The following is a 225882-nucleotide window of genomic DNA, read 5'->3' as shown; positions in this document are numbered from 1 at the left end:
TGATGCTGCACAGCCCCTTGTCGATCATCGAGATCGCTGGCCTGTGCAACCTCACCCGCAGCCACTTTTCTCGCGCGTTCAAGGTCAACACCGGCTTGTCGCCCCAGGCCTGGCGCCTGCTGGCGCGCATGGAGAAGGCCAAGCGGTTGCTGGTCACCGAGGTGCCGATCACCCATGTCAGCCTCGAATGTGGTTTCTGCGACCAGTCACATTTCACCCGGGCGTTCAGCCGCCTGGTCGGCCAGCCGCCCAAGGCATGGCGGCGGACCAGCCAGAACGCCGCGTCCGGCGCTCATTCTTAAACCATGTTTATCCGTTGGTATACCACCTCCGGATAGTACCGCCCCCGTTTTCCAAGCCCAAATCATCCAAGGAGAAACCCCATGAGCCAACCCGATTACAAGCGCCTGAACAAAGACGACGCCGTGGTGCTGCTGGTCGATCACCAGACCGGCCTGATCTCGCTGGTACAGGACTTCTCACCCAACGAGTTCAAGAACAACGTACTGGCCCTGGGCGACCTGGCCAAGTTCTTCGGCCTGCCGACCATCCTCACCACCAGCTTCGAGCAAGGCCCGAACGGCCCACTGGTACCCGAGCTGAAAGAGATGTTCCCGGACGCGCCGTACATTGCCCGCCCAGGCCAGATCAACGCATGGGACAACGAAGACTTCGTCAAGGCGATCAAGGCGACAGGCCGCAAGCAACTGATCATCGCCGGTGTGGTGACTGACGTGTGCGTGGCATTCCCGACCTTGTCGGCGCTGGCCGAAGGCTTTGAAGTGTTCGTGGTCACCGACGCGTCCGGTACCTTCAACGAGACCGTACAGCAGGCTGCGTGGGTGCGTATGACCCAGGCAGGCGCGCAGATGATGAACTGGTTCTCGGTGGCCTGTGAGCTGCACCGCGACTGGCGCAACGATATCGAAGGGCTGGGTAATCTGCTGTCCCAGCGAATCCCCAACTACCGCAACCTGATGAACAGTTATGCGGTGTTGAGCGCGCGTTGATGTAAGCCTGCTCGGGCCTCTTCGCGGCGGTGCGGCGATCCGACTTACCCGCGAAAAGGCCGCACCAGGCTACACAGGCTTCAATCGCCTGCCCGAACCGGCACAGTTACCCGAATCCTGCACCCGCCCAGCTCTGACGCCTGCGCCTGCAGCTGCCCGCCATGGGCCTGAATCACCGAGCTGCATATCGCCAGCCCCATTCCCAGCCCACCGCTCTTGGTGGTGTAGAAGGCGCCAAACACGCGTTCCAGTTCCTCTGGCGCAATGCCCGGCCCATTGTCGTCGACACAGATCTCCACCTCGTCCTCGACAACGGCACAGGTGATCCGCAATACGCCGTCGTTGCGAAACCCCGCCAGTGCTTCCAGAGCGTTAGTGAGCAAGTTGTAGATCAACTGCTGCAACTGTACCGGGTCAGCCATCATGCTCGTCGCCGCTTGCAACCGGGTTTGCACGTTCACGCCGCATTTCAAGGCCTCCGAGGACGTCAGGCGCACCACTTCCAGGATCAGCGCATCAAGCTTCACCGCCTTGCACTGCATCGGCGACTGTTTGGCCAGCGAACGCAGCGCGCGAACGATGTTGGCCGCGCGCTCGCTGTCTCTGCGGATATCCTCCAGGCCATCGATGGCTTCCTGCAGGTCGGGCTGGTCGCGTTTCAGCCAGCGAAGGCTGGCCGAGGCATTGGCGGCGATACCCAGCAGCGGCTGGCTGATCTCGTGGGCGATAGAGGCCGACAACTCGTTCATCACCTGCAGGTGCGCACTGCGCGCAAGCTCTGCCCGTGAGCGACGCAGCTCGGCTTCCATCTGCGCACGGCTTTGATTGTCTTCGGCCAGGCGGGTATAGAACTTGGCGGTTTGCAGCGACACTGCAGCCTGCGAAGCGAGGATCTCGAGCATGGCCAGGCGCTGCTTGCCAAACAAATTGGGCACCAGGCGGTTTTCCAGGTAGACCAGGCCGATAAGCACGCCTTGCAGCAGCAGCGGAAGGCACAGCACCGAGCGGGCGTTGCGCGCGTGCAGTTCCTGGCGGAAGGCTTCCGGGCAGTCGCACTGGGCATCGTTGAGCACCAGTGGCTTCTTGGTGCGCAGGGTGGCGTTGATGATCGACAGCGGGGCCTGGGTCATGAACTTCTGGCAGTTGTCCATGCGCACTTGTAAACCGGCGTCGTCGATGTAGGCCAGCGCAGCCATCTGGAACTCGGCGCCGCTGACGATCAGCAAGGCGCCGTGATCGGCACCGGAGTGCTGGGTCAGGTGCCCCATCAGGGTTTCGATCAGGCCCTCCAGCAGCACTTCTTCGGACAATGCGCGCGCGGCCTCGAGGCCGACTTCCAAGTCCAGCCGGGCCTGGCTGGCAGAGCGGTAGGTCTCCTGCACGGGCTGAGTGCGCAGGAAGGGGTGCAGGGTTTCGAGCTGGCGTACCTTGCCCGTGGCGCCCCAGATGTGGAAGCAGTCGCGGGCTATACGCAGGTGCAGGTTGGCACCGGAGATCAACCCGCTGGGGATGCACACTTCGGCCAGTTGCTCGTGGGCGAGGGCCTGCTCATGGATGAACCCGGCGGCCGTAGCTGCGATCTGGGCCTGGTCGAAGCAGCGGATGGCGGATAGGCCGTCACCGCTGAGCTTGGCAATCACACCCTCGATCAGCAGCAGCTTGCTGCGGAAGGTGACCGGGTTGAAGCCCGACCATGCCGCGAAGCGTTCGCGCAGTTCGTGCAGTGCGGCCAATTTGCCCATCGCGGTGCCGGGGGCCTCTGGGCTGCCCAGGGTCAGGCCGCAGAACAGGTGGTAGTCGGCCAGGTTGATGTGGGCGGGGGCGGCCCAGGCATGGCTGCCGGCGCTGGCAAGTTGGCGTACAGCCTGTTTGATGTCGCCCAGGTAGAAGGCCGACATGCCAGTGAAGAGGTGCTTGAAGAACAGTGTTGTGCAGGATTTTATGGCGTGTACGGTGGCGTCGGCAGGCGCTTCGCACGCCGACCGCGAGGCAAGGCCGCTCCTGCCGCCGCTGCCGATCATGGCGGCGACGAATGCCTGCTGGGCCAGGAGGATATGTTCGACATCGCTGTAGCCGTAGCCGCGAACGGTGAGCAAACCTTGCGCCACTTCGCCGCCGACTTCCTGCAAATGGTGGCCCATGAACAGCGAGTCGGAAACCAGGTGATTGCGGGCATAGCAGGCCATCGCCAGGTCGCCGCTCAGGCGCGTCGAGTCGAGCGCCTCCAGTGCCGTGCGTCGGGCGTACTCCATGGGGGCGGTCCAGGCGCTGACCTGGTCCAGGGCAAGCAGGGCGCTGGTCAGGTCCGCCTCGAAAGCGTGCCGTTCGATCAGCTTGAGCGCCGCCAGGCAGTAGGCATGGCCATCGTGGTAGGCGCCAAAGCGTTCGGCAGCCATCACACCGAACCAGGCCAGACCATAGGTGCTGCCAGGGGCCACGCCGTGCAGCAACGACAGCTCCATGATCTTGGCAAGGTGCAGAAAACAGATATCGTCCTTGACGAAAAACGATGACGACAGCGTCGCCAGCAACGCGATCGCCACGGCCACTTCTTCCGAGTCGGTTTTGGGCAGCGACTCTAGGCAGTGCTGACCCTTGTCTTCGATCAGGGCATGCACGCGGCCATAGGCGGCCTCGACCAGATCGGGGTTGGAACCCTGTACCAGCGTGACGCCCAGCAGCTCAAGGCCACTGATGGCGCAGGCGATGGCCGTCGGGTAATCCGAGCGCAGGGTATGTAAGCGGGCCTCAAGCTTGCAGACACGCGCCTTGTCCAAAGCCGATTGCGCACGCAGGTGGCATTCGCGGATGCGGGCTTCGGCCTGCGGCATCCGCGACAATTGCATGTCGCACTCCGCCGCCAGGCAGGCGATGGCAAGCGCATGGGTTGCCTGGGTGCCAGGTGCAGCGCTCAGGCGCAACAGTTCGTCGGCGGCATGCAGGTAGCCGGCCGTCTGCTCGTAGGCGGCGCTGTCACGCGCCCTCAGCGCAGCTTCTTGCAGTAGCAGCACAAACACCTCGCAGTCGCAGGCCTCGAATGCTCGCGGGCTGGCCTGTTGTACCTGGTTGGCGATCTCGAACACGGCCTCGTGCAGCGTCGCCTGCCAGGCTTCGCGCATGGCGTGGGCAATGTGCGCATGCAAGGCCGGCCGCTCTCGTGAGGGCGTGAGTGCGTAGGCGGCTTGCAGTACGCGATCATGGGAAAACCTCAGGCCCTTTTGCCCCGGCAGCAGGAAACCTGCGGCAATCAAGGCTTTGAGCTGTTCGGCCAGGTGCGTGGCGGGCAGTGGCAGCATGCTGCGCAGCAGTGGCTCATCGCATCGGCCACCCGCCGCGCTGGCCACGCGCAGCACATCGCGCTGGGCCGAGGGCAGGCGCGCCAGGCGATGGACCATCAGGTCGGCGACGTTGTCGGCATAGCGGTGTTGCGCCACCGCCGACAGTGACCAGGACCAGCGCATGGTCTGGGTGTCGAAGGTGAACAAGCGGTCCTCGACCATCGCCCCGAGGATCTGGTGAATGAAGAACGGGTTGCCAGCGGTCTTGGCGTGCACCAGCTCGGCGAGTTGCAGCGCGGCCTCAGGTGCGGCGTGGTAGCGTTCGCCGATCATCTCCATCACCGCGCCGACAGTAAGGGGGCGAAGGTCGAGCGTGGTGCTGCGGATGGACACAGGGGGCACACAGGGCTTGCTGTCGGGTGCTGCGTCGCTGCGCCGGGCAAAAATCAGCAGCAGGTTGCCGGGCGCTTGCTCAAGCAGTTCGTCCAGCAGGTGCAGCGTGGCGTCGTCAGCCCATTGCATGTCATCGAAAAACAGTGCCAATGGGCGCCCGGGGCGGCTGAACACCTGCAGGAACTCGACCACGGCGCGCAGTTCTTTTTGCAGTGCCAGCCGCGTGGGTTTGTCGGGGAGCTCGGCCGTGGGGCCGATCACCAGCTTGAGGTCCGGGGCCAACTTGCCGAGCAGCCGGCCACGGCCTTTGATGCGCCGCAGAATTTCACGGCGTAGCAGCTCCAGGTCATCACTGTTCTTGGCCAGCAGTTGGGTGGTCAGTGACCCGAGGATTTCGATCCAGGGCCCGTAGGGCACCGCTCGCTCCAGGCTGTTGCACGTGCCGCTGGCCCAGTATCCCTCGGCGCTGCCCTTGAGTGCCGCCTGAACCAGGCTCGACTTGCCCATGCCCGTGGCGCCTTTGATGAACAGGGCCTGGGATGTGCTGTCCCGGCGCAGTGCCTTGAGCAGCAGGGTGATGACCTTCTGCTCGGCAGAGCGGCCATAGAGGCGGTCGTGGCTGGGGGAAAGGGGGTCGGCGCTGCCGGGTTGGAAATCTGCGATGGCCTGGCCCGCACGCCACTGCCGCTGACAATGGCCAAGGTCGACCGCCAGCGCGCGGGCAGTCTGGTAGCGGGCATCGGGCTCTTTGGCCAGGGCCTTGGCGAGGATGCGGCTGAGCGGCTGCGGTACCCGGTTGTCGACGTCGATGGCCGCCCGCGGTTGAACGCCGGCATGCAGCTGGCGCCAGTGCGGTTTGTCGCGCCCGGCCAGCGGCAGCTCGCCCAGCAACAGCTGGTACAGGATGGCGCCGAGCGCATAGATATCGCTGCGTTGATCGCAGCTGGAGCCGTGTGGGCAGATCTGTTCCGGTGCCAGGTAGCTCCAGGTGCCGAGGGGGGTGCCTGGTTCGCTGATCAACGCCGGCACATCGGCGCAGAAACAGCCAAGCCTGACCCGATGCGCGTGTTGCACGCAGATGTGCGCGGGCTGCAAGGCACCGTGCAGAACATTGCTTTCGTGTGCCAGCGCCAGTGCCGAGGCGGCGTTGACGGCGATGTCGAGGAAGCTGGGGAGCGCTGCGGGGCCTTGGGCAATCAGGTCGGCGACCGAGCGGCCCGCCGGATAGACCAGCAGCGGCCCTTCGGCCGAACGCAGATAGGCCGAGGGGATCACCGCCCACTGTGGGTCGAGGCGCAGACGATAAGCGCGCTCCAGGTGCTGGCAGGCAGCAGGCGACTCAAGGGGCGCGCGTACGGCGAGCCACGACTGACCTGTGCCGGGGTCACGCAGGCGGAAGTAGGTCAGATCACCTTCCTGCCCCAGGCGCGTGATGTCGCACCGGTTCAACCAGCCCTCGTCGATCGACGGGTCATAATCGATGGGCCTGCAAGCGAGGCGTTCATCGAGCATCAAGCACCCCCTGCTAACGACATCCAAGGGCGCGAGTATACGCAGCGAGCACCGTGCGCATGCCCGGGCCAGACGGCTTGGCAGGAACGGGAACCATCTTGACCGTTATCGCCCCCTCGGCTGCGGCGGGTGCTTGTATAGTCCAAGGGCCGACCTATCCCTCGGGATAATTGTATGAATGTGGACGGTGGCCTAGATTGCATGGGGCTGCGCAACCGCCCGGACCCGTGAGATTCGAGACGACCATGATCCGATTTGGCAATGCCCAGGTGTCGCTGGAGCGACGAGAAGCGTTTCTCGACGGCAAGCCGATTACGTTGGGCGGGCGCGCCTTCGAAGTGCTGGCGACGCTGATTCGCGCCAAAGGCCGGGTGGTCGGCAAGGACGAGCTGTTCAGCCAGGTCTGGGCCGGCACCGTGGTCGAGGACAACAACCTGCAGGTGCAGATCTCTTTGTTGCGCAAGGCGTTTGGCGACCGCGGCCTGATCCAGACCGTGCCTCGCCGGGGCTATCGGCTGGCGGCTGAAGTCGCGCTCGACCTACCGGCGAAGGACATTGGGCGCGCGTTGCGACCTGTCGACCTCGATACCGCTGACGCAGCGGGTGACTGCTCGGCCGTGCCCGTGCTGGTGGTAGATGACGACCCTTCGGTGCTCAATGCCCTGGGCCGGCTGTTGCGCTCGCACGGCATTTTGCATCGGCTGTACGCCTCGGCTGAGGCGCTGCTTGAAGCCGATTCGCACGTGCCCTGTGCCTGCTTGTTGCTGGACATGAACCTGCCTGAGGCCAGTGGGCTGGAGCTGCAGGCGATATTACGTCGGCTCGACCTGCCATGGCCGGTCGTGTTCATGACCGGCCACGGCACCATCCCCATGACTGTTCAGGCCATGCGTGCAGGTGCGGTGGAGTTTCTGACCAAGCCTTTTGATGAAGCGCAGTTGCTGGCATTGCTGACGGCACTGCGTGCCCGCGCGCTGGCGGCCGGGCGCACGTGGCGGCATGCTCGGCAGGTTCGGGAAAAGTACGGGCGGCTCACGCAACGCGAGCGCCAGGTGTTCGCGCTGGTGGTCAGCGGGTTGTCGCACAAACAGATTGCCAAGGAGATCGGCACCAGCGAGGTGACGACCAAGGTGCACAAGAAGAACATCATGAACAAGTTGCAGTCCCGCTCGCTGGTCGAACTGGTGGCCATGCACAACGTGCTAGAGGCGCGTGTCGAGGGCCAGGGCGCCGCATGAAGCCACAGGGGGCAAACGACAGGGTGTGGGTGTGCATCGTCGATGACGATGCGTCTGTACGTAAAAGCCTGGCCAACCTGCTGCGGGCGACAGGCTTTGGGGCACTGCTGTTCGGGTCGGGCGAAGAGTTTCTGGCCTCGACGCTGGCGCGTGACGCCGGGTGCGCGTTGCTCGATCTGAGGATGCCCGGGCTGACTGGGCTGGAAGTGCTGCGTGAGCTGGCACACCTGGGCTGGCGTTTGCCGGTGATCTGCATGTCGGCGCATTGGGATGATACGACGCTAGAAGCGTCGCTGCGCCAGGGGGCGGTCGCCTACCTGGCCAAACCGTTTTCCGAAGAGGCGTTGCTGGCGGCGGTACAGGCCGCAATGACCGACCTGTAGGAGCGGCCTTGCGTCGCAATGGGCCGCAAAGCGGCCCCCAAAACCCAAGCCCGTGTCAGCTACCAGGCCGATACTGCAACGCCTCGCCCAGATGCCCTCGGGCAATCGACGCCACGCCCTCCAGGTCCGCCAGCGTGCGCGCCACTTTCAGCAGCCGATGGGCAGCGCGCAATGACAAGTTCAATCGCTCGCAGGCAGTCTCCAGCCAAGCCTGGTCGGCCGCCTCCAGCAGGCAATGGCTGCGCAAACCGTTGAGGTCGAGAAACGCATTGGCGCACCCTTGCCGACGTTGCTGCAGGTCGCGCGCCTCGGCCACCCGCTCGGCGACCGCAGCGCTGGTGTCGCCGCTGGGTTGGTTGTTCAGCGTGGTGGTTTCGCGCGCCACGGTCAGGTGCAGGTCAATGCGGTCCAGCAGCGGCCCCGACAGCTTGTTGCGATAACGCTGGACCTGGTCGGTGCTGCAGCGGCAGCGGCCGCTCGGGTCGCCGAGGTAGCCGCAAGGGCAGGGGTTCATCGCCGCCACCAGCTGAAAACGCGCCGGGAAGCGCACTTTGTCCCGCGCCCTGGCAATCACGATCTCGCCGGACTCGAGCGGTTCGCGCAGTACCTCCAGCACGCGCCGCTCGAATTCCGGCAACTCATCGAGAAACAGCACACCATGATGAGCCAGGGTGATTTCGCCCGGCTGTGGCCGGCTGCTGCCGCCCACCAGTGCAGGGCCTGAGGCCGAGTGGTGCGGGTGGCGGAAAGGGCGCTGTGGCCAGCTGTTCAGCGGCGCATGGCCGCTGACCGACTGAATGGCCGCCACCTCCAGCGCCTCGCGCTCGTCCAGCGGCGGCAACAGCCCTGGCAAGCGGCTGGCGAGCAAGGTCTTGCCAGTGCCGGGCGGGCCGGTGAACAACAGGTTGTGCGCCCCGGCTGCGGCCAGCAGCAATGCACGCTTGGCCGCCACCTGGCCCTGTACCTCGCTGAGGTCGGGGTAGGGCCGGCTGTTCAATACCAGGCCATTGGCGGCATAGGGCGCTAACGGTACCTGGCCGTTCAGGTGGGCGACCAGTTCCAGCAGGTGCCCGATGGCATACACCACCAGCCCACCTGCAAGGCTGGCTTCTTCGGCGTTTTCGCGTGGTACCACCAATGCCCGACCCGCATCCCTTGCCGCCAGCGCCGCCGGCAACACGCCCTGCACAGGGCGCAGTTGCCCGGACAGCGCGAGCTCGCCCAGGCACTCGATGTCGCAGAGGGGGGCCACCGGGACCTGGCCACTGGCGGCCAGAATGCCCAGGGCAATGGCCAGGTCATAGCGCCCGCCATCCTTGGGCAGGTCGGCGGGCGCCAGGTTCTGGGTGATGCGCCTTGCCGGGTAGTCCAGGCCTGAGTTGACGATGGCACTGCGCACCCGGTCTTTGCTTTCCTTGACCGTGGTTTCGGGCAGGCCGACCAGGGTGAGGTGGGGGAGCCCGTTGGCCAGGTGGGTTTCGACGCTGACCGCCGGTGCCTGCACGCCTACCTGGGCGCGGCTGTGGACGAGGGCAAGTGACATGGACGCTCCGTTGTCGCTGAAAAGGGCCGCTTCCTGCGGCTTGGGCAAGGTTAGCGGGCAAAGTGGCAATCAGCGCAAGAAGTGTGCGTCCTGGTTTTTCAGGTCAGGGTTTTCTCCTGGTTTTTCATACAATCTGACAAAAATGGATCCAATAACTTTGCGCAGATCCAGGGTATGGCTTAGTGTTGAAAGGCTACTGCGCTTGCCATGGGATGGCAGCGCCGCTTCCCACAAATGGACTTGAGGTATTGCTCCGTGCAAACGCTCACTCGCACTCGCCAGGCAATCCGAGAACTGGTGCAGGCCAGTGCATTCGTTGAACTCAACCGCTACTTCGACATCCTCGAAGCGCGCTGGCGACAGTCGCCACCCGGCGAGTTTCCTGCCTACCTGGAGGCCGTTGAAGGGCACATGCTGGTCGATTGGGACTGCCAGGGCGACAAGGCCCTGACGCAGGTTCTAAAGGCCTGGATCGACGCCTGCCCCAAGGCCTACCACCCTCAGGTGGTGATGGGCTTGCATTGTTTCAGTCGCGCCTGCGATATCCACGACAGTGCCAATGCCGAGCCCCTCAGTGCCGAGCAGCAGTTGGCGGCCGAGCAGGTTTGCGAGCTCGGCGCCGCGCACCTGTTGCGTGCCATGGGGCGCTCGGCGCAGCCGGTGGCGGCGGCCATCGGCATGCTGCGGCTCAGCGCTCAGTTTGCCGAGCCAGGTTGGTTGCGCGAACTGTTCGACGGCCAGCCGGCACGCTTCAGCCCGAGCGCTCACGCGGATGTGGAGGTGCAGGAGGCTGCGGCGCCGCTGCTGGTGAAATACGGCCTGCTACCCCTGGCCCAAGTGCCACAGACCTTGCCGGCGTGCCTGGGCAAACGTGCCGTGCATGGGCGAGAAGCCGCGCAGCACTATTGGCTGCAGCATGCGCTGGGTGCTTTCCCCGGCTGTTTTGAAGCGATTCAGGCGCATGCCATCTACCTGCTGCCCCGTTGGGGCGGCAGTTACGCGGCAATCGACGGATTGGCTGGTGGCATGCTGTGTGAAGGATGGCGAGAGGAGCAGCGCAATGCGCTGCGCTGGCTGGCTATCGAGGACCAGCTCGAACTGCCGCATGCCGGCCAGGTGCAGTCGATCGCTGCCTGGCAGCAGGTGTTCAAGGGGTGGTCGCTGCGTGCGCTCAGGCCTAGGGAGCGCGCCACCTTGCTGGCATGGCGTGGTGCCTTGCGTGGTTGTGCCCTGCAGGACTACACGGGCGCGCTGCGCGATTTTGCCGTCTGTGTGAACCTTTACCCTGACCTGGGCTTTGTCCCGAGTATCGGCCAGCCCTTTCGTAGTTTTGTCTGCCTCATGCTGTTCCACGGCATGGACGATGACCAGCAGGCATTTCGTAGCGCGATCGAGCGGCTGTGCGAGAGCGGTTCGCACCCGGCTGCCTGTGCGCTGCGGGCGGTGGGGCATGCGTTTGGGCGCTGGGGGTTTGCATGTTCGCCTGAGCAGGCACGTATTTGGTCGCAGCGTGCGGTGAAGCGGCAACTTGGCCGCCAGCGGCCGGATTTCGATGTGCTCGAAGTGCCACGTCTGCTCTGGTCTGCCAATCAGCAAGAGGCCGCCTATTTCCTTTATGAACGCTGTGCCGATCTGAGCCTGCCAGACGCTGCGCTGAGCCTTCATCACCTGCATCGCGGTGCACTGGCCAACACCCCTGGGCACTACCTGGACGCGGATGCGGCCGAATACTGGCTGCTGCGCGCGGTGCAGGCTGGCTGCAAGGTGGCCAAATACACCTTGGCATGCCGGCGTATGCAAAGTGCCGAAGCCTTGAGCGACCGAAGTGCCATGCTGGCAGTGAGGCGGCTATTGAACGATGCGTTGGGCAGTGCGCAGACCGCTGCCGGTGCGCGGCTGCAACTGGGTATTCTGCTGCGGCAGTTTGGCGAGCCGCAGGAGCAGGCCGAGGCCGTCGACTACTTGCTTGGCCTGGTCGAGCACCCGGACGATTGGATTGCCGCCCGTGCCAGCGCAGAGCTGGGGCTGGCCTGGATGCAGGGGCATGGCACACGCAAGCAAAGCCGCTTCGCGGCCATCGAGTGGATCAACCGCGCAGTGGCGTTGCAGCCGGCGGACAACGACATCGAGCATATCCAGGCCGAGATACTCAACTCGCACAACCGGGTGAAAACACTGTTCACCTTGTGCGGTGCCGCTTTGTTTCGGGGGACGCTGCATGCCAGCGAGTTGCCGCCTAAATCGGGCAACCCGGGCGAAGGGCGATTGCAGGCATCGGCCTGAACCTTATGCCTGAGGTGGCGCCATCCGTGCTTCCAGCTCGGCGACCTGTTTCTCCAGGGCTTCCAGGCGAGCGCGGGTGCGGGCGAGGACGACCATCTGGCTGTCGAATTCTTCGCGGCTGACCAGGTCCAGCTTGCTGAAGGCGCCCTGCATCAGCACCTTGAACTGGCTTTCGAGTTCGGCGCGAGGCTGGGCGGAATCGCTGCTGAAAAGGCGCGAGGCCTGGTCGCTCAGGGCGTCGAGGAGGGCTTTGGGCGCGAGCATGTTCGGCTGTCCACTGAATCTGAAAAATGACCCGCAGTGTAGCACGCAGCAAAACACTGTTTTGAGGGCAGGAGCGGGTGAGCCTTGCACATTTTTCGAGCAAGACGCCGACGGGTAGCGCACCGAAATCGTGCATCTTTTTGATGCTGGCGACTGGCCAACGCCGACGCCTTCAAGCAACTCACTGTTTTCTGGTGGTTTAGTGGAACTGGCAAGGTTTCTGCAAAGACCTGTACGAGCCATGCACTGATGCAGTTCCTTGTGACCAGGCAGTGCGCACGCGGAGCCGGATGCCGACGACGCGTTACAAAGCCAACCGCTGCGCTTAGACTTGAGACGGGTTTGTTTTCCTGGGGCAAGTCCACCAAATCGGGAGAGAGTTTCATGAAGCTAGTCACAGCCATCATCAAGCCGTTCAAGCTGGACGACGTGCGCGAGTCGCTGTCGGAAATCGGCGTGCAGGGCATCACCGTCACTGAAGTCAAAGGCTTCGGTCGGCAGAAGGGCCACACCGAGTTGTATCGCGGTGCTGAATACGTGGTCGACTTCCTGCCCAAGGTGAAGATCGACGTCGCCATCGACGACAAGGACCTTGATCGGGTGATCGAAGCCATCACCAAGGCTGCCAACACCGGCAAGATCGGTGACGGCAAGATCTTCGTGGTGAATCTGGAGCAGGCGATCCGCATCCGTACCGGCGAAACCGATACCGACGCGATCTAAGTAACAAAAAAAGCCTCACCAAACCCAACGCCCCAGGAGAAAACAACATGACTCTGCGTAAGATCGCAGGGCTAGGAGCCCTATTGTCCCTCGTAATGCCCGGGCTTGCCCTGGCAGAGGAAGCTGCCCCAGCGCTGAACTCCGGCGACACTGCCTGGATGTTGACCGCTACGGCGCTGGTGCTGTTCATGACCATCCCGGGCCTGGCCCTGTTCTATGGCGGTATGGTGCGTTCCAAGAACGTGCTCTCGGTGATGATGCAGTGCTTCGCGATCACCGGTCTGATGAGCATTCTCTGGGTCGTCTACGGCTACAGCATGGCCTTCGATACCACGGGTATGGAAAAGGGCGTGCTCAACTTCAATTCCTTCGTCGGTGGCTTCTCCAAGGCGTTTCTCAGCGGTGTCACCCCCGACAGCCTCACTTCGGCCACCGCGCTGTTCCCTGAGGCTGTGTTCATCACCTTCCAGATGACCTTCGCCATCATTACCCCGGCGCTGATCGTCGGTGCCTTCGCCGAGCGCATGAAGTTCTCCGCGATGCTGGTGTTCATGGGCATCTGGTTCACCCTGGTGTATGCGCCGATCGCGCACATGGTCTGGAGCGGTGATGGCGCGCTGATGTGGGACTGGGGCGTGCTGGACTTCGCTGGCGGCACCGTGGTGCACATCAACGCCGGTATCGCGGGCCTGGTGTGCTGCCTGGTACTGGGCAAGCGCAAGGGCTACCCGACCACGCCGATGGCCCCGCACAACCTGGGCTACACCCTGATGGGCGCGGCAATGCTGTGGATCGGTTGGTTCGGCTTCAACGCCGGTTCCGCCGCCGCTGCCAACGGCACTGCCGGCATGGCCATGCTGGTGACCCAGATCGCCACCGCTGCTGCGGCGCTGGGCTGGATGTTCGCCGAGTGGATCGGCCACGGCAAACCGAGTGCCCTGGGCATCGCCTCGGGTGTGGTCGCCGGTCTGGTCGCCATCACCCCGGCTGCCGGTACCGTGGGCCCGATGGGCGCCCTGGTGATTGGCTTGGCGTCTGGCGTGATCTGCTACTTCTGCGCCACCACCCTCAAGCGCAAGCTGGGCTATGACGACTCGCTGGACGCCTTCGGCGTGCACGGCATCGGCGGTATCGTCGGCGCCATCCTGACCGGTGTGTTCGCAGCACCAGCCCTGGGCGGTTTCGGCGCTGTGACCGATATCGGCATGCAGGTCTGGATCCAGGCCAAGGGCGTGATTTTCACCGTGGTCTACACCGCCATCGTTACCTACGTGATTCTCAAGGTACTGGACGTGGTGATGGGGCTGCGGGTCAACGAAGAAGAAGAGTCGGTCGGCCTCGACCTGGCTCAGCACAACGAACGCGGCTACAACCTGTAACTGCGACGCTGGAAAATCTTGCCCGGTTCGCCGGGCATTTTTTCGCCTGATTTTTGCCTTTTCCCGCACAGCAAACGGTTTATCCGCCACGTTCGCGACGCAGGCGGAAAACTTACAAGATGATGGGCGTTTATGGCGCTTTGCTTTTTCTACGGGCGCGCTAGAATGCGCGCCGAAGGGTGTTGGACATGCAGTCCGCAGGCGCCCCCAGCCTTTGCTAGGCTTGCCATTAGCGCGTGGCCAGCAGATGGCTCAAGGATTTCGTCAGGCCCTGCCAGGAGCAGGGCCTGCAGGGTACAAACCCTCCCATCAGGAGGTGCATGCCCAAGGCAGTGGCCAACCCACGGCCAGTTGAATTTTCACTGGTGGCTGCCGGTCTACGGCTGCACTGGTCTATAACTAACCTGCTTTTCGCAAGTCATGAGGTAGAACATGAGCGACGATGATCTGGAAAACGACGACCTCGAAGTAGGCGATGATGATGAGGCTGATGAGGGTCTGGAAGCTGCGGCTGATGACGTAGCGGAAGACTCCGGCGAAGACGATAGCCCCGCGCCCACTGCCAAAGGCAAGTCCAAGGCCGCTGTCTCGGTAGACGAGATGCCGAGCTTGGAAGCCAAGCAGAAGGAGCGTGATGCCCTGGCCAAAGCGATGGAAGAATTCCTTTCGCGCGGTGGCAAGGTGCAGGAAGTGGAGGCCAACGTGGTCGCCGATCCGCCCAAGAAGCCGGACAACAAATACGGCAGCCGCCCTATCTGAGTGGTTGCATGCAAAAAAGCCCGCCGTCGCTGCGGGCTTTTTTGTGCGCCATGAATGCGCTCCTACACAGGTCTGTGCGGCGTTGAGAAGGTATCGGCTGTCAGCGCCAGCGTGCTATCACTTCAGGCAGTTGCGAGAGGCGCTGAATCTCTGCATCCGGCGCCCGCTCACCGGCCCAGGGCTTGCCTTGCGGGTTGAACCATACGGCACGCAACCCGGCACGCTGGGCGCCGGCGATGTCGTCGCCAGGGTGGTCACCCACATGCACCGCCGCGCCGGCCTCGACCTCGCCACGTTTCAGCGCCTCGAGGAACGGCGCCGGGTCCGGCTTGCCGATCCCCAGATCCTCGGCGCACAGGGCGAAGCGGAAGTAGTCCGCCAGGCCCAGGCGGCTCACATCGGCATTGCCGTTGGTGACCACGCCCAGGGTGTATTGATGGCGCAGGATTTCCAGCACAGGCTGCACTTCAGGGAAAATTTCCACCTGGTGCCGGGCATGCAGGAACACTTCAAAGCCTTCGTTGGCAAGCGCCTGGGCGTGCTTTTCGCTGTAACCGACCTCTTCCAGGGCATGGCACAGCACCCGCCTACGCAAGGCGCTGATACGGTGCTTGAGGCCCGGTTCGGCCTGCACCAGGCGCTCGCGGAGGGTGAACAGGTGCTCGACCGGTACGCCGCCCAGGATCGGTGCGTTGGCTTCGAGCCAGTCGCGCAGGACGACTTCAGCGCTGGCAATGACCGGCGCGGTGTCCCACAAGGTGTCATCGAGGTCGAAGGTGATCAGCTTGATGCTCATGAGTCTGTGCCTTTGCTGCGTTTGGCCCGAGGGTGGGCGCTGTCGTACACCGCGGCCAGGTGCTGGAAGTCCAGGTGGGTGTAGATCTGCGTGGTGCTGATGTCGGCATGGCCGAGCATCTCCTGCACCGCTCGCAGGTCCTGGGACGATTCCAGCACATGGCTGGCGAAGGAATGGCGAAGCATGTGCGGGTGCAGGTGCTGGCCCAGCTCGCGCTCGCCGGCCGCCTTCACGCGCATCTGGATGGCCCGCGGGCTCAGGCGATTGCCCTGGCGGGTAATGAACACGGCGCTGTCGCGCGGGCCGCCGATGCCGCGCAGGCGCAACCAGGCCTGCAGCGCCTCGCGTGCCTTGCGCCCGACCGGCAGCACGCGTGCCTTGCCGCCCTTGCCAAGCACCTGCACCAGCCCGGCGGCGAGGTCGAGGTATTCGAGGTCCAGGCCGGTCAGCTCGGACAGGCGCAGGCCTGATGAATAGAACAGTTCGAGGATGGCCTGGTCGCGCCGGGCAATGAAGTCGTCGTCGACACCGCCGTCGAGCAGTTGCAGGGCACGGTCGGTATCCAGCGTCTTGGGCAGGCGCCGTTCGCCTTTGGGCGCAGACAGGCCGTTGGCCGGGTCGTGCTGGCACAGCCCTTCACGGTTCAGGTAACGGTACAGCCCGCGTACCGCTGAAAGCAGGCGCGCCAGGCTGCGCGAGGACTGCCCCTGATGGTGCTGACGGGCGATCAGTTGGCGCAATTGCTGGATTTGCAACGCTTGCCAGCCGGCAATGCCGTGTTCGTTGCAATACGCGACGACCTTGTCGAGGTCGCGGCGATAGGCCAGCAGGGTGTGTTCGGACACCTGGCGCTCATTGCGCAGGTGCGCGCAATAAGCTTCCAGCTGGCGGTCCATCAGCGCACCTGGCGCAGGGTCTGGGTCACGCGTGGGACGACGCGGCCGAGCACTTCGGCAATGTAGCCGAGGAACAGCGTGCCGACGCTGCTCTTGTAGTGCTGCGGGTCGCGGCTGCCGATTGCCAGTACACCGTGCAGCCCTTGATATTCGAGTGCTGCAACAGCACTGGAGCCGACCTCGCGTCGCTCTTCTTCACCAAACAGGAAGGCCAGTTCGTGTTCGCGCAGGTTACCGCTGACGGTCTTGCCGCCCCCCAGCAGGCCACCGATGGCCTGGTGTGCCTCGGCATTGCTGACCCAGCGGCCCACCGGAGCGACGTTATCGCCGAACAAGATCAGGCTGACGAAGGGCACCTGAAACTCCTGGCGCAGGCTGTCTTCGACCGCCATCACCACTTCTTCCAGGCTGCCGGCATCGAGCAGGTCGAGGATCAGCCGGCGGGTCTTGTCGAACAGCCGGTCGTTGTCACGCGCCACGTCCATCAGTTGCGACAGGCGATGGCGCATCTCGATGTTGCGATCGCGCAGCAGCTTGAGCTGACGCTCCACCAGCGACACGCTGTCGCCGCGCTGGTGGGGGATGCGCTGCTCGACCAGCAACTCGTCGTGTTCGGCGAAGAAGGTCGGGTGGGCACGCAGGTACGCGACCACCGCCTCGGCATCGAGGTCACTGGATTGCTGGGGTACAACCTTGGGCTGATCGGTCATGGCGGTTACTCACTTAGAGACGAACCTGTCCTTCGTAGACGCGTACGGCCGGGCCGGTCATCAGCACGGGCTTGCCGGGACCGGCCCATTCGATGTGCAGGCGGCCACCCGGCAGGTCAAGGCTGACCGGTGAGTCCATCCAGCCCTGGCTGATAGCCGCCACGGCCGCGGCGCAGGCGCCGGTGCCGCAGGCCTGGGTTTCGCCCGCGCCGCGTTCCCAGACCCGCAGGTTGGCACGGTGACGGTCGATGACCTGGATGAAACCAGCGTTGACCCGCTGCGGGAAGCGCGGATGGTTTTCGATCTTCGGGCCCAGTGCGTGCACGGGCGCAGTATGTACGTCATCGACACGCAGCACGGCATGTGGGTTGCCCATGGACACTGCGGCGATCGAATAGACCTCGCCGTCGACTTCCAGTGGGTAACTCAATGCCTGCTCGTCGGCGACGAAGGGGATTTCGGCCGGCACCAGGCGCGGAGGGCCCATGTCGACACTCACCTGGCCGTCGTTCTGCACGTCCAGCTCGATGATGCCGCTTTTGGTTTCCACGCGGATGCGTTTTTTCGCGGTCAGGCGTTTGTCCAGCACGAAGCGGGCGAAGCAGCGCGCGCCGTTGCCGCACTGCTCGACCTCGGAGCCGTCGGCGTTGAAAATCCGGTAGCGGAAGTCCACTTCCGGATTGTTCGGCGCCTCGACGATCAGCAACTGGTCGAAACCGATGCCGGTATGGCGGTCGCCCCATTGCTTGGCATGCTTGGGCTGGATATGTGCGTGCTGGCTGACCAGGTCGAGGACCATGAAGTCATTGCCCAGCCCATGCATCTTGGTGAAACGCAGCAGCATGGGCTCACTCCGGCAGCAGGCTTTCGCCAGCATACAGTTCGGCGATGGTCTCGCGGCGGCGCACTTCGAATGCCTGGTCGCCGTCGACCAGGATTTCGGCGCAGCGGCCACGGGTGTTGTAGTTCGAGCTCATGACAAAACCATAGGCGCCGGCAGACTGCACGGCCAGCAGATCGCCTTCGGCCAGGTTCAGCTCGCGGTCCTTGGCGATGAAGTCGCCGGTTTCGCAGATCGGCCCGACCAGGTCATAGGCGCGGCCCTGGCCTTCGCGTGGGGTAACCGCGCTGACGCCCATCCAGGCCTGGTACAGGGCCGGGCGGATCAGGTCGTTCATCGCCGCATCGATGATGGCGAAGTCCTTGTGTTCGGTGTGCTTGAGGTACTCGACACGGGTCAGCAGGACACCGGCGTTGGCCACGATGTAGCGGCCTGGCTCGAATACCAGGGCCAGGTCGCGGTCGCCGACGCGTTCGCGGATGGCCTTGATGTAGTCGGCCACCAAAGGCGGCTCTTCATCGCGGTAGCGCACGCCTACGCCGCCACCCAGGTCCAGGTGGCGCAGGTGGATGCCGCAGTCGGCGAGGCGGTCGACCAGGTCCAGCAGGCGGTCGAGGGCATCGAGGAACGGTTCGACGGTGGTCAACTGCGAACCGATGTGGCAGTCGACACCGACCACGTCCAGGTTCGGCAGCTGCGCGGCGCGCACGTAGATGGCTTCGGCGTCAGCGATGGCGATGCCGAACTTGTTTTCTTTGAGGCCGGTGGAGATGTACGGGTGGGTACCGGCATCGACGTCCGGGTTGACCCGCAGCGAGACCGGGGCGACTTTGCCCATCTCGGCAGCCACCACCTGCAGGCGCTCAAGCTCGTCGGTGGACTCGACGTTGAAGCAGTGCACGCCGACTTCGAGGGCGCGGCGCATGTCTTCGCGGGTTTTGCCGACACCCGAGAACACCACGCGATCCGCGCGCCCGCCAGCGGCCAGTACGCGCTCCAGTTCACCGCCGGAGACGATGTCGAAGCCTGCGCCCAGGCGCGCCAGGACGTTCAGCACGCCCAAGTTGGAGTTGGCCTTGACGGCAAAGCAGACCAGGCTGGAAATGCCGTCCAGCGCGTCGGCATAGCTGCGGTACTGGGCCTCGATGTGGGCGCGCGAGTACACGTAGGTGGGGGTGCCGAAGCGTTCGGCGATGGCCGACAGGGCCACGCCTTCCGCAAACAGTTCACCGTCGCGGTAGTTGAAAGCGTTCATCTGATTTCCTTACTGCGCTGGCGACTGCTCGGGCTCGGATTGCAGCTCGGGCTGCTGTTCTTGCGTCTGGGCCGGCTTGGCTTTGGGCTGGTGCTGGTGCGATTTGCGGGTGTCCTTGCCGTCCTTGCCGTCTTCCGGCAGGTAGAGGGGGCCTTTCTGGCCGCAGGCAGAAACGAGGCAGGCAACAGCGACCAGCGCCGCGAGGGAGGAAATCAGGCGCTTCATTGGGTGAAATCCTTTGAAATATGCAGTATTGCGCCCGAGTATACCGAGCGACCGGCGGATTGCCTATGCAAGGGCCGGTCCGCCGGGCGGGCTATTCTTACCGCCTTCAATGGCTAATCTTTGCATTCAGCGCCAAGCGCCCGTATCTTGCCCGGCTTGCCTGTCACGCAGCCAATTTCGAGGTTCCTGCAATGAGTTTGAGCGAAGCGCGTTTCCATGATCTGGTCGACGCGACCCAACAGGCGCTGGAAGACCTGTTCGACGACAGCGACTTGGACCTGGACATGGAAAACTCCGCCGGCGTCCTGACCATCAAGTTCGACAACGGCAGCCAGCTGATCTTCAGCCGTCAGGAGCCGCTGCGCCAGTTGTGGCTGGCTGACAAGTCCGGGGGTTTCCACTTCGACTACGATGAAGAGAGCAAGAAGTGGACCTGCGAGAAGACCGACGAGCTGCTCGGCGAGATGCTTGAACGCATCGTCTGGGAGCGCGCCGGCGAGAAGCTGGACTTCGACGAGATCTGAGATGAGTGAGCAGCCGCGGCCGCCCAAGCCGCTTTACAGCAATGTCAGCACCGCCGTGAAATCGCCGTGCATCAGTGTCTGCCGCCTGGACGAGCAGCGCGTCTGCACCGGCTGTCATCGCCATGTGGAGCACATCCGCGAATGGCGCTCTGCAGATGACCAGCGGCGCCGGCAGATCTGCCAGGAAGCCGAGGCCTTGCGCGCGCGGGCTTGAGTATTTGCCCGGCTGTGGTAGTGTCGGGTTATGCGTCGGTGACGCCAAAGCATTCACAAACCCCGCCCTTGGGCGGGGTTTTGCTTTATTTGCCCACAGAAAACCGCCTGTTCAATGGAGTCTGACTGGATCATGAGCACCAAGCCTTCCCTCACCCTCACCCGATTGGACGTACAACGTCTGGAGCGTCTGATCGACAGCCTCGACGAAAGTACGCCGGGTGTGCTCGCCCTGCAGGACGAGCTGGACCGCGCTGAGAAGGTTGTCGGTCATGAGGAAGTACCGGCCGGCGTGGTGACCATGAACTCGCGCGTGCACTGCCGTGAAGAGGCCAGTGGCAAGGATTACCACCTGACCCTGGTGTATCCAAAGGATGCCGGCGGCGAAGGCAAGGTCTCGATCCTGGCGCCAATTGGTTGCGCATTGCTGGGCCTGACGGTGGGCGAGCAGATCGACTGGCCGGCGCCCGGCGGCAAGACGCTGAAACTGAAGCTGGTGGCGGTTGAGTACCAGCCGGAAGCGGCGGGTGATTTCGACCTGTGAGCCTTTGGGGGCGCAAAGCGCCCCCTACTATTCAGAAACCCAGCGCCTGCACCTGCTCCAACCCCTCGTTCAACGCCTGCTCCAGCTCCCGCTTGTAGCGCAGATACAATACGGTCGCCCCCAGCTCGTCCCCCAGTAGCTCGGACAAATCCAGGTCGGTGATGTAACAGCGGTAATGCCCGGCATTGCGCCGTTGGCCGATGATCTGCCGCGCGACCACTGCGTACAGCTGGTCACCATGATCCAGTTCGGAAAACTCCTGTTGGTCACAGTACAAGGTGACCTGCACAGCGCCCGCTGCCCCGGCCTGAATGATGGCCTGGACCTCATAGAAAGGCTGGTCGCTGCCGTCCACCGGCGCCAGGCGCGGCTCGATGCTGCGGGCCTTGCCTGTGCCTGAAGGCAGCAACTGCCCATAGCGGATATCCAGCGAAGCCGCCCCCAGGCTGTCGAGCGGCAGTTGCGCATCGCGGCGCATCAGCACCGAGCGCAAAAAGCGTTGCAGCGGCAGCAGCAAGTGGGCTTCATCCTGCAGTGGCAAGCGTTGCTGCCACAACGCGTTGTACTCATCCAGCACATACAGGTCGGCCCAGTCACCCAACAGGCGATAGAACACCTGGATGCAAGCGGGCCGGCCGCGCTCCAGTACCAGTGGCAGGTCGTGGTCCTGCAGGGCATTGGCGTCCAGGTGCAGCGGGCTGTAGACGCTGCGCTCTTCGCTCAGGCAGTCCAGCACGGCCTCATGGTCGCCCAGGGTCGCCAGGCTGACCTGGCCGGGCAGAAGCTCCAGCACGTGGGTGTGCTGGGCCACCTGCAGCACGTAGCGGTGCTTGGCACCCTGGTCGAGCAGCCGTTGCACCGTGGCGAAAATGTCCTCGACCCGCTGTTCGATGGCCTGCGCGCGGTTGTGGCAGAAGCAGCGCACCCGCAGCCGTGGGCGATGGCCACGCTGGCCGAGGCTGTTGAGGTAGTCGCGCAGGCAGCGCAGCAGCGCGTGCTCGCCGTCGTAGCGCTGCACCAGCACCTCGCTCCAGCTGTTGAGGGTGACCTGGTCGAGCGTCAGCACCAGGTTTTCGCGCACGCCGGCGTAGCTCAACGAGTCGGTGCGCTCGGTGGTCATCAGGATGTTCAGGTCGCGGTGGTGGCGCAGTGGGTCGACGCCGACGTTGACCAGCAACAGGATGTCGTCGGCCACGCTGGGCTGCAGCAGGCGGACTTCGCTGACGGTGGGCAGCGGCAGGTCGATGGCCTGCTGCAGGCTGCCCAGCAGGTTGAACAGTTCGAGCTCCCTGAGATCGCTGGCACCAGGGTGCAGGGCGAAGCGCGTGCTGCTGTCGATCACGCCATTGCGATGGGCCCAGGTCAGTAGTTCGAGCAGTTCGCGGCAGCGTTTGATCGGGCTGAAGTGCTCCACTTCGTGGGTGCTCAGGTTGCCTGTGTACAGTTCCCAGTGATGGCTGCCGGGCTCCTTGCGATTGGGGGCCTGGACCAGGGTGAGGGTGCCCTCGGCCAGGTCCGGGGCAATCCCCGGGTTGATCACCTCGGTCTTGCCGGCTCGGCGTTCGAAGGCGGCATACAGGCGCCGCCCCAGCACATTGAGGTCACGCTGGTCGGCGCGGCTGCTGGCGTTGCGGGTCTGGGCGAACTGGCTGAGGAAGCGGTAGCTGTGGTTCAGTTCGGCCACCAGTTCGCGGCGCTCGACGGCCACCTGGCCGACTTTCCATTGGCTGCGGCTATCGAGCAGGGCCAGTTGGCGCTCGTCCCAGCCCCATTCGTCTGCCAGGCGCTGCAGCAGCTGGCGCTGCCAACCGTTGCCGCGCACCTGGTCGCTGAGTTTCTTGTTCACCTTCAGGTACAGGCTGCGCCTTACCCGTTCGAGGCGTACCGGCTCGCCGCGTTGGTGCAGGTACTGCTCGATGCGCCGGTAGACCATCACGTAGGGGTCCAGCGCGTCGAGGTCGAGCTGGTTGGCGAACACCGCTTGCTTGTAGTCCAGGCTCAGGCAGCGTACGGCGGGGTGCTCACTGGCGTAGGCTTCGGTCAACAGCAGCTTGAGCAGCGATTTGTAAGGCGAGTCGATGCCCTTGAACAGCTGCCACAGCCCAGCACCGACGAACTCGCCGGGCGGGATATGCGCCAAGTTGCCAAGGTCGAGCACGTCCTGGCTGCGGATGAAGCGCTTGCTGAGCAAGGTCTGGGTGTAGGCCTTGTAGTTGTGCTCTTCATACACCGGCACCAGCCACCACAGGGGCGTACGCCCGGCCAGCCAGATGGCGGTGCGATAGAACTCGTCGAGCAGCAGGTAATGCTGGGTGGTGCCACAGTCGTCGGAGCCGAGCTGGCCATCCCGCTCGCCTTGAGCAAAGCCTTGTGGGTCGATCAAAAAGAAGTGTGCCTCGGCCCCCAGGCTGGCGGCCCAGGTTTCCAGCAACTGGCATTTGCGCCGAAGCTCGTCCAGCTGGCTGTCGCCCAGGTCAGGCGCGTGGCAGACCCAGAAGTCCATGTCGCTCAGTTCGGCCTGGGCCAGGGAGCCAAGGCTGCCCATCAGGAACAGCCCATGGATCGGGCGCGGTGCGTGCCCCTGGCGAGCCTTGTAGGCAAACGAGCGTGCCAGGCGCTGGGCTTCGGCGACCCGTTCTGCGCCAGGCTCGAAGCCGGCCACCCCGGCAGGGGTGCTGCTCGAGACATAGCCGGGCAGCAGCGGGTGATTGACGTGGAACAGCAGCGGCAACAACGTCAGTACCTGCTGCTGGCGCGTCGACAGCCCCTCTCTCGCACGCTGCAAACGACCTTGATTGAGCTGCAGGAACCGCGCCCGCAATGTCGCCAGGACCTTGCGGTCGATGCCTTCGTCCAGGTCGGGGCGGATTTCGTGGGGGTGGTTCATTGCACACTCGGGGCAGGCCAGTGGGGCTGCGGCGAGTTTAGCCTGAGTGACGCACTCGGATAAGCGCTAAATGGATTGTTGACGCCATTTTTCAAGCACCGGTATGCCTTGTGCAGGCCAGGCAGCTCCAGCTTTTGCCACGCTTCGGGCATGATGTGAGGCATGAGCGTAGTCTCGCTGATTTAGAGGTGTTTCCCGATGCGTGTATGGATCGATGCCGACGCCTGCCCCAAGCCGGCCAAGGACTTGATCGTCAAGTTTGCCCTCAAGCGCAAACTCGAGGTGGTGATGGTGGCGGGCCAGGCGCAAAGCAAGCCGGCCTTTGCCTGTGTGCGGCTGATCGTGGTGCCCAGCGGCATGGATGCGGCTGATGATTACCTGGTCGACAACGCCGCGCCTGGCGAACTGGTGATCTGCAGCGACGTGCCGCTGGCCGATCGGCTGGTCAAGAAAGGCGTGGCGGCGCTGGACCCACGGGGGCGTGAGTTTGACGAGCGCAACATGGGTGATCGGCTGGCGGCGCGCAACCTGTTCACCGAATTGCGCGAGCAGGGGCAGGTTGGAGGAGGGCAGGCGCCTTATGGCGAGCGGGAGAAACAGGCGTTCGCCAATGCACTGGACCGCATCATCGCGCGCTTGTCCAAGGGCCCCTGACGCGCGCGGGTTCTGGTTTTTGTAGGAGCGGCCTTGCCGGGGCGCCGGACCGGTCGGAAAGGGGCGCGGAGCGGCCCCCTACGTTCTTGCTGGCACCCGAAAACCCGGGGCCGCTCCGCGACCCTCTCGCGACGCAAGGCCGCTCCTACAAAGAGGGTGCAGGCCGGGGGGTTACTGGTCGTTCTCGTGGGTCAGTTCCAGCACGCGATCCACCAGCTTGTAGATCCCGCCCGCCGCCTCGCTGATCGACTTCGCCACCATGTATGCCGGGGTCGTCACCAGCTTGCGCTGGGTGTCTTCGACGATATCGTGCACATCGCATTCTTCATGCTTGCCGCCCATTTTTTCCACTGCTGCAGCGGTACCGGCATCGTTGCCGATGGTGCAGACCACACCCGGGCCATAGATTTTCGCTGCCAGCGCTGGCGAGATGCAGATCAGCCCGACCGGCTTGCAGGCGTCGGCAAAGGCTTCGGCCAGGGCCAGCACGTCCGGGTTGACGCTGCAGTTGGCGCCTTCGACGGCAAAGTTGGACAGGTTTTTTGCCGCGCCAAAACCACCGGGCACGATCAGTGCGTCGAAGTCTTCGACATTGGCTTCGCGGATGTCCTTGACCTCACCGCGGGCGATACGCGCCGACTCCACCAGTACATTGCGCGACTCGGGCATTGGCTCGCCGGTCAGGTGATCGATCACATGCATCTGCGCGATGTTCGGCGCAAAGCACTGCACCTGCGCCCCGCGCTGGTCGAGGCGCAGCAGGGTGATCACGCTTTCGTGGATTTCGGCGCCGTCATACACGCCACAGCCTGAAAGAATCACCGCTACTTTTTTTGTCATGCTCATTACTCCAGTGTCGAGGCGCTAAATGTCCTCTAGTTTGGCAGATGTAGCCATAGGGGTTCCCGCAGTTGCGGCCTAATCTTGGTGGATAACGCCTGAGGTCGTTGCCATGGACCTGATACTGCTGGCCGTGCCGTTCTTCTTCGTATTGATTGCCGCCGAACTGGTGGCCGACCGCGTGCGCGGCCAGCGCAATTTCACCTTGGCCGACTCGATCAACAGCCTGAGTACGGGCGCCTTGTCGACCAGTACCGGCCTGCTGACCAAAGGTGTAGGGCTGGTGACCTATGCCCTGGCCTGGGAGCACCTGGCGTTGTTGCGCCTGCCGCAACAGGCGTGGTGGGTGTGGGTGCTGGCCTTTGTGCTTTACGACTTCTGCTACTACTGGCTGCACCGCCTGGGGCATGAGCGCAACGTGCTGTGGGCAGCTCATTCGGTGCACCACCAGAGCGAGGAGTACAACCTCACCACGGCGCTGCGCCAGACCAGCAGCGGGTTCATCTTTGCGTGGGTCTTCTACCTGCCGTTGGCGCTGGTCGGCGTGCCGCCGCTGGTGTTCATCACCGTGGCGTCGCTGAACCTGCTGTACCAGTTCTGGGTGCATACCCGGCACATTCCCAAGCTTGGCTGGCTCGAGTGGATACTGATCACGCCATCCAACCATCGCGTCCACCATGCGCAAAATCCTGTTTACTTGGATCGCAATTACGGCGGCGTGTTCATTCTCTGGGACCGCCTGTTCGGCACGTTCAAGGAAGAAGACCCGGACGAGCCGGTGGTATTCGGGGTGACCACGCCACTGGCCAGCTGGAACCCGTTGTGGGCCAACCTGCAGTTCTATGCCCAGCTGTGGAACGATGCCCGGCGTACCCAGCGCGTGTGGGACAAGCTGCGGATCTGGTTCATGCCCACGGGCTGGCGCCCGGCCGATGTCGCGGGGCGCTATCCGCAGACCAAACCGGACCTGGCGCTGTTTCGCAAGTTCGAGGTAGCCCTGGGGCGGGCGCAGCAGGCCTACGTAGCGGTGCAGTTCGTCGTCTACGTGGCCTTGGGCAGCTACTTGATGGAAGTGGCAGAGCGCGTGCCGGGCGCCGCCCTGGTGCTGGGCTGGTCGGTCATGGCCGTGGGCCTGTTCGTGCTCGGCACGCTGCTTGAGAATCGGCCATGGGCCAGGCGCCTGGAGTGGCTGCGGTTGCTGTCGAATGCGCCAGCGCTGTACCTGGCTGGCGCACTGGGTTTAGCGCTGATCACGCCGCTGGGGTGGTTCCTGCTCCTGGTCTACAGCCTGCTCAGCGTCTGCGGCTTGGCCCAGTGCGGCCGCCTTGCGCTCGGCGCGCATGGTGCGAAAGCGCCGGCGCAGCCAGAGCAGGGCGCCAAGCAGCAGCAGGCCGCCGAGCACCCATAGCTCGTATCGCTTCACATTACCCAGCAGGCCTTCGAGGATAGCGCCGAAGTGATAGGCCGCAGCACCCAGGGCCAACGCCCAGATGGCGGCGCCGAGGCCGTTGAGCAGCAGGTAGCGGCGCGGCGGATAGCCCGACAGGCCAATGGCCACCGGCATCACCGTGCGCAGGCCATAGACGAAGCGAAAACTCAGCACCCAGATGTCGGGGTGGCGGCGGATGTGGTCCAGCGCCCGATCACCCATGGCCTGCCAGCGCGGCTTGCGTGCCAGGATCTTGCGCCCATGGCGACGGCCCATGAAGTACCACAGTTGGTCGCCAGCATAGCTGCCCAGGAAGGCCACCAGGCACACCAGCTTGATGTCCATGTAGCCGCGGAACGCGAGAAAACCCGCAAGCACCAGGATGGTCTCGCCTTCAAAGAAGGTGCCTAGAAAAAGGGCGAAGTAGCCGAAATCCTGCAGGAATTGTTGAAGCATTTTCTGAGGTGCTGGCGAAATGAACGCGCAGCCTACCCCTTCGCGCGCGTGGATGAAAGTGTCCAAATGTGTCTCGACGTGAACATTTCCTACAAGGACAATGCCTTCGGCCACAAGTCGCAGGCTTGCCAGTGGGTGTAACACAGGCGTCATAATGGCCGCTTATCGTCCCGCTCAATTGATGATAGGGCGTTAACGTCCTCCAGGAACGTCCAGATGAATAATGAAGTGCTCACCCCTGTCGCGATCAAGGACGCCCAGGCCGTCCCCGAAGAGATGGTGCAGACCCCGCCAGACCTGCCGCCGGCGCCAGAGCCCGAGCCAGAACCTGCGCCGGTGGTCGAGGCTGCGGCACCGGCCCCTGCGCCGGCACCAGCGATCGCCGTCCCCGGCCTTGACGACAGCAGCCTGTACATTCATCGCGAGCTGTCGCAGCTGCAGTTCAACATTCGGGTACTGGAGCAGGCGCTGGACGAGAGCTACCCGCTGCTCGAACGCCTGAAATTCCTGCTGATCTTCTCCAGCAACCTCGACGAGTTCTTCGAGATCCGCGTCGCCGGCCTCAAGAAGCAGATCAACTTCGCCCGCGAACAGGCCGGTGCCGACGGGCTGCAGCCGCACCAGGCGCTGGCGCGCATCAGCGAGCTGGTGCACTCCGAGGTGGACCGCCAGTACGCCATCCTCAACGATGTGCTGCTGCCGGAGCTGGAAAAGCACCACATCCGCTTTATCCGCCGCCGTCACTGGACGCCCAAGCTCAAGACCTGGGTGCGGCGCTTCTTCCGCGACGAGATCGCCCCGATCATCACCCCGATCGGCCTCGACCCGACCCACCCGTTCCCTTTGCTGGTGAACAAGAGCCTCAACTTCATCGTCGAGCTCGAAGGCGTCGATGCCTTCGGCCGCGACTCGGGCCTGGCGATCATCCCGGCGCCACGCCTGTTGCCGCGGGTCATCCGGGTGCCTGAAGAGGTCGGTGGCCCGGGTGCCAACTACGTGTTCCTGTCGTCGATGATTCACGCTCACGCCGACGACCTGTTCCAGGGCATGAAGGTCAAGGGCTGCTACCAGTTCCGCCTGACCCGTAACGCTGACCTGGCACTGGACTCCGAAGAGGTCGACGACCTGGCTCGCGCCCTGCGCGGCGAGCTGTTCTCGCGCCGCTATGGTGACGCCGTGCGCCTCGAGGTGGCTGATACCTGCCCGAAACACCTTTCGGATTACCTGCTAAAACAGTTCAGCCTGAGCGAGAGCGAGCTGTACCAGGTCAACGGCCCGGTCAACCTTACCCGCCTGTTCAGCATCACCGGCCTCGACAGCCACCCGCAGCTGCAATACACGCCGTTCACCCCGGCGATCCCCAAGCTGCTGGTGAACGCCGACAACATCTTCAGCGTGATCAGCAAGCAGGACATCCTGCTGATGCACCCGTTCGAGTCCTTCACGCCGGTGGTCGACCTGCTGCGCCAGGCTGCCAAGGACCCGCATGTGCTCGCCGTGCGCCAGACCCTGTACCGCTCCGGTGCCAACTCTGAGATCGTCGACGCGCTGGTGGACGCCGCCCGTAACGGCAAGGAGGTCACTGCGGTGATCGAATTGCGCGCGCGCTTCGACGAAGAGTCCAACCTGCAGATGGCCAGCCGCCTGCAAGCTGCGGGTGCGGTGGTGATCTACGGTGTGGTCGGGTTCAAGACCCACGCCAAGATGATGTTGATCCTGCGCCGCGAGCACGGTGAAATCGTGCGTTATGCGCACCTGGGCACCGGTAATTACCACGCCGGCAACGCCCGTCTGTACACCGACTACAGCCTGCTGACGTCCGACGACGCTCTGACCGAAGACGTCGGCAAGTTGTTCAGCCAGTTGATCGGCATGGGCAAGACCCTGCGCATGAAGAAGCTGCTGCACGCGCCGTTCACCCTGAAGAAGGGCATGCTCGACATGATTGCGCGCGAGACCCAGTTCGCGCTCGAAGGCAAGCCTGCGCACATCATCGCCAAGTTCAACTCGCTGACCGACGCCAAGGTCATCAAGGCGCTGTACAAGGCCAGCCAGTCCGGCGTGCGCATCGACCTGGTGGTGCGCGGCATGTGCTGCCTGCGGCCAGGCATTGCGGGGGTTTCGCACAACATTCACGTGCGCTCGATCATTGGCCGCTTCCTGGAGCACACCCGGGTGTTCTACTTCCTCAATGGTGGCGAGGAGCAGATCTACCTGTCCAGTGCCGACTGGATGGAACGCAACCTCGACAAGCGCGTCGAGACGTGCTTCCCCGTCGAAGGCAAGAAGCTGTTGCTGCGGGTGAAGAAGGAGCTGGAAAGCTACCTGACCGACAACACCCATGCCTGGACGCTGCAGTCGGACGGGCGCTACGTGCGCAGCACCCCGACCGGCAACCAGAACCCGCGCAGTGCCCAGGCGACCCTGCTGGAGCGCCTGAGCAACCCGGTGCTCAACGTACGCTGAGGACGAAACCGACCCGGGCTAGCCACTCCGCCTCGTTGGCGAAGTCGGCCTGGGTCAGCTGGTGTTGCTCCAGCCAACCCTGCGGGAAGACCACTTCGAGGCTGTTGTCGCCGGCTTGCAGTTGCACTTTCGGCATCTGTTGGGTACCACGAATGTGGTGGAACAGGATGGCGAAGCGCAGCAGCACGCACAGGCGAATCAGCTGCACGCCTTCATCGCCGAACTCGGCGAATTTGTCTCTGGGGATGTTGCGGCGATGGCCGCGCACCAGCAGGGCCATCATCTGCTGGTCCTCGCGGGAGAAGCCTGACAGGTCGGAATGTTCGATCAGGTAGGCGCCGTGCTTGTGGTAGTGGTAGTGGGCAATGTCCAGCCCAACTTCGTGCACTTTCGCCGCCCAACCCAGAAGATCGCGCCAATTTCCGTCTTCCAGCTTCCAGGCTTTGGCCACTTGGTCGAAGGCATGCAATGCCTTGCGCTCGACGCGCGCGGCCTGGCCTTGGTCAACGTGGTAGCGCTCCATCAATGAGTTGAGGGTGCGCTCGCGCACGTCTTCGTGATGATGGCGGCCAAGCAGGTCGAACAGCACGCCTTCGCGCAGGGCGCCGTCGCAGTGATCCATGCGTTGCAGCTCGAGGGCATCGAAGATCGCCTCGAGAATCGCAAGGCCAGCCGGGAAGATAGTGCGCCGGTCTGGCTTGACCCCGTCGAAGTCGATCTTGTCGACCTCACCCAGCTTGAACAGCTTGCGTTTGACCCACGCCAGCCCCTCGGCGTTGACCTCGCCATTGCCCAGGCCACTGGCCTTGATGGCTGCGCCGATGGCGCGAATAGTGCCGGACGAGCCGATGGCTTCGTCCCAGGTCAGGCGGTGCAGGGCGTTTTCGATGCTCATCAGTTCCAGGCGTGCGGCGGTGTAGGCCTGGGCATAGCGCGCCGGGGTGATCTTGCCGTCGCGGAAGTAGCGCTGGGTAAAACTGACGCAGCCCATCTGCAGGCTCTCGCGCAGCAGCGGCTCGAAACGCTGGCCGATGATGAACTCGGTACTGCCGCCGCCAATGTCGGCGACCAGGCGCTTGCCCGGATTGTCGGCCAGGGTGTGGGAGACGCCCAGGTAGATCAGGCGGGCTTCCTCACGGCCGGAAATCACCTCCACCGGGTGGCCGAGAATGGCCTCGGCGCGCTGGATGAATTCGTTACGGTTGCGCGCTTCGCGCAGTGCGTTGGTGCCAACGATGCGCACGGCGCCCGCAGGCAGGCCGTTGATCAACTGGGCGAAGCGCTTGAGGCAATCGAGGCCTCGTTGCATGGCTTCTTCGCTGAGCTTGCGCTCTTCGTCGATGCCGGCGGCCAGCTGAACCTTTTCCCCCAGCCGTTCGAGAATGCGGATCTCGGTGTGGTGGGCCTTGGCCACGACCATGTGAAAACTGTTGGAGCCAAGGTCGATGGCGGCGATCAGAGACAGGTTCTTCGCGTTGGTATGCGGCATGATCTGGATGTTCTCGGTCGTTAACCTGGCAATCGTGCCACGATACGGGGCTGTCGCCAACGCGTGGCACGCCAAGGCTTGATGCAAGGCAATGTGCCATTCGATGTTATGACACACGTATGACAGTTTTCGATTCGCGGCGTCTTGCACAACTATAGTTACACTCAATCGTCTGTGACTTCCTGTAGCCAGCCTCTGCGGCTATCATGGGTCACGTTTTTTTGCTTACGACCCTGGAGATATCCATGAGCAGCGATCTGATCAAACACGTCACCGACGCGGACTTCGAAGCCACCGTACTGCAGGCTCAAGGCCCGGTGCTGGTCGACTACTGGGCTGAATGGTGCGGCCCATGCAAAATGATCGCTCCAGTCCTGGACGACATCGCCAGCACTTACGAGGGCAAACTGACCGTCGCCAAGCTGAACATCGACGAGAACCAGGAAACCCCCGCCAAGCACGGCGTGCGTGGCATCCCAACGCTGATGCTGTTCAAGAACGGCAACGTCGAGGCCACCAAGGTCGGCGCACTGTCCAAATCGCAATTGGCCGCGTTCCTCGACGCCCACCTGTGATGTGAAAAAGCCCCGGAAAAACCGGGGCTTTTCTTTTCCAACCCACTAGACGTCGAAAAAAGCAAGTGTTACATTCGGCCTCGCACTGCTTCTCCAGTGCCCCCTGCACGCCGTCGCCGACGCACTCCTAATTAGAATCTGTGCGCGATCCTATCGCCTTCTAGCGGCGCGGCTTCATTAAGCCAGAAGCTTAATCCTCCCTTCATACATGATTACGTCACTCCCCTTATGAACCTGACTGAACTCAAGCAAAAGCCGATTACCGATCTGCTGGAAATGGCCGAACAGATGGGCATCGAAAACATGGCCCGTTCGCGCAAACAGGACGTGATTTTCGCCCTGCTGAAAAAGCACGCGAAAAGCGGCGAAGAGATTTCGGGTGACGGCGTGCTGGAGATTCTCCAGGATGGTTTCGGTTTCCTGCGTTCGGCTGATGCGTCCTACCTGGCCGGCCCCGACGACATCTACGTCTCGCCCAGCCAGATCCGCCGTTTCAACCTGCGTACCGGCGACACCATCGTCGGCAAGATCCGCCCGCCGAAGGAAGGGGAGCGTTACTTCGCCCTGCTGAAGGTCGACACGATCAACTTCGATCGCCCTGAAAACGCGAAGAACAAGATCCTGTTCGAAAACCTGACGCCGCTGTTCCCCAACAAACGTCTGAAGATGGAAGCCGGCAACGGTTCCACCGAAGACTTGACCGGCCGTGTCATCGACCTGTGTGCACCGATCGGCAAGGGCCAGCGTGGCCTGATCGTCGCCCCGCCGAAAGCGGGTAAAACGATCATGCTGCAGAACATCGCGGCGAACATCACCCGGAACAACCCCGAGTGCCACCTGATCGTCCTGCTGATCGACGAGCGCCCGGAAGAAGTGACCGAAATGCAGCGCACCGTGCGCGGCGAAGTGGTTGCCTCGACCTTCGACGAGCCGCCGACCCGCCACGTGCAGGTTGCCGAAATGGTGATCGAGAAGGCCAAGCGCCTGGTCGAACACAAGAAGGATGTGGTCATCCTGCTCGACTCCATCACCCGCCTGGCACGTGCCTACAACACCGTGATCCCGAGCTCCGGCAAGGTCCTCACCGGTGGTGTCGACGCCCATGCCCTGGAGAAGCCGAAGCGCTTCTTCGGTGCCGCACGTAACATCGAGGAAGGCGGTTCGCTGACCATCATCGCCACCGCGCTGGTTGAAACCGGCTCGAAGATGGACGAAGTGATCTACGAAGAGTTCAAGGGTACCGGCAACATGGAGCTGCCCCTGGACCGTCGCATCGCCGAGAAGCGTGTGTTCCCGGCCATCAACATCAACCGCTCCGGCACCCGCCGTGAAGAGCTGCTGACTGCCGACGACGAACTGCAGCGCATGTGGATCCTGCGCAAGCTGCTGCACCCGATGGACGAAATCGCCGCCATCGAGTTCCTGGTCGACAAGCTCAAGCAGACCAAGACCAACGACGAGTTCTTCTTGTCGATGAAGCGCAAGTAAGCTTCGCTGCATCATACAAAAAGCCGGGGAAACCCGGCTTTTTGCTGCTTGTCACAAAAGATCGTTAGCCAGCCCCCTGAACGCAGGCCAGTCGGTGAGACTGTGCGCGGCCCAGACTCCCTTGGCCATTTTGCCCTCTTAGGCGCTACACTCTGCACCCCGACCGATACGGCCAACACGAGGCTCCTGCATGCAGTATCGCGACTTGCGCGACTTCATCCGTGGCCTGGAACAGCGCGGCGAACTCAAGCGCATCCAGGTTCCGATTTCTCCCGTCCTGGAAATGACCGAGGTCTGCGACCGCACCCTGCGTGCCAAGGGCCCGGCGTTGCTGTTCGAGAAGCCCACCGGCTACGACATCCCGGTGCTGGGCAACCTGTTCGGTACGCCAGAACGGGTGGCCATGGGCATGGGCGCCGAGTCGGTCGAAGAACTGCGCGAAATCGGCAAGTTGCTGGCCTTTCTCAAGGAGCCCGAGCCGCCGAAGGGCCTGAAGGACGCCTGGTCGAAACTGCCGATCTTCAAGAAGGTCGTGTCGATGGCGCCCAAGGTGGTCAAGGATGCCGTGTGCCAGGAGGTGGTGGTCGAAGGTGACGACGTCGACCTCGGCCAGCTGCCGATCCAGCATTGCTGGCCAGGCGATGTGGCGCCGCTGATCACCTGGGGCCTGACCGTGACCCGCGGCCCCAACAAGGACCGCCAGAACCTGGGCATCTACCGCCAGCAGGTCATCGGCCGCAACAAGGTCATCATGCGCTGGCTGAGCCACCGCGGTGGCGCGCTGGACTACCGCGAATGGTGCGAGAAGCACCCCGGCCAGCCGTTCCCGGTTGCCGTGGCGCTGGGCGCAGACCCGGCGACCATTCTTGGGGCGGTGACACCCGTGCCGGATACCCTGTCCGAGTACGCCTTCGCCGGCCTGCTGCGTGGCAACCGCACCGAGCTGGTCAAGTGCCGTGGCAGCAACCTGCAGGTACCGGCCACCGCCGAGATCATCCTCGAAGGGGTGATCCACCCTGGCGAAATGGCGCCCGAAGGCCCCTATGGCGACCACACCGGTTACTACAACGAAGTGGACAGCTTCCCGGTGTTCACGGTCGAGCGCATCACCCACCGGCAGAAACCGATCTACCACAGCACCTACACCGGCCGCCCGCCCGATGAGCCGGCCATTCTCGGGGTGGCGCTGAACGAAGTGTTCGTGCCGATCCTGCAGAAGCAGTTCCCGGAGATCGTCGACTTCTACCTGCCGCCGGAAGGTTGTTCGTACCGCATGGCGGTGGTGACCATGAAAAAGCAGTACCCAGGCCACGCCAAGCGCGTGATGCTGGGGGTGTGGTCGTTCCTGCGACAGTTCATGTACACCAAGTTTGTTATCGTCACCGACGACGACATCAACGCCCGCGACTGGAATGACGTGATCTGGGCCATCACCACGCGCATGGACCCCAAGCGTGATACGGTGATGATCGACAACACCCCGATCGACTACCTGGACTTCGCGTCGCCGGTGTCGGGGTTGGGATCGAAGATGGGCCTGGATGCCACCCACAAGTGGCCGGGCGAGACTACACGCGAATGGGGGCGGGTCATCGTCAAGGACGAAGCCGTCACCCGCCGTATCGATGAGCTGTGGGATCAGTTGGGAATAGATTGATGCAGGTAACGTTGCAGCCGTCCGGGGCAGTGCTGGCGCTCGAACCCGGGGAACGGATCCTGGATGGAGCGCGGCGGCTGGGCTATGACTGCCCCAACAGCTGCCGCAATGGCAATTGCCATGTCTGCGCCGCTTTGCTGGTAGAAGGGAGCGTCCGCCAGAACGGCGAAGTACGCGACCATGGCGAGCTGTTCACCTGCATTGCCGAACCGCTGGAGGATTGCGTGTTGCTCTGGGATGGTGTGCTCGCCCTGGGCGAGCTGCCAGTGCGCAAGCTGGCGTGCAGCGTGAGCGAATGCGTCGACGTCGGGGGCGACGTCTGGCGCGTGCGCCTGCGTGCGCCTGCGGGCAAGCCGCCGCGTTATCACGCCGGGCAGTATCTGATGATCGAGCGTGAAGGCGGCAAGCAGGCGGCGTTCTCCCTGGCCTCGGCCCCCCACGGTGGGCGTGAGCTGGAGCTGCACGTGCTGGCGCGTGAACCCAGCGCACTGCAGTTGATCGAGCAATTGCAGCGCGATCGCCTGGCACGTATCGAACTGCCGTTCGGCGATGCGCACCTGGCCGAGCTGCCAGACGGCCCGCTGGTGCTGATCGCTGCCGGTACGGGGATGGGCCAGATGCACAGCCTGGTCGAGCACTGCCGCGCCCAGGGTTTCAAGCATCCGGTACACCTGTATTGGGGTGTGCGCCGGCCCGAGGATTTCTACCAGATCGAGCACTGGGACCAATGGCAGCACTTGCCCAACCTGTTCCTGCACAAGGTCGTCAGTGACCTGTGCGGGTGGGAAGGCCGGTGCGGCATGCTGCACGAGGCGGTTTGCGAAGACATCGCTGACCTCAATACCGTGCATGTGTATGCCAGCGGCTCGCCCAACATGGTCTATGCCACCCTCGATGCGCTGGTCGAGGCGGGCATGGATGCGCACCGCATGCGCGCGGATGTATTTGCCTACGCGCCGCGTGGCTAATAACCGAAGTTTGAACCACTGGGTATAAGGCGGTAATTGTTACCGCCTTGGCTAATAACTTTCACCCGGCTTGAAACAATGCGCTCCAACCGTCGGAAGTTCGCGTGAAACTTTAGCTGCGGGGCTTGAGTATTGGCCTGTTTATATCCTAAGGTTAATCCAGACACCTTGGGTGCGGGGCGCAGGCCCTGGCACACAGCGACGCTCGCTACGACTGTAGTTCACGGGGAATAATGGCGGCAGCTTATGTCGGCACTTCAACAGTTATCCTGGAATAGTTCTTACCCTCCGGCGCTCGATTTCGGCCAGCAATTGACCCGCGAGCAATTGATCAACTCCATGCACACGACCATGTCACGCCATGAAGGCGGGCCGGTGTGGTTGTTTGCCTATGGCTCGTTGATCTGGCGCCCGGAGTGCAGTTCGGTTGAGCGTCAGCGGGCGCGGGTGCATGGGTACCACCGTGGGCTGTACCTGTGGTCGCACGAGCACCGGGGCACGCCGGAAATACCGGGCCTGGTGTTCGGCCTGGACCGTGGCGGGTCGTGCAGCGGTTTTGCCTATCGGCTGGATGAAAGCAACCTGGATGATTCGCTGATGGCGCTGTGGCAGAGGGAGATGCCTTACCCGGCCTACCGCCCGCACTGGCTCAGTTGCCGGTTGGGGGATGGCAGCAAGGTGCAGGCCTTGGGTTTTGTGCTGGAGCGCCACTTGCCGTGCTATGCGGGGAATCTGCCAGATACGCTGCTCAGCCAGATCCTTGCCAGTGCCAAGGGGCGGTATGGCACCACGCGCGAGTACGTGGAGCAGACCTTGAACGCATTGCGCACTCACCAGATGCCGGATCGCAACCTGGAGGCGCGGTTCAGGCGCTGCCATAACCTGCGCGAAGTTTGAGCAAGACAGTTGCTCAGGTTCTCTGCGGTCTTCAGGTTGTGGGAGCGGGCTTGCCCCGCGAAGAGGCCGGTGCTGCCAACCCAGTTGTGATGCCTTATCGGGTTAGCACCACCAACTTACCCACCGCCTTCCTCTGCCCCAATTGCTCGATAGCCGCCCCAGCCTCGGCCAGTGGATAAGTCTTCGACACCAACGGTTTCAGTTTGCCTTCGGCATGCCAGGCAAACAGCTGGCTGAAGTTCGCCGCATTGTCCTCCGGCTGACGCTGTGCAAACGCCCCCCAGAACACCCCCAGCACCGCAGCGCCCTTGAGCAGCACCAGGTTCGCCGCCATCTGTGGGATGGTGCCGCTGGCAAACCCGACCACCAGTAACCGTCCATTCCAGGCCAGCCCGCGCACGGCCTGGTCGAACAGCTCGCCGCCCACCGGGTCGTAGATCACGTCCGCGCCCTGGCCGCCGGTCAGGCGCTTTATCTCGTCCTTGAGGCTGGCCTGGCTGTAGTCAATCAGCTCGTCGGCCCCGGCAGCCTTGGCCACAGCCAGTTTTTCAGCGCTACTGGCCGCGGCGATCACCCGGGCGCCCATGGCCTTGCCTATTTCCACTGCCGCCAGGCCCACACCGCCAGACGCCCCCAGCACCAGCAGGGTTTCACCGGGCCGCAGTTGGCCGCGCTGCTTGAGTGCATGCATCGAGGTGCCGTAGGTCATGCCAAAGGCGGCAGCGGTCGTGAAGTCCATGCTTTCGGGGATCGGCATCACGTTGTAGAAGGGCACCGCGACCTGCTCGGCGAACGCACCCCAGCCCGTCAGCGCCATGACCCGGTCGCCGACCTTGAACGCCCCGGCCTTTTCGCCGACTGCGGCGACCACCCCCGCTGCTTCGCTGCCCGGGGAAAACGGCAGCGGTGGCTGAAACTGGTATTTACCTTCGATGATCAGGGTGTCCGGGAAGTTGACGCCTGCGGCCTGTACCTCCAGCAGGAGCTCGTTCTTCTTCGGCACGGGGCTGGCGACGTCTTCCAGTACCAGGTCGCGCGCCGGACCCAGGGTTTTGCACAACACAGCTTTCATCGGGGCTATTCCTTTGCGGGTAATGGCCGATAAGTGTAGGAGGGCCACCTGCCGGGTCAACGAGCATGGCCCACCCTGATGGGCCGGCATAAGCCTGGGCTTGGGTTTGAGCGGTGTGCTGGGTAAGCTGGCGCCAATTGTATTGAGGAGCGAATTCGTGAAAGCGTGGATCTTGATGGTGCTGGCCCTGATGCTGCCAGTGGCGGCCATGGCCGAAGAGGCCAAGGAAGGGCAGCCAAAAGTCGCCTACATCACCCTGAGCCCACCCTTTGTCGGTAACTACGCGCTCGACGGTGGCCCCAAGCTGCGCGTCTACAAGGCTGACGTGGCCCTGCGCGTGACCGGTGATGAGGCCGCCAAGGCGGTGAAGCATCATGAGCCGCTGATCCGTAACCAGCTGGTGGCGCTGTTCACCCAGCAGACGGTAGACAAGATGAGCAACGTCGAGGCCAAGGAGCAACTGCGCCAGGAAGCCCTCAAGCAGGTGCAGCAGGTAATGGAAGCGGAAGAGGGCAAGCCGATTGTCGAAGACCTGCTGTTCAACAACCTGATCGTGCAGTGATCAAGAGGCCAGGCTGCGCCGAAAGCGCGCCAGTGCCACGCTGAAGAACACCAGGCCGATCACGGCCAGGGCCAGGATATCTGGCCATACCACGGCCAAGCCGGCGTCGCGGAACAGAATCGCGGCGCCGAGGCTGACGAAATGCGTCGACGGCGAACCTTGCATCACCCATTGCAACCACTGCGGCATGCTGTCCAGCGGCGTGCTGCCGCCCGACAGCAACAGCATCGGGATGATCACCGGGATCGCCAGCAGGCCGAACTGAGGCGTCGAACGCGCCAGGGTGGCCAGAAAGATGCCCAGCGCGGTGCTGGCGAACAGGTACAGCGCCGTCACGCCCAGAAACAGCCCCATGGAGCCGGACAACGGCACGCCGAGGGCGCCCTTGACCACCACGATCAGCGAGATCCAGGTGCAAAGCACCACCACCAGTGCGTTGCTGGCGATTTTCGCCAGCATGATTTCCAGCGCGGTCAACGGCAGCACCAGCAAGTGATCGAGCGTGCCGTGTTCGCGTTCACGCAACAACGCGGTGCCGGTGAGGATGATCGCCAGAATCGTGATGTTGTTGATGATCTGGATCACCGCCAGAAACCAGCCGCCCTCGAGGTTGGGGTTGAACAATGCCTTGGGGTTGATCAGCACCGGGCTCTGCGTGGTGGTGCGCTGGGTATAGTCGAGCAGCTCACGTTCGAAGATCCGGCCGATGTAGCCGGCACCCATGAAGGCCTGGCTCATGGCCGTGGCGTCGACGTTGATCTGCAGCTCCGGCGACCGCCCGGCCAGCAGGTCGCTCTGGAAATTTACCGGCACATTGATCACGAAGGTGTACTGGCCACTGTCCATGGCCTGGTCCAGGCGGTCCGGAGGCAGAGGCACGGCAGGCTGGAACTCGGGCGGTTGCAGCGACTCGGTGAGTTTGCGCGAGAGCAGGCTGTGGTCTTCGTCGACCACGGCGACACTGGCGTTGTGCACGCCGATCACCGAGCCGGCCGCAGGCATGTAGATCGCCACGCTAAAGGCATAAAGCAGAAACAGCAGCAGCACGCTGTCATGGCGCAGGCTGGTGAGTTCTTTCAGGCCCAGGCGCAGGGTGTGGTTCAAGCGCGACATGTCAGGCCTCCTGCTTCTTGAGCATGATCAGGCTCAGGCCGGTGAATACGGCAAAGAAACTCAGCAGGATCAGGCACTGCGGCCACAGCTCGCGCAGGCCCAGCGCTTTGGTGAAGGTGCCGACCGCGATGTCGAGGAAATACCCGGCCGGGAACAGCTGGCCCATCACCGCCGCAGCGCCGTCGAGCGACGAGCGCGGCACGATCAGCCCGGAAAACTGAATGGTCGGCAAGCTGGTGATGATCATGGTGCCCAGAATGGCCGCGATCTGGGTGCGGGTGAACGCCGAAATCAGCAAGCCCAGGCTGGTGGTGGCCAGCAGGTAGGCCACGCCGCCACAGGCCAGGGCCAGCACGCTGCCCTTTAGCGGCACGGCGAACAGCCAGCGGTTCATCGCCACCAGCAACGCCAGGTTGACCAGGCTCACGGCCAGGTAGGGCAGCTGTTTGCCCAGCAGGAACTCCAGGCGGGTGAGGGGCGTGGCGTAGAAGTTGGTAATGGAGCCGAGCTCTTTCTCGCGGACAATGCCCAGGGCGGTGAGCATGGCTGGTATGAAGGCCAGGATCAGCGCCATCACCCCGGGGCCGATGGCATTCACGCTGACCACATCCTGGTTGTAGCGAAAGCGTGTTTCCAGGCGCACCGGTTCCTGGCGCTGCACCGGTTGCGGGCTGTAGGCGGCAAGCTGTTCGAGGTTCGCCTGGTGCACGGCTTCCACGTAGTTACGGCTGGTTTCCGCACGAAACGGCATGCCGCCGTCCAGCCAGGCCGCCACGACCGGCTGGCGCCCGGCGTGCAGGTCGCGGCCAAACCCCGGTGGGATCTCCAGCGCCAGTTTGATTTCGGAGCGCTGCAAGCGCTGGTGCATCTCGCGAGTATCCCGGATCGGCGCCTGTTCGGCGAAATAGCGCGACCCGCGAAAGGCCTCGAGGTAGGCGCGGCTCTGCGGGCTCTGATCCTGGTCGTGGACGGCGAAGGCGAGGTTCTCCACATCCAGCGAGATGCCGTAGCCGAAGATCACCATCATGAACACGGCGCCGAGCAGGGCAAAGGCCAGGCGCACCCTGTCACGCAGCAACTCCTTGCCCTCCCGGCTGGCCACCGCCAACAGGCGGCGCAGGCTGAAGCCCTGGCGCAACGGCGGTGTGGTCGCTGCTGCCTGCTCCAGTACCGCGTTGCCCGGGGCCTGGGGGCCGGCCTCCTGGGCCTGTTCCAGGCAGCGGACGAAGGCGTCTTCCAGGGTGTTGCCGGCGTAATGGCGCTGCAGGGCGTCGGGTGTGTCGCAGGCCAGCACCCGGCCGGCGTGCATCAGCGAAATGCGGTCGCAGCGCTGGGCTTCGTTCATGAAGTGGGTGGAGAGGAAAATGGTCACGCCCTGCTCGCGGGACAATTCCACCAGCAGCCGCCAGAAGTCGTCCCGGGCGGCAGGGTCGACGCCAGAAGTCGGCTCGTCGAGGATCAGCACTTCAGGGCGATGCAGCACCGCGACCGCCAGCGACAGGCGCTGGCGCAGGCCAAGGGGCAGGGCGCCTGACGGCTGGTCGGCGAAGCTGCCCAGGTCGAAGCGTTCGATCAGTTCGCTGATGCGCTGCGCGCTTTCGGCCTTGGGCAGGTCGAACAGGCGGGCATGCAGCGTCAGGTTCTGGCGGGTGCTGAGTTCGCCATACAGCGAGAAACTCTGCGACATGAACCCCACCCGCTTGCGCGTGGCCAGGTCGCTGGCATCCACCGGGCGGCCGAGCAGGGTGGCGCTGCCCTCGGTGGCGGGCATCAGGCCGGTGAGCACTTTCATGGTGGTGGTCTTGCCGCAGCCGTTGGAACCCAGGAAGCCGAAAATTTCCCCACGGCCAATGGCGAAGCTGACCTTGTTCACTGCGGTGAAATCGCCAAAGCGCAGGGTCAGGTCGTGCGCCTCGATGGCAACCGGGCCGTCATTGGTCGGGCGTGGCGGGATGCTCAAGGGTGCGTGTTGCGTGCTGCCTGCGCCCTGGTAATGGGTAAAGGCGTCGTCCAGCTTGCCGCTGGGCGTGACGGCGGCCAGTATCTGGCTGGGGCCTGCGGCAATCAGCTGGCCGCCATCGAGCATCAGGCAGTGCTCGAACTGCTCGGCCTCTTCCATATAGGCGGTGGCCACCAGCAGCGTCAATTGCGGGCGTTGCGCACGTACCTGCTCGACCAGCTCCCAGAAGCGCCGGCGCGACAGGGGGTCGACCCCGGTGGTGGGTTCGTCGAGGATCAGCAGGTCAGGCTCGTGGATCAACGCGCAGCACAGGCCCAGCTTCTGCTTCATGCCCCCCGACAGCTTGCCGGCCGGGCGCTCGGCGAAACGTTGCAGGTCGGTGGCTTGCAGCAGGTTGGCCATGCGCTGGTCGCATTCATCACGGCCAAGGCCAAACAGGGTGGCAAAAAAACGAATGTTCTCGCTGATCGACAGTTCGGGATACAGGTTGTTGCCCAGCCCTTGCGGCATGAACGCCACTTTTGGGTACAGCGCCGCGCGATGGCGGCGCTGACGGATCGAGCCGCCGAGCACCTGCAGCTCACCCTGTTGCAGGCGCTTCACGCCGGCGATCAGCCCGAGCAGGGTCGATTTGCCGGCCCCGTCGGGGCCAATCAGTGCACAGCGCGTGCCTGCAGGCAGGCTGAAGCCCAGCGTGTGCAAGGCGACCAGGCCGCCATAGCGGTGGCTGATACCCTCGGCCAGCAGTGCCGGCGCGTTCATTGCAGGTTGGCCGGCCAGTCCACATCAGCCGTGCGCACGTAGCCAGCACCCGGCATGCCCGGCTTGGCTTGAGGCACGGCGCTTGGGTCGATCAGGCGCAGTTTGACGCGAAACACCAGCTTCTGCCGTTCGTCACGGGTTTCGACCTGTTTCGGGGTGAACTGTGCCTTGGCCGCAACAAAGGCCACCTTCGCCGGCAAGGCCTGCTCTGGCAAGGCGTCGAGGACGATGCGTGCCTGATCGCCAACGGTCAGCCGGCCGCTGGTGGAGGCCGGCAGGTAGAGGTTCATGTACTGGTCGCTCGGGTCGATCAGCATCAGTACCCGACCGCCAGCACCCAACACCTCACCCGGTTCGGCCAGGCGCAGCTGGATGATGCCGTCGATGGGCGCGCGCAGGCTGCTGTCGTCGATCTCGCTGGTGAGCTGCGCCACCTGGGCTTGGGCGGCGCCGATGGCGGCCTTGACTGCCGCCAGCTGGGCACGTGCCGCGACAACTGCCGCGTTGGCCGTGTCGAAGCGGGCCTGTTGCTGGTCGAGCAACTGCTGGCTGGCGTACTTGCGCTGGAAGATTTCGCGCACGCGCTTGAGCTCCTGGCCAGCCAGCAGCAGTTCACTTTGGCGCAGTTGCACACTGGCCTGGGCTGCCGCGTAGTTTTCCCGCGCGCGCAGCACTTCGGCCTCGGCCTGGTTGCGTTGGGCCTCCATGGTACGGGTGTCGATACGGGCCAGCAGCTGGCCGCGGACAACCTTGTCGCCTTCGTCGACCCGCACTTCGGCCAAGCGCCCGGGGACCTTGCTGGCAATCTGCACTTCGGTCGCCTCGAGACGGCCGTTGCCCATGCTCAAGCCTTCCGGCAATTGGTCGTGCAGCGACTTCCAGTAACCCAGCCCTGCAGCGGTCGCCAGTAAGGCGATCAACGCGGTGGCGAAGACCCTGGGGGCATATCGATTCATCAGTCAGCATCCTGCTCAATGCACGCCCCTATCGTGGCGTGTGGCTATCCATGGCGTGTTGATATCGGTCAAACCCCATGACCATAGCGCACCTTCAGCTCAGCGCGACAATCGCCGCCCATTGCTCGGGGGTCACCGGCATCACCGACAGGCGGCTGCCTTTCTGTACCAGCGGCAGTTCGGCAAGGGCAGCCTGTTGCTTGAGCCAGCCCAGCTCCAGCACCTTGGGCAGGGTCTGCACGTGCGCCACATCTACGGCGCTCCACGGGTTTTTCTCGGCCGTGGCCTTGGGGTCGTGATAGGGGCTCTCTGGGTCCAGTGCGGTTGGGTCCGGGTAGGCTGCCCGCGTGATCCGCGCGATGCCGGCAATGCCCGGCTGCGGGCAGCTGGAATGGTAGAAGAAGAACGTGTCGCCCACGCTCATGGCCCGCAGGAAGTTGCGCGCCTGGTAATTGCGCACGCCGTCCCAGCGTGTTTCGCCCAGGCGGCCAAGGCCTTCGATCGAGAGCTCGTCGGGCTCGGATTTCATCAGCCAATAGGCCATGGATGCTGCTCCTGAAAAGGTTTGAAATAACCTGTTGCACGAAACCGACAGCCGGTTGGCGTCAATGTTTGCGTGTAGACGCAGGTTGTCGGAAAATGCGCCCCGTTTAAAGCGAGATGCGCTGGCGATACCCAGAAAATCGCCAAGCCGGAACAGTTTGCCTGGGGGGCAATCTTCGATGAATCAACGCAAAAAGCCGGATCTTCTGTGGATCCTGGTGTTCATTTTTGGCCTGGGTGTGGTCACTACCGGTTATGCGCAGGGGTTCTGGGAGCGCAAGCTGGATACCGCCTATCAGATGCCAGTCGACGCCAGCCAGCCACCACGTTGATGCCCTTCGCTGGCGCCGCTCAGCTCGGCGCCAGGTACCAGTCGCAGTCCGAGACCGTCCCCTGCAAGGGTACATCCCAGCTGGCCTGCGCCAGCCGCTCGACCTTCTGGCATTCATGCGCCAGCCCCAGCAGCAAGGGCTTTTTCCAGGTCTTGCGGCGCGCCTGGTAGGCCAGGCTGCGGTCATAGAACCCCCCGCCCATGCCCAGGCGCCCACCCACTTCATCGAAGCCCACCAGCGGCAGCAGGATCAGGTCCAGGGACCAGATCGGGCGTTGGCGTTTGCGGTCGGTCAGTGGCTCTGGAATACGGAAGCGGTTGCGCTTGAGTTTTTCACCCTGCTCGAAACGCTGAAACACCATGCGCGTGCGCGGCCAGGCGTGCAGTACCGGCAGGTAGGTGCGCTTGCCGCGTCGCTGGGCTTCGCGCAGTAGTAGGTATGGGTCTATTTCGCCGTCGTTGGGCAAGTACAAGGCGATGTGCCGGGCGCGGCGGAACAGCGGGTTTTGCGCCAACTGGCGGTACAGGCCGAGGGCGGCCTGGCGCTGCTGGGCAGGCGTCAGTGCGCGGCGGGCATTGCGCAGCAGGCGACGGAGCTGGGGGCGGGTAGGCGGCGCGGTGTCGGTCATGGCACGGGCGTTCCCAGTTGTCGCTACTGGTGTGGAGTCTGCCCGCAGCAAATGCAGGCAAGAGAAATAAGGCTCCCCGATAGGACCGCTATCGGTGTAGCCCTTGAACCCGAAAGTTCAAGGTGGAGATTGCAGGGGGCGTTAAGGCTTTCCGTCGAGCGGACATGCACACCGGCCCCAGCGTGCAACCCCCGTGGTTGTGCGTATCGGCTCAGGGACATAACCGACTGGCGCATCCCCCAGGGAGTGGCGCCAGTATACCAATCTCAGCCGATTTTGGTATCCGTGTCGTCGGACAAAGCCTTATCGACTCGATCCAGCAGCTCGCGCACCTGTTCGCGGTTGGTGCCAGCGGCGGGTGCATCGGTACGCTCTTCCTGGCGGTGCAGCATCTCGTGGGTAATGTTCAACGCCGCCATCACCGCGATGCGGTCGGCACCAATCACCTTGCCGCTGCTGCGGATCTCGCGCATCTTGCCGTCCAGGTAGCGCGCCGCGCTGACCAGGTTGTTGCGCTCTTCCGGCGGGCAGATGATCGAGTATTCCTTGTCGAGGATCTGCACGGTGACGCTATTGCTTGAACTCATGAGTCTTGCTCCAGAGCCTTGAGGCGTAAAATCATCGACTCGACCTTGCGCCTTGCGATCTCGTTCTTTTCGATGAGGTGGGCGCGCTCTTCGCGCCAGGACTTTTCCTGAGCTACTAGGAGTGCATTTTGCCGTTTTAGTTGCTCGACACGTTCGATCAGCAACTCGAATCGGCTCATCAGCGCTTGCAGGTCGTTCTCTTGCGTGGGTTGCACTCGAATCGCTCCGTCGTTCAGTCACCTGGCGATGATGCCTCTCCCTGGCCCGCGACGGCCAGTGCCGATGGTCTTGGCGCGCCTGCCGGTGCTAGGATACAAGGTCTCCATTCTAGTCATTGCGCCGTCTGGCGCCTAGTTGCCCATGCCCAATACCCAATCGCCCTACATCGCCTTCGCCATGCTGCTTTCCAGCAATGGCCACCCTGTCACTCCTGCCGAGCTGCACGGCTTGCTGGTCGGGCGCAGTTGCGCCGGTGCCGGCTTCGATGCCGACGCCTGGCTGGCCGACGCCGCCCAACTGCTGGAAAACGAACCCGGTGATACTGTCCGCAATGCCCTGATCGGCCTGCAGGAGATGGTCAAGGGCGAGCTGACCAGCGATGACATGGCCATCGTCCTGCTGCTGCCCACCGATGACGCCGCGCTGGCCGACCGCGCTGCGGCGCTGGGCCAGTGGTGCCAGGGCTTCATCACCGGCTTCGGCCTGAACGCAGGTGGCAAGGAGCTTTCCACCGAGGCCAAGGACGTGCTGCAGGACCTGGTTGCCATCTCGCAGGTGCAAGAAGCCCTCGAAGAGTCTGAAGACGGCGAGAGCGACTACATGGAAGTCATGGAATACCTGCGCGTAGCGCCGCTGCTGCTGTTCTCCGAGCTGGCCAAGCCGGCCGCACCCGCGTCCAAGCCATCGTTGCACTGATCAACCGGGGGTAGTCTGCCCATGAGCCACATTCCCAAGGCCGAGTATGCCCGTCGGCGCAAGGCGCTGATGGCGCAGATGGTCCCCAATAGCATCGCCATCCTGCCCGCCGCCGCAGTTGCCATTCGCAACCGCGACGTCGAGCACGTGTACCGCCAGGACAGCGACTTCCAGTACCTCAGCGGCTTCCCGGAGCCTGAGGCTGTCATCGCGCTTATCCCCGGCCGGGAACATGGCGAGTACGTGCTGTTCTGCCGCGAGCGCAACCCCGAGCGCGAGCAATGGGAAGGGCTGCGCGCCGGCCAGGAAGGTGCGGTGCGTGATTTCGGCGCCGACGATGCCTTCCCGATCACCGACATCGACGAGATCCTGCCGGGCCTTATCGAAGGCCGCGAGCGGGTCTACAGCGCCATGGGCAGCAACCCCGAGTTCGACCGCCGGCTGATGGACTGGATCAACGTGATCCGCTCCAAGGCGCGCCTTGGTGCCCAGCCGCCGAACGAGTTCGTTGCGCTGGATCATCTGCTGCATGACATGCGCCTGTATAAATCGGCGGCGGAAGTGAAAGTGATGCGCGCTGCCGCAGAAATTTCCGCTCGCGCCCACGTGCGTGCCATGCAGGCATGCCGGGCCGGGCTGCACGAGTACAGCCTGGAAGCCGAGCTGGATTACGAGTTCCGCAAGGGCGGGGCGAAAATGCCGGCCTACGGCTCGATCGTCGCCGCCGGGCGCAATGGCTGCATCCTGCACTATCAGCAGAACGACGCCCCGCTCAAGGATGGCGACCTGGTGTTGATCGATGCGGGCTGCGAAATCGACTGCTATGCCAGCGACATCACCCGCACATTCCCGGTCAGCGGGCGTTTCTCGCCCGAGCAGAAGGCCATCTACGAGCTGGTGCTCAAGGCCCAGGCTGCGGCCTTCGCCGAAATCGCCCCCGGCAAGCACTGGAACCACGCCCACGAGGCGACCGTGCAGGTCATCACCGAGGGCCTGGTGGCACTGGGGCTGCTCAAGGGCGATGTGCAGGGGCTGATCGAAAGCGAAGCCTACCGCGCCTTCTACATGCACCGCGCCGGGCACTGGCTGGGCATGGATGTGCACGATGTGGGCGAGTACAAGGTGGGCGGTCAGTGGCGCGTGCTGGAGCCCGGCATGGCGCTGACCGTCGAGCCGGGCATCTACATTGCCGCCGACAACCAGGCGGTGGCGAAGAAGTGGCGCGGCATCGGCATAAGGATCGAGGACGACGTGGTAGTGACCAGGCAAGGCTGTGAAATTCTGACCTCCGGCGTGCCGCGCACGGTCACCGAGATCGAGGCGCTGATGCAGGCTGCGCGCAAGGACGCGGCATGAATCGAGTAAACCTGGCGATCATCGGCGGCGGCCTGGTCGGCGCGAGCCTGGCCTTGGCCCTGCAAGCCGGGGCCAAGGCGCGCGGCTGGAAGATCCTGCTGATCGAGCCGTTCGCGCCTGGCGACAACTTCCAGCCCAGCTACGATGCGCGCTCCTCGGCGCTGTCGTTTGGCACACAACAGATCTACCAGCACTTGGGGCTGTGGCAGGCCATCGGCCAACGCGCCGAACCGATCCGGCAGATTCAGGTATCCGACCGCGGCCGGTTCGGCGCCACGCGCCTGGATGCCGTCGAGGAGGGCGTGCCAGCGCTCGGCTACGTGGTCGAGAACGCCTGGCTTGGCCAGTGCCTGTGGCAGGGGCTCGACAGTGACGTGGTGAGCTGGCGTTGCCCCGCCGAGGTGCGGGCAATGCACGCCATCGAAGGCGGTTACCGTCTGCAGCTGGATGACGACACCAGCCTGGACTGCGACCTGGCGGTGCTGGCCGATGGCGGCCGCTCCGGCCTGCGTGAGCAACTGGGCATTCATGTGCGCCGCACGCCCTATGAGCAAAGCGCCTTGATCGCCAACATCACGCCTGGCGAGGCCCATCGCGGCCAGGCGTTCGAGCGCTTCACCGAGGCAGGCCCGATGGCGCTGCTGCCGTTGCCGGAAAACCGCTGTGCGTTGGTCTGGACCCGTCAGGGCATGGACGCGCAGCGGCTGGCCGAAATCGATGAGCGCAGCTTCCTGCGCGAGCTGCAGGACGCCTTCGGCTATCGCCTCGGCGCATTGCGCCAGGTGGGGGCAAGGCATCTGTACCCGCTGGCATTGGTCGAAGCCGACGAGCAGGTACGCCCGCACCTGGTGGTGCTGGGCAACGCCGCGCACAGCCTGCATCCCATTGCCGGCCAGGGCTTCAACCTGTCGCTGCGTGACGTTCAGGCACTGGCCGAAGCGCTGCTGGCGGGCCCGCAGCAACCCGGAGACCTGGCTACCTTGCGCGTCTATCACCAGCGTCAGCGCCTGGATCAGGCCCTGACCATCGGCTTTTCCGACCAGGTTACGCGCCTGTTCGGCAGCAACCAGCCGTTGTTGGCCGCAGGGCGCAACATCGGCCTGCTCGGCCTCGACCTGTTGCCCCCGGCGAAAAGCTGGTTTGCCCGCCAGGCCATGGGCCTGGGTACGCGCCCCGACCCGCGAGGCCAGGCATGAGCAATCCGCGCAGGCTGGCGCGCCGGGCCCGTATGTTGCGCTGGTTGTTGAACCTCTACCCACCGTACCTGGGCGCCGGTATCCGTGTGCAGCACATCAGCCCGGACATGCGCAGCGTCAAGGTATGCATGAAGCTCACGCGCTGGAACCGCAATTACGTCGGTACCCAGTTCGGCGGCAGCCTCTACTCGATGGTCGATCCGTTCTACATGTTGCTGCTGATCGAGCAGTTGGGGCGTGAATACATCGTCTGGGACAAGGCGGCGAGCATCGATTTCATCTCGCCGGGCAAAGGCCCGGTGTACGCCGAGTTCCACCTCGATGACGCCCTGCTGGACGAGATCCGCCAGCAGACCGCCACCGGCAAGAAGTGCCTGCCGCGTTTGCAGGTGGATATCCGCGACGCTGCCGGCGAGCTGGTGGCGCGGGTCGACAAAACCCTATACGTGCGGCTCAAGCCGCAAGCGAGGCAGGCGTAAGGCATGGAAATGCGCGCAGATCTGTTGATTGTCGGTGCCGGTATGGTCGGCAGCGCCCTGGCCTTGGCGTTGCGCCACAGTGGCCTGGACATTCTCCTGCTCGACGGCAGCCCGCTGTCGGTCAAACCCTACGATAACGAGGCCGCGTTCGAGCCGCGTGTCAGTGCCCTGTCGGCGGCCAGCCAGCGCATTCTCGAGCGCCTTGGCGCCTGGGACGGTATCGCCCGGCGGCGGGCCACGCCGTACACCGACATGCACGTGTGGGATGGCAGCGGCACGGGCCAGATCCACTTCTCGGCGGCCAGCGTGCACGCTCAGGTACTCGGCCACATTGTCGAGAACCGGGTGGTGCAGGATGGCCTGCTGGAGCGTCTGCATGACAGCGACATCGGCTTGCTGCCCAATGCGCGGCTGGAGCAACTGCGCCGCTCCGGTGACGAATGGCTGCTGACCCTGGCCGACGGCCGCCAGCTGCGTGCGCCGTTGGTGGTGGCGGCTGATGGCGCCAACTCGGCGGTGCGCCGCCTGACCGGTTGCGAAACCCGCGAGTGGGACTACCTGCATCACGCCATCGTCACCAGCGTACGTTGCAGCGCGGGGCACCAGTCCACGGCCTGGCAGCGCTTCACCGACGACGGCCCGCTGGCGTTCCTGCCGCTGACGCGCGATGGCCAGCAGGACTGGTGCTCGATTGTCTGGTCGACCACGCCGGAGCATGCCGAGCAGTTGATGGCGCTGGATGAGCCGGCCTTCCTCAAGGCCCTGGAACGGGCCTTCGAGGGGCGCCTGGGTGAAGTCCTGCAGGCAGACCCGCGCGTCTGCGTGCCGCTGCGCCAGCGCCACGCCAAGCGCTATGTGGATGAAGGGCTGGCTTTGATTGGCGATGCCGCGCACACCATTCACCCGTTGGCTGGCCAGGGCGTCAACCTGGGCTTCCTCGACGCCGCTGTGCTGGCCGAGGTGCTGGTCAATGCCTGCGAGCGAGGCGAACGGCTGGCGGATGTGAAGGTGCTGAGCCGCTATGAGCGGCGGCGCATGCCGCACAACCTGGGGCTGATGGCGGCGATGGAGGGTTTCGAGCGGCTGTTCCAGGCCAACCCACTGCCGTTGCGCTGGTTGCGTAACAGTGGCTTGAAGCTGGTGGAGCAGATGCCGGAGGCCAAGGCGTTGTTCGTGCGCCAGGCACTGGGGTTGAGCGGGGACCTGCCAGCGTTGGCCAGGCCTTGAGCCTACGGGTCCGCCTTGCGGCCCCTGCAACATCCGGTAACGGCTCCAAGGGTGAGTGACAAAATGGGATTCACTACCATTTGCGCCTCTCATACGATCCGAGGAGTGCTTTCCATGTTGCCACGCAAGCCCCTACTGGCCGCCCTGGCCCTGACCCTGTTCGGCGGCACTGCCCAGGCAGCTGAGGAAGTGGTGGTGTACTCCTCGCGCATCGACGAGCTGATCAAGCCGGTGTTCGATGCTTACACCGCCAAGACCGGGGTCAAGATCAAGTTCATCACCGACAAGGAAGCCCCGTTGATGCAACGCATCAAGGCCGAGGGCGAGAACGGTGTGGCCGACCTGCTGCTGACCGTCGATGCCGGTAACCTCTGGCAGGCCGAACAGATGGGCATCCTGCAGCCGATCAAGTCCGACATCATCGACCAGAACATCCCGGCGCAGTACCGTGCCTCGTCCCATGACTGGACCGGCCTGAGCCTGCGCGCCCGGACCATCATCTATGCCACCGACCGGGTCAAACCCGAACAGCTGAGCACCTACGAAGCCCTGGCCGACAAGCAGTGGGAAGGCCGCCTGTGCCTGCGCACCGCGAAGAAGGTCTACAACCAGTCGCTGACCGCCACACTGATCGAGAACCACGGCGAGGCGAAGACCGAAGAGATCGTCAAAGGCTGGGTCAACAACCTGTCCACCGACGTGTTCTCCGATGACAACGCCGTGATCCAGGCCATCGAGGCCGGCCAGTGCGATGTGGGCGTGGTCAACACTTACTACTACGGGCGCCTGCACAAGCAAAACCCCGCGTTGCCGGTGAAGATCTTCTGGCCCAACCAGGGTGACCGTGGCGTACACGTGAACCTGTCGGGCATCGGCCTGACCAAGCATGCTCCGCACCCAGAGGCTGCGAAAAAGCTGGTCGAGTGGATGACCGGCGAAGACGCGCAGAAGCTGTTCGCCGACATCAACCAGGAGTTCCCGGCCAACCCGAAGGTCAAACCGTCGGACGAGGTTGCAGCCTGGGGCAGCTTCAAAGCTGACAGCATTCCGGTCGAGATCGCGGGCAAGCGCCAGGCAGAAGCGATTCGGTTGATGGACCGGGCTGGCTGGAACTAAGCGCCAGGCTTTATCCTTGCGGGGCCTGCAAGGGCCCTTTCGCGGGGCAAGCCCGCTCCCACAGGTACAGCGCAGCCCAAGCGGCGGCACCGTACCTGTAGGAGCGGGTTTACCCGCGAACGACCGCGCAGCGGTCGCCATCGCCTTCGAGACTTGAGCCTTGCCCCACACCCCCCAACGCCGCTGGTACCTCCCGGTCGCCCTGATCGCTGCCCTGGTGCTCCTGCCCCTGAGCGTCCTGTTGCTGTCGTGGCAGTCGATCGACCAGCAGATCTGGTCGCACCTGCTCGACACCCAGATGAGCCGCCTGCTCGGCAACACCCTGACCCTGGTGCTGGGCGTAGGCATCGGCGTCACTGTCCTGGGTGTCAGCCTGGCCTGGCTCACCAGCCTCTGCGAATTCCCCGGCCGGCGCTGGCTGGACTGGGCGCTGATGCTGCCGTTCGCCATCCCCGCCTACGTGCTGGCATTCGTCTTCGTCGGCCTGCTGGACTTTGCCGGCCCCGTGCAAAGCGCCTTGCGTGAAGCCTTCGGGCCGATGCGCCTGCCCCGCGTACGCTCCACGGGTGGAGTGGTCATCGTGTTGGTGCTGGTGTTCTACCCCTATGTCTACCTGCTTGCGCGCACGGCCTTTCTGGCGCAGGGCCGGGGCCTGATGGAGGCGGCCCGGGTACTGGGGCTGTCGCCGCTGCAGGCGTTCTGGCGCGTGGCGTTGCCCATGGCGCGCCCGGCCATCGGTGCCGGTATCGCCCTGGCGTTGATGGAAACCCTGGCCGATTTCGGTGCAGTGGCAGTGTTCAATTTCGATACCTTCACCACGGCCATCTACAAGACCTGGTACGGCTTCTTCAGCCTGTCCAGCGCCGCGCAGTTGGCCAGCCTGCTGCTGTTGGCGGTGATGCTGGTGCTCTACGGCGAGCGCCGTGCGCGCGGCGCCAGCCGTACCGGCAACGAGCGGCCGCGTGGGCAAGCGCTCTATCACCTGCGCGGGGCAAAGGCGCTGCTGGCCAGCGGCTGGTGCCTGCTGGTGTTCGCCTGCGCCTTCGTCATACCGCTGCTGCAATTGCTGGTGTGGTTCTGGCAGCGCGGGCGGCATGACCTGGACGATCGCTATGTCGGCCTGGTGCTGCACACCTTGTACCTGGGCGGCATGGCGGCATTGATCACGGTGAGCGTGGCGCTGCTGCTGGCATTTGCCCGACGCCAGGCGCCGACGGCTGGCATCCGCGCTGGGGTCGGCCTGGCCAACCTTGGTTATGCCTTGCCAGGCTCAGTGCTGGCGGTGTCGATCATGCTGGCCTTCAGTTACCTCGATAACCAACTGGTGGTGCCGCTCTCCACGTGGCTGGGCGGCGCTGGCAAGCCCTTGCTGCTGGGTAGCCTGGCGGCCTTGCTGCTGGCCTACCTGGTGCGCTTCATCGCCGTGGCCTACGGGCCGCTGGAAGGCAGCCTGGAGCGTATCCGGCCCTCGTTGCCTGAAGCGTCGCGCAGCCTGGGCGTCGGCGGCGTGGGATTGTTTTTCAGGGTGTATCTGCCGTTGTTGGTGCCCGGTGCACTGAGTGCGGCCCTGCTGGTATTCGTCGATGTGTTGAAGGAAATGCCGGCTACCTTGCTGATGCGTCCGTTCGGCTGGGACACCTTGGCGGTACGGGTGTTCGAGATGACCAGCGAGGGGGAGTGGGCGCGCGCCTCGCTGCCTGCCTTGACCCTGGTACTGGTGGGGCTGCTGCCGGTCATCGGGCTGATCCGCCGTTCGGCTCGGCGCCCCGGTCACAGACACTAAGGGTGCCAGCCTGCGCCCATGCGGCTACAATGCGCGGCATTCGCGCGGCGGGTCCTACAAGAAGAGCTGACGACCCAACGTCATCGACCGCCGCCGCTTCGCCACGCCCGGAAGGAGAAACCCATGGGACAGCGCACGCTTCTGTATGACCTGCACCTGGCGCTCGGCGCCAAGACGGTCGATTTTGGCGGCTGGGACATGCCCCTGCACTATGGCTCGCAAGTCGAGGAGCACCATCAGGTGCGCAGTGACTGCGGGGTCTTCGATGTCTCTCACATGACCGTCATTGACGTCACGGGCCGTGATGCCTTTGCCTGGTTGCAGCGTTTGCTGGCCAACGACGTCGCACGTCTCGCGGGTATTGGCAAGGCGCTGTACAGCCCACTGCTGAACGCGCAGGGCGGGGTTATCGACGACCTTATCGCCTACCGTACCGAAGGCGGCTATCGCCTGGTGACCAACGCCGCCACCCGCGAAAAGGTGCTTGGCTGGCTGCATGCGCAGCGTGCAGGCTTCAAGGTGGATGTTCAGGTTCGCCCGGACCTCGCCATCCTCGCCATCCAAGGCCCCCACGCCCGTGAAAAGGTGGCCGCCTTGCTGAGCCCCTCGCGCGCCGCGCTGATCCGCGAGCTGCGCCCGTTCGAAGGTATCGCCGAAGGCGACTGGTTCATTGCCCGTACCGGTTATACCGGTGAGGACGGCCTGGAGATTATCCTCCCGGGTGACCAGGCCGTGGCCTTCTTCAACGACCTGGTGGGGGCCGGCATCGCCCCCAGTGGCCTGGGCGCCCGCGATACCCTGCGTCTGGAAGCCGGCATGAACCTTTACGGCCAGGACATCGACGAAGCCCACACCCCGCTGACCTCCAACCTGGGCTGGAGCATCGCCTGGGAGCCGGCTGCGCGCGAATTCATCGGCCGCACTGGCCTGTTGGCGGAAATCGAGCAGGGTGTGAAGGAAAAACTGGTTGGCCTGGTGCTGGAAGAACGCGGCGTTCTGCGTGCCCATCAGGTGGTTCGTGTTACCGGTATTGGCGAAGGTGAGATCACCAGTGGTAGTTTCTCTCCTACGCTGAGCAAATCCATTGCCCTGGCGCGTGTACCCATGGCTACCGGCGACCGCGCCGAGGTCGAGATTCGCGGCAAGTGGTACCCGGTGCGGGTGGTCAAACCGACCTTCGTGCGCCACGGCAAAATCCTGATTTGAACAATTATTAACCGGCGGGCCGACCGCTGAGCCAATCGAGGAATTCAAGACATGAGCAATATCCCCGCCGATCTGCGTTTTGCCGAAAGCCACGAGTGGGCGCGCCTGGAAAGCGACGGCACAGTGACCGTTGGCATCAGCGACCATGCACAGGAAGCCTTGGGTGACGTCGTGTTCGTCGAACTGGCGGAAGTCGGCAAGGTGTTTGCCCAAGGCGATGCCGCAGGCGTGGTCGAATCGGTCAAGGCGGCTTCTGACATCTACGCCCCGATCGCTGGCGAAGTGATCGCGGTCAACGACGCGCTGGCAGACAATCCGGAGCTGTTGAACGCAGAACCTTATGGGGCGTGGATCTTCAAACTGCAGCCAAGCGACAAAGCTGAACTGGACAAGCTGCTGGATGCTGCGGCTTATCAGGCTGCGATCGGCGAGTAACTGATCAAGCCGGGGGGCGCAATGCGCCGCCCGGCAATGGTGCGGCAAAAGCAAGTTTCTCCGCACAATCGGCAATCCTTCCTAGACTTATAAGTCTCCATGAGGCCTGGTCTAGGAAGAGAGCGTCGTCATGTCCCAGTCGCCGTCCCTGCATCAACTGCAAGAGCTCAACCCTTTCCTGCGTCGCCACCTTGGCCCCGATGCCTCGGAGCAGCAGGCCATGCTCAGCGCGCTGGGTGTTGCCAGCCGCAGCGAGCTGATCGAGCAGACGGTCCCGCCAGGGATCCGCCTCAATCGCCCACTCGACCTGCCGCCGGCCCTGGATGAACAGGCCGCACTGGCCAAGCTCGCCGGTTACGCCGAGCAGAATCAGGTCAGGACCAGCCTCATCGGCATGGGCTACCACGGCACCGTCACGCCAACTGTCATCCTGCGCAACGTGCTGGAAAATCCAGGCTGGTACACCGCCTATACGCCTTATCAGCCAGAAATCGCCCAAGGCCGGCTGGAAGCCCTGCTCAACTTTCAGCAGATGGTCATCGACCTGACCGGCCTGGCCCTGGCCAACGCCTCGCTGCTCGACGAAGCCACCGCCGCCGCCGAGGCGATGGCCTTGGCCAAGCGCGTGGCACGTAACAAGAGCAACGCCTTCTTCGCCGACGAGCACTGCCACCCGCAAACCCTCTCGGTACTGAAAACCCGCGCCGAGGGGTTCGGCTTCGAGCTGATCGTCGACGCTGTGGATAACCTGGCCAAGCACTCGGTATTCGGCGCTTTGCTGCAATACCCGGACACCCATGGCGAGGTGCGCGACCTGCGCCCATTGATCGACCAGCTGCACAGCCAGCAAGCCTTGGCCTGCGTTGCCGCCGACCTGCTCAGCCTGGTGGTGCTGGCGCCGCCCGGTGAGCTGGGCGCCGATGTGGTGCTGGGCTCGACCCAGCGCTTTGGCGTACCGATGGGCTACGGCGGGCCACACGCGGCCTATTTTGCCTGCCGTGACGACTTCAAGCGGGCCATGCCGGGGCGCATCATCGGTGTGTCACGCGATGCCCGTGGCAATACCGCGCTGCGCATGGCCCTGCAGACCCGCGAGCAGCACATCCGCCGTGAGAAGGCCAACTCCAACATCTGCACGGCCCAGGTACTGCTGGCCAATATCGCCGGCTTCTATGCCGTCTACCATGGCCCAGAGGGCTTGCAGCGCATTGCCCAGCGCGTGCATCGGCTGACCTTTATCCTGGCGGCCGGCCTGGAAGCCAAGGGCATCAAGCGGCTCAACCAGCATTTTTTCGACACCCTGACGCTGGAGGTGGGCGGCGCGCAGGCGGCGATCATCGAAAGTGCCGAGCACGCGCAGATCAACCTGCGCATCCTCGGGCGTGGGCACCTGGGCGTGAGCCTGGACGAAACCTGCAGCGAACAGACCGTGTTGCGCCTGTTCGATGTTTTCCTGGGGGTCGACCACGGCCTGGACATCGCGACGCTCGACCAACTGGCGCTGCCCGAAGGCATACCAGCGGGGCTGGTGCGGCGCACGCCGTTCCTCGCGCACCCGGTCTTCAACCTGCACCACAGTGAAACCGAGATGCTGCGCTACCTCAAGCAGCTGGAAAACAAGGACCTGGCGCTGAACCAGTCGATGATCCCGCTGGGCTCCTGCACCATGAAGCTCAACGCCACCAGCGAGATGATCCCCATCACCTGGCCCGGCTTCGCCCAGCTTCATCCCTTTGCGCCTGCTGCCCAGGCGGTTGGCTACAAAGCGATGATCGACGAGCTGGAGAGCTGGTTGTGCGCGATCACGGGCTTTGACGCCATTTGCATGCAGCCCAACTCCGGGGCCCAGGGCGAATACGCCGGCCTCATGGCCATCACCCGCTACCACCGCAGTCGCCATCAGCCGCAGCGTACGCTGTGCCTGATTCCATCCTCGGCCCACGGCACCAACCCGGCCTCGGCGCAAATGGCCGGCATGGACGTGGTGATCGTCGATTGCGACGAAGACGGCAACGTCGACCTCACGGACCTCAAGGTCAAGGCCCAGGCGGCAGGGGATCGGTTGTCCTGCCTGATGGTCACCTACCCCTCGACCCATGGGGTGTACGAAGAGGGTATCCGCGAAATCTGCGACGTGGTGCACCAGCACGGTGGCCAGGTGTACATGGACGGTGCCAACCTCAATGCCCAGGTCGGCCTGGCACGGCCCGCAGACATCGGCGCCGACGTCTCGCACATGAACCTGCACAAGACCTTCTGCATCCCCCATGGCGGCGGCGGCCCCGGCATGGGCCCGATCGGCATCCGCGCCCACCTCAAGCCCTTTGTCGCCAGCCACCCGGTGGTGCCGGTACCCGGCCTGGACCCGAACAACAGCGCGGTCAGTGCCGCGCCCTGGGGCAGTGCGAGCATTCTGCCGATCAGCTGGATGTACATCGCCATGATGGGCCCGCAACTGGCCGATGCCAGCGAGGTGGCGATACTCTCGGCCAACTACCTGGCCAGCCAGCTTGCCGGGGCGTTCCCGGTGCTCTACCGCGGGCGTAACCAGCGTGTGGCCCACGAATGCATCCTCGACCTGCGCCCGCTCAAGGCACAGACCGGCATCAGTGAGGAGGACGTGGCCAAACGTTTGATGGACTACGGCTTCCATGCCCCGACCATGTCATTCCCGGTACCGGGCACGCTGATGGTCGAGCCGACCGAGAGTGAGTCCAAGGCCGAGCTGGACCGTTTCGTCGAGGCGATGCTGGCGATCCGTGCAGAAATCGCCCAGGTGCAGGAGGGCAACTGGCCGGCCGAAGACAACCCGCTCAAGCATGCGCCGCACACCTTGGCCGATGTGTTGGCAGCGTGGAACAGGCCGTACAGCCTGGAGCAGGGCATCGCCCCCAGTGCTCACGTACGCCAGCACAAGTATTGGCCAGCGGTGAACCGGGTCGACAATGTGTATGGAGACAGGAACTTGTTCTGCGCGTGTGTGCCGGTGGAGGCTTATCGCTGAGTTTCGGGGGGCTTGGCCCCCCGATTATTTACTCGGCTACTGCGTTCTTGGCCAGAATGGCATTGGCCAGTTCCATGTCGCTGGCTTGCATGCCTGGGTTTTCGGTGCGCACCTGGCGCAGCGCAGACTCCAGGAACGGCCCACGAATGGCGCCTTCGCTGGCCACGAAGCTGCCAGCGTCTTCCTGCGCGGCCAGTACCAGCTTGTGATCCTTGGAGGTCAGGTAGGTGGACGCGGTGGTCGCACCCGAAGAAATCACGTTACGCCAGAAGGTATCGGCCATGGCGGAGCCCATTGGCAGCGAAAGCAAGGCAGCGGTCGCGATGGCGGTTTTGAGACGCATGTTGAAACACCTCGAAGGGTGAGGGTTGAAGATGCGCGGTTTGATCGTGGCAAAGGAGGCAAGTTCCTTGAATACAAGGGATTTTCGCTCAGGAGCAGGCCCGTAGCACTTCCTCTGCGCGGGTCAGCCCGCAGGCCACTTTCGCCTCCCCGCAGCGGCGCAGGTCCAGCAAGCCTTCCGTCAGTGCCTGACGCCGCAAGTGCGCAAGGTCGGTGTGCGGGCCTATCTGCGCGCGAAAGTTTTCGCTGGGTATCAACAGTTCGAACAGGCCCGTGCGACCGTGAAATCCGGTACCACGACAGGTACGGCAGGGCTGGCCGCTGGCCGCCGAGGCACAACCCTGGCAATCGCCGCAAAGGGTACGAATCAGCCGTTGCGCCATGACCCCGATCAGCGTTGCCTTGATCAGGTAGTCGGCTACGCCCAGTTCCTGCAGGCGGGTGATCGCAGCGCAGGCATCGTTGGTGTGCAGGGTCGACAGCACCAGGTGCCCGGTGAGGGCTGCCTGTACGGCCACCAGGGCGGTTTCACGGTCACGGATCTCGCCGATCATGATGATGTCCGGGTCCTGGCGCAGCATCGCCCGCACGCCGTTGGCGAAGCACAGGCCCAGGGCCGGCTGCACTTGCAACTGGTTGAACGCCGGTTCCAGCCGTTCGATCGGGTCTTCGATGGTGCACAGGTTGATTTGCGGGGTGGCCAGCAGTTTGAGGCTGGCGTAGAGCGTGCTGGTCTTGCCGGAACCGGTGGGGCCCGTTACCAGGATGATGCCTTGGCGGTGGCGCAGCAGCGCCCGCCATTGCTCCAGCTGCTGCCCTTCGAGGCCCAGGCGGTCGAAGCCTTCATGCAGTTGTTGCGGGTCGAACAGGCGCAACACCAGTTTTTCGCCAAACGGCGTCGGTAGGGTCGACAGGCGCAGCTCCACCTCGCCGCCGCCCGGCAGGCGGCTTTGCAGGCGACCGTCTTGTGGCCGGCGTTTCTCCGCTACATCCATACGCCCCAGGTGTTTGAGGCGGCTGACCAGCGCCAGGGTCACGCCTGCGGGAAAGGCGTAGACGGTGTGCAGCAGGCCGTCTATGCGGTACCGCAGTTGCCCCTGTTCGCGGCGGGGCTCCAGGTGGATATCGCTGGCGCGTTGTTCGAGGGCGTACTGCAGCAGCCAGTCGACGATGTGCACGATATGCGCATCGTCGGCATTGGCCTCGGCCTGGCGTTTGCCCAGTTCCAGCAGGTTTTCGAGCTCTCCCAGGCTGGCCGGCTGCTGGTGTTGCGCACCCTGTACCGACTGGGCCAGGCGCAAGAACGATTGCCCCAGCTGGCGGATCTGCAACGGGCTTGCCAGCACCCGACGAATCGGCCTGCCGAGGCTGCGGGCCAGGTCTGCCTGCCAGTCATCCTGATAAGGCTGGGCGCTGGCCACGGTGACGGCCGAGGCGTCGGCGGCCACGACGAGGATGCCATGGCGCTGGGCGAACGCCGGGGAGATCAGCCCGCTGACCTGGGACATGTCCAGTTGCATCGGGTCGATGCGCACAAAGGGCTGGCCGACCTTATCGGCCAGCCACTGACAGAGGTGGTCCAAGTCCAGCGGCTGGCCGGGGTGCATGCGGTCTTCAAGACCAGGGCCGGCGATCAGTTCCAGTGGGTGGCAGGCCGGGCGTGCGGCGGCCTGCTCAAGTACCAGCAGGGTGTCGCTGGCGTCCAGGTGCTGCTCGGTCAGCAGAGCCTGGAGCAGGCGGTTGAGGTCGAGTGCTTGCTTGCCGGGGGTATGCATGTTGGCGTCCTTGCCAGGTGGGGAGTCCTGATGAAGGCTAGCCGGGTGCGGTGAGCTGTCTGCTGGCAAAGGGTTTCGGGATCTTGCTGTCGCCGATAACCCGTCAGCTATCCCATCCCCTTCACATCAAGAATGTAGATGCCCCCGTACTACCGCCCTTCGCATCCAGATGTTCACGCAGTTCGTTGAAATGATCCCCAACTGTCTGTACCAGGTGGCTCCAGAACGCCGGGTTTTCGACTGTTTGAGTAACCACTTGCATGGGCGATCCGTTGAGAGCGTATTGGGCAGGACAGCAGTCCATTCAGACCACCGCCAGCTCCACGCGCGCAAGGTTCGCCAGGCTCACGTCACCCACGCACACCAGGTTGCGCAATTTTTGCGCAATGACCTCGGCCCGGTGCCAGCTCAGCCCGCCAATGCCGATTTCGATATCGAGCCAGTCCTCCTGTTGGCTGACCTGCACGTGGTGCGGGGTCAGAAACTGCAAGGCAAACAGGTTGAGCACCCGGCACAGGCTGTCGGGCTCGGCCTCGGCCTGCAGGCGGTAGTGCACGGTGCTGTGGGCGTTGCTGGCGGCCCAGGCGTCGGTACGTGGCAGTGCGTTCATGCTGGTCTCCGCGAATGTGGGAGAAATTCTTGCACGTTGCGGCGGGTATTTTTTCGCTATGATTCCATCGATTTGCTGGAATGGCAGATCGTTCAATTCTGATTATCTGGTTTTGGGGGATTATTCATGCACAGCGAGCTGGACGCCTATGATCGGCGCATCCTCGAACTGCTTCAGGAGGACGCTTCGCTGTCCAGCGCACAGATTGCCGAGCGTGTCGGGCTGTCGCAATCGCCTTGCTGGCGGCGTATTCAGCGGCTGAAGGAGGAGGGGGTGATACGCGGGCAGGTGACCTTGCTCGACCGCAAGAAAATCGGCTTGAACACGCAGATCTTCGCCGAGGTGAAGCTGAACGCGCACGGTCGCTCGAATTTTACCGAGTTCACCGAGGCGATTCGGGGGTTCCCGGAGGTGCTGGAGTGCTATGTGCTGATGGGGTCGGTGGACTTCCTGCTGCGCATCGTTACCTCGGACATCGAGGCGTACGAGCGGTTCTTCTTTGAAAAGCTGTCGAATGTGCCGGGGATTCAGGAGGTCAATTCGATTGTGGCGCTTTCGGAGATCAAGTCCACGACGAGCCTGCCACTGGGTCGCTGAGGTAGATTTTCGTGATTTTTGCAGGAGCGGCCTTAAGATCTGTGCTGCTTTGGAGATCTTGGGGCCGCTGCGCGACCCTTTCGCGACGCAAGGCCGCTCCTACAAGGGCCGTGTCGTCAGGGCTTGAGCAGGTGCTTCCAGCCGCGGCTCTGATCAACGGCGCGGGCCTGTTCGATACGGGCTTCAAGCAGCTCGTCGGGCTCTTCCGACAGCGGCAGCTCGGCCAGCTCGTGCAGTTTTTTCAGGTCGCCGTACAGGCGGTCCATTTGCGGTGCTTCGAGCACCTGGCGGGCATGGTGCAGCCAGGCCAGCAACTGTTCGATGCGCGGCAGCTGTTCGGCCAGGTCTTCCGGGCGCTGGGTGTACAGCGGCAGCTTCAGGGCACGGCCTTCTTCGCCCAGCAGATGGGCCATCCAGCTGGCCAGCTGCGCATTGCCCTGGCGTTCGCCACGGCCTTTGCGTTCGGCGGTCCAGCCACGGGCCAGCAGCCAGCGCGAGGTTTCCAGGGAGAACTGACCCCAACGCACGTCTTCGAGCTCTTCGGCAAACTGCTCGGGCGCGGCGCGGCGGATGTCTTCGTCATCGTTACCGGCCTGCACCAGCGGGCGCCAGTCTTCGAGCAATGCGTCGAGGCTGCTGCGCAGGGCGCGGGTGGACGGGCGTGGTGCCGCCTGGCCCAGGCTGCTGGTCAGTGCGCGCAACTCGGCCAGGCACTCGACCCAGTCCTGCAACAGGCGCCAGTGGCCATTGTGGCGATATTGCTCGGCCAGGCGCTGGCTGCTGGCCAACAGCTGCCAGGCGAGGGCGGCGTAGGCATCGTCCACGGCCATTTCGGCGTCCAGCTCGGTGTGCGGCAAGCCCAGCTCATAGCTTTCGGGCTCCAGCAGGCGGTAGCCACGCTCGGCCTTGCTGATGTCGCAGGGCATCAACGGCAGGCTGGCGGCGAGCTCGGCGGCCAGCTCCAGCAGGGCTTCAGGCGCACCTTCGCGCAGCTCGAGCTCCAGCTCGCAGATTTCTTCCTTGCGCTTGCCAGCGATCACGAAGCCTTGGTCCAGCGCGGCCTCGATCACGACTTTGCTCTTGCCACGGCCCCAGGCGATTTCCGCGAATTCGCGGGTGAAGTCGGTGGTGAACAGCGGCTTGATGGTTTTCTTGTCGAGCGCGGCCAACTGCTCGGGCCAGCAGGTGGCGTCGAGTTTTTTCAGGTCGAGCTTGACCTTGTCCAGCTGCCACTCGTACTCGTTGCGCTCGGACAGCCCGGCCACGCTTTGGCCACGGCACTTCAAGGTCTGGATGATCGCCTCGCCATCGCGGCGCAGGCGCAGGGCCACGCGGGCAGCGGAAAGGTCACGCTCCGGGGTGTCGAAGTACTGGTTGAGCAGTTCGCGGGTCTGCCAACCGGACTTGTTGCGCTTTTTCAGCAAGGGGTGCTCGCGCAGGGCGGCAAGGGTCTCGCGGCTGGCGCGGAGCTTGAGTTCGGTTTCTTTGTGCATCGCTGGCTCGAAGGAGGGGCTCGTTGGCAACAGAGTCTACAGCAGTCGGCCGCCAACGGTTTATTCCAGACGGCAGATGGTCCTATGATGGGCAACGCTTCCGAGGAGTACGGGCATGCCGTTGCCGACGCTGAAAGACCAGTTCGCCGCTTTGATCGCCGCGCCTTCGGTCAGTTGTACCCAGCCTGCGCTGGACCAGTCCAACCGCCAGGTCATCGACCTGCTGGCCGGCTGGTTGGGCGACCTGGGTTTCACGTGCGACATCCAGCAGGTCAGCCCCGGCAAGTTCAACCTGCTGGCCAGCCGTGGCACTGGCCCGGGTGGCCTGGTGCTGGCGGGGCACAGCGATACCGTGCCCTTCGACGAGCAGCTGTGGTCGAGCGACCCGCTGAAGCTGACCGAAATCGATGGCCGCTGGGTCGGCCTGGGCAGCTGCGACATGAAGGGCTTCTTCCCCCTGGTCATCGAGGCCGTGCTGCCGTTGCTGGAGCACGACTTCAAGCAGCCACTGCTGATTCTCGCCACCTGCGACGAAGAAAGTTCCATGTCCGGCGCCCGCGCCCTGGCCGAGGCCGGCCAGCCGCTGGGCCGCGCAGCGGTAATCGGCGAGCCCACCGGCCTGCGGCCGATCCGCATGCACAAGGGCATCCTCATGGACCGCATCGACATCTTGGGCCGCAGCGGCCATTCGTCGGACCCAAGCCTCGGGCGCAGCGCAATGGAAGCCATGCACGCGGTGATGGGCGAGCTGATGCAGTTGCGCGGGCAATGGCAGCAGGCGTACCGCAACCCACAGTTCACCGTGCCTACGCCAACGATGAACTTCGGCTGCATCCATGGCGGCGACAACCCCAACCGCATTTGTGGCCAGTGTGCACTGGAATTCGACCTGCGGCCGCTGCCGGGGATGGATGCAGAGCAGTTGCGTGCGGCGATTCGCCAGAAGCTGGTACCGCTGGCGGAACGTTATGAGGTGCGCATCGACTATGCGCCGCTGTTCCCTGAAGTGCCCCCGTTCGAGGAGGCTGCGGACGCCGAGCTGGTGCACGTGGCCGAGCGCCTGACCGGTCATCGCGCCGAAGCGGTAGCGTTCGGCACCGAAGCGCCTTATCTTCAGCAGCTGGGCTGCCAGACCATCGTGCTGGGCCCTGGCGACATCGCCTGTGCCCACCAGCCTGGCGAGTACCTTGAAATGTCACGAATCGAGCCTACCGTGCGTCTATTGCGTGACCTGATCCGGCACTATTGCCTGCACTAAACGTCCATTGAGCTGATTCGTTCCTGCCTAGAGGAGACCGCGCGTGACCGCAAGCCTGTTCCGACGATGATCTTGAACGCCCCCTGTATCGCCGTTCTCCGTCCACTTATCCACAGGCCCTGTCATGCCCGATTACGTCAACTGGCTGCGTCATGCTTCCCCGTACATCAATGCCCATCGCGACTGCACCTTTGTGGTCATGCTCCCCGGCGACGGGGTGGAGCACCCTAATTTCGGCAACATCGTCCACGACCTGGTGCTGCTGCACAGCCTGGGCGTGCGGCTGGTGCTGGTGCATGGCTCGCGCCCGCAGATCGAGAGCCGCCTGGCCGAGCGCGGCCTGACTCCGCACTACCACCGCAGCCTGCGCATTACCGATGCGGCCACGCTGGATTGCGTGATCGATGCTGTGGGTGCCCTGCGCCTGGCCATCGAGGCCCGCTTGTCGATGGACATCGCCGCTTCGCCGATGCAGGGCTCGCGCCTGCGCGTGGCGTCCGGCAACCTGGTCACTGCCCGGCCCATCGGTGTGCTCGAAGGCGTGGACTACCACCACACCGGCGAAGTGCGCCGGGTCGACCGCAAAGGCATCAGCCGCTTGCTCGACGAGCGCTCCATCGTGCTGCTGTCGCCGTTGGGGTACTCGCCCACGGGTGAAATCTTCAACCTGGCCTGCGAAGACGTGGCCACCCGCGCGGCCATCGAGCTGGGTGCCGACAAACTGCTGCTGTTCGGCGCCGAGCCGGGGCTGCTGGATGAACAGGGCAAGCTGGTGCGTGAGCTGCGCCCGCAGCAGGTGGCCCCGCATCTGCTGCGCCTGGGCAGCGACTATCAGGGGGAGCTGCTGGATGCTGCCGCCGAGGCCTGCAAGGGCGGCGTGGCGCGCAGCCATATCGTCAGTTATGCCGAAGACGGTGCGCTGCTGACCGAGCTGTTCACCCGCGGGGGTGGCGGTACGCTGGTGTCCCAGGAGCAGTTCGAGGTCGTGCGTGAGGCAACCATCGAAGATGTCGGCGGCCTGTTGGAGCTGATCAGCCCGCTGGAAGAGCAAGGCATCCTGGTGCGCCGTTCGCGCGAGGTGCTGGAGCGGGAAATCGAGCAGTTCAGCGTGGTCGAGCGCGAGGGCATGATCATCGCGTGTGCGGCGCTGTACCCGATTGCCGATTCCGAGGCGGGGGAGCTGGCGTGCCTGGCGGTGAACCCGGAGTACCGGCATGGTGGGCGCGGCGATGAGCTGCTTGAACGCATCGAGAGCCGGGCACGGCAGATGGGTTTGAATACGCTGTTCGTGCTGACGACGCGCACTGCGCACTGGTTCCGTGAGCGTGGCTTTGCGCCAAGTGGCGTGGAGCGGCTGCCGGCGGCGCGGGCTTCGCTGTACAACTATCAGCGCAATTCGAAGATTTTCGAAAAGTCGCTGTAAGCCTGCCTCGGCCTCAATGAAAAACGCCGCCCTGATGGGCGGCGTTTTCAGTTACACGGTATGCAGGTACCAGTTGTACTCGAGGTCGGAGATCGAATGCTCGAACTCCTCCAGCTCGCTTTCCTTGCACGCGACGAAGATGTCGATGTACTTCGGATCGATGTACTTGTTGAGGATCTCGCTGTCGTCCAGCTCACGCAGGGCATCGCGCAGGTTGTTCGGCAGGCTCTGATCCAGCTGCTCGTACGAGTTGCCTTCGATTGGCGCGCCGGGCTCGACCTTGTTGGTCAGGCCGTGGTGCACGCCGGCCAGTACGGCCGCCATCATCAGGTACGGGTTGGCATCGGCGCCGGCTACCCGGTGCTCGAGGCGCACGGCATCGGCAGAACCGGTCGGCACGCGCAGGGCCACGGTGCGGTTGTCCAGGCCCCAACTCGGTGCGTTCGGCACATAGAACTGCGCGCCAAAGCGACGGTACGAGTTGACGTTCGGGCAAAGGAACGCCATGGACGCGGGCAGGGTCTCGAGCACACCGCCGACAGCATGACGTAGCGCGGCGTTCTGCTCGGGATCCTCGCTGGTGAAGATGTTGTTGCCATCTTTGTCCAGCACGGAGATGTGTACGTGCAGGCCGTTGCCTGCCTGGCCCGGGTAGGGCTTGGCCATGAAGGTGGTGTCCATTTCATGGTCGTAGGCGATGTTCTTGATCAAGCGCTTGAGCAGCACCGCGTAGTCACAGGCCTTGAGCGGGTCGGGGACGTGGTGCAGGTTGACTTCGAACTGCGCCGGGGCGCTTTCCTTGACGATGGCGTCGGCCGGAATACCCTGCTCTTTGGCACCCTCTAGGATGTCCTGCAGGCAGTCGGCGTATTCGTCGAGGTCGTCGATCAGGTACACCTGGGTCGACTGTGGGCGCTTGCCCGAGATCGGCGAGCGGGGTGGTTGCGGGCGGCCGTTCACGTTCTCCTGGTCGATCAGGTAGAACTCCAGCTCGAACGCGGCGCAGATGGTCAGGCCCATGTCGTCGAACTTGCTGACAACCTGACGCAACACTTCACGAGGGTCGGCGAAGAAGGGCTCGCCTTCGATCTCGTGCATGGTCATGAGCAGCTGTGCGGTGGGGCGTTTCTGCCACGGCTCGTTGCACAGCGTGTCGGGGATTGGATAGCAGATGCGGTCAGCATCGCCGATGTCCAGGCCAAGCCCAGTGCTCTCGACGGTGGAACCGTTGATGTCCAGGGCGAAGAGGGAGGCCGGCAGGTTGATGCCTTTCTCGTAAACCTTGTGGAGGCTGGTGCGCTCTATGCGCTTGCCGCGCACCACACCATTCATATCTGCAATCAGAAGGTCAACGTAGAGAACCTCAGGATGTTCCTTAAGGAACGCGTTCGCTTCGTTAAGCTGAACGGCACGCGGGGGTACCGACATGATGCAACACCTTTGTTGTTAAAAATATCAATCAAGGGGGGCTTGCAGGACCAGTCAATCGAAAAGCCATACTGATGTCAAGCCAACCCCATGATGCCCTGAAATGGCACATCTACGGCAGATTTGCTGCATATCGGGGCGTGCCATTATCCGCTATTTACCGCTCAAAGGGCTATCTCAAGCTTGCCGTGTTTTATTTTTTACGGAGGTGTTGTGTAAAAAAATGAACAAGGCTAAGCTCGGTCACAACCCAAAACACAATAATACGAGGGTCATATGGTCCGCTTGTCGCGACCTGAAAGCGCTGCCTGCGCAGTGCAGTCGGGTACCCCTGTCGTTCATGAACGCACCGTCAACGGTGTGGCCGCCCTGGCCGCAATAATTGACGCTTGGCGCACCCGGACCTTCCCCCGTAGCGGCGTTGCGCTACTCGATTCGCCTTCCTGCCCTTCAAACTCATTACGGACACGCTTGGTTTCAGTGTATCCACTGTGCTCGTGCGTGGGGGTTTTTGCTTTAGCAATCTTCTCCATCCAGAATCAATGCGCGGACCACCTTACCTCCTGAGGTATTTATGAGTAACAACCTCGACCAGCTCACCGATTGGTTGAAAGAGCACAAGATCACTGAAGTCGAATGCATGATCAGCGACCTCACTGGTATCACGCGCGGCAAGATCTCGCCGACCAACAAGTTCATCGCCGAAAAAGGCATGCGCCTGCCCGAGAGCGTGCTGCTGCAGACCGTGACGGGTGACTACGTCGACGACGACATCTATTACGAACTGCTCGACCCGGCCGACATCGACATGATCTGCCGCCCCGACGAAGACGCCGTGTTCCTGGTGCCCTGGGCCATCGAGCCGACAGCGCAGGTGATCCACGACACCTACGACAAGAAGGGCAACCCGGTCGAACTGTCGCCGCGCAACGTCTTGAAGAAAGTGCTCAAGCTCTACGCCGACAAAGGCTGGCAGCCGATTGTCGCGCCCGAGATGGAGTTCTACCTGACCAAGCGTAGCGAAGACCCGGACTTCCCGCTGCAGCCGCCGGTAGGCCGCTCGGGGCGCCCGGAAACCGGCCGCCAGTCGTTCTCGATCGAAGCCGCCAACGAATTCGACCCGCTGTTCGAGGATGTCTATGACTGGTGCGAACTGCAGAAGCTGGACCTCGACACGCTGATCCACGAAGACGGCACGGCGCAGATGGAAATCAACTTCCGTCACGGCAACGCGCTGCACCTGGCCGACCAGATCCTGGTGTTCAAACGCACCATGCGCGAGGCCGCGCTCAAGCACAATGTGGCCGCGACCTTCATGGCCAAGCCCATGACCGGCGAGCCTGGCAGTGCCATGCACCTGCACCAGAGCGTGATCGACGCGGCCACCGGCAAGAACATCTTCAGTAACGAAGACGGCAGCATGAGCGAGCTGTTCCTGCACCACATCGGTGGCCTGCAGAAGTTCATCCCCGAGGCGCTGCCGCTGTTCGCCCCCAACGTCAACTCGTTCCGCCGCTTCCTGCCCGACACCTCGGCCCCGGTGAACGTCGAGTGGGGCGAGGAAAACCGTACCGTCGGCCTGCGCGTGCCGGATGCCGGGCCGCAGAACCGCCGGGTCGAAAACCGCCTGCCGGGCGCCGATGCCAACCCTTACCTGGCCATCGCCGCCAGCCTGCTGTGCGGCTACATCGGCATGGTCGAAGGCATCGAGGCCAGCGCGCCGGTGCAGGGCCGTGGTTACGAACGCCGCAACCTGCGCCTGCCACTGACCATCGAAGACGCCCTGGAACGCATGGAAGTCAGCCGTGCGCTGGTGCAGTACCTGGGCAAGAAGTTCATCACCGGCTACGTCGCCACCAAACGCGCCGAACACGAAAACTTCAAACGCGTCATCAGTTCCTGGGAACGTGAGTTCCTGCTGTTTGCAGTCTGATCAACCCTGGTGCCGCAGGAGCGCGGCTGTCGGATAACGGAGAAGCACATGAGCGTCAAAAACCCGCAAACCCGTGAATGGCAAACCCTGAGCGGCGAGCATCACCTCGCGCCCTTCAGCGACTACAAACAGCTGAAGGAGAAGGGGCCGCGCATCATTACCAAGGCCCAGGGCGTGCATTTGTGGGACAGCGAGGGCAACAAGATCCTCGACGGCATGGCCGGCCTGTGGTGCGTTGCGGTGGGGTATGGCCGCGAAGAGCTGGTGCAGGCTGCCGAAAAGCAGATGCGCGAGCTGCCGTACTACAACCTGTTCTTCCAGACCGCGCACCCGCCGGCATTGGAGCTGGCCAAGGCGATCACCGACGTGGCGCCTGAAGGCATGAGCCATGTGTTCTTCACCGGCTCCGGCTCCGAAGGCAACGACACCGTGCTGCGCATGGTCCGTCACTACTGGGCACTGAAGGGTAAACCGCACAAGCAGACCATCATCGGCCGCATCAACGGCTACCACGGCTCCACCTTCGCCGGTGCGTGCCTGGGTGGCATGAGTGGCATGCACGAGCAGGGCGGCCTGCCGATCCCGGGCATTGTGCACATCCCGCAGCCGTACTGGTTCGGTGAGGGCGGGGACATGAGCCCGGACGCGTTCGGGGTGTGGGCCGCCGAGCAACTGGAGAAGAAAATCCTCGAAGTCGGCGAAGACAACGTCGCGGCCTTCATCGCCGAGCCGATCCAGGGCGCGGGCGGGGTGATCATCCCGCCAGAAACGTACTGGCCGAAGGTCAAGGAGATCCTCGCCAAGTACGACATCCTGTTCGTTGCCGACGAAGTCATCTGCGGCTTCGGCCGCACCGGCGAGTGGTTCGGCTCCGACTACTACGACCTCAAGCCCGACCTGATGACCATCGCCAAGGGCCTGACCTCCGGTTACATCCCCATGGGCGGTGTGATCGTGCGTGACACTGTGGCCAAGGTGATCAGCGAAGGCGGCGATTTCAACCACGGCTTCACCTATTCGGGCCACCCGGTAGCGGCCGCAGTAGGCCTGGAAAACCTGCGCATCCTGCGCGACGAGCACATTGTCGAGCAGGCACGCAACGAAGCGGCACCGTATTTGCAAAAGCGTTTGCGTGAGCTGCAAGACCACCCGCTGGTGGGTGAGGTGCGCGGCCTGGGCCTGCTCGGCGCGATCGAGCTGGTCAAGGACAAGGCGACCCGCAGCCGTTACGAAGGCAAGGGGGTGGGCATGATCTGCCGCAACTTCTGCTTCGAGAACGGCCTGATCATGCGTGCGGTGGGTGACACCATGATCATCGCGCCACCGCTGGTGATCAGCCATGCAGAGATCGACGAGCTGGTGGAAAAGGCGCGCAAGTGCCTGGACCTGACCCTCGAAGCGATCAGATGAGCACCTGCTAGGCTAGCGTTGTGACATTAGTTGGTTACAAGGGGCTGCTTTCCTTGAAACAGCGCCTTGTAACTTGCCAGACTAGCGACTGTTTCAGTCGCCCAGCGCGTGTACTGCGGGACCTGGCAGCTGAACGGATGGCTAATCAAAAAAAATCTGGAGCATGACGCATGAAGAAAATGGGCAAGACGTTGCTGGCCGCCGCCCTGATGGGTGCCATGGCGACCGCTGTTCAGGCTGATGACAAAGTACTGCACGTGTACAACTGGTCGGACTACATCGCCCCGGACACCGTGGCCAATTTCGAGAAAGAGACCGGCATCAAGGTCGTCTATGACGTCTTCGACAGCAACGAGACCCTCGAAGCCAAGTTGCTGGCAGGCAAGTCGGGCTATGACATCGTCGTGCCGTCCAACAACTTCCTGGCCAAGCAGATCAAGGCCGGCGTCTACCAGGAGCTGGACCGCTCCAAGCTGCCAAGCTGGAAAAACCTCGACCCAGCCCTGCTCAAGGCTGTTGGCGACGCCAGCGACCCAGGCAACAAATTCGCCTTCCCCTACATGTGGGGCTCCATCGGTATCGGTTACAACCCAGAGAAGGTCAAGGCCGCGCTGGGCGTCGACAAGATCGAATCGTGGGACGTCGTGTTCAAGCCTGAGAACATCGAAAAACTCAAAAGCTGTGGCGTGAGCTTCCTCGATGCACCGACCGAGATGATCCCGGCCGCGTTGCATTTCCTGGGCAAGCCGAGCGACAGCACCAAGAAAGAAGACCTGAAAGCCGCGGAAGATCTGTTCCTGAAGATTCGTCCGTCGATTACCTACTTCCATTCCTCCAAGTACATCTCTGACCTCGCCAACGGCAACATCTGCGTGGCTGTGGGTTACTCGGGTGACCTGGAGCAGTCCAAGGCCCGTGCCCACGAGGCCGGCGACAAGGTCAAGCTGAGCTATGTCATTCCGAAGGAAGGTGCCGGCACCTTCTATGACATGGTCGCCATTCCGAAAGACGCCGAAAACGTCGAAGCTGCCTACAAGTTCATGGAATACCTGCTGCAGCCGAAAGTGATGGCCGCCATCACCAACGCCGTGCGTTTCCCGAACGGCAACATGGCGGCGACCGAGTTCGTCGACAAGGACATCACCAGCGACCCGGCCATCTACCCGTCTGATGCAGTGAAGGCGCAACTGTACGCCATCAAAGCGCCAGAGAAGGCCGCCCAGCGCGACATCACCCGCAGCTGGACCAAGATCAAGTCGGGCAAATAAGCCTGATGCGACACCTCTGGGCCGGGCTTTACCGGCTCAGAGGCAGTGAAAGGCAATTGTTGATTGCGGCATCGAAGCTGCGAAGGTAAGTTGCGCGCCGGTTTTGCGTGTGCGGCCACATTGCCGCTACCCATGCACTGATTGTGAGGACCACCCACTTGTCTATTTCTGTATTACGCAAGGCCTTGATGGCTGGAGCGGGCCTGACGCTGGCATGCAGCGTCCAAGCGGCGCCTACGGTGCATTTCTACAACTGGTCCGATTACATCGGCCCAACCACACTCGCGGACTTCGAGAAGGCAACGGGTATCAAGCCCGTGCAGGACGTTTTCGATTCCAACGAAACACTGGAAGGCAAGCTGCTGGCCGGTAACACCGGTTATGACGTCGTCGTGCCGTCCAACCATTTCCTCGGCAAGCAGATCAAGGCGGGCGCGTTCCAGAAGCTCGACAAGAACCTGCTGCCCAATTATGCCAACCTGGACCCGGCGCTGATGAAGCGCCTCGAGAAGAATGACCCGGGCAACCAGTACGCCGTGCCTTACCTGTGGGGCACCAACGGCATTGGTTACAACGTAGAAAAGGTCAAGGCTGCGCTGGGCGTCGACACTATCGATTCCTGGGCTGTGTTGTTCGAACCCGAGAACATGAAGAAGCTCTCCACGTGTGGTGTTGCCTTCCTCGACTCGGCGGACGAAATGCTCCCGGCGGTGCTCAACTACATGGGGCTGGACCCCAACAGCAGCAACCCCGACGACTATAAAAAGGCCGAGAAGAAGCTGCTGGCGGTACGCCCGTACGTGACCTACTTCCACTCGTCCAAGTACATCACCGACCTGGCCAACGGCGACATCTGCGTCGCGGCGGGCTTCTCGGGCGATATCTTCCAGGCCAAGGCCCGTGCGGAAGAAGCCAAGAAGGGTGTGAACTTGGCTTATGCGATTCCCAAGGAAGGCGGCAACCTCTGGTTCGATGTACTGGCGATCCCCAAGGACGCCAAGAACGTCAAAGAGGCCCATGCCTTCATCAACTATTTGCTGAAACCTGAGGTTATCGCCCAGGTCAGTGATTACGTCGGTTACGCCAACCCGAACCCCAAGGCTGGCGACCTGATGGACCAGGCCGTGAGGACTGACGCCGCGGTTTACCCACCGCAGGAAGTGCTGGACAAGATGTTCGTCAACGCTGAGTTGCCACCCAAGGTGCAACGTCTGATGACTCGTAGCTGGACCAAGGTCAAGTCGGGCAAGTAACAATCCAGGCCCGCCGCGGCCCTCTGCAGAACAGGTTGCGCGGGCACACAAATCTTGTTGGGAGTTTCACTCATGGCAGTTGCCTCCGGTGCCTATAAGAAAGCCCTCGAGGGTGGCCAGCAACCCAAGCAGGTGCTGGTCAAGATCGACCGGGTCACGAAAAAGTTCGACGAAACGGTAGCTGTGGACGATGTGTCCCTGGAAATCCGCAAGGGCGAGATCTTCGCCCTGCTGGGTGGCTCCGGTTCCGGCAAATCGACCTTGCTGCGTATGCTGGCCGGTTTCGAACGGCCGAGCGAAGGGCGGATCCTGCTCGACGGCGTCGACATCACCGACATGCCGCCCTACGAGCGGCCGATCAACATGATGTTCCAGTCCTACGCGCTGTTCCCGCACATGACCGTGGCGCAGAACATCGCCTTCGGCCTGCAGCAGGACAAGTTGCCCAAGGCCGACGTCGACGCCCGCGTGGCCGAGATGCTCAAGCTGGTGCACATGACCCAGTACGCCAAGCGCAAGCCGCACCAGCTGTCTGGCGGCCAGCGCCAACGTGTGGCCCTGGCCCGCTCGCTGGCCAAACGGCCGAAGCTGCTGTTGCTCGATGAGCCGATGGGCGCCCTGGACAAGAAGCTGCGCTCGCAGATGCAGTTGGAGCTGGTGGAGATCATCGAACGCGTGGGTGTGACCTGCGTGATGGTGACCCACGACCAGGAAGAGGCCATGACCATGGCCCAGCGTATCGCCATCATGCACCTGGGCTGGATCGCCCAGATCGGCTCGCCGGTGGACATCTACGAGACCCCGACCAGCCGCCTGGTGTGCGAATTCATCGGCAACGTCAACCTGTTCGAGGGTGATGTGGTCGACGACGCCGAAGGCCACGCGATCATTGCCAGCCCTGAGCTGGAGCGCAAGATCTACGTCGGCCACGGCATCACCACGTCGGTCGAAGACAAACACATCACCTACGCGCTGCGCCCGGAAAAAATGCTGGTCACTACCCAGCAGCCGACCTGCGAGCACAATTGGTCGCGCGGCAAGGTCCACGACATCGCCTACCTGGGCGGCCACTCGGTGTTCTACGTCGAGCTGCCGAGCGGCAAGATCGTCCAGTCGTTCGTGGCCAACGCCGAGCGCCAGGGCACGCGTCCGACCTGGGGCGATGAAGTGTACGTGTGGTGGGAAGACGACAGCGGCGTGGTACTGCGGTCATGAAACTGCGCAAGCTCAAGCGAGCCTTCCAGCGCTTGATCCCTGAGGGGCGGCACCTGGTGATCGGTGTGCCGTTCATCTGGCTGTTCCTGTTCTTCATGCTGCCGTTCTTCATCGTGTTGAAGATCAGCTTTGCTGAAGCCGACGTGGCGATCCCGCCGTATACCGAGATCTACAGCTACGTCGAAGACAAGATCCAGTTGGTGCTCAACCTGGCCAACTACGGGCTGTTGACCGAGGACGAGCTGTACATCTCGGCCTACCTCGGCTCGTTGAAGATGGCCTTCATCAGCACCCTGCTGTGCCTGTTGATCGGCTACCCGATGGCCTATTCCATCGCCAATGCCCGCAAAGAGTCGCAGACCGTGCTGTTGCTGCTGATCATGATGCCGACCTGGACGGCGATCCTGATCCGCGTCTACGCCTGGATGGGCATCCTCAGCAACAACGGGCTGCTCAACAGCTTCCTGATGTGGCTGGGGCTGATCGACCAGCCGTTGCAGATCCTCAACACCAACCTGGCGGTGTATATCGGCGTGGTCTATTCGTACCTGCCGTTCATGATCCTGCCGCTGTACGCCAACCTGGTGAAGCATGACCCGAGCCTGTTGGAAGCTGCATCGGACCTGGGTTCGAGCACCTTCAACAGCTTCTGGAAGATCACCGTGCCGCTGTCCAAGAACGGCATCATCGCCGGCTGCATGCTGGTGTTCATCCCGGTGGTGGGTGAGTTCGTGATCCCGGAACTGCTGGGCGGCCCGGAAACCCTGATGATCGGTAAGGTGCTGTGGCAAGAGTTCTTCAACAACCGTGACTGGCCGGTGGCGTCCGCGCTGGCGGTGGTGATGCTGGCGATCCTGATCGTGCCCATCCTGCTGTTCAACCGCAGCCAGGCCAAAGAGATGGAGGGCAGGGCATGAAGCGTTTCAGTTTCTCCAAGCTGATGCTGGTGCTCGGCTTGCTGTTCATCTACCTGCCGATGCTGATCCTGGTGATCTATTCGTTCAACGCCTCCAAGCTGGTGACGGTGTGGGGTGGCTGGTCGGTGAAATGGTACGTCGGCTTGCTCGACAACACCCAGTTGATGGGGTCGGTGATGCGCTCGCTGGAGATCGCCTGCTACACGGCGGTGGCGGCGGTGGCGTTGGGTACCCTGGCGGCCTTCGTGCTGACCCGGGTCACTCGCTTCAAGGGCCGTACGCTGTTCGGTGGCCTGGTCACCGCGCCGCTGGTCATGCCTGAGGTGATCACTGGTCTGTCGCTGTTGCTGCTGTTCGTGGCCATGGCGCAGATGATCGGCTGGCCGCAGGAGCGTGGCATCGTCACCATCTGGATCGCCCACACCACGTTCTGTGCGGCATATGTGGCGGTGGTGGTGTCGGCGCGGCTGCGTGAACTGGACCTGTCGATCGAGGAAGCGGCGATGGACCTGGGTGCCAAGCCGTGGAAGGTGTTCTTCCTGATCACCATCCCGATGATTGCGCCTTCGCTGGCGGCGGGCGGCATGATGTCGTTCGCGCTGTCGCTGGACGACCTGGTGCTGGCCAGCTTCGTGTCCGGGCCTGGCTCGACCACCTTGCCGATGGAAGTGTTCTCGGCGGTGCGCCTGGGCGTGAAGCCTGAGATCAACGCCGTGGCCAGCTTGATCCTGCTGTCGGTGTCGCTGGTGACCTTCATGGTCTGGTTCTTCAGCCGCCGTGCTGAAGAGCGTCGTCGCAAGGCGATTCAGCAAGCAATCGAGGAAGGTGCAGCGGCGAACGTGTCGCAGCCACAGGTCAAGCGCTCGACGGCTGCTGCAGCGTCGGCCTGACCCGGTTTGGGGCCGCTTCGCGGCCCCTCAATCCGGCCAATGCCAAGCCGGCTCATCCAGCATCCCCTGCCCGACGATCACAGTCTGCCCCAGCTCTTTCGTCAGCCTTATGGCATTGCACCCCTCATCCTCTTCCAGCGCCGCCACCAACCGCGGGGCATGCGATACCACCCACACCTGGCACTGCTGCGAAGCCCGCCGGATCAGCCGCGCCAGCGCCGGTAGCAAGTCCGGATGCAAGCTGGTCTCCGGTTCGTTGAGCACCATCATGCTCGGTGGGCGGGGCGTCAGCAGGGCTGCCACCAGCAGCAGGTAACGCAAGGTGCCGTCGGACAGCTCGGCGGCACTCAACGGCCGCAACAGCCCTGCCTGCTGAAAGCGCAGGCTGAACAAGCCACCCGGTGTCGCCTCGATGCCCACCTGTGAGCCAGGGAAGGCATCGCTGACCGCCGCCTGCAGCGCCTCGAAATCGCCGATCTCCTTGATGGTCTGCAACGCCGCCGCCAGGTCCCGGCCATCGTGGTGCAGCACAGGCGTGCGGGTGCCAAGGCGCGCTTGGCGTGCCGGTGCCTCGGGGTCGGTACGGAAGTGATCATAAAAGCGCCAGCTGCGGATCTGCTCACGCAGGTGCAGCACTTCAGGTGAACCCTGCACGCTACCGACCTGGTCGAACAGGCTGTCGAACTCGGTCATGTGCTGGCTCATGACCTGCCACTGGCGCCCCTCGCGGGCGCGCACCATGGCCGCGCTGCGCTCCACCAGCAGGCTGGCGGGGCGGCAGACCGGGCCCGCCCAGATCGCTTCATGCTTGATCTGCGGGTCCAGGGAAAACTTCGACTGGCTTGGCTCCGGCAGCCCAAGGCCAATGGCATAACCGAAATCTTCGTCGGTGAAGCCCATTTTCAGGCGCCGTACCTGCTGGCGCGGCCCACCTTGCACCGGCACCTCGCCCTTGAGCATGCGCCGGCTGAGTTTTTCGGGCCCGGCATGGAACGTGGATTCCAGCCCACCCTCGGCGGCCAAGGCATTGACCACCCCGCCGCGCGCTGTCTCGGCCAGCAGGCGCAGGGCCTTGTACAGGTTGGACTTGCCGCTGCCATTGGCGCCGGTAATCAGGTTCAGCCGACCCAGCGGCATCACCAACTGGTTGATCGAGCGGTAGTTGGCAATGGCCAGAGTCGTGAGCATGGGGCGCTTCCGTGTGCGGGCGAACAGGCAGTATCGCTGTTTGCTGAACCCTGAACTACGCTAACAGTCGCATTCCTCGAACCATTTGCGCGCAAGCAAGGAGCCCGCATGACGTTGAGGCGTCTTCTGTCGGTCGTCTGCCTGGGGTTGCTGTTTATGTTGTCGGGGTGCGAGAGGGAAGTCTCGAGCCCGGAACTGCCTCGGGTCGGCGTGCTACAAGTACAACCCACTGACTTCGCTGCCAGGGTCACCCTGACCGGCGACGTGCAGGCACGGGTACAAACCGATTTGTCGTTCCGTGTGGGCGGCAAGATCATTTCACGCAGTGTCGATGTGGGCGATCACGTCAAGGCCAACCAGGTACTGGCGCGGCTCGACCCCAAAGACTTGCAGAACAACGTCGACTCGGCCAAGGCTGAAGTGTTCGCCGCCCAGGCGCGTGTGACACAGACGGCCGCCGCCTTCGTGCGCCAGCAAAAACTGTTGCCCAAAGGCTATACCAGCCAGAGCGAGTACGACTCTGCCGAAGCGGCGCTGCGCAGCAACCAGAGCGCGCTCAAGGCCGCTCAGGCACAGCTGGCCAATGCCCGGGAGCAGTTGAGCTATACCGCGCTGGTGTCCGAGGCCGATGGCGTGATCACCGAGCGCCAGGCCGAAGTCGGCCAGGTGGTGCAGGCGACCATGCCGATCTTCGGCCTGGCCCGCGATGGCGACCGCGACGCGGTGTTCAATGTCTATGAATCGCTGCTGGTGGCACCGCCAAGCGATGCCGGAGTGGTCGTCAGCCTGCTCGATGACCCCAAGGTTCAGGCCCAGGGTTTTGTCCGCGAAATCACCCCGACGGTGTCGGCGCAGAGCGGCACGGTGCAGGTCAAGGTGGCCTTGCGCAACGTGCCGCCGGGCATGCAATTGGGCTCGCCGGTCACCGCCACGGCCAATGCTCAGGGGCGACCGAGCATCGAGTTACCTTGGGCGGCACTGACCAAGGCCTTGCATGAGCCGGCAGTGTGGGTGGTGGGCGAGGGCGACAAGGTCGAGCTGCGCAAAGTGCAGGTCACGCGCTACCTCACCGGCAAGGTCGTCGTCGCCCAAGGCATCAAAGGTGGCGAAACGGTTGTGGTCAGCGGTGGTCAGCTCTTGCATCCGGGCATGCAGGTTGAAAAAGTCGATGCTCAGGATGGAGGCGCCGCGCCATGAAACGTCTAATGCTGATAGGCGCGGCAGGGCTGTTGTTGAGCGCCTGTGGCAGTGAAGAACAGCAACCCGAAGCCGTGCGCCCTGTGCTGTCGACCCTGGTCGAGGCGCAGGCGCAGTCGCAGCTGGGCCGCTTCGCCGGCGCCATCCAGGCGCGTTTTGAAAGTACCCTGGGTTTTCGCGTCTCCGGGCGCATCGCCCGGCGTTGGCTGGATGTCGGCGCCCAGGTGAAACCCGGCGATACCTTGGCCACCCTTGACCCGACCGACCAGCAGAACCAGCTGCGCGCGGCCGAGGGCGACCTCGCCAGGGTTCAGGCGCAGTGGATCAACGCCCAGGCCAACGCACGTCGTCAGCAGCAGTTGTATGACCGCGGCGTTGGCGCCCAGGCCCAGCTGGATATTGCCCAGACCGACCTGAAAACCACCGGTGCCAGCCTGGAACAGGCGCGCTCGGCGGTCAGCCAGGCTCGCGATCAGCTCGACTACAGCACCCTGCGCAGCGACCATGCGGCCGTGATCACCGCCTGGCAGGCCGAAGCCGGGCAGACCGTCACGGCCGGGCAGGCCGTGGTCACCCTGGCCCGACCAGACGTCAAGGAAGCGGTCATCGACTTGCCCATAAACATTGCCGAAGCATTGACCAAGGACCTTACGTTCACCGTTGCCTCGCAGCTGGATACCAGCATCAACACCACCGCCACCCTGCGCGAGCTGGAGCCCCAGGCCGACGCTGCCACGCGCACCCGGCGTGCCCGGCTGACCCTGGCTAGCACCCCGGACGCGTTCCACCTGGGCACGGCGATCAGCGTGACCCTGACCTCGGCGATCACCCCGCGCAGTGAACTGCCCCTGAGCGCGCTGCTTGAGCGTGATGGCAAAACCCAGGTCTGGGTGATCGACCCCCAACAGAAAACAGTCGCCACCCGTGACGTCACGCTGACCGAACGCACCAGCGACAGCTTCATGTTGAGCGCCGGCGTACAACCCGGCGAGCGCGTGGTTACCGCTGGTGTGAACAGCCTCAAGCCCGGCCAGAAAGTTACCTTCGACGAGGACGCGCAATGAAAGGAAGCTTCAACCTGTCCGAATGGGCGCTGCGCCACCAGTCCTTCGTCTGGTACCTGATGTTCGTCGGTTTGTTGATGGGGATTTTTTCCTATTTCAACCTGGGCCGTGAGGAAGACCCGTCGTTCACCATCAAGACCATGGTGATCCAGACCCGCTGGCCCGGTGCGACGCAGGACGAGACCCTTTACCAGGTCACCGACCGCATCGAGAAGAAGCTCGAAGAGCTCGACTCCCTCGACTACACCAAAAGCTACACACGCCCCGGCGAGTCCACCGTCTACGTCTACCTGCGCGACACCACCAAGGCCGCCGACATCCCGGACATCTGGTATCAGGTGCGCAAGAAGATCCAGGACATTCGCGGCGAATTCCCCCAAGGCATCCAGGGGCCGGGCTTCAACGACGAATTCGGCGACGTGTTTGGCTCCATCTACGCCTTTACCGCCGACGGCCTGACCCTGCGCCAGTTGCGCGACTATGTGGAGCAGGCCCGCGCCGAGGTGCGTGAAGTACCCAATATCGGCAAGATCGAACTGGTCGGCACCCAGGACGAAGTGCTGTACCTGAAGTTCTCCACCCGCAAGCTGGCGGCCCTGGGCATCGACCAGCGCCAAGTCATGCAGGCGCTGCAGCAACAGAACGCGGTGACCCCGGCCGGGGTGATCGAAGCCGGGCCAGAGCGCATCTCGGTACGTACTACCGGGCAGTTCGCCTCCGAGAAAGACCTGCAAACCGTCAACCTGCGGATCAATGACCGCTTCTTCCGCCTGGCCGATATCGCCGATATCGAGCGCGGCTACGTCGACCCGCCTGCGCCGATGTTCCGCTACAACGGCCAGACTGCCATTGGCCTGGCGATCGGCATGAAGGCCGGCGGCAACATTCAAGTGTTCGGCGCTGCGCTGAAGCAGAAGATGGACAGCATCGTCAGCGACCTGCCAGTGGGCGTGGGTGTGCACACCGTGTCCGACCAGTCGGTGGTGGTCAAGGACGCGGTGGGCGGTTTTACCAGCGCCTTGTTCGAGGCGGTGGTGATCGTGCTGGCGGTGAGCTTCGTCAGCCTGGGCGTGCGCGCCGGGCTGGTGGTGGCCTGCTCGATCCCGCTGGTGCTGGCCATGGTCTTTGTGTTCATGGAATACAGCGGCATCACCATGCAGCGGATCTCGCTGGGTGCGCTGATCATCGCCCTGGGGCTGCTGGTGGACGATGCGATGATTACCGTCGAGGTGATGGTCACACGGCTGGAAATGGGCGAGAGCAAGGAGCAGGCGGCTACCTTTGCCTACACCTCCACGGCATTCCCCATGCTCACCGGCACCTTGGTGACCGTGGCCGGCTTCGTGCCGATCGGCCTCAATGCCAGTTCTGCCGGCGAGTACACCTATACCCTGTTCGCAGTGATCGCCGTGGCACTGATCGTGTCCTGGGTGGTGGCGGTGTTCTTTGCGCCGGTGCTGGGCGTGCATATTCTCAAGATTGACAAGCTCAAGGCCCACGACGCCGAGCCTGGCCGCTTAGGGCGGGCGTTCGAAGGCGGTTTGCTGTGGTGTATGCGCAACAGATGGCTGACCATCATCGGTACCATCGTATTGTTCGTCCTGGCGTTGTTCTGCATGCGCTTTGTGCAAAACCAGTTCTTCCCGTCGTCCGATCGCCCGGAAATCCTCGTCGATCTCAACTTGCCGCAAAACGCCTCGATCGAGGAGACGCGCAAGGTGGTCGACCGCCTGGAGGCGAGAATCAAGGACGACCCGGACCTGGTGCGCTGGAGCACCTATATCGGCCAGGGCGCAATCCGCTTCTACCTGCCCCTGGACCAGCAACTGCAGAACCCGTACTACGCCCAGCTGGTCATCGTCAGCAAAGGCTTCGAGGAGCGTGCAGGCATGATGGTGCGCCTGCAGAAACTGCTGCATGAAGAGTTCGTCGGCATCGGCACCAACGTGCAGTCGCTGGAGATGGGCCCGCCGGTGGGCCGGCCGATCCAGTACCGCGTCAGCGGCAAGGACATCGACCAGGTGCGCAAGCATGCGATCGACCTGGCCACGCTGCTCGATGCCAACGAGCACATCGGCGAGATGATCTACGACTGGAACGAGCCCGGTAAGGTGCTGCGGATCGAAATCGCCCAGGACAAGGCACGCCAGCTGGGGCTGTCGTCCGAAGACGTGGCGAACGTGATGAACAGCATCGTCAGCGGCGCACCTGTGACCGAGGTCAACGACAATATCTACCTGGTGGACGTGGTCGCCCGTGCCGTGGACAGCGAGCGGGGTTCGCCGGACACACTGCAGAACCTGCAGATCGTCACCCCAAGTGGCACCTCGATACCGCTGCTGGCCTTCGCCACCGTGCGCTACGAACTGGAGCAGCCGCTGGTGTGGCGCCGTGACCGCAAGCCGACCATCACCATCAAGGCCTCGGTCAACGGCGACATCCAGCCCACCGACCTGGTGGCCCAACTGAAGCCGAAGATCGATGAGTTCGCCAGCCAGTTGCCGGTCGGCTACGAAGTGGCCACGGGCGGTACGGTGGAGGAGAGCAGCAAAGCCCAAGGCCCGATCGCCAAGGTCATCCCGCTGATGCTGTTCCTCATGGCGACCTTCCTGATGATCCAGCTGCACAGCGTGCAGAAGCTGTTCCTGGTGGTCAGCGTGGCGCCGCTGGGGCTGATCGGTGTGGTGCTGGCGCTGGTGCCGACCGGTACGCCGATGGGCTTTGTGGCGATTCTCGGGATTCTCGCCCTGGCCGGCATCATCATTCGCAACTCGGTGATCCTGGTGACCCAGATCGACGAGTTCGAAGCGCAGGGGTTCTCGCCATGGGATGCGGTGGTGGAGGCCACCAACCATCGGCGGCGGCCGATCTTGTTGACTGCGGCGGCAGCCAGCCTGGGCATGATCCCCATTGCCCGAGAGGTGTTCTGGGGGCCGATGGCCTACGCCATGATCGGCGGCATCATCGTCGCGACGTTGCTGACCTTGCTGTTCCTGCCGGCCCTGTATGTGGCCTGGTACAAGATCCGCGAGCCGCAAAAACAAAACTGAAGTGCTACACCGAACCCTGTGGGCGCGGCTAAACCCGCGTCCGCAGGGTATTTTTAAAATGGTTATATAAACATTCTTAAACAGTATTTTTAAGAATATCCGCGCCTCACTACTATTGCCCTCAAGCCAGGCGCAAACCCCCTTCAAATCTCTGCCCGGCACCCTCACTCCAAGGAGAACGAGCATGAGTGCATCTCTGCGTAGCATCGACGGTCAGGACGAAGCCACCATTCTGCGTGAGATCCAGAGCGCCTTGCGCGATCTGCGCTTCGGTGCGGTGGAGATTACCGTGCACAACGCTCAGGTCGTCCAGATCGAGCGCAAGGAGAAGTTCCGCCTGCAACAGCCCGGCAACAAGTCCGGCTGATCGCGCCACACCTTCAAAAAATTAGAAAAATGCCAATCGGGAGCTTCACCATGTCCATCCGCCGTTATGCGCTCGCCGCCCTGGCCAGTGCTGTTTTTGCCGGTTCCGCAATCGCCAAGGACTACGAACTGCTGAACGTGTCCTATGACCCGACCCGTGAGTTGTACCAACAGTACAACGCCGAATTCATCAAGCACTGGCAGCAGTCCCACCCGGACGACAAGGTGAAGATCCAGCAATCCCACGGTGGCTCGGGCAAACAGGGCCGTGCCGTGATCGATGGCCTGCGCGCCGACGTGGTGACCTTGGCCCTGGCCGGCGACATCGACGAAATCGCCAAGCTCGGCAAGACCCTGCCGGACAACTGGCAGACCCGCCTGCCGGACGCCAGCACCCCGTACACCTCGACCATCGTGTTCTTGGTGCGCAAGGGCAACCCGAAAGGCATCAAGGACTGGGGCGATCTGATCAAAAAAGACGTTTCGGTCATCACCCCGAACCCGAAAACCTCCGGCGGCGCACGCTGGAACTTCCTTGCCGCCTGGGCCTACGGCCTGAAGACCGGTGGTAGCGAAGACAAGGCCAAGGCCTATGTGCAAGAGCTGTTCAAGCACGTGCCAGTGCTGGATACCGGCGCCCGTGGCTCGACCATCACCTTCGTCAACAACGGCCAGGGCGACGTCCTGCTGGCCTGGGAAAACGAAGCCTTCCTGGCGCTGAAGGAAGACGGTGGCGCCGACAAGTTCGAAATCGTCGTGCCTTCGCTGTCGATCCTGGCCGAGCCACCGGTGGCCGTGGTCGACAAGAACGCCGAGAAGAAGGGCAATACCGCAATTGCCACCGAATACCTCAAGCACCTGTACAGCCCGGCTGGCCAGAAGATTGCCGCCGAGAACTTCTACCGCCCACGTGACGAGAAGGTCGCTGCCGAATTCGGCAAGCAATTCCCGAAACTGGACCTGGTAACCATCGACAAGGACTTCGGTGGCTGGAAAACTGCGCAACCGAAGTTCTTCAACGACGGCGGTGTGTTCGACCAGATCTATCAGGCCCAGTAATTCTGCGCCTGCGGGAGCAACACCCTTCAGTAGCCTGCACGGGCCCGGCTTAACCGCCGGGCTTCGTGCGTTCAACCAGGGATATTTATGTCACGTCGTATTTCCCCCGTCATACCCGGCTTCGGGCTGACGCTGGGCTACACCTTGGTGTACCTCAGCCTGATTGTGCTGATACCGCTGGCCGCGATGTTCGTGCATGCCGCGCAGCTGACCTGGGAGCAGTTCTGGACCATCATCAGCGCGCCGCGGGTGATCGCCGCGCTCAAGCTGAGTTTCGGCACCGCCCTGTTCGCCGCCATCATCAATGGCGTGATCGGCACCCTGCTGGCCTGGGTGCTGGTGCGCTACACCTTCCCCGGGCGCAAGATCATCGACGCGATGATCGACCTGCCATTCGCCCTGCCGACTGCCGTTGCCGGTATCGCCCTGACTGCCCTGTACGCCCCGGCGGGCTGGGTTGGCCAGTTCGCCACTGACCTGGGCTTCAAGATTGCCTACACGCCGCTGGGCATCACCCTGGCGCTTACCTTCGTCACGCTGCCATTCGTGGTGCGCACGGTGCAGCCGGTACTGGCCGACATCCCGCGTGAAGTGGAAGAGGCCGCCGCCTGCCTGGGCGCGAAACCGCTACAGGTGTTCCGCCATATACTGGCGCCAGCACTGCTGCCCGCCTGGCTGACCGGTTTTGCCCTGGCCTTCGCCCGCGGGGTGGGTGAGTATGGTTCGGTGATCTTCATTGCCGGCAACATGCCGATGAAGACCGAGATCCTGCCGCTGCTGATCATGGTCAAGCTCGACCAGTACGACTACACCGGCGCGACCGCCATCGGCGTGTTGATGCTGGTGGTTTCCTTCATTCTGCTGCTGCTGATCAACCTGCTGCAGCGCCGTATCGAAACCCCTTGAAGGAGGCCGGCTATGTCTAGTTCATCCCTGAGCGCTACTGCCGCCGCCAATGCTGCCCGGCGTGGCAGCGCCACCTCGCGGCGTATTCTGATCGGCCTTGGCTGGCTGGTATTCGCGCTGTTCCTGCTGCTGCCGCTGGTGATCGTGGTGTCGCAGGCTTTGAAGAACGGGTTTGGCACCTTCTTCGAAGCGATTTTCGAGCCTGATGCGCTGTCTGCGCTCAGGCTGACCTTGCTGGCGGTGGCCATTTCGGTACCGCTGAACCTGGTGTTCGGCGTCAGCGCCGCGTGGTGCGTAAGCAAGTACACCTTCCGCGGCAAGAGCGTGCTGGTCACCCTGATCGACCTGCCGTTCTCGGTGTCGCCGGTGATCGCCGGCCTGGTCTACGTGCTGATGTTCGGCGCCCAAGGCTTCTTCGGGCCATGGCTGCAGGACCACGATATCCAGATCGTCTTTGCCTTACCGGGCATCGTGCTGGCCACCATCTTCGTCACCGTGCCGTTCGTGGCCCGTGAACTGATCCCGCTGATGCAGGAGCAGGGCACCCAGGAAGAAGAGGCCGCGCGCCTGCTCGGTGCCAATGGCTGGCAGATGTTCTGGCACGTGACCCTGCCGAACATCAAGTGGGGCCTGATCTACGGCGTGGTGCTGTGTACCGCGCGAGCCATGGGTGAGTTCGGCGCGGTGTCGGTGGTGTCGGGCCATATCCGCGGCGTCACCAACACCTTGCCGCTGCACGTGGAGATCCTCTACAACGAGTACAACCACGTCGCGGCCTTCAGCGTGGCCAGCCTGTTGCTGATCCTGGCGCTCTTCATCCTGCTGCTCAAGCAGTGGAGCGAGAACCGTATTAACCGCCTGCGCCACAGCGCTGCGGAGGAATAATTCATGTCGATCGAAGTTCGTAACGTCAGCAAGCGCTTCAACAGCTTCCAGGCCCTGGACAACATCAACCTGGATATCCACAGCGGTGAGCTGGTGGCCTTGCTCGGCCCGTCCGGCTGCGGCAAGACCACCCTGCTGCGCATCATCGCCGGGCTGGAAACGCCGGATGACGGCAGCATCGTGTTTCACGGCGAGGATGTGTCTGGCCACGACGTGCGTGATCGCAACGTCGGGTTCGTATTCCAGCATTACGCGCTGTTCCGCCATATGAGCGTGTTCGACAACGTCGCTTTCGGCCTGCGCATGAAGCCCAAGGGCGAGCGCCCGAGCGAGAGCAAAATTGCCGAGAAAGTGCATGAGCTGCTGAACATGGTGCAGCTCGACTGGCTCTCCGACCGTTACCCCGAGCAGCTTTCCGGTGGCCAGCGCCAGCGTATCGCCCTGGCTCGCGCCTTGGCGGTGGAGCCCAAGGTGCTGTTGCTCGATGAGCCGTTCGGTGCCCTGGATGCCAAGGTGCGTAAAGAGCTGCGCCGCTGGCTGGCGCGCCTGCACGAGGACATCAACCTGACCTCGGTGTTCGTGACCCATGACCAGGAAGAGGCCATGGAAGTAGCGGACCGCATCGTGGTGATGAACAAGGGCGTGATCGAGCAGATCGGTTCGCCGGGTGAGGTGTACGAGCAGCCGGCCAACGACTTTGTTTATCACTTCCTGGGTGACTCCAACCGCCTGGCCTTGAGCGAAGGGAACCATGTGCTGTTCCGCCCCCACGAGGTGTCGCTGTCGCGGCATGAGACCGAGGGGCATCACGCCGCCGAGGTGCGCGACATTCGCCCGCTGGGCGCGACGACCCGGGTGACGTTGAAGGTGGAAGGGCAGAGCGAGCTGATCGAAGCTGAGGTGGTCAAGGACCACGATAGCCTGACTGGCCTGGCGCGGGGGGAGACGCTGTTCTTCAGGCCGAAGGTCTGGCAGAAGGTGGCGGATATCTGATCTGTCAGTGAACGAAGAACCCGGGCATGGTCCCGGGTTTTTTATGCCTGATGGATTGCTGAGGCTGCGAAGCCCTCGCAACAATCTGATGCCTAACGCGAATATTTTATATGCCCTGAATGCATCGTCTTTTTCTGACGCCTCTACAGCCCTTGAGGCGCGAGGCTTTGCTAGAGAACATGCTTTTTAATATTCAATATGGTTCTAACCATAATTTTAAATATTACTTTAAGAGATAAGCCTCTGGCCCCGATGATTCAGCCACACACCTGAATCGAGACCCCAGGAGTTTGATCAATGGGTAATGTCCAGACGGCCGTCAGGGCCTACGACCAGCCATGGCGCCCGGCATCCGGCGACCTGGTCGAGCTTGGACGCACGCTTCGTCTTCCGCTTGGCCAGCAGCGCCTGCAACGCACGCCTACCAGCGGCCTGAAGCGCCGCGACAAGTTGGCGTTGGCGTTGCTGGTGCTGGCGCTGCATGGCGCCGCCGCCTACTGGGTCAGCCAGGCACCGACGCCTGAGCTGCCAGTGGTGCCGCCGCAGGTGCCGCCCATGACCATCGAGTTCGCCGCGCCGGCGCCGCCCGTGGTCGAGCCGCCACCCCCCGCCCCCGCGCCGCCGGTGGTCGAGCCACCACCGCCGCCGCCGGTAGTCGACGAGCTGGCAGCCAAGCCCAAGCCCAAGCCAAAACCGGTGCCCAAGCCTGTGGTCAAGCAACCACCCAAGCCGCAGCCGAAACCGGTCGAGGCACCGCCGCCTGCACCGGTGGCAGCCCCCGCGCCGCCAGCCCCCGCGCCACACGCGCCGGCCCCGGTGACGCCGGCTTCGGCCAACGCTGCGTATTTGAAGAACCCGGCGCCGGAGTACCCGCAGATGGCCCAGCGCCGCGGTTGGGAAGGCACCGTGCTGCTGCGTGTCGAGGTACTGCCCAGCGGCAAGCCAGGGCAGATCCAGGTGCAGAAGAGCAGCGGCCGCGATGCCCTGGACGCCGCTGCGCTGGCGGCGGTCAAGCGCTGGAGCTTCGTCCCTGCCAAGCAAGGCGACGTGGCCCAGACCGGCTGGGTCAGCGTGCCGATCGACTTCAAGCTTCGATAACTCTTTTCAACGCATCAGCAGAACATAGGAAGACATCATCATGAGCCTGTTGGCATCCCCCCTCGAATCCGTTGAAAGCGCAGTCATCTGGCTGCTGGTCGGCTTCTCCGTCGTCACCTGGGGCCTCGCCCTGGTCAAGGTCGTGCAGTTCGTGCGGCTGAAGCACCAGGACAAACGCTTCCACCAGCAATTCTGGGCCGCCTCGAGCCTGGACTCGGCCGCCGAAATCAGCCACGAGCTGCCTGGCCCGGCCGCTCGCGTCGCGCAGTCCGGCTATGCCGCCATTGCCGTGGGCGATACCACCCAGGCCAACGACCTCAGCCACGCCATCAATCACCAGGACCGCCTCGAGCGCGCCCTGCGCCAGCAGATCGTGCGCGAGCGCCGTTCGCTGGAAACCGGCCTGGCCGTGGTCGCCAGTATCGGCAGTACCTCGCCCTTCATCGGCTTGTTCGGCACCGTGTGGGGCATCATGGAAGCGCTCAAGGGCATCAGTGCGGCAGGCTCTGCCAGCCTCGAAACCGTGGCTGGGCCTATCGGCGCGGCGCTGGTGGCCACGGGTGTGGGTATTGCGGTCGCGGTGCCTGCGGTGCTGGTCTACAACTACTTCCTGCGTCGCCTCAAGCTGACCGCCGCAGACCTCGACGACTTCGCCCATGACTTCTACAGCCTGGCGCAGAAGAGTGCCTTCCGGGTACTGGTGCACCCGGCGGTGCACAAGGCCCAGGCCGGGTTTACCCAGCCAGTGAAGGAGGCGTCCTGACATGGCCTTTTCGACCCAGGACAGCGACGAAGTCCTCAGTGAAATCAACGTCACGCCGCTGGTGGATGTCATGCTGGTGCTGCTGGTGGTGTTCATCGTCACCGCGCCACTGCTGACCAACGCCATCCCCATCAACCTGCCCAAGACCGAGGCGGTGGCCCCGGTGGAGCAGAAGGACCCGCTGGTGGTGAGCATCGACGGGGCCGGCAAGTTGTTCATCAACAAGGACGAGATCCAGCCGGACCTGCTGGAGACCAACCTCAAGGCGGCCAAGGCCAAGGACGCGCAAGTGCGTGTGCAATTGCAGGCCGACGACGGCGTGAACTACGGCGAAGTCGCGCGTGCCATGGCGGCGATCGAACGTGCGGGCATCAGCAAGCTGGCGGTGATCACCGCGCGCTGATACCCGGCAACCCTCTTCAGGCAAGTACGCTCTATGAGCGCTTATGGGCCACATCTCTTGGCAGGGGTTGGCCCTTTTTTTTTGGTTGAGAATGCATTTTGGCGACAAGGAGCTCGCCAGTGAATTTTTAGCGCCTGTCAGATCGAGCGCCGCAACCCCTGAGCCAGGCACCACGACGCCATCACACCATCCCCATCTCAGTCGCTCTGTAAATGAATTTAAGTTATTAATAAATAGCTTCTTATTCCTTTACGAATATAACTGCCTCCCTATACTGGTCTCCAAGCACGCAAACTTACTGGAGGCGTCCCCATGCGCAATGAGTCTATTCGTTACCTGATTGTGCCGGGCTGGCAAGGATCGCCAGACAACCATTGGCAGAGTCACTGGCAGCGCACCCTGCCCAACAGCGCCCGGGTAGAGCAGCTCGACTGGCTGACCCCGCAACGGCGCGATTGGGTGCAGGCCCTGGAGCAGGCGATTACCGCCGAACGCTCGCCGGTGATCCTCATCGCCCACAGCCTGGGCTGCATCACCGTCGCCCACTGGGCTGCCGAGGCCAGCCCGGCGTTGCTGCGCCAAGTGCGTGGCGCGCTGCTGGTGGCGCCTGCGGATGTCGAGCGGCCGACCTGTGCGCCGGCTCTGCGCAACTTCGCGCCGATCCCGATGCAGGCGCTGCCGTTCCCAAGCCAGGTGGTCAGCTCCGACAACGACCCGGCAGTGAGCGTGCCGCGTGCACTGCACCTGGCCCAGGCCTGGGGTGCTGAAGCGGGGTTGCTGACCAATGCCGGGCACATCAACGTCAAGTCCGGCCACGAGCGCTGGGAACAAGGCTTCGCCTACCTGTATCGCCTGCAGAGCCGGGTCGAGCAGCGTGCACTGCGCCGCGCCTGATCGCCCCTACTGATTACCGTTAGCCTGACGCCCGGCCATCGAAGGCCTGGGGCGGGAGTTCGTCATGACCTTTCAAAACCCGTTTGGCCAGCCGCTGCTGACCTTCCCCGAGCTGGACAAGAGCCCGCTGAGCATTCGTGCCAAGGCCCTGGTGTTCATCGACCCCCGTTCGCAACAGCTTCGCCAAGACCTCGAACGCCTGGCGCCACTGCCCTTGCCTGTGCTGATTCGTGGCGAGACCGGTACCGGCAAGGAGTTGCTGGCGCGGCAGATTCATCGCGCCAGTGACCGCAGCGGGCTGTTCGTGTCGGTCAACTGCGCGGCCATCAGCCCGACCTACGCCGACGCCGAATTGTTCGGCTACAGCGCTGGTGCCCACAGCGGCACTGCCAGCAGCCGCGCCGGGTGGTTCGGTTCGGCCAACGGCGGCACCCTGTACCTGGACGAGATAGCCGACTTGCCGCTGGAGATCCAAGGCAAGCTGCTGGCCGCGCTGGAAAACCGCGAAGTGACCCGCGTCGGCGCGCAGCAGCCTCAGCCTGTGGATGTGCGCCTGGTGGCGGCGACCAGCATCGACCTGGCGCGGGTGGTGAAGGCTGGCAGGTTTAATGAGCGCCTGTACCAGTACCTGCGCGAGGGCGCGCTGGAACTGCCCCCCTTACGCGAGCGCCGTGGCGATATTCTGCCGTTGGCCGAGTACTTTGTGGGTATCTACACCGCCCGCCTGCAACGCTCTGTGCCGCTGATCAGCGACGCGGCCCAGCAGGTGCTGGAAGCCCATGCCTGGCCCGGCAACACCCGCGAGCTGGAGAACGTCATCCACTTCGCCCTGCTGGTGAATGACAGCGAAGAGATCCAGCCGGAGGACCTCGACCTGCCCAACCCTGCGTGTTAGACAGCGCTCATAAGCAAAGGCGGTGATGGCAGTTTGTTTTTGGAATAAGCAGCTAATTAAAAGATATTGTTGCGGTATAAGAAATCTCGGTATTGTCCGCTTCACGCCCACCCCACACGGGGCAGGGCACACGACTTCGCCATCGCCGATGGCCCAGATTCAGAACAAGGACCACCATGAAGAAGACCCTGCTGACCACTGCCCTGGCCGCCGCCCTGGCGCTCGCTGGCCTGGCCAATGCCGCCGAAAAACTGGTGGTGGCTGCCACCCCGGTGCCGCATGCCGAGATTCTCGAGCTGATCAAGCCGACCCTGGCCAAGGAAGGCGTGGACCTGCAGATCAAAGTCTTCACCGACTACGTGCAGCCCAACGTGCAGGTTGACCAGAAGCGTCTGGACGCCAACTACTTCCAGACCCTGCCGTACCTGCAGAACTTCAACGAGGGCAAAGGCACCCACCTGGAAACCGTGGTCGGCGTGCACGTCGAACCGTTCGGTGGCTACTCGAAGAAGGTCAAAAGCCTGAGCGAGCTGAAGGAAGGCGCCACCGTTGCCATCCCTAACGAGGGCAGCAACAGCGGCCGTGCCCTGCTGCTGCTGCAGAAGGCTGGCCTGATCACACTGAAAGACCCGAAAAATGCCTTGGCCACCCCGAAAGACATCGCCACGAACCCGAAGAATCTGAAATTCCGCGAGCTGGAATCGGCCATGCTGCCGCGTGTGCTGGATCAGGTTGACTTGGACATGATCAACACTAACTACGCCCTGGAAGCCGGCCTGAACCCGGCCAAGGATGCGCTGGTGATCGAAGGTGCCGATTCGCCGTACGTGAACTTCCTGGTGGCTCGCCCGGACAACAAGGACAGCGACGCCATCCAGAAGCTGGCCAAGGCTCTGACCAGCCCGGAAGTGAAGGAATTCATCGCCAAGAAATACAGCGGTGCGGTACTGCCGGCGTTCTGATCCGGTTGTAGCCCTCCCACACGGTCCAGGTACTGCACACACCTGTGTTCCAGTGCCAATCCTGTGGGAGCGGGCTTGCCCCGCGAATGGGCTGCGCAGCAGCCCTTACTCAGCCGGCAGCAATCTCAAGGTGCTCTGCGCCGGTATCACTCCCATCTGTGCCTTCTGATACTGCCCCTCGATATAGCCCTTGGCCTGGTCCGCATAATGCTGGTCAAACGGCACGCCACTTTGCCCAACCGGGTTGCTCGTCAATGCCTGCCCCGTATCGGCAAAGTCGATCAGCCTTCGCGTCGAAGGCCCATAAGTCACCGGCCATGGCGCCGGCCCGATCTTCGCCGACAGATTGTTGGGCACCTCATGCGTGCCTGGCGCGGCAAACGGGCCGACGTTGAACAGCAGGTTCAGCGGCTTTTTCACGCCGAGCGGATGGTTATGGGTCAAGGTATGGGCCTTGCCCCATTGCCAACTGGCCGGGTCGCTGCCCAGGGTATCGCGCAGGTGCTTCAGGCTCTTCTGCCAGGCGATGCGCACGATTGCCGCACGGTCGGTACGTTCGTTGGCACCTCGGGTGCTCCACCAGGGCGACGCGGCATCCGCTGCCAGGCGGGGCAGGGCGGCATCGATGGCACGGGTGCTGATCAGCACCGGGAACCAGGTGTCGCCCAGTTCGTCATGCAGGGCAGCGAATGCCAGTTCATAGAGAAACTGGTTGAACAGCGTCGCGCTGGTCGAGTCCAGGGGGTAGTCACCGCCCCAGGCGGCCAGTTGCTCGACCAGCTCTTTTTCCTCGTCGCCCTCGGCCACCGCGCGCAGCGTCGCCAGCAACGGGGCAAGGGTGCGCGGGCCATAATCGCTGGTGGTGTCCAGCTGCAAGGCCTGGCTGTTCTGGGTGTCCCACTTCACGTCAGGGTTTGCCAGGTGGCGGTCGAGCTGGCGGCCGCGGTCCGGCAAGTTGTAGTAGCCCGGGACGGGCACGGCCGAGGGCGGCTGATAGTTGGCCGAAACGATGTAGCCGCGTGCCGGGTTCTCTTGCTGAGGGTTGGCACTGAAGGGGTAGAAACCGAGCTTGTCCGCCTGCGGGCTGGCGCCATCGAGGATGAACGTCGGGTTGACGCCTTGCGGGCGGATCGGCAGTTGTGCCGCTGCCCACCAGCCGATATCGCCACGGGCATTGGCCCAGACGAAGTTCAGCCCAGGCGCCTGAACCTTAGCGGCGGCCTCGCGCATCTTGCCCAGGGTGTCGGCACGGTTGAGCTGGTAGAACCCGTCGAGAATCGGGTTTTCGGTTTCAAGAAAGGCCCACCACATGGCCACCGGCGTGGTCCCGGCGCTTGCGCCCAGCACCTCGTTGACGATCGGGCCGTGGGGCGAGCGGCGCAGGCTGATGGTGACCGGAGCCTCGCCTTTGACGGCGATGGTCTGTTCAGTCTTTTCCAGTGTTTGCCATATGCCGTCGATCATCACCTGGTCGCTGTTGGCGGGGTTGGTCCGTTCGGCGATCAGGTCGACGTCATCGTTCTGGAACATGGTCAGGCTCCAGCCGAAGTCGCGGTTGTGCCCGAGCAGTGCGAAGGGGTTCAGGGCCTGGAAGTAGCCGTAGAGGTTGAACCCAGGCGCCGAAAGTTCGGCCTCGTACCACACCGCCGGCACTGCGAAACTGATGTGCGGGTCACCGGCCAGCAGGGGCTTGCCGCTGCGGGTACGGCTGCCGGAAACGGCCCAGGCGTTGCTGCCTTCGAACTGCGGGATACCGGCGTCGTTCAGGGCGTCATGGCTGAGCCGGGCAAGTGCCTCCAGGCTGCGCCAGTCGGCGGCGGCCAAGGGGCTAGCCAAGGCACCCTCGGGCTGCCAGTCGAGGTCGAAGATCTTCAGGTACTGCGGACCAAGCTGGTCGCGGATGTAGGTCAGTGCCGGCTCGGTACGGAACGCGGCGGCGAAACTGTAGGCCAGGTAGCCGGCGATGCTGAGGGTGTCTTCGGCAGTGAACGGACGTGGGGTAATGCCCAGCAGGTCGAATTCGATTGGCTTGGGGTGGCTGGCCTGCCAGCTGTCGATGCCTTCAAGGTAGGCTTGCAAGGCCTGCCAGGCGGGCGATTGACGGTCCAGCCGCTGCACCATCAGTGCCGCCTGATCGCGGATGCGCAGGCTGCGGAACAGGGTATCGGTGGGCAGCAGTTTGTCGCCGAGCACCTCGGCCAGCTCGCCTCGGGCCAGGCGGCGCATGATCTCCATCTGGAACAACCGGTCCTGGGCATGCACGTAGCCCAAGGCGCGATACAGGTCCTGTTCGTTCTGCGCCTGCAGGTGCGGCACGCCGCGCGCGTCATAGCGCACACTGACCGGCGCCTGCAGGCCGGCGATCAGCACCTCGCCCTCGCGTTGTGGCAGCTTGCCGTGCACGTACCAGTAACCGGCGCCAGCGGCCACGGCGATCACCACGGCCAACAGGGTCAGGCTGCGCTTCATCGAGACTCCTTGTGCATTCGAACGGAAACTGTGGTCCGATCATCGACGGATTCGCGAACAGAGCATAGCCCTCGAAAGGAGTTTCCATGTCCCTCAGCGAAAAACAGAAAATGCTCAGCGGCCAGCTCTACCACGCTGGCTGCCCCGAGCTGCAGGCCGAGCAGATTGCCAACAAGCACTGGATGCATCGCTACAACAACAGCTTCGAACTGCTCAACGACGCACGTCACAGCCTGCTGGCCGAGCACTTTGGCCAAGCCGGCGAAGGCACGGTGATCCGCCCGCCGTTCTATTGCGACTATGGCTACAACATCAACGTTGGCAGCAATACGTTCATGAACTTCAACTGCGTGATCCTCGATGTGCTGCCGGTGCACATCGGCGACGATTGCCAGATTGGCCCGGCGGTGCAGATCTACACCGCCGACCACCCATTGGACCCTGAGCTGCGCCGCACCGGCCTTGAAAGCGGTCGGCCGGTGACCCTCGGCAACAATGTGTGGATTGGCGGCGGGGCGATCATCCTGCCGGGGGTGACCATTGGCGACAACGCGGTGGTCGGCGCGGGCAGCGTGGTGACGCGCGATGTGCCCGCGGGTGCGGTGGTGGTGGGTAACCCGGCGCGGGTGCGTCAGGCGCCCCAAGGGCAGTAGCAACCCACCGCCAGGGTGTTGGAGGCGGTCACTGGGCGGCCGTCCAGCAACGCCTTGATAATCGGCTCGATGAAGCTGTTGCTGGCGTTGCACACCGCGCCCTCGCTGTAGGGGCCGAAGTAGGCCAGGTGGCCTTGCCGGTCCCAGATGGCCACGGCCGGGGAGGCGGGCAGGTGTTCGCTGCCAGGAAGGCTGGCGAGGGGCTTGAGGGCAGTGAGGTTCGCCGGTAGCTGGCCGTGGCTGCCGGGCTTTTGCAACACATGGAAAGTGACGCCCTGGCCTGTGAACTGGCTGACCAGGTCGCCCAGGTGTTGCTGGTTACCGACATTGCACGGGCAGGCCGGGTCCCAGAAGTGCACGACGCGGATCGGCCCGGGGCCGGCCAGTTGGGGGGGCAGTTGCAGTTGGCTGCCGTCGAACAGGGTGGTCTGGTTGTCGAACGGGCGCAGGTAGCGGGCCTGGAAGGCGTCGTAGGCCAGCCACAGGGTGAGGATGCAGAGCAACAGGGCAAGCAGCTTGATGGCGCGAGAATTCATGAGGGTGTCCGCGGGCCTTTGTAGGAGCGGCCTTGCGTCGCGAACGGGGTGCGGAGCAGCCCCAGCAATGTTGGCGGCGAAGCTGAAATCCTGGGGCTGCTCCGCACCCCGTTCGCGACGCAAGGCCGCTCCTACAAGGACCGATGCCAGGTATTGGTAAGTGATCAAGCTTGCCACGTTGAGGCTCAGAGCTGAATATCACAGATCAATACTCGCTTCGCTCTGGATGTACCCAATGCCCGCTGCCTTACTCCCCGACCTGCTGCGCGCCAGCCTGGCGCCCTTGACCGATCGCCAGCCGTTGTCGGCGCAGGGTCGGGATTACCAGCATTTCTACGGCCTGGATCTGCCTGTACAGCGCTGGCTGGGTGGCTTCCAGGCGGCCGGGTTCGATGTGGTTGGGCAAGTCTGGCTACCGCCGCAGCCGGTGGCCACCGTATTCCTGCTGCATGGCTATTACGACCACATGGGCCTCTACCGGCATGTGATCGAGTGGGCGCTGGGCCAGGGCTACGCGGTGATCAGCTGCGACTTGCCCGGGCATGGCCTGTCCAGTGGTGAGCGGGCCAGCATCAGTGACTTCTCGCTGTATCAGCAGGTGCTCGATACGCTGTTCGAGCAAGCACGCAGGCTGGACCTGCCGCGCCCTTGGCACCTGTGCGGGCAGAGTACGGGTGGCGCCATCGTGGTCGACCACCTGTTGCACCGGGGCGAGCAAAGCCCGGCCGACGGACAGGTGATTCTGCTTGCACCGCTGGTGCGGCCCAGTGCCTGGCGGTGGTCGAAGTTCAGCTACTGTGTGCTGCGCCATTTCGTCAACGGTATCGAACGGCGGTTCAGTGAGAACACCAATGACCCGGCATTCCTGACGTTCCTGGAGGCCGACCCGCTGCAACCGCGCCGCCTCCCGACCGCATGGGTCGGTGCACTGATCGCCTGGGTCAAGCGCATAGAAGCGGCGCCACGCAGCACGCGGCGGCCCTTGATCGTGCAGGGTGAGGCGGATGGCACGGTAGACTGGCCCTACAACCTCGAAGTGCTCAAGGCCAAGTTCACCGAGCCGCAGATCCTGATGCTGCCCGACGCGCGGCACCACCTGGCCAATGAACTGCCCGGCATTCGCCAGCGTTACTTCGCCTTCATCGACCAGCGCCTGGGCTGATCACTTGAGGTCGGCAGCGCTCTGGCCCACCGCCAGCCCCGCGCGCACCGCCGCCAGTGCCGCCTGGTAATACGCCTTGCCTTCGGCCGATTCGGCGAAGGTGGCAAACGCTTCAAGCTCGGCGTCGGACAAGTCGCGGTAGACATACAGCAGGGTATTGTTGAGGTCTTCGCCGATCTGGTTCATCAGCCGCTGGCGCTGGCCGTCGAGCAGGCCCTGGGCCTGACCGCCGCCGAACAGGCCGGGGATCATCGAGCTGAGGCTGTCGGCGGCGACGCCGGCAATCGCCAGGCTGACTTCGGCACCCGCTTCGCGGGCTGGCAACGCCTGGGCCAGGTGGCCGATGAGCAGCAAGCGGTCGTCGCTGGCCTGGATCTTCGGCAGGCCCTTGGCATGCTTGGCCAATTGGTCCTTGCGCGTGGCCTGCAGTTCGGCGGCCACCACCTTGCGGCCCAGCGGCGACTGGAAGAAGGCCAGCGCGGGTGCGGGGTTGTTCAGGGTGGCGCGCAGTTGCGCCTGGGCACGACGGTCCACGGCCTGGGCCTGGAAGCGCTGATCGCTGTTGTTGACCAGCGCTTGGTAGACCGCAGGCGGCAGGCTGTTGCGATAGCGTTCCTGGGCGGCGCTCAGGGCATCGTTGAAGTGGGCGCGCTGGTCGGGCCAGCCGGCGGCCTTGTACAGTTGATCCAGGTTGTCTGCCCAGACAGGCATGGCGCAGATCATCAGCAGAATCAGGGAAAACAGACGGCGCATTCAGGACTCCTGTCGGCAGGCTGCCATTGTCCTTGTCCCAGCGTCGGTTTGTCGAGATACCTGCGCGCTTCTCAGCCAAGTGGCGCTGTGCGAGTGCAGGGCTAATGGATATGATGCGCGCCATGCACACCTCCCCTGAACACCCGATGCTTGCGGCCGTCGTCGACGATCTGGCCACCCATGGCTGGTCCCAGCAGGCGCTCTTTCTGCCTGCCGACCTGGTGCGCGCGCTGGCGGCCGAGTGCCGACGCCGTGATGCCGAAGGCGAACTCAACCCGGCTGGGGTCGGGCGCGGGGCTTCACAGGAGGTACGCGAGGCGATCCGCGGCGACCAGATCCAGTGGATCGACCCCGGCCAGGCCGCAGCCTGCGACCAGTACCTGGCAGCCATGGACCAGCTGCGCCTGGCCATCAACCAGGGGCTGTTTCTCGGCCTGGAAGACTTCGAATGCCATTTCGCCCTGTACCCACCAGGGGCGTTCTACCGCCGTCACCTGGATCGCTTCCGTGACGATGACCGGCGCATGGTCTCGGCGGTGTTCTACCTGAACGAGGGTTGGCAGCCGCAGGATGGCGGCCAGTTACGCATGTTCCTGGCCAATGGTGTCGAGCACGATGTGCAGCCTGTGGCCGGCTGCCTGGTGGTGTTTCTGGCGGGCGATGTGCCCCATGAGGTGTTGCCGGCCGGGCGTGAGCGCCTGTCATTGACCGGCTGGTTCCGCAGGCGTGGCAATGACCCGTTCTGAGCTGCCGAAGGTACTGGTCAGCGCTTGCCTGCTGGGGCAGCCGGTGCGCTATGACGGCCGCGCCAGTGGCCACCCGGGCCTGTTGCAGTGCTGGCAGGGCGAAGGGCGGGTGGTGCCGTTGTGCCCGGAAGTGGCCGGCGGCCTGCCGACCCCGCGCCCGCCTGCGGAGATCCCCGGCGGACAGGGCGGCGAGGTGCTCGACGGCCAGGCACAGGTGTTGACGGTAACCGGTGAGGACGTCAGCGACGCCTTCCTGGCGGGTGCTCAACTGGCATTGGCGCTGGTGCGCCGGCACGGGATTCGGGTCGCGGTGCTCAAGTCCGGCAGCCCCTCGTGTGGTAATCGCCTGACCTACGATGGCACCTTCAGTGGGGTGAAGGTGCCGGGGGAAGGGGTGACCACGGCCTTGCTGCGGCGCGAGGGGGTGCTGGTGTTCAGTGAGCTGGAGCTGGATGAAGCGCAGCAGGCACTGGCGAACGTGTAGGCGCGGTCACTGGCCTGCAGCCGTCTCCTGTACACCCTTGAACCACTTCTGCTCAAGCTCCGCCGTGCGCCCGCTGTCCTTGAGGCGCTGCAAGGCGTTGTTCACCGCGCTCTCGAATGCCGGGTTGTCCTTCTGGAACGGGATGACCAGCTTTTTCTCGCCAAAAGGCTGGCTCAGGTCGAACGGTGTATCGGCTTTGGGCGCGTTGTCCGACGGGGTCAGGGTGATGTCGTACTTGCCACTTTCGACACCTGGCAGCACTTCGGCCGCAGGTGTTTCGATGAACTCGGCACGCAGGTCCAGTTGGTTGGCCAACGCTTGGCCGAAGTCGATTTCAAAGCCCGTCAGGTGGTCGTTTTCCTTGAACGCATACGGCGAGTTGTCGGCCTGCACGGCAATGCGCAGTTCGCCCCGGTCGGCGATTTCGTCGATCAGCTCGGCTTGAGCCAATGGCGTGATCAGTACTGCCAGCAGTACACCTATGGTCGAACGCATGTAATGCCCCTTTATCCTTTGGCAAATGAATAACTTTCGCCACGACTTTCTTCCTCGTCGTGGTCGAGCGCAGCCTATGACCTTGAAGCCTTGGCGAGGTTTAACCCTAACTGAAATATTTCTCTTTGTGGGCTATGGTGAACTACCGCCGCCGATCGTTTACTGGTGGCGGTCAATAAGTGAATCACAGGAGAAGTGAATGAACAGCCTATTTTCGCGTGCTGCCGTAGCCGGTCTGCTGATGGGGGCCTCGGTGTTCGCCAGTGCTGCGGATGCCCTGAAGAGCCAGGAGCCGCCCAAGGATGCCAAGGTCTTCATCGTTTCCCCCGCCGATGGCGCTACGGTCGACAAGACCTTCACCGTCAAGTTCGGCATCGAGGGCATGGGGCTAAAACCTGCGGGTGACCAGACCCCGCATACCGGGCATCACCATTTGCTGGTGGATGTCGACAAGCAGCCGGTGGCCGACATGCCGCTGCCAACCAGCCTGATGCCGGAGAACAACGCGCCGCTGCCGGCCGGCCCGCAAGTGCTGCACTTCGGCAAGGCACAGACCGAGGCGACCATTACCCTGACGCCGGGCAAGCACACCTTGCAGCTGGTGCTGGGTGACCAGTATCACGTGCCGTTCAAGCCGAGCGTAGAATCGAAGAAGGTCACTGTCACTGTGAAAGAGTGAAAAAGGCCTGCGCAGCAGGCCCAGGATCCAAACGAAAAAGGGAGGCCACCAGGGCCTCCCTTTTTCATGATGCAGTGAAACTTAGAACAGTACGCGGGAGCGGATGGTGCCCTTGACGTGCTGCAGCTTCTCCTGCGCCAGGTCCGAGTATTCGGCGTCGACGTCGATTACCACGTAACCCACTTTCTCGTTGGTCTGCAGGAACTGACCGGAGATGTTGATGCCGTTCTCGGCGAAGACCTTGTTGATCTCGCTGAGCACGCCTGGGATGTTTTCGTGGATGTGCAGCAGGCGGTGTTTGCCTGGGTGCGCCGGCAGGGCAACTTCCGGGAAGTTGACCGAAGACACCGAAGTACCGTTGTCGCTGTACTTGACCAGCTTCTCGGCAACTTCCAGGCCGATGTTGGCCTGGGCCTCTGCGGTGGAACCACCGATGTGCGGGGTCAGGATCACGTTGTCCAGGCCGCGCAGCGGGCTTTCGAACTCTTCGTCGTTGGAGCGCGGCTCGACCGGGAATACGTCGATGGCGGCGCCGATCAGGTGCTTGTCCTTGATCGCGGCGGCCAGGTGATCCAGCTCGACCACGGTGCCGCGGGCGGCGTTGATCAGGATCGAACCCTTCTTCATCGCGCGGATTTCCTTCTCGCCGATCATCCACTGGGTGGATGGCAGCTCAGGCACGTGCAGCGACACGATATCGGCCAGGCCCAGCAGCTCGTGCAGGCTGGCGACCTGTACAGCGTTGCCCAGCGGCAGCTTGGTCAGCGGGTCGAAGAAGTAGACCTGCATGCCCAGGTTCTCGGCCAGGACCGACAGTTGGGTGCCGATCGAGCCGTAGCCGACGATGCCCAGCTTTTTGCCGCGGATCTCGAAGGAATTGGCCGCGCTCTTGATCCAGCCGCCACGGTGGCAGGAAGCGTTCTTCTCAGGGATGCCGCGCAGCAACAGGATGGCTTCGGCCAGCACCAGCTCGGCCACCGAACGGGTGTTGGAGTACGGTGCGTTGAACACGGCGATACCGCGCTCGCGGGCCGCTTCCAGGTCGACCTGGTTGGTACCGATGCAGAAGCAGCCAACCGCGACCAGCTTCTTCGCGCAGTCGAAGATCTCTTCGGTCAGTTGCGTGCGCGAACGGATGCCGATGAAGTGGGCATCGGCGATCTTTTCCTTCAGCTCGGCTTCCGGCAACGAACCAGTGAGGTATTCGATGTTGGTGTAGCCGGCAGCCTTGAGGGTATCGACCGCGTTCTGGTGCACACCTTCAAGAAGAAGGAACCTGATCTTGCTCTTGTCGAGAGAAGTCTTGCTCATCTGCGTAAACCTGTATCCCGGAGAAAAAATGGCGAGGGGTGATGCTAGGCGCGGCATCGGCCTTAGCATGAACAGCGGGAGGGCTATGCTAGCATACGCGACACAATCTGAGCTTATCCCGACAGGTGAAGAGTGCTCAGGGTGACTATGAATAAGTCGAGAGTTCCAGCGATGAACCATCCCGCTGTTATTGATGAACTGATGACCCTTGTCGACCCTGGCAAGGTCCTGACCGACGCGGCTTCCCTCGAAGCCTATGGCAAGGACTGGACCAAGCATTACCCGCCCGCGCCGACTGCCATTGTGTTGCCCAAGACTGTCGAGCAAGTGCAGGCGATTGTGCGCTGGGCCAATGCGCACAAGGTGGCCTTGGTGCCATCTGGTGGGCGCACCGGGCTTTCCGGTGGCGCAGTGGCCGCCAATGGTGAAGTCGTGGTCGCCTTCGATTACATGAACCAGATTCTCGATTTCAATGCCTTCGACCGCACCGTGGTCTGCCAGCCAGGGGTGATCACTCGGCAGCTGCAGGCCTATGCCGAAGAACAGGGCCTGTATTACCCGGTGGACTTCGCCTCCAGCGGCTCCAGCCAGATTGGCGGCAACATCGGTACCAATGCCGGCGGGATCAAGGTCATTCGTTACGGCATGACCCGCAACTGGGTGGCCGGGCTGAAAGTGGTCACCGGCAAGGGCGAGCTGCTGGAACTGAACAAGGACCTGATCAAGAACGCCACCGGCTACGACCTGCGCCAGCTGTTCATTGGCGCCGAGGGCACGCTGGGCTTCGTGGTCGAGGCGACCATGCGCTTGGACCGCGCCCCGCGCAACCTAACCGCCATGGTGCTGGGCACGCCGGACTTCGACTCGATCATGCCGGTGCTGCATGCCTTCCAGGGCAAGCTCGACCTGACCGCCTTCGAGTTCTTCTCCGACAAGGGCCTGGCCAAGATCATGGGCCGTGGCGACGTGCCGGCGCCGTTCGAGACCGATTGCCCGTTCTATGCGCTGCTGGAGTTCGAGGCCAGTACCGAGGAGGTCGCCAACGAAGCCTTGGCTACCTTCGAGCACTGCGTCGAGCAAGGCTGGGTGCTGGACGGGGTGATGAGCCAGAGCGAAACCCAGCTAAAAAACCTGTGGAAGCTGCGCGAGTACTTGTCCGAAACCATCTCGCACTGGACACCGTACAAGAACGACATTTCCGTCACTGTGTCGAAAGTGCCCGCGTTCCTGCGTGATATCGACGCCATCGTCGCAGAGCATTACCCGGACTACGAAGTGGTCTGGTACGGCCATATCGGCGACGGCAACCTGCACCTGAACATCCTCAAACCCGACGCCATGAGCAAGGATGACTTCTTTGCCTCGTGCGCCAAGGTCAACAAGTGGGTGTTCGAAATCGTCCAGCGCTACAACGGCTCGATCTCCGCCGAGCATGGTGTGGGCATGACCAAGCGCGACTACCTGGGCTACAGCCGCTCGCCCGAAGAAATCGCCTGCATGAAGGCAATAAAGGCCGTCTTCGACCCTAACGGCATCATGAATCCGGGTAAGATCTTCGCACCCGTATAAAAAGCAGTATCCAGAGGAGTCGGCCATGAGTTACCAGCACCAGTACGTAGACGGCACGCGCATTCACTTCCCGATGGGCAAGGTGGTGTGCATCGGCCGCAACTATGCCGAGCATGCCAAGGAACTGGACAACCCCATCCCCAGCGAGCCGTTGCTGTTCATCAAGCCGGGTAGCTGCGTGGTGCCGCTGGAAGGTGGTTTCAAGATCCCGACCGACCGTGGTGTCGTGCACTACGAGGCCGAGATCGCCGTGCTGATTGGCAAGCCGCTGTCCACCCGGCCGACCGAAGAGGAGGTGCTCGACGCCATCTCCGGTTTCGCCCCGGCGCTCGACCTGACCCTGCGCGACGTGCAGGCCAAGCTCAAGGAAAAGGGCCTGCCGTGGGAGCTGAGCAAGAGCTTCGACGGCGCCTGCGTGCTGCCGCCGTTCGTTTCGGCGTCCAGTTTCGAGGACGTGACCGACATCCCGGTGCGCCTGACCCTCAATGGCGAAGTGGTGCAGGACGGCACCAGCGCGATGATGCTCAACCCGATCGTGCCGATCATCCAGCACATCGCTGCGCATTTCTCGCTGCAGGCCGGTGACGTGATTCTGACCGGTACACCCGCTGGCGTAGGCCCGTTCAATGTCGGTGATGAGCTGGTGCTGGAACTGCCGGGTGTCAGCCGTTTCGAAAGCCGGGTGCTCTAACCTGGCACCGCCTTGTGTAGGAGCGGCCTTGCGTCGCGAACGGGCCGCAAAGCGGCCCCTCGATTTCAGCGTCGCCGCCAATATCCCGGGGCTGCTTCGCACCCCTTTCCGACCGGTCCGGCGCCCCGGCAAGGCCGCTCCTACGCACACACACCGATGTAATCTGGCGGGTTTTTACCGTTTTTTCACACGGCATCTGGATAATGCGCAAACCTTCGCCCATTCACCCAGGATAACTCTGCATGGCATTGCCTTCCGGCGCCCCCGTTTCTGCAAAGCCCAAGCGACGCTTCTACCTGCGCTGGCCCTTTGGCCTGGCAGTTGCTGCGGTCATCGGCTATGGCGTCGCCGTGGCCATGCACTGGGATGACCGCGGGGCGCTGTGGGTCCAGGAAAGCTTTGAAAGCACGGCCGAGCAGAGCGAGAGCGTGTGGTTGCCGGCCTACCAGGTCGATATCGACGCCAAACCTCTGCCGGGCATGGACGATGACGAAGCCTCGGACATCGCCTTCAACCCGCAAACCCGCACCCTGTTCGCCGTCATGGGCAAGAACCCGTTCCTGGTCGAGCTGAGCCTGGACGGCAATGTGCTGCGCCAGATCCCGCTGCACGGCTGGAACAACCCGGAAGGGGTGGCGGTGATGGAGGGTGGGCACCTGGCGATCGTCGACGAGCGGCTGCACGACCTGACCGTGGTCAAGGTGGATGCGCACACCACAGCGCTCAACCACGGCGATTTCCCAAGCTACGACCTGGGCAAGTCGGTGAAGAGCAACAAGGGCTTCGAAGCTGTGGCCTGGGACCCTTTGCGCCAACGCCTGGTGATCGGCGAAGAGCGCCCGCCCAAGCTATACACCTGGAGTACCGATGGCCGGAGCCCGCTCAAGGGCGACAAACAGCCGCTGCCCAGTGATGAACTCGACCTGCGCAACCTTTCGGCCCTTGGCGTGGACCCGCGTACCGGGCACCTGCTGGTGCTGTCGGCAGACTCCAACATGTTGCTGGAGCTGGATGAGCAGGGCCAGCAAGTGAGCTTCATGACCTTGCTGGGTGGTTTCAACGGCCTTGAAGACACCATTCCGCGTGCCGAAGGCGTGGCCATGGACGACAAGGGCAACCTGTACATGGTCAGCGAGCCGGCGCTTTTCTATCGTTTCAAGAAAAACTGACACGATCATCTGATTTTTCGGATGATGGCATTAAGCTTTAGTTCAGTTGTTCGTGGTTAGATTCGTCACCCCTTCGTCGAGTCTGCCTCAAATGCGTCGTTTTCTTCGCCTGTCACTGATCCCAGCCTTCATTGGCCTGCTCTTGCTCGGTTGGGCCGGGCAAGAGTTTCGCTTGTTCGAGCGGGGCTGGTTCAACCTCAAGACCTGGTGGCAGCCTGCCGAACAAGGCATTGGCCTGGACCGCTATCGGGTAGTGGTCGAGGCGCAGCCTGTCGAGGGGCTGGATGACGACATTTCGGCCCTGACCTACGACCCCGACCGCAAGACCCTGTTCACCGTCACCAATGCACGCTCGGAGCTGATCGAGCTGTCGCTGGACGGCCGCATCCTGCGGCGGGTGCCGCTGACCGGCTTCGGCGACCCGGAAGCGGTGGAGTACGTGGGGCCCAACAGCTATGTGATCACCGATGAACGCCAGCAGCGGCTGATTCGCGTGCGCCTTGATGACGACACGCTGTTCCTCGACGCCGGCGATGCCGAGCAGTTGACCCTGGGCATTGGCCTGAACGGCAACAAGGGCTTCGAGGGGTTGGCTTACGACTCGGCCGGTAAGCGCTTGTTCGTGGCCAAGGAGCGTGACCCGATGCTGATCTACGAAGTGCATGGCTTCCCGCATGAAAACCCCGAGCAGCCTTATGCCGTGAATGTGGTGCAAGATCGCAAGCGTGATTCGCGTTTGTTCGTACGGGATCTGTCCAGTTTGCAGTTCGATGAACGCAGCGGCCACCTGCTGGCGTTGTCGGACGAATCGCGGCTGGTGCTGGAGCTCGACGTGAAGGGCAGGCCGCTGAGCACCCTGTCGTTGCGCAAGGGGTACCAGGGGTTGAAACAGACGGTGCCGCAGGCGGAAGGGATCGCCATGGACGAAGCCGGGACCATTTACCTGGTCAGTGAGCCGAACCTGTTCTATGTGTTCAAACAGCCGGCAGATTGAATGGCCTTGAGGGCCGCTTCGCGGGGCAAAGCCCGCCCCACAGACGCCCCCGCTGGATTGAAAAGGCGGGGATCTATGGGCGCGGCGGTTCGGCGATCCGACTTGCCCCGCGAAGGAGGGGTTACTCGGCCTTCAGGCTCTGCACGCCTTCAGCGGTGCCCAGTAGCAGCAGGTCTGCCGGACGTGCCGCGAACAGGCCGTTGGTGACCACGCCGACGATCGCATTGATCTGCGCTTCCAGCTCGACCGGGTTGGTGATCTGCAGGTTGTACACATCCAGGATCACGTTGCCGTTGTCGGTCAGCACGCCTTCACGGTACACCGGGTCACCGCCCAGTTTGACCAGCTGGCGCGCCACGTGGCTGCGGGCCATCGGGATCACTTCGACCGGCAGCGGGAAGGCGCCCAGCACCGGCACCAGCTTGCTGGCATCGGCGATGCAGATGAAGGTCTTGGCCACGGCCGCGACGATCTTCTCGCGGGTCAGGGCCGCGCCACCGCCTTTGATCAGGTTCAGGTGCGCGTCGCTCTCGTCGGCACCGTCGACATAGAACTCCAGCTCGCTGACGCTGTTCAGCTCGTAGACCGGGATGCCATGGCCCTTCAGACGCTGGGCAGTGGCCTCGGAGCTGGCGACCGCGCCATCGAAGGCGGTCTTGTGCTGAGCCAGGGCGTCGATGAAGAAGTTGGCGGTCGAACCGGTACCGACGCCGACAACGCTCTTTTCATCCAGCTTGGGCAGAATGAAGTCGACAGCGGCCTGGGCGACGGCCTGTTTGAGTTGGTCCTGGGTCATGCGGGCTCCGAGAGGGGCGGGGGAGGTTTCAAAGGGGCTTAGTATAACGGCTTGCGCGGCTTTGCTGTGGTCGCCCGACGTAGCGCTGGGGTAGACTCGCAGCCCTTGTCCTGCGGCCAGTGATGCTTTCCCGATGCTCGAACAGTACGTCAAGAAGATCCTCACCTCGCGCGTCTACGACGTCGCTGTCGAAACCCCGCTGCAAAGCGCCGGGCAGCTGAGCAAGCGCCTGGGCAACCAGATTTTGCTCAAGCGTGAAGACCTGCAACCGGTGTTCTCGTTCAAGATCCGTGGGGCGTACAACAAGCTGGCGCAATTGAGCCCGGAAGAACTGGCCCGCGGTGTGGTCACCGCTTCGGCCGGCAACCATGCCCAGGGCCTGGCCCTGGCGGCCCGCGAGCTGGGTATCAAGGCCACGATCGTGATGCCCAAGACCACCCCGGAGATCAAGATCGAAGGCGTGCGTTCGCGTGGCGGCAAGGTGGTGCTGCATGGCGACTCGTTCCCCGAGGCGCTGGCCTACTCGCTGAAGCTGGTCGACGAAAAGGGCTTCGTCTATATCCACCCTTATGATGACCCGCACACCATCGCCGGCCAGGGCACCGTGGCCATGGAAATCCTGCGTCAGCACCCAGGCCGGCTGGACGCGATCTTCGTGCCGGTCGGTGGCGGCGGCCTGATCGCCGGTATCGCTGCCTACGTGAAGTACCTGCGCCCGGAAATCAAGGTGATCGGCGTCGAGCCGGACGACTCCAACTGCTTGCAGGCCGCCATGGCTGCGGGCGAGCGCGTGGTGCTGCCGCAGGTCGGGCTGTTCGCCGACGGTGTGGCGGTGGCGCAGATCGGCCAGCACACGTTCGATATTTGCCGCCTGCACGTGGATGAGGTGGTTACCGTCAGTACTGATGAGATCTGCGCAGCAATCAAGGATATCTACGACGATACCCGCTCGATCACCGAGCCTGCCGGGGCGCTGGGTGTTGCCGGCATCAAGAAGTATGTCGAGCTGTACGGCGTGACCGGCCAGACCCTGGTCGCCATCGATTCGGGCGCCAACGTGAACTTCGATCGCCTGCGCCATGTGGCCGAGCGGGCCGAACTGGGCGAGAAGCGCGAGGCGATCATCGCCGTCACCATCCCCGAGCGCCCTGGCAGCTTCAAGGCCTTCTGCGAAGCGATCGGCAAACGCCAGATCACCGAATTCAACTACCGCAAGCACACCTCCGACGAGGCGCATATCTTCGTCGGCGTGCAAACACACCCGGACAACGACCCGCGCGCGGTGCTGGTGCAGCAGTTGATCGAGCAGGGCTTCCCGGTCACCGACCTGACCGACAACGAACTGGCCAAGCTGCACATCCGGCACATGGTCGGTGGCCATTCGGCCGGTGCCAGTGATGAGATCGTGCTGCGCTTCGAGTTCCCGGAGCGTCCGGGTGCGTTGTTCAACTTCCTCAACAAACTGGGCGGGCGCTGGAATATCTCGATGTTCCACTACCGTAACCACGGCGCGGCCGACGGGCGTGTGGTGGCGGGGCTGCAGGTGCCAGAGGACGAGCGCCACCTGGTGCCGGCGGCCTTGGCGAAAATCGGCTACCCGTATTGGGACGAGACCGAGAACCCGGCTTACCGGCTGTTTCTGGGCTGAGCGGCTAAGCTGGGGCTGACGGCCTGCACAAGGAAAATCGAAACATGGAACACCTGACCACACTCAAAACCTTGCACATCCTCGCCACCGCGCTGCTGCTTCTGGGCGCGCTGGGCCTGGCGATCTGGACGGTTCGCGCCCGCAGGCTGGGCGATGGCGAGGCTTACGGCAAATTGCTGCGGCGGCCGCTGGTGTTCGTCTGGCTGGTCATGGGCCTGTGCCTGGTGAGCATGCCGTTCACGGGCTGGTGGCTGGTGCACCTGGTAGGCTGGCCGCTGGGGCAGACCTGGGTGCTGGCCTCCAGCGTCATCTATACCTTCGGGGCATTGGCGGTGTGGTGGCTGCTGGTGCGCTTGAACCGGCTGCGCAAGGCTGAGGTGGTGGGGTTGCGGTTTACCTTGGCCTTGGCGGTGTTCAGCGGGGTGTGCTTCCTGTCGATTGCCGGGCTGATGGGCGCCAAGCCGGTCTGAACCTGCCGGCCGCTTCGCAGGTATCCGCCAAGCGGCCGGCACAGAAAAACATCAATCCCTCAGCGAAATTACCGGCCACCCGCGCTGCTGCGCCTCCGCCTGCAGGTTAGGGTCCGGGTCCACTGCCACCGGGTGAGTCACCTGCTGCAGCAACGGCAAGTCATTCATCGAATCGCTATAGAAATAGCTGTCTGCCAGGTCATAGTCGTTTTCCAGCATCCAGCGCTGCAACCTCGTCACCTTGCCTTCACGGAAACACGGTATATCGGTACTGCGCCCGGTAAACCGGCCATCACGGGTTTCGCATTCGGTCGCCAGCAGGGTGCGCACGCCCAGACGGCGGGCAATCGGCGCGGTCACGAAACGGTTGGTGGCAGTGATGATTACCAGTTTGTCGCCCGCTTCGCGGTGCTGCTGCAGCAATGCCAGGGCCTTAGGCAGGATGATCGGCTCGATGCAGTCGCGCATGAAATCGCGGTGCCACGCGTCGAGCTGGGCCGTAGGCGTTGCCGCGAGAATCTCCATGGAAAAGGCCAGGTAGGCCTGCAGGTCCAGGGTGCCGTGCAGGTAGTCCTGGTAGAAGGCATCGTTGCGTTGTTTGTAGGCAACCGGGTCGAGGATGCCGCGTTCGCACAGATAGTCACCCCAGGCATGGTCGCTGTCGCCACCGAGGAGGGTATTGTCCAGGTCGAATAAAGCCAGGCGCATCGCGTTCACTCGCATCAGCCACAGGGTAGGCCCGCAGAATACGGAGTTTTCACCTCGCTGCACATAAGCTTGGCGGGCGCGTTGCTGCGCTCGCAGGCTTTGTGGAACAATGCGGTGACATGCGTTTGCGAGGTTGCTGCCGTGATCGACCCGGATGGTTTTCGCCCCAATGTCGGGATCATTCTCACGAATGATGCCGGGCAGGTGCTATGGGCTCGACGGATCAACCAGGATGCCTGGCAATTCCCCCAGGGTGGTATCAACCCTGACGAGACGCCGGAAGATGCCCTGTACCGCGAGCTGAACGAAGAAGTTGGCCTTGAACGCGATGATGTGGAAATTCTTGCCTGCACCCGCGGCTGGTTGCGTTATCGTTTACCCCAGCGTCTGGTGCGTACGCACAGCCAGCCGCTGTGCATCGGCCAGAAACAGAAGTGGTTTCTGCTGCGTCTGGTCAGCAATGAACAAAGGGTACGGATGGACCTGACGGGCAAGCCGGAGTTCGACGGCTGGCGCTGGGTCAGCTATTGGTACCCGCTGGGCCAGGTTGTGACATTCAAGCGCGAGGTCTACCGTCGCGCCCTGAAAGAGCTAGCACCGCGTCTGCTGACGCGCGACTGACGACGGAGTTCGACCCCGAGCCATGCTCAATACGCTGCGCAAGATCGTCCAGGAAGTGAACTCCGCCAAAGATCTCAAGACGGCGTTGGGGATCATTGTCTTGCGCGTCAAGGAGGCCATGGGCAGCCAGGTCTGCTCGGTCTATCTGCTCGACCCGGAAACCAACCGCTTCGTGCTGATGGCCTCCGAGGGCCTGAACAAGCGTTCGATCGGCAAGGTCAGCATGGCCCCCAACGAGGGCCTGGTCGGCCTGGTCGGTACCCGGGAAGAGCCGCTGAACCTGGAAAACGCCGCCGATCACCCGCGTTATCGCTACTTTGCCGAAACCGGTGAAGAAAAATTCGCCTCCTTCCTGGGTGCGCCGATCATTCACCACCGTCGTGTGGTTGGGGTATTGGTCATCCAGCAGAAGGAGCGCCGCCAGTTCGATGAGGGCGAAGAAGCCTTCCTGGTCACCATGAGCGCCCAGCTCGCCGGGGTTATCGCCCATGCCGAGGCGACTGGCTCGATTCGTGGCCTGGGCCGCCAGGGCAAGGGCATCCAGGAAGCTCGCTTCGTCGGTGTGCCGGGCTCGCCAGGCGCTGCCGTGGGGCGTGCGGTGGTGATGCTGCCGCCGGCCGACCTCGAAGTGGTGCCAGACAAGACCGTCGAAGACATCGACGCTGAACTCAAGCTGTTCCAGAACGCCCTTGAAGGCGTGCGCGCCGACATGCGCAAGCTGTCGGCAAAGCTGGCCACCCAGCTGCGCCCCGAAGAGCGCGCCTTGTTCGACGTGTACCTGATGATGCTCGAGGACGCCGCCCTGGGTGGCGAAGTGACCGAGGTCATCAAGACCGGCCAGTGGGCCCAGGGCGCGTTGCGCCAGGTGGTCGGCGAACACGTCAACCGCTTCGAACTGATGGACGACGACTACCTGCGTGAGCGGGCTTCGGACGTCAAGGACCTTGGCCGCCGACTGCTGGCCTACCTGCAGGAGGCACGCTCGCAGTCGCTGGTGTACGCCGACAACACCATCCTGGTCAGCGAAGAACTGACCCCGGCGATGCTCGGCGAAGTGCCTGAAGGCAAGCTGGTCGGCCTGGTTTCGGTACTGGGCTCGGGCAACTCCCACGTCGCTATCCTGGCCCGGGCCATGGGTATCCCCACGGTGATGGGCCTGGTCGACCTGCCGTATTCGAAGGTCGACGGCATCGAGCTGATCGTCGACGGTTACAAGGGTGAGGTGTTCACCAACCCCAGCGACGTGCTGCGCAAGCAGTACAGCGAAGTGGTCGAGGAGGAGCGCCAGCTGGCGCAGGGCCTGGATGCACTGCGTGAGCTGCCTTGCATCACCCCCGACGGCCACCGTATGCCGCTGTGGGTCAACACCGGCCTGCTGGCCGACGTCGCACGTGCCCAGCAGCGCGGCGCCGAAGGGGTAGGCCTGTACCGCACCGAAGTGCCGTTCATGATTAATCAGCGCTTCCCCAGCGAGAAAGAGCAGCTGGCGATCTACCGTGAGCAACTGGCGGCCTTTCACCCGCTGCCGGTGACCATGCGTACCCTGGATATCGGCGGGGACAAGGCGCTGTCCTACTTCCCGATCAAGGAAGAAAACCCCTTCCTGGGTTGGCGCGGCATCCGCGTCACCCTCGACCACCCGGAAATCTTCCTGGTCCAGACCCGCGCGATGCTCAAGGCCAGCGAAGGCCTGAACAACCTGCGTATCCTGCTGCCGATGATTTCCGGCATCCATGAGCTGGAAGAAGCCCTGCACCTGATTCACCGCGCCTGGGGCGAGGTGCGTGACGAAGGCACCGATGTGCCGATGCCGCCGGTTGGGGTGATGGTCGAAATCCCCGCGGCGGTGTACCAGACCAAGGAGCTGGCGCGGCAGGTCGACTTCCTGTCGGTCGGTTCCAACGACCTGACCCAATACCTGCTGGCAGTCGACCGTAACAACCCACGGGTCGCCGACCTGTACGACTACCTGCACCCGGCGGTGCTGCAGGCGCTCAATACCGTGGTGCGCGATGCCCACGGCGAGGGCAAGCCGGTGAGCATCTGCGGTGAGATGGCCGGTGACCCGGCGGCGGCGGTACTGTTGATGGCCATGGGCTTCGACAGCCTATCGATGAACGCCACCAACCTGCCCAAGGTGAAGTGGATGCTGCGCCAGATCAACATGAGCAAGGCCAAGGAACTGCTGACCGATGCCATGAGCCATGACAACCCGCAGGTTATCCACAGCTCGTTGCAGCTGGCGTTGAAGAACCTTGGGCTGGCGCGGATGATCGGGCCTGGTGCCAACAAGACCCTTTGATACCTGCCCCGCGAAGGGGCCGGTACTGCCGAAACACTTCTATCAGACCATTACCTCAACTTCCCCCAAATGCCCCCCAAACGGCCCGAAACTGCGTTCAATAAGCCGCCTTTCACCCTGATCATCCACGATCAGCACCGTACTGGCCCGCGTTCCATAATTCTGGCTGGCAATAAACACACTCGACAGCAGCTTCTCGGTCGCTACCCCCACGCCAGTCTCCGGCAGCTCAGCCTCAGGCGCCGTCTCGCCATCGGCCAGCAACGCCAGCAAACGCTGCGGGTCAGCTGAGCCCAGCAACCGTTCCAGGCCGTCGCGCGCCTTGACCAGCTTGGGCCACGGCGTATCCAGCCCGGCATTGGAAAGCCCGTACACCCCAGCCTCCAGCAAACGCGGCGCCGCGTCTCGAGCGTGCAGATACCCCAGCTGCGTACCATCGCCCACCAGCAGGTTGAACCCCGAATACTGGCTGCTGCGGCTGGCCACCTGGTCCAGATACGCTTCAACGCCAAGCTCACCCTGCAGAAACGCCGCCACCAGCTCCCCACGGGAACGCACGCCAAGCGCCTGCCCAGGGTCGCGAATGTTGGTCAGCGCAGCGAAGCGCCCCTGCGGCCCCACGCCGAGCCACGTGCCGCCGGCCTCCAGGTCACGTCCGGCATACACCCCAGGCGCATCCTCCCAGGCCGCCAGGGCCTGCGTGGGGCGGGCATAGAACTCGTCGCGGTTGGCCGCCACGATCAGCGGCAGGGCATGCCCCGGCCGCCAGGCGAATACGATTAGGCACATCGGTTGGGCCTCTGTGTTTTGTGCCACTGTACCCACTGCGGCGGTGCTGATCCATCCTGTCACGAAGTTCACTAGAGCCTCGAGCCCGGCTTCCGTTACCATGCCGGATTGATTTGCTCAGGGGCAACGAATGGAGTTCGTACTCTATCTGCTGTTAGGCGCATGCGCTGGCGTGCTGGCCGGGCTGTTCGGCGTGGGCGGTGGCATCATCATCGTGCCGGTACTGGTGTTCAGCTTCACCTTGCAGGGCTTCGACCCTTCGGTATTGACCCACCTGGCAGTCGGCACTTCGTTGGCAACCATCATTTTCACCTCGATCAATGCGGTGCTCGAGCACCATCGCCGTGGAGCGGTGCAATGGCCGATCTTCGCCTGGATGACCGTGGGCATCCTGCTCGGCGCCGGCGTCGGCGCCAAGACCGCATCCTTGATCCAGGGCCCGCTGCTGCAGAAGATCATCGGTGTGTTCGCCCTGATCATCGCCGCGCAAATGGCCCTGGACCTCAAGCCCAAGGCCAGCCGCGGCATCCCTGGCAAGCCCGCGCTGACCGCAGCAGGCGGGGTGATTGGCTGGGCTTCGGCGATCTTCGGTATCGGTGGCGGCTCGTTGACCGTGCCGTTCCTGACCTGGCGCAGCCTGCCCATGCAGCAGGCGGTGGCAACGTCCTCGGCCTGTGGCCTGCCGATTGCCCTGGCCAGTGCCCTGAGCTTCATGTGGCTGGGCTGGCACGAACAGCACCTGCCGGCGCACAGCCTGGGTTACGTGTACCTGCCAGCGCTGCTCGGCATCGCCGTGACCAGCATGTTTTTCGCCCGCTTCGGCGCGCGCCTGGCGCACAAGCTGTCGCCACGCCTGCTCAAGCGTCTGTTCGCCGCGTTGCTGTTCTGCGTCGGCCTCAGCTTTTTGATTTAGCTCGCTGATTTGAAACTAGAGGAATATCCATGCTGCCTTACCCGCAGATAGACCCCGTGGCCGTGGCCCTCGGGCCACTGAAAATCCACTGGTACGGCCTGATGTACCTGGTCGGTATTGGCGGCGCCTGGCTGCTCGCCTCGCGTCGGCTGAACCGCTTCGACCCCACCTGGTCCCGTGAAAAGCTGTCCGACCTGGTGTTCTGGTTGTCGATGGGGGTGATCGTCGGCGGTCGCCTGGGCTACGTGCTGTTCTATGACCTGCACGCCTACCTGGCCAACCCGACGCTGATTTTCGAGGTGTGGAAGGGCGGCATGTCGTTCCATGGCGGCTTCATCGGCGTGATGCTGGCGGCGTTGTGGTTCGGCAAGCGCAACAACAAGACCTTCTTCGAGCTGATGGACTTCGTCGCGCCGATGGTACCGATCGGCCTGGGCGCCGGGCGTATCGGCAACTTCATCAATGCCGAGCTGTGGGGCAAGGCCACCGACGTGCCGTGGGCAATGGTGTTCCCGCCGTTCAGCGACCCTGAGCAACTGCCACGCCACCCGTCGCAGCTGTACCAGTTCGCCCTGGAAGGCGTGGCGCTGTTCCTGATTCTCTGGCTGTATTCGCGCAAGCCGCGGCCAACCATGGCGGTCTCCGGGATGTTCGCGCTGTTCTACGGCATCTTCCGCTTCATCGTCGAATTCGTCCGGGTACCCGATGCCCAGCTGGGCTACATCGCCTGGGGCTGGCTGACCATGGGTCAGATACTCTGCATCCCGATGATTCTGGCCGGCCTCGGATTGATCTGGTGGGCTTATAATCGCAAACCCACGGCGACACCCGCCATCTGATTCCCGACGGCAGGGGCGATCCCCCTGCCGTTCTTGCTACAGGTAAGCCATGAAACAGTATCTTGACCTGGTCCGTGACGTCATCGAAAACGGCACCCTGCAGGAAAACCGCACCGGCATCCGCACCATCAGCCTGCCGGGCGCCATGCTGCGCTTCGACCTGCAGAAGGGCTTTCCGGCCATCACCACGCGCAAGCTGGCGTTCAAGTCGGCCATCGGCGAGATGGTCGGTTTTCTGCGTGGCGTGAAGAACGCCGGTGAATTCCGCGACCTGGGCTGCAAGGTCTGGGACCAGAACGCCAACGAAAACGCCCAGTGGCTGGCCAACCCGTTCCGCCAGGGGCATGACGACCTGGGTGAGATCTACGGCGTTCAGTGGCGCCAGTGGCCGGGCTACAAGCGTGTACCGCTGAGCAACCCGGCGGCCATCGAAATGGCTGAAAAGCAGGGGTTCCGCAAGATTGCCCAGGACGAGGAAGACGGCCAGGCCTTTGTCATCCTGTACAAGGCCATCGACCAGGTGCGCCAGTGCCTGGACACCATCGCCAACGACCCGGGCAGCCGGCGCATCCTGTTCCACGGCTGGAACTGCGCCCAGCTGGATGAAATGGCCCTGCCGCCGTGCCACCTGCTGTACCAGTTCCACCCGAATGCCGAGACTCGGGAAATTTCCCTGACCCTGTACATTCGCTCCAACGACCTGGGCCTGGGCACGCCGTTCAACCTCACCGAGGGCGCGGCTTTGCTGTCGCTGTTCGGCCGCCTGACCGGCTACACGCCGCGCTGGTTCACGTATTTCATTGGCGATGCCCATGTGTATGAGAACCACCTGGACATGCTCAACGAACAGCTCAAACGCGAGCCGCTGCAAGCGCCGAAGCTGGTGATCAGCGACCGCGTGCCAGCGTTTGCCGAGACCGGCAAGTATGAGCCGCAGTGGCTGGAGCAGATCGAGCCGAGTGATTTCAGCCTGGAAGGGTATGAGCACCATGCGCCGATGACGGCGCCGATGGCGGTTTAACCTTCGCAATTGCTGGGGGGCAAAGCACCCCCAGCATGCTCAATGCCCGTGGCTTCGTCCCACATGCGAATGCTCACCTTCCGGCACCGATACCGCCCCGTTCACCTCCAGTTGCTGCAAGATCGCGCATTCATCTCCTTGCGCATTGCACCGCTGCCGCAGTTCCACCAACTGCTCCTGCAACGCCACCAACCCATCGATCCGCGCCTGCACATGGGCGATATGCTCATCGATCAACGCATTGACGCTGCCGCACGACCCTTCGGGGCTGTCGCGCAGGCGTAGCAGGCTGCGGATCTCGTCCAGGGTCATGTCCAGGGTGCGGCAGTTGCGGATAAAGGTCAGCCGCTCGACGTGGGCTTGGGTGTAGAGCCGGTAATTGCCGTCGGTGCGCGCCGGCTCTGGCAACAGCTGCTCACGCTCGTAATAGCGGATGGTTTCCACGGCACAATCGGTGGCTTTTGCCAGTTCTCCAATCTTCATCGCGAAATCTCCAGCGGATGGCTTGACCCTATAGTGGCTACAGGGTGTTCACTTGGCAACAGGCTCACTTTAAGGATGACCCAATGAACCAGCCTGCCAGCCCCCACCACAAGCATGACCACCACGCCCACAGCTGCTGCGGTAGCGCCGCCGCCCCGGCGTTGGTGCAGTTGAGCGAAAAAGCCAGCGGCGACGCACAGCTCAGCCGCTTCCGTATCGAGGCCATGGACTGCCCCACCGAGCAAACGCTGATCCAGGACAAGCTGGGCAAGCTGGCGGGCATCGAGCAGTTGGAATTCAACCTGATCAACCGCGTACTTGGCGTGCGTCACACGCTGGGCGGCACCGCCGAGATCGAACGGGCCATCGACAGCCTGGGCATGAAGGCCGAACCCCTCATTGAAGGGGACGCGGCAACGGCCGCCAGCGCCTCGCCAAGCAAGACCCGCTGGTGGCCGCTGGGGTTGTCCGCTGTTGCCGCCATTGCCGCGGAAGTGGTGCATTTCACCGGGCTGGCGCCTGAGTGGCTGGTGGCCGCGCTGGCCTTGGCGGCAATCCTGGGTTGCGGCCTGGGCACCTACAAGAAGGGCTGGATCGCCCTGAAAAACCGCAACCTCAACATCAACGCCTTGATGAGCATTGCCGTGACCGGCGCGGTGTTGATCGGCCAGTGGCCGGAAGCGGCCATGGTGATGGTGCTGTTCACGGTCGCCGAGTTGATCGAGGCGCGCTCCCTGGACCGGGCCCGCAATGCCATCAGCGGCCTGATGCAACTCACCCCCGACATGGCGACGGTTCAGCAGGCCGATGGCCAGTGGCGTGAAGTGGAGGTGCGTGAGGTGGCCATCGGTGCCCAGGTGCGGGTACGGCCAGGTGAGCGCATCGGCCTGGACGGTGAAGTCACCAGCGGGCAATCCAGCGTCGATCAGGCGCCGATCACCGGTGAAAGCCTGCCTGTGGAAAAGGCCATGGGTGACAAGCTGTTCGCCGGCACCATCAACCAGGCCGGTGCCCTGGAGTACCGCGTAACTGCCGCCGCTGGGCAATCGACGCTGGCGCGCATCATCAAGGCTGTCGAGGAGGCCCAAGGCGCCCGTGCGCCCACCCAACGCTTCGTCGATCAGTTCTCGCGTATCTACACCCCGGTGGTCTTTGCCCTGGCCTTGGCCGTGGCGCTGATCCCGCCGCTGTTCCTGGCTGGCGCCTGGTTCGACTGGGTCTACCGTGCGCTGGTGCTGCTGGTGGTGGCCTGCCCGTGTGCACTGGTCATTTCTACCCCGGTTACCATCGTCAGTGGCCTGGCCGCAGCGGCGCGCAAGGGCATCCTGATCAAAGGCGGGGTTTATCTGGAGGGCGGGCGCAAGCTGGATTACCTGGCCCTCGACAAGACGGGCACCCTCACCCACGGCAAGCCGGTGCAGACCGACGCCAAGGTGCTGGAGCCTCTGTTCGAAGGCCGTGCCCAAGCCTTGGCTGCCAGCCTGGGTGAGCGTTCGGACCACCCGGTGTCGCGTGCCATTGCCCAGTTCGGCAAGGCACAAGGGCTGGCCTTGAGCGAGGTGGGCGATTTCGCCGCCCTGGCCGGGCGTGGTGTGCGCGGGGTGATCGAGGGCGAGGTCTACCACCTGGGTAATCACCGCCTGGTGGAGGAGCTGGGCCTGTGCTCGCCGGCGCTGGAGGCGCAGCTGGATGCACTGGAGCGTCAGGGCAAGACCGTGGTCTTGCTGCTCGACCGCAGCGGCCCGCTGGCGTTGTTCGCCGTGGCCGACACGGTCAAGCAAAGCAGTCGCCAGGCCATCGCCGAGCTGCATGAGCTGGGTATCAAGACGGTCATGCTGACCGGTGATAATCCCCATACCGCCGAGGCCATCGCCGCCCAGGTCGGCATCGATCGCGCCGAAGGCAACCTGTTGCCGGACGACAAGCTCAAGACCATCGAAGCGCTGTACAGCCAGGGCCATCGGGTGGGCATGGTCGGCGACGGTATCAACGATGCGCCGGCCCTGGCCCGTGCCGAAATCGGCTTTGCCATGGCCGCTGCTGGTACCGACACCGCCATCGAGACGGCCGATGTGGCGTTGATGGACGACGACTTGCGCAAAATCCCGGCCTTCGTCAGGCTGTCGCGCCAAAGTGCGGCGATTCTCAGGCAGAACATCATTCTGGCCCTGGGCATCAAGGCGATTTTCCTGGCGATCACCTTTGCCGGCATGGCCACCTTGTGGATGGCAGTGTTTGCCGACATGGGCGTGAGCCTGCTGGTGGTGTTCAACGGCTTGCGCCTTTTGCGCAAATAGAGGACGTGCATGCAGAGTTCCGAGCTCAAAGCCTTCTACATGGTGGCCCGCCTGGGCAGCATCACCCTGGCGGCGAAGAAGCTCGGGCTCAGCCAGCCCACGGTGACCACGCAGATCCGCAACCTCGAAGCCCAGTACGCGGTGGAGCTGTTCTACCGTGGCGGGCGGCGCCTGGTGCTGAGCGAGGAGGGCGTGCGCCTGCTGCCGATGGTCAAGGCGCTGCTGCAGCAAGAGGCCGACATCGAGTTCGAACTGCGCAACAGTGGCCAGGCCCAGGGCAGCCTGCGCATCGCGGCCACTGCGCCTTACTACATTCTCGACCTGGTGAAGATCTTCCGTGAGCGCCTGCCCCAGGTGGATGTGACGGTGGAGATCGGCAACTCGCAGCAAGTGCTGGAAATGCTCGAAGACTACCGGGTCGATATCGCTGCCTCGTCGCAACTGCTGGAGGATGCACGCCTGGTGCGCCGCGTGCTGGGCACCGACCCGCTGGTGGTGGCGGTACACCGTAACCATCCGTTGGCCCATCGCCAGGCGGTGTCCATCGACGTGGTGGCCGGGCATTGCCTGTTGATGCGCGAGCAGGGCTCGACCACGCGCAAGCTGACCGAGCAGATGCTGCAGGAGGCGGGCGTCAAGGCCGCAACATTGCTGGAAATCGGCAGCCGCGAGTCGATCCGTGAGGCGGTGTTGCGCAACATCGGCATCAGTGTGATCGCCCGACATGAAGTGCCGCACAACCCCGAATTACGGGTGTTGGTGCTGGAGGGGGCGCCGCTGATGCATGAATACCTGTACTGCCTGAAGGAGCGGCGCCAGGCGCGTTTGCCTGCAGCGTTTCTGGGGGTTGCACAAGAAGTGGCCGGTTCACAGTTCTAGGTCAGTGATGCAGATACAAAATCTGCCTATACCACTATCGCCAGCTTTTGCCTGAACGCCACAGAACCGTCGCACAGGCTTCCTAGCATGGCCCCATCTCTTCGATGAGGCCCTGCCATGAACAACGCCACCTCGGGCGCACAAATGAAAGTGCGCAATATCCACAAGCGCTTCGGCGCCTTCACGGCGCTTAACGATGTCTCCCTGGACATCGCCGCGGGCGAGCTGGTGTGCCTGCTCGGCCCATCCGGTTGCGGCAAGACCACGTTGTTGCGCTGCATCGCCGGCCTCGAACGCCAGGACCGCGGCGAGCTGTACATCGGTGAGCGCGACATCTCCGAGCTGCCACCCCAAGCCCGCGACTACGGCATCCTGTTCCAGTCCTACGCGCTGTTTCCCAACCTCACCGTCGAAGCCAACATCGCCTACGGCCTGATGAGCAGTGGCCGTGAGCAAGCGCGCCAGCGGGTGGTTGAAATGCTCCAGCTGGTTGGCCTGTCCGGTAGCGAAAAAAAGTACCCCGGCCAGCTTTCTGGCGGCCAGCAGCAGCGTGTGGCCCTGGCGCGTGCCCTGGCGCCGGCACCTTCGTTGTTGCTGCTGGATGAGCCGATGTCGGCGCTGGATGCGCGGGTTCGCGAGCACCTGTGCACCGAGCTGCGCCAACTGCAACGCCAGTTGGGTATCACCACTTTGATGGTCACCCACAACCAGGACGAGGCCATGCTGATGGCCGACCGCATCGCGGTGATGAACAACGGCCAGGTCGAGCAGTACGCCACGCCGCAGGAAATCTACGACCAGCCTGCCACGCCCTTTGTGGCCGAGTTCGTGGGCCAGGGTAACTGGCTGCCGTTTCAGCGCAGCAGTGACAACCAGGCCCAGGTCGGTGGCATGCGCATGCGCCTGACCCCCGGCTCGGCGCGAGCCAGCAGCGGCCGGCTGTTCTGCCGGCCGGAGGCGATCACCGTCAACCCGGTGGTGCACGAAGAAAACCTGTTTGCGGCCAAGGTCCGCGAGATCACGTTCCTCGGCAACCGCTGCCGCATGAGCTTCGAACTCAAAGACCTGCCCGGCCATGCATTGCTGGCCGAACTGGCCCCCGAGGCCATGCCGCGACTGGGCTCGCAGGACATCTGGGTGGCGCTGCCACCGCAGAGCCTGCAGGTGTTTGCCTGAGATGGCCGCGCCAATGTCCCTGCCGCTGGCCCAGGCCAAGGCTGCGTCCGAACGTGGCGTCGCCCGCGGTGACCGATTGTTCGTCGTCGGTGGCAAGTGGTTGCTGCTGATGTTGCTGGTGCTGGCCGTGTTGATGCCGCTGCTGGCGATCTTCTGGCGCGGCTTCAGCGGTGAGGCTGGCCAGGGTGGCGGCCTGGCGGCAGCGCGTGAACTGTTCACCAGCGAGGGCTTCCACTGGCTGCTCGGCAATAGCCTGTCGGTGGCACTCACCGTTGCCGCCATCGTGGTACCGCTGGCGTACCTGTTCGCCTACGCCTTGCAGCGCACCCTGATCCCGGCCAAGGGCCTGTGGCGGGGTATCTCGTTGCTGCCGCTGCTGGCGCCGTCGATGCTGCCGGCCATTGCGCTGGTCTACCTGTTCGGCAACCAGGGCCTGCTGCGCGGGCTGCTGAGCGACAACATCTACGGCTTCTGGGGGATCGTGCTGGGCGAGGCCATCTACACCTTCCCGCATGCGCTGATGATTCTGCTGTCAGCCCTGTCACTGGCCGATGCGCGCCTGTTCGACGCTGCTTCCAGCATGGGGGCCGGGCCTTGGCGGGCGTTTTCCAGCATTACCTGGCCTGCCACACGCCAGGCAGTGTTCGCGGCCTTCTGCCTGGTGTTCACCTTGACCATCACTGACTTCGGCGTCCCGGTCGTGGTCGGCGGCGACTATCAGGTGCTGGCCCTGGAAGCCTACAAAGCTGTCGTGGGCCAGCAGCAGTTTGGCCGCGGCGCACTGATCGGCATGGTCTTGCTGCTGCCGGCACTGTTGAGTTTTGCCGTCGATGCCTGGTTGCGCCGACGCCAGGGCGAGGCCATGAGTGGACGTGCGCAAGTGTTCGAGCCCAAGCCCTCGCGCCGCCGCGATGCCTGCTTCCTGGCCATCGTCGTGCTGGTCTGCGCGGCCCTGTTGCTGGTGATCGGCATGGCCGTGTACTCGTCGCTGGTCACGTTCTGGCCCTATAACCTCTCGCTGTCGCTCAAGCACTACATGTTCGAGGACACTGCCGGTGGCGGCTGGCTGGCCTACCGCAACAGCGTGACCATGGCGATCGGCACGGCGCTGATCGGCAGCGTCGTGATCTTCAGCGGTGCCTACCTGATGGAGAAGACCCAGGGCCAACGCCTGCTCAACCAGGCGCTGCGCTTGCTCAGCTTCATCCCCATGGCAGTGCCGGGCCTGGTGCTGGGCCTGGGCTACGTGTTCTTCTTCAACCTCAGCGGCAACCCGCTGCATGTGCTGTACGGCAGCATGGGGCTGCTGGTCATCTGCACCATCGCCCATTATCTGACCACCGCGCAGATGACCGCCACCACCGCCCTGCGCCAGCTCGACGGCGAGTTCGAGGCCGCCGCGTTGTCGCTCAAGGCGCCCTTGTACCGGCACTTCCTGCGGGTGACGGTGCCGATCTGCCTGCCGGCGCTGCTGGACATCATTCGCTACCTGTTCGTCTCGGCGATGACCACCGTGTCGGCGGCGATCTTCCTATACAGCCCCGACACCATCCTTGCCGCCGTCGCCGTGTTGAACATGGACGACGCGGGCAACGTCGGCGGTGCCGCCGCCATGTCGACCCTGATTCTGCTGACCAGTGCCAGCGCTTCACTGCTGCTGGCCGCAGCCTCGCGCGGCCTGCTGCGCCGCTCCCAAGCCTGGCGCCAACGCGCCGCGACCGCCTGACCTGTAAGGAACCCCACCATGTTCAAGCACCTTGCACTTGCCGCTGCCGTTTCTGCCGTGTTCAGCCTGCAGGCTTCGGCCGCCGAGACCCAGCTGACGGTCTATACCGCGCTGGAAGCCGAGCAGCTCAAGACCTACAAGCAGGCCTTCGAAAAGGCCAACCCAGACATCGAGATCAAGTGGGTACGCGACTCCACCGGCATCATCACCGCCAAACTGCTGGCCGAGAAAGACCGCCCGCAGGCCGATGCGGTCTGGGGCTTGGCGGCGTCCAGCCTGGCCATCCTCGACCAGAACGGCATGCTCGACGCCTATGCGCCCAAGGACCTGGGCAAGATTTCGGCGAACTACCGCGACGCCGCCAACCCGCCGGCGTGGGTGGGCATGGACGTCTGGGCCGCGACCATCTGCTTCAACACCATCGAGGCCGAAAAGCAGGGCCTGAGCAAGCCGGTAAGCTGGCAGGACCTGGCCAAGCCTGAATACAAGGGCAAGATCGTCATGCCTAACCCGGCCTCGTCCGGTACCGGCTTCCTGGATGTCAGTGCCTGGCTGCAGACCTTTGGCGAGCCGCAGGGGTGGGCCTATATGGACGCCTTGCACCAGAACATCGGCCAGTACGTTCATTCGGGTTCCAAGCCGTGCAAGTTGGCGGCGGCGGGCGAGTTCCCGATTGGTATCTCGTTCGAATACCCGGCCGTGCAGCTCAAGCGCCAGGGGGCGCCGCTGGACATCGTGCTGCCGAAAGAGGGGCTGGGCTGGGAGATCGAGGCGACGGCAGTGATCAAGGGCACGCCAAAGGCCGATGCGGCCAGGCGGCTGGCTGACTTCTCGGCCAGCCCCGCGGCGATGGAGTTGTACAAGGAGAACTTCGCGGTGCTGGCTGCACCGGGGATTGCCAAGCCGCAGACCGAGTTGCCAGCGGATTACGAGCAGCGTCTGATCAAGAACGACTTTGCCTGGGCTTCGAAGCACCGCGACGAGATTCTTGCCGAGTGGCGCAAGCGCTATGACGGCAAATCGGAGAAGGTGGCGCAGCAGTGAGGGCGTAGGGGCTGGGAGGTGCATGCCTTGAGGCGCTACACCCCTCAAGGTATGCACCTCCCGCCCACTCACAACACTCAAATCTGCAAAACCAACGCCTCCAACTGCTCCTGCCGTTCTGCCTGATTCACCCGTGCCCCTGGGTTCAGCGTCGACCATTGCGGATGCGCCCGCGCCTTGATCAAGGCCTCAGGCAACTTGCCCTCGCGCCAGGCCTTCTCATCCAGTTCGCCCAGGCGAATGCTGTCTTGCGCCGCATGCCCGCGATTGTCCAGGGCCACCATCAACTGCTGCTGGCGCAGCGCCAACAGCCGCAACACCGTATCGTCGACGGTCAGCTCGCGCTGGCCCTTGAGCTTGCCCATCAACCGCGACCCATAATTGCGTGCCGTCTGTAGCGCTCCGCCGGCGATGGCCCCGGCCAGGGCGGCGGCGCCAAGGGTGAGGCCGCCGACCAGCAGGTCGACCCCGGCACCCGCCGCAGCACCCGCCGCAACGCCACTGCCCAGGCGCACACCCAGCAGCTTCAAGGTCTCGGGGTTGAACAGGTCATCGCCCCAGCGCCCGTCCAGCAACGGCAAATCGCTGGCATGGGCGTCCTCACGGCGGAAGGCGTACAGCTTGAGCAGCGCCTCGACACAGCGCTGCTCGCGCTGGCGCACGTCCTGGCGCAGCGCTTCGATGGCCTTGGCTTCGGCAGCAGGCTCGGCCACCACGCTGCGCCGGCAGGCGGCGCAATCGAGCAGCAGCTCGGCGATCAGGCGTTTACCGCTGTGGTGGCGGGCCTGGCGTTGCGCCTGCTGGTCGTCGATCAGCCGTTGCAGGGCAGGGCGAGCGTCTTCCAGCAGCAAGGCCAGGCTTTCGTACAAGCGGCGTTCGCCGTCTTCCGGCGGCGCCACGCTGTCGAACCGCACCAAGGCGTGCAAGCCAAGGCGGGCGAGGGCTTCACGCCATTCGGGCTCGCGGTGCTGGCTGCTGGCTACGAAGTTGAGCACTGGCAGCAGGGGCTTGCCACAGCTGGCCAGCACTTCCAGCTCGTCGCGGTACTTGGCCAGCACCGGTTCGCGGGCATCGATCACATACAGGCCAGCATTGCTGGCCAGCAACTGGCGCAGCACCTTGGCCTCCTGCTCGAAGCGCTGGCGCGCCTCGCTGCCCTGAAGGAAGCGCGCCAGACGGGCCGGGCCGTCCAGGCGCTCGCCCGGGCGCTCCAGCCGCTCAAGGTAGTCGAGCAGGGCAATGGCGTCCTCCAGGCCGGGGGTATCGTACAGCTCCAGCAACGGCTCGCCGTCCACCGACAGGCGCGCCCCTTCCACATGGCGCGTGGTGCTGGGGCGGTGAGACACCTCGCCAAAGCCCACATCGCGGGTCAAGGTGCGCAGCAGTGAGGTCTTGCCAACGTTGGTATGGCCGACCACGGCCAGTTTCAGCGGCTCAGTCATGGCCATGCTCCAGCCAGGTCAGGGGCGAGGTGTCGGCGTGGGGCAGGCCGAGACGGTCCAGGGCTTCGTGCCAGTCGCCCAGGCGCTCGGCATCCAGGGCTTGACCTGGCGCCGCCTGCAGCAACCAGATACGGGTGGCGCCGGCATTGCGTGCCAGTTCGGCGAGCAGCGCCAGGCTGCCGCGGTCGGGGGAGCGGCGCGGGTCGCAGGCGATGGCCAGGCGCGCAGGCGGAAAGCGGCTCAGTTGTTCGAGCAGCTTGTTGCGTGACTCGCGGCTATCGAGCACACCGGCATCGGTCACGTTCCTGGGCAGGGCGGGCGGCCAGGGGCGCTGGTCGTCCAGCTCCAGGCCGACCAGCAGGGCACCGCTGCTGCCGCTTTCCAGTTGGCCGGCAGCGAAGTGGGGCAAGGTTTCGGGCGCGGCATCCTGTACACCGATGCGTTCGCTGCGGGGCATCAGGCTTTCGCGCAGGGCTGCGTAGCCGGGCAGGCTGAGGTCCAGCGCCAGGCGCGCGCGGCCCTGGCGCCAGCGCCACAGGCACAACCCGGCCAACAGCAGGCGCGGCAGCAGGCCATACACCAGCACCACGCCGAGCAGCCAGCTGGCCCACGCCTGGCGCGCCAGGTCCAGGGCCGGCAGCGTGTCGCCGCTGGCGCGGATCAGGGTTTCGTCCGGCACCGCAAAGCCCAGCAGCGAAGGCAGGGCGCCGAGCGCCTGGGTCAGATGGATGAACGGTTCGGCGGCGAGCAGGGTGGTTTCCCAGACAAAGCCATAGCGCCGGGTAGCCAGCAGGACCACGAGCATGCCCAGCGCTGTGCTCATCGCCAGCAGCCACAAGCCGTGCACCAGCACGCCCAGCAGCCAGCGGTTCAGCCGCTGGCGCTGCAGCAGCACCAGCAGCGCCGGCGCAAGGTGCGCGGCCTTGGCATCGCGGGCAAAGCGTTCGCTCAGCCACAGCCACAGGCGGCCCAGGCCTGCGCCGTGTTCGCCGCTCAGGCCCAGGCCGATCGCCCAGCCCAGCAACATCAGCAGGTTCAGCCCAAGCAGGCTGCCCAGCGCCCAGAACACATTCACCGGGCGTTGGCCGTCCCCCAGGGCCGCGAAGGCCAGGCCCGCGCCGCTGAAGGCAGCGACGATCAGCAGGGCCAGCAGTGCCAGGCGTGCGCCCTGTTTCCAGTGCCGCAGGGCAGTCGCCATGCCGTCGCGTTCGGCCAGGAACAGCGCACGGGTCTCGATACGGGCCGCCAGGTCGCCGCCGACTTGGCGGGCGCGGCGGTTGGCCTCCTGGTCTTCCAGGGGGCCGGCGTGTTCCTCGCGCAGGCGCACCGCTTCGGTGAGCCAGCGTTTATCCAGTGGCGTCGGTCCAGTCACAAGGTCTTCCATTGCACAGGTCAGGGCAGAAGCATAACCCACGGCGGGTTTGCTATCCTCGCCAGCATGACTAGCACACTCCCTCTCAGCCTGATCGCGGCCCTCGCCGAGAACCGCGTGATCGGCATCGACAATTCCATGCCCTGGCACCTGCCGGGGGACTTCAAGTACTTCAAGGCCACGACCCTGGGCAAGCCCATCATCATGGGGCGCAAGACCTGGGACTCGCTGGGCCGGCCATTGCCGGGGCGGTTGAATATCGTGGTCAGCCGCCAGCCGGGGCTGCAACTGCCTGGCGCCGAGGTGTTTGCGTCACTGGAAGCTGCGCTGGTGCGGGCTGACCAGTGGGCGCGCGAGCAGGGCGTCGATGAGTTGATGCTGATTGGCGGTGCGCAACTGTATGGGCAGGCGCTGGAGAAGGGGCTGGTGAGCCGCATGTACCTGACCCATGTGGAGCTATCGCCTGAGGGCGATGCTTGGTTCCCGGCGTTCGACGAGCACCAGTGGCGGCGGGTATCGAGTGAGCCGCAGGCGCCTGAAGGGGCTGGGCCGGCTTACCATTTCGACGTTTGGGAAAGGCTTTGAGAGTGTGGGGCTGCGATGCAGCCCCTAGCCATCTCAGCTATGGCTCAACTCTGCATGCTGATCATCGGCCAGCACACCTTTGTCGGTCTCTTTCAACAGCTGGCTGGTAACCACCCCAGCCGTCATCGAACCATTCACGTTCAGGGCCGTTCGCCCCATATCGATCAGCGGCTCCACCGAAATCAGCAGCGCCACCAACTCGACCGGCAAGCCCATGGCCGGCAGCACGATCAGCGCGGCGAAGGTGGCACCGCCGCCAACCCCGGCAACCCCGGCCGAGCTCAGGGTGACGATGGCGACCAGGGTCGCGATCCACAGCGGGTCAAAGGTGTCGATACCAACCGCCGGGGCAACCATCACCGCCAGCATCGCCGGGTACAGCCCAGCGCAACCGTTCTGGCCAATGGTGGTGCCGAACGAGGCGCTGAAGCTGGCTATCGATTGCGGCACGCCCAGGCGGCGGGTCTGTGCTTCGATATTCAGTGGGATGCTGGCTGCGCTGGAGCGGCTGGTGAAGGCGAACGTCAGCACCGGCCACACTTTGCGGAAGAAGCGCAGCGGGCTTACCCCGGTCGCAGCCAGGATGATGGCATGCACCACGAACATCAGCCCCAGGCCGATGTACGACACCACCACAAAGCTGCCCAACTTGAGGATGTCGTCCAGGTTGGAGCTGGCCACCACCTTGGTCATCAAGGCCAGCACGCCATAGGGGGTAAGCTTCATCACCACGCGTACCAGGCGCATCACCCAGGCCTGCAGGGTGTCGATGGCCGACAGGGCGCGCTCGCCTTTTTCGGCATCGTCCTTGATCAGTTGCAGGGCGGCCAGGCCGACGAACACGGCGAAGATCACCACGCTGATGATCGAAGTCGGCTTGGCCCGCGCCAGGTCGCCCACTGGGTTGCTGGGGATGAACGACAGCAGCAACTGCGGGATATTGAGGTCGGCGACCTTGCCCGCGTAGTCACTGTGGATCGCTTGCAGCCGGGCGCTTTCCTGCACGCCCGCCACCAGGCCGTCGGCAGTGAGGCCGAACAGGTTGGTCAGGACGATGCCGATCAACGCGGCGATGGCCGTGGTCAGCAGCAGGGTACCGATGCTCAGCACGCTGATGCGCCCGAGCGAGGAGGCATTGTGCAGGCGCGCCACCGCGCTGAGGATCGAAGCGAAGATCAGCGGCATGACGATCATCTGCAACAGGCCGACGTAGCCGTTGCCGACCAGGTCGAGCCAGGCGATGGTGGCTTTCAGTACCGGGTGGCCTGCGCCATAGATCGTGTGCAGGACCAAACCGAATACCACGCCCAGCACCAGGCCCAGCAAGACTTTCTTGGCCAGGCTCCATTGGGTATGGCGGGTTTGTGCCAGGCCCAGCAACAGGGCCAGGAACGCCAGCAGGTTGAGTGACAGCGGCAGGTTCATTGAAGCTCCAACAAGAACAGAAGAGGCATCGCCTCTGTGAGCGATTGCGAACGGAAATGCTAACAGCCTGAAAACAAACGAATTTATACCCAAATGGAATTTGCTTAGTCGTTAATGGAATAACGGCGTGTCGCAAAAAGCAATGAACACGACGTTTCAAGCTGCCTGGGCGTCGTTGTCAGGGCTGGCGGGTGCGGGATGTTGGGCTAGCGTTGCCTGGTCATTTCAGGAGATTCGTACATGCAGCTTGCTCCGAAAGCCTTCGCCGTCGGTCTTTCCCTGCTGTTCAGTGTCCAGGCCTGGGCCACCGAACTCAAGCACTGGCCCGCCGAGGCCGGCAAACAGCTCGACAGCATGATCGCCGCCAACGCCAACAAAGGTAACTACGCGGTGTTCGACATGGACAACACCAGCTACCGCTACGACCTTGAAGAGGCGCTGCTGCCGTTCATGGAGAACCAGGGCCTGCTGACTCGCGACAAGCTCGACCCTTCGTTGAAGTTGATCCCGTTCAAGGACACGGCCGAGCACAAGGAAAGCCTGTTCAGTTACTACTACCGCCTGTGCGAAATCGACGACATGGTCTGCTACCCGTGGGTGGCCCAGGTGTTCTCGGGCTTTACCCTGAAAGAGCTGAAGGCCCAGGTCGATGCCTTGATGGCCTCGGGCAAGCCCGTGCCCAGCACCTACTTCGAAGGTGACCAGGTCAAGGCCATCGAGGTGCAGCCGCCCAAGGTCTTCGCCGGCCAGGCCGAGCTGTTCAACAAGCTGATGGAGAATGGCATCGAGGTGTATGTAATTTCTGCCGCCTCCGAAGAACTGGTACGCATGGTCGCGTCCGACCCGAAGTACGGCTACAACGTGAAGCCGCAGAATGTCATTGGTGTCAGCCTGCTGCTCAAAGACCGCGCCAGCGGCCAGCTGACCACGGCGCGCAAGCAGATTGGCGCCGGCCACTATGACCCCAAGGCCAATGAAGGCCTCGAACTGACGCCGTACCTGTGGACACCGGCAACGTGGATGGCAGGCAAGCAGGCGGCGATCCTCACCTACATCGATGAATGGAAGAAACCAGTATTGGTCGGGGGCGACACGCCGACCAGCGATGGTTACATGCAGTTCCACGGCGTGGATGTGGGCAAGGGGGGCATCCACCTGTGGATAAACCGCAAGGCCAAGTACATGGACCAACTCAACGGGATGATCGCCAAGCATGCAGCCGCCCAGGCCAAGGAAGGGCTGCCGGTGACGGCTGACAAGAACTGGGTGATCGTCACGCCGGAGCAGATCCAGTAACGGGGCGCACCTCAGCCGCTGCGGCCGACGATGATGGTGCGGGCCTGTGCCTGATCGATGTTGCGCGCCAGCAAGCTCACTTCTACGAGGGCGCTGGCACGGACGCTGGCGCCCGCAGGGCTTAGCGTTTGTTCGGCCACGATGCTGTGCACCCGGTTGATGCCGACAAAGCGGAACCACGCATCGAGGAAGGGTTTTTCCAGGCCAAACGCCTGGTCGGGCGTTTGCGAGTCGGGGCCATACCCCAGTCCGCGGGTGTAGATGGCCACCGCCCGGCGCCCGCCCAGCATGCCGTTCAAGCCTTGCTCGTCGAAGGTGAACAGAACGCCCTTGTGCGAAATCGCGTCAATCAGGTGCTTGAGCTTGTACGGTATGCCGAAATTCCACAGCGGCACGCTGAACAGCAACGTATCCGCCCGATGGAAGCGTTTGGCGAGCGCTGTGATCTGGGCCCATGCAGCGGTTTGCGCGGGTGAAAGCGGGGCATCGGCAAGCCCTGCGTACTTGGCCGCAAGCAGGTCGCCATCCACCTCGGGCAGCGCGCACTCCCAAGGGTCCAGGCGGTCAACCTCTATGGCTTTGCGCTCTGCCAGCGCCGACAGAAAGACTTCGGCAATCTGAGCGGAAACCGAGCGCTCTCCTCTCGGTGAGGCGCACACATACAAGACACGTTCAACCACGGGTGCTTCTCCTTGGCAGCGTTGATGACATGTTCGCTGGTGCTTGAGTGCACAGGCGGGCTGCGCAAAAGTGTGATTGAGGATGATCCATTATAGAAATGACGTATGCTCGGTTCATTGAGTGAGATAGGTGATCAATCCGTGTTCGATACTGTCCTTCTGCGTAGCCTGCTTGCCGTTGCCGACAGCGGTGGTTTTACCCGTGCTGCCGAACGGCTGCACCTGACGCAATCGGCGATCAGCGCGCACATTCGGCGGCTCGAGAGCGAAGCCGGGCAAAAATTGCTGGAGCGCACCACCCGCTCGGTCAGCCTGACGCCAGCAGGTGCGCGGTTGGCAGGCTATGCCCGCACCATCCTGGCGCTGCATGACGATGCCCGTGCAAGCCTTGGTGTGGGGCGGCGGGTTTCAGGCACGGTGCTTGTGGGCTTGAGCGAGGAGATGGTCAAGGCGCCGGTGATCGACTGCCTGCGCCGATTCTTGGTCGCTCACCCGGATACTGAGCTTGTGCTGAAAGTCGGCCTGACCGGGGAGTTGCTCCCGCTGGTGCAGTCCGGTGGGCTGGATTTTGTCTTGGGTAGCCGCTGCAACGGTGATGAGCCTGGTGAGGTGTTGTGGTCCGAGCCGCTGGTCTGGGCGAGAGGGCCGCTGGCGCTGCTTGCAGATGATGAGTCCACCGCTGTTCCCTTGGCCGTGTTTTCTGACCAGTGCCCCTATCGGGCTGCTGCCATCGAGGCGCTGGCGCGCGCGGGGCGGCAATGGCGTATCGTCTGCCAGAGCCCAAGTGCCGGAGGCTTGATGACAGCCGTGAGCGGCGGTTTTGGGGTAACACCGGTCACTCGCATGGCCGCCCTGGCCGCAGGGCTGCTGGAAGTGCCAACGCTGCCGCCCTTGCCCCATGCGCAGTTTGTGCTGACAGCGGCGGCGAAACCGAAACGCTCGGTTGCCCTGCTGCTGGCGCAGTTGCGCCAATGTGTTGCCAGGGGCGGCGCAGACTTGTAAGCAAGGTAGTTGCTCTCGTCGCTCGGCGCTGGCCTTTGATCCTTCAGGCATAAAAAAACCGGCGCACAGGGCGCCGGTTTTTCGAACGCTGAAAAGCCTTACAGCCCGTCGAGCATCGCCTTGTTGCGTACCGCACCCTTGTCGGCACTGGTCGCCAGCAGGGCGTAGGCCTTGAGGGCAGTGGTCACCTTGCGCGGGCGCACTTCAACAGGTTTCCAGCCTTTCTTGTCCTGCTCGACGCGGCGCTCAGCCAGCTCTTCGTCGCTGACCAGCAGGTTGATCGAACGGTTGGGGATGTCGATCAATACCTTGTCGCCGTCGCGCACCAGGCCAATGGCGCCGCCAGCGGCGGCTTCCGGCGAGGCGTGGCCGATCGACAGGCCTGAGGTACCGCCCGAGAAGCGACCGTCTGTGAGCAGGGCGCAGGCCTTGCCCAGGCCTTTGGACTTCAGGTACGACGTCGGGTAGAGCATCTCCTGCATGCCCGGGCCGCCTTTCGGGCCTTCGTAGCGAATGATCACGATATCGCCAGCCTTCACTTCGTCGGCGAGGATGCCGCGCACGGCGCTGTCCTGGCTCTCGAAGATCTTCGCGCTGCCTTCGAACACGTGGATCGACTCGTCGACACCGGCGGTTTTTACCACGCAACCGTCGAGGGCGATGTTGCCGTACAGCACGGCCAGGCCGCCCTCTTGCGAGTAGGCGTGCTCGAAGCTGCGGATGCAGCCGTTTTCACGGTCGTCGTCGAGGGTTTCCCAGCGGGTCGACTGGCTGAACGCGGTCTGGGTCGGGATGCCCGCCGGGCCGGCCTTGAAGAAGGTGTGTACCGCTTCGTCGTCGGTCTGGGTGATGTCCCACTTGGCGATGGCTTCTTCCATGCTGCGGCTGTGCACGGTCGGCAGGTCGGTGTGCAGCAGGCCGCCACGGGCCAGCGAGCCGAGGATGCTGAAGATGCCGCCGGCGCGGTGCACGTCTTCCATGTGGTACTTCTGGATATTCGGCGCCACCTTGCACAGCTGCGGCACCACGCGCGACAGGCGGTCGATGTCACGCAGGTCGAACGCCACCTCGCCTTCCTGGGCCGCGGCCAGCAGGTGCAGGATGGTGTTGGTCGAACCGCCCATGGCGATGTCGAGCATCATGGCGTTTTCGAACGCCTTGAAGTTGGCGATGCTGCGCGGCAGCACCGACGCGTCGTTCTCACCGTAGTAGCGCTTGCACAGCTCGACGATGGTGCGGCCAGCCGTGAGGAACAGCTGCTCGCGGTCGGAGTGGGTGGCCAGGGTCGAACCGTTGCCCGGCAGGGCCAGGCCCAGTGCCTCGGTCAGGCAGTTCATCGAGTTGGCGGTGAACATGCCGGAACACGAACCGCACGTCGGACAGGCGCTGCGCTCGTATTCGGCGACCTTCTCGTCGGAGGCCGAGGAGTCGGCGGCGATGACCATCGCGTCGACCAGGTCCAGGCCGTGGCTGGCCAGCTTGGTCTTGCCGGCTTCCATTGGGCCGCCGGAGACGAAGATCACCGGGATGTTCAGGCGCAGGGCGGCCATCAGCATGCCGGGGGTGATCTTGTCGCAGTTGGAGATGCAGACGATGGCGTCGGCGCAGTGGGCGTTGACCATGTATTCCACGGCGTCGGCGATGATCTCGCGGCTAGGCAGCGAGTACAGCATGCCGTCGTGGCCCATGGCGATGCCGTCGTCGACCGCGATGGTGTTGAATTCCTTGGCCACGCCACCGGCGCGCTCGATCTCACGGGCAACCAGCTGGCCCAGGTCCTTCAGGTGCACGTGGCCCGGGACGAACTGGGTGAACGAGTTGGCGATGGCAATGATCGGTTTCTTGAAATCTTCGTCCTTCATCCCGGTGGCGCGCCACAGGGCACGAGCGCCGGCCATGTTGCGGCCATGGGTGGAAGTCTTGGAACGATAATCAGGCATGAAGCGCTCCTGGCGGCTTAATCAGGTCACAAAAAGGGGAGTGAGCTTCTCTTGTCCTATGCGCCTTAGGCCGGTTGCCACTGGCACGGATGGGGCCGAAGACACCACGGGATCGCCGCGTGCTCGACCAGAGCTCATAAACCCGCCGGGGATGACTGGCGATGAATAGCCCGATTCTACACCGCTGGCGCGGCGAGGGAATGGCGATGTGTCTGGGCGGTGGCTTTGGCCGAATAGCCGGTAGTTTGTAGGACCCTTCCGAAACGGCTCTTCAAGGGCTGACCTGCCGGCTCAGGCTGACTATGATCCGCCCGCCGCATGTGCGGCTTCACGAGATACACCCTCAATGGACCTTCCCAGTTTCAGTTCATACCGAACTCGTAAATTGGCACTGAGCGCGTCGTCGCCAGGGCCTGCGAAGGCTTGAGCCCGTGTGGCTGAGGTTTGCAGGTGCCTGCGTCGGCGCCTGGAGAACCTCATGCAACACTCTTCCGATCTCTGCGTTTCCCCCCTCGACCTGCGCCAGGCCGCCCAGGCGCGTCGCGACGACCTGCTGCACCCGCACGGCTACCGCGAAGGCACGGCCGGTTACCTGATGACCAGCGAATACTCGTGCCTCGATGCCGGCCTCACTGCCAGCCAGGCCATCGACATGCTGCGCCGCGAGGCCGCCGATGCCGAAACGATCTATCAGTCCTATGTCCTCGATGAGCAGCGCAACCTGCGCGGTACCTTGTCCTTGCGCGAGTTGATCCTGGCCGCCCCCGAGCAGCCGATCGAGCAGATCATGGTGCACAAGGTCATCTGCGTGTGTACCGCGACCCGCCAGGAAGAGGTGGCCCGCCTGATACGCCAGCACGACCTGCTGGCCGTGCCGGTGCTGGACGAGGGCGGGCGTCTGGTGGGGCTGGTGACGTGCGACGATGCGCTCGACGTGGTGGTCGATGAGGCCACCGAGGACTTCCACAAGGGCGCATCCATCACCAACCACGTGGGCAACCTGCGGGATGCCACGGTCAGCCTGTTGTACCGCAAGCGGGTGTTGTGGCTGGTGCTGCTGGTGTTCGGCAACCTGTTTTCGGGGGCGGGCATCGCCGCGTTCGAAGAGACCATTGCCGCGCATATCGTGCTGGTGTTCTTCCTGCCGCTGTTGGTGGACAGCGGTGGCAATGCCGGGGCGCAGTCGGCGACCTTGATGGTGCGGGGCCTGGCGACGGGCGAGGTGGTGATGCGTGACTGGCTGCGGATGCTGGGGCGCGAGTGCGGTGTGGCGTTGGCGCTGGGGGCCACCATGGCGGTGGCGGTGGCATCGCTGGGTGCGTTGCGCGGTGGGGTGGACGTGGCCATCATCGTTGCCAGCAGCATGCTGGTGATCGTGTTGCTGGGTAGCCTGATCGGTATGAGCCTGCCGTTCATGTTCACCAAGCTCAAGCTCGACCCGGCGACTGCCAGCGGGCCGTTGGTGACGTCGATTGCCGATGCGGCGGGGGTGCTGGTGTATTTCGGGATTGCTTCGTACGTGCTGGGGATCTGATGTGCCTTTGGGGCCGCAAGGCGGCCCCAGGGCAGTGCATCAGCTGTTTGGCAGCAACCGGCAGGTAATGCTCTTGATGTAGCGGGTTTCGGCAATGGCCGGGTGCACCGGGTGGTCCGGGCCTTGGCCGCCGCGCTCGAGCAGTTGCAGATTGCGATCCAGGTGACGGGCGCTGGTCAGCAGGATGTTGTTCAGGTCATCTTCGGGCAGGTGCATGGAGCACGAGGCGCTGACCAGGATGCCGTCCTTGTTGAGCATGCGCATGGCCTGTTCGTTGAGGCGGCGGTAGGCCGCTTCGCCGTTTTTCAGGTCTTTCTTGCGCTTGATGAACGCGGGTGGGTCGGCAATGATCACGTCGAAGCGCTCTTCGGCGGCCTTCAGCTCGCGCAGGGCCTCGAACACGTCACCTTCGATGCAGGTCAGTTTCTCGCTGATGCCGTTGAGTGCGGCGTTGCGCTCGACGCCGTCCAGGGCGAAGCCCGAGGCATCCACACAGAACACTTCGCTGGCACCAAATGCGCCGGCCTGCACGCCCCAGCCACCGATGTAGCTGAACAGGTCGAGCACGCGTTTGCCTTTGACGTAGGGGGCCAGGCGCGCGCGGTTCATGCGGTGGTCATAGAACCAGCCGGTCTTTTGCCCTTCACGTACCGGGGCCTCGAATTGCACGCCGTTCTCTTCCAGTGCAACCCAGTCCGGCACTTCGCCGTAAACGGTTTCGACGTAGCGCTGCAGGCCTTCGGCATCACGCGCGGCGGAATCGTTCTTGAACAGAATGCCGCTTGGCTTGAGCACCTGGATCAGGGCGGCGATCACGTCGTCCTTGTGCAGCTCCATGGTGGCCGAGGCCAGCTGAACCACGAGGATGTCGAAGAAACGGTCGACCACCAGGCCTGGGAGCAGGTCGGAGTCGCCGTAGACCAGGCGGTAGCACGGCTTGTCGAACAGGCGCTCACGCAGCGACAGGGCGACGTTGAGGCGGTGCACCAGCAGCGACTTGTCCAGTGGCAGCTTGACGTCGCGCGACAGCAGGCGCGCGCAGATCAGGTTGTTCGGGCTCAGCGCCACGATGCCCAGCGGCTTGCCGTTGGCGGCCTCGAGGACCGCCTGCTGGCCGGCCTGCAAGCCTTGCAGCGGGGTCGCGGCGACGTCGACTTCATTGCTGTAGACCCACAGGTGGCCAGCGCGCAGGCGGCGGTCGGCATTGGCTTTGAGGCGAAGGCTGGGCAGGGACATGACGTCGCTCCGGGAAAAAAGAGCGGGAGTATACCGTGTTGGCCCTTGCTGCGGTGCTGGGCGCGACAAAGTGCTGGCCAGCCGTAAAGCCAGACGATCCGGTGTTAGAATTCGCCGTCCTCAACGAGTGTGTACGCATGTCCCAAGAACTCAGCGCCGAACAGATCCAGCAAGCCTTGCAAGGCATTACCATCCCGCCGCAACCGCAGATCATGGTTGACCTGCAGTTCGAGCAGTACATGCCTGACCCAGATCTGGAAACCATCGCCAAGCTGATTTCCCAGGACCCGGGCTTGTCCGGCGCCTTGCTCAAGCTGGTCAACTCCCCGCATTTCGGCCTCTCCAACAAAATTGGCTCGATCCAGCGTGCGGTGAACCTGCTGGGCAGCCGTTCGATCATCAACTTGATCAACGCCCAGTCGATCAAAGGCGAAATGAGCGACGAAACCATCGTCACCCTGAACCGCTTCTGGGACACCGCGCAGGATGTGGCAATGACCTGCCTGACCCTGGCCAAGCGCACCGGCATGCAGTCGGCGGACGAGGCCTACACCCTTGGGCTGTTCCATGATTGCGGCGTGCCGCTGATGCTCAAGCGCTTCCCCAACTACATGGAGGTGCTGGAAGAGGCCTACGCCAAGGCCGACGGCGAAACCCGTGTGGTCGATACGGAAAACCGTGCGTTCAATACCAACCACTCGGTAGTGGGGTATTTCACCGCCAAGTCCTGGCGTCTGCCCGAGCACCTCACTGCGGCCATCGCCAACCACCACAATGCCTTGGCGGTGTTCCGCGACGAGTCTTCGCGCAATACCCAGAGCCAGCTGAAAAACCTGCTGGCGGTGCTGAAGATGGCCGAGCACATCTGCGCGTCCTACCGCGTGCTGGGCAGCCAGAGCGTTGACCACGAGTGGGAGGTGGTGGGGCCGCTGGTGCTCGACTACATTGGCTTGTCGGACTACGACTTCGAAAACCTCAAGCAGAATATCCGAGAGCTGGGCGGGCACTGACACATGCCGGAACTACCCGAAGTAGAAACCACCCGGCGCGGCATCGCGCCCCACCTGGAAGGCCAGCGGGTCAGCCGCGTGGTGGTGCGTGACCGGCGCCTGCGCTGGCCGATCCCCGAAGACCTGGATGTGCGCCTGTCGGGGCAGCGTATCGTCAGCGTCGAGCGGCGCGCCAAGTACCTGTTGATCAATGCCGAGGTCGGCACCTTGATCAGCCATTTGGGCATGTCGGGTAATTTGCGCCTGGTCGAGCTGGGCTTGCCGGCGGCCAAGCACGAGCATGTCGACATCGAGCTGGAGTCGGGGCTGATGCTGCGCTACACCGACCCGCGCCGTTTCGGCGCCATGCTCTGGAGCCTCGACCCGCTCAACCACGAGCTGCTGCTGCGTCTGGGGCCAGAGCCGCTGACCGACCTGTTCGACGGTGAACGCCTGTTCCAGCTGTCGCGCGGGCGCTCGATGGCGGTCAAGCCGTTCATCATGGACAACGCGATCGTGGTCGGTGTGGGCAACATCTACGCCACCGAAGCGTTGTTTGCCGCAGGCATCGACCCACGCCGGGAGGCAGGCGGTATATCGCGGGCGCGGTATTTGAAGCTGGCCATCGAGATCAAGCGGGTGCTGGCGGCGGCCATCGAGCAAGGCGGCACGACCTTGCGCGACTTCATTGGCGGGGATGGGCAGCCGGGGTACTTCCAGCAGGAGCTGTACGTCTACGGGCGGGGTGGCATGCCGTGCAAGCTGTGTGGCACGACCTTGCGCGAGGTGAAGCTTGGGCAACGGGCCAGTGTGTTCTGCCCGCGCTGCCAGCGCTGAATCGGGGCCGCTTGGCGGCCCATTCGCAGGGCTCAGGCCTTGCCAGTGATCAGACGATACTTGGCCATCAGTTGCTCTTCGGTCTCCGGGTGCGCTTCATCCAGCGGGATGCAGTCGACCGGGCAGACCTGCTGGCACTGCGGCTCGTCGTAGTGGCCCACGCACTGAGTGCACAGGTTAGGGTCGATCACGTAGATCTCTTCGCCTTGGGAGATGGCCTCGTTCGGGCACTCGGGTTCGCAGACGTCGCAGTTGATGCAATCGTCGGTGATGATCAGGGACATGGGGACTCCGGCCGGGGCTCACCGCCCGGGCATGTTCAACGCAATGGGCACAATTGTGCCGCATTCGCGCCCGCAGTGCACGCGGGCGCGATATTCAGGCGATCAGGCGTTACTTCTTGAAGCGTTCGGTCAGCGCCTCTGCCACTACGGGGTGGACGAACTTGCTGATATCGCCGCCCAATGCCGCGATTTCCCTGACCAACGTCGAGGAAATAAACGAATAGCGCTCCGAAGGCGTCAGGAACAGGCTCTCGACATCGGGGGCCAGTTGCCGGTTCATGTTCGCCAGCTGGAACTCGTACTCGAAGTCGGACACCGCACGCAGGCCACGCAGGAAGACGTTGGCGCCCTGTTCCTTGGCGAAATGCGCCAACAGGGAAGAGAAGCCGATGACTTCGACATTGGGCAGGTGCTTGGTGACCTCACGGGCCAGCGCCACCCGTTGTTCCAGCGGGAACAGGGGGTTTTTCTTGGGGCTGGCCGCCACCGCGATAATCACATGGTCGAACAGCCGCGAGGCGCGCTCGACCAGATCGCCATGGCCCTTGGTAATGGGGTCGAAAGTACCCGGGTACAACACTCGGTTCATCGCGTCATCCTGGCTGGAGTGCGTTGGGGAGTCGGATGGTAGCGCAGCGATTGCGCCCGGCCAAGTCGTGCGGCCGGCTGATGGCACTATAGACAGTGGGTGCATTTGTTGTCATGCGTTGTGTGCCAGGCGGGTGATCAGGGCATCGGTGAGCTTTGCGCTGAGGGCGTAAACCGATAATTGCGGGTTGGCGCCGATGCTGGTGGGGAAAAGCGAGCCGTCGTGAATCGAGAGGTTTTCCAGTTGGTGGTGCTGGCCCAAGCTGTTGCACACCGCCTGGCGCGGGTCTTCACCGAGGGCGCAGCCGCCCATCACATGGGCGCTGCCCAGGCGTGTGCGGTACGGCGCCAGTGACAGCTCGTCGATCATCGTCAGGGCTTCACTCAGGCTGCTGGCGTAGCAGGCATCGCCGTGCACCGGCAGTACCCGCGTGGCACCGGCGGCAAACTGGATGTGCGCCATGCTGCGGTAGGCGCGACGCAAACCGTCGCGCAGGTAATCGTTGACCGGGTAATCCAGCACCGGTGAGCCATCGCCGCGCAGCTCGACGGCGCCTCCCTGGCTTTGGGGGTGGAAGCCATCGCGCAGCAACGCCAGCATCACGTGGGTGTGCGGCAGCTCGGCCATGCGCTGGGCATTGTCGTTGCCATGCCCGCCCAGCAGGGTGCTGGCCAGGGCAGGGTGCAGAGGCGGCACTTCGAGTTTGTAGCCGATCGGGCCGTCGCTGCCGCCCACCCATTGAAAATGGTCGCTGTAGATCGATTGCGGGGCGCCGTAATAGGGGTCGATGCGTGCGTTGAAACGTGCCGCGCTGAAGTTGACCAGGTGCAGGAAAGTGCGTTTGCCCAGGCGCGCGTGCGGGTCGGGAGCGTTGGAGCGCAGCAACAGCGCCGGGCTGTTGATACCGCCTCCCGCCAAAATGTAGTGCCGGGCGCGCACGCTGATCTGCTTGCCGGTGGTGTTTATCCCGTTGGCGTCCAGGGCGCTGCACTGCAACCCGGCGATGCGTTCGCCGTCGTGCTCGAAGCGCTCTGCCCGGGCCAGGTACAGCAGCTCGCCACCGTGGTCGAGGGTGGCCGGTATGCTGGTCACCAGCATCGACTGCTTGGCATTGACCGGGCAGCCCATGCCGCAATAGCCAAGATTCCAGCAACCGCGCACATTGCGCGGTATCACCGCCCAACGATAGCCGAGCTGTTCGCAGCCACGGCGCAGCACTTCGTTGTTGGCATTTGGCGGCAAGGCCCAGGGGCTGATGCCCAGCTGCTGTTCGATACGTTCGAACCAGGGGGCTAATGCTTCGTTGCTCAAACCGCTGACCTGGTGCTCCTGGGCCCAATGGGCCAGGGTCTGTGGCGGTGTGCGAAAGCTCGAAGTCCAGTTGACCAGCGTGGTGCCGCCCACGGCGCGGCCCTGCAGAATGGTGATGGCGCCATCCTTGCTCATCCGCCCCAAGCCCTCCTGATATAGGCTCGCGTAAGCTTCGCTCTCCAGCAGGTGGAAGTCGCTGCTGGTCTTCAGTGGGCCTTCTTCGATCAGCAATACCTTGAACCCGGCGGCGCTGAGCAACTGCGCACTGGTGGCGCCGCCCGCGCCGCTGCCGATCACGGCGATGTCCGCTTGCAGGGTCAGATCATTCGCCAGGCGCGAGCCGTCGTGGGTGATCCAGCCGCGTTCGAGGCCTTGGCGAAACGGGTCGATTACAGGCATTGGCGGTGCTCTTGTTGTGGTCAGATCTTCGGTGGCCCTGGGTAGCCGCAGGCCGCCCAGGCTTCCGGGCGTTCGTACCAGGCCATCAGCAGCAGTTGCAGCAGCGACGCATGGCCCATGCGCAGCAGGTTCAGCGAGCTGCCCTGCCAGCGTTGCAGAAACGCGTTGATCTGCTCGGCGCTGGCTTGCTGCCAGGCGCCCCAGATACCGGTCAGGGGGCCACGGGTCAGCGGCAGGCTGAGCACGTCGAACAATTGCCGGGTGAGCTTGAGCATCTCTGGCGACAGCGCCGCCAGTTTGTGATCAAGGCTGTGCAGCACCAGCCCATCGACGGCCTGGGTGCCGGCAAGCACCACCGGGATCAGCGCGCTCAGCAGGGGCAGGTCGTCGTCGCGCAGTGCCCGATAGCCGGTTGCGGGCGACTGCGCCGTGCAGCCGACCAGGCTGGTGGTGGCGAGGAAGGCACTGGCTCCCAGGCTGAAACGGAGCAGGTCGCGGCGCTGCATGGGCCAGGGCTCAGCGGATGAACAGCTTGTAGACCAGGCGCTGCAAGGCCTTGCCGTAAGGCGGGTAGATCAGGCGGGCAGCGTTCAGGCGTTGCTTGGCCAGCACCGCCTTGGCTTTGCTGAAGGTCAGGAAGCCGTCGTGGCCGTGGTAGTGCCCCATCCCGGAAGGCCCTATGCCGCCAAAGGGCAGGTCGTCCTGGGCGACATGCAGCAGGGTGTCGTTCAGGCACACGCCACCGGAGTGGGTGTGGCGCAGTACATGCTCCTGCTCGCTGCGCTCGTAGCCGAAGTAGTAGAGGGCCAGGGGGCGTGGGCGCTGATTGATGTAGGCCAAGGCTTGGTCGAGGGTGTCATAGGGCACCAGCGGCAACAGCGGGCCGAAAATTTCGTCCTGCATCACCTGCATGCCATCGTTCACCCCTAGCAGCAGGTGAGGGGGCAGGCGTCGCCCCTGGCGGGGTTCGCCAGGGTACAGGTCGAGCACCTCGGCGCCTTGGTCGCGGGCGTCGTCCAGCAGGTGCTGCAGGCGCTGCAGCTGCCGCGGGTTGATGATGGCGGTGTAGTCGGGGTTGTCGGCGATATGTGGGTACAGGCGGCGAACGGCGAGCTGGTAGGCGTCACTGAAGGCCTGCAGCCGTTCGCGCGGCACCAGCACGTAATCGGGGGCTACGCAGGTCTGGCCGGCGTTCAGGGTCTTGCCGAAGGCAATGCGCTCGGCCGCGCTGTCCAGCGGCACGCTGGCCGAGACGATGGCCGGCGATTTGCCGCCCAGTTCCAGGGTCACCGGGGTCAGGTTGTGGGCCGCAGCCAGCATGACCTGGCGGCCCACGCTGGTAGCGCCGGTGAACAGCAGGTGGTCGAACGGCAGGCGAGCAAAGGCCTGGCCAACCTCGACCTCACCCAGCACCACACTGACCAGGTCTTCGGGGTACACGCGCGCCAGCAACTGCTTGAGTGCCTGGGCACTGGCCGGCGTTGCTTCGCTGAGCTTGAGCATGACCCGGTTGCCCGCTGCCAGGGCGCAGGTCAGCGGGCCGATGGCGAGAAACAACGGGTAGTTCCACGGCACGATGATGCCGACGACCCCCAAGGGTTGGTAGTGCACCTGCGCGCTGGCGGGCTGGAAGGCCAGGCCTACGCGGCGCCGGCTGGGGCGCATCCAGCGTTGCAAATGCCTTTCGGCGTGTCGCAGGCCCTGGATCGAGGGCAGCAGTTCAGCCAGCAAGGTCTCGTCGGCACTACGCCCGTCAAAGTCCTGGTCGATGGCTTCGATCAGTTGCGCCTGGCCCACCAGCAGTGCCTCGCGCAGGCTCTTCAGCCACTGGCGGCGCTGCGCCGCCGGTGGCGTGGGGTTGCCGGCAAAAGCCTGGCGTTGAGCGGCGAACCTCGCCGTCAGGTCGAGGTCGGAATGCACAGGAGGCGAGGCAACGGGCGAGGTCATATCGGCGCGAGTCCGGGCGAGGGAGTTCCTAGAGCCTATACTCTAATCGGTACCATGGTGCGAATTTTTCCTGGGGTTCGAGCGGTGCATTCCACAGCGTATAAGCCGTAAGATGACCCTTTGACCAAGGCCCGCAGACTGGGAGCTGAGCATGGCCCCGCGCATGAAGACCCGAGAGCGCATCGTGCAGAACAGCCTGGAGCTGTTCAACCAGCAGGGCGAACGTAGCGTCAGCACCAACCATATTGCCGCGCACATGGAAATCTCGCCCGGCAACCTCTATTACCACTTCCCCAACAAGCAGGCGATCATCGCCCTGTTGTTCAGCCAGTACGAAGCGCTGGTGGACAGTTTTCTGCGCCCGCCTCAAGGGCGAGCCGCAACGGTGGAAGACAAGCGTTTCTACCTCAAGGCCCTGCTCGCGGCGATGTGGAACTACCGCTTCCTGCACCGCGACCTGGAACACCTGCTGGACAGCGACCCCGAGCTGGCCGCGCGCTATCGGCGGTTTTCCGAGCGCTGCCTGCGCCAGGGCCAGGCGATTTACCGGGGCTTTGTCGACGCCGGGATCCTGGCCATGGCGCCGGCGCAGATCGAGTCGCTGACCATCAACGCCTGGATCGTGCTGACGTCATGGGTGCGTTTTCTCAGCACCACGCGTGAGCACTCCGCGCACCTGGGTGAAGAAGCCTTCAAGCGCGGCGTCTATCAGGTACTGGTGCTGGAGCTCGGCTTCGTCACCGTTGACGCCCGCAATGCCGTGGACGCGCTGTGCCAGGAATTCCATGTACCGTTCAACCAGGCCCTGGAACTGTAAACCAGGGCACGAGTGCCATCGATCAGGAGATAGTCATGCCCCTTGCGCAATTGATCACCCCGCAACAGTTGGCCGAGCGTCTGGGCTCGCCCGATCTGGTGATTCTCGACTGCCGCTTTGCCCTCGAGGATGTGGACTATGGCCAACGCAGCTATGCCGAGGGGCATATTGCCGGGGCCCACTTCGCCGACCTTGAGCGCGACCTCAGTGGCCCGGTAAGCAAGGGACGCACGGGGCGCCACCCATTACCGGATGCGGGGCGGCTGGTTGAGCGCCTGCGCGAGTGGGGGCTGGACGATGACAGCCAGGTGGTGCTCTACGACGACGGCCCCGGTGCATTTGCCGCCCGCGCCTGGTGGTTGCTGGCCTGGCTGGGCAAGCGCAGTGGCGTGTCGATCCTCGATGGCGGCCTCAAGGCATGGCATGCAGCGCACCTGCCGTTGAGCCTGGACCCACCCCCCAAGTACAAGGGTACGTTCACAGGTGAGCCGGATAACACGTTGCTGATCGATGCCGAGCACTTGGCCAAGCACCTGGGCGATGCGGGGCTGACGTTGATCGACGCCAGAGGCTTGCCGCGCTTTCGCGGTGAAGTCGAGCCGATCGACCCGGTTGCTGGGCACATTCCTGGTGCGCAGTGCGCGGCGTTTACCGACAACCTGGGGGCCGACGGGCGTTTTCTACCGGCCGACGCACTCAAGCAACGGTTTGCCGAAAAGTTGGCGGGGCGCTCGCCAGAGCAGTTGGTGGCCTACTGCGGGTCGGGGGTGACGGCTTGCCACAATCTGTTTGCCCTGGCACTGGCGGGCTATCCGCTGGGGCGGCTGTATGCAGGGTCGTGGAGCGAGTGGATCAATGATCCGGCGCGTGGGGTGGCGACCGGGGATTGACCCGGGCTGCTGCTACGCGCCTTCTACCAGCCACTGCGGAATCCGCCGTTCCAGGTAATACCCCGGGTTGCGCAGGCTGCCATCGACAAAACCCACATGGCCACCGCGATTGTGCAGTTCAAACTGCGTCTGCGCTGCCAGTTCGCTGGCCAAGGGCAAGCTGTGGCTGGACACGAATGGATCGTCGCTGGCGTGGATGATCAGGGTCGGCGTGCGGTTCTCGCCCAAGAAGAAGCGGCTCGATGAGCGGCGGTAGTAGTCGTGCGCATCGTTGAAACCATTGAGCGGCGCAGTGACCCTGCCGTCGAAGTCCCAGAAGGTGCGCAGTTTGGTCAGGGGCCCGAGCCGTTGCAGGGCTGCTAGCCGCTCGTGTTCGCCCTTCTCATGGAAGTGGCGCTGCTTGAGCTGTACATAGGCCAGCATCTCGCGCATGAAATGGGCCTGGTAGACCTTCGAAAAACCCTGGCCGATACGGTCGGCACACTGGTCCAGGCGAAACGGCACCGACACCGCGACCGCAGCCTCCAGCTGGCTGGCCGAGCCGCTTTCGCCCAGGTATTTGAGCAGCACATTGCCACCCAACGAATAACCCACAGCATAAAGTGGCGCCAATGGGCGCTGGGCGCGCAGGTGCGCGACGATTTCTGCCAGGTCCTCGCTGGCGCCGGAGTGGTAGCTGCGCGGCAGCAGGTTCGGCTCGCCCGAACAACCGCGCCAGTTCACCGCCACGCTTGCCCAGCCGCGGCCCTGCAGGGCTTGCTGCAAGCCTTTGACGTAAGGCGAGTGGGAAGACCCGGTCAGCCCGTGCAGCACCAGCACCAGCGGCGCATCCGCCTGGTGCGGGCCATGCCAGTCGAGGTCGATGAAATCGCCATCGGCCAGCCACAGCCGTTCGCGGTCGCGCTCCAGCGCTGGCAGCTTGCGCCAGAGCGGGCCCCACAAGGTTTGCAGGTGCGGATTGGACAGGCCGACGGCCGGGCGAAAATGGGCAGTGAGGCTGGGCATGCTGGGCGACTCGTGATGTGCCTGCCTAGAGTGCCATGAAACGCTGCCCCTGTACCTGCGCTATTGGTCGAGAGCCGGCAGCGGTTGTTGGTTCACCAGCGGGCCGACGCTGACAAGCACCTGGCGCGTCTGGTCGAACCTGCGTTGCATGACTTCGCGGACCACCTCCGGGGTCAGCTGGGTCAAGCGCTCGATGTAGGTATTCAGGTGGTCATCCGCTTGCCGCTGATAGGTGGTGTTGGTGAGTAGCGCGGCCAGGCTGTTGTTCCTGGCAACACCGCGCAACGGGTGTTCGGACATGGCGCAAGTGCTCCTGCAAGAAACGAAGGAGCAGCTTCAGCCATGGCGCCGGTTACTGTGCTGTAACTAATTACGCCAACACGGTAAACCGGCGTGCAGTCGGGCGGTCAGCCGCGCTGCCAAAGCGCGTAATGCACCTGGCCGGTCTTTTTCTCGCGGTGCAGGCGCCAGTTACCGGGCATTTGCAAGGCCGAGGGCGCGGTCTCGCTTTCGGTGTAGATCCACGCCTGTTCACGCAGCCACTGGTTCTGCTCCAGCAGGTTGCAGGTGTTGGCCAGCAGGTCCTGATGGAAAGGCGGGTCGAGGAACACGACGTCGAACTGCTGCTTGGCCGGGTTTTGCAGGTAGCGCAGCGCGTCGGTCTGCAGGATCTGCCCGCGTGGGCAGCGCAGCAGCTCGAGGTTGTCCTTGAGGTTGCTGATGGCGGCTGGGTTGCTGTCCAGGGCCACGGCATCTTCGGCGCCGCGAGACAAGGCTTCGAGCACCAGAGCACCGCTGCCGGTAAAGGCATCCAGCACCCGGGCGCCTTCGATGTAAGGCGCAAGCCAGTTGAACACGGTTTCGCGCACACGGTCAGGCGTTGGCCGCAGGCCGTCGCCTTCAGGCACCACCAGGCGGCGGCTGCGCCACTCGCCGGCGATGATGCGCAGGTGGCCCTGGCCCTTGCTTTGGCCCGTTTGAGGGCGGGCGGGAGGGGTGGATCTTGGCATTAGTGCTCCGGTACGCCGGGCGGTTGCTCGGCGGGCTTGTCAGTGGGGGCTGGCAGCGGTTTTTGCGGCACCTTGGGGCCAGCGGTGACGATCACCAGTTTATCGGCTGACAGGTGTTTGTTCATGGCGGCCTTGACCTGTTCGACGGTAAGGGCCTGGGACTGCTGCATGAAGTCCTCGAGCCAGGTCAGCGGCAGGTTGTAGAAGCCGATGGCCCCCAGTTGGCCGACGATACTGGCGTTGCTGGCATTGGACAGCGGGAAGCTGCCGGCCAGCTCGCGCTTGGCGTCGTCCAGCTCTTGCTGGGTCGGGCCGCTTTTCAGGTAGTCGGCAAGAATGTCCTGGACCAGCTTGAGTGTGCCTTCGCTGAGTTCGGCGCGGGTTTGCAGGTTGATCATGAACGGGCCGCGTACCTGCATCGGGCTGAACACCGAGTAGACGCCGTAGGTGAGGCCGCGCTTTTCACGTACTTCACTCATCAGGCGGGTGCCGAACGCGCCACCGCCAAGGATCTGGTTGCCCAGCGACAGGGCTGGCCAGTCTGGGTCCTGACGGTCGATACCCAGTTCAGCCAGCATCAGGTGGGTCTGTTTGGACGGGAAGTCAATGTGGGTCAGGCCCGCCTTGGGCTCAGCGGGCTGGGCCGGTGCCGCCAGCGCCGGGCCCTTGGGCAGGCCGGCGGAAACCTGGGCGGCAATGGCTTCGGCTTCGGCGCGGCTGAGGTCGCCGACCAGGGCGATGACCGCATTGCCGGCGGTGTAGGCCTTGGCATGGAAGGCGCGCAGCTGTGCCAGGGTGATACCGTTGATGCTTTCGGCGGTGCCGTCGCTCGGGTGAGCGTAGGGATGGTCGCCGTAGAGCTTGCCGAACAGCGCCTTGCCAGCGATCTTGCCGGGGTTCTGCTTCTCGTATTCGAAGCCGGCCAGCATCTGGTTCTTGATGCGCTTGAGGGCGTCCTCCGGGAACGTGGGCTTGCCGGCGACCTCGGCGAACAGTTTGAGCGCCGGTTCGCGCTTGTCCTGGGTGCTCAGGCTGCGCAGCGAGGCCACGGCCATGTCGCGGTACGAGCCGTTGCCGAAGTCTGCGCCGAGGCCTTCGAAGCCTTCGGCAATGGCGGTCACGTCCTTGCCTGCCACGCCCTCGTTGAGCATGGCGTTGGTCAAGGCGGCCAGGCCTGGCGTGGCGCCGTCCTGGCTGCTACCGGCGGCGAATGTGACGCGCAGGTCGAACATCGGCAGTTCGCGGGCTTCGACGAACAGCACTCGGGCGCCTTCGGCGGTGGTCCAGTTCTGGATGTTCAGCTGGCGCCGGCTGGGCGCCTTGCCATCCAGCTCGGCCAGTGACTGCAGGGTATTGGCCGGGCGGGCCGCAGTGCTGTCGGCCTTCGGCGCGTTGTCGGCCAGGGCCGGGGCCGCCAGCACTGCCGCCAGCGTAAGGGCGCGGATGCCCGTAGCCAGCAGGGTGAGGCGTGGTGCGCGACGATCACTCATGAGCGGACTCCTCGGGCAGTACATGGGCAACGCTCAGGCGTTCGCGGGTGAAGTAGGTGTGCGCAGCGTTCTGGATGTCTTGCGGGGTCACGCGCTTGAGCTCGTCCAGTTCGCTGTCGATCAGCTTCCAGGACAGGCCCACGGTCTCCAGCTGGCCGATGGTGGTGGCTTGGCTGCTGATGGAGTCGCGATCGTAGACCAGGCCGGCGATCACCTGGGCGCGCACGCGTTCGAGCTCTTCGGCGCTAGGGGGCGTGGTCTTGAGCTCTTCGAGCAGTTGCCAGATGCCCTTTTCCACGTCTGCCAGGGTTTTCTGCTTCTGCACGTTCGGCGTGGCCGAGATCAGGAACAGGCTGTCACCACGGGTGAAGGCGTTGTAGCTGGACGACGCCCCGGCCACCAGCTCCTGACCGCGCTCCAGGCGGGCCGGCATGCGGGCACTGTAGCCGCCGTCGAGCAAGGCCGAGATCAGGCGCAGGGCGTGCACCGTGCTCGGCTCCTGGGTGGTCGCCAGGCCGGGTACGTTGAAGCCGTAGATCAGGCTTGGCAACTGCGTGCGCACATGCAGGGTCAGTTGGCGCTGGCCTGGCTCGGCCAGCTCCAGCGGCAGCTTGGCTGGCGGGACCGCGCGTTTGGGAATGCCGGCGAAGTACTTTTGCGCCAGGCCCTTGACCTCGTCGACGGTGACATCGCCGACCACCACCAGGGTGGCGTTGTTGGGCGCGTACCAGGATTCGTACCAGTGCCGCAGCTCCTCGACCTTCATGCGTTCGAGGTCGGCCATCCAGCCGATGGTCGGGGTGTGATAGCCACTGGCCGGGTAGGCCATGGCGCGGAACAGCTCGAATGCTTTCGAGTTGGGCTGATCATCGGTGCGCAGGCGGCGCTCTTCCTTGATCACTTCGATTTCGCGGCTGAACTCGTCGGCGGGCAGGCGCAGGCTGGCCAGGCGGTCGGCTTCGAGTTCCAGGGCCACTGGCAGGCGGTCGCGGGCCAGCACCTGGTAGTAGGCCGTGTAATCGTCGCTGGTGAAGGCGTTTTCTTCGGCGCCCAGGTCCCGCAGGATGCGCGAGCCCTCGCCGGGGCCGACTTTGGCGCTACCCTTGAACATCATGTGTTCCAGGGCGTGGGACAGGCCGGTCTGGCCCGGGGTCTCGTAGCTGGAGCCAACCTTGTACCAGATCTGCGAAACCACGACCGGTGCGCGGTGGTCTTCGCGCACGATCACCTTGAGGCCATTGTCGAGGATGAATTCGTGAGTCGGTTGCACATCGGCGGCGAAGGCCGCGAGCGGCAGGCAGAGCGTGCCGAGCAACAGGCCAGCGGCGCGGCGGGCTAGAGCATTCATACGGTGTTTAACCTGTTCGGCGGCCCGCAGGGTTTAGCGTCGGCGGGCCAGGAGGTGCTAGGATACTGATCCGGTTGCCTGGCGACCATGCCTGTCGCCGTTCTGGCCCGCAGGACACTAAGACAAAACGTTGCGCATGAACCAGCCGGCTTCAAGATAGTCTGTTCTGCGTATAGAGAATTCCCGATGCGCCATTGCTGGCGCATCGCTACCCTGAGATAGCCGTCCTCCATGTTTGGTTCCAACGACGACAAAAAAGCGCCGGCCGAGTCTGGCGAAAAGAAAGGCCTGTTCAGCTGGTTTCGCAAGAAGCCGCAGCAACCTGTCGCCGAACAGCCGCAAACGCCCGAGCCACAGTCTGCTGAACCGGTAGCGCCGCAGCCTGCCGTCGAGCTGCCTGAAGCGCCGCCGCTCGCGCCTTTGGCCGCGCCGGCCCCGGTTGCTCCCGAGGTGCCTCAGCCTGCGCTGCCGCCTGCTGCCTTCAAGGCCCCCGAGCCCGAGCAGCCAGCGGCAGGTGCGGGCTTGCCCGCGAATCCGCAAGCCGCCACACCGGTCGAAAGCCCTTCGCCGCTGGTGCAAGCCCCTGAAGCCCCGGTAGTTCGCGGCGCAGAACCGCCTGTCAGCAACCTGGTGCTGCCGGTCGCCGAAGAGCCCGTGGCCCTGGTGCCGGACCTGGAGCCTATCGCCCCGCCAGCGATCCCTGAACGCCCGGTAGTCGCAGCGCCTGCCGCGCCTCATCCGGCGCCCGTGGTTGTCGAGCCAGCAGCGGTCGCGGCGCCTGCCCCGGTCGAAGCTGAACCGGTTGCCGTACCGGTCGCCACCGAACAGTCCAAGCCCGGCTTCTTCGCCCGCCTCAAGCAAGGCCTGTCCAAGACCAGTGCCAGCATCGGCGAAGGCATGGCCAGCCTGTTCATGGGCAAGAAGGTTATCGATGATGACCTGCTCGACGAGATCGAAACCCGCCTGCTGACCGCCGACGTCGGCGTCGAAGCGACCTCGGCCATTGTCCAGAACCTGACCCAGAAGGTTGCCCGCAAGCAACTGGCCGATGCCGATGCGTTGTACAAGTCGCTGCAGGAAGAACTGGCCGCGCTGCTGCGCCCGGTCGAGCAGCCGCTGAAGATCCAGGCGCAGAACAAGCCCTACGTGATCCTGGTGGTCGGCGTGAACGGCGCTGGCAAGACCACCACCATCGGCAAGATGGCCAAGAAGCTGCAGTTGGAGGGCAAGAAGGTCATGCTGGCCGCGGGCGACACTTTCCGCGCTGCGGCCGTTGAGCAGTTGCAGGTCTGGGGCGAGCGTAACCAGATCCCGGTGATCGCCCAGCACACCGGTGCCGACTCCGCCTCGGTGATCTTCGATGCCGTGCAGGCCGCCAAGGCCCGTGGCGTCGATGTGCTGATCGCCGACACGGCCGGCCGTCTGCACACCAAGGACAACTTGATGGAAGAGCTGAAGAAGGTTCGTCGGGTCATCGGCAAGCTCGACGCCGAGGCGCCTCACGAGGTGCTGCTGGTGCTCGACGCCGGTACCGGCCAGAACGCCATCAGCCAGGCCAAGTACTTCAACCAGAGCGTCGAGCTGACTGGCCTGGCGCTGACCAAGCTGGACGGCACCGCCAAGGGCGGGGTGATCTTCGCCCTGGCCAAGCAATTCAGCATCCCGATCCGTTTCATCGGTGTCGGCGAAGGTATCGACGACCTGCGCACCTTTGAAGCCGAGCCGTTCGTCAAGGCGCTGTTCGCCGAGCGAGAGCATCCATGATCCGATTCGAACAGGTCGCCAAGCGCTATCCCAATGGCCATGTAGGCTTGCATGAGCTGAGTTTCCGGGCGCGCCGGGGCGAATTCCTGTTCGTCACCGGGCACTCGGGTGCCGGTAAGAGCACTTTGTTGCGTTTGCTGCTGGCCATGGAACGCCCGACCAGCGGCAAGCTGCTGCTGGCAGGGCAGGACCTGGGCCAGATCAGCAATGCGCAGATCCCCTTCCTGCGTCGGCAGATCGGTGTGGTGTTCCAGAACCACCAGTTGCTGTTCGATCGCACGGTGTTCAACAACATCGCCTTGCCGCTGCAGATCCTCGGTTTGTCCAAGGCCGAGATCACCAAACGCGTGGATTCGGCGCTGGAGCGTGTGTCGCTGGCCGACAAGGGCGAGCTGTTCCCGGCGGACCTGTCCACGGGGCAGCAGCAGCGGGTGGGTATTGCGCGGGCCATCGTCCATCAGCCAGCCCTGTTGCTGGCCGACGAACCCACCGGCAACCTTGACCCGCGCCTGGCCGCGGAGATCATGGGCGTGTTCGAGGATATCAACCGCCTGGGCACCACGGTATTGATCGCCAGCCACGACCTGGCACTGATCGCGCGCATGCGCCACCGCATGCTGACGCTGCAGCGCGGCCGTCTGATCGGCGATGGGGAGGCCGGGCAATGAGCACTACACGTACGCCGAAGGTTTCCGAGCGGGTTGCGCCGAAACCCGCTGACCCGCAGCCTGGAAAGAAAAAACGCGACGACGATGACGGCCCGGACTTTCGCACCTTGCTGCATGCCTGGCTGGAGAGCCACCGGGCAAGCATGGCCGACAGCTTGCGTCGCCTCGGCAAGCAGCCGATCGGCAGCTTCTTTACCTGCCTGGTCATGGCCGTGGCCTTGAGCATGCCCATGGGCCTGTCGTTGCTGCTGAAGAACGTCGAGAAGCTCGGCGGGTCCTGGCAGCGCGCCGCGCAGATTTCGCTATACCTGAAGCTTGACGCTGGCAGCAAGGAAGGCGAGGCCCTGCGTGACGAGATCAAGCGCATGCCCGGGGTGGCCGATGCGTTGTATGTCAGCCGCGACCAGGCGCTGGAAGAGTTCCAGCAGCAGTCCGGGCTGGGCGAGGCCTTGCGTGAACTCCCCGAAAACCCGCTGCCTGGCGTGGTGGTGGTGACCCCGAGCGAGGTCGATAAGCCCGCGCTGGAGGCATTACGTCAGCGCCTATCGGAGCTGCCCAAGGTCGAAGTGGCACAGCTGGACTTGGTATGGGTCGAACGCCTGGCGGCGATCCTCAAGTTGGGTGACCGCTTTGTCTTCGGGTTGGCGGTCATGCTGATTTCTGCGTTGCTGTTAGTAATCGGTAACACAATTCGTCTACATATTGAAAACCGCCGCACCGAGATCGAAGTCATCAAGCTGGTAGGCGGCACCGACAGCTACGTGCGCCGGCCTTTCCTGTACATGGGTGCCTTGTACGGCCTGGGTGCGGGTTTCTTGGCCTGGGGTATCCTGGCGTTCGGCCTGAACTGGCTGAACCAGGCGGTTGTCGGGCTGTCCGGCTTGTACGGCAGTGACTTCGCCCTGGGCGGCGTGCCGGCGTCCGATGGTCTGTCGCTCTTGATCGGAGCGGTGCTGTTAGGGTATATCGGTGCATGGATCGCGGTCGCTCGCCACTTGAACGAGCTAGCGCCTCGATAGTTTTTCCCGTGCCAGCATTGACTTTATTACCGTTTTGGGAACTTGTTCATCGGTTTCCGGTCAATGTTGGCAGTGCCCACAAGGCGCGAGTCTAGTAAGTCGGAGGTTCTTGAATGACCACATCGTTGCAACCTGCCTATGCCTTGGTACCCGGTGCAAACCTGGAAGCCTATGTGCACACGGTCAACAGCATCCCGCTGCTGACGGTCGAGCAGGAGCGTGATCTGGCCGAGCGTCTCTATTATGAGCAGGATCTTGAGGCCGCTCGGCAAATGGTGATGGCCCACCTGCGTTTCGTCGTACATATCGCCCGTAGCTATGCAGGCTATGGCCTGGCCCAGGCCGACCTGATTCAGGAAGGCAACGTCGGCTTGATGAAGGCCGTCAAGCGCTTCAACCCTGAGATGGGGGTGCGCCTGGTGTCCTTTGCCGTGCACTGGATCAAGGCAGAAATCCACGAATTCATCCTGCGTAACTGGCGCATCGTCAAGGTGGCTACCACCAAGGCCCAGCGCAAACTGTTCTTCAACCTGCGCAGCCAGAAGAAGCGTCTGGCCTGGCTGAACAACGATGAAGTCCATCGCGTGGCTGAAAGCCTTGGCGTTGAACCCCGTGAAGTGCGTGAGATGGAAAGCCGGCTGAGTGGTCAGGACATGGCCTTTGACCCGGCGGCGGAAGCCGACGACGACAGCGCTTTCCAGTCGCCAGCGCATTATCTGGAAGACCACCGCTACGATCCGGCGGTACAGCTGGAGGATGCCGACTGGAGTGACAACTCCACCAGTAACCTGCACGAAGCGTTGCAAGGCCTGGACGAGCGTAGCCGTGACATCCTCTACCAGCGCTGGTTGGCTGAAGAGAAGGCGACCTTGCACGAGCTGGCGGACAAGTACAGCGTTTCGGCCGAGCGTATTCGGCAGTTGGAAAAGAACGCAATGAACAAGGTCAAGGCGTTGATCGCGGCCTGATTCGCGCCTTGCTGGATGAAAAGCCGTGCCCTGTGAGGGGTGCGGCTTTTTTATGGGCTTCTGGGGCTGCACTGCAGCCCCGGATAATCAGAGTTTGCGCGAGGCATCCAGCTGCATCAGGTAGCTAGGCCCGCCCAGCTGGCTCATCTGCCGCCGGATCCAACCCGCCCGATTGGCCACATAGGCGCTGGGCCGGCTGGCGCTCCACTTGATCGGGCTGGGCAGCACGGCAGCCAACTGCGCGGCCTGCTGGCGGCTGAGGCGGCTGGCATCGACACCGAAGTGGTAGCGCGCGGCAGCCTGGGCGCCAAACACCCCATTGCCCCATTCGGCGCTGTTGAGGTAAACCTCGAGGATCCGCTCTTTCGACCAGAACAGCTCGATCAGCGCGGTAAACCACGCTTCCAGGCCCTTGCGGAACCAGCTGCGGCCCGACCACAGGAACAGGTTCTTGGCCACCTGCTGGGTCAAGGTACTGGCCCCACGAATGTTGCCACCACGTTCGTTATAAGCCAGCGCTGCCTGAATGGCCGGGATGTCAAAGCCCCAATGGCTGGCGAACTTCTGGTCTTCACCGGCAATGACCGCCACCTTCAGGTCATCGGCGATGTTCTCCCACGGTTGCCAGTCGCGCTGCAGGTCGATTGGCTCGCCACTCACCCAGGACTGCACCTTGCGCTCGGCCATCAACGCCGTGCCGGGTGGCGGTACCCAGCGAAACACCAGCACCAGCACGATACTGCCGGCAGCGAACCAGAGCAGGGCGCGGGTGAGGCGGCGGATAAGGGATGGCAGCATGTCGATGGCTTGGCCGGGCAGGTGGAAGGGGCCATTATACAGACCCGATAGTAGGAGTCCTCCCATGCTTCGCAGCTTCCTGATGCTTGCCGCCTTTTTCGGCTTTACCGGTGTGGCCTTGGGCGCATTTGCCGCGCACGGGCTGAAAAACCGCCTTACGGCAGATTACCTGGCCATCTTTCATACCGGGGTTACCTACCAACTGGTGCATGCCCTGGCGATTTTCGGTGTTGCCGTGCTTGCGGCGCACTTGCCTGGGCGCCTGGTCGGCTGGGCCGGCGGTCTGTTCGCGCTGGGTATCGTACTGTTCTCCGGTAGCCTGTACCTGCTGACCCTGACGGGTGTAAGCAAGCTCGGCATCATCACGCCCATTGGCGGGCTGTGCTTCCTGGCCGGTTGGTTGTGCCTGGGCCTGGCAGCCTGGCGGCTGGGCTGACCGAGCGGTCCACAATCGCGACTAATGGCGTGCACCGCCCTTGGGTTCAAGGGTTGTTCAGCGCTAGAATGCGGGCCCCAAAGAACAACGGTGGCCGTGCGCATGCGCATTCAACTGAACGGTGAACCTTACGAACTGCCCGCTGGCGAAAGCGTCGCGGCCCTGCTGACCCGCCTGGAACTCACCGGGCGCCGGGTAGCCGTGGAACTGAACCTGGACATCGTGCCGCGTAGCCTGCATGACAGCACGCAGCTGAACGACGGCGACCAGGTCGAAGTGGTCCACGCCATCGGCGGCGGCTGATTACAGCTCGGCGGTTCACATGCAAGCCCAGTAACCTTTTCCCGAGGAACAACGATGAGCAACGTTCGTAGCGACAAGCCCTTTACCCTGGCCGGGCGCACTTTCCAGTCGCGCCTGCTGGTCGGCACCGGCAAATACCGTGACATGGAAGAAACCCGCCTGGCCATCGAGGCCTCGGGTGCCGAGATCGTCACCGTCGCTGTGCGTCGTACCAACATCGGCCAGAACCCGGGCGAGCCGAACCTGCTCGACGTACTGCCGCCAGACCGTTACACCATCCTGCCGAACACCGCTGGCTGCTACGACGCGGTCGAAGCCGTGCGCACCTGCCGCCTGGCCCGTGAACTGCTCGATGGCCACAACCTGGTCAAGCTGGAAGTCCTGGCCGACCAGAAGACGTTGTTCCCCAACGTGATCGAGACCCTCAAGGCCGCTGAAGTACTGGTCAAGGACGGTTTCGACGTGATGGTATACACCAGCGACGACCCGATCATCGCCCGTCAGCTGGCCGAAGTCGGCTGCATTGCGGTCATGCCGCTGGCAGGCCTGATCGGTACCGGCCTGGGCATCTGCAACCCCTACAACCTGCAGATCATCCTGGAAGAATCCAAGGTGCCGGTGCTGGTCGATGCCGGCGTGGGTACCGCCTCCGATGCCACCATCGCCATGGAAATGGGTTGCGAGGCGGTGCTGATGAACTCGGCCATCGCCCACGCCCAGCAACCGGTGCTGATGGCCGAAGCCATGAAGCACGCCATCGTGGCAGGTCGCATGGCCTACCTGGCCGGCCGCATGCCGAAGAAACTCTATGCCAGCGCCTCTTCGCCGCTGGATGGTCTGATCAAGTAAGAGCTCCTGATGACTGAATCGCAAGAAACGCCGACCGCCGCCGAAGGCGAAGAGCGCCCACACCGCCGTATCAAGAGTTTCGTGATGCGCGCCGGTCGCATGACCGAAGGCCAGCAACGCGGCCTGGACCAGGGTGGCCCACAGTTCATCCTGCCCCTGGCCGACAGCCCGGTGGACTACGACCAGGTGTTCGGCCGCGCTGCGCCGCGCACCCTGGAGATCGGTTTCGGCATGGGCCACTCCCTGCTGGAGATGGCGGCTGCCGCCCCTGAACTGGACTTCATCGGTGTCGAAGTACACCGTCCGGGTGTTGGCGCGCTGCTCAATGGCGTGTTGACCCAGGGCCTGAAGAACCTGCGGGTGTACGATTGCGATGCCATCGAAGTGCTGAACCGCTGCGTGGCCGACAACAGCCTCGACCGGCTGATGCTGTTCTTCCCGGACCCTTGGCACAAGGCACGCCATCACAAACGCCGCATCGTCCAGCTGGAGTTCGCCGAGCTGGTGCGCCGCAAGCTCAAGCCCGGTGGCGTGTTCCACATGGCGACCGACTGGGAGCCGTATGCCGAGTACATGCTGGAAGTGATGAGCGCTGCGCCGGGTTACCGTAACCAGGCGGCGGACGGCGCCTATGTGCCGCGTCCGCAAGAGCGGCCGATCACCAAGTTCGAGCGCCGTGGTGAGCGCTTGGGGCATGGCGTTTGGGATTTGAAGTTCGAAAAGGTGGATTGATCAGCTGATTCAGCCGATTGAACCGCAGCGCTTGCAGAAATGCAGGCAAAAAAAACCGCCTTGAGAGAGGCGGTTTTTTTATGAAAGCGAGAGGACGGAGTCTCCGCTTCCACAGAGTAGATGCAGCTCTGCAGGCGTAAATCAACCCCGCCGATCAGCCACCACGCCGATCAACACCAGCACCACCAGCAGCACCGGTGCCAGCGCATAGTTATTGAACTGGCTCAGCCCTTTCACCACCCATGGCGTGGCATAGATCAGCGCCGCACCGCTGCCGATCATCACCAGCAAGGCCATCACTGGCACGCGCAGCGCGCCCGCCAAGCTGCCGATGCGTTGCTCGGCCCAGGCTTTGATATCGGTGCCGAACAGCACCAGCAGGCAGCCTACCAAGGCCAGCGAAATCTCCGACAGGTTGCTGCGGCTCCAGCGGGAAACCGTCGCGAGCAGATCAAGTACCAGATCCATGGGTCATCCTTAGGTCAAGAAATACTGCAGCAGGTCATTGAGGAACAACTGGCCGCGTGGCGTGGCCACCAATCGATCCGGTTCGACCTGCAAAAGGCCTTTTTGTTCGGCGGCACGCCGTGCCTCGACCAGCTGTGCCAGCGGCAGGCCGGTGCGCAGGGTAAACAGTTCGGCTTCCACGCCATCGGTCAGGCGCAAGGCATTCATCAGGAATTCGAAGGGCAATTCTTCGGCCGGCAGCAGCTTTTCACCGGCCTTGAACGGCTTGGCCAGGTTCAGGTAGTCCTTGGGCAGGCGGGTTTTCCAGGTGCGCAGGATGCGCCCGTCGGCGAAGGTCAGCTTGCCGTGGGCGCCGGCACCGATACCGATGAAATCACCAAAGCGCCAGTAGTTGAGGTTGTGCTTGGCTGCACGGCCTGGCTGGGCATAGGCGGAAACCTCGTACTGGCGGTAGCCGTGCTCGGCCATCAGCGCCTGCCCCGCCTCCTGGATGTCCCAGAGGATGTCGTCTTCGGGCAGCTCGGGGGGCTGGTTCCAGAACACCGTGTTGGGCTCTACGGTCAGCTGGTACCAGGACAAGTGGGTTGGCCCCAGCTCGATGGCTTGGCGCAGGTCACCCAGGGCATCGTCCAGCGACTGCTCGGGCAGGCCGTGCATCAAGTCCATGTTGAAGTTGTCGAACCCTGCGGCGCGGGCCATGCCCGCAGCGCGGATTGCTTCGTCGCCATTGTGAATGCGCCCGAGCGCCTCGAGTTTGGCGGGCTGGAAGCTTTGCACGCCGATGGACAGGCGGTTGATGCCGGTTTGCCGGTACGCCTTGAATTTCTCCTGCTCGAACGTGCCTGGGTTGGCCTCCAGGGTGATTTCGATGTCTGGTGCGAACGGGATGCGCTGTTCAACACCGCGCAGCAGGCGGCCGAGCGCATTGGCGCTGAACAGGCTCGGCGTGCCGCCACCGAAGAAGATCGAGCTGATCGGGCGCCCCTGCACGGCTACAAGCTCTTGATCGAGGTCGGTCAGCAGGGCGTCGACGTACGCCTCTTCAGGCAGCTCGGGGCCAGCCGCGTGGGAGTTGAAGTCGCAATAAGGGCACTTGCGCACGCACCACGGGATGTGGATGTACAACGCCAAGGGCGGCAGCACGGCGAAACCCGCCGCCCCCCTCGGGAACGGCTGGGTGGACAACGTTTCGATCATGCCAGGCCCAGGCGTTGACGCAGCAGGGCCATGGCGCGGGCGCGGTGGCTGAGCTGGTTCTTGTCGACCGGGGCGAGGTCCGCGCTCGAGCAATTGCGCTCCGGTACCCAGAACAGCGGGTCGTAGCCAAAGCCGTGCTCGCCGCTGGCTTCGAACATGATGCGCCCGTGCCACAGGCCTTCGCACAGGATCGGCAGTGGGTCGTCGGCGTGACGCACCAGCGCCAGCACACAGACGAACTGCGCGCCACGCTCAGCCTCAGGCACCTCTTTCAAGGCCTCCAGCAGCTTGGCATTGTTCGCCGCATCACCCTTGCCATCGGCATAGCGTGCGGAGTAGATGCCCGGCGCACCACCCAGGTAGTCGACTGCCAGGCCCGAGTCGTCGGCCAGTGCCGGCAGGCCAGAGATGCGCGCGGCATTGCGTGCCTTGAGAATGGCGTTCTCGACGAACGACAGGCCGGTTTCCTCTGGCTCGACCTGGCTGAATTCGCCGATCGAGCGCAGCTGTACGGAGGCTCCGAGCATGGCCTGGAGTTCCTTGAGTTTGCCGGCATTGTGGCTGGCCAATACGAGTTGCTGGAAATTCATCATTCGCCTGGGAACACTTCCTGGTTGAAGCTGAGAGAGTTACTGATGCCGCCGGTTTCGACATTGAGGTCGAAGGTCACGGTTTCGGGCTGTTCGATCTTGAACTGGGCGATGTAGTACACCGCGCCCTGTTCGTTGATCTGCTTGAAGGACAGCGGGCTACTGCGCCCGGTCAGGTCCTTCACCGTGCCGCTGACGACCGCCATGGCCGGCTTGTTGGCCTTGAGCACGGCAATGTTGAGCACGCCCTGGTTCTTGCTGCGCACCAGGCCCGTGGCTGCGGCCACCTCTGGTGTCAGCATGCTCGAGGTGAACGCGCTGTAGTGTACCGTCACGTCGCCAAACACTTCCTTGCGCTCGGGACGGGCGGCATCGGCAGCCAGTACGGGCAGGGCCAGGCACAGGCTGATCAGGAACAGGGTCAGGCGACGCATGGTGCGATTCCTCCAGTGGGCGTCAAACCGCGAGCTGGTGCTCCTGCAGGCCAGGGCTGCTGACGCGATAGATGCCGATCTCACCTAGAAGATTAGGCCATAGCCGGCCGCCCCACCCATTACGGTGCAAGTGGTCGACGGCCAGGCGGTCAAGGACCTTGGCATGGCGCTCGTGGCACAGCTCTTCGAAGTCGGCGAAGGTGCAGAAGTGGATGTTCGGCGTGTTGTACCAGGTATACGGCATGAAGTCCGAAACCGGCATGCGGCCTTTGGTCGCCAGGTACCAACGGCAGCGCCAGTGGCCGAAGTTGGGGAAGGTGATGATGCATTGACGGCCCACGCGCAGCATCTCGTCGAGGATGCGGTCGGGGTACTCCACGGCCTGCAGGGCCTGGGTCATGATCACCACGTCGAAGCTGTTGCTGGCGAAGTTGCCCAGGCCCTGGTCCAGGTCCTGCTCGATGACGTTGACGCCCTTGGCCACGCACGCGGCGATGTTGTCGGGGTCGATCTCCAGGCCGTAACCGGTGACCTGCTTGCGGTCACGCAGCGAGGCCAGCAGTTCGCCACTGCCGCAGCCCAGGTCGAGTACCCGGCTGCCGGCGGGAATCCAGTCGTGGATGATTTCCAGATCGGCTCTCATGCTGTCCTCAGATGGCGATGCGGTTCATGTAGTTCGAGAAACCCTGCATGTAGCGAGGTGTGGGGATCAGGAAGGCATCGTGCCCGTAGGGCGAGTCGATCTCCAGGTAACAGACGTTCTTGCGTGCGGCCATCAGTGCGTCGACGATCTCGCGGGAACGTGCCGGCGAGAAGCGCCAGTCGGTGGTGAACGACATGATGCAGTAGTCTGCCGTGACGCCGGCGAGTGTGGCGGCAAGGTCGCCCCCGTGGGCCGCCGCGGGGTCGAAGTAATCCAGCGCCTTGGTCATCAGCAGGTAGGTATTGGCGTCGAAACGGCCGGAAAACTCCTCGCCCTGATAGCGCAGGTAGCTTTCGACCTGGAACTCGACGCTGTGGAAGTCGTAGTTGAGCTTGTCGCTCTTGAGCTCACGGCCGAATTTTTCACCCATCGAATCATCGGACAGGTAGGTGATATGGCCCACCATGCGCGCCAACATCAACCCGCGCTTGGGGATCACGCCCTGGTCCTGGAAAGAACCACCGTGGAATTCCGGGTCGGTGAGGATGGCCTGGCGGGCCACTTCGTTGAAGGCGATGTTCTGCGCCGACAGCTTGGGCGCCGAGGCGATATCGACGCAGTGCCGCACCCGGTCGGGGTAGGTGATGGTCCATTGCAGCGCCTGCATGCCGCCGAGGCTTCCGCCCACGATCGCGGCCCACTGGCCAATGCCCAGGCGGTCGGCCAGGCGCACCTGGCTGTGCACCCAGTCTTCCACGGTCAGCACCGGGAAGTCGGCACCATAGGGCTTGCCGGTGGCCGGGTTGAGGCTGCTGGGGCCGGTGCTGCCATTGCAGCCGCCGAGGTTGTTCAGGCTGACCACGAAGAAACGGTTGGTGTCGATCGGCTTGCCGGGGCCGATGCAGCTGTCCCACCAACCTGGCTTGCGGTCGGTTTCGGCATGGTAGCCCGCGGCATGGTGGTGGCCGGACAAGGCATGGCAGATCAGCACGGCATTGCTCGCGCTGGCGTTCAGGGTGCCATAGGTCTCATAGACCAGCTCGTAGCTGGCCAGGGAGCGGCCACAGGCCAGTGCCAGCGGCTCTTCGAACCGGGCTGTTTGCGGTGTAACCAGACCGACGGAATCTTCGGGAAGGACAGTGGACATCGACCCTGCTCACGCTTGACGGAGGCGTAAGTCTAAAGAGCGCTACCCCCTGCGGCAAGCAATGGCTTGCCGCAGAAGGCGCCGATGGCCAAGGAGGGTGTCAGATCATCCGCCACAGCTCTTGCGGCATGCCCGCATAGGCGGCAAGCGGAGGCATGACGAACGACTGAATGACCTGAATGGCCAGGAAGGCGAAGATCGGCGAGATGTCCATGCCGCCCAGGTTTGGCACCAGGCGACGGAACGGAGCCAGTACCGGTTCGCTGATCTGGTACGCAAGCTCAGCAGCCGGGTTGTGGCTGTTGGGTGCGACCCACGAGACGATCACCATGACGATCATCGCGACCCAGAAGATCTTCAGGAACAGCGAGGTGATGCCGATGATGGCCCACATCAACAGGTGCAGCACATCACCGAAGGTGCCATAGGTGACCATCAGCACGAAGGCCATCAGCAACGCCTGAATGATCACCGCCAGCAGCAGGGACGAGGTGTCCAGGCCGCCGATGCTGGGGATGACGCGGCGGATCGGCTTGAGCAGCGGCTGGGTGGCGCGCACCGTGAACTGGCACAGCGGGTTGTAGAAGTTGGCCTTGACCAGTTGCAGTACGAAGCGCAACAGGACGATCACCAGGTACAGGCTGACCAGGGTTTGCACCACGAAAATCGCGGCGCCTGACAGTGCATTCATCTAGAGCTCCTTATTTGCCCAGTTGTTCGGCCAGCTCGGCGGACCGCGTCGCTGCGGCCTGCAGCGCCTGCTCGACGATGGCTTCGAAGCCGCTGGCCTGGAACGACTTGATCGCAGCTTCGGTGGTGCCGGCTGGCGAGGTGACGCGGCGGCGCAGTTCGGCAGCGTCTACATCGCTGGCAACGGCCATGCGCGCAGCGCCCAAAGCGGTCTGCAGGGTCAGCTGGGAGGCGGTTTCGCGGGGCAGGCCGAGTTTTTCGCCGGCGGCGGTCATGGCCTCGATCAACAGGAAGAAGTACGCCGGGCCGCTGCCGGAAACGGCGGTCACAGCGTCCAGTTGCTGCTCTTGATCAAGCCACAGGGCGGTGCCCACGGCAGACAGCAGTTGCTCGGCCTGCTGGCGTTGTGCCGTGCTGACTTGCTCGGTGGCATACAGGCCGCTGACGCCTTGGCGCAGCAACGCTGGCGTGTTGGGCATGCAGCGCACCACCGGGCGTGGGCCAATCCAGCTTTGCAGGCTGGCGCAGGTGATGCCGGCGGCGATGGAAACGATCAGTTGGCCTTCCTGCAGGTGGGCTTGCAGGGCCTGGCAGACGTCCTTCATGACCTGCGGCTTGACCGCCAGCACGATCACGTCGGCACCGGCGATTGCCTGGGCGTTGTCTTCGAAGGTTTCGATGCCGTGCTCGGCCTGGATGCGGGTGCGGGTCTCGGCGCCCGGGTCGCTGGCGCGGATCTGCGAAGCCTCCAGGCCCTGGGCACGCAGGCCGCCGATCAGGCTGGCGGCCATGTTGCCGGCGCCGATAAAGGCAATACGTGTCTTGCTCATGTCAGGTCCTTGTGGGAAAGAGTGAGTAAAGCATGGAATCAGACGGGCCCGTAATCGCGGGCGCCGAACAGGGCGGTGCCGATACGTACCCAGGTCGCTCCCTGGGCGATCGCCGCCTCCAGGTCGTGGCTCATGCCCATGGACAAGGTGTCCAGGCCAAGGTCCAGACCTTGCTGAAGCTCGCGCAGGGTGGCGAACGCGGCCTCCTGCACGGCACGCTCATCGCTAGGTTCAGGGATCGCCATCAGCCCACGCAGGCGCAGATTGGGCAGGCTGGCAACCGCCTTGGCCAATGCCGGAAGGTCGGCAGGGGCGCAGCCGGACTTGCTGTCTTCGCCACTGACATTCACCTGCAGGCAGATGTTCAGCGGCCCCAGTGCGGCAGGGCGCTGCGCCGAGAGGCGTTGGGCGATCTTCAGGCGGTCCACGGAATGCACCCAGTCGAAATGCTCGGCAATGGCTTTGGTCTTGTTCGACTGAATGGGGCCGATGAAGTGCCAGATCAAGGGCAAGTCGCCCAATGCCTGCTGCTTGGTCAGCGCTTCCTGCAGGTAGTTCTCGCCGACATCGCGCACGCCTGCGGCGTGGATTTCACGGATAGCGCTGGCGGGCTTGGTCTTGCTCACCGCCAGCAACTGGATGCTGGCCGGGTCCCGCCCGGCGGCCTGTGCGGCGCTGGCGATGCGGGCGGCGAGGGCGGATAGGTTGTCTGCTATGGTGGACATGGATCGATGCCGGCGGCGATAGGGTCTGCGGCATTCTACCTGCTTGATCGCCTTTGGGGAGTCTCATGGATGTGACCGACCTGTTGGCCCGTGCCGTGGAAGCGGGGGCTTCGGACCTGCACCTGGCTGCAGGCCAGGTACCGATGCTGCGCCTTGATGGCGAGCTGCAACGCATGGACGCGCCGCCACTGCTGTCGGCGGCCCTGAGCGATGCGATGACACCCTTGCTGGCGGATGAGCAGTGCCAGCAATGGGCACAGGGTGATGAGCTGGACGTCGCGTTGCAACTGCCAGCGCTGGGCCGCTTTCGCCTGAACCTGTTTCGCCAGTTGAACGGCCTGGCGGCAACCTTTCGCGTGATCCCGAAACGCATAGCGACGCTCGATGAACTCGACCTGGGCGAAGTGTTTCTAGCTGTTGCGCAGTGTACCGATGGCCTGGTTCTGGTGGGCGGGCCAACCGGCAGCGGCAAGTCCAGCACCTTGGCGGCGCTGCTCGATCAACTCAACCGCGAACGGCCTGTGCATATCATCACGCTGGAAGACCCTATCGAAGTTATCCACAGCAGCCAGCGCAGCCTGGTCAATCAGCGCGAAATTGGCCGCCATTGTGGCGGGTTCGCTCAGGGGCTGCGCAGTGCGCTGCGTCAGGACCCGGATGTGATCGTGATTGGTGAGTTGCGTGATCTGCAGACCATACGCCTGGCGTTGCGGGCGGCGGAGACGGGGCACCTGGTGCTGGCGACGGTGCACACCCGTTCGGCCATCAATAGCATCGACCGATTGGTCGAGGTCTTTGCTGCCGAGGAAAAGCCACTGGTGCGGGCGATGCTGGCCGAGTCGTTGCGGGTGGTGGTGGCGCAGGTGCTGGTCAAGCGCGTGGGCGGCGGCCGTGTTGCGGCGCGGGAAGTGCTGGTGGCCAACACGGCGGTGCGTAACCTGATCCGTGAGGGGCGGCTGGCGCAGTTGCAGTCGGTGATGCAGTCGGGAGCCGCGGCGGGCATGCGGACGATGGAGGCGGCGTTGCGTGAGCTGCACGCTAAAGGATTGACCGAAACCTTGTAGGAGCGGCCTTGCGTCGCGAAAGGGCCGCAGCGCGGCCCCAGGTTTTCAGCTTCGCATCAAAGATCGTCGGGGCCGCGCTGCGGCCCTTTCGCGACGCAAGGCCGCTCCTACACATACACACAAAGCTTGATCAGCGCTTGGCCAACGCCAGTTGCTGCTCTTTCGGCAATACGCGCTTGGCCACGACATAGTGCTTCTGCCAGTAAGGCTTGCTCAGGTTGTCGATGCTCACCCGCTTGCCGCGGCGCGGTGCATGGATGAAGCGATCGTTGCCCAGGTAGATGGCAACGTGGTTCACCCGGCGGCTCTTGATGTTGAAGAAGATCAGATCACCCGGCTTGAGGTCGCCCTTGGCTACCTTCACGCCGTGGCCTTGGGCCATAGCATTGGAGGTGCGCGGCAGGTCGACGTCGGCCACGTCGTTGAAGGCGTATTTGACCAGCCCGCTGCAGTCGAAGCCCTTCTTCGGGCTGCTGCCGCCCCAGACATAGGGCGTACCGAGCACATTGACCGCGCGGCTGAGCACATCGCTGCTCTGCTTCGGCGACATGGCAGCCACCGGCGCGCTGCGGCTGCTGGCGGCATTGTTCGGGCGCGCGCGCAGCGTGGTGTGCTTGGCCGGCGCGTGTTTCACCGAGGCATTGGTGGTATAGCCGGTGAAACCATTGGGAAGACGTTGCTCACGATTGGTGGCGTGGGCGGCCAAGGGTAATAATAGACAGAGGGTCAGCCATGTCTTGAGTAAAGGCGGCATAGATGAAGCTCTTTATGAATAGTTATGTGTTGGGCGCGCAACTTTATAACAGCTTTTTGATCAATTTTTGATCCGTTGGTCGATTGGCAGGGTGCCATACGTCGGCCAGCAACGAGAAAGTCACATTTTTTCTTAGAAAATTTTCGGATAACCCACGAGGGCTATGAATGAACAGTTATCAACAGAGTGAACCGCTTCACGACACCCACAGCAAGGTCATCGGTTACCTGTTGTGGATTTTTGGCTTCACCGGCTCGCACCGCTTCTACTATGGCAAGCCGATCACCGGCACCCTTTGGTTCTTCACCCTGGGCTTGTTGGGCATCGGTTGGCTGATCGACCTGTTCCTGATTCCCGCGATGGACCGCGAGGCTGACTTGCGCTTCCGGGCCGGCCGAATCGACTACAACATCGCCTGGATTCTGCTGACGTTCCTGGGCATCTTCGGCGTGCATCGCCTGTACCAAGGTAAATGGGTCACCGCGATCATCTACTTCTTTACCGGTGGCCTGTTCCTGGTCGGCGTGCTGTACGACTTCTGGACCCTGAACAGCCAGATCTCCGAAGCCAACAGCGACCGGCGCTGAGCGTACGAAAAAAGGGTAAGAAAAAGGCCTTGGCGCATCACTGCGGCAAGGCCTTCTGGTTACTGGCGGGTCTGGCGCTGTTGCAACAGCAGGTTGCTGAAGCCAGCGCCGGCAAGCTGCTTCTGCGCCCCGGTCAGCTGTTCACGATTGCTGAACGGCCCGACCAGCACGCGGTACCAGGTCTCGTCCTTGACCGTGCCCGACTCCACCTTCACCGACTGGCCCAGCAGAATGATCTGCGCGCGGACCTTGTCGGCGTCAGCCTGCTTGCGGAACGAGCCGGCCTGCAGGAAGAACTGGGTGGTCGCCGCTGGCTTGATCACCGGCGGTGCAGGGGGTGGCGTCTGGCCCAGCAGTGCAGCCTGGGCCCGCGCCGTGTCGATCTTCGCCGCTTCCGCCGGGGTAACCGGTGTCACCGGCTGGGCCGGTACCGGTGGGGTTTTCTCGGGTACCGCTTCCGGCGGCACGATGACTTCGGACTCCGGCAGCAGGGTGTAGAAGTCGTACTTCGGCTTCACCGGCTGCTGCGGGGTGGTCGCTGTGGTCTTGCTGGCTTCGGCGGCCTTTTCCGGTTTCTGCTGCTCCGGCTTGGTGCGCGTAATGTCACCGCCACCCGGTTCCAGCTTCATCAGAAAGACGATGAACGCGCCTACGGTCAGCCCGACCGCCAGCCATACCCAGCCGGGAATCGGCTGTTTGGCCGGCGCCTGTTGGCGGCTGGCGCCGCGCTTTGGAGCAGGTTTTTTCTTGGCAGCCAACTTACATGCGCTCCAGGGTTTCCAGGCCGAGCAGTTCCAGACCTTGCTTGAGGGTGCGACCGGTCAGTGCGGCCAGGCGCAGGCGGCTTTGTTGCTGCTCTGGGGTGTCGGCAGCGAGGATCGGACAGTTCTCGTAGAAGCTCGAGAACAGGCCCGCCAGGTCGTACAGGTAGCTGCACAGCACGTGCGGAGTGCCCTTGTCGGCCACGCTGTTGAGCACTTCGCCAAACTGCGCCAGGCGCGCGGCAAGGTCCTGTTCCTTCTCGGCCTGCAGCACGATCTGGCCATCGACCTCGTCGAAGCCCTTGCCCAGCTTGCGGAACACGCCCGCCACGCGGGTGTAGGCATACAGCAGGTAAGGCGCGGTATTGCCTTCGAAGTTGAGCATCAGCTCGAAGTTGAAGCTGTAGTCGCTGGTCCGGTGCTTGGACAGGTCGGCATACTTGACCGCGCCGATGCCGACCACTTCACCGATGTGGCGCAGTTCGTCTTCGGACAGGCTCGGGTTCTTCTCCTTGACCAGGGCGTACGCACGCTCCTTGGCCTCGGTGAGCAGGTCGATCAGCTTCACGGTGCCGCCGTCGCGGGTCTTGAACGGGCGGCCATCGGCGCCGTTCATGGTGCCGAAGCCCATGTGCTCCATCTGCATCGGGTGGCCGACGAAGCCGGCGCGGCGCGCCACTTCGAACACCTGGTTGAAGTGCAGGGCCTGGCGCTGGTCGACAAAGTACAGGGCGCGGTCGGCCTTGAGCACATTGCTGCGGTAACGCACCGCCGCCAGGTCAGTGGTGGCGTACAGGTAGCCACCGTCGGCCTTCTGCACGATCACCGGCAGGGGCTCGCCTTCGCTGTTCTTGAATTCTTCGAGGAACACGCACTGCGCGCCCTGGTCCTCGACCAGCAGACCCTTGGCCTTGAGGTCGGCGACCACGTTGGCCAGGTCGTCGTTGTAGGCGCTTTCGCCCATGACGTCGGCCATGGTCAGTTTGACGTTGAGCAGCTCGTAGGTTTTCTGGCAGTGGGACAGCGAAATGTCCTTGAAGCGGGTCCACAGCGCCAGGCACTCAGGGTCACCGGCCTGCAGCTTGACCACCAGGCCACGGGCACGGGTGGCGAATTCTTCGGATTCATCGAAGCGCTTCTTCGCCGCACGATAGAAGTTCTCCAGGTCCGACAGCTCGTCGCTGGTGATCGGGTTTTCCTGCAGGTAGGCCATCAGCATGCCGAACTGGGTACCCCAGTCGCCCACGTGGTTCTGGCGCACGACCTGGTCGCCAAGAAACTCCAGTACCCGTGCGACGCTGTCGCCGATGATGGTCGAGCGCAGGTGGCCGACGTGCATCTCCTTGGCCAGGTTGGGTGCCGACAGGTCGATCACCACCTTCTCGCTGGCACCGGCCTTGCGCACACCCAGGTGGTCGTCGGCCAGGGCGGCGTCCAGGCGGTTGGCCAGGGCATTGGTGTTCTGGAAGAAGTTCAGGAAGCCCGGGCCGGCGATCTCAACCTTGCTGATGTCGTCACTGGCCGGCAGCGCGGTGATCAGCTTTTCTGCCAGGTCGCGTGGCTTCATGCCGGCCGGTTTGGCCAGCATCATCGCGATGTTGCTGGCGAAATCGCCGTGGGTCTTGTCCCGGGCGTTTTCCACCTGGATCGCCGGCGACAGCCCTTCAGGCAGCACACCGTCGGTGACGAGTTGGGTGAGGGCTTGCTGGATCAGCTGGCGAATGGTGTCTTTCATGGGGTTCTCTTTTCGACCGCAAGCGCGGTGGAGCGCTTCGATGCGCAGGTGGAAAAACTGGGCATTATCCGTTGCCGAGAGCGGGTTGCCAACCTTTGCCAAGGTTCGGGCTGTCAGTAAAGGTCTACCGGGTCCACATCCAGGGACCAGCGAACCTGCCGGCCGCTCGGCATCTGCTCCAACACTAGCAACCAGGCACTGATCAGTCGATGCAGAGGTGCCCGGGTATTGGCCTGTATCAACAGTTGGGCGCGGAAGCGGCCCGCTCGGCGCTCCATCGGAGCCGGTACGGGGCCCAACAGTTCAATGCCTGGGAGCTGCTGTTCGGTCACCAGGCGCTCTGCCGCGCTGCAGGCTTCGTCGAGAAAACCCTCGGCCTGGCCCGGTTTGTGCGCCTCGGCGCGCAGCAGGGCGAGGTGCGAAAAGGGCGGCAGGCCGGCCGCGCGGCGCTCGTCCAGGGCCTGTTCGGCGAAGGCGAAATAGCCTTGTTCGGTCAGCTGTACCAGCAACGGGTGGTCGGCCAGATGGGTCTGGATGATGACCTTGCCGGGCTCTTCTGCACGCCCGGCGCGCCCGGCCACCTGCACGATCAATTGCGCCATGCGCTCGCTGGCGCGGAAATCGCCCGAGAACAGCCCGCCGTCGGCGTCAAGGATGGCCACCAGGGTCACCCGTGGGAAGTGGTGCCCCTTGGCGAGCATCTGGGTGCCCACCAGGATGCTCGGCTGGCCGCGCTGGATGGTGCCGAACAGGTTGTGCATGGCGTCTTTGCGCGCCGTGCTGTCACGGTCTACGCGCAGGATCGGGTAGTCCGGGAACAGCACCTTGAGGCGCTCTTCGGCCCGTTCGGTGCCCGCGCCCACCGGGCGCAGGTCGACGTGGTTGCACTGCGGGCACTGGTGCGGCAGGCGTTCGTCATAGCCGCAGTGGTGGCAGCGCAGCACGCCGGAACGTTGGTGCACGGTCATGCGTGCATCGCAGCGAGGGCATTCGGACAACCAGCCGCAATCGTGGCACAGCAACGTCGGGGCAAAGCCGCGGCGGTTGAGGAACACCAGCACTTGCTGGCCCGCTTCCAGGGTTTGGCGGATGGCCTGCTGCAACGGGCCGCTGATGCCGCTGTCCAGTGGCAGGCTTTTCACATCCAGGCGCAGCATGCGCGGCGGGCGGGCGCCGCCGGCGCGGTGGTTCATGCGCAGCAAGGTGTAACGGCCGGTCTGGGCGTTGTGCAGGGTCTCCAGCGAAGGCGTGGCCGAGCCGAGCAGGATCGGGATGTTCTCCTGGTGGGCGCGCACCAAGGCCAGGTCGCGGGCGTGGTAGCGCAGGCCTTCCTGCTGCTTATAAGAGCCGTCGTGTTCTTCGTCGATGATGATCAGGCCGGGGTTTTTCATCGGCGTGAACAGCGCCGAGCGGGTACCGATGATGATGTCTGCCTCGCCATCACGGGCGGCCAGCCAGGCATCCAAGCGTTCGCGGTCGCCGACGGCCGAGTGCAACAAGGCAATGCGGGCGTTGAAGCGCTGCTCGAAGCGCGCGAGGGTCTGCGGGCCCAGGTTGATTTCCGGGATCAGTACCAGTGCCTGCTTGCCGGCCTCGAGTGTTTCGCGGATCAGCTGCAGGTAGACCTCGGTCTTGCCGCTGCCGGTCACCCCGGCCAGAAGGAAGGCATTGAAACTGCCGAACCCCGTGCATACCGCGTCGAAGGCGTTGCGCTGTTCTTCATTGAGCGGCAGTTCGGGCTGCGCCAGCCAGTGCTCGTGGCGCGGGGTCGGCAAGTGGCGGCGAACTTCGACCGTGACCAGTTCCTTGGCCAGCAGCAGGTCGAGGCTGTCCTTGTTCAGGTTGAGCTTGCCCAGAAGGCTGTGCGCCACGCCGTGTGGATGCTGCGCCAGAGTCTTCAGCGCATCGCGCTGGCGTGGGGCGCGGGCGATACGCGGGTCATCGTGGCGGGCATCAGCGGCCACATGCCAGAACCGTTCCTGGCGCATCTCTGCCGGTTCACCCTGGCGCAGCAACGTCGGCAACGCCCAGTTCAGGGTGTCGCCCAGGCTGTGCTGGTAGTACTGGGCGGTCCATAAGCACAGCTTGAACAAGGCGGGTGGCAGCGGCGACACCGGGTCCAGCAGTGCGGTGGCCGGTTTGAGCTTGTCGGCGGGCACTTCGCTCTGGTCGCACACTTCCACCAGCACCCCGATCATCTCGCGGCGCCCGAAGGGCACGCGAATGCGCATGCCGGGCGTGAGGGGCTGGCGCGCCATGCTCGCCGGTGCCCTGTAGTCGAAAAGGCGACGCAGCGGGGAGGGCAGGGCAAGGCGCAGGATGACATCGGACACGCGGAAGGTCTCGCAAGGGCGTTTCAAAGACTGGCGAGCCTAGCAGACGACAGTCGGTGCAAGCGACAACTTGCGCTGAAGCTGGGCTCTGGTATTATTCGCCGCCTAATTACGTGCGGTATTCAACAATTGGTGTTGGGTGGCGGCACGCAGCTCGAGGAAGTGACCATGAAAGCAAATATTCATCCGAACTACGAAGTAGTTGCAGTCACCTGCAGCTGCGGCAACAAGTTTGAAAGCCGTTCGACCCTGGGTAGCACCCTGGCGATCGACGTTTGCAACCTGTGCCACCCGTTCTACACCGGTAAGCAGAAAGTCCTGGACACCGGTGGTCGCGTACAGAAGTTTGCCGATCGCTTCGGCATGTTCGGTGCCAAGAAGTAATAATGCGCATGGCGAATCCCTCGGGTTTCGCGCTGTTGCAAAAAAAAGCGCCCCTTGTGGGCGCTTTTTTTGTGGCCGCGATCTGGCATTTGCCGGCCCTGGCGTTCTGCCCGCTGCCGGCCAACCCGCAGCCCGTGGCGGTGCGGCAGGTGGTGGATGGCGATACCTTGCGCCTGACCGATGGCCGCAGTGTACGCATGATCGGCATCAATGCCCCGGAGATCGGGCGCAAGGGGCGCACCAGCGAGCCCTATGCCGAGGCCGCCAAGCGGCGCCTGCAGGCCTTGGTCAAGGCCAGCGACGGGCGTGTCGGGCTGGTGCCGGGTGCCGAGGCCAAAGACAAATACGGCCGCACGCTGGCACATATCTACGGCCGCAATGGCAACAATCTTGAAGCACAGCTGCTCAGCGAGGGGCTTGGCTACCGCGTCGCCGTTGCCCCCAATGTGCGCTTGGTGGGTTGCCAGCAACTGGCCGAGCAAGTCGCGCGCAAGGCGGGTATCGGCCTGTGGCGCAGTTCGCCGGTGGTGCGCGCGAGGGATGTCCGGCAGTCCGGCTTCGCTGTCATCGGTGGCCGCATTCAAGGTGTCGAGCGTAATCGCGGCGGCGTCTGGCTGACGCTGGATTCCACCGTGGTGCTGCAGGTTCCCGCTCGTCTGCAACGCAACTTCCCGCCCAGCTTCTTCGATAACCTCAAAGGACGCCAGGTCGAGGCACGTGGCTGGGTGCTGGATCGTTCCCGCAAGGGCGGCCTACAGCCTGGGCAGCGACGCTGGGTGCTGCCATTGACCGATCCGAGCATGTTGGAACGCATTTCAGGCTGAAAAGATGTAGACATTTCGCTATTGGATTGTACACACTGTCAGTCTTATGCCCCGTGGGTTATAGCGTAAAGTCGTAGGCTAAAGGCCTTGACACAAGTGACCGACCAGTCTTGTGACTCCCCGGCTCTTTGCGTATCCTCGGCGGTCCGTCAGAACAGTAAATAGCGGAATGCCCACCATGTCAGACCTGAAAACCGCCGCTCTCGAATACCACGCTCAACCTCGTCCGGGGAAACTGAGCGTCGAGCTCTCCAAGCCCACCGCCACCGCCCGCGACCTCGCCCTGGCTTACAGCCCAGGTGTTGCCGAACCCGTGCGCGAAATCGGCCGTGATCCAGAGCTGGCCTACAAGTACACCGGCAAGGGCAACCTGGTTGCGGTGATCTCTGATGGTACCGCCATCCTCGGTCTGGGTGACCTGGGCCCACTGGCCTCGAAGCCGGTCATGGAAGGCAAGGGTGTTCTGTTCAAGCGTTTCGCCGGTATCGATGTGTTCGACATCGAAGTCGAGTCGGAGAGCCCGCAAGCCTTCATCGACACCGTTCGCCGCATCTCGATCACTTTTGGTGGCATCAACCTCGAAGACATCAAGGCACCCGAGTGCTTCGAAATCGAGCGCACCCTGATCGAACAGTGCGACATCCCGGTCTTCCACGATGACCAGCACGGCACCGCGATCGTTACCGCCGCCGGCATGATCAACGCCCTGGAAATCGCCGGCAAGAAACTGGAAGAAGCCAAGATCGTCTGCCTGGGTGCCGGCGCTGCCGCCATCTCGTGCATGAAGCTGCTGGTCAGCATGGGTGCCAAGGTCGAAAACATCTACATGATCGACCGCAGCGGCGTGATTCACGCTGGCCGCGACGACCTGAACCAGTACAAGGCGCAGTTCGCCCACGCGACCGACAAGCGCACCCTGGCTGACGCCCTGAACGGTGCCGACGTGTTCGTTGGCCTGTCCGGCCCGAACCTGCTGAGCGCAGAAGGCCTGAAGTCGATGGCGGCCAACCCGATCGTGTTCGCCTGCTCGAACCCCGATCCGGAAATCTCGCCAGAGCTGGCTCACGCCACTCGCAACGATGTGATCATGGCCACCGGTCGTTCCGACTACCCGAACCAGGTCAACAACGTACTGGGCTTCCCGTTCATCTTCCGTGGTGCCCTGGACGTTCGCGCCAAGCGCATCAACGAAGAAATGAAGATCGCCGCCGCCATCGCCCTGAAAGACCTGGCCAAGCTGCCGGTGCCGAAGGAAGTCTGCGAAGCCTACGGCGTCGAAGGCCTGGAGTTCGGCCGTGAGTACATCATTCCGAAGCCTCTGGATGCCCGTCTGATCACCGTCGTTTCCGATGCCGTTGCCAAGGCAGCCATCGAATCCGGCGTGGCGACTCTGCCGTATCCGAAGCACTACCCGCTGAACAGCGTGGATGAAGTGTTCAACGGCTGATTCTGGTCGTAGCCACACAAGAAAGCCCCGGCTCGTGAGAGTCGGGGCTTTTTTTGTCTTGGAGGCGTAGGGGCAGTGGGATTCGTCACCACACTTTTGTCGGCTGCGAAATCGGGCGCCGCGCGGGCGGCGCTCGATTTACGCGCCCACTCAAACCTCAAGACAGCACTGCGCTTTTAGAACAGATCCATCGGCGCCGCTTCATCTGCCGGCAGCGGGCTGCCCGGTGCCGCACCGTTGCCCAGCTCATCCACCGACGGCGGCGAGTCTTCAGCCTTGAACAGCTCGAAATAGGCGTTGGGCGTGCTCGGCGAGGCGGCGCGACCGCTGACCGGGTCAACCCGCAGGCTGAGGATGCCTTCCGGCTCCGCAGGGGCGTGGTTGGGCTTGTCCTTGAGCGCGGCGCCCATGAAGCTCATCCAGATCGGCAGTGCCGCTGTGCCACCGTATTCACGACGGCCCAGGGTTTCGGGTTGGTCGAAACCGACCCATACCGTGGTCACGTAATCGGCGTTGTAGCCGGAGAACCAGGCATCCTTGGACTCGTTGGTGGTACCGGTCTTGCCCGCCAGGTCGGTGCGGCCCAGGGCCAGTGCACGGCGGCCGGTGCCGCGTTTGATCACGTCCTGCAGCATGCTGGTGAGGATGTAGCTGGTGCGCCCGTCGATGATCTGCTCAGCCACTGCCGGCACTTGTGGCGCCGGTGTGACCTGGCCAAAGGCGGCTGGCGCCTCGCCCGGCATCGCTACGGTGCTGATCGGCTGTTCAGGCGCGGCAAGGCCGGCCTGGTCCTCGGCACCTTGAGGTACACGGGCCGGGTTGGCGGTGAACAGTGTCTCGCCGTTGCGGCTCTCGATGCGATCGATCAGGTAGGGGGTGATCTTGTAGCCGCCGTTGGCAAAAGTGCTCCAGCCAGTGGCGATCTCCATCGGGGTCAGGGTAGCCGTGCCCAGTGCCAGCGACAGGTTGCGGGGCAGGTCCTGCTTGTTGAAGCCGAACTTGGCGATGTAGTCGATGGTGCGGTCCACGCCCATTGCCTGCAGCAGGCGGATCGATACCAGGTTGCGCGACTTGTACAGCGCCTCGCGCATGCGGATCGGGCCGAGGAAGGTGTTGGTGTCGTTCTTCGGTCGCCAGACCTTGTCCAGGTACTCGTCGACGAACACGATCGGCGCATCGTTGACCAGGCTGGCGGCGGTGTAGCCGCTGTCCAGTGCCGCGCTATAGATGAAAGGCTTGAAGCTCGAACCGGGTTGGCGCTTGGCCTGCATGGCGCGGTTGTAGTTGCTCTGCTCGAACGAGAAGCCGCCGACCAGGGCACGGATAGCGCCGTTGTAAGGGTCGAGGGTGACCAGCGCGCTCTGTGCGCCCGGCACCTGGCTGAACTTGAGCGTGCCGTCATCCAGGCGTTGCAGGCGCACCAGGTCGCCGACCTGTGCAACATCTGCCGGGCTCTGCGGTGTGCGGCCCTGGGAGTTGCTATTGAGGAACGGGCGCGCCCACTTCATGGTGTCCCAGGCGACGGTTTCTTCTTGGCCGCTACGGGTCAGCACCGTAAGCCCGGCCTTGTCGACCTGGGTGACGATGGCCGGCTCAAGGCCGCCCAGGGTGCGCTGCTTGCCCAGCTCCAGCAGCCAGGCTGCGTGGGTCTTGCCCGGGAAGCGCGCATCGGGGCCGCGGTAGCCGTGGCGTTCGTCGTAGTCGGAAAGGCCGCCGAGAATGGCTTTGTTGGCCATCTCCTGCATGTCGCTCGGCACGGTCGTGGTGACACGGAAGCCTTCGGTGTAGGCATCGCTGCCATAGCGGCCGACCATCTCGGCGCGGGCCATTTCAGCGATGTACGGGGCGTTCACCTCGGGGGTCGGCACGTGGTAGCTGGCGTTGAGCGGTTCGGCCAGGGCGGTCTGGTAGCTGGCCTGGTCAATCTTGCCGAGCTTGTACATGCGGCCCAGGATCCAGTCGCGGCGCTCTTTGGCGCGCACCGGGTTGGCCAGCGGGTTGAAGCGCGAAGGAGCCTTGGGCAGGCCGGCGATCATTGCCATCTGCGCCAGGCTCACGTCGCGGATCGACTTGCCGTAGTAGACCTGTGCGGCCGCATCGATGCCGTACGCCCGGTTGCCCAGGTAGATCTTGTTCACGTACAGCTCGAGGATTTCGTCCTTGGTCAGCTCACGTTCGATCTGCAAGGCCAGGAGGATTTCGTTGGTCTTGCGCGAGAAGCTGCGTTCGCTGGTCAGGAAGAAGTTCTTCGCCACCTGCATCGTGATGGTGCTGCCACCGGTCTGGATATGACCGGTTTTGACCAACTGAGTGGCCGCGCGCATCAGGCTGCTGGGGTCGACGCCATAGTGATTGAGGAAGTTGTCGTCCTCGGCTGACAGAAGCGCCTGGATAAATTGTGGGGGGATTTCCGCGAAGCGGATCGGCGAGCGGCGCATTTCGCCGAACTCGGCAATCAGCTTGCCGTCGCTGCTGTACACCCTGAGGGGGATCTGCAACTGGATGCTTCTGAGTGACTCGACCGAGGGCAGGCTAGGGCTAAGATACAGAAACGCACCGCTCACACCGAGTACGAGCGCGCTAATGACTGCGACGGAAGACCACCAGAAGAACTTCAGCAGACGTATCAAGGCTTTTGGGCGTCCAGGTTGATAAGTGAATTGCGTACGGGTCCAGCGGACCAAAAACGCTGGGCATTATAAGCATTTTTTCGCCTCGCCGGGTGACCGGCCAGGCGGCCCGTCGATCCGTTCGGCCGCGCAGGCCTAGTGTTGACGCGGGTTTGCGGCATACAGCAAAGGAGCAGTGATGCTTGGACGTTTCGGCATGGATGCCGGTTCATTGATGGGGGTGGAAATTGCCTCCGATTCGGTTCGGGTTGTGCAGCTGCGGCAGCGCAATGGGCGTTGCCAGGTCGCGGCCTGGGCGCACGAACCGTATGAACCCTACAGTGGCGGTGACTGGGCAAGCGACCCTGTGCGCGTGGTAGGTGCCTTGCAGCGTGCCTGCAGGCGCAGCGGCATTCGGCAGCGGCGGGCTGCGCTAGCGCTGCCGGCAAATCAGGTGATCTGCAAGCCTTGCCAGTTACCGGCAGGCCAGAGTGAGGCGGACATGGAAGCGCAGTTGCTGGCCGATGCCGATCGCCTGTTCCCCTTTGCGCTGGAGGATCTGGCCTTGGACTTTCAGGTGCTTGGCCCTTCCAAGGACCAGGCCGGCTGCCTGGATGTCATGGTGGCTGCCTGTCGCCAGCGCTCATTGGAGCCGATTGAAGCCCTGCTTGATGCCGCCGGGCTGCAGCTGGAGGTGATGGAAGTCGACAGCGTCGCGTTGCAGCGAATGTTGCCGCAGAGCGAGCTTGCGGGCTCGGCCTTGTTACGCCTGGAGGCGCAAGGTGCGACGTTGCATTGCTGGCAACAGGGCGTGCCAGCGCAGCGCCGCGAGTTGCACCTCGGGCAAATGCCTGCCCAATTGCATGCGCATTTGGCGGGCGAAGCCCAGCTGAAGTGCTTGCTGGTCGTCAGCAGCTCGGTGATTGAGCAGGGGTGGCTTGAAGGCCTGAGTGAAGCGGTGAACCTGCCCTGTCGGCAACTGCCGCTGCGTGCGGGGCTGGCGCCGGAAGACGGCGGCATGCTGCTGGCATGCGCCTTGGCCTCAGGGGGCATGCGCCCATGATGCGTCTGAACCTATTACCTTGGCGCGAGCGGCAGCGCCGCTCGATGCTTCGGCGCTTCCAGTGGATGTTGCTTGGCAGTGCAATCCTGGCGCTTTGTTGCGTGATGCTGATTGACCAACTGGCACGCCAGCGCGCCCAGCAGCAAGCGACGAGCAATGCCAGCCACCAGTCTGCGCTGGCGCTGCTGGGCAAGCAGCTGGAGCAGCACACCGACGTGCGTGCCGACCACGATGCCACCCAGGCGCAGGTTGCGGCCCTGGCCCGCCTGAGGGCCGATCAGGGGGTACTGCCTGCCTTGCTCGCAGATGTGGAGGCCGCGTTGCCCGCAGGCTTGCAGCTCACTGAGCTAACGCTTGCGCACGGCCGTTTGCACGTCACCGGTGTGGCCGCATCCGGCGCCGTGGTCGCCCAGTTCATGCGCGACCTCGAACGCTCCGCAGTGTTGCAAGGCCTGGCACTCAAGCATGTGAAGCACCTGCCTTCGGGTGACGAGTTCGTCCTGACTGCGCGCGTGTCGGCGTTCTGGTCGTGAGTGCAGCGTGGTGGATGCGTTGGCAAGCAAGGGTCGAGCGGTCCCGCCGCTTCCGGTGGGGCGCTTCGTTCCTGCTGGGTGTGCTGGTGTTGGCGCTAGGGTGTGCAGTCCGCCTGCCGGAGCTACGGCAGGCTCAAGCGCAGGTAACTGCGCAGCATAAGCAGTTGAATGAGGCACATGCGGCCAAGGCGGCGCAGGTAGTTGAGCTGGCGCGCGCAGAGGGTTCTCTGGCTGCCGCGCGGCAGGCATTGCAGCTCGCCCTGTGGCAGCTTTCGGCAGGGCAGCGCATGAGTGACTTGCTCGATGCCCTGGCGGCCTCGGGGCATGAATATGGCCTGTTGTTCGAGCGGCTAGACATACATGACGAAGTGAGCCAGGCCGATTACCGAACCACCCCCCTGGATGTGCACGTGGTGGGGCGATACACGGCGTTGCGCCTTTGGCTGGATGACTGGCTGGGCCAGGCGCGGCTGCTGCGCGTCGAAGACATGAGCCTGCATCAAGCCGAGGGGCGGCCTACCGTGTTGCGCTTGCGCCTGAGGGTTCATGCCTACCATGCCGATGCGGCGCCTCCGGCGCCCGCGTCACTGGCGGATTTGCCCGCCAGGGCAGCGGCCATGCCGCCTTTGCTCGACCCGTTCGCCTCTGGTGCGGCGCGAATGCCGCCCGGCGAACTGCGCGGCGTGCCCTTGGCACAGTTGGAAATGGTCGGCAGCCTGGCACGTGGCACAGCGCAGGAAGCCCTGCTGCTGTCCGCAGGGCGGCTGTATCGCGTGCGCCCAGGTGATCGGCTAGGGCGCGATGAAGGTGTTGTGGTGCGTGTCGACGAGCGGCAGGTCGAAGTGCGCGAACGTTGGTTCATGGCCAGTGCCTGGCAAGAACGCACCGCGATACTCACGCTCCGAAAAGCCCTGGACAAGGAGGTCCCGGACCCGCATGAAGAAGCTCTGGAAATGGATGGTGGCGTGGGTCTTGGCGATCCCGCTAGCGTCGGCAACGCCCTACCGGGGTGAGCCGCTGTCGCTGAACTTTCAGGATGTTCAGGTGCGCGCGGTGTTGCAGGTGCTGGCGGACTACGCCGGTGTGAACCTGGTCGCCAGCGACGCGGTGCAGGGCAATATCACCCTGCGGCTTCAGGATGTGCCCTGGGACCAGGCGCTTGATCTGGTGCTGCGCAGCAAGGGCCTGGCCCGTCGCGAAGAGGGTAATGTGCTGCTGGTGGCGCCTGCGGCCGAGCTTGCCGGGCAGTCGCTCGACGCCCGCATGGGCCAGGTGCTGGATGCCCAGTTGCAACCCCTGCAGCGTGAGCTGATGCCGATCCATCACGCCGAAGCTTCAGCGCTCGCGCAACTGCTGCTGGCGACACTGGCGGACGACGGCATCCTGACCGGGCGAGGCAGTTTGAGCGTCGATGCGCGCACCAACACCCTGGTGGCCTACCAACCCGCCGATCGCCTGGACGAGCTACGCCAACTGGTGGCGCAGCTGGATGTGCCGGTGCGCCAGGTGGCGATCGAGGCGCGTATTGTCGAGGCCAGCGTCGATTACGAAAAGAGCCTAGGGGTGCGTTGGGGTGGGCCTTTGTACGATGAGCGCGTGCGGCCAGGCAAGGAGCTGTTCGTCGACCTTGGCGTGGAGCGTGCCGGCTCCAGTGTGGGCCTGGGTGTGCTGCGCGGGGGCATCTTGCTCGACCTTGAACTCAGTGCCATGGAGAAGAGCGGCAATGGCGAAATCATCTCGCAGCCGAAGGTGGTCACGGCCGACAAGGAAACCGCCAGGATCCTCAAGGGCACTGAAGTGCCTTACCAGGAAACCAGCAAGAGCGGCGCCACTTCGGTGTCGTTTCGCGAGGCTTCGCTGTCGCTCGAAGTCACCCCGCAAATCACCCCGGACAACAAGGTCATCATGACCGTCAGGGTGACCAAGGACGAGCCTGACTACGTCAATGCCTTGAACAACGTACCGCCGATCCGCAAGAACGAGGTCAATGCCAAGGTTCGCGTGGCCGACGGCGAGACGATCGTGATCGGTGGCGTCTACTCGACCACGCAAAACAATGTGGTCGACAAGGTGCCATTTTTCGGCGATCTGCCGTATGTTGGGCGGCTGTTTCGACGCGATGTATTACAAGAGAAAAAATCCGAGCTGCTGGTCTTCCTGACTCCGCGTATCATGAGTGACCAGGCGATTGCTGTGAGTCGTTGATTCTGTGCGAAATTTGATACTTGTGGGGCCCATGGGCGCTGGTAAAAGCACCATTGGACGCCTCTTGGCCAAAGAGCTGCGCCTGCTGTTCAAGGATTCCGACAAGGAAATCGAACTGCGATGCGGCGCCAACATCCCGTGGATCTTCGACAAGGAAGGCGAGCCGGGCTTCCGTGACCGTGAGCAGGCGATGATCGCCGAGCTCTGCGCGCTCGACGGCGTGGTGCTGGCCACGGGTGGCGGCGCGGTCATGCGTGATGCCAACCGTCAGGCGTTGTACCAAGGTGGCCGGGTCATCTACCTGCATGCCTCGGTGGAGCAGCAGGTCGGTCGTACCGCACGCGATCGCAATCGCCCGCTGTTGCGCACCGCCAACCCAGAAGCGACCCTTCGCGCCCTGCTCGAAGCCCGCGATCCGCTCTACCGCGAGATCGCCGACCTGGTCGTTGAAACCGATGAGCGGCCACCGCGCATGGTGGTGATCGATATTCTCGAGCGCTTGCAGCAGTTGCCGCCCCGATAAGCCGGGACTATTCTCGGCCACCAGCGCCGAGGCGAGGTTCAACTTACCGCGTGCGTCGCCCAAACGGCGCCGCACCCAAGTACATTGTGGGGATACATGCAGACACTAAAGGTCGACCTGGGCGAGCGTAGCTACCCGATCTACATTGGCGAAGGCCTGCTGGACCAGCCTGAGCTGCTGGCGCCGCATATTGCCGGGCGGCAGGTCGCCATCGTTTCCAATGAAACCGTCGCGCCTCTGTACCTCGAACGCCTGGCCAAGACCCTGGGTGCGTATTCAGTGTTGCCCGTGGTGTTGCCGGATGGCGAAGCCTACAAGAACTGGGAAACGCTGCAGCTGATCTTCGATGGCCTGCTCACCGCGCGACACGACCGCCGCACCACGGTGGTAGCCCTCGGTGGCGGCGTGATCGGCGACATGGCCGGCTTTGCCGCAGCCTGTTACCAGCGCGGCGTCGATTTCATCCAGGTGCCGACTACCCTGTTGTCCCAGGTCGATTCCTCGGTCGGTGGCAAGACCGGCATCAACCACCCGTTGGGCAAGAACATGGTCGGTGCCTTCTACCAGCCCAACGCAGTGCTGATCGATACCACCAGCCTCAAGACCCTGCCAGCGCGTGAACTGTCCGCAGGTCTGGCCGAAGTGATCAAGTACGGTCTGATCTGCGACAAGCCTTTCCTCGGTTGGCTCGAGGACAATATGAATGCCCTGCGTGCCCTGGATTCTGCGGCCCTGACCGAAGCCATCAGCCGCTCCTGCGCGGCCAAGGCTGCCGTGGTCGGCGCCGACGAGCGTGAATCTGGCGTGCGGGCGACCCTGAACCTTGGGCATACCTTTGGGCACGCCATCGAAACCCACATGGGCTACGGTGTCTGGCTGCATGGCGAAGCCGTGTCGGCGGGCACGGTGATGGCCCTGGAAATGTCCATGCGCCTTGGCTGGATCGACCAGGCCGAGCGTGATCGCGCAATCCGCCTGTTGCAGGACGCAGGTTTGCCGGTGGTGCCACCACAGGAAATGACCCCGGCGCATTTCATGGAGCATATGGCGGTCGACAAGAAGGTGCTCGACGGTCGTCTGCGTCTGGTGCTGTTGCGCCAGATGGGCGAGGCCGTGATCACCGACGACTATCCGAAAGAGATTCTTCAGGCCACGCTGTCGGCGGATTACCGCGCGATCGTGGCCCAGCTTTGAGGTTGTGACAGCGCAATGACCAGTTTGCATGCCGATGAGGCCTTTCTCGACCATTACCAGTTGAGCCACGATCCGTTCGCGCCCCGCGTGCCCGGTTTCAAGTTCTTCCCTGCCCAGCGCAAGCCGGTGCTGGGCCAGCTGCATCACCTGGCGCGTTACAGCCAGTTGATGCTGGTTGTCACCGGCCCCCTGGGCAGCGGCAAGACCCTGCTCCGCCAGGCCCTGGTGGCCAGCACCAACAAGCAGTCGGTGCAGAGCGTGGTGGTTTCCGCCCGTGGCGCCAGCGATGCGGCCAGTGTGCTTGGCCAGGTCGCGCAGTCGCTGGAAGTCGCCCAGCCTGAGGTCCAGGCTATCTTGTCCAAGGTGGTGCAACTGGCGCTGACCGGGCAGGAAGTGTATTTGCTGGTGGATGATGCGGAACAACTCGACGAGTCGGCACTCCAAGCGTTGCTGGAACTGGCGGCGGGTGTTCCGGAAGGGCGCCCGCACGTGTTCCTGTTCGGCGAATCGTCGCTGATTGCCGGGTTGGATGAGCTCAGCATCGAGGAAGAACGTTTCCACGTCATCGAACTCGCCCCCTACAGCGAAGAAGAGACCCGCGAGTACCTGGAGCAGCGTCTGGATGGCGCCGGCCGGGGCATCGAGGTGTTCACCCGTGAACAGATCGTCGATATCCATGAGCACTCCGACGGTTGGCCTGGCACTATCAACCAGGTTGCCCGTGACACTTTGATCGAAGCCATGATCGCCAGCCGTTCGACGGCCAAGCGACCATCCATGGGGTTGAAAATGCCTAAGAAACACGTGCTCGCGCTGTCCGCTGTGGTCGTGGTCGCCGTTGCTGCCGCGGTTCTCATGCCCAAGAAAGGCGACAAGGCACCTGCCGAGGTGCCGGCCGCCCAGGCTCAGTTGCCCCTCGGTGAAGGCCAGCCAGGTGCTGCCCAGGCCAATAATGGCAACCCGGCCATCGAATTCTCCGGCTCGTCCCAGCCGATGCCACTGCCGTTGGTAGGTCAGTCGCAACCGGTGATGCGCGAGCCACTGGCCCAGGCCGCTGGCATGGGTGATGGCGAAGAAGGCAGCCCGGCGGGCAATACCGCACTGCAGCCTGGCAACCCGCCGACCGTGACCACCATCGCGCCACCGCAAGGTGTGCCGGCTGGCCCGGCCCCGGTACCCGCGCAGCCAATCGCCAGTGCCCCGGTTCAGCCGGTTGCGCCTGCGCCAAAACCCGTTGCAACCCAGCCTGCTAAACCGGTTGCACCTGCCAAGCCTGCCCCGGCGCCGACCCAGGTCGCTAGTGCCAAGCCGGCCGCCAAACCTGCCGAAAAACCAGTCGCCAGTGGCAGCGCCGGTGGGGGTTGGTATGCAGGCCAGAAACCGGGCAATTATGTGGTGCAGATCCTCGGTACCAGCTCTGAAGCCTCGGCCCAGGCGTTCGTCAAGGCCCAGGGTGGCGACTATCGCTACTTCAAGAAAAACCTGCAGGGCAAGCCGCTGTACGTCGTAACTTACGGCAGCTTCGCCAACCGCGACGCAGCGGTTGCGGCAATCAAGAACTTGCCAGCGAAGGTCCAGGCTGGTAAACCTTGGCCACGTACCGTCGCCAGCGTCCAACAAGAGCTGGCCTCGGCCCGCTGATACCTGCCGGGCGGCATCACCCCGCCGCCCAGTTGCTGAGCGAATCCTGACTTTTCGTCTAGCCTGCTGCGCCTGAGCGCGGCAGGCTTTTCTGTCCCAGACTGCCGGCCACAAGCCTCTCTTGCAGTCATGGCTGAAACGCTTCAGACTCCAGCCAAGCCGATATCACGGCGCATGGCGCAAAAACATTCAAAATTGCGACATAAATTTTCAATGGTGAGACATGAAAATTTGTGGGCATCGCTGTCGCTGTGCAACAATGGTTTTCCATGGCCACCGCAAAAAAAGCTGGCATTTGATCGGCGTGGATGGTAAGTGGTTGTTAAAAAAGAGATTTACCTCCGTTGAGAGGTGAACCTGGTGAGAAAGTGTCTATGAAAACAGGTCTGTACCATCCCGAAGAATTCAAGGACAACTGTGGTTTTGGCCTGATCGCCCATATGACGGGCGAACCGAGCCACCACCTTCTGCAAACCGCCATGCAGGCGCTGACGTGCATGACCCACCGCGGCGGTATCAACGCCGACGGCAAGACCGGTGACGGTTGTGGTCTGCTCATGCAGAAGCCCGATCAGTTCCTGCGGGCCGTGGCCCAGGAGCATTTTGCCGTCGAACTGCCCAAGCAGTACGCCGTCGGCATGGTGTTCTTCAACCAGGACCCGGTCAAAGCAGAAGCTGCCCGCGCCAACATGGACCGCGAAATCCTCGCCGCCGGCCTCACGCTGGTTGGCTGGCGCAAGGTCCCGATCGACACCAGCGTGCTCGGTCGCCTGGCCCTGGAGCGCCTGCCGCAGATCGAGCAGGTGTTCATCGGCGGTGAAGGCCTGAGCGATCAGGCATTCGCCATCAAGCTGTTCAGTGCCCGTCGTCGCTCGTCCGTGGCCAACGCCCACGACACCGACCACTACATCTGCAGCTTCTCGCACAAGACCATCATCTACAAAGGCCTGATGATGCCGCGCGATCTCGCGGCGTTCTATCCAGACCTGGATGACCCGCGCCTGCAGACAGCGATCTGCGTGTTCCACCAGCGCTTCTCCACCAACACGCTGCCGAAATGGCCGCTGGCGCAGCCGTTCCGCTTCCTCGCCCACAACGGCGAGATCAACACCATCACCGGCAACCGCAACTGGGCCATGGCCCGTCGCACCAAGTTTGCCAATGACCAGATCCCGGACCTCGAAGAACTCGGCCCGCTGGTCAACCGCGTCGGTTCCGACTCGTCGAGCATGGACAACATGCTCGAACTGATGGTCACCGGTGGCATCGACCTGTTCCGCGGCGTGCGCATGCTGGTACCGCCGGCCTGGCAGAACGTCGAGACCATGGACGCCGACCTGCGCGCCTTCTACGAATACAACTCCATGCACATGGAGCCGTGGGATGGCCCGGCCGGTATCGTCATGACCGAAGGCCGCCACGCGGTGTGCCTGCTCGACCGCAACGGCCTGCGCCCGGCGCGCTGGGTAACCACCACCAACGGCTACATCACCATCGCCTCGGAAATCGGCGTATGGGGCTACCAGCCTGAAGAGGTGATCGCCAAGGGCCGTGTCGGCCCGGGCCAGATCTTCGCGGTGGACACCGAAACCGGCCAGATCCTCGATACCGACGCCATCGACAACCGGCTGAAGTCGCGCCACCCGTACAAGCGCTGGTTGCGTCAGCATGCCACGCGCATTCAGGCGACCCTTACCGACGACCAGGGCGCGGCCAGCTACGACGCTGACCAGCTCAAGCAGTACATGAAGATGTTCCAGGTCACCTTCGAAGAGCGTGACCAGGTACTGCGCCCGCTGGGTGAGCAGGGCCAGGAAGCGGTCGGCTCGATGGGTGACGACACGCCGATGGCCGTGCTGTCGCAGCGCGTGCGTTCGCCGTACGACTTCTTCCGCCAGCAGTTCGCCCAGGTGACCAACCCGCCGATCGACCCGCTGCGCGAAGCGATCGTCATGTCGCTGGAAATCTGCCTGGGCGCCGAGCGCAATATCTTCCAGGAGTCGCCGGAGCACGCTTCGCGAGTGATCCTCAGCTCGCCGGTGATCTCGCCTGCCAAGTGGCGCTCGTTGATGAACCTGGAGCGCGAAGGCTTCGACCGCCAGCTGATCGACCTCAACTACGAGCAAGGTGTCGGCCTGGAAGCGGCTATCCGCAACATCGCCGACCAGGCTGAAGAAGCGGTGCGCGGCGGCAAGACCCAACTGGTACTGAGCGACCGCTACATCGCCCCGGGCAAATTGCCGGTGCACGCTTCGCTCGCCGTGGGTGCGGTGCACCACCGCCTGACCGAACAAGGCCTGCGTTGCGACAGCAACATCCTGGTCGAAACCGCCACTGCCCGTGACCCGCACCACTTTGCCGTGCTGCTGGGCTTCGGTGCCTCGGCCGTTTACCCGTACCTGGCCTATGAAGTGCTGGCCGACCTGATTCGCACCGGCGAAGTGCTGGGCGACCTGGACGAGGTGTTCAAGTACTACCGCAAAGGCATCTCCAAGGGCTTGCTGAAGATCCTGTCGAAGATGGGCATCTCCACCATCGCTTCGTACCGCGGTGCGCAGCTGTTCGAAGCCATCGGCCTGGCCGAAGACGTGGTCGGCCTGAGCTTCAAGGGTGTATCGAGCCGCATCAAGGGTGCGCGTTTCGAAGACTTGGAAAGCGACCAGAAGCTGCTTGCTGCCGAAGCCTGGAGCGCGCGCAAGCCGATCCAGCAAGGTGGCCTGCTCAAGTTCGTCCACGGTGGCGAATACCACGCCTACAACCCGGACGTGGTCAACACCCTGCAGGCCGCTGTGCAGCAGGGCGACTACGCCAAGTTCAAGGAATACACCTCGCTGGTCGACCAGCGCCCGGTGTCGATGATCCGCGACCTGCTCAAGGTCAAAGTGGCTGACCAGCCGCTGGCGATCGAGCAGATCGAGCCGTTGGAGGCCATCCTCAAGCGCTTCGATTCCGCCGGTATCTCGCTGGGCGCATTGTCACCAGAAGCCCACGAGGCGCTGGCCGAGGCCATGAACCGCCTCGGCGCGCGCTCGAACTCCGGCGAGGGCGGTGAAGACCCGTCGCGCTACGGCACGGTGCGCAGCTCCAAGATCAAGCAAGTGGCCACCGGCCGCTTCGGCGTCACCCCGGAATACCTGGTCAACGCCGAAGTGCTGCAGATCAAGGTGGCCCAGGGCGCCAAGCCGGGCGAAGGTGGCCAGCTGCCAGGCGGCAAGGTCAACGGCCTGATCGCCAAGCTGCGCTACGCGGTACCGGGTGTGACCCTGATCTCGCCACCGCCGCACCACGACATCTACTCGATCGAAGACTTGGCCCAGCTGATCTACGACCTCAAGCAGGTCAACCCGCAGGCGCTGGTTTCGGTCAAGCTGGTGGCCGAGGCAGGCGTTGGCACCATCGCTGCAGGCGTGGCCAAGGCCTATGCCGACCTGATCACCATCTCCGGCTACGACGGCGGTACCGGCGCTTCGCCGTTGACCTCCATCAAGTACGCCGGCGCGCCGTGGGAACTCGGCCTTGCCGAAACCCACCAGACCCTGCGCGGCAACGACCTGCGCGGCAAGGTGCGGGTACAGACCGACGGTGGCCTGAAAACCGGCCTGGACGTGATCAAGGCCGCCATCCTCGGCGCCGAGAGCTTCGGCTTCGGCACCGCACCGATGATTGCCCTGGGCTGCAAGTACCTGCGTATCTGCCACCTGAACAACTGCGCCACCGGCGTAGCCACCCAGAACGACAAGCTGCGCAAGGACCACTACATCGGCACCGTCGACATGGTGATCAACTTCTTCACCTTCGTCGCCGAAGAAACCCGCGAGTGGCTGGCCAAGCTGGGCGTGCGCAGCCTGGGCGAGCTGATCGGCCGCACCGACCTGCTCGACATACTGCCAGGCGACACCGAGCGCCAGCAGTACCTGGACCTGTCGCCACTGCTGGGCAGCTCGCACATTCCGGCGGACAAGCCGCAGTTCTGCGAAGTCGACAAGAACCCGCCGTTCGACAAGGGCGAGCTTGCCGAGAAGATGGTCGAGATGGCCATGTCGGCGATCCGCGACCAGTCCGGTGGCGAGTTCAGCCTCGACATCTGCAACTGCGACCGTTCCATCGGCGCGCGTATCTCTGGTGAGATCGCCCGCCTGCACGGCAACCAGGGCATGGCCGCCGCGCCGATCACCTTCCGCTTCAAGGGCACTGCGGGCCAGAGCTTCGGCGTGTGGAACGCCGGTGGCCTGAACCTGCACCTGGAAGGCGACGCCAACGACTACGTCGGCAAGGGCATGACCGGTGGCAAGGTCACCATCGTGCCACCTGCCGGCAGCCCGTTCGAAACCCAGCACAGCGCCATCGTCGGCAACACCTGCCTGTACGGCGCCACTGGCGGCAAGCTGTTTGCCGCCGGTACCGCGGGCGAGCGCTTCGCTGTGCGTAACTCTGGCGCTCACGCTGTTGTCGAGGGCACTGGCGATCACTGCTGTGAATACATGACCGGCGGCTTTGTCTGCGTCCTGGGCAAGACCGGTTACAACTTCGGTTCTGGCATGACGGGCGGCTTCGCCTACGTGCTCGACATGGACAACAGCTTCGTCGACAAGCTCAACCATGAACTGGTGGAAATCCAGCGCATCAGTGGTGAAGCGATGGAGGCCTACCGCAGCCACCTGGCGCGGGTCCTTGCCGAGTACGTGGACGAGACCGGCAGCGAGTGGGGGCGTGAGCTCTCGGAAAACCTGGACGACTACGTGCGTCGCTTCTGGTTGGTCAAGCCCAAGGCGGCCACCCTCAAGCAACTGCTGTCCAGCACCCGCGCCAACCCGCAGTAACAACAACTGCAAGTGGCAAGCCTCAAGCTGCAGGTAATGCAGTGCGAGGCTTGCCGGACCCAAGTGATCGACTTGCAGCTTGCAGCTTCTAGCTTGCGACTGCGGTAAAGAGGTTTTGAAAAATGGCTGAACGTCTGAACAACGACTTCCAGTTCATCGAAGTGGGGCGTAAAGACCCGAAGAAAAAGCTGCTGCGCCAGCGCAAGAAAGAGTTCGTCGAAATCTACGAGCCCTTCAAGCCGCAGCAGTCCGTGGAGCAGGCGCACCGCTGCCTGGGCTGCGGTAACCCGTATTGCGAGTGGAAGTGCCCGGTGCACAACTTCATCCCCAACTGGTTGAAGCTGGTTTCCGAAGGCAACATCCTGGCGGCGGCCGAGCTGTCGCACCAGACCAACACCCTGCCTGAGGTGTGCGGCCGGGTATGCCCGCAGGACCGTCTGTGCGAGGGTGCCTGCACCCTGAACGACGGTTTTGGCGCGGTGACCATCGGCTCGGTGGAGAAGTACATCACCGACACCGCCTTCGCCATGGGCTGGCGCCCGGACATGTCCAAGGTCAAGCCGACCGGCAAGCGTGTTGCCATCATCGGTGCCGGCCCAGCTGGTCTGGGCTGCGCTGACGTGCTGGTACGTGCCGGTGTGACCCCGGTTGTGTTCGATCGCAACCCGGAAATCGGCGGCTTGCTGACCTTCGGCATTCCCGAATTCAAGCTGGAAAAGACCGTGCTGAGCAATCGCCGCGAAGTCTTCACCGGCATGGGCATCGAGTTCCGCCTGAACACCGAGGTGGGCAAGGACATCACCCTGGAGCAACTGCTCGCCGAGTACGATGCCGTGTTCATGGGCATGGGCACCTACACCTACATGAAGGGCGGCTTCCCGGGTGAGGACCTGCCGGGGGTGCATGACGCGCTGGATTTCTTGATCGCCAACGTCAACCGCAACTTGGGCTTCGAAAAGTCGCCTGAAGATTTCGTCGACATGCAGGGCAAGAAGGTCGTGGTACTGGGTGGTGGTGACACCGCGATGGACTGCAACCGCACTTCGATTCGCCAGGGCGCCAAGTCGGTGACCTGTGCCTACCGCCGTGACGAGGCCAACATGCCGGGCTCGCGCAAAGAGGTGAAGAACGCCAAGGAAGAAGGCGTGAAGTTCCTCTATAACCGTCAGCCGATCGCCATTGTCGGCGAGGACAAGGTCGAAGGCGTCAAAGTGGTCGAGACCCGTCTCGGCGAGCCGGATGCCCGTGGCCGTCGCAGCCCTGAGCCGATCCCGGGCTCCGAAGAGATCCTGCCGGCTGACGCCGTGGTGATCGCCTTCGGCTTCCGCCCGAGCCCGGCGCCGTGGTTCGAGCAGTTTGGCATCCAGATGGACAGCCAGGGCCGCGTGGTAGCACCGGAGAAAGGTAAGTTCAAGCACCAGACCAGCAACCCTAAAGTGTTTGCCGGTGGCGACATGGTGCGGGGTTCGGACCTGGTGGTAACGGCCATTTTCGAAGGCCGTACAGCGGCTGAAGGTATTCTGGACTACCTCGAAGTCTGACCGATTGCGGGGGCTGCACAGCAGCCCTTGGCATATTTTGTATACAAAATTGCTTGATCCACGGCACCCAATAGACAAAACGCATGGCCTTGGCCGTGCCTTTTGTGCTGGCGTCTGAGAAAATGCCCGCACTTTTTTGCCGGATGCCGACATGACTGCCCTGAAGAACGATCGTTTCCTGCGTGCACTGCTCAAGCAACCCGTAGACGTCACCCCAGTGTGGATGATGCGCCAGGCCGGCCGCTACCTGCCGGAATACCGCGCCAGCCGCGCCAAGGCCGGTGACTTCATGAGCCTGTGCATGAACCCGCAGTTCGCCTGCGAGGTCACCCTGCAGCCGCTGGACCGCTACCCGCTGGACGCGGCGATCCTCTTCTCGGACATCCTCACCATCCCCGACGCCATGGGCCTGGGCCTGTACTTCGAGACCGGCGAAGGCCCGCGTTTCAAGAAGGTGATCAGCACTCCGGCCGACATCGAAGCGTTGCCGATTCCCGACCCGCAAAAAGACCTGGGCTACGTGATGGACGCGGTCAGCACCATCCGCCGCGAGCTCAACGGCCGCGTGCCGCTGATCGGCTTCTCCGGCAGCCCCTGGACCTTGGCCACCTACATGGTCGAAGGCGGCTCGTCCAAGGACTTCCGCAAGACCAAGGCCATGGCCTACGACAACCCAGAGGCCCTGCACCTGCTGCTGGACAAGCTGGCCCAGTCGGTCACCAGCTACCTCAACGGCCAGATCCTGGCCGGCGCACAGGCGGTGCAGATCTTCGACACTTGGGGTGGCAACCTGTCGGCGGCGGCTTACCAGGAGTTCTCCCTGGCCTACATGCGCAAGATCGTCAGCGGCCTGATCCGTGAGCACGATGGGCGCAAGGTGCCGGTCATCATGTTCACCAAAAACGGTGGCCTGTGGCTGGAGAGCATTGCCGAAGCGGGTGCAGATGCGCTGGGCCTGGACTGGACCTGCGACATCGGTGATGCCCGCCGCCGTGTCGGTGACAAGGTTGCGCTGCAAGGCAACATGGACCCGACCGTGCTGTACGCCAAGCCTGAGGCCATCCGCAAGGAAGTGGCGCGCATTCTGGCCAGCTATGGCAAGGGCACTGGCCACGTGTTCAACCTCGGCCATGGCATTACGCCTGAGGTCGACCCGGAGCACGCCGGTGTGTTCATCAACGCCGTGCATGAGCTGTCGGCGCAGTACCACCAATGATTTGATGCAGCTGCAACAAAGAACCCGGCCTTGATGCCGGGTTTTTTGTTGCATTAAGTTTGAGTTCAGCGATCGTCGTTAATCTGGTCCCATCGAAACCGAAACAGGACCTGATCCTCATGAAAATCCGTTACCTTGCTCTGATCCTCGCTCCCCTGTTCAGCACCGCTGCCCTGGCGGCCAGCTATACCGGCCCGGGTGCCCAGTCGGTGACCACCGTGGCGGCTGCAAACGATGCCGCAGATGACACACCGGTGGTGCTGCAGGGGTATGTGACCAAGAAGGTCAACAACGACGACAAGTACGAGTTCAAGGACAACACCGGCACCATCACCGTCGAAATCGACGATGAAGACCTGCCACCGACCCCATTCAATGACAAGACCAAGGTCAAGCTGACCGGCGAGGTGGAGAAGCACCTGATGAGCCGTGAAATGGATGTGGATATTGTCGAGATCGTCAACTGATCCACGATTTCGGGGCCGCAAGGCGGCCCCTTGTTCAAGGTGTCTTAGGCGCCAACTTGCTCAGGTGCCATGCCACCAGCAACGCTATCGTCAGCAAGCCACCGATGAACAACCCGATCCCGTTCCAGCCCCACTGGTGCCAGAACACCCCGCCCGCCGTCCCCGCCACACTCGACCCCGCGTAATAGCTGAACAGGTACAGCGACGATGCCTGCCCCTTGGCCTTCAATGCCCGTCGCCCGATCCAGCTGCTGGCCACCGAGTGCGCGCCGAAGAAGCCGAAGGTGAACACCAGCATGCCGAGGATCACCATCAGCAGCGGGCTGGCCAATGTCATCAACAAGCCGCTGGCCATCACCACGATACTGACCCAGAACACCTTGCGCCGCCCCAGCTTGTCGGCCAGCGCGCCCACCTGCGCAGAGCTGTAGATACCCGACAGGTACACCACCGACAGCAGGCCGACCAACGCCTGGTTCATGTGGTAAGGCCCTGCCAGCAAGCGGTAGCCGATGTAGTTGAACAGCGTGACGAAGGCCCCCATCAGCAGAAACGCCTCAAGGAACAGCCAAGGCAGCCCGGCGTCCTTGAAGTGCATGACGAAGCCATTCAGCAGGCTACGCGGGTTCGCGGCCTGCGGGCGGAAGTTGCGCGATTCGGGCAATACCTTCCAGAACACCAGCGCCGCGACCAAGGCCAGGCCGCCGATGGTCAGCATCGCCGTGTGCCAGCTGACGAAGTCTATCAGCACCCCGGTGATCAGCCGCCCGCTCATGCCGCCGATGGCGTTGCCACCAATGTACAAGCCCATGGCCAGGCCGATGTGCTGCGGGTGGATCTCTTCGCTCAGGTAAGTCATCGCCACTGCCGCCAGGCCGCTCAGCGACAGGCCGACCAGTGCTCGCGTCGCCAGTACGGCTTCCCAGGTCGGCATCACCGCACTGGCCAGGGTCGACAGGGCCGCACAGACCAGCGCAAAGACCATCACCGGCTTGCGGCCGATGCGGTCAGAGATCGGCCCGGTGATCAACAGGCCGAACGCCAGCATTGCGGTCGAAACCGACAACACCAGGCTGCTCTGGGCCGCGTTGATGGAAAACTCCTGCGACAACAGCGGCATCATCGGCTGCACGCAGTAAAGCAGGGCGAAGGTGGCGAAGCCGCCGCTGAACAGGGCCAGCACAGTCTTCATGAAGGCGGGGGTGCCTTTTTCGATCCACATGTCGTTCAGGGGGGCAGGTTCTGGGTCGGCGGGTAGGGGGGCTACAGCAGTTTTCACGGGCGGGTACCTCTGGCGCAATGAAAAAAGCATATAGCTGGCTAATGATTACATCCAATATATTGTTCGACCTATTTAAGACGTTCTACGACTTGTTTGGAGCCGATAATGGAACTGCGCCATCTGCGTTACTTCATCGCCGTGGCCGAAGAGCTGCACTTTGGCCGTGCGGCCCAGCAGCTGGGCATTTCGCAGCCGCCCTTGAGCCAGCAGATCCAGGCGCTGGAGCAGGAACTGGGGGCTCGCCTGTTCGAGCGTACCAACCGTCGGGTCGAACTGAGTGAGGCGGGGCGGTTGTTTCTGGAAGAAGCCCGCCAAGTGCTGGCGCAAGTCGAAAAGGCGGCCGACGTGGCCCGGCGTGCGCAATTGGGTGAGCTGGGCGAGATGAAGATCGGCTTTACCTCGTCGGCACCGTTCACGTCGAAGATCCCCAAGGCCATCCATGCTTTTCGCCAGCGTTTTCCGGCGGTGCACCTCAACCTCAAGGAAATGAGCAGCCGCGATGTTGCCGAAGCGGTTTTCGACGAGTCGATCGAAGTGGGGCTGATGCGGCCCATGCCATTGCCGGAAGGGCTGGTGGCGACCGAGCTGTTTCGCGAACCGTTGGTGGCGGTGATCAATGCCTCGCATCCATTGGCCGTGGGTACCGAGCAGGGGGTGCACATGGCCTCCCTGGCACCGGAGCCGTTCGTGTTCTTCCCGCGCAGCTATGGCAGCGGGCTGCATGCGCAATTGCTCAGCCTGGCGCGCCACGCGGGGTTCAGCCCGCATTTTGCCCAGGAGGCGGGCGAAGCGATGACCATCATCGGGTTGGTGTCGGCGGGCTTGGGGGTGTCGGTGCTACCGGCGTCGTTCCAGCGCATGCGCATTGAGGGTGTGGTGTATCGCACGCTGCTGGACGAAGGCGCGACGACGGCAGTGTGGCTGGTGCAGCGTGAGCGCGGGGGCTCGGCGATGGCCAAGGCCTTCGCCGAGCTGTTGACCGGGCAAGTGTGGTGAGGTGAATGGCTGGCCATCTTCGCCCGACAATTGCCACTGGCCTTAGCTGCCGAGGCGCCACATACTCGGGCATTCGTTGATACACGGAGGTCTCTCATGCGTCGCGTGGTGTTCAATCAGAAAGGTGGCGTGGGCAAGTCGAGCATCGCTTGTAACCTGGCGGCGGTCAGCGCCAGCGAAGGTTACCGGACCTTGTTGATCGACCTGGATGCCCAGGCAAACTCGACTCAGTACCTCACCGGCCTGACGGGTGAAGATATCCCCATGGGGATCGCCGACTTCTTCAAGCAAAGCCTGTCCAGCGGGCCCTTCAGCAAGAAGAACAAAGTCGATATCTACGAAACACCGTTCGACAACCTGCATGTGGTCACGGCGACTTCCGAGCTGGCCGACCTGCAGCCCAAGCTCGAAGCCAAGCACAAGATCAACAAGCTGCGTAAGTTGCTCGACGAGCTGGATGAGGATTACGAACGGATCTACATCGATACGCCGCCTGCGCTCAATTTCTATGCGGTATCTGCGTTGATCGCGGCGGATCGTGTGCTGATACCCTTCGACTGTGACAGCTTCTCGCGTCAGGCGCTCTACGGCCTGCTGGCCGAAATCGAAGAGCTCAAGGACGATCACAACGAAGACCTGATGGTCGAAGGCATCGTGGTCAACCAGTTCCAGTCCCGCGCCAGCCTGCCGCAGCAGATGCTCGACGAGCTGCTGGCCGAGGGTTTGCCGGTGCTACCGGTGTACCTGAGCAGCTCGGTGAAGATGCGCGAGTCGCACCACGCCAGCTTGCCGTTGATTCACCTGGAGCCACGGCACAAGCTGACCCAGCAGTTTGTCGAGTTGCACGATTTGCTAGAGCGCAGCGAGTAGGCGTCACTCCCAGTCCTTGCACGTTCCCTCGTTGTCGAGCATAATCTCCCAAAACGGGAGATTTGCTTGGATGCGTGTCATTGCCAAAAGCACCTTGGTGAAATTTTGGGAATTACCTGGGCATGACGATGCCAAGGCCCCCTTGGAAAGCTGGCACGATATGGCGATCAAAGCCATCTGGCGAACACCACAAGATGTAAAGGATCAGATAGGCAATGCCAGCGTATGTGGCAATAACCGCGTGGTCTTCAACATCGGAGGAAACAAGTACCGACTAGTGGTCGAGATGCAGTATCGAGCCGGTATTGCCTGGGTGAAGTTCGTCGGTACGCACAAGCGCTATGACGAGATTGACGTGGAGACAATCTGTGAATATTAAGCCGATACGCAATGATGACGATCTTCGAGAAGCATTTCAGCGACTCGAAGCTATTTTTCAGGCAGAGGCGGGCACCCCAGAAGCTGATGAAATGGAAGTACTTGTGGCACTGATCGAAGTGTACGAAAACAAGCACTATCCGATTCACCCCGCCAATCCCATCGAGGCCATCAAATTTTGCATGGACCAACAAGGTCTTACGCCACGGGATCTTGAACCCTTCATAGGCTCAAGCGGGCGGGTTTCAGAAATCTTGAATGGAAAGCGCGGGCTCAGTCTATCCATGATTAAGCGCCTGCATGATGGCCTTCGTATTCCCTACGAGTCTCTTCTAGCAAGCGCTTGAAATTAAACCCCCTGGCTGCGTAGCCACTCCAGCAACGACTGCAGCGGAAACGCCCCAGCCTGGCGACTGACTTCTCGACCGTTCTTGAACAGGATCAGGCTAGGGATCGAGCGGATGCCCAATTGCCCTGCCAGGTTGCGGTTGGCTTCGCTGTCCAGCTTGGCCAAGCGGCAGCGCCCGCTCAACTGGCGGGCCGCCTGTTCGAAGGTGGGGGCGAACGATTTGCACGGGCCGCACCAGTCGGCCCAGACGTCCACCAGCAGCGGCAGGTCGCCTTTGACCTGGCTGGCGTAGCTGGCTTCGGTCAGTTCGAAGGGCTGGCTCAGCAGCACCTCCTGTTTGCAGCGGCCGCATTTTGGGGCGTCGCTCAGGCGTGTGGCGGGCAGGCGGTTGAGGCCGTTGCAGTGGGGGCAGGGGATCAGCAGTGGGTCGGTCATTTGGGTTTCCTTTGGAATTTTGGGGGCCGTGCGCCGGCCCCCGGATCACGAAGAACAGCTGATCTCCAGATGCTTGCCCCACTCAGGCGGCCGCTGGGCATAGGCCTGCATCCCGGCCTGCTCGTCGAACGGCCGGCTCAGTACCTGATGCAGCCGCCGCACCTCACTGTAGTCGCCTGCTTCAGCCGCTTCGATGGCCTTCTGCGCCAGGTAGTTGCGCAGCACATACAGCGGGTTCACCGCATGCATGCGCTCACGGCGTCCTTGTTCATTGCCTGCCTCGCGCTGACAACGGGCCAGGTAATCCACGCACCAGGCATCAAAACCCGCCAAATCGATGAAATCGTCACGCACCACCTGCAGTGCCTCGGCCAGTGGCTGGTCGCCCAGCTTGCGGAAGAACAGGGTGTAATCCACGCCCCCCTTTTGCATGCACTGCAGCAGGCGCTCGACCAAGGCCATGTCTTCGTCTTCGGCGCTGGTCAGCCCCAGGCGGCGGCGCATGAGGTCCAGGTAATGCGCCTGGTACAGCGGCAGGAACAGCCCCAGCGCTTCCTTCAGCGGTTCCACCTCGATCACCGTGGTCAGTGCCTGGGCCAGCGCACTGAGGTTCCAGTGGGCAATCGGCACCTGGTTGCTGTAGCTGTAACGGCCGCGATCATCGGAATGGTTACAGATGAAGTTGGCGTCGAAGTCGTCGAGGAAGGCATAGGGGCCGAAATCGAAGGTGATGCCCAGGATCGACATGTTGTCGGTGTTCATCACGCCGTGGCAGAACCCATAGGCTTGCCAGCGGGCGATCAGCTCGGCGTTGCGCTCGACGATGGTGCGGAACATGGCCAGGTAGGGCTGTTCGGCCTCGCGGCATTCGGGGTAGTGCTGTTCCAGCACATGGTCGATCAGCACGCGCTGCTGTTCCGGCTGCTTGGTGTAGTAGAAGTATTCGAAATGGCCGAAGCGCACGTGGCTCTGCGCCAGGCGGGTGAGCATGGCGGCGCTCTCTTGGGTTTCGCGCCAGACCGGGGTGTTGGAGCCGATCACGCACAGCGCCCGGCTGGTCGGGATGCCCAAGGCATACAGGGCTTCGGAGGCAAGAAACTCGCGGATCGACGAGCGAAGCACGGCACGGCCGTCGCCCATGCGTGAGTACGGCGTCTGGCCGGCGCCCTTGAGGTGCAGGTCCCAGTGTTCGCCCGCCTCGTTGAGCACCTCGGCCAGCAGCAGGCCGCGGCCATCGCCCAGGCGCGGGTTGTAGGAGCCGAACTGGTGGCCGGAGTAGACCATCGCGCGTGGGTCGGCCTCTTCCCAGAGTTTCTGGCCGCTGAACACTTCGGCGAACAAGGGCGATTCGGCCTGGGCTGGGTCCAGGTCGAGCAGGGCCATGGCCGACGCGCTTGCCACCACCAGGCGTGGGTCTGCGATGGGCTCGGGCAGGACCTGGGTAGAGAACGCATCGCCCAGGCGGGCGAAGCGGTTGTCGAAGGTGAGTTGGTCGAGGGCTTTCACGGGCTGCTCCTGGGGTTCAGCACAGAATAAAGCATTCGAGCCCACTCAGGCCTGCGCAGTGCCATCCGATTTCGGCTGTTCCACGGGCACCAGCTGCTGCTTGCCGCCCTTCGTGTCCATCAGGAACACCTCGACCTGGCGCACCGAGATCTTGATGTTGTGCGCCTTGAACTCGCGGTTGATGTAGCGGTTGATCTCGTCCAGGGTCGGGTTGCGGTCCCCCAGGTCACGCACGTGCATGCGCAGTTCGTGGTCCAGCGAGCTTTCGCCGAAGTTCAGGAAGTACACGATCGGCTCTGGGTCCTTGAGCACCCTTGGGTTCTCGTGGGCGCCCTTGAGCAGCAGGTCGCGCACCAGGTCCAGGTCGGAGCCGTAGTCGATGCCCAGTTTCAGCGTCACCCGGGTAACCGTGTCGGTCAGCGACCAGTTGATCAACTGGCCGGTGATGAAGGTCTTGTTGGGGACGATGATGTCCTTGCGGTCGAAGTCGGTGATGGTGGTGGCGCGGATGCGGATCTTGCTCACCGTGCCGGACAGGTTGCCGATGGTGATGGTGTCGCCGATGCGCACCGGGCGCTCGAACAGGATCATGATGCCGGAGATGAAGTTGGCGAAGATCTCCTGCATGCCGAAGCCCAGGCCGACCGACAGCGCCGCCACCAGCCATTGCAGCTTGTCCCAGCTGACCCCCAGGGTCGACAGGGTGCTGACGATGCCGATACCGACGATGGTGTACGACAGCAGCGTGGTGGTGGCGTAGGCACTGCCCTGTGCAAGGTTCAGGCGCGACAGCACCAGCACCTCCAGCAAACCTGGCAAGTTACCGGCCAGGGCGAAGGTGATGCCGACGATCACCAGCGCGCCAAGCAGGTCGCCGAGGCTGATCGGCACCATGCTGGCGGCCGCGCCGGTGCCGCTGGTGTATTCGTACAAGGTGAAGTTGTTGAGGTAGGCGAACACCGAGATCAGGTCCGACCATACCCAGTACAGGCCGGCGATGAAGCCGCCGAGCAAGGCCAGGCGGATAAGGCGCAGCGACTGCTGGTTGACCTGTTCGATGTCCAGCGTCGGCTCTTCGGTGATCACTTCGCCATCCAGCCCTTCCTTGGCCGCTGCACGTTTGCTCAGGGCGCGCTGGTAGGCCAGGCGCCGCGCGGCCACAGACAGGCCACGGACAAAGGCGGCCTCGATCACCAGCCAGAACATCAGCAGGTAGAGGGTGTAGATCAGCCGGTCGGTGAGCTTGAGGGCGGTGTAGTAGTAACCGAAGCACACCGCTACGAACAAGGCGATGGGCAGGGCCGTGAACGCCACCCCGACCGCCCGGCGGAACAGCGAGGTGTCGCGATGCGCCGGGCTGCTCAGCAGCAGGCGGCTGAGCAGCCAGGCCATCAGCGCGTAGCAGGTCAGCACTACGCCGATGCCGAGCACGTCATCAGCCAGCGCCGAAGGTTGATGTTCGGCCACCGCCACCACGCCGACCAGTGCCAGCACCACGGTGCCAAGCCTGCGCACCCAGCCGCGCAGGAACTCGACCTGGGGCTTGTGCCAGCGGAAGTGGATTTCCGCCACGCCGCCAGGCGCCAGGATGCGGTAGGCGGTGTAGAACACCAGCCAGGCCTGGGCCAGTTGCCAGAGCGCGGCGCCCAGGTTGGCATTCTGCCCGCGGGCGTCGATCTGCAAGGCATAGCTGCACAGCGCCAGGCCCAGGCTCACCGGCATCGCCAGGAGGATATTGATCAGGATCGCCTGGGGCGTGTGCCACTGGCTGTCCCGGCGGAAGTGGCCGATGTCCTGGTGCACCTTGCCGAGCCGTTGATACAGGTACTTGCGCCGCCACAGCAGGCCGCCGATCACCAGCAGCAGCGGCAGGAACAGCAACGGTCGCTGGCTGAGGCCGTCGGCCAGTTCCTTGATGCCCGAGCCCCAGGGCAGGCTGGCGACCTGGTCGGCGAACCGCTCAGGGACGTAGCGCAGCCAGTCCCAGTCCAGCGGCTTGTTGCTGGGGATCCAGAACATCTGCTCGTCGAGGGTGGTGCGCAGGCCTTGGGCGGTGCCCAGCAGTTGCTTCTGGTTGAGCTGCAGGGTGATCGATTCGTTGAGCAGGGCCGAGAGTTCGCGGTTGAGGCGCTCCAGCAGGTCGCTGCGGGTGATCGCCACTTCCAGCAGCGCTTTGCGCAGTGGCGGGGTGACGTCTTCCGGCGGTTGGTTGGCCAGCAGCTTGTCGACATAGGTGACCGGGCTGCTCATCTGCTCGCGCTGCTGGTTGATCTCGAACTGGTACAGGCGGGTGTCGGCGATCTGGTCGGCCAGGTCGCGGTCGACCTTCAGGTGCGGCAGGGTCTGCTTCTGCTTGTAGAGGATCTTGGACAGCAGCAGGCTGCCCTTGAGCACGTTGATCTGCTCGTCCAGCGCCTGGTCGGCCTGGGTCAGGCTGTCGAGCTGCTGCTTGGTGCGCAGGTTCTGCTGGGTCAGTTCGTTGAGGCGATCGGTGCTTTTGAGCAGGTAGTCGGAAAGCTTGAGGTTGATCGTGCTTTCGCTGGCCAGCAGGCTGCTGCCGCCGGCCTTCTGGGCTTCGATCGACTGCTGGGTGACGGCCTCCTGGGACTGGGCCAGGCGCTTGTCGTTGATCAGCGTTTGCAGGTCCTGGATTTCCTGCTCCAGGCGCGCCGCGCGCTCGATCAGCAGGTCGTGTCGGGCACTGCCAAGGTCTTGCAGCAGGCTGTTGCCGGCCAGCTCCTGACGGCGCAGCAGGGTCAACGCGTTGAGCGAGGCCAGCTCGGCGTTGAGCTGGTTGCGTTGGTCGGCGTTGAGCGCCTTGCCGTTGTCCTTGCCCGACTTGAGGTTGTTGTTGATCTGCTGGGTGCGGGCCTGGCTGTTGCTGATCTCGGCTTGGGCGCGCTCTGGGCGGGTCTGGGAATTGATGATCAGGCTGTTGGCTTCGGACAGCGCCTTTTGCAGCTCACCCTGCAGGGTGCTGCGCTCGCTGAGCAGTTGCTCAAGCTGCGGCACCGTGAGGGTGGCGTAGCGCTGGGCGACCGGTTGCGGCTTGCTGTCCTTGAGCCTGGCCAGTTCTTTCTGGCTGTCGTTGGTTTCTTTCGGCGCGCCGGCCAACTGTTGCTTGAGCGCGGCCAGCTTCTTCTCGCTGTCTTCCTTGCTGGCAAGCAGGCTCAGGGTTTGCTCCAGCACCTGCTGCAGGGCCTTTTGATCGGCCTCGGGCAGCTTGCGCTCGGCAATCTTGTCGAGGCTGTGCTGGATGCTGGCAGTGGTCGGCGCTTCGGCCGCGGCGTTCGCGGTGGCCGCGAACGAGAAGGACAGGCACAACCCGAGTAGGGCTGTGCGAAGGTACACGCGCAGGGACATAGGCAGACTACATTGTGGATCGGGGCAGAATCGCAGTTTAGAGGAACAATCCTGGTCCGGGTCGCGTTCCTTCGGGGAATCTGACGCCCACTTTCTGCACATTGTTCCCGTCCATGGTCGCCACGGTCCAGATCGTGCCATGCCATTCGACCTGGTCGCCTACTACTGGAGCGCCTCCGACCTTCTGTCGGATGAACTGCGCCAGCGGCATTTTCGCGTCCAGGCCGTCAAGTTTCAGGCCATAAAGCGCCGCCACGGCGCCGAGTTCGGCATCGCCTTCAAGCACGAAGTCGCCGAAGAAGCGCAGGTCCAGGCCACGTTGCGGCGCCTGGCTGAACAGCTTGCCCAGCGCGGGCAAGTTATGTTCGTGGCCGATCACGCAAAGCATGTCGCCGACTTCCAGCACGGTACTGCCCGATGGGTGCAGCAGTTGCTCGCCACGGAACAGCGCGGCGATACGGGTGCCCTCAGGCATCTTCAGCTCGCGCAGGGCAGCGCCGATGCACCATTTTTCCGCCCCCAGGCGGTAGACGAACAGCTCCCACTCGCTGGTGATGTGCACTTCCAGCGCAGAGCGTGAGATGGGCGCAGGGTCTGGCGGTACGGTGACCTTCAGCAGCTTGGCCATCCACGGCAGGCTGGTGCCCTGCACCAGCAGTGACACCAGCACGATGAAGAACGCCAGGTTGAAGAACAGCTGTGCATCCGGCAGCCCGGCCATCAGCGGGAACACCGCCAGAATGATCGGTACCGCACCGCGCAGGCCGACCCAGGAAATGAAGCCCTTTTCGCGACCGTGGAAGGCCTTGAACGGCAGCAGTGCGGCAACCACCGACAGCGGCCGGGCGATCAGGATCATCCACAGGGCCAGGCCCAAGGCGGGCAAGGCGATGGGTAGCAGGTCGTGGGGTGTGACCAGCAGGCCCAGCACCAGGAACATGCCGATCTGCGCCAGCCAGGCCATGCCGTCGAGCATGTGCAGGATGCCATGGCGGCTGCGGATCGGCTTGTTGCCCAGCACCAGGCCGCACAGGTACACGGCAAGGAAGCCGCTACCATGCAGGGCGTTGGTCAGCGAGAACACCACCAGGCCGCCGGCCACGACCAGAATCGGGTACAAGCCGCCGGCCAGGTTGATGCGGTTGACCAACTGCAGCATCAGCCAGCCGCCGCCCAGGCCCAGCAGGCCGCCGATACCGAACTCGCGCAGCAGGTGGCCCAGCAGGCTCCAGTGCAGGCCGGTCTGGCCGCTGGCAATCATCTCGATCAGGGTGACGGTGAGGAACACCGCCATCGGGTCGTTGCTGCCCGACTCGATCTCCAGCGTGGCCGTGACCCGTTCGTTCAGCCCTTTGCCGCCCAGCAGCGAGAACACTGCCGCGGCGTCGGTGGAGCCGACGATGGCGCCGATCAACAGGCCCTGGATCAGGCTCAGGTCGAACAGCCAGGCCGCGACCAGGCCGGTGAGGGCGGTGGTGATCATCACGCCGACGGTGGCCAGCGACAAGGCCGGCCACAACGCCACGCGGAAACTGGCCACACGCGTGCGCAAGCCGCCGTCGAGCAGGATCACCGCCAGGGCCAGGTTGCCCACCAGGTACGCGGTCGGGTAGTTGTTGAAGATGATGCCGCCACCGTCCACGCCTGCGACCATGCCGACGGCGAGGATGATGACCAGAATAGGGATACCCAGGCGTGACGACAGTGAACTGACCAGGATACTTGCACCCACCAGCAAAGCGCCGATCAGAAACAGGCTGTTGATGGTGCTGGCATCCAAAGGCAGTACTCCGGGAAACGCGGGGAAGAAGACTCGATAGCGTTGATGACTAGCAGGTCGCGTGCCAATCGATTCTAACCTGATGAATTGGCAGCATGTAAAGCGTTTCTGCAGATGTAGAAAAGGCACCGCGGTGGGTGCCTTTTCTTGTACTGCCAGGGTGGGCCTCTTCGCGGGGCAAGCCCGCTCCCACAGGATAGGTGGTTCCTGTGGGAGCGGGCTTGCCCCGCGAAGAGGCCAGTGCAGGTCAGCCCTGCTTCACTTCACGCATCGGCTTGCCTTTGACCGGCGCACCGTTAGCCACGTAGTACTTGGCAGTGCTGCGCGCCAATGGCTTGCGGTTGCGGATCTTGTCCGAGATTTTCTCGGCGATCATGATCGTGGTGGCGTTGAGGTTGCCGGTGATGATGATCGGCATGATCGACGCATCGACCACACGCAGGCCCTGCATGCCGTGCACGCGGCCTTCGCCATCGACCACCGCCATGTCGTCGGTGCCCATCTTGCACGAGCAGGACGGGTGGAAGGCGGTTTCGGCGTGCTCGCGGATGAACGTGTCCAGCTCTTCGTCCGTCTGCACGTGCGCGCCCGGGCTGATCTCGCGACCACGGTATGGGTCCAGCGCCGGCTGGGCCATGATTTCGCGGGTCAGGCGGATGCCGTCACGGAATTCCTGCCAGTCCTGCTCGGTGGCCATGTAGTTGAACAGGATGCTCGGGTGCTGGCGTGGGTCTTTCGACTTGGCCTGGATGCGGCCACGGCTTGGCGAGCGCATCGAACCCATGTGCGCCTGGAAGCCATGTTCCTTGACGCCGTTGGAGCCGTTGTAATTGATCGCTACCGGCAGGAAGTGGTACTGGATGTTCGGCCATTTGAACTCAGGACGGGTACGGATGAAACCACCGGCCTCGAACTGGTTGCTGGCGCCGATGCCGGTGCCGTTGAACAGCCACTCGGCACCAATGGCCGGCTGGTTCCACCACAGCAGCGACGGGTACAGCGACACCGGTTGGGTGCAGGCGTACTGCAGGTACAGCTCAAGGTGGTCCTGCAGGTTTTCGCCGACGCCCGGCAGGTCGTGCACCACCGGGATGTCGAGGCTTTCCAGCAGGGCGCGCGGGCCAACACCAGAGCGCTGCAGCAGTTGCGGCGAGGCGATGGCGCCGGAGCTGACGATGACTTCCTTGCGGGCGCGGGCTTCGACGCGCTCTTCGCTGTCGCCGACCAGGTAGGTCACGCCAACGGCGCGCTTGCCGTCGAACAGGATGCGGTCGCTCAGGGCGTGGGTAACAATGGTCAGGTTCGGGCGCTTCTTGGCCTGGTCCAGGTAGCCGCGGGCGGTGCTCGAGCGGCGGCCGTTCTTGGTCACCGAACGGTCCATCGGGCCGAAGCCTTCCTGCTGATAGCCGTTGAGGTCTTCGGTGCGCGGGTAACCGGCCTGCACGCCGGCCTCGACCATGGCGTGGAACAGCGGGTTGTTGCCAGCCTTGGGCGTGGCGACGCTGACCGGGCCTTCGCCGCCGTGGTAGTCGTTAGGGCCGATATCGCGGGTTTCTGCCTTGCGGAAGTACGGCAGGCAGTCCAGGTACGTCCAGTCCTCAAGGCCTGGCAGTTCAGCCCAGCCGTCGAAGTCCATGGCGTTGCCGCGGATGTAGCACATGCCGTTGATCAGCGAGGAGCCACCCAGGCCCTTGCCGCGGCCACATTCCATGCGGCGGCCGTCCATGTGCGGCTCCGGGTCAGTCTCGTACGCCCAGTTGTAGCGACGGCCCTGCAGCGGGAACGCCAAGGCGGCCGGCATCTGGGTGCGGAAGTCGAAGCGGTAGTCGGGGCCACCGGCTTCGAGCAGCAGCACGGTGACGCTGGCGTCTTCGGTCAGGCGCGTGGCCAGGGTGTTACCGGCCGAACCTGCGCCGACGATGATGTAATCGAATTCTTGGGACATGAAAGTACCCTCGTTTGGCGGTGATCAGGGAGCGGGGACGCCCGTGCACGGCGGCACGGGCGTGGCTAGACAGGGTTTAGAAAACCGAGTTGTAGCCGCCCAGCTCGACCTGGACCGACTTGATGCGAGTGTATTGAGCCAGCGAGCTGACGCCGTTTTCACGGCCAACGCCCGACTGCTTGTAGCCACCGACCGGCATTTCGGCCGGCGATTCACCCCAGGCGTTGATCCAGCAGATGCCGGCTTCGAGCTTGTGGATGATGCGGTGGGCACGGGTGATGTCGTTGGTGCACACGCCAGCGGCAAGGCCGTATTCGGTGTCGTTGGCGCGGCGGATGACTTCTTCTTCGGTCTCGTAGCTGAGGATGCTCATCACTGGGCCGAAGATTTCTTCCTTGACGATGGTCATGTCGTCGGTGCAATCGGTGAACACGGTCGGAGCGACGAAAGCGCCCTTGGCGAAATCACCCTCGGTCAGACGCTCACCGCCACACAGCACGCGGGCACCTTGCTCTTTACCCTTGGCGATGTAGCCCAGCACGCTTTCCATGTGCTGGAAGCTGACCAGCGGGCCGAAGTTGGTGTTCTCGTCTTCCGGGTTACCTACACGGATGCGGGCAACGCGCTCGGCGATCTTGGCTTCGAAGGCGGCTTTCATCGGGGCAGGGATGAACACGCGGGTGCCGTTGGTGCACACCTGACCGGAGCTGTAGAAGTTGGCCATCATGGCGATGTCGGCGGCCTTGTCCAGGTCGGCGTCGGCGCAGATGATCAGTGGCGACTTGCCGCCCAGTTCCATGGTGACTTCCTTGAGCGACGAGCTCGAGGCGCTGGCCATGACTTTCTTGCCGGTGGTGGTGCCGCCGGTGAAGGAAACTTTTTCGATGCGCGGGTGTTCGGTCAGCCAGGTGCCGACTTCGCGGCCGCTGCCGGTCAGGACGTTGAACACGCCGTCAGGCAGGCCCGCTGCGGTGTAGATCTCGGCCAGTTTCAGGGTGGTCAGCGAGGTGACTTCCGAAGGTTTGAAGATCATCGCGTTGCCGGCGGCCAGGGCTGGCGCGGACTTCCACAGGGCGATCTGGATCGGGTAGTTCCAGGCGCCGATACCCACGGTCACACCCAGCGGCTCGCGGCGGGTATAGACGAAGGAGCTTTCACGCAGCGGGATCTGCTCGCCTTCGATGGCCGGAACCAGGCCTGCGTAGTACTCCAGCACGTCGGCGCCGGTGACGATGTCGACGTAACGGGTTTCGGAGTACGACTTGCCGGTGTCCAGGGTTTCCAGCTGGGCCAGCTCATCGTTGCGCTCGCGCAGGATGTCGACGGCGCGGCGCAGGATGCGCGAGCGCTGCATAGCGGTCATCGCTGCCCAGACTTTCTGGCCGCGTTCGGCGCTTTCGACGGCTTTTTCGACGTCGGCCTGAGTGGCGCGCTGCACATGGGCGAGGACTTCGCCGGTAGCCGGGTTGATGGCTTCGAAAGTGGCATCGCTGCCAGCGTCGACATAACCGCCATCAATGTAGAGTTTTTGCGTTCCGAAACGGGCCATAGTGTCCTCGCAAGTGCAGTGTGTGGTTGGCTACTGCGTCACGCGCCTGCCTGTTTGGCAATCGCCGTGCGCGGTTGTTCAGAGGCCTGGTCGATTGTGCCCAGGGTCTGCTGTTTAGCCAGTTGTAGATCCATGTATTCGTAAGCGATTCGTATCGCCTGGTCTGTGTCGAAAGCATCTCCCGACAGGGCGCCTCGCAGCCACAGGCCGTCGATCAGGGCCGCCAGCCCGCGGGCTGCCTTGCGCGCATGGTAAAGCGGCAGGACGCGGCGGAACTGACAGCAGAGGTTGGAATACAAGCGGTGATCGTTGATCCGCTGCAACCTGTGCAAGTCGGGCTGGTGCATGCTGGAAGCCCAGAAGGCCAACCAGGTTTTCATTGCCGGGCCGTTCACCTGGCTGGCATCGAAGTTACCTTCGATGATCACTTTCAGGTGGGCACGCGGGCTGTCGTCCGTCAGTGCCTGGCGCCGCGCTGCAACGCCTTCGTTGAGCATGCTCATGATGTAACCCATCGTCGCTGCGATCAGGCCGTTCTTGTCCCGAAAGTAGTGACTGATGATGCCGTTCGACACCCCGGCCAACCGGGCAATCAGCGCAATGCTGGCGTCCCCCAGTCCGACCTGATCGACCGCCAACAAGGTGGCTTCGATCAACTGCTGGCGGCGGATGGGTTGCATACCGACCTTGGGCATCTTGCTATCTCCTCAGGCCTGCGAGCAGACGACGGGCGGCTGACTCGGCGAAGGCCAGTCTATTTTGTTTTGATTGAACGTTCAATCAATAAAGAATAAGCTCTGCGACAATTTGTGCCATTGACACCCTTTGAGGGCAGCCAGGCAGCACGAATCGACACCCCAGGAAAATCGTGTAACCCCCGGAATACAAGGCGTTGACGGGCATGAGCGATGCGAAATGCAGATTCTGCCGAGCGGTCAAAGGCCGCGCGCAGGGCCCTTGGAGCGGGCCTGAGTCTGTTTTTTTTGCAACGATTCGATTCGGGATCACGGTTTCCAGGGTGCTTTTATAACACCTGATGCAGTGGGGGTATTCCACCAATTGCTCGGGAAAACACTGATTAGCCTCCATAGCCGTACTGCCCGGAGCATTCGTGCAATGAGTTCTGCCTCCCTTACCAACCCCCCCGCCGAGAGGGTCCGGGTCAACAGCGTGGTGTTCTACACCTCGGCGCTGCTGATCCTTGCGTTGACTGCCTTGCTTATCGCTGTACCCGAAACCGCAGGCCAAGTGCTGGGCGTGGCCCAGAAATGGCTGACGCGCACCTTCGGCTGGTACTACATGCTGGTGATCTGCGGTTACCTGCTGTTCGTCGTCTACCTGGCGTTCTCCGACTACGGCAAGCTCAAGCTTGGCGGCAAGGATGACCAGCCCGACTTCAGCTACGGCGCCTGGGCCGGCATGCTGTTTTCGTCCGGTATCGGTATTTCGCTGCTGTACTTCGGCGCCTCCGAGCCCCTGGACCACTACTTCAACCCGCCAGAAGGCACCCCTGCCAGCCTCGAGGCCGCGCGCCAGGGCCTGCAGCTGACCTTCCTGCATTGGGGCCTGCACGGCTGGGCGATCTACGCCCTGGTCGGCCTGGCCGTGGGCTACTTCGCCTACCGCCACAACCAGCCGCTGGCACTGCGCTCGGCGCTGTACCCGCTGGTCGGCGAGCGTTGGGTCAAGGGCGCTGCCGGCAATGCCGTGGACATCTTCGGCATGTTCGTCACCTTGCTGGGCCTGGTGACCAACCTGGGTATCGGTTCGATGCAGGTCTCTTCGGGCCTGGAATACCTGTTCGGCATGGAGCACAGCCAGACCAACCTGCTGATGGTGATCCTGGTGATGGCCGGCGTTGCCACCGTGGCGGCGGTATCGGGCGTGGAGAACGGCATCCGCCGTCTGTCCAACCTGAACATCATGCTGTTCAGCGGCCTGCTGATCTTCGTGCTGCTGGGTGGCGAGACCCTGCACCTGCTCAACGGCTTCGTGCAGAACGTCGGTGACTACCTCAACGGCATCGTGCTGAAAACCTTCGACCTGTACGTCTACGAAGGCGAGGCTGGTAAATCCGAGCGCTGGCTGGGCCTGTGGACCGTGTTCTACTGGGCCTGGTGGATTTCCTGGGGCCCGTTCGTCGGCATGTTCATTGCCCGTATCTCCAAGGGCCGCACTGTGCGCCAGCTGGTCAGCGGCGTGCTGCTGATCCCGTTGGGCTTCACCTTGGCCTGGCTGTCGATCTTCGGCAACACCGCGCTGGACCTGGTGATCAACCAGGGCGCCGTGGAGCTGGGCAAGACAGCCCTTGAACAGCCGTCGATGTCGATCTACCAACTGCTGGAATACTTCCCGGCGGCCAAGATCGTGATCGGCGTGGCGGTATTCGTCGGCTTCGTGCTGTTCCTCACCCCGGCCGACTCCGGTGCGGTGATGATGGCCAACCTGTCGTGCAAAGGCGGCAAGGTCGATGAAGACGCCCCGCACTGGATGGTGGTGTTCTGGTCGGTGATCATCACCCTGGTCACCATCGGCCTGCTGTTCGCCGGCAACTTCGAAGCCATGCAGACCATGGTGGTGCTGGCCGGCCTGCCGTTCTCGGTGGTGTTGGTGCTGTTCATGTTCGGCTTGTACAAGGCCATGAAGCAGGACGTCGCCGTCGAGCAGGAGCGCGCCCAATTGGCCGCCCGTGGCCGCCGCGGCTTCAGCGAGCGGCTGACCCAGCTGGACCTGCAGCCAACCCAAGCGGTGGTACAGCGCTTCATGGACAAGCAGGTCAGCCCGGCCTTGAAAGAAGCGGCCGAGCAGCTGCGCACCTTGGGCTTCGAAGTGGAGTCCCGGGTTGGCCAGTCTCGCAACACCATGGGCCTGCGGGTGATGATGGAAGAGGGCAACCCCTTCGTCTACGAAGTAAGCCTGGACGGCTACATGGCCGCGCCGAGCGAGGCCCCGGTCGAGGGTGAGCCGGAAGTGCGCCAGCGCTTCTACCGTGCCGAGGTCTACCTGCATGATGGCAGCCAGGAGTACGACCTGATGGGCTTTGTCCCGGAACAGATCGTGCGTGATGTGCTGGACCAGTTCGAAAGCCACCGCCAGTTGTTGGGGCGTGTGTACAGCTGATGCGGTTGCAACAGGCCCTGCCCGATAAGCAGGGCCTGTTGCCTTTGTGCATGTAATAAGTAGCACCGCTACCGCAGGCGTTCGCGCAAGGCTTCTGGTCCATCCACCAGGAGGCCCTGGACATGTCCAGTTCCGACACTTCGACATTCGATTTCAAACGCGCCGCTGCCCTGCAGTTCGGCGACCGTCCGACCCTGCGTCAGGTCGTCAGCGAGCAACTGCTCACGCTGTTGCTGAGTGAGCTGCCGTGGCTGGCAGTCGTCGAGCCTACCTTGCCGTCTGCCGACGCGCTGATGTTGGACAGCCCTGATCCTTCCACGCCTTACTGGTCCACTGAGCCGCTGGTCGACAGGGTGCTGCAGGCCATGCTCCAGACCAACTCGGTCGACCTGGAGCCTGTCGATGGGCGCCACCATAACCTCGGTTTGGTCGATCCGTACCGGTTCGCCGGTTCCGACAGCGCGTTCGACACCCGGCAGCTCAGTGGCTTGACGGGCCCTATCAATGACCTGATCGAACAACTGCCGCAGCACTTTTGCCAGGCGCAGCTCGACTATTGGCGCAGCCAGGGCAGCAGCGGTGCAAGCCGTGATGAGTGGCTGCAGTTGCTGTTGAAAACAGCTCTGCTGCGCGGCCTGCCGTTACAAGGCCTGGATGCGCAAGAGCAAGCCTGCGTCCGTGACCTGATACGGGGCGGTCGTGACCAACCGGCGGTGAGCTTCGTGCAAACCCGGCTGACGACGGGCTCCGGGTATTGGGATGAGACGCTGTGCCATCTGCTGATCACCGGCGAATGGGACGAACGGCAGGTCGTGTTGTGGTGCGCCCCTTCTGGCAATGTGCGAGGTTTTCCATCCTTGGCCGCGTTCGCCCTTGCCCTGCGTGACGAGCTTGCACAGCGCTACAGCTTCGATGGCCTGTCATGGCAACGCTACCCGGTCGAGGGCAATGTATTCGCTCAGCAAGTCGGGCTGCTGCTCGAGACGCTGTTCACTCAGGTCGACAGGGTGCGCTATGGGCAGTTGGCCGATGTCGCGGCACTTGAGCGGCTGTTTGCTCAGATGAGCGACCCCGCACAGTGGTTCGACCGTTACCCCGACGATACCCCGGCGGTCGAGCCTCCGCCTGGCTTGTCGCTGAGCGACGGTGATGACAGCCTGGCTTATCACGCGGGCTTGCTGCAGCTTGCGCTCGACCAGCTCGACGCTGAGAGTATCCCAGCCTTGGATGGCATCCAGGGCCTGGCCGACTACACCCGTCAGCGCCTGAGCGAGCAGATGCGCCTGGCCCACGCCGATCACACATCCCCGGACGATCTGATATTGCAGTTCTTCGTGGCCCGTGGGGTACCGGGTGGCGCCGGAACGGGCACAGGGGGCGGCGAGCCGGTGGTACTCGAAGGCGAGAAGACCCTCACCGAATTCGCCATCGGCAACCTCGGTGCACTCGGGGGTGCCTCGGTGCTGCGTATCCGGTGCGCCAACGGTGCAGACGTACCTGCCTGGCTGGATGCCGACGCAGCCAATCAGTTGGTGAGCCAGGTCGATATCGGTGGCAATTACCCGGCGTACGTTGCCCGCCAACTGGACGACCCGCTGCAGCGTGCACAGCGCGTCAGGCGATTTGGCCGGGAATGGCGCAGCGCCCTGCGGTTCAGCGCGCTGACCAGCAAGCTTGAGGGCAAGCTCACGGATGCCGGCTTGCAGTGTGTGGTTGATTTCTGCGCTGGCCATGTCGACCCGCAAACCCCGCGCATGGTCCTGATGCCGCTGGCATTCAGGCGCCAGCCCCACTCTGGGCAACATGACAACGTGCGTGGCATGTATTTGCTGTTCTGCGTCGAGCCGTCGCGGGTGCTGTTCTATCGCCCTTTGTACAGGCAGGACACGCTGCGGGAATACGCAAGCCTGGCGGCGTTGCTGGAGCACATCCAACAGTCCCCCTTGTTGCAAGTGAGCATTCTGGATTGGCTGGACCCCCAGGTTCGCTCTATCTATGACCATGGTGGGTTCCGCGAACCACATGTCACGAGTCTGGGGCCGGACCCTTTCAGCCTGCCTGAGAAGCCTGAGCCACCCGTCATCGATCCGCAGCTGTGGGGCAGCGATATCGACGACAAACTCTACAACGCCAACCGCGACCTGCTCGTCGAGTTGGCTGACATGCAATCCACCTCCAATGCAGAGCGCCGTTGGCAAACCCTGTGCCAGGGCGCTTGGCTGCTGTTTGACCTGGCCACCCTGGCGCTGCGCGGCCCGGTGGCCAGCGTGGCGTGGCTGGTACAACTGCTGACGTCGCTGGAAAACGACCTGCTGGCCCTCGAGCAGGGTGGGGAATTCGACCGCTCCGCCGCCATCGCTGACTTGCTGCTGAACCTGGGGATGGTGTTGCTGCATGCGCGGCAACCCAGTCTGCAGCTTGGTGTGGCCGGGCAGCCCCCCGGCGCAGACCAGTTTGAAGGCCCTGCCGCGCAACGCGGGGCATTTGCCGAAGTGTCGGTGGCGCCTGCCACTGAAGCCGAAGCGGCGATTGGCGCGCTGGCAGCGCTGCCTGGGCGTCAGCTTGACTTGAGCTGGCGCGGCAACCACGGGTTCAACTGGCTGCCGCCTGCGCAGCGGCAGGCGCTGCGGGCCATGCGGGTGGACATAGCACTGGATGAGTCGAACTTGCAGGCAAGTGGCGATGCTGAAGGTTTGTATCGAGTCCAAGGGAGACTCTACGCGGCCATGGGGGGCGATGCTTACCCCGTTGAAGTGGGCCCGGACGGTGTGCGAGTGATCGACTCTAAAGGCGGGTATGGGCCATGGCTGGCCTGTACGCTGGGTGTTTGGCGAGTGGATACTGCGTTACGCCTGGTTGGCGGAATGAGGCGGGGCGACACGCGAGCGCAACTGGCCCGGCGCTTTGATAAACTGAGGGAGTTTGCCGACAACCTCAATGGCAAGGTGAACAGTGCGACGGCGCAGTTTGGAACGGTTGGAACTGAAATCACGGAACTGCAACACAAACTCACCCAGCTCAAGACCTTGCGCGCAAGGGCACAGGCCAGGGTGGACGCCGCTGTCAGTGACGGTGAGCGGGAAGCGTCCCAAGCTCTCATCGGTCAGTACGCTGTGCGTATCGCTGAGTGGGAGGCACAAATCGTCAGTAAGCGCGAAGAGGCGGTCGGGTACCTCGAAGAGGCTGTTCAAAGTGACACAGCCATACAAAGTGTTCTTGAAACCCTGTTCGAACCCAAGTTCGCCAGCGCTCGGAGCGGTTGGGAAGAGGTCATTTCACAGCAGCGGCGCACTGTTCTGATCAATCAGATCCGTAACAGCGATTTCATCCTCAATGAGTTGTGGAACCTGGCGGATTACCCAGGGCTGGATCGCATGCAAGCCAGGCTCGATGGGCAGCCGCTGCTGCAGGTGCTCGAGCCCTATCGAGCATTGCGTCGTAGACTCGAATATGTAGTGGGCCTTCAAGACCGCATACTCGCCGCCTACGAGCGCCTGGACGAGCTGTTGCCGGGTGCGCCTGGCGATCTGGTAATCAGCAGCCCCATTGAAATGCACAGTCGCACCGTTGACTCACTCATTGCCCTGCGCAAATTCAGCACAGTGCAGTTCCGTTTCCATCAGGCGATGAACCTAGCGAATCTGGCGCTGCACCTGGACGTCACCACCGGCCAGCGCAAAGTAGCCCGGTTCAGGGAGGAGCTTACCGGGGCTGCCTTGCGCAATGCGGCCGGCGCTCATGGCGAGCTCGATTTCGCCAACCTGCCGGTGGAAGACCGCGTTGTCATCCTTCAGGAAGCGTGGGACGAGTATGCCGAGGCGTTGGTCAACAGCGCACGCATTCGCAGTGATGGTGGGGCGCTGGTCGAAGTCTCGATGACCGACCGGTACCGCACCCAGCTGGAAAAACTGAAGCTCGATGCCGGTCGTCGCCTGGTCGAGGCCATCAAAGAACAGGAAGGCGCAAACGTGCCGCCGAAGCGGGCGGCCTACCTTGTTTCGAGCGAGCCGCAACGGGTAGTGCGAAACGCCGAGGGGCAAACACTCATCGGTACCGAGCGCGATGACGACGGGCAAAAAGTGCTTGAGGTGCGTGAACCTTTCAGCGGCGTCGTACTGGCCATTTTCGACTGGGAGCATGGCCAGTGGCGAGAGCGTGTGGCTGAGCAGGTTCCGCTCGAATCGCAGGCAGAGCCCGTTGATACAGCTATGCGCGTGCAGACCCTGCTGGACGAAAACGACGAGCTGAGCCTCAAGGCGCAAGCGTACATCGACAACGACCTCAAGGGCCCTCGGCTGGCGCGGTTGTTCGAACGCCAGATAGACAAGCTCGGCCGCGCGGCGACATCGCTGGGTGAGGAGGGCGCAAACCCCGCCTTGATAAAAAGCCTGGAAGCGGCCTCGGACCGGCTTCGAGCGGAGAAGAACCTCAAGCTGACCACGCTTTACACCAATACACACTACCCCAGCGCTGAAGCATTGCGGTTCTTGCATGAGCAACGCTTGCTCAAGGTGGAATATGTCAGCCCCAGGCAAGTCATGAGCAATGGCAGCACCTTCGATGAGTACAAGATCATGCGTCTGGCGCAACCTGGAGCAACGTCGGGGCGGCCATTGTGGGTGGCGCATTTTCATATGCGCTCAGCTGATGCGCTTGCCCGGGACTTTACCCAGGGCCACCTGAAAACCTGGAGCCAGCGCCGTATGAGTGGACGCGAAGAAGCTGCCGCGAGCGTTCGTGTACACCGCGGCAAGCTGACCCTGGAGCAGGCGAGCGGCATCATCCCGTTCGATTGAGGGCTCAGCGGTTGCTGTAACGGCCATGCTTGCCGTGGGCAGGCATGGCCTGGTTGCCACGCTCGGCGATCATCTGCGTAAGGCCGATCAGCACGATGCCTTCTGCCTTCAGCCGGGGCAGTTCGCGTTCCAGCACCTGCAGTGTCTGGGGGTAGGGGTGGCCGATCAACACGGCTGAGCCTTGCCGCCGTGCAAGCTCAACCCCCTGGCGCAACTGGCGGTCGATTGCCTCCACGGAGCGCTCGTCATCGAGGAATACATCACGCGAAACGTGCGCCAGGCCAACGGCCTGCGCCTGGGCCGCTGCCACGGTAGCTGCACTGGTACGGCTATCGACGAAGAACAGATGCCGCCGTTGCAGTTCACCCATCAGCCAGGTCATCGGGTCCCGCTGGGCCGTCATTCGGCTGCCCATGTGGTTGTTGATGCCGGCAGCGTAAGGCACCTTGGCCAGGGCCGCATCCAGGCGGCTGGCCAGTTCGGGCAGCGGCAGGCCGGGGTGCCAGGCGTATGGGCCGGTGGCAGGGTCCATGGGCATGTGCAGGATCACCGTCTTGCCGGCCTTGTGCGCCTGGCGGGCGAAGTCGGTGGCGTGCGGGGTGTCGGGCATGATCGCCATCGTGACCGGGCCGGGCAGGGCAAGCGTGCGGTGGTCGCGCTCGCTGCTTTGGCCCAGGTCGTCGATGATGATGCTCATGTAGGCCTCGTTGGTCGGCGCCGCTTGGGCGACGCCAGCCAACACACAGAACAGCAGACACAGCAGATAGCGCATCGGCTGGATCATTTGCCCGAGGTGATGTTCAGGCCCTTGAGCAGGCTCAGCGCCTGGCTCAGCTGGAAGTCATCATCCTGCGGGCGTTCCTTGCGCTTGCTGCTGCCGGTCGGGCGGTCGGCGCCGCCGTTGCCGTTGCCCAGGTGGCCCTGCAGGTCGGCTTCCTTGAAGTTGTCGGTGTCGACCTCGGCGGTGAGCTTGGCCGGGCGCACCTCGATGTCGGGCACGATGCCCTGGGCCTGGATCGAACGGCCATTAGGGGTGTAATACAGTGCGGTGGTGAGCTTCAGGGCGCGATCGTTGGCCAGCGGCAGCACGGTTTGCACCGAGCCTTTGCCGAAGCTGTCGGTGCCCATCAGCACCGCACGTTTCTGGTCTTGCAGGGCGCCGGCGACGATTTCCGAAGCCGAAGCGCTGCCGCCGTTGATCAGCACCACCAGCGGTACGCCTTCACTGGCATCGGCCGGGTCGGCAGAGAAGCGCAGTTCGGAGTTGGCGATACGGCCTTTGGTGTAGACGATCAGGCCCTTGGTCAGGAAGTGGTCGGCCACTTCTACCGCCGACTGCAGCACGCCGCCGGGGTTGTTGCGCAGGTCGAGCACCACGCCGCGCAATTTCTTGCCGTTGTCCTTGCGCAGCTTGGCCAGGGCCTTGCCCACTTCGTCACCGGTCTTGACCTGGAACTGGGTGATACGGATGTAGCCGTAGTCGTTTTCCAGCAGTTGGCTCTTCACGCTCTTGACCTGGATCACCGCGCGGGCGAGGGTCACGTCGAACGGGTTACCGCCGTCACGGACCAGGGTCAGGGTGATCTTCTCGCCGATCTTGCCGCGCATCTTGTCGACCGCTTCGGTCATGGTCTGGCCCCGAGTCGGTGCGCCGTTGATCTTGACGATCAGGTCACCGGCCTGCACACCGGCCCGCGACGCTGGGGTGTCATCGATAGGCGAGACCACCTTGATGAAGCCGTCTTCCTGGCCAACTTCTATGCCCAGGCCACCGAATTCGCCGCTGGTGCTTTCTTGCAGCTCCTGGAAGTCTTCGGGGCCAAGGTAGGCCGAGTGCGGGTCCAGGTTGCTGAGCATCCCCTTGATGGCGTTTTCCAGCAGGGTCTTGTCGTCCACAGGCTCCACATAGGCGGCCTTGATGCGGTCCATGACCTCGGCGAAGGTGCGCAGCTCCTCCAGCGGCAGCGGCGCCTTGGCCGTCACCTCGGTGGCCGGCACCGCGGCTGGCTTGGCCGGCTCTGCGGCAGTGGCCAGGGGCGCACCGACCGCCAGGGCGATGGACAGGGCCAGCTGGGTGAGACGAGGCGAGTGCAGCATGTCGAACGAACTCCTGATCCTGTAGGCGCTCCTTGAGGAGCATCGGCGCAGCATTCAGGCTACGCCGTAAAAAGGTGAATTGGGTTGCAACCCTAACCTCTGCACCACTGTGAAGGGTCGGTAGGCCGGCCCTGCTGGCGGATGGCGAAGTACAAGCCTGCGCTGTCCTGGCCACCGCTGTCACCCACGGTGGAAATGGCGTCGCCGGCCTTGACGATGTCGCCGGCGCTCTTGAGCAGGCTCTGGTTGTGACCGTACAGGCTCAGGTAACCATTACCATGGTCGAGAATGACCAGAAGTCCAGCTCCGCGCAACCAGTCGGCAAACACCACACGGCCGCCGTGTACGGCGCGTACTTGAGTGCCTGGGTTGGCGCTGATCATCACCCCGTCCCATTTGGCGCGGGCGTCACTGCCGCGTGCATCGCCGAAGCGTGCCAGCAATCGACCATTGACGGGCCACGGAAGTTTTCCCCGCGCAGCAGAAAATGCGCCGCCGTAGTTTGCGCCATCGCTGGACACTATCGGGCCAAGGGTGGTGCGGGCTTTTTTCGGTGGCTCTGCGGCTTCGCGGGCATCGTTGCGTGCGGCGGCGGCAGCCAGGGCTTCCTGTTGGCGGCGTTTTTCCGCCTCCTGCTGGGCCAGCAGGGCTTTCTTGCGCGCTTCCTCGGCTTCGCGGGCCTGGCGCGCCAGGGTTTCCTCGATGGTCTTGAGGACTTTGCCAAGGTCGGCCTGGTCCTGCTCCCGGGCCTGCAGCTTCTGGTCGCGGTCTTTCATGTCGCTGTTGAGCTTGGCCAGTACTTGCTGGCGCTTGCTGCGTTCGGTTTCGAGCGCCTGGCGGCGGCTGTCGAGGTCGCCGCGCTGGGCCAGCAACTGCGCTTGCTGGCGGCCGATGTCCTGTTCGACATTGGCCAGTTGGCGCAGGGTCTCGTTGAAGGTGCGCAGTTGTTCCAGGCGCGCCTTGCTCAGGTAATCGTAATAGGTCAGGGTGCGGGCGAATTTCTCGGGGTTCTGCTGGTTGAGCAGCAGCTTGAGGTATTCCTCGCGGCCGTTCTGGTAGGCGGAACGGGCCTGGATGGCGATCAGTCGCTGTTGTTCAACGCGGGCGCTCTGGAGTTTTTTTTTCTCGGTATCAAGGCGCTCCAGCTCGCCCTCGGTCTTTTTTAGTTCTTGTTGCAGTGCCTCCACCTGCTTTTCGAGATCGCCGATGTCGGTCTCGGTGGACTTGAGGTCTTTCTGCACGCCCGACTTCTCTTCCTGGAGCTTGCCCAGCATCTTTTTGAGCTCGGCGATGTCCTGGCGGGTGGCGTCCAGTTGTTGCTGGGTCTGCGCACGCTCATCGGCGAACGCCGGGCTGAGCAGGCAAGACAGGGCGAGTAGGATCAGGGCGCGAAGCATGGGGTTGGGCGTACCAGGGATGGAGACTGGCCTAGTATGCCCGCGCGGGCCTGCAAAAAAAACGCCTCGCGGCAGATGCGGCGAGGCGTTTGTCTGGAATTCATCGGTAAAGGGGCTGCAAAGCGGCCCCGATACACCGATCAGGCATCGACCAGAATCGACGTGCCGGTCATTTCCACAGGCTTTTCCAGCCCCAGCAGTTGCAGCATGGTCGGCGCCACGTCGGCCAGCACGCCGCCTTCGCGAACCTTGAGCTTGCGCTTGCCAACATAGATGAACGGTACCGGCTCGGTGGTGTGGGCGGTGTGCGCCTGGCCGGTGCATTCGTCTTCCATCTGTTCGACGTTGCCATGGTCGGCGGTGATCAGTGCCTCACCGTCGACCTTTTCCAGCGCCTCGACGATACGCCCGACACAGGTATCCAGCGCTTCGACCGCCTTGACCGCAGCCTCGAACACGCCGGTGTGGCCGACCATGTCGCCGTTGGCGTAGTTGACCACGATCACGTCGTAACGCTGCTGCTCGATGGCTTCGACGATACGGTCGGTGACTACAGGCGCGTTCATCTCCGGCTGCAAGTCATAGGTGGCGACCTTCGGCGATGGGATGAGGATGCGCTCTTCGCCTTCGAACGGCTCTTCGCGGCCACCGGAGAAGAAGAACGTGACGTGCGCGTACTTCTCGGTCTCGGCGATGCGCAGCTGGGTCTTGCCGTTCTTGGCCAGGTACTCGCCCAGTACGTTGTTCAGGCTGGAGGGGGCGAAGGCGGCTGGGGCTGGGATTTTCGCCGAGTACTGGGTCAGGCCGATATAGGCCGCCATCTTCGGCAGGCGCGCCCGGGGGAACTCGTTGAATTCCGGCTCGACGAAGGCACGCGACAGTTCGCGGGCGCGGTCAGCGCGGAAGTTCATGAAGATCACCGCGTCGCCGTCTTCGACCTTGACTGCCTCGCCAATGCGCGTGGCTTTGACGAATTCGTCGTTCTCTTCACGGGCGTAGGCGGCTTCCAGGCCGGCGAGGGCGGTTTCTGCCGTGTAGTCGGCAACGCTGTCGACGATCAGGTTGTAGGCAGCGGCGACGCGGTCCCAGCGGTTGTCGCGGTCCATCGCGAAGTAGCGGCCGATGAGGCTGGCGATGCGGCCCTTGCCGAGCTTGGCAAAGGTTGTGTCGAGCAGTTCGATGGACGACTGCGCGCTGCGTGGCGGCGTATCGCGGCCGTCGAGGAAGGCGTGCAGGTAGATTTTTTCGGCGCCACGCTGTGCGGCCAGTTCGGCCATGGCAATCAGGTGGTCCTGGTGGCTGTGCACGCCACCGTCGGACAACAGGCCGAGGATGTGCACGGCCTTGCCAGCACCGGCCGCCTTGTCCACCGCGCCGGTGAGCACCGGGTTGCTGAAGAACTCGCCATCACGAATGGCCTTGGTGACGCGGGTGAAGTCCTGGTAGACGACACGGCCGGCACCGAGGTTCATGTGGCCGACTTCGGAGTTGCCCATCTGCCCGTCCGGCAGGCCCACATCCATGCCTGAACCGGAAATCAGGCCATGCGGCCGTGTGGCGCGCAGGCGGTCATAGACCGGTGTGTTGGCGGCAAAGATGGCGTTGTATTCGGGGCTTTCGCTGTGGCCGAATCCATCCAGGATGATCAGGACCAGGGGTTTGGGCGTACTCGTCATCAATCAAACTCACGGTTGTTCAAAGATGATAAAGACACGCATTTTAGGGCAAATGCGCCATCAGCGGCGAATATTCGTCCTATCCCCCGACCGGCGCGGCCACGCTGACAGGGCCAAGGTGCTTTTCCGGCCGGCCGGTCGGGCTTTGGTGGCACTGGGGGGCTGTGTATACTGGCCGGCATTTTCAATCGCCTGGAACACCGCTGATGGTTGCTCACCTGATTCAATTCGCGACAGATCACTACATCCTGGTTGCGATCTTCGTTGTTCTGCTGGTCCTGTTGCTCATCAATGAAGTCCGCCGTGGCGGCCAGAGCCTGAGCAATGGCCAGCTGACTGCCCTGGTCAACGCCGACAAGGCCTTGGTCATCGACATCCGCACCTCCAAGGAGTATGCCGCGGGCCACATCGTCGGTGCGGTGAACATCCCGCAAGACAAACTGGTCAGCCGCATGGCCGAGCTGGAAAAACACAAAGAGAAGACCCTGATCATCGTCGATGCGATGGGCCAGCAGTCCGGCACGCTCTGCCGCGAACTGCTCAAGGCTGGTTTCACCGCTGCCAAGCTGAGCGGTGGCGTTTCCAGCTGGAAAGCCGATAACCTGCCCCTGGTGAAGTGATATGAAGCCCGTCATCGTTTATTCCAGCGACTACTGCCCCTACTGCATGCGCGCCAAGTACCTGCTCGAGAGCAAGGGCATTGCGTTCGAGGAAATCAAGGTCGATGGCAAGCCGCAGGTTCGTGCCGAAATGAGTCAGAAGGCCGGCCGTACTTCGGTGCCGCAGATCTGGATCGGCAGTACCCATGTCGGTGGATGCGATGACCTCTATGCCCTGGAGCGCGCGGGCAAGCTCGACGCGCTGCTGGCGGCCTGATTTGCACTGCATTCAAAAACATTAGGATAAGGATCTGCCATGACTGACCAACAGACCAACGGCGCAGCTGCCGAAGACAACAGCCCTCAGTTCTCGCTGCAGCGCATCTACGTGCGTGACCTGTCGTTCGAGGCCCCGAAAAGCCCGCAGATCTTCCGCCAGCAGTGGGAGCCGAGCGTTGCGCTGGACCTGAACACCAAGCAGAAAGCCCTGGAAGGCGACTTCCACGAGGTGGTGCTGACCCTGTCGGTTACCGTCAAGAACGGTGACGAAGTGGCCTTCATCGCCGAAGTGCAGCAGGCCGGCATCTTCCTGATCGCCAACCTCGACGCGGCTTCGATGAGCCACACCCTCGGCGCGTTCTGCCCGAACATCCTGTTCCCTTACGCCCGTGAGACCCTGGACAGCCTGGTGACCCGTGGTTCGTTCCCGGCACTGATGCTGTCCCCGGTCAACTTCGACGCCCTGTACGCGCAAGAGCTGCAGCGTATGCAGGAAACTGGCGAAACTCCGACCGTTCAGTAACGCTGCCCGGTTGTAAAAAGGCGACCTTCGAGGTCGCCTTTTTTGTGTGAGCGGGTTTATCCGCCAAGAGGCCGGCACAGGCGATGGATCAGCTCCCGGCAAACCCATTCTGGCGCCACGCCTCATACACCGTAACCGCCACAGTGTTGGACAGGTTCAGGCTGCGGCACCCCGGCCGCATTGGCAGGCGCAGGCGCTGCTCGGCGGGCAGGCTGTCCAGCACCTCGGCCGGCAGCCCACGGCTTTCGGGGCCAAACAGGAAGGCATCGCCCGGCTGGTAGGTGACTTCATGGAAGGGGTGCGAGCCCTTGGTGGTGAAGGCGAACAGCCGAGGGTTGCCCAGGCTTTCCAGGCATCCAGCCAGGCTCTCGTGGCGCTTGAGCGTGGCATACTCGTGGTAGTCCAGCCCCGCCCTGCGCAGGCGCTTGTCATCCAGCTCGAAGCTGATGGGCTCGATCAGGTGCAGGTCGCAACCGCTGTTGGCGCACAGGCGAATGATGTTGCCGGTATTCGGCGGAATTTCTGGTTGAAAAAGGATGACGTGAAACATGCACGGCTCCAGGCGTGAAGATGACGAGCATTCTACCCCTGAACCGGACCTGCGTTCGAAGGCCTTCCCGCGGGTAATGCTTTCGCTGGCCATTGTCGGCCTGATGGTGGGCCTGATGATCGGCCGCCTGACCACCCCTGATGAGCGGGTGCTGGAGCAGGTCGTGGTGGTGCAGGACGGGCTCGACCTGTGGTTCAACGAAGAACCCAAGCTGCACGGCGAAAACGTTGAAGGGACGGTTGCGGTGCTGTTCGAGGCCCAGGGCAAGGCCCAGCGAGGGCAATTGTACCTGCAGGGCAAACCGGTCGGCTGGCGCGTGCAGAAAAGCGAGGAAGGCTTGTTGCTGACGGTGGTTGCCGCGCGCCCCCTGCACGGTGAATGGGCCGGTGCAGAGGACGCTGGGCGTTGGCGTGTGCAGGTGAGGCTGCACGAATAAAAGAGGGGATGTCCCGGCCTGCCTGTACCAGGGTCCCCAAAACTTGCGCTGCTGCAAATAAAAGTGGGGTTTTCCCGGCCTGCCTGTACCGAGGACCCCGAAACTGGGAGATACAGTACTTATTGCAGGGGGCGTGCCAGTTTTGCAAAACCCGGAAACATTGGCTTTCAGGGCTTTTTTGCCAAGTTTTGAGGGGTTTTGTGCCTTCGGGCGGTGCAGGGGGCACAGGATCGGTGCATGGGGCTTAAAATGTTGGGGGCTGCAAAGCAGCCCCCGGATGTCATGGCCTACCTATGACTCAATGCTCTTCGCTGTCGTCATCATCCCCGCCGGCGACATTCATCCCCAGCTCCTTGATCTTGCGCGTCAAGGTATTGCGCCCCCAGCCCAGCAGAAGCGCCGCATCCCTGCGCCGCCCGGCGGTATGCTTGAGCGCGGTCTCGATCATGATCCGTTCAAAGCTGGGCACCGCACTGTCGAGCAGATTGGTCTGGCCACGGGCCAATGCCTGGTCGGCCCACTGGCGCAGCGCCTGCTCCCAATTGGTCACGGGGGCCGCGTCCTGCGGCAGGTTCAGTAGCTCTGGCGGCAGGTCACCAATCAGCACTTCACGGCTGGAGGCCATCACGGTGATCCAGCGGCAGGTGTTTTCCATCTGCCGCACGTTGCCCGGCCACGGCAGGTTGCGGATGAACTCTTCGGTCTCCGGCTTCAGCAGCTTCGGCTCCACGGCCAGCTCCTGGGCCGCGCGGGCGAGGAAGTGGCGGGCGAGGGCGGGGATGTCTTCGCGGCGGTCGGCCAGGCGCGGTATATGAATGCGGATCACGTTGAGGCGGTGGAACAAGTCCTCGCGGAACTTGCCCGCCTGCACCAGCGATTCCAGGTTCTGGTGGGTGGCGGCAATGATGCGCACATCGACCTTGACCGGCACGTGGCCGCCAACCCGGTAAAACTCGCCATCGGCCAGTACCCGCAGCAGGCGGGTCTGGGTATCGGCGGGCATGTCGCCGATCTCGTCGAGAAACAGCGTGCCGCCATCGGCCTGCTCGAAGCGGCCGCGGCGCAGGTTGGCGGCACCGGTGAAGGCCCCTTTCTCGTGGCCGAACAGCTCGGACTCCATCAGGTCCTTGGGGATGGCTGCCATGTTCAGGGCAATGAACGGTGACGCCGCACGCGGGCTGTGCCGGTGCAGCGCATGGGCCACCAGCTCCTTGCCGGTGCCGGACTCGCCGTTGATCAGTACCGTGATGTTGGAGTGGCTCAGGCGCCCGATCGCGCGGAACACCTCCTGCATCGCCGGCGCTTCGCCGATGATCTCCGGCGTGCGGGCCAAGGCCTGCGGTACATCCAGGCCTTGCTGCTCCTGGGCATGCTGATTGGCGCGCTTGACCAGCGACACCGCCTCGTCGACGTCGAACGGTTTGGGCAGGTATTCGAAGGCACCGCCCTGGTAGGAGGCCACGGCGCTGTCGAGGTCGGAATGGGCGGTCATGATGATGACCGGCAGGCGCGGGTGCTGCTCGCGAATCTGGGCCAGCAGATCGAGGCCACTGGTACCGGGCATGCGGATATCGGAAATGATCACATCCGGTTGCTGGCGTGCCAGGCGGCCCATGACGCCATCGGCGCTGTCGAAGCTCTGGGTGGTCATGCCTTCTTGTTGCAGGGCTTTTTCCAGGACCCAGCGGATGGAGCGATCATCGTCGACGATCCATACGGTTTCACTTCGGCTCATGAGGCGGTGGCTCCTTGTTCCAGAGGCAGGTAGATCGAAAAGGCGGTGTGGCCTGCATGGCTTTCACATTCGATCAAGCCCTGGTGCTGGCTGATGATGTTCTGGGTGATGGCCAGGCCCAGCCCGGTACCGTCCGGGCGGCCACTGACCATGGGATAGAAGAGGGTGTCTTGCAGTTCCGACGGGATGCCCGGGCCGTTGTCGATGATCTCGACCCGTGCCACCAAGCGATGCCGCACGTGGCCGATGGTGAACTGGCGCAGGGCACGGCTGCGCAAGGTGATGCGGCCCAGGCGCAGCTCGTTCTGCGAGCTGATCGCCTGCATGGCGTTGCGCACGATGTTGAGCACCGCCTGGATCATCTGCTCGCGGTCGATCAGCACATCCGGCAGGCTCGGGTCATAGTCGCGCACCAATGTGATGCACCCCTGGCTTTCGGCCTCCACCAGGCTGCAGACCCGCTCCAGCACTTCGTGAATGTTGGTCATGGCCAGCGAGGGCAGCTTGTTCGAGCCGAGCATGCGGTCGACCAGGTTACGCAGCCGGTCGGCTTCTTCGATGATCACGTTGGTGTAGTCGCGCAGGCCGTCTTCGGGTAGCTCGCGGGCCAACAGTTGCGCCGCGCCGCGGATGCCGCCGAGTGGGTTCTTGATTTCGTGTGCCAGGCCACGCACCAGCATTTTGGTGGTTTCCTGCTTGCTCAGCTGGGCCTCTTCCTTGGTGATGCGCAGCAGCCGGTCGCGCGGGTGCACCTCCAGCAGCAGCAGGGTCTGGCCCTGGTGCAGAATGGGGGTGACGGCGTAATCGACGGTGATGGTCTGCCCGGTCAGCGAGGTCAGTTGCGCTTCGCGCTTGGTGAACGGGTGCGCCTGCTCGACCGCTTGGCGCAATGAGCTGAGCGCTTCTGTCGATTCGGTGAACAACTCGCTGATGAACTGCCCGTGGCTGCGCTGGCCGCTGACGGCCAACAGCATTTCCGCGGCCGGGTTCATGTACTCCAGGCGCAGCTCGGCATTGAGCAGGAGCGTGGCAGTGGTCAGGTTGTCCAGAAGCAGACGGTGCTGTGCATCGCTGATGGTCATAAGGCGTCGTTGACCTCTTTTTGCGCTTGCCTGGCAGAAGTGGCCAGAGCTGGGCGCGCTGTGGATCCGCTGATGCGAGACTCTGTGCTTTCAAGAAATGCAAGAAACAAACCAAGGCTCCGAAAAGAAGCGGATTTACCTGAGAAAGCCCTGGGTTTGCGCTTATTCGGACCAGAAAGCGCTGTTCGAGCGCTCATTACGACCCGTTTTGGGCCGCAGGACAGAGCACTCGTAGCTGTTATGCACCAATATAGAGCATTGCTGTGTTCAGCGTTTAGGGCACAGCTGCCCGGTAGCGCGAACCATGGCCAGGTGGCGTAACGGGTCGTTGGTATGGCTGATCAAGGCATCAGCAAGTTTGCGCGCGCAATCGGCCGGGGGGTGTCGGTCAAATCGGCCCAGTTCGAACAGCAGGGTGGCCTGCAGTTTGTCCAGGCGTGGGCGCAGTTGATCAATCAGGTCCAGGGCCTCAGTTGGCGGCCTTTGTCCCCGTAGGGTCCAGCGGTCGAGCAAAGCGTACTGAATGAGTTTGTTGGCCTCTATCTGGTCGTTGAAGAAGGCGGCGGCACGATCAGCATTGATGTCATAGCTGTCAGCGTGTTGACGAACACGGGTGATGACCTGTCTTTCGCGTTCAGGCGCCTCTACCGGCAATTGGTGATCCCACTTGTGCCGCGCAACCGAGCTTGCCAGGTCCAGGCGGTGCTCGATATGGGCAAGCAGTGGGTGGAATTCAGGTTGGGAGGGCGTGGCAACGCTGCAGCCGAGGAGTACGAGCGAGCAGCAGAGCGAAGGGATGACAAGGCGCATGGTGTTCTCCTTATTGATGGAGACTTGATTGTGCGTAGTCGGTCAGGTTCTGCTTGTAGGAGGTGTCTGATTTGGCCAGCGATAAACAAAAACGGCCTCCCGAAGGAGGCCGTCTTGGTGATGTCATCGGCGCCAGGCGCCAATCAGATCAGCAGCTGTAGTACAGCTCATATTCCAGCGGGTGTACGAAGGTACGGACCTTGATCTCTTCTTCGCTCTTCAGCTCGATGAAGGCATCGATGAAGTCGTCGGAGAACACGCCGCCCTTGGTCAGGAACGCACGGCCTTTGTCCAGCTCTTCCAGGGCTTCTTTCAGGCTGCCACAAACCTGCGGGATGTCCTTGGCCTCTTCAGGCGGCAGGTCGTACAGGTTCTTGTCGGCAGCATCGCCTGGGTGGATCTTGTTCTGGATGCCGTCCAGGCCAGCCATCAGCAGGGCCGCGAAGGCCAGGTACGGGTTGGCCGATGGGTCCGGGAAGCGCGCTTCGATACGACGGGCCTTCGGGCTGCCGACGTAAGGAATGCGGATCGAGGCGGAACGGTTGCGCGCCGAGTAGGCCAGCATGACCGGGGCTTCGAAACCTGGGACCAGACGCTTGTAGGAGTTGGTCGACGGGTTGGTGAAGCCGTTCAGGGCCTTACCGTGCTTGATGATACCGCCGATGAAGTACAGGGCGGTGTCGGACAGGCCGGCATAGCCTTCACCCGAGAAGGTGTTCTTGCCGTCTTTCCAGATCGACATGTGTACGTGCATGCCCGAGCCGTTGTCGCCGTACAGCGGCTTAGGCATGAAGGTGGCGGTACGGCCGTAAGCGTCGGCAACGTTGTGCACGACGTATTTCAGGGCCTGTACTTCGTCAGCTTTCTTCACCAGGGTGTTGAACTTGACGCCGATTTCGTTCTGGCCGGCAGTCGCCACTTCGTGGTGGTGAACTTCAACGGTCTGGCCCATTTCTTCCAGTGCGTTGCACATGGCAGTACGGATTTCGTGGTCGTGGTCGAACGGCGGGACTGGGAAGTAGCCGCCTTTCACGCCTGGACGGTGGCCTTTGTTGCCGCCTTCCACGTCAGCGCCGGTCATCCACGAGCCTTGCTCGGAGAAGATCTTGAACATCGAGCCGGAGATGTCCGAGTGGAACTTCACTTCGTCGAAGATGAAGAACTCAGGCTCCGGGCCTGCGAATACGGTGTCACCGATGCCGGTGCTCTTGAGGTACTCTTCGGCGCGCTTGGCGATGCCGCGCGGGTCGCGATCGTAGCCCTGCATGCTCGACGGGTCGACGATGTCGCAGGTGATGATCAGGGTCGGCTCTTCGGTGAACGGGTCCAGCACGGCGGTGTCGTCGACCGGCATCAGGATCATGTCGGAAGCTTCGATGCCTTTCCAGCCAGCGATGGAGGAACCGTCGAACATCTTGCCGACTTCGAAGAAGTCTTCGTCCAGAGCGTCACGCGCTGGCATGGTCACGTGGTGCTGAATGCCTTTGGTGTCCGTGAAACGCAGATCAATCCACTTGACGTCATGATCTTTGATGAGTTGAACCGACTTCGACATGTTGTCCTCCGGATGGTCTAGAGCGCGGTGGGCCGCTGCCCTGGAAAAAGGGGTGTTGCCGGGCGCGGATAGTCGGCCAAGCTTACCTGCCTCACAAGGGAGCAAATTGCATGCCAGTGCCCGAAAATGGCGAGGGTGGGATAAAAGGGGGCGTTTGCGGGCATTAACTTAGGGTTGATGACTGAAAAACGCACCCATTAGAGGCAAGAAAACATCTTGTTGCACCATGTTGGTGCGCAGGGGGAGGGTGGTGCTTTGTTTGAGGGCCTGTTGACGGGTAAAGCCGCTGCCACAGGCCAAATCCACCCCTGCGGGGGTAGGTGTACCCGCGAAAGGCCCGGGGCAGGCGGCGCAAATACTGACTCTGGCCACATCGGCAAACCTTCTGTACAAAAGTTGGTCAAATCCTGAGCAATTTCCGCTATAATTCGCGCCCCTCATTTTCGGCAGGCCCTGCGCGCGCTGTTAACCAATGAAACTTATCGTCAAAGTCTTCCCAGAAATCACCATCAAGAGCCGGCCGGTGCGCAAGCGCTTCATCCGTCAGCTCGGCAAGAACATCCGCAACGTGCTCAAGGATCTCGATCCTGAGCTCGCGGTCGATGGTGTCTGGGATAAT

General features: G+C 63.4%; 202 protein-coding genes, 1 other RNA gene and 1 pseudogene (2 of these 204 cut by a window edge). 119 read left to right on the top strand and 85 right to left on the bottom strand.

Features of this window, described 5'->3' with window-relative positions:
• Together CKW22_RS07005 and ycaC are read left to right on the top strand one after the other, a co-directional pair.
• Positions 1-302 carry the 3' portion of an AraC family transcriptional regulator gene (locus CKW22_RS07005; RefSeq protein ID WP_052040632.1) on the top strand. It extends 79 nt beyond the left edge of the window, so 302 of the gene's 381 nt are visible here — the last part of the coding sequence; its start codon lies beyond the left edge, outside the window; it ends in the stop codon at positions 300-302.
• A gap of 81 nt (positions 303-383) precedes the next feature.
• Positions 384-1010 (top strand): isochorismate family cysteine hydrolase YcaC, encoded by a 627-nt coding sequence (ycaC, locus tag CKW22_RS07000; RefSeq protein ID WP_033702238.1) that lies wholly within the window; start codon positions 384-386, stop codon positions 1008-1010.
• 80 nt (positions 1011-1090) lie between these two features.
• On the opposite strand, the gene CKW22_RS06995 is transcribed toward ycaC, so the two are convergent.
• Complete coding sequence (locus tag CKW22_RS06995; protein WP_095063927.1) at positions 1091-6193, bottom strand: ATP-binding sensor histidine kinase; 5103 nt, start codon at positions 6191-6193, stop codon at positions 1091-1093.
• A gap of 245 nt (positions 6194-6438) precedes the next feature.
• Between CKW22_RS06995 and CKW22_RS06990 the strand changes: the two genes are divergently transcribed.
• Complete coding sequence (locus tag CKW22_RS06990) at positions 6439-7431, top strand: response regulator (protein WP_033702234.1); 993 nt, start codon at positions 6439-6441, stop codon at positions 7429-7431.
• Entirely contained in the window at positions 7428-7814 is a 387-nt protein-coding gene (locus CKW22_RS06985; protein WP_077068701.1) for a response regulator transcription factor, read from the top strand. The genes CKW22_RS06990 and CKW22_RS06985 overlap by 4 nt, the downstream gene beginning before the upstream one ends.
• Positions 7815-7869: 55 nt before the next feature.
• Here CKW22_RS06985 and CKW22_RS06980 read toward each other — a convergent pair whose 3' ends face one another.
• Positions 7870-9357 (bottom strand): YifB family Mg chelatase-like AAA ATPase, encoded by a 1488-nt coding sequence (locus CKW22_RS06980; protein WP_033702233.1) that lies wholly within the window; start codon positions 9355-9357, stop codon positions 7870-7872.
• Positions 9358-9612: 255 nt separating this feature from the next.
• Here CKW22_RS06980 and CKW22_RS06975 point away from each other — a divergent pair, with 255 nt between their 5' ends.
• Positions 9613-11640, top strand: a complete 2028-nt coding sequence (locus CKW22_RS06975) for a DUF4034 domain-containing protein (RefSeq protein WP_095063926.1) — start codon at positions 9613-9615, stop codon at positions 11638-11640.
• A gap of 3 nt (positions 11641-11643) precedes the next feature.
• On the opposite strand, the gene CKW22_RS06970 is transcribed toward CKW22_RS06975, so the two are convergent.
• Positions 11644-11904: an accessory factor UbiK family protein gene (locus CKW22_RS06970; RefSeq protein ID WP_095063925.1), complete on the bottom strand. Its 261-nt coding sequence runs from the start codon at positions 11902-11904 to the stop codon at positions 11644-11646.
• A 384-nt stretch (positions 11905-12288) separates the two neighbouring features.
• Between CKW22_RS06970 and glnK the strand changes: the two genes are divergently transcribed.
• The 3 genes from glnK to sutA all read left to right on the top strand — a co-directional run bounded on the left by glnK (position 12289) and on the right by sutA (position 14765).
• Positions 12289-12627, top strand: coding sequence for a P-II family nitrogen regulator (gene glnK, locus CKW22_RS06965; protein WP_002555808.1), 339 nt, complete (start codon positions 12289-12291; stop codon positions 12625-12627).
• A 47-nt stretch (positions 12628-12674) separates the two neighbouring features.
• Positions 12675-14006, top strand: a complete 1332-nt coding sequence (locus CKW22_RS06960) for an ammonium transporter (protein ID WP_033702228.1) — start codon at positions 12675-12677, stop codon at positions 14004-14006.
• Between the two features lie 432 nt (positions 14007-14438).
• Positions 14439-14765, top strand: coding sequence for a transcriptional regulator SutA (gene sutA, locus CKW22_RS06955; RefSeq protein WP_033702226.1), 327 nt, complete (start codon positions 14439-14441; stop codon positions 14763-14765).
• Between the two features lie 100 nt (positions 14766-14865).
• Here sutA and CKW22_RS06950 read toward each other — a convergent pair whose 3' ends face one another.
• The 6 genes from CKW22_RS06950 to CKW22_RS06925 are packed head-to-tail and all read right to left on the bottom strand — an operon-like array spanning position 14866 to position 19488.
• Positions 14866-15561 carry an HAD family hydrolase gene (locus tag CKW22_RS06950; protein WP_033702224.1) on the bottom strand — a complete coding sequence of 232 codons (696 nt, stop codon included), beginning with the start codon at positions 15559-15561 and terminating at the stop codon, positions 14866-14868.
• Entirely contained in the window at positions 15558-16457 is a 900-nt protein-coding gene (xerC, locus tag CKW22_RS06945) for a tyrosine recombinase XerC (protein WP_033702222.1), read from the bottom strand. The genes CKW22_RS06950 and xerC overlap by 4 nt, the downstream gene beginning before the upstream one ends.
• Complete coding sequence (locus CKW22_RS06940) at positions 16457-17167, bottom strand: DUF484 family protein (RefSeq protein ID WP_033702220.1); 711 nt, start codon at positions 17165-17167, stop codon at positions 16457-16459. The genes xerC and CKW22_RS06940 overlap by 1 nt, the downstream gene beginning before the upstream one ends.
• A 13-nt stretch (positions 17168-17180) precedes the next feature.
• Positions 17181-18011, bottom strand: a complete 831-nt coding sequence (gene dapF / locus CKW22_RS06935) for a diaminopimelate epimerase (protein WP_033702218.1) — start codon at positions 18009-18011, stop codon at positions 17181-17183.
• A 4-nt stretch (positions 18012-18015) separates the two neighbouring features.
• On the bottom strand, positions 18016-19263 hold the full coding sequence (gene lysA / locus CKW22_RS06930; protein ID WP_033702216.1) for a diaminopimelate decarboxylase: 1248 nt from the start codon (positions 19261-19263) through the stop codon (positions 18016-18018).
• 9 nt (positions 19264-19272) lie between these two features.
• A complete protein-coding gene (locus CKW22_RS06925; RefSeq protein WP_033702214.1) occupies positions 19273-19488 on the bottom strand; it encodes a lipoprotein in 216 nt (71 codons plus the stop codon).
• 191 nt (positions 19489-19679) lie between these two features.
• Here CKW22_RS06925 and cyaY point away from each other — a divergent pair, with 191 nt between their 5' ends.
• From cyaY to rnk, 3 genes are all read left to right on the top strand, one after another.
• Positions 19680-20012, top strand: coding sequence for an iron donor protein CyaY (gene cyaY, locus CKW22_RS06920; RefSeq protein WP_033702212.1), 333 nt, complete (start codon positions 19680-19682; stop codon positions 20010-20012).
• 1 nt (position 20013) lies between these two features.
• A complete protein-coding gene (locus CKW22_RS06915; RefSeq protein ID WP_095063924.1) occupies positions 20014-20226 on the top strand; it encodes a DUF1289 domain-containing protein in 213 nt (70 codons plus the stop codon).
• 132 nt (positions 20227-20358) lie between these two features.
• Positions 20359-20769: a nucleoside diphosphate kinase regulator gene (gene rnk / locus CKW22_RS06910; protein WP_033702208.1), complete on the top strand. Its 411-nt coding sequence runs from the start codon at positions 20359-20361 to the stop codon at positions 20767-20769.
• Between the two features lie 31 nt (positions 20770-20800).
• On the opposite strand, the gene CKW22_RS06905 is transcribed toward rnk, so the two are convergent.
• Positions 20801-23656 carry a class I adenylate cyclase gene (locus tag CKW22_RS06905; RefSeq protein ID WP_033702206.1) on the bottom strand — a complete coding sequence of 952 codons (2856 nt, stop codon included), beginning with the start codon at positions 23654-23656 and terminating at the stop codon, positions 20801-20803.
• A 198-nt stretch (positions 23657-23854) separates the two neighbouring features.
• Between CKW22_RS06905 and CKW22_RS06900 the strand changes: the two genes are divergently transcribed.
• Positions 23855-24310, top strand: coding sequence for a YaiI/YqxD family protein (locus CKW22_RS06900; protein WP_033702205.1), 456 nt, complete (start codon positions 23855-23857; stop codon positions 24308-24310).
• Positions 24311-24481: 171 nt separating this feature from the next.
• Here the strand turns inward: CKW22_RS06900 and elbB are convergent, their stop codons facing one another.
• On the bottom strand, positions 24482-25150 hold the full coding sequence (gene elbB / locus CKW22_RS06895) for an isoprenoid biosynthesis glyoxalase ElbB (protein ID WP_033702203.1): 669 nt from the start codon (positions 25148-25150) through the stop codon (positions 24482-24484).
• Between the two features lie 112 nt (positions 25151-25262).
• Here elbB and CKW22_RS27765 point away from each other — a divergent pair.
• Positions 25263-25889 (top strand): annotated as a pseudogene (locus CKW22_RS27765) (sterol desaturase family protein); the annotation flags it as partial.
• A 501-nt stretch (positions 25890-26390) separates the two neighbouring features.
• Here the strand turns inward: CKW22_RS27765 and CKW22_RS06885 are convergent.
• The gene (locus CKW22_RS06885) at positions 26391-27035 is read right to left on the bottom strand and encodes a DedA family protein (RefSeq protein WP_162525051.1); all 645 of its coding nucleotides are present in this window, start codon (positions 27033-27035) and stop codon (positions 26391-26393) included.
• A 216-nt stretch (positions 27036-27251) separates the two neighbouring features.
• On the opposite strand from CKW22_RS06885, the gene ppk1 reads away from it, so the two are divergent.
• A complete protein-coding gene (gene ppk1, locus CKW22_RS06880) occupies positions 27252-29501 on the top strand; it encodes a polyphosphate kinase 1 (protein ID WP_033702202.1) in 2250 nt (749 codons plus the stop codon).
• Here ppk1 and ppx read toward each other — a convergent pair.
• Positions 29488-30990: an exopolyphosphatase gene (ppx, locus tag CKW22_RS06875; protein WP_033702200.1), complete on the bottom strand. Its 1503-nt coding sequence runs from the start codon at positions 30988-30990 to the stop codon at positions 29488-29490. The two genes, ppk1 and ppx, sit on opposite strands and share 14 nt — an antisense overlap.
• Before the next feature lie 245 nt (positions 30991-31235).
• Here ppx and trxA point away from each other — a divergent pair, with 245 nt between their 5' ends.
• The 5 genes from trxA to CKW22_RS06850 all read left to right on the top strand — a co-directional run bounded on the left by trxA (position 31236) and on the right by CKW22_RS06850 (position 36575).
• Positions 31236-31565 carry a thioredoxin TrxA gene (trxA, locus tag CKW22_RS06870; protein WP_033702198.1) on the top strand — a complete coding sequence of 110 codons (330 nt, stop codon included), beginning with the start codon at positions 31236-31238 and terminating at the stop codon, positions 31563-31565.
• 228 nt (positions 31566-31793) lie between these two features.
• Positions 31794-33053: a transcription termination factor Rho gene (rho, locus tag CKW22_RS06865; RefSeq protein ID WP_003253661.1), complete on the top strand. Its 1260-nt coding sequence runs from the start codon at positions 31794-31796 to the stop codon at positions 33051-33053.
• A gap of 190 nt (positions 33054-33243) precedes the next feature.
• Complete coding sequence (gene ubiD / locus CKW22_RS06860) at positions 33244-34710, top strand: 4-hydroxy-3-polyprenylbenzoate decarboxylase (protein ID WP_033702193.1); 1467 nt, start codon at positions 33244-33246, stop codon at positions 34708-34710.
• Positions 34710-35678, top strand: coding sequence for a CDP-6-deoxy-delta-3,4-glucoseen reductase (locus tag CKW22_RS06855; protein ID WP_047582091.1), 969 nt, complete (start codon positions 34710-34712; stop codon positions 35676-35678). Before ubiD ends, CKW22_RS06855 begins: the two co-directional genes overlap by 1 nt.
• 246 nt (positions 35679-35924) lie before the next feature.
• Entirely contained in the window at positions 35925-36575 is a 651-nt protein-coding gene (locus CKW22_RS06850; protein ID WP_033702189.1) for a gamma-glutamylcyclotransferase, read from the top strand.
• A gap of 94 nt (positions 36576-36669) precedes the next feature.
• Here CKW22_RS06850 and CKW22_RS06845 read toward each other — a convergent pair whose 3' ends face one another.
• On the bottom strand, positions 36670-37647 hold the full coding sequence (locus tag CKW22_RS06845) for an NADPH:quinone oxidoreductase family protein (protein WP_033702188.1): 978 nt from the start codon (positions 37645-37647) through the stop codon (positions 36670-36672).
• Between the two features lie 157 nt (positions 37648-37804).
• Between CKW22_RS06845 and CKW22_RS06840 the strand changes: the two genes are divergently transcribed.
• Entirely contained in the window at positions 37805-38209 is a 405-nt protein-coding gene (locus tag CKW22_RS06840; protein ID WP_033702186.1) for a flagellar basal body-associated protein FliL, read from the top strand.
• On the opposite strand, the gene CKW22_RS06835 is transcribed toward CKW22_RS06840, so the two are convergent.
• The 4 genes from CKW22_RS06835 to CKW22_RS06820 form a co-directional block, all read right to left on the bottom strand.
• A complete protein-coding gene (locus tag CKW22_RS06835; RefSeq protein ID WP_033702184.1) occupies positions 38210-39322 on the bottom strand; it encodes an ABC transporter permease in 1113 nt (370 codons plus the stop codon). It abuts the gene before it with no gap.
• A gap of 1 nt (position 39323) precedes the next feature.
• Positions 39324-42044: a ribosome-associated ATPase/putative transporter RbbA gene (rbbA, locus tag CKW22_RS06830; protein WP_095063922.1), complete on the bottom strand. Its 2721-nt coding sequence runs from the start codon at positions 42042-42044 to the stop codon at positions 39324-39326.
• Entirely contained in the window at positions 42041-43000 is a 960-nt protein-coding gene (locus CKW22_RS06825; protein WP_033702180.1) for an HlyD family secretion protein, read from the bottom strand. Before CKW22_RS06825 ends, rbbA begins: the two co-directional genes overlap by 4 nt.
• Before the next feature lie 94 nt (positions 43001-43094).
• On the bottom strand, positions 43095-43544 hold the full coding sequence (locus CKW22_RS06820) for an EVE domain-containing protein (protein ID WP_033702178.1): 450 nt from the start codon (positions 43542-43544) through the stop codon (positions 43095-43097).
• A gap of 178 nt (positions 43545-43722) precedes the next feature.
• On the opposite strand from CKW22_RS06820, the gene CKW22_RS27510 reads away from it, so the two are divergent.
• The gene (locus CKW22_RS27510; RefSeq protein ID WP_167334468.1) at positions 43723-43875 is read left to right on the top strand and encodes a hypothetical protein; all 153 of its coding nucleotides are present in this window, start codon (positions 43723-43725) and stop codon (positions 43873-43875) included.
• 19 nt (positions 43876-43894) lie between these two features.
• Here CKW22_RS27510 and CKW22_RS06815 read toward each other — a convergent pair whose 3' ends face one another.
• The 4 genes from CKW22_RS06815 to CKW22_RS06800 form a co-directional block, all read right to left on the bottom strand.
• Entirely contained in the window at positions 43895-44503 is a 609-nt protein-coding gene (locus tag CKW22_RS06815; protein WP_095063921.1) for a 5-formyltetrahydrofolate cyclo-ligase, read from the bottom strand.
• Positions 44504-44572: 69 nt separating this feature from the next.
• Positions 44573-44752: non-coding RNA, 6S RNA (gene ssrS, locus CKW22_RS06810), on the bottom strand.
• Between the two features lie 17 nt (positions 44753-44769).
• Positions 44770-45090: a cell division protein ZapA gene (locus CKW22_RS06805; protein ID WP_033702174.1), complete on the bottom strand. Its 321-nt coding sequence runs from the start codon at positions 45088-45090 to the stop codon at positions 44770-44772.
• Complete coding sequence (locus tag CKW22_RS06800; RefSeq protein WP_033693939.1) at positions 45087-45269, bottom strand: TIGR02449 family protein; 183 nt, start codon at positions 45267-45269, stop codon at positions 45087-45089. The genes CKW22_RS06805 and CKW22_RS06800 overlap by 4 nt, the downstream gene beginning before the upstream one ends.
• Positions 45270-45450: 181 nt before the next feature.
• Between CKW22_RS06800 and CKW22_RS06795 the strand changes: the two genes are divergently transcribed.
• The 10 genes from CKW22_RS06795 (at position 45451) to gcvP (ending at position 57807) form a co-directional block, all read left to right on the top strand.
• On the top strand, positions 45451-46005 hold the full coding sequence (locus tag CKW22_RS06795) for a YecA family protein (protein ID WP_033702172.1): 555 nt from the start codon (positions 45451-45453) through the stop codon (positions 46003-46005).
• Between the two features lie 21 nt (positions 46006-46026).
• On the top strand, positions 46027-47361 hold the full coding sequence (gene pepP / locus CKW22_RS06790; RefSeq protein WP_033702170.1) for a Xaa-Pro aminopeptidase: 1335 nt from the start codon (positions 46027-46029) through the stop codon (positions 47359-47361).
• Entirely contained in the window at positions 47358-48557 is a 1200-nt protein-coding gene (gene ubiH / locus CKW22_RS06785; protein ID WP_033702168.1) for a 2-octaprenyl-6-methoxyphenyl hydroxylase, read from the top strand. Before pepP ends, ubiH begins: the two co-directional genes overlap by 4 nt.
• A complete protein-coding gene (locus CKW22_RS06780; protein ID WP_033702166.1) occupies positions 48554-49036 on the top strand; it encodes a DUF4442 domain-containing protein in 483 nt (160 codons plus the stop codon). Before ubiH ends, CKW22_RS06780 begins: the two co-directional genes overlap by 4 nt.
• 9 nt (positions 49037-49045) lie before the next feature.
• On the top strand, positions 49046-50263 hold the full coding sequence (locus CKW22_RS06775) for a 2-octaprenyl-3-methyl-6-methoxy-1,4-benzoquinol hydroxylase (RefSeq protein WP_167334469.1): 1218 nt from the start codon (positions 49046-49048) through the stop codon (positions 50261-50263).
• A 114-nt stretch (positions 50264-50377) separates the two neighbouring features.
• Entirely contained in the window at positions 50378-51379 is a 1002-nt protein-coding gene (locus tag CKW22_RS06770; RefSeq protein ID WP_033702162.1) for an extracellular solute-binding protein, read from the top strand.
• A gap of 160 nt (positions 51380-51539) precedes the next feature.
• A complete protein-coding gene (locus CKW22_RS06765) occupies positions 51540-53162 on the top strand; it encodes an iron ABC transporter permease (RefSeq protein WP_033702160.1) in 1623 nt (540 codons plus the stop codon).
• Positions 53163-53285: 123 nt separating this feature from the next.
• Entirely contained in the window at positions 53286-54368 is a 1083-nt protein-coding gene (gene gcvT / locus CKW22_RS06760) for a glycine cleavage system aminomethyltransferase GcvT (RefSeq protein WP_095063920.1), read from the top strand.
• A 51-nt stretch (positions 54369-54419) separates the two neighbouring features.
• Entirely contained in the window at positions 54420-54803 is a 384-nt protein-coding gene (gene gcvH, locus CKW22_RS06755; protein ID WP_033702156.1) for a glycine cleavage system protein GcvH, read from the top strand.
• Positions 54804-54933: 130 nt separating this feature from the next.
• Positions 54934-57807 carry an aminomethyl-transferring glycine dehydrogenase gene (gcvP, locus tag CKW22_RS06750; protein ID WP_047582103.1) on the top strand — a complete coding sequence of 958 codons (2874 nt, stop codon included), beginning with the start codon at positions 54934-54936 and terminating at the stop codon, positions 57805-57807.
• A gap of 28 nt (positions 57808-57835) precedes the next feature.
• Here the strand turns inward: gcvP and CKW22_RS06745 are convergent, their stop codons facing one another.
• The 3 genes from CKW22_RS06745 to CKW22_RS06735 all read right to left on the bottom strand — a co-directional run bounded on the left by CKW22_RS06745 (position 57836) and on the right by CKW22_RS06735 (position 60534).
• Positions 57836-58150, bottom strand: coding sequence for a DUF2388 domain-containing protein (locus CKW22_RS06745; protein ID WP_033702153.1), 315 nt, complete (start codon positions 58148-58150; stop codon positions 57836-57838).
• Positions 58151-58238: 88 nt separating this feature from the next.
• Complete coding sequence (locus tag CKW22_RS06740) at positions 58239-59924, bottom strand: GspE/PulE family protein (protein ID WP_095063919.1); 1686 nt, start codon at positions 59922-59924, stop codon at positions 58239-58241.
• Positions 59925-60228: 304 nt separating this feature from the next.
• Positions 60229-60534 carry a hypothetical protein gene (locus CKW22_RS06735; protein WP_033702149.1) on the bottom strand — a complete coding sequence of 102 codons (306 nt, stop codon included), beginning with the start codon at positions 60532-60534 and terminating at the stop codon, positions 60229-60231.
• A gap of 126 nt (positions 60535-60660) precedes the next feature.
• On the opposite strand from CKW22_RS06735, the gene CKW22_RS06730 reads away from it, so the two are divergent.
• A complete protein-coding gene (locus tag CKW22_RS06730; RefSeq protein WP_033702147.1) occupies positions 60661-61131 on the top strand; it encodes an Lrp/AsnC family transcriptional regulator in 471 nt (156 codons plus the stop codon).
• A gap of 116 nt (positions 61132-61247) precedes the next feature.
• Here the strand turns inward: CKW22_RS06730 and CKW22_RS06725 are convergent, their stop codons facing one another.
• Positions 61248-62624, bottom strand: coding sequence for an inorganic triphosphatase (locus CKW22_RS06725; protein ID WP_033702145.1), 1377 nt, complete (start codon positions 62622-62624; stop codon positions 61248-61250).
• A gap of 115 nt (positions 62625-62739) precedes the next feature.
• On the opposite strand from CKW22_RS06725, the gene argE reads away from it, so the two are divergent.
• Both argE and argA read left to right on the top strand, forming a co-directional pair.
• Positions 62740-63882: an acetylornithine deacetylase gene (gene argE, locus CKW22_RS06720; RefSeq protein WP_033702143.1), complete on the top strand. Its 1143-nt coding sequence runs from the start codon at positions 62740-62742 to the stop codon at positions 63880-63882.
• Positions 63883-64006: 124 nt separating this feature from the next.
• A complete protein-coding gene (gene argA / locus CKW22_RS06715) occupies positions 64007-65305 on the top strand; it encodes an amino-acid N-acetyltransferase (RefSeq protein WP_033702141.1) in 1299 nt (432 codons plus the stop codon).
• Between the two features lie 51 nt (positions 65306-65356).
• On the opposite strand, the gene CKW22_RS06710 is transcribed toward argA, so the two are convergent.
• Positions 65357-66733, bottom strand: coding sequence for a glutamine synthetase family protein (locus tag CKW22_RS06710; protein WP_033702140.1), 1377 nt, complete (start codon positions 66731-66733; stop codon positions 65357-65359).
• Between the two features lie 574 nt (positions 66734-67307).
• On the opposite strand from CKW22_RS06710, the gene CKW22_RS06700 reads away from it, so the two are divergent.
• The 7 genes from CKW22_RS06700 (at position 67308) to CKW22_RS06670 (ending at position 75619) form a co-directional block, all read left to right on the top strand.
• Positions 67308-68666: a glutamine synthetase family protein gene (locus tag CKW22_RS06700; protein WP_033702137.1), complete on the top strand. Its 1359-nt coding sequence runs from the start codon at positions 67308-67310 to the stop codon at positions 68664-68666.
• 48 nt (positions 68667-68714) lie between these two features.
• On the top strand, positions 68715-70076 hold the full coding sequence (locus CKW22_RS06695; protein ID WP_033702135.1) for an aspartate aminotransferase family protein: 1362 nt from the start codon (positions 68715-68717) through the stop codon (positions 70074-70076).
• Positions 70077-70246: 170 nt separating this feature from the next.
• Positions 70247-71344: a polyamine ABC transporter substrate-binding protein gene (locus CKW22_RS06690; RefSeq protein WP_047582109.1), complete on the top strand. Its 1098-nt coding sequence runs from the start codon at positions 70247-70249 to the stop codon at positions 71342-71344.
• Between the two features lie 158 nt (positions 71345-71502).
• Positions 71503-72597 (top strand): polyamine ABC transporter substrate-binding protein, encoded by a 1095-nt coding sequence (locus CKW22_RS06685; protein WP_033702132.1) that lies wholly within the window; start codon positions 71503-71505, stop codon positions 72595-72597.
• Between the two features lie 72 nt (positions 72598-72669).
• Complete coding sequence (potA, locus tag CKW22_RS06680; RefSeq protein WP_033702130.1) at positions 72670-73812, top strand: polyamine ABC transporter ATP-binding protein; 1143 nt, start codon at positions 72670-72672, stop codon at positions 73810-73812.
• Between the two features lie 35 nt (positions 73813-73847).
• Entirely contained in the window at positions 73848-74729 is an 882-nt protein-coding gene (locus tag CKW22_RS06675) for an ABC transporter permease subunit (protein ID WP_177326479.1), read from the top strand.
• Positions 74726-75619, top strand: coding sequence for an ABC transporter permease subunit (locus CKW22_RS06670; RefSeq protein WP_047582111.1), 894 nt, complete (start codon positions 74726-74728; stop codon positions 75617-75619). The genes CKW22_RS06675 and CKW22_RS06670 overlap by 4 nt, the downstream gene beginning before the upstream one ends.
• A 27-nt stretch (positions 75620-75646) precedes the next feature.
• Here CKW22_RS06670 and CKW22_RS06665 read toward each other — a convergent pair whose 3' ends face one another.
• Positions 75647-76807, bottom strand: a complete 1161-nt coding sequence (locus CKW22_RS06665) for an AAA family ATPase (RefSeq protein ID WP_095063918.1) — start codon at positions 76805-76807, stop codon at positions 75647-75649.
• Positions 76808-76915: 108 nt separating this feature from the next.
• Between CKW22_RS06665 and CKW22_RS06660 the strand changes: the two genes are divergently transcribed.
• The 14 genes from CKW22_RS06660 to CKW22_RS06595 all read left to right on the top strand — a co-directional run bounded on the left by CKW22_RS06660 (position 76916) and on the right by CKW22_RS06595 (position 91342).
• Positions 76916-78004 carry an efflux RND transporter periplasmic adaptor subunit gene (locus tag CKW22_RS06660; RefSeq protein WP_033702123.1) on the top strand — a complete coding sequence of 363 codons (1089 nt, stop codon included), beginning with the start codon at positions 76916-76918 and terminating at the stop codon, positions 78002-78004.
• Positions 78001-79068, top strand: coding sequence for an efflux RND transporter periplasmic adaptor subunit (locus CKW22_RS06655; protein WP_047582115.1), 1068 nt, complete (start codon positions 78001-78003; stop codon positions 79066-79068). Before CKW22_RS06660 ends, CKW22_RS06655 begins: the two co-directional genes overlap by 4 nt.
• On the top strand, positions 79065-82118 hold the full coding sequence (locus tag CKW22_RS06650) for an efflux RND transporter permease subunit (RefSeq protein WP_047582117.1): 3054 nt from the start codon (positions 79065-79067) through the stop codon (positions 82116-82118). The genes CKW22_RS06655 and CKW22_RS06650 overlap by 4 nt, the downstream gene beginning before the upstream one ends.
• A 184-nt stretch (positions 82119-82302) precedes the next feature.
• A complete protein-coding gene (gene oscA, locus CKW22_RS06645; RefSeq protein WP_016489716.1) occupies positions 82303-82485 on the top strand; it encodes a sulfur starvation response protein OscA in 183 nt (60 codons plus the stop codon).
• A 50-nt stretch (positions 82486-82535) separates the two neighbouring features.
• Positions 82536-83543, top strand: coding sequence for a sulfate ABC transporter substrate-binding protein (locus CKW22_RS06640; protein WP_033702118.1), 1008 nt, complete (start codon positions 82536-82538; stop codon positions 83541-83543).
• Between the two features lie 87 nt (positions 83544-83630).
• Positions 83631-84449: a sulfate ABC transporter permease subunit CysT gene (cysT, locus tag CKW22_RS06635; protein ID WP_033702116.1), complete on the top strand. Its 819-nt coding sequence runs from the start codon at positions 83631-83633 to the stop codon at positions 84447-84449.
• A 12-nt stretch (positions 84450-84461) separates the two neighbouring features.
• Positions 84462-85334, top strand: coding sequence for a sulfate ABC transporter permease subunit CysW (gene cysW / locus CKW22_RS06630; protein ID WP_033702114.1), 873 nt, complete (start codon positions 84462-84464; stop codon positions 85332-85334).
• A 3-nt stretch (positions 85335-85337) separates the two neighbouring features.
• A complete protein-coding gene (locus tag CKW22_RS06625) occupies positions 85338-86327 on the top strand; it encodes a sulfate/molybdate ABC transporter ATP-binding protein (RefSeq protein WP_033702112.1) in 990 nt (329 codons plus the stop codon).
• A gap of 297 nt (positions 86328-86624) precedes the next feature.
• Positions 86625-87425, top strand: a complete 801-nt coding sequence (locus CKW22_RS06620; protein ID WP_047582127.1) for an energy transducer TonB — start codon at positions 86625-86627, stop codon at positions 87423-87425.
• 40 nt (positions 87426-87465) lie between these two features.
• Complete coding sequence (locus CKW22_RS06615; RefSeq protein ID WP_033702106.1) at positions 87466-88188, top strand: MotA/TolQ/ExbB proton channel family protein; 723 nt, start codon at positions 87466-87468, stop codon at positions 88186-88188.
• 1 nt (position 88189) lies between these two features.
• Positions 88190-88591, top strand: a complete 402-nt coding sequence (locus tag CKW22_RS06610) for a biopolymer transporter ExbD (protein ID WP_047582129.1) — start codon at positions 88190-88192, stop codon at positions 88589-88591.
• A gap of 312 nt (positions 88592-88903) precedes the next feature.
• Positions 88904-89485: an alpha/beta hydrolase gene (locus tag CKW22_RS06605; RefSeq protein ID WP_047582131.1), complete on the top strand. Its 582-nt coding sequence runs from the start codon at positions 88904-88906 to the stop codon at positions 89483-89485.
• 64 nt (positions 89486-89549) lie between these two features.
• Positions 89550-90380: a sigma 54-interacting transcriptional regulator gene (locus CKW22_RS06600; RefSeq protein ID WP_095063917.1), complete on the top strand. Its 831-nt coding sequence runs from the start codon at positions 89550-89552 to the stop codon at positions 90378-90380.
• Positions 90381-90556: 176 nt separating this feature from the next.
• Positions 90557-91342 carry a MetQ/NlpA family ABC transporter substrate-binding protein gene (locus CKW22_RS06595; protein WP_033702098.1) on the top strand — a complete coding sequence of 262 codons (786 nt, stop codon included), beginning with the start codon at positions 90557-90559 and terminating at the stop codon, positions 91340-91342.
• A gap of 105 nt (positions 91343-91447) precedes the next feature.
• Here the strand turns inward: CKW22_RS06595 and CKW22_RS06590 are convergent, their stop codons facing one another.
• Complete coding sequence (locus tag CKW22_RS06590) at positions 91448-93811, bottom strand: penicillin acylase family protein (protein ID WP_033702096.1); 2364 nt, start codon at positions 93809-93811, stop codon at positions 91448-91450.
• A gap of 86 nt (positions 93812-93897) precedes the next feature.
• Between CKW22_RS06590 and CKW22_RS06585 the strand changes: the two genes are divergently transcribed.
• A complete protein-coding gene (locus tag CKW22_RS06585; RefSeq protein WP_033702094.1) occupies positions 93898-94464 on the top strand; it encodes a sugar O-acetyltransferase in 567 nt (188 codons plus the stop codon).
• Here CKW22_RS06585 and CKW22_RS06580 read toward each other — a convergent pair.
• Entirely contained in the window at positions 94443-95000 is a 558-nt protein-coding gene (locus tag CKW22_RS06580) for a DUF6436 domain-containing protein (RefSeq protein ID WP_033702092.1), read from the bottom strand. The two genes, CKW22_RS06585 and CKW22_RS06580, sit on opposite strands and share 22 nt — an antisense overlap.
• A 235-nt stretch (positions 95001-95235) precedes the next feature.
• Between CKW22_RS06580 and CKW22_RS06575 the strand changes: the two genes are divergently transcribed.
• The gene (locus CKW22_RS06575; protein WP_033702090.1) at positions 95236-96162 is read left to right on the top strand and encodes an alpha/beta hydrolase; all 927 of its coding nucleotides are present in this window, start codon (positions 95236-95238) and stop codon (positions 96160-96162) included.
• Here the strand turns inward: CKW22_RS06575 and CKW22_RS06570 are convergent, their stop codons facing one another.
• Positions 96163-96915, bottom strand: coding sequence for a DUF2059 domain-containing protein (locus CKW22_RS06570; protein WP_095063916.1), 753 nt, complete (start codon positions 96913-96915; stop codon positions 96163-96165). It abuts the gene before it with no gap.
• 113 nt (positions 96916-97028) lie between these two features.
• Between CKW22_RS06570 and CKW22_RS06565 the strand changes: the two genes are divergently transcribed.
• Together CKW22_RS06565 and CKW22_RS06560 are read left to right on the top strand one after the other, a co-directional pair.
• On the top strand, positions 97029-97661 hold the full coding sequence (locus CKW22_RS06565; protein WP_033702087.1) for a 2OG-Fe(II) oxygenase: 633 nt from the start codon (positions 97029-97031) through the stop codon (positions 97659-97661).
• On the top strand, positions 97648-98145 hold the full coding sequence (locus CKW22_RS06560) for a DUF523 domain-containing protein (protein ID WP_033702085.1): 498 nt from the start codon (positions 97648-97650) through the stop codon (positions 98143-98145). The genes CKW22_RS06565 and CKW22_RS06560 overlap by 14 nt, the downstream gene beginning before the upstream one ends.
• Before the next feature lie 6 nt (positions 98146-98151).
• Here the strand turns inward: CKW22_RS06560 and CKW22_RS06555 are convergent, their stop codons facing one another.
• Positions 98152-98640 carry a transporter substrate-binding domain-containing protein gene (locus CKW22_RS06555; protein WP_033702083.1) on the bottom strand — a complete coding sequence of 163 codons (489 nt, stop codon included), beginning with the start codon at positions 98638-98640 and terminating at the stop codon, positions 98152-98154.
• 199 nt (positions 98641-98839) lie between these two features.
• Here CKW22_RS06555 and CKW22_RS06550 point away from each other — a divergent pair, with 199 nt between their 5' ends.
• Positions 98840-99319, top strand: a complete 480-nt coding sequence (locus CKW22_RS06550) for a DUF4399 domain-containing protein (RefSeq protein WP_047582145.1) — start codon at positions 98840-98842, stop codon at positions 99317-99319.
• Positions 99320-99400: 81 nt separating this feature from the next.
• On the opposite strand, the gene serA is transcribed toward CKW22_RS06550, so the two are convergent.
• Positions 99401-100630 (bottom strand): phosphoglycerate dehydrogenase, encoded by a 1230-nt coding sequence (serA, locus tag CKW22_RS06545; RefSeq protein WP_027592284.1) that lies wholly within the window; start codon positions 100628-100630, stop codon positions 99401-99403.
• Between the two features lie 171 nt (positions 100631-100801).
• Between serA and CKW22_RS06540 the strand changes: the two genes are divergently transcribed.
• The 4 genes from CKW22_RS06540 (at position 100802) to CKW22_RS06525 (ending at position 105053) form a co-directional block, all read left to right on the top strand.
• Positions 100802-102199: an FAD-binding oxidoreductase gene (locus CKW22_RS06540; protein WP_033702081.1), complete on the top strand. Its 1398-nt coding sequence runs from the start codon at positions 100802-100804 to the stop codon at positions 102197-102199.
• A gap of 25 nt (positions 102200-102224) precedes the next feature.
• Positions 102225-102890: a fumarylacetoacetate hydrolase family protein gene (locus CKW22_RS06535; RefSeq protein ID WP_033702080.1), complete on the top strand. Its 666-nt coding sequence runs from the start codon at positions 102225-102227 to the stop codon at positions 102888-102890.
• A gap of 242 nt (positions 102891-103132) precedes the next feature.
• Positions 103133-104059 (top strand): SdiA-regulated domain-containing protein, encoded by a 927-nt coding sequence (locus tag CKW22_RS06530; RefSeq protein ID WP_033702079.1) that lies wholly within the window; start codon positions 103133-103135, stop codon positions 104057-104059.
• 91 nt (positions 104060-104150) lie between these two features.
• Positions 104151-105053, top strand: a complete 903-nt coding sequence (locus CKW22_RS06525; protein ID WP_033702078.1) for an SdiA-regulated domain-containing protein — start codon at positions 104151-104153, stop codon at positions 105051-105053.
• A gap of 121 nt (positions 105054-105174) precedes the next feature.
• On the opposite strand, the gene rpiA is transcribed toward CKW22_RS06525, so the two are convergent.
• A complete protein-coding gene (rpiA, locus tag CKW22_RS06520; RefSeq protein WP_033702077.1) occupies positions 105175-105849 on the bottom strand; it encodes a ribose-5-phosphate isomerase RpiA in 675 nt (224 codons plus the stop codon).
• 133 nt (positions 105850-105982) lie between these two features.
• On the opposite strand from rpiA, the gene ilvA reads away from it, so the two are divergent.
• The gene (gene ilvA / locus CKW22_RS06515) at positions 105983-107497 is read left to right on the top strand and encodes a threonine ammonia-lyase, biosynthetic (protein ID WP_033702075.1); all 1515 of its coding nucleotides are present in this window, start codon (positions 105983-105985) and stop codon (positions 107495-107497) included.
• Between the two features lie 44 nt (positions 107498-107541).
• Complete coding sequence (locus CKW22_RS06510; RefSeq protein WP_033702073.1) at positions 107542-107967, top strand: DUF2269 family protein; 426 nt, start codon at positions 107542-107544, stop codon at positions 107965-107967.
• A 51-nt stretch (positions 107968-108018) separates the two neighbouring features.
• Here CKW22_RS06510 and CKW22_RS06505 read toward each other — a convergent pair whose 3' ends face one another.
• A complete protein-coding gene (locus tag CKW22_RS06505; RefSeq protein WP_033702072.1) occupies positions 108019-108675 on the bottom strand; it encodes an HAD family phosphatase in 657 nt (218 codons plus the stop codon).
• A 141-nt stretch (positions 108676-108816) separates the two neighbouring features.
• Here CKW22_RS06505 and CKW22_RS06500 point away from each other — a divergent pair, with 141 nt between their 5' ends.
• Both CKW22_RS06500 and ptsP read left to right on the top strand, forming a co-directional pair.
• Complete coding sequence (locus tag CKW22_RS06500) at positions 108817-109296, top strand: RNA pyrophosphohydrolase (RefSeq protein ID WP_003249017.1); 480 nt, start codon at positions 108817-108819, stop codon at positions 109294-109296.
• A 22-nt stretch (positions 109297-109318) separates the two neighbouring features.
• Positions 109319-111598 (top strand): phosphoenolpyruvate--protein phosphotransferase, encoded by a 2280-nt coding sequence (gene ptsP / locus CKW22_RS06495; protein ID WP_033702071.1) that lies wholly within the window; start codon positions 109319-109321, stop codon positions 111596-111598.
• A gap of 42 nt (positions 111599-111640) precedes the next feature.
• On the opposite strand, the gene CKW22_RS06490 is transcribed toward ptsP, so the two are convergent.
• Positions 111641-112387, bottom strand: a complete 747-nt coding sequence (locus CKW22_RS06490; protein WP_033702070.1) for an NRDE family protein — start codon at positions 112385-112387, stop codon at positions 111641-111643.
• A gap of 130 nt (positions 112388-112517) precedes the next feature.
• Here CKW22_RS06490 and CKW22_RS06485 point away from each other — a divergent pair, with 130 nt between their 5' ends.
• The 3 genes from CKW22_RS06485 to CKW22_RS06475 are packed head-to-tail and all read left to right on the top strand — an operon-like array spanning position 112518 to position 115160.
• Complete coding sequence (locus CKW22_RS06485; protein ID WP_047582150.1) at positions 112518-113300, top strand: sulfite exporter TauE/SafE family protein; 783 nt, start codon at positions 112518-112520, stop codon at positions 113298-113300.
• A gap of 29 nt (positions 113301-113329) precedes the next feature.
• Positions 113330-114139: a prolipoprotein diacylglyceryl transferase gene (gene lgt, locus CKW22_RS06480; RefSeq protein ID WP_033702066.1), complete on the top strand. Its 810-nt coding sequence runs from the start codon at positions 113330-113332 to the stop codon at positions 114137-114139.
• Positions 114140-114188: 49 nt separating this feature from the next.
• A complete protein-coding gene (locus CKW22_RS06475) occupies positions 114189-115160 on the top strand; it encodes a thymidylate synthase (protein ID WP_033702064.1) in 972 nt (323 codons plus the stop codon).
• Positions 115161-115199: 39 nt separating this feature from the next.
• On the opposite strand, the gene cadR is transcribed toward CKW22_RS06475, so the two are convergent.
• A complete protein-coding gene (cadR, locus tag CKW22_RS06470; RefSeq protein WP_047582153.1) occupies positions 115200-115643 on the bottom strand; it encodes a cadmium resistance transcriptional regulator CadR in 444 nt (147 codons plus the stop codon).
• Positions 115644-115726: 83 nt separating this feature from the next.
• Between cadR and CKW22_RS06465 the strand changes: the two genes are divergently transcribed.
• From CKW22_RS06465 to CKW22_RS06445, 5 genes are all read left to right on the top strand, one after another.
• A complete protein-coding gene (locus CKW22_RS06465) occupies positions 115727-117940 on the top strand; it encodes a heavy metal translocating P-type ATPase (protein WP_033702062.1) in 2214 nt (737 codons plus the stop codon).
• Positions 117941-117949: 9 nt separating this feature from the next.
• Positions 117950-118819: a LysR family transcriptional regulator gene (locus CKW22_RS06460; protein ID WP_033702061.1), complete on the top strand. Its 870-nt coding sequence runs from the start codon at positions 117950-117952 to the stop codon at positions 118817-118819.
• 117 nt (positions 118820-118936) lie between these two features.
• Entirely contained in the window at positions 118937-119995 is a 1059-nt protein-coding gene (locus CKW22_RS06455; RefSeq protein ID WP_095063915.1) for a putative 2-aminoethylphosphonate ABC transporter ATP-binding protein, read from the top strand.
• Between the two features lies 1 nt (position 119996).
• Positions 119997-121721 (top strand): putative 2-aminoethylphosphonate ABC transporter permease subunit, encoded by a 1725-nt coding sequence (locus tag CKW22_RS06450; RefSeq protein WP_095063914.1) that lies wholly within the window; start codon positions 119997-119999, stop codon positions 121719-121721.
• Positions 121722-121739: 18 nt separating this feature from the next.
• Complete coding sequence (locus CKW22_RS06445; protein WP_033702058.1) at positions 121740-122765, top strand: putative 2-aminoethylphosphonate ABC transporter substrate-binding protein; 1026 nt, start codon at positions 121740-121742, stop codon at positions 122763-122765.
• 77 nt (positions 122766-122842) lie between these two features.
• On the opposite strand, the gene CKW22_RS06440 is transcribed toward CKW22_RS06445, so the two are convergent.
• Both CKW22_RS06440 and CKW22_RS06435 read right to left on the bottom strand, forming a co-directional pair.
• Positions 122843-124207, bottom strand: coding sequence for a GTPase/DUF3482 domain-containing protein (locus CKW22_RS06440; RefSeq protein ID WP_033702057.1), 1365 nt, complete (start codon positions 124205-124207; stop codon positions 122843-122845).
• Positions 124200-125591, bottom strand: a complete 1392-nt coding sequence (locus CKW22_RS06435; protein WP_033702056.1) for a DUF2868 domain-containing protein — start codon at positions 125589-125591, stop codon at positions 124200-124202. Before CKW22_RS06435 ends, CKW22_RS06440 begins: the two co-directional genes overlap by 8 nt.
• Positions 125592-125645: 54 nt before the next feature.
• Between CKW22_RS06435 and CKW22_RS06430 the strand changes: the two genes are divergently transcribed.
• Entirely contained in the window at positions 125646-126164 is a 519-nt protein-coding gene (locus CKW22_RS06430; RefSeq protein WP_095063913.1) for a dihydrofolate reductase, read from the top strand.
• Between the two features lie 33 nt (positions 126165-126197).
• On the opposite strand, the gene CKW22_RS06425 is transcribed toward CKW22_RS06430, so the two are convergent.
• Complete coding sequence (locus tag CKW22_RS06425) at positions 126198-127589, bottom strand: L-cystine transporter (RefSeq protein ID WP_033702054.1); 1392 nt, start codon at positions 127587-127589, stop codon at positions 126198-126200.
• A gap of 240 nt (positions 127590-127829) precedes the next feature.
• Here CKW22_RS06425 and CKW22_RS06420 point away from each other — a divergent pair, with 240 nt between their 5' ends.
• Positions 127830-128885, top strand: coding sequence for a phosphorylcholine phosphatase (locus tag CKW22_RS06420; protein ID WP_033702053.1), 1056 nt, complete (start codon positions 127830-127832; stop codon positions 128883-128885).
• A gap of 11 nt (positions 128886-128896) precedes the next feature.
• Here the strand turns inward: CKW22_RS06420 and CKW22_RS06415 are convergent, their stop codons facing one another.
• Positions 128897-129565, bottom strand: a complete 669-nt coding sequence (locus tag CKW22_RS06415; protein ID WP_047582164.1) for an FMN-dependent NADH-azoreductase — start codon at positions 129563-129565, stop codon at positions 128897-128899.
• Between the two features lie 141 nt (positions 129566-129706).
• Here CKW22_RS06415 and CKW22_RS06410 point away from each other — a divergent pair, with 141 nt between their 5' ends.
• Positions 129707-130567, top strand: coding sequence for a LysR family transcriptional regulator (locus tag CKW22_RS06410; protein WP_095063972.1), 861 nt, complete (start codon positions 129707-129709; stop codon positions 130565-130567).
• Positions 130568-130665: 98 nt separating this feature from the next.
• Here CKW22_RS06410 and ilvD read toward each other — a convergent pair whose 3' ends face one another.
• The gene (gene ilvD / locus CKW22_RS06405) at positions 130666-132507 is read right to left on the bottom strand and encodes a dihydroxy-acid dehydratase (RefSeq protein ID WP_033702050.1); all 1842 of its coding nucleotides are present in this window, start codon (positions 132505-132507) and stop codon (positions 130666-130668) included.
• Positions 132508-132985: 478 nt separating this feature from the next.
• Between ilvD and mgtE the strand changes: the two genes are divergently transcribed.
• Entirely contained in the window at positions 132986-134041 is a 1056-nt protein-coding gene (gene mgtE, locus CKW22_RS06400) for a magnesium transporter (protein ID WP_095063912.1), read from the top strand.
• Positions 134042-134080: 39 nt separating this feature from the next.
• On the opposite strand, the gene CKW22_RS06395 is transcribed toward mgtE, so the two are convergent.
• Positions 134081-135277, bottom strand: coding sequence for a class I SAM-dependent rRNA methyltransferase (locus CKW22_RS06395; RefSeq protein ID WP_033702048.1), 1197 nt, complete (start codon positions 135275-135277; stop codon positions 134081-134083).
• Positions 135278-135468: 191 nt separating this feature from the next.
• Between CKW22_RS06395 and CKW22_RS06390 the strand changes: the two genes are divergently transcribed.
• Positions 135469-136287 carry an HDOD domain-containing protein gene (locus tag CKW22_RS06390; RefSeq protein ID WP_177326480.1) on the top strand — a complete coding sequence of 273 codons (819 nt, stop codon included), beginning with the start codon at positions 135469-135471 and terminating at the stop codon, positions 136285-136287.
• Between the two features lie 3 nt (positions 136288-136290).
• The gene (mutM, locus tag CKW22_RS06385) at positions 136291-137103 is read left to right on the top strand and encodes a bifunctional DNA-formamidopyrimidine glycosylase/DNA-(apurinic or apyrimidinic site) lyase (RefSeq protein WP_033702045.1); all 813 of its coding nucleotides are present in this window, start codon (positions 136291-136293) and stop codon (positions 137101-137103) included.
• Between the two features lie 32 nt (positions 137104-137135).
• Here the strand turns inward: mutM and CKW22_RS06380 are convergent, their stop codons facing one another.
• The 5 genes from CKW22_RS06380 to CKW22_RS06360 all read right to left on the bottom strand — a co-directional run bounded on the left by CKW22_RS06380 (position 137136) and on the right by CKW22_RS06360 (position 141633).
• Positions 137136-137387 (bottom strand): YfhL family 4Fe-4S dicluster ferredoxin, encoded by a 252-nt coding sequence (locus CKW22_RS06380; protein ID WP_027592315.1) that lies wholly within the window; start codon positions 137385-137387, stop codon positions 137136-137138.
• Positions 137388-137496: 109 nt separating this feature from the next.
• A complete protein-coding gene (gene coaD / locus CKW22_RS06375) occupies positions 137497-137976 on the bottom strand; it encodes a pantetheine-phosphate adenylyltransferase (RefSeq protein WP_016489662.1) in 480 nt (159 codons plus the stop codon).
• A gap of 111 nt (positions 137977-138087) precedes the next feature.
• On the bottom strand, positions 138088-139686 hold the full coding sequence (locus tag CKW22_RS06370) for a GMC family oxidoreductase (protein ID WP_095063911.1): 1599 nt from the start codon (positions 139684-139686) through the stop codon (positions 138088-138090).
• Between the two features lie 20 nt (positions 139687-139706).
• Entirely contained in the window at positions 139707-140192 is a 486-nt protein-coding gene (locus CKW22_RS06365) for a hypothetical protein (RefSeq protein ID WP_047582168.1), read from the bottom strand.
• 10 nt (positions 140193-140202) lie between these two features.
• On the bottom strand, positions 140203-141633 hold the full coding sequence (locus CKW22_RS06360) for a coniferyl aldehyde dehydrogenase (protein ID WP_095063910.1): 1431 nt from the start codon (positions 141631-141633) through the stop codon (positions 140203-140205).
• 151 nt (positions 141634-141784) lie between these two features.
• On the opposite strand from CKW22_RS06360, the gene CKW22_RS06355 reads away from it, so the two are divergent.
• Both CKW22_RS06355 and CKW22_RS06350 read left to right on the top strand, forming a co-directional pair.
• Entirely contained in the window at positions 141785-142450 is a 666-nt protein-coding gene (locus tag CKW22_RS06355; RefSeq protein WP_033702040.1) for a TetR/AcrR family transcriptional regulator, read from the top strand.
• A gap of 35 nt (positions 142451-142485) precedes the next feature.
• Positions 142486-143340 (top strand): sulfurtransferase, encoded by an 855-nt coding sequence (locus CKW22_RS06350; RefSeq protein WP_095063909.1) that lies wholly within the window; start codon positions 142486-142488, stop codon positions 143338-143340.
• A 12-nt stretch (positions 143341-143352) separates the two neighbouring features.
• On the opposite strand, the gene CKW22_RS06345 is transcribed toward CKW22_RS06350, so the two are convergent.
• The 5 genes from CKW22_RS06345 to CKW22_RS06325 form a co-directional block, all read right to left on the bottom strand.
• A complete protein-coding gene (locus CKW22_RS06345) occupies positions 143353-144345 on the bottom strand; it encodes a hydrolase (RefSeq protein WP_033702038.1) in 993 nt (330 codons plus the stop codon).
• A 60-nt stretch (positions 144346-144405) separates the two neighbouring features.
• Positions 144406-144645 carry a hypothetical protein gene (locus tag CKW22_RS06340; protein ID WP_033702037.1) on the bottom strand — a complete coding sequence of 80 codons (240 nt, stop codon included), beginning with the start codon at positions 144643-144645 and terminating at the stop codon, positions 144406-144408.
• A 107-nt stretch (positions 144646-144752) separates the two neighbouring features.
• Positions 144753-145355 (bottom strand): 16S rRNA (guanine(966)-N(2))-methyltransferase RsmD, encoded by a 603-nt coding sequence (rsmD, locus tag CKW22_RS06335; RefSeq protein WP_095063908.1) that lies wholly within the window; start codon positions 145353-145355, stop codon positions 144753-144755.
• Positions 145355-146845, bottom strand: a complete 1491-nt coding sequence (locus tag CKW22_RS06330) for a pitrilysin family protein (RefSeq protein ID WP_095063907.1) — start codon at positions 146843-146845, stop codon at positions 145355-145357. Before CKW22_RS06330 ends, rsmD begins: the two co-directional genes overlap by 1 nt.
• On the bottom strand, positions 146838-148193 hold the full coding sequence (locus tag CKW22_RS06325; RefSeq protein ID WP_095063906.1) for a pitrilysin family protein: 1356 nt from the start codon (positions 148191-148193) through the stop codon (positions 146838-146840). Before CKW22_RS06325 ends, CKW22_RS06330 begins: the two co-directional genes overlap by 8 nt.
• Before the next feature lie 231 nt (positions 148194-148424).
• On the opposite strand from CKW22_RS06325, the gene ftsY reads away from it, so the two are divergent.
• The 4 genes from ftsY (at position 148425) to rpoH (ending at position 152612) form a co-directional block, all read left to right on the top strand.
• A complete protein-coding gene (ftsY, locus tag CKW22_RS06315) occupies positions 148425-149957 on the top strand; it encodes a signal recognition particle-docking protein FtsY (protein ID WP_095063905.1) in 1533 nt (510 codons plus the stop codon).
• On the top strand, positions 149954-150625 hold the full coding sequence (gene ftsE / locus CKW22_RS06310) for a cell division ATP-binding protein FtsE (protein WP_027592328.1): 672 nt from the start codon (positions 149954-149956) through the stop codon (positions 150623-150625). Before ftsY ends, ftsE begins: the two co-directional genes overlap by 4 nt.
• Positions 150622-151644 (top strand): permease-like cell division protein FtsX, encoded by a 1023-nt coding sequence (gene ftsX / locus CKW22_RS06305; RefSeq protein WP_033702032.1) that lies wholly within the window; start codon positions 150622-150624, stop codon positions 151642-151644. Before ftsE ends, ftsX begins: the two co-directional genes overlap by 4 nt.
• A gap of 113 nt (positions 151645-151757) precedes the next feature.
• Entirely contained in the window at positions 151758-152612 is an 855-nt protein-coding gene (gene rpoH / locus CKW22_RS06300) for an RNA polymerase sigma factor RpoH (RefSeq protein ID WP_012312302.1), read from the top strand.
• A gap of 87 nt (positions 152613-152699) precedes the next feature.
• Here the strand turns inward: rpoH and mtgA are convergent, their stop codons facing one another.
• Positions 152700-153410 carry a monofunctional biosynthetic peptidoglycan transglycosylase gene (gene mtgA / locus CKW22_RS06295; RefSeq protein ID WP_033702031.1) on the bottom strand — a complete coding sequence of 237 codons (711 nt, stop codon included), beginning with the start codon at positions 153408-153410 and terminating at the stop codon, positions 152700-152702.
• Positions 153411-153474: 64 nt separating this feature from the next.
• On the opposite strand from mtgA, the gene CKW22_RS06290 reads away from it, so the two are divergent.
• The 4 genes from CKW22_RS06290 to trmB all read left to right on the top strand — a co-directional run bounded on the left by CKW22_RS06290 (position 153475) and on the right by trmB (position 155730).
• Positions 153475-153846 (top strand): DUF423 domain-containing protein, encoded by a 372-nt coding sequence (locus CKW22_RS06290; protein WP_033702030.1) that lies wholly within the window; start codon positions 153475-153477, stop codon positions 153844-153846.
• A 102-nt stretch (positions 153847-153948) separates the two neighbouring features.
• The gene (gene thiS / locus CKW22_RS06285) at positions 153949-154149 is read left to right on the top strand and encodes a sulfur carrier protein ThiS (RefSeq protein WP_033702586.1); all 201 of its coding nucleotides are present in this window, start codon (positions 153949-153951) and stop codon (positions 154147-154149) included.
• A 54-nt stretch (positions 154150-154203) separates the two neighbouring features.
• On the top strand, positions 154204-154998 hold the full coding sequence (locus CKW22_RS06280) for a thiazole synthase (RefSeq protein WP_015272152.1): 795 nt from the start codon (positions 154204-154206) through the stop codon (positions 154996-154998).
• 9 nt (positions 154999-155007) lie between these two features.
• Entirely contained in the window at positions 155008-155730 is a 723-nt protein-coding gene (trmB, locus tag CKW22_RS06275) for a tRNA (guanosine(46)-N7)-methyltransferase TrmB (protein WP_095063904.1), read from the top strand.
• A 141-nt stretch (positions 155731-155871) separates the two neighbouring features.
• Here the strand turns inward: trmB and CKW22_RS06270 are convergent, their stop codons facing one another.
• The 9 genes from CKW22_RS06270 to CKW22_RS06230 all read right to left on the bottom strand — a co-directional run bounded on the left by CKW22_RS06270 (position 155872) and on the right by CKW22_RS06230 (position 162454).
• Positions 155872-156198, bottom strand: a complete 327-nt coding sequence (locus tag CKW22_RS06270) for a DUF3392 domain-containing protein (protein WP_033702028.1) — start codon at positions 156196-156198, stop codon at positions 155872-155874.
• Between the two features lie 9 nt (positions 156199-156207).
• Complete coding sequence (hemW, locus tag CKW22_RS06265) at positions 156208-157395, bottom strand: radical SAM family heme chaperone HemW (protein ID WP_095063903.1); 1188 nt, start codon at positions 157393-157395, stop codon at positions 156208-156210.
• Complete coding sequence (rdgB, locus tag CKW22_RS06260; RefSeq protein WP_033702026.1) at positions 157392-157988, bottom strand: RdgB/HAM1 family non-canonical purine NTP pyrophosphatase; 597 nt, start codon at positions 157986-157988, stop codon at positions 157392-157394. The genes hemW and rdgB overlap by 4 nt, the downstream gene beginning before the upstream one ends.
• On the bottom strand, positions 157985-158419 hold the full coding sequence (locus CKW22_RS06255; RefSeq protein WP_033702024.1) for a DUF4426 domain-containing protein: 435 nt from the start codon (positions 158417-158419) through the stop codon (positions 157985-157987). Before CKW22_RS06255 ends, rdgB begins: the two co-directional genes overlap by 4 nt.
• Positions 158420-158441: 22 nt before the next feature.
• Complete coding sequence (gene metW / locus CKW22_RS06250; protein ID WP_033702023.1) at positions 158442-159062, bottom strand: methionine biosynthesis protein MetW; 621 nt, start codon at positions 159060-159062, stop codon at positions 158442-158444.
• 7 nt (positions 159063-159069) lie between these two features.
• The gene (locus CKW22_RS06245; RefSeq protein WP_033702022.1) at positions 159070-160209 is read right to left on the bottom strand and encodes a homoserine O-acetyltransferase; all 1140 of its coding nucleotides are present in this window, start codon (positions 160207-160209) and stop codon (positions 159070-159072) included.
• A gap of 100 nt (positions 160210-160309) precedes the next feature.
• Positions 160310-160900, bottom strand: a complete 591-nt coding sequence (locus tag CKW22_RS06240) for a YggT family protein (RefSeq protein WP_033702021.1) — start codon at positions 160898-160900, stop codon at positions 160310-160312.
• A 10-nt stretch (positions 160901-160910) separates the two neighbouring features.
• Positions 160911-161729: a pyrroline-5-carboxylate reductase gene (proC, locus tag CKW22_RS06235; protein ID WP_047582185.1), complete on the bottom strand. Its 819-nt coding sequence runs from the start codon at positions 161727-161729 to the stop codon at positions 160911-160913.
• Positions 161730-161767: 38 nt separating this feature from the next.
• Positions 161768-162454 carry a YggS family pyridoxal phosphate-dependent enzyme gene (locus CKW22_RS06230; protein ID WP_047582187.1) on the bottom strand — a complete coding sequence of 229 codons (687 nt, stop codon included), beginning with the start codon at positions 162452-162454 and terminating at the stop codon, positions 161768-161770.
• Positions 162455-162519: 65 nt separating this feature from the next.
• Here CKW22_RS06230 and CKW22_RS06225 point away from each other — a divergent pair, with 65 nt between their 5' ends.
• A complete protein-coding gene (locus tag CKW22_RS06225; RefSeq protein ID WP_047582189.1) occupies positions 162520-163518 on the top strand; it encodes a type IV pilus twitching motility protein PilT in 999 nt (332 codons plus the stop codon).
• A 130-nt stretch (positions 163519-163648) separates the two neighbouring features.
• On the opposite strand, the gene CKW22_RS06220 is transcribed toward CKW22_RS06225, so the two are convergent.
• A complete protein-coding gene (locus CKW22_RS06220) occupies positions 163649-164272 on the bottom strand; it encodes a C40 family peptidase (RefSeq protein ID WP_033702017.1) in 624 nt (207 codons plus the stop codon).
• Between the two features lie 167 nt (positions 164273-164439).
• On the opposite strand from CKW22_RS06220, the gene CKW22_RS06215 reads away from it, so the two are divergent.
• Positions 164440-164859: a TM2 domain-containing protein gene (locus CKW22_RS06215; protein WP_033702015.1), complete on the top strand. Its 420-nt coding sequence runs from the start codon at positions 164440-164442 to the stop codon at positions 164857-164859.
• 59 nt (positions 164860-164918) lie between these two features.
• On the opposite strand, the gene CKW22_RS06210 is transcribed toward CKW22_RS06215, so the two are convergent.
• The 3 genes from CKW22_RS06210 to CKW22_RS06200 all read right to left on the bottom strand — a co-directional run bounded on the left by CKW22_RS06210 (position 164919) and on the right by CKW22_RS06200 (position 169688).
• Positions 164919-165617 (bottom strand): SPOR domain-containing protein, encoded by a 699-nt coding sequence (locus CKW22_RS06210; RefSeq protein WP_047582191.1) that lies wholly within the window; start codon positions 165615-165617, stop codon positions 164919-164921.
• 1 nt (position 165618) lies between these two features.
• Positions 165619-167355 (bottom strand): arginine--tRNA ligase, encoded by a 1737-nt coding sequence (gene argS / locus CKW22_RS06205; protein ID WP_033702013.1) that lies wholly within the window; start codon positions 167353-167355, stop codon positions 165619-165621.
• 113 nt (positions 167356-167468) lie between these two features.
• Positions 167469-169688 (bottom strand): primosomal protein N', encoded by a 2220-nt coding sequence (locus CKW22_RS06200; protein ID WP_033702585.1) that lies wholly within the window; start codon positions 169686-169688, stop codon positions 167469-167471.
• A gap of 168 nt (positions 169689-169856) precedes the next feature.
• Between CKW22_RS06200 and rpmE the strand changes: the two genes are divergently transcribed.
• The 3 genes from rpmE (at position 169857) to CKW22_RS06185 (ending at position 172343) form a co-directional block, all read left to right on the top strand.
• Positions 169857-170072, top strand: coding sequence for a 50S ribosomal protein L31 (gene rpmE / locus CKW22_RS06195; protein ID WP_033702012.1), 216 nt, complete (start codon positions 169857-169859; stop codon positions 170070-170072).
• 2 nt (positions 170073-170074) lie between these two features.
• Positions 170075-170896: a thermonuclease family protein gene (locus CKW22_RS06190; RefSeq protein ID WP_095063902.1), complete on the top strand. Its 822-nt coding sequence runs from the start codon at positions 170075-170077 to the stop codon at positions 170894-170896.
• Positions 170897-171074: 178 nt separating this feature from the next.
• Positions 171075-172343: a malic enzyme-like NAD(P)-binding protein gene (locus tag CKW22_RS06185; protein WP_027592351.1), complete on the top strand. Its 1269-nt coding sequence runs from the start codon at positions 171075-171077 to the stop codon at positions 172341-172343.
• A gap of 176 nt (positions 172344-172519) precedes the next feature.
• Here the strand turns inward: CKW22_RS06185 and CKW22_RS06180 are convergent, their stop codons facing one another.
• The gene (locus CKW22_RS06180) at positions 172520-174970 is read right to left on the bottom strand and encodes a penicillin-binding protein 1A (protein ID WP_371856397.1); all 2451 of its coding nucleotides are present in this window, start codon (positions 174968-174970) and stop codon (positions 172520-172522) included.
• Between the two features lie 181 nt (positions 174971-175151).
• On the opposite strand from CKW22_RS06180, the gene pilM reads away from it, so the two are divergent.
• From pilM to CKW22_RS06125, 11 genes are all read left to right on the top strand, one after another.
• Complete coding sequence (gene pilM, locus CKW22_RS06175) at positions 175152-176015, top strand: type IV pilus biogenesis protein PilM (RefSeq protein ID WP_047582196.1); 864 nt, start codon at positions 175152-175154, stop codon at positions 176013-176015.
• Positions 176012-176548, top strand: coding sequence for a PilN domain-containing protein (locus tag CKW22_RS06170; RefSeq protein ID WP_033702008.1), 537 nt, complete (start codon positions 176012-176014; stop codon positions 176546-176548). The genes pilM and CKW22_RS06170 overlap by 4 nt, the downstream gene beginning before the upstream one ends.
• Before the next feature lie 14 nt (positions 176549-176562).
• Complete coding sequence (locus CKW22_RS06165; protein ID WP_047582198.1) at positions 176563-177561, top strand: pilus assembly protein PilP; 999 nt, start codon at positions 176563-176565, stop codon at positions 177559-177561.
• Positions 177485-178753 (top strand): type IV pilus secretin PilQ, encoded by a 1269-nt coding sequence (locus CKW22_RS06160; RefSeq protein WP_084213304.1) that lies wholly within the window; start codon positions 177485-177487, stop codon positions 178751-178753. Before CKW22_RS06165 ends, CKW22_RS06160 begins: the two co-directional genes overlap by 77 nt.
• A gap of 4 nt (positions 178754-178757) precedes the next feature.
• Complete coding sequence (gene aroK, locus CKW22_RS06155; protein WP_033702005.1) at positions 178758-179276, top strand: shikimate kinase AroK; 519 nt, start codon at positions 178758-178760, stop codon at positions 179274-179276.
• Between the two features lie 96 nt (positions 179277-179372).
• Entirely contained in the window at positions 179373-180470 is a 1098-nt protein-coding gene (aroB, locus tag CKW22_RS06150) for a 3-dehydroquinate synthase (protein WP_047582202.1), read from the top strand.
• Positions 180471-180485: 15 nt separating this feature from the next.
• Positions 180486-182111: an SPOR domain-containing protein gene (locus tag CKW22_RS06145; RefSeq protein ID WP_033702003.1), complete on the top strand. Its 1626-nt coding sequence runs from the start codon at positions 180486-180488 to the stop codon at positions 182109-182111.
• Between the two features lie 374 nt (positions 182112-182485).
• Positions 182486-186931: a glutamate synthase large subunit gene (gene gltB / locus CKW22_RS06140; RefSeq protein WP_095063901.1), complete on the top strand. Its 4446-nt coding sequence runs from the start codon at positions 182486-182488 to the stop codon at positions 186929-186931.
• 122 nt (positions 186932-187053) lie between these two features.
• A complete protein-coding gene (locus CKW22_RS06135) occupies positions 187054-188472 on the top strand; it encodes an FAD-dependent oxidoreductase (protein ID WP_033702001.1) in 1419 nt (472 codons plus the stop codon).
• 151 nt (positions 188473-188623) lie between these two features.
• A complete protein-coding gene (gene hemE, locus CKW22_RS06130) occupies positions 188624-189688 on the top strand; it encodes a uroporphyrinogen decarboxylase (protein ID WP_033701999.1) in 1065 nt (354 codons plus the stop codon).
• A 119-nt stretch (positions 189689-189807) separates the two neighbouring features.
• Complete coding sequence (locus CKW22_RS06125; protein ID WP_033701998.1) at positions 189808-190155, top strand: YgiW/YdeI family stress tolerance OB fold protein; 348 nt, start codon at positions 189808-189810, stop codon at positions 190153-190155.
• 34 nt (positions 190156-190189) lie between these two features.
• Here the strand turns inward: CKW22_RS06125 and CKW22_RS06120 are convergent, their stop codons facing one another.
• Positions 190190-191377: an MFS transporter gene (locus CKW22_RS06120; protein WP_202883864.1), complete on the bottom strand. Its 1188-nt coding sequence runs from the start codon at positions 191375-191377 to the stop codon at positions 190190-190192.
• Between the two features lie 165 nt (positions 191378-191542).
• Between CKW22_RS06120 and CKW22_RS06115 the strand changes: the two genes are divergently transcribed.
• The 4 genes from CKW22_RS06115 (at position 191543) to CKW22_RS06100 (ending at position 194028) form a co-directional block, all read left to right on the top strand.
• Entirely contained in the window at positions 191543-192433 is an 891-nt protein-coding gene (locus CKW22_RS06115) for a LysR family transcriptional regulator (RefSeq protein WP_033701996.1), read from the top strand.
• A gap of 96 nt (positions 192434-192529) precedes the next feature.
• Entirely contained in the window at positions 192530-193303 is a 774-nt protein-coding gene (locus CKW22_RS06110) for a ParA family protein (protein WP_047582205.1), read from the top strand.
• A gap of 70 nt (positions 193304-193373) precedes the next feature.
• Positions 193374-193682, top strand: a complete 309-nt coding sequence (locus CKW22_RS06105) for a type II toxin-antitoxin system HigB family toxin (RefSeq protein ID WP_033701994.1) — start codon at positions 193374-193376, stop codon at positions 193680-193682.
• Complete coding sequence (locus CKW22_RS06100; RefSeq protein ID WP_033701993.1) at positions 193672-194028, top strand: type II toxin-antitoxin system HigA family antitoxin; 357 nt, start codon at positions 193672-193674, stop codon at positions 194026-194028. Before CKW22_RS06105 ends, CKW22_RS06100 begins: the two co-directional genes overlap by 11 nt.
• Positions 194029-194030: 2 nt before the next feature.
• On the opposite strand, the gene trxC is transcribed toward CKW22_RS06100, so the two are convergent.
• The 7 genes from trxC to betI all read right to left on the bottom strand — a co-directional run bounded on the left by trxC (position 194031) and on the right by betI (position 205303).
• A complete protein-coding gene (trxC, locus tag CKW22_RS06095; RefSeq protein WP_033701991.1) occupies positions 194031-194465 on the bottom strand; it encodes a thioredoxin TrxC in 435 nt (144 codons plus the stop codon).
• Positions 194466-194510: 45 nt separating this feature from the next.
• A complete protein-coding gene (gene selO, locus CKW22_RS06090; RefSeq protein ID WP_047582207.1) occupies positions 194511-195971 on the bottom strand; it encodes a protein adenylyltransferase SelO in 1461 nt (486 codons plus the stop codon).
• Between the two features lie 45 nt (positions 195972-196016).
• Positions 196017-199334, bottom strand: a complete 3318-nt coding sequence (gene mscK, locus CKW22_RS06085; protein WP_033701988.1) for a mechanosensitive channel MscK — start codon at positions 199332-199334, stop codon at positions 196017-196019.
• A gap of 37 nt (positions 199335-199371) precedes the next feature.
• Positions 199372-201114 (bottom strand): potassium/proton antiporter, encoded by a 1743-nt coding sequence (locus tag CKW22_RS06080; RefSeq protein WP_033701986.1) that lies wholly within the window; start codon positions 201112-201114, stop codon positions 199372-199374.
• A 247-nt stretch (positions 201115-201361) separates the two neighbouring features.
• Positions 201362-203059, bottom strand: coding sequence for a choline dehydrogenase (gene betA / locus CKW22_RS06075; protein ID WP_033701985.1), 1698 nt, complete (start codon positions 203057-203059; stop codon positions 201362-201364).
• A gap of 76 nt (positions 203060-203135) precedes the next feature.
• Positions 203136-204608, bottom strand: a complete 1473-nt coding sequence (gene betB / locus CKW22_RS06070) for a betaine-aldehyde dehydrogenase (RefSeq protein ID WP_033701984.1) — start codon at positions 204606-204608, stop codon at positions 203136-203138.
• 38 nt (positions 204609-204646) lie between these two features.
• Entirely contained in the window at positions 204647-205303 is a 657-nt protein-coding gene (betI, locus tag CKW22_RS06065) for a transcriptional regulator BetI (protein WP_033701981.1), read from the bottom strand.
• A 421-nt stretch (positions 205304-205724) separates the two neighbouring features.
• Between betI and CKW22_RS06060 the strand changes: the two genes are divergently transcribed.
• Together CKW22_RS06060 and CKW22_RS06055 are read left to right on the top strand one after the other, a co-directional pair.
• Positions 205725-207728 carry a BCCT family transporter gene (locus CKW22_RS06060; protein ID WP_095063900.1) on the top strand — a complete coding sequence of 668 codons (2004 nt, stop codon included), beginning with the start codon at positions 205725-205727 and terminating at the stop codon, positions 207726-207728.
• Positions 207729-207850: 122 nt separating this feature from the next.
• Positions 207851-212524 carry a dermonecrotic toxin domain-containing protein gene (locus CKW22_RS06055; protein ID WP_095063899.1) on the top strand — a complete coding sequence of 1558 codons (4674 nt, stop codon included), beginning with the start codon at positions 207851-207853 and terminating at the stop codon, positions 212522-212524.
• Between the two features lie 4 nt (positions 212525-212528).
• Here the strand turns inward: CKW22_RS06055 and CKW22_RS06050 are convergent, their stop codons facing one another.
• The 4 genes from CKW22_RS06050 to gpmI form a co-directional block, all read right to left on the bottom strand.
• Entirely contained in the window at positions 212529-213296 is a 768-nt protein-coding gene (locus CKW22_RS06050; protein WP_033701977.1) for a divergent polysaccharide deacetylase family protein, read from the bottom strand.
• An 8-nt stretch (positions 213297-213304) separates the two neighbouring features.
• Entirely contained in the window at positions 213305-214621 is a 1317-nt protein-coding gene (locus tag CKW22_RS06045; protein ID WP_033701976.1) for a S41 family peptidase, read from the bottom strand.
• 92 nt (positions 214622-214713) lie between these two features.
• Positions 214714-216018 carry a murein hydrolase activator EnvC gene (locus tag CKW22_RS06040; RefSeq protein WP_033701975.1) on the bottom strand — a complete coding sequence of 435 codons (1305 nt, stop codon included), beginning with the start codon at positions 216016-216018 and terminating at the stop codon, positions 214714-214716.
• A 140-nt stretch (positions 216019-216158) separates the two neighbouring features.
• The gene (gene gpmI, locus CKW22_RS06035; RefSeq protein WP_033701973.1) at positions 216159-217694 is read right to left on the bottom strand and encodes a 2,3-bisphosphoglycerate-independent phosphoglycerate mutase; all 1536 of its coding nucleotides are present in this window, start codon (positions 217692-217694) and stop codon (positions 216159-216161) included.
• A 206-nt stretch (positions 217695-217900) separates the two neighbouring features.
• Here gpmI and CKW22_RS06030 point away from each other — a divergent pair, with 206 nt between their 5' ends.
• Genes CKW22_RS06030 through secB form a run of 3 tightly spaced genes read left to right on the top strand, consistent with a single transcriptional unit; the run spans position 217901 to position 219095 of the window.
• A complete protein-coding gene (locus CKW22_RS06030) occupies positions 217901-218314 on the top strand; it encodes a rhodanese-like domain-containing protein (RefSeq protein ID WP_033701972.1) in 414 nt (137 codons plus the stop codon).
• Between the two features lies 1 nt (position 218315).
• Positions 218316-218570: a glutaredoxin 3 gene (gene grxC, locus CKW22_RS06025; protein WP_033701970.1), complete on the top strand. Its 255-nt coding sequence runs from the start codon at positions 218316-218318 to the stop codon at positions 218568-218570.
• Positions 218571-218609: 39 nt separating this feature from the next.
• Positions 218610-219095 carry a protein-export chaperone SecB gene (gene secB, locus CKW22_RS06020; protein ID WP_033701969.1) on the top strand — a complete coding sequence of 162 codons (486 nt, stop codon included), beginning with the start codon at positions 218610-218612 and terminating at the stop codon, positions 219093-219095.
• Between the two features lie 88 nt (positions 219096-219183).
• Here the strand turns inward: secB and trmL are convergent, their stop codons facing one another.
• Complete coding sequence (gene trmL / locus CKW22_RS06015) at positions 219184-219645, bottom strand: tRNA (uridine(34)/cytosine(34)/5-carboxymethylaminomethyluridine(34)-2'-O)-methyltransferase TrmL (RefSeq protein WP_033701968.1); 462 nt, start codon at positions 219643-219645, stop codon at positions 219184-219186.
• On the opposite strand from trmL, the gene CKW22_RS06010 reads away from it, so the two are divergent.
• Complete coding sequence (locus tag CKW22_RS06010) at positions 219644-220081, top strand: hypothetical protein (protein WP_047582213.1); 438 nt, start codon at positions 219644-219646, stop codon at positions 220079-220081. The two genes, trmL and CKW22_RS06010, sit on opposite strands and share 2 nt — an antisense overlap.
• Before the next feature lie 298 nt (positions 220082-220379).
• On the opposite strand, the gene ntrC is transcribed toward CKW22_RS06010, so the two are convergent.
• From ntrC to glnA, 4 genes are all read right to left on the bottom strand, one after another.
• Positions 220380-221816: a nitrogen regulation protein NR(I) gene (gene ntrC / locus CKW22_RS06005; RefSeq protein ID WP_033701965.1), complete on the bottom strand. Its 1437-nt coding sequence runs from the start codon at positions 221814-221816 to the stop codon at positions 220380-220382.
• Entirely contained in the window at positions 221813-222898 is a 1086-nt protein-coding gene (glnL, locus tag CKW22_RS06000; RefSeq protein ID WP_033701964.1) for a nitrogen regulation protein NR(II), read from the bottom strand. The genes ntrC and glnL overlap by 4 nt, the downstream gene beginning before the upstream one ends.
• 267 nt (positions 222899-223165) lie before the next feature.
• Positions 223166-223708, bottom strand: coding sequence for a chorismate mutase (locus tag CKW22_RS05995; protein WP_033701963.1), 543 nt, complete (start codon positions 223706-223708; stop codon positions 223166-223168).
• Between the two features lie 148 nt (positions 223709-223856).
• The gene (gene glnA / locus CKW22_RS05990; RefSeq protein ID WP_033701962.1) at positions 223857-225263 is read right to left on the bottom strand and encodes a type I glutamate--ammonia ligase; all 1407 of its coding nucleotides are present in this window, start codon (positions 225261-225263) and stop codon (positions 223857-223859) included.
• Positions 225264-225735: 472 nt separating this feature from the next.
• On the opposite strand from glnA, the gene thiI reads away from it, so the two are divergent.
• A protein-coding gene (gene thiI / locus CKW22_RS05985; protein ID WP_033701961.1) for a tRNA uracil 4-sulfurtransferase ThiI crosses the window boundary here: on the top strand, positions 225736-225882 show its start. The gene runs 1308 nt beyond the window's last position; only the first 147 of its 1455 coding nucleotides appear in the window; the start codon lies at positions 225736-225738; the stop codon falls past the right edge of the window.

Origin of the sequence: Pseudomonas sp. Irchel s3f19 (assembly GCF_900187555.1) — a bacterium.
Classification (GTDB): domain Bacteria; phylum Pseudomonadota; class Gammaproteobacteria; order Pseudomonadales; family Pseudomonadaceae; genus Aquipseudomonas; species Aquipseudomonas capeferrum.
The sequence above is the reverse complement of the archived record's forward strand: the minus strand, read 5'-3'. Positions and strand labels throughout refer to the sequence as shown.

Excerpts from the sequence above, each read along its gene's own strand:
- ntrC (WP_033701965.1), bottom strand. The coding sequence starts at position 221,816 with ATGAGCCGAAGTGAAACCGTATGGATCGTCGACGATGATCGCTCCATC.
- CKW22_RS06585 (WP_033702094.1), top strand. The coding sequence starts at position 93,898 with ATGTCCCTCAGCGAAAAACAGAAAATGCTCAGCGGCCAGCTCTACCAC.
- CKW22_RS06325 (WP_095063906.1), bottom strand. The coding sequence starts at position 148,193 with ATGAATGCTCTAGCCCGCCGCGCCGCTGGCCTGTTGCTCGGCACGCTC.
- CKW22_RS06625 (WP_033702112.1), top strand. The coding sequence starts at position 85,338 with ATGTCGATCGAAGTTCGTAACGTCAGCAAGCGCTTCAACAGCTTCCAG.
- CKW22_RS06440 (WP_033702057.1), bottom strand. The coding sequence starts at position 124,207 with ATGACTGAGCCGCTGAAACTGGCCGTGGTCGGCCATACCAACGTTGGC.
- CKW22_RS06845 (WP_033702188.1), bottom strand. The coding sequence starts at position 37,647 with ATGAAAGCTGTGTTGTGCAAAACCCTGGGTCCGGCGCGCGACCTGGTA.
- ilvD (WP_033702050.1), bottom strand. The coding sequence starts at position 132,507 with ATGCCTGATTATCGTTCCAAGACTTCCACCCATGGCCGCAACATGGCC.
- CKW22_RS06665 (WP_095063918.1), bottom strand. The coding sequence starts at position 76,807 with ATGCTCACGACTCTGGCCATTGCCAACTACCGCTCGATCAACCAGTTG.
- CKW22_RS06535 (WP_033702080.1), top strand. The coding sequence starts at position 102,225 with ATGAGTTACCAGCACCAGTACGTAGACGGCACGCGCATTCACTTCCCG.
- aroB (WP_047582202.1), top strand. The coding sequence starts at position 179,373 with ATGCAGACACTAAAGGTCGACCTGGGCGAGCGTAGCTACCCGATCTAC.
- CKW22_RS06490 (WP_033702070.1), bottom strand. The coding sequence starts at position 112,387 with ATGTGCCTAATCGTATTCGCCTGGCGGCCGGGGCATGCCCTGCCGCTG.
- CKW22_RS06145 (WP_033702003.1), top strand. The coding sequence starts at position 180,486 with ATGACCAGTTTGCATGCCGATGAGGCCTTTCTCGACCATTACCAGTTG.
- CKW22_RS06525 (WP_033702078.1), top strand. The coding sequence starts at position 104,151 with ATGCGTCGTTTTCTTCGCCTGTCACTGATCCCAGCCTTCATTGGCCTG.
- rsmD (WP_095063908.1), bottom strand. The coding sequence starts at position 145,355 with ATGCCAAGATCCACCCCTCCCGCCCGCCCTCAAACGGGCCAAAGCAAG.
- mscK (WP_033701988.1), bottom strand. The coding sequence starts at position 199,334 with ATGTCCCTGCGCGTGTACCTTCGCACAGCCCTACTCGGGTTGTGCCTG.
- CKW22_RS06435 (WP_033702056.1), bottom strand. The coding sequence starts at position 125,591 with ATGGAAGACCTTGTGACTGGACCGACGCCACTGGATAAACGCTGGCTC.
- CKW22_RS06425 (WP_033702054.1), bottom strand. The coding sequence starts at position 127,589 with ATGAACCTGCCGCTGTCACTCAACCTGCTGGCGTTCCTGGCCCTGTTG.
- CKW22_RS06925 (WP_033702214.1), bottom strand. The coding sequence starts at position 19,488 with ATGAAGCGCCTGATTTCCTCCCTCGCGGCGCTGGTCGCTGTTGCCTGC.
- glnL (WP_033701964.1), bottom strand. The coding sequence starts at position 222,898 with ATGACCATCAGCGATGCACAGCACCGTCTGCTTCTGGACAACCTGACC.
- CKW22_RS06795 (WP_033702172.1), top strand. The coding sequence starts at position 45,451 with ATGCCCAATACCCAATCGCCCTACATCGCCTTCGCCATGCTGCTTTCC.
- CKW22_RS06230 (WP_047582187.1), bottom strand. The coding sequence starts at position 162,454 with ATGTCCACCATAGCAGACAACCTATCCGCCCTCGCCGCCCGCATCGCC.
- CKW22_RS06900 (WP_033702205.1), top strand. The coding sequence starts at position 23,855 with ATGCGTGTATGGATCGATGCCGACGCCTGCCCCAAGCCGGCCAAGGAC.
- CKW22_RS06475 (WP_033702064.1), top strand. The coding sequence starts at position 114,189 with ATGAAACAGTATCTTGACCTGGTCCGTGACGTCATCGAAAACGGCACC.
- CKW22_RS06565 (WP_033702087.1), top strand. The coding sequence starts at position 97,029 with ATGCGCGCCATGCACACCTCCCCTGAACACCCGATGCTTGCGGCCGTC.
- CKW22_RS06775 (WP_167334469.1), top strand. The coding sequence starts at position 49,046 with ATGCGCGCAGATCTGTTGATTGTCGGTGCCGGTATGGTCGGCAGCGCC.
- ppk1 (WP_033702202.1), top strand. The coding sequence starts at position 27,252 with ATGAATAATGAAGTGCTCACCCCTGTCGCGATCAAGGACGCCCAGGCC.
- CKW22_RS06030 (WP_033701972.1), top strand. The coding sequence starts at position 217,901 with ATGGTTGCTCACCTGATTCAATTCGCGACAGATCACTACATCCTGGTT.
- mutM (WP_033702045.1), top strand. The coding sequence starts at position 136,291 with ATGCCGGAACTACCCGAAGTAGAAACCACCCGGCGCGGCATCGCGCCC.
- CKW22_RS06560 (WP_033702085.1), top strand. The coding sequence starts at position 97,648 with ATGACCCGTTCTGAGCTGCCGAAGGTACTGGTCAGCGCTTGCCTGCTG.
- mgtE (WP_095063912.1), top strand. The coding sequence starts at position 132,986 with ATGCAACACTCTTCCGATCTCTGCGTTTCCCCCCTCGACCTGCGCCAG.
- trxC (WP_033701991.1), bottom strand. The coding sequence starts at position 194,465 with ATGACCGACCCACTGCTGATCCCCTGCCCCCACTGCAACGGCCTCAAC.
- argE (WP_033702143.1), top strand. The coding sequence starts at position 62,740 with ATGCCGTTGCCGACGCTGAAAGACCAGTTCGCCGCTTTGATCGCCGCG.
- gltB (WP_095063901.1), top strand. The coding sequence starts at position 182,486 with ATGAAAACAGGTCTGTACCATCCCGAAGAATTCAAGGACAACTGTGGT.
- CKW22_RS06040 (WP_033701975.1), bottom strand. The coding sequence starts at position 216,018 with ATGCTTCGCGCCCTGATCCTACTCGCCCTGTCTTGCCTGCTCAGCCCG.
- ycaC (WP_033702238.1), top strand. The coding sequence starts at position 384 with ATGAGCCAACCCGATTACAAGCGCCTGAACAAAGACGACGCCGTGGTG.
- CKW22_RS06445 (WP_033702058.1), top strand. The coding sequence starts at position 121,740 with ATGTTCAAGCACCTTGCACTTGCCGCTGCCGTTTCTGCCGTGTTCAGC.
- CKW22_RS06995 (WP_095063927.1), bottom strand. The coding sequence starts at position 6,193 with ATGCTCGATGAACGCCTCGCTTGCAGGCCCATCGATTATGACCCGTCG.
- CKW22_RS06380 (WP_027592315.1), bottom strand. The coding sequence starts at position 137,387 with ATGTCCCTGATCATCACCGACGATTGCATCAACTGCGACGTCTGCGAA.
- CKW22_RS06835 (WP_033702184.1), bottom strand. The coding sequence starts at position 39,322 with ATGTCGCGCTTGAACCACACCCTGCGCCTGGGCCTGAAAGAACTCACC.
- CKW22_RS06345 (WP_033702038.1), bottom strand. The coding sequence starts at position 144,345 with ATGCCCAGCCTCACTGCCCATTTTCGCCCGGCCGTCGGCCTGTCCAAT.
- trxA (WP_033702198.1), top strand. The coding sequence starts at position 31,236 with ATGAGCAGCGATCTGATCAAACACGTCACCGACGCGGACTTCGAAGCC.
- CKW22_RS06190 (WP_095063902.1), top strand. The coding sequence starts at position 170,075 with ATGCGCATGGCGAATCCCTCGGGTTTCGCGCTGTTGCAAAAAAAAGCG.
- CKW22_RS06660 (WP_033702123.1), top strand. The coding sequence starts at position 76,916 with ATGACGTTGAGGCGTCTTCTGTCGGTCGTCTGCCTGGGGTTGCTGTTT.
- CKW22_RS06980 (WP_033702233.1), bottom strand. The coding sequence starts at position 9,357 with ATGTCACTTGCCCTCGTCCACAGCCGCGCCCAGGTAGGCGTGCAGGCA.
- CKW22_RS06530 (WP_033702079.1), top strand. The coding sequence starts at position 103,133 with ATGGCATTGCCTTCCGGCGCCCCCGTTTCTGCAAAGCCCAAGCGACGC.
- CKW22_RS06885 (WP_162525051.1), bottom strand. The coding sequence starts at position 27,035 with ATGCTTCAACAATTCCTGCAGGATTTCGGCTACTTCGCCCTTTTTCTA.
- cysT (WP_033702116.1), top strand. The coding sequence starts at position 83,631 with ATGTCACGTCGTATTTCCCCCGTCATACCCGGCTTCGGGCTGACGCTG.
- CKW22_RS06620 (WP_047582127.1), top strand. The coding sequence starts at position 86,625 with ATGGGTAATGTCCAGACGGCCGTCAGGGCCTACGACCAGCCATGGCGC.
- CKW22_RS06135 (WP_033702001.1), top strand. The coding sequence starts at position 187,054 with ATGGCTGAACGTCTGAACAACGACTTCCAGTTCATCGAAGTGGGGCGT.
- CKW22_RS06485 (WP_047582150.1), top strand. The coding sequence starts at position 112,518 with ATGGAGTTCGTACTCTATCTGCTGTTAGGCGCATGCGCTGGCGTGCTG.
- CKW22_RS06600 (WP_095063917.1), top strand. The coding sequence starts at position 89,550 with ATGACCTTTCAAAACCCGTTTGGCCAGCCGCTGCTGACCTTCCCCGAG.
- ilvA (WP_033702075.1), top strand. The coding sequence starts at position 105,983 with ATGCTCGAACAGTACGTCAAGAAGATCCTCACCTCGCGCGTCTACGAC.
- ubiH (WP_033702168.1), top strand. The coding sequence starts at position 47,358 with ATGAATCGAGTAAACCTGGCGATCATCGGCGGCGGCCTGGTCGGCGCG.
- CKW22_RS06215 (WP_033702015.1), top strand. The coding sequence starts at position 164,440 with ATGAACAGTTATCAACAGAGTGAACCGCTTCACGACACCCACAGCAAG.
- gcvT (WP_095063920.1), top strand. The coding sequence starts at position 53,286 with ATGGGACAGCGCACGCTTCTGTATGACCTGCACCTGGCGCTCGGCGCC.
- rho (WP_003253661.1), top strand. The coding sequence starts at position 31,794 with ATGAACCTGACTGAACTCAAGCAAAAGCCGATTACCGATCTGCTGGAA.
- CKW22_RS06160 (WP_084213304.1), top strand. The coding sequence starts at position 177,485 with ATGAAGAAGCTCTGGAAATGGATGGTGGCGTGGGTCTTGGCGATCCCG.
- CKW22_RS06985 (WP_077068701.1), top strand. The coding sequence starts at position 7,428 with ATGAAGCCACAGGGGGCAAACGACAGGGTGTGGGTGTGCATCGTCGAT.
- ftsX (WP_033702032.1), top strand. The coding sequence starts at position 150,622 with ATGAGCACTACACGTACGCCGAAGGTTTCCGAGCGGGTTGCGCCGAAA.
- CKW22_RS06820 (WP_033702178.1), bottom strand. The coding sequence starts at position 43,544 with ATGGCCTATTGGCTGATGAAATCCGAGCCCGACGAGCTCTCGATCGAA.
- CKW22_RS06290 (WP_033702030.1), top strand. The coding sequence starts at position 153,475 with ATGCTTCGCAGCTTCCTGATGCTTGCCGCCTTTTTCGGCTTTACCGGT.
- betI (WP_033701981.1), bottom strand. The coding sequence starts at position 205,303 with ATGCCCAAGGTCGGTATGCAACCCATCCGCCGCCAGCAGTTGATCGAA.
- CKW22_RS06240 (WP_033702021.1), bottom strand. The coding sequence starts at position 160,900 with ATGAATGCACTGTCAGGCGCCGCGATTTTCGTGGTGCAAACCCTGGTC.
- CKW22_RS06245 (WP_033702022.1), bottom strand. The coding sequence starts at position 160,209 with ATGTCCACTGTCCTTCCCGAAGATTCCGTCGGTCTGGTTACACCGCAA.
- CKW22_RS06220 (WP_033702017.1), bottom strand. The coding sequence starts at position 164,272 with ATGCCGCCTTTACTCAAGACATGGCTGACCCTCTGTCTATTATTACCC.
- CKW22_RS06505 (WP_033702072.1), bottom strand. The coding sequence starts at position 108,675 with ATGCGCCTGGCTTTATTCGACCTGGACAATACCCTCCTCGGTGGCGAC.
- trmL (WP_033701968.1), bottom strand. The coding sequence starts at position 219,645 with ATGTTTCACGTCATCCTTTTTCAACCAGAAATTCCGCCGAATACCGGC.
- CKW22_RS06655 (WP_047582115.1), top strand. The coding sequence starts at position 78,001 with ATGAAACGTCTAATGCTGATAGGCGCGGCAGGGCTGTTGTTGAGCGCC.
- CKW22_RS06855 (WP_047582091.1), top strand. The coding sequence starts at position 34,710 with ATGCAGGTAACGTTGCAGCCGTCCGGGGCAGTGCTGGCGCTCGAACCC.
- dapF (WP_033702218.1), bottom strand. The coding sequence starts at position 18,011 with ATGCTGCTGCGTTTCACCAAGATGCATGGGCTGGGCAATGACTTCATG.
- CKW22_RS27510 (WP_167334468.1), top strand. The coding sequence starts at position 43,723 with ATGAATCAACGCAAAAAGCCGGATCTTCTGTGGATCCTGGTGTTCATT.
- CKW22_RS05995 (WP_033701963.1), bottom strand. The coding sequence starts at position 223,708 with ATGCGCCTTGTCATCCCTTCGCTCTGCTGCTCGCTCGTACTCCTCGGC.
- rnk (WP_033702208.1), top strand. The coding sequence starts at position 20,359 with ATGAGCACCAAGCCTTCCCTCACCCTCACCCGATTGGACGTACAACGT.
- CKW22_RS06360 (WP_095063910.1), bottom strand. The coding sequence starts at position 141,633 with ATGACCTCGCCCGTTGCCTCGCCTCCTGTGCATTCCGACCTCGACCTG.
- CKW22_RS06550 (WP_047582145.1), top strand. The coding sequence starts at position 98,840 with ATGAACAGCCTATTTTCGCGTGCTGCCGTAGCCGGTCTGCTGATGGGG.
- metW (WP_033702023.1), bottom strand. The coding sequence starts at position 159,062 with ATGAGAGCCGATCTGGAAATCATCCACGACTGGATTCCCGCCGGCAGC.
- lgt (WP_033702066.1), top strand. The coding sequence starts at position 113,330 with ATGCTGCCTTACCCGCAGATAGACCCCGTGGCCGTGGCCCTCGGGCCA.
- CKW22_RS06700 (WP_033702137.1), top strand. The coding sequence starts at position 67,308 with ATGAGTAACAACCTCGACCAGCTCACCGATTGGTTGAAAGAGCACAAG.
- argS (WP_033702013.1), bottom strand. The coding sequence starts at position 167,355 with ATGAAAGACACCATTCGCCAGCTGATCCAGCAAGCCCTCACCCAACTC.
- CKW22_RS06045 (WP_033701976.1), bottom strand. The coding sequence starts at position 214,621 with ATGCTGCACTCGCCTCGTCTCACCCAGCTGGCCCTGTCCATCGCCCTG.
- CKW22_RS06725 (WP_033702145.1), bottom strand. The coding sequence starts at position 62,624 with ATGCACAAAGAAACCGAACTCAAGCTCCGCGCCAGCCGCGAGACCCTT.
- CKW22_RS06450 (WP_095063914.1), top strand. The coding sequence starts at position 119,997 with ATGGCCGCGCCAATGTCCCTGCCGCTGGCCCAGGCCAAGGCTGCGTCC.
- CKW22_RS06595 (WP_033702098.1), top strand. The coding sequence starts at position 90,557 with ATGAAGAAGACCCTGCTGACCACTGCCCTGGCCGCCGCCCTGGCGCTC.
- CKW22_RS06280 (WP_015272152.1), top strand. The coding sequence starts at position 154,204 with ATGAGCAACGTTCGTAGCGACAAGCCCTTTACCCTGGCCGGGCGCACT.
- CKW22_RS06695 (WP_033702135.1), top strand. The coding sequence starts at position 68,715 with ATGAGCGTCAAAAACCCGCAAACCCGTGAATGGCAAACCCTGAGCGGC.
- CKW22_RS06105 (WP_033701994.1), top strand. The coding sequence starts at position 193,374 with ATGCGTGTCATTGCCAAAAGCACCTTGGTGAAATTTTGGGAATTACCT.
- CKW22_RS06465 (WP_033702062.1), top strand. The coding sequence starts at position 115,727 with ATGAACCAGCCTGCCAGCCCCCACCACAAGCATGACCACCACGCCCAC.
- cadR (WP_047582153.1), bottom strand. The coding sequence starts at position 115,643 with ATGAAGATTGGAGAACTGGCAAAAGCCACCGATTGTGCCGTGGAAACC.
- ptsP (WP_033702071.1), top strand. The coding sequence starts at position 109,319 with ATGCTCAATACGCTGCGCAAGATCGTCCAGGAAGTGAACTCCGCCAAA.
- gpmI (WP_033701973.1), bottom strand. The coding sequence starts at position 217,694 with ATGACGAGTACGCCCAAACCCCTGGTCCTGATCATCCTGGATGGATTC.
- CKW22_RS06850 (WP_033702189.1), top strand. The coding sequence starts at position 35,925 with ATGTCGGCACTTCAACAGTTATCCTGGAATAGTTCTTACCCTCCGGCG.
- grxC (WP_033701970.1), top strand. The coding sequence starts at position 218,316 with ATGAAGCCCGTCATCGTTTATTCCAGCGACTACTGCCCCTACTGCATG.
- xerC (WP_033702222.1), bottom strand. The coding sequence starts at position 16,457 with ATGGACCGCCAGCTGGAAGCTTATTGCGCGCACCTGCGCAATGAGCGC.
- CKW22_RS06570 (WP_095063916.1), bottom strand. The coding sequence starts at position 96,915 with ATGCGCCGTCTGTTTTCCCTGATTCTGCTGATGATCTGCGCCATGCCT.
- CKW22_RS06740 (WP_095063919.1), bottom strand. The coding sequence starts at position 59,924 with ATGCATACCCCCGGCAAGCAAGCACTCGACCTCAACCGCCTGCTCCAG.
- pepP (WP_033702170.1), top strand. The coding sequence starts at position 46,027 with ATGAGCCACATTCCCAAGGCCGAGTATGCCCGTCGGCGCAAGGCGCTG.
- cysW (WP_033702114.1), top strand. The coding sequence starts at position 84,462 with ATGTCTAGTTCATCCCTGAGCGCTACTGCCGCCGCCAATGCTGCCCGG.
- CKW22_RS06120 (WP_202883864.1), bottom strand. The coding sequence starts at position 191,377 with ATGTGGATCGAAAAAGGCACCCCCGCCTTCATGAAGACTGTGCTGGCC.
- CKW22_RS06110 (WP_047582205.1), top strand. The coding sequence starts at position 192,530 with ATGCGTCGCGTGGTGTTCAATCAGAAAGGTGGCGTGGGCAAGTCGAGC.
- potA (WP_033702130.1), top strand. The coding sequence starts at position 72,670 with ATGGCAGTTGCCTCCGGTGCCTATAAGAAAGCCCTCGAGGGTGGCCAG.
- serA (WP_027592284.1), bottom strand. The coding sequence starts at position 100,630 with ATGAGCAAGACTTCTCTCGACAAGAGCAAGATCAGGTTCCTTCTTCTT.
- CKW22_RS06960 (WP_033702228.1), top strand. The coding sequence starts at position 12,675 with ATGACTCTGCGTAAGATCGCAGGGCTAGGAGCCCTATTGTCCCTCGTA.
- CKW22_RS06970 (WP_095063925.1), bottom strand. The coding sequence starts at position 11,904 with ATGCTCGCGCCCAAAGCCCTCCTCGACGCCCTGAGCGACCAGGCCTCG.
- pilM (WP_047582196.1), top strand. The coding sequence starts at position 175,152 with ATGCTTGGACGTTTCGGCATGGATGCCGGTTCATTGATGGGGGTGGAA.
- CKW22_RS06165 (WP_047582198.1), top strand. The coding sequence starts at position 176,563 with ATGCGTTGGCAAGCAAGGGTCGAGCGGTCCCGCCGCTTCCGGTGGGGC.
- sutA (WP_033702226.1), top strand. The coding sequence starts at position 14,439 with ATGAGCGACGATGATCTGGAAAACGACGACCTCGAAGTAGGCGATGAT.
- CKW22_RS06610 (WP_047582129.1), top strand. The coding sequence starts at position 88,190 with ATGGCCTTTTCGACCCAGGACAGCGACGAAGTCCTCAGTGAAATCAAC.
- thiS (WP_033702586.1), top strand. The coding sequence starts at position 153,949 with ATGCGCATTCAACTGAACGGTGAACCTTACGAACTGCCCGCTGGCGAA.
- CKW22_RS06615 (WP_033702106.1), top strand. The coding sequence starts at position 87,466 with ATGAGCCTGTTGGCATCCCCCCTCGAATCCGTTGAAAGCGCAGTCATC.
- rdgB (WP_033702026.1), bottom strand. The coding sequence starts at position 157,988 with ATGATGAATTTCCAGCAACTCGTATTGGCCAGCCACAATGCCGGCAAA.
- rpiA (WP_033702077.1), bottom strand. The coding sequence starts at position 105,849 with ATGACCCAGGACCAACTCAAACAGGCCGTCGCCCAGGCCGCTGTCGAC.
- rpmE (WP_033702012.1), top strand. The coding sequence starts at position 169,857 with ATGAAAGCAAATATTCATCCGAACTACGAAGTAGTTGCAGTCACCTGC.
- CKW22_RS06575 (WP_033702090.1), top strand. The coding sequence starts at position 95,236 with ATGCCCGCTGCCTTACTCCCCGACCTGCTGCGCGCCAGCCTGGCGCCC.
- CKW22_RS06800 (WP_033693939.1), bottom strand. The coding sequence starts at position 45,269 with ATGAGCCGATTCGAGTTGCTGATCGAACGTGTCGAGCAACTAAAACGG.
- lysA (WP_033702216.1), bottom strand. The coding sequence starts at position 19,263 with ATGAACGCTTTCAACTACCGCGACGGTGAACTGTTTGCGGAAGGCGTG.
- CKW22_RS06670 (WP_047582111.1), top strand. The coding sequence starts at position 74,726 with ATGAAGCGTTTCAGTTTCTCCAAGCTGATGCTGGTGCTCGGCTTGCTG.
- CKW22_RS06010 (WP_047582213.1), top strand. The coding sequence starts at position 219,644 with ATGCACGGCTCCAGGCGTGAAGATGACGAGCATTCTACCCCTGAACCG.
- oscA (WP_016489716.1), top strand. The coding sequence starts at position 82,303 with ATGAGTGCATCTCTGCGTAGCATCGACGGTCAGGACGAAGCCACCATT.
- CKW22_RS06340 (WP_033702037.1), bottom strand. The coding sequence starts at position 144,645 with ATGTCCGAACACCCGTTGCGCGGTGTTGCCAGGAACAACAGCCTGGCC.
- CKW22_RS06355 (WP_033702040.1), top strand. The coding sequence starts at position 141,785 with ATGGCCCCGCGCATGAAGACCCGAGAGCGCATCGTGCAGAACAGCCTG.
- hemW (WP_095063903.1), bottom strand. The coding sequence starts at position 157,395 with ATGATCGAAACGTTGTCCACCCAGCCGTTCCCGAGGGGGGCGGCGGGT.
- CKW22_RS06330 (WP_095063907.1), bottom strand. The coding sequence starts at position 146,845 with ATGAGTGATCGTCGCGCACCACGCCTCACCCTGCTGGCTACGGGCATC.
- CKW22_RS06510 (WP_033702073.1), top strand. The coding sequence starts at position 107,542 with ATGGAACACCTGACCACACTCAAAACCTTGCACATCCTCGCCACCGCG.
- CKW22_RS06170 (WP_033702008.1), top strand. The coding sequence starts at position 176,012 with ATGATGCGTCTGAACCTATTACCTTGGCGCGAGCGGCAGCGCCGCTCG.
- ftsY (WP_095063905.1), top strand. The coding sequence starts at position 148,425 with ATGTTTGGTTCCAACGACGACAAAAAAGCGCCGGCCGAGTCTGGCGAA.
- CKW22_RS06745 (WP_033702153.1), bottom strand. The coding sequence starts at position 58,150 with ATGCGTCTCAAAACCGCCATCGCGACCGCTGCCTTGCTTTCGCTGCCA.
- CKW22_RS06060 (WP_095063900.1), top strand. The coding sequence starts at position 205,725 with ATGAGTTCTGCCTCCCTTACCAACCCCCCCGCCGAGAGGGTCCGGGTC.
- CKW22_RS06055 (WP_095063899.1), top strand. The coding sequence starts at position 207,851 with ATGTCCAGTTCCGACACTTCGACATTCGATTTCAAACGCGCCGCTGCC.
- CKW22_RS06940 (WP_033702220.1), bottom strand. The coding sequence starts at position 17,167 with ATGACCGATCAGCCCAAGGTTGTACCCCAGCAATCCAGTGACCTCGAT.
- CKW22_RS06555 (WP_033702083.1), bottom strand. The coding sequence starts at position 98,640 with ATGCGTTCGACCATAGGTGTACTGCTGGCAGTACTGATCACGCCATTG.
- CKW22_RS06185 (WP_027592351.1), top strand. The coding sequence starts at position 171,075 with ATGTCAGACCTGAAAACCGCCGCTCTCGAATACCACGCTCAACCTCGT.
- coaD (WP_016489662.1), bottom strand. The coding sequence starts at position 137,976 with ATGAACCGAGTGTTGTACCCGGGTACTTTCGACCCCATTACCAAGGGC.
- CKW22_RS06395 (WP_033702048.1), bottom strand. The coding sequence starts at position 135,277 with ATGTCCCTGCCCAGCCTTCGCCTCAAAGCCAATGCCGACCGCCGCCTG.
- cyaY (WP_033702212.1), top strand. The coding sequence starts at position 19,680 with ATGAGTTTGAGCGAAGCGCGTTTCCATGATCTGGTCGACGCGACCCAA.
- CKW22_RS06420 (WP_033702053.1), top strand. The coding sequence starts at position 127,830 with ATGCAGCTTGCTCCGAAAGCCTTCGCCGTCGGTCTTTCCCTGCTGTTC.
- CKW22_RS06050 (WP_033701977.1), bottom strand. The coding sequence starts at position 213,296 with ATGCGCTATCTGCTGTGTCTGCTGTTCTGTGTGTTGGCTGGCGTCGCC.
- ppx (WP_033702200.1), bottom strand. The coding sequence starts at position 30,990 with ATGCCGCATACCAACGCGAAGAACCTGTCTCTGATCGCCGCCATCGAC.
- glnA (WP_033701962.1), bottom strand. The coding sequence starts at position 225,263 with ATGTCGAAGTCGGTTCAACTCATCAAAGATCATGACGTCAAGTGGATT.
- argA (WP_033702141.1), top strand. The coding sequence starts at position 64,007 with ATGCCCGATTACGTCAACTGGCTGCGTCATGCTTCCCCGTACATCAAT.
- trmB (WP_095063904.1), top strand. The coding sequence starts at position 155,008 with ATGACTGAATCGCAAGAAACGCCGACCGCCGCCGAAGGCGAAGAGCGC.
- betB (WP_033701984.1), bottom strand. The coding sequence starts at position 204,608 with ATGGCCCGTTTCGGAACGCAAAAACTCTACATTGATGGCGGTTATGTC.
- CKW22_RS06690 (WP_047582109.1), top strand. The coding sequence starts at position 70,247 with ATGAAGAAAATGGGCAAGACGTTGCTGGCCGCCGCCCTGATGGGTGCC.
- ubiD (WP_033702193.1), top strand. The coding sequence starts at position 33,244 with ATGCAGTATCGCGACTTGCGCGACTTCATCCGTGGCCTGGAACAGCGC.
- CKW22_RS06590 (WP_033702096.1), bottom strand. The coding sequence starts at position 93,811 with ATGAAGCGCAGCCTGACCCTGTTGGCCGTGGTGATCGCCGTGGCCGCT.
- gcvH (WP_033702156.1), top strand. The coding sequence starts at position 54,420 with ATGAGCAATATCCCCGCCGATCTGCGTTTTGCCGAAAGCCACGAGTGG.
- hemE (WP_033701999.1), top strand. The coding sequence starts at position 188,624 with ATGACTGCCCTGAAGAACGATCGTTTCCTGCGTGCACTGCTCAAGCAA.
- ftsE (WP_027592328.1), top strand. The coding sequence starts at position 149,954 with ATGATCCGATTCGAACAGGTCGCCAAGCGCTATCCCAATGGCCATGTA.
- CKW22_RS06780 (WP_033702166.1), top strand. The coding sequence starts at position 48,554 with ATGAGCAATCCGCGCAGGCTGGCGCGCCGGGCCCGTATGTTGCGCTGG.
- CKW22_RS06225 (WP_047582189.1), top strand. The coding sequence starts at position 162,520 with ATGGATGTGACCGACCTGTTGGCCCGTGCCGTGGAAGCGGGGGCTTCG.
- CKW22_RS06640 (WP_033702118.1), top strand. The coding sequence starts at position 82,536 with ATGTCCATCCGCCGTTATGCGCTCGCCGCCCTGGCCAGTGCTGTTTTT.
- elbB (WP_033702203.1), bottom strand. The coding sequence starts at position 25,150 with ATGACAAAAAAAGTAGCGGTGATTCTTTCAGGCTGTGGCGTGTATGAC.
- CKW22_RS06370 (WP_095063911.1), bottom strand. The coding sequence starts at position 139,686 with ATGCCTGTAATCGACCCGTTTCGCCAAGGCCTCGAACGCGGCTGGATC.
- CKW22_RS06805 (WP_033702174.1), bottom strand. The coding sequence starts at position 45,090 with ATGAGTTCAAGCAATAGCGTCACCGTGCAGATCCTCGACAAGGAATAC.
- CKW22_RS06460 (WP_033702061.1), top strand. The coding sequence starts at position 117,950 with ATGCAGAGTTCCGAGCTCAAAGCCTTCTACATGGTGGCCCGCCTGGGC.
- CKW22_RS06540 (WP_033702081.1), top strand. The coding sequence starts at position 100,802 with ATGAACCATCCCGCTGTTATTGATGAACTGATGACCCTTGTCGACCCT.
- CKW22_RS06430 (WP_095063913.1), top strand. The coding sequence starts at position 125,646 with ATGACTAGCACACTCCCTCTCAGCCTGATCGCGGCCCTCGCCGAGAAC.
- CKW22_RS06125 (WP_033701998.1), top strand. The coding sequence starts at position 189,808 with ATGAAAATCCGTTACCTTGCTCTGATCCTCGCTCCCCTGTTCAGCACC.
- CKW22_RS06815 (WP_095063921.1), bottom strand. The coding sequence starts at position 44,503 with ATGACCGACACCGCGCCGCCTACCCGCCCCCAGCTCCGTCGCCTGCTG.
- CKW22_RS06825 (WP_033702180.1), bottom strand. The coding sequence starts at position 43,000 with ATGAATCGATATGCCCCCAGGGTCTTCGCCACCGCGTTGATCGCCTTA.
- CKW22_RS06650 (WP_047582117.1), top strand. The coding sequence starts at position 79,065 with ATGAAAGGAAGCTTCAACCTGTCCGAATGGGCGCTGCGCCACCAGTCC.
- CKW22_RS06255 (WP_033702024.1), bottom strand. The coding sequence starts at position 158,419 with ATGCGTCGCCTGACCCTGTTCCTGATCAGCCTGTGCCTGGCCCTGCCC.
- CKW22_RS06735 (WP_033702149.1), bottom strand. The coding sequence starts at position 60,534 with ATGAACGCACTGCCACGTACCGACGCCTGGGCCGCCAGCAACGCCCAC.
- CKW22_RS06770 (WP_033702162.1), top strand. The coding sequence starts at position 50,378 with ATGTTGCCACGCAAGCCCCTACTGGCCGCCCTGGCCCTGACCCTGTTC.
- rbbA (WP_095063922.1), bottom strand. The coding sequence starts at position 42,044 with ATGAACGCGCCGGCACTGCTGGCCGAGGGTATCAGCCACCGCTATGGC.
- CKW22_RS06580 (WP_033702092.1), bottom strand. The coding sequence starts at position 95,000 with ATGAATTCTCGCGCCATCAAGCTGCTTGCCCTGTTGCTCTGCATCCTC.
- CKW22_RS06270 (WP_033702028.1), bottom strand. The coding sequence starts at position 156,198 with ATGGATCTGGTACTTGATCTGCTCGCGACGGTTTCCCGCTGGAGCCGC.
- gcvP (WP_047582103.1), top strand. The coding sequence starts at position 54,934 with ATGTCCCAGTCGCCGTCCCTGCATCAACTGCAAGAGCTCAACCCTTTC.
- rpoH (WP_012312302.1), top strand. The coding sequence starts at position 151,758 with ATGACCACATCGTTGCAACCTGCCTATGCCTTGGTACCCGGTGCAAAC.
- CKW22_RS06455 (WP_095063915.1), top strand. The coding sequence starts at position 118,937 with ATGAACAACGCCACCTCGGGCGCACAAATGAAAGTGCGCAATATCCAC.
- CKW22_RS06605 (WP_047582131.1), top strand. The coding sequence starts at position 88,904 with ATGCGCAATGAGTCTATTCGTTACCTGATTGTGCCGGGCTGGCAAGGA.
- proC (WP_047582185.1), bottom strand. The coding sequence starts at position 161,729 with ATGAGCAAGACACGTATTGCCTTTATCGGCGCCGGCAACATGGCCGCC.
- glnK (WP_002555808.1), top strand. The coding sequence starts at position 12,289 with ATGAAGCTAGTCACAGCCATCATCAAGCCGTTCAAGCTGGACGACGTG.
- secB (WP_033701969.1), top strand. The coding sequence starts at position 218,610 with ATGACTGACCAACAGACCAACGGCGCAGCTGCCGAAGACAACAGCCCT.
- mtgA (WP_033702031.1), bottom strand. The coding sequence starts at position 153,410 with ATGCTGCCATCCCTTATCCGCCGCCTCACCCGCGCCCTGCTCTGGTTC.
- CKW22_RS06115 (WP_033701996.1), top strand. The coding sequence starts at position 191,543 with ATGGAACTGCGCCATCTGCGTTACTTCATCGCCGTGGCCGAAGAGCTG.
- CKW22_RS06710 (WP_033702140.1), bottom strand. The coding sequence starts at position 66,733 with ATGTCGGTACCCCCGCGTGCCGTTCAGCTTAACGAAGCGAACGCGTTC.
- betA (WP_033701985.1), bottom strand. The coding sequence starts at position 203,059 with ATGTCCCAAGAATTCGATTACATCATCGTCGGCGCAGGTTCGGCCGGT.
- CKW22_RS06730 (WP_033702147.1), top strand. The coding sequence starts at position 60,661 with ATGCACAGCGAGCTGGACGCCTATGATCGGCGCATCCTCGAACTGCTT.
- CKW22_RS06350 (WP_095063909.1), top strand. The coding sequence starts at position 142,486 with ATGCCCCTTGCGCAATTGATCACCCCGCAACAGTTGGCCGAGCGTCTG.
- CKW22_RS06990 (WP_033702234.1), top strand. The coding sequence starts at position 6,439 with ATGATCCGATTTGGCAATGCCCAGGTGTCGCTGGAGCGACGAGAAGCG.
- CKW22_RS06905 (WP_033702206.1), bottom strand. The coding sequence starts at position 23,656 with ATGAACCACCCCCACGAAATCCGCCCCGACCTGGACGAAGGCATCGAC.
- CKW22_RS06950 (WP_033702224.1), bottom strand. The coding sequence starts at position 15,561 with ATGAGCATCAAGCTGATCACCTTCGACCTCGATGACACCTTGTGGGAC.
- CKW22_RS06915 (WP_095063924.1), top strand. The coding sequence starts at position 20,014 with ATGAGTGAGCAGCCGCGGCCGCCCAAGCCGCTTTACAGCAATGTCAGC.
- CKW22_RS06365 (WP_047582168.1), bottom strand. The coding sequence starts at position 140,192 with ATGCAGCGCCGCGACCTGCTCCGTTTCAGCCTGGGAGCCAGTGCCTTC.